Below are 230,686 nucleotides of genomic sequence, written 5' to 3' on the forward strand. Positions count from 1 at the left end.
CCGGCGCGGTGTCGTCTCCATCCTTGAGGATAACGACTTGGTATGCCAGTTCATTCTTGGCTAAGTTCAGAAACGATTTAAATAGGATCTGTTCTTTTTTTTCAATACCTTTAAATACAAGGTGTTTAATCTGGGTAGTCACAAACTATTTCTCACTCTAGTCTAGATATTTTCGACTCACGATGTGCTTGAACACGGGCGAATTCCGGTCGATTGCACCAGCGGTCGTTGCTCCAACACACACTCAATATGCTCGAGGCCACTGTCTCATTATTACCCTCAATGAAAACTCTCCCATCGCCCGCAGTTTGGACAAAACCAATACATGGCCTTTGTATCGAAACCGCACCCAACACAAGTATACTCAATCTTGCGACTTTTTGCTCGGGTCAGCAACTCAATCAATAGTCCATCTCGGCGCTCGGTCGAAACTTCATGACGTTTAATTGCCTGCAATAGGTACGCGCTAACCGGCCCGCTGAGGCCTCCAGCTTGAACACGCGCAAAAATTAGCTCTAGTGCAGCGGGTTCACCAAGCGTCTGACTCAGCGCCGAATGCCACTGCATAAATGCCAGATTATCACGCGGCACATTTGAATCTTCCTTAAGATACGACGCTAGTGCTTCATCATCGCCCAGTTCTTGATAGGCCGAAATAATTTTCCCAACAACCAGGTGCGCGAGCTGCGCGTGCTCAGCCCTCATTCGTGCCCAATAATGCAGTGCCTTGCGGTAATCCGACTGCACAAAGTTTAGCTCGCCAAGCAAGTAGTCAACACGCCCGATGGCAGCACGTTCAGCACGAGCCGAGCGCAACCAACCGCCAGCATCTTCGTAATCGCCTCGCTTTAACGCCACCTCAGCTAACTCACAATAATAATGGGCAATTTGTTTTGCATAGGCAGGTCGGTCTTTCTTGCGATGTTTACGCAAAGCATCAATCGCTTTAGCCCATTCCTTCTCTTGCTGATACACCGAAACTAGCCCAGCTAACGCGAGCGATCGATAATCATCCGACTCTAGTAGTTCGGAAAATAGATTCTCAGCCCGATCCAACCAGCCGACTCGGTAATAGTCCTGAGCAAGCTCATGCACAGCCTGCATGCGTTGATTCTCGGTAAGATTGGTACGGGCGATCAAGTTTTGATGAATCCGAGTCGCACGGTCAACCTGCCCCGTCCGCCGAAACAAACCACCGAGCGCTAAATGCAGCTCTACGGTTTCATCATCGACATCGAGAGCCCTGATAAAAACATCAATTGCTTTATCTGGCTCTTCGTTAAGAAGATAATTTAGGCCTTTGAAGTATTCAGCATTTACCTTTACGTCACGCGACGCGCCAGACCGTCGGGCATACCAACTTGCCGCTAGACCGCCCAACAAAAAGGCCAACGCTATCGCCGGCCACGCCCAACTCCATTGACTTAACAAAATACTCTCAAAAATTTCAGACTTAACGACAATTAAGCCATCTCATATTACGACTCGCCAGGCAGCGTCGCCCCTTTGAGCTCTGACTCCGAAAGTGGCAAAGTACGCAAACTTTCTACCTCTTTCTCGACTTTTGCGAGTTGTCGCTTAGTTTTACCGACCGCAACCTTATTGCGGAATACCGAAATACTCATTAGTAAGGCACCGAGCAATAAACCAAAAACAAATGGAATAATTAGCACCAAAGAGAGAGCAACATTCGCCTCTCCAAAGTAATAGTACTTGAGTGTAATCGAACCCGGATTCTGCAAATTAAGCGTCAATGCAAACACAACAAAGAGCAAAAAAAGGACAAAGAATAAAATTTTTTTCATAGCGTAATATGTTTCGTCAAACTCTAGTGGTGGATTTAGCTATCAGTGTTACACGGCAATGCTTTTGTGGGAAAATTTTTGTAGAAAGTCGTTGTAGAAAGTCGTTGTAGAAAGTCGTTGTAGGAGCAACACTTTGTCAATATCCGACTCTCTGCAATTCGCTAAGAATTTACCGAGTCAACACGCTCTTTCAACTCTTTGCCTGGCTTGAAATGCGGTGAAAACTTATCTTCCACTGACACTGACTCACCAGTTTTTGGATTACGTCCAACACGCGCAGGACGGTAGTGCAGTGAAAAACTGCCAAACCCTCGAATCTCTATTCTGTCGCCTTCCTCAAACGCATTACCCATACGTTCAAGTACAGCTTTTACCGCCAGCTCAACATCTCGATGCGCCAGATGCGGCTGTTTTTCTACCAGCGTCTCAATGAGTTCAGACCTGGTTATCGTCGGTGTTTTAATCATACCCGTTTACCCTTGATTAATTTTCAACCGATAAAGTATAGGGACTTGCTTAGTTCCACGCAACCAATCAAACGCAAATAAAAGCTCTAAGTGACTGATATTGCTTAATTTATCATTAAGTCGCTAAGGCAACTGCAGTACAATTGTCAGCCATAAAAAAAGCCGCAACCCTTCTCGCGAAAGGTTGCGGCTTTAGTAACGCTTACTCAGTCAGTATTACTTATTCAACTTTTCTTTAAGTTTTTCAGCTAATAGACTGTTGCCAGAATCTTCGCTACCACGAGCATATTCTTGAATCGCTTCACTTTCGTGTTGTGCTTCAAGTGCCTTAATAGACAAAGAGATTCGGCGAGTTTTACGGTCAATTGACGTTACCTTAGACTCAACAGTGTCGCCAACGCTGAACAATGCAGAAGCATCTTCAACGTGGTCACGCGAGATCTCTCCAGCACGCAAATAACCTTCAACGCCATCAACTAGCTCAATCGTAATACCACGCGCATCAGCTTCTTTCACAGTACCGTTCACTACGGCGCCTTTGCTGTTGGTTGCAACGAAATCACTGAATGGGTCACCAGAAACTTGCTTAACGCCCAATGAAATACGCTCACGATCGGAATCTACCGCTAGAACAACCGCTTCCAGCTCGTCACCTTTAGAGAAGTTGCGAATTACGTCTTCGCCTTCTTCGTTCCAAGACAAGTCACTCAAGTGAATCAAGCCATCGATGTTGCCTTCTAGACCAATGAACACACCGAAATCAGTGATTGATTTGATCTTACCAACAACTTTATCGCCTTTCTTGTGAGTAGCAGCAAAGCTATCCCAAGGGTTAGCGCGACATTGCTTCATGCCTAGTGAAATACGACGACGGTCGGCATCAATCTCAAGTACAACAACTTCAACTTCGTCGTTAACTTGACATACTTTGCTCGGATGAATGTTCTTGTTAGTCCAATCCATTTCAGATACGTGAACTAGACCTTCAACTCCGTCTTCCAACTCAACAAACGCACCGTAATCAGTAATGTTAGTAACTTTACCGTAGTGACGAGAGTCAACTGTGAAGCGACGTGACAAGTCTTTCCATGGATCATCACCCATTTGTTTGATGCCTAGAGATACACGTGCTTTCTCCTTATCAAACTTCAGTACGCGAGCTTCGATATCTTGGCCAACTTCAAGGATTTCAGAAGGATGCTTAACACGCTTCCAAGCCATATCAGTAATGTGCAACAAGCCGTCGATACCACCCAAGTTGATGAAAGCACCGTAATCAGTAAGGTTCTTAACGATACCCTTAACGATTTGGCCTTCTTCAATTGTTTTAAGTAGCTCTTCGCGCTCAGCACCCAACTCGTTCTCAACCACAGCGCGGCGAGAAACAACAACGTTGTTACGTGCTTTATCGATCTTAATAACCTTCAACTCTAGGTCGCGGTTTTCAAGATACGCAGAATCTTTTACAGGACGCACATCGACCAACGAACCCGGTAGGAAGGCACGGACATTTTGTAGAGACACGGTGAAACCGCCTTTTACTTTGCCAGTGATTTGACCTACAACGATATCTTCGTTTTCATGTGCTTTTTCTAGCTCAGCCCAAACACGTACGCGACGCGCTTTATCGTGCGACAATTTAGTCCGGCCGTAACCGTCTTCAACGCTTTCGATAGCAACTTCAACTAAGTCACCAACAAGTACATTGTACTCGCCTTCAACTTTAGCGAACTGGGATAGTGGGATTTCGGCTTCTGATTTCAAGCCAGCAGTTACGGTGACATAATCACCATCTACGGAAACAACTTCTGCTTTGATCACCTCACCGACGGTCATGACGGTGTCTTTTAGGCTCTCTTCAAACATCTCAGCGAACGATTCGCTCATATTTTCTTACCTTCGAATCCAACCACCATTACAGCAGCTATCATCTTATCAAGCGTTGCACCGGTCCGAACGGCGATCAGCGTTTATTTACATAATCCATTATGCTTGCAACGACTTCGTCTATTGAAAGATCTGAAGTATCAAGAACATACGCATTGTCAGCTGGTTTCAGCGGAGATTCAGCGCGGCTTGAGTCACGGACGTCACGAGCTTGGATCGACTCTAACAGGCGCGCGAGGTTAACATCGAAGCCTTTTGATTTCAACTGATCAAACCGCCTTTGTGCCCTTATTTGCGCGCTGGCCGTCAAAAACACTTTAAATTCGGCGTCAGGAAACACTACTGTGCCCATATCGCGGCCATCCGCAACTAAACCTGGGGCTTTTCGACACCGTCGCTGCATCGCCAACAATGACGCCCTTACTGGCGCTAACGGAGCAATTTGACTGGCAATTTCGCCGGTTTCTTCGGTTCTGAGCTCAGCGGTCACAAACTGGCCGTTAATCTCGATTTTTGCCACATCATTCTCTTGCACATGACAAGTCAGCTCCATGCTATCGGCCAAAGCGACTAAGCCAGCCACATCATCCACCGACACATTATGATCTTGCGCTAACCAAGCTAAGCCTCGGTAAATCGCGCCACTATCAAGATAATGCCAACCAAATTGGCTGGCGCATATTTGACCGATAGTCCCTTTACCTGAGCCACTCGGTCCATCCAAGGCAAGCACCGGCGCTGAGCGATTGCTAGTCATCGATTGACAATCCCGCCGCATTGGCCAATTCAACAAAATTCGGAAACGAGGTAGCAACGGTTTCAGCACCATTGATCAGTACGCCATTTTCCGACACAGCGCCAGCTATTGCGAACGACATCGCTATACGATGATCATGATAGCTTTCTACCGTGCCACCGGCGATTTTGCCGCCAGTAATTAACATACCGTCACGACGCTCTTCAACATCAACACCAATGGCTCGCATGCCCTCAACCATTGCCGAGATGCGATCTGACTCTTTATGGCGCAGTTCCTCCGCTCCTGAAACGGTGGTTTGCCCCTCTGCGCAAGCAGCGGCAATACAAATAACTGGAAATTCATCAATCGCCAGCGGCACTAGCTCAGGATCGATCTCGCAGCCTTTAAGACCAACGTAGCTAACTTGAATGTCGGCCACCGGCTCGCCACCGACCGCACGCGGGTTAATCAATTTAATATCCGCGCCCATCGCCTTCAATATATCGATGATTCCGGTACGCGTAGGGTTCACACACACATGCTCCAGCAACAACCTCGAGCCAGGCACAATTGACGCCGCAACCATAAAAAAGGCCGCAGACGATATATCGGCTGGTATATCAATGTCAGTGGCCGTTAATTTTCCACCGCCTTTAACCCGAATAGTGGTTACGGTGTCGCTCACTTTTTCGCTTTGGCATTGGTAGCCGTAGGCTTTTAGCATTCGCTCGGTGTGATCACGCGTTGGCGCCGGCTCGGTTACCGAAGTTTCGCCATCGGCATACAGGCCCGCCAACAATACTGCCGACTTGATCTGCGCACTGGCCATCGGCAACTTGTAAGTAATTGGCTCAAGCTTCTCGACCCCACGTATATGAATCGGCGGGCAGCCATTGTCGTCAGTTGCGCAGCGCGCACCCATTGATGTTAGCGGCACAGTCACTCGTCGCATCGGACGCTTGGTTAAGGACTCATCGCCAATCAATTTGGATGCGAAACGTTGCGCGGCTAAGATACCAGCCATCAACCGCATTGCGGTACCGGAGTTCCCCATATCCAAATCCGACTCAGGTGCTTGCAGGCCATTCATACCTACGCCATGCACCGTCAGCGCACCATTGTCTGGCCCCTCAGCGGTCACACCCATTGCGCGAAACGCGGCCAACGTTGCCATAACGTCCTCACCTTCTAGAAGACCCGTTACATGACTGGTTCCTTCGGCTAATGACGAGAACATAACCGCGCGATGCGACATCGACTTATCGCCAGGCACTCGCAACGAACCCAGTAAACTGTGGTTTGCCGCACGTGACGTTAGCGTTGCTTTAGCAGTCATAAAAATGATTCCTCTTCTCAAAGGCATGATTGTCATGCCATCAAAATCTCTAGTGTCTATTCTTTAGTGTCGCGCGCGAGAGCCAAAGCTTCTGCCCGCTTCAGCAAACCAGCATCTCTGGCTTGCTTGGCTGATCCAAAATATTCCAATATAGCGGCTTGATCGGCACTCGCAACGTTATCGCGAATTGCCTCAATCTGTGCGCTAAAACCATCCAATGCCTTTAACACTTCGGCACGATTGGTAATACAAATGTCACGCCACATTTCCGCATTACTCGACGCAATACGAGTAAAATCATAAAAGCCCGCAGCAGCTAAATCGAATAGTCGCTCACGATCACTCTGATGACTCAAAAAATTAACTAAGCTAAATGCAATAACATGCGGCAAGTGACTCGTTTTAGCGAAAACGGCATCATGCTCCTGTAGACTCATGGCCAATACCATCGCGCCTACTTTTTCCCACATCTGAGTGACCTTCGCCACCGCAGCCTGCGAAACTTCATCCGTTTCGGTAATGATTACATGCTTGTTTTTGAAAAGCCCGAGTTTCGATGCCTCGACCCCAGAATTCTCACCACCTGCAATCGGGTGCGCTAACACGAACTGCGCCAACATTGACGGAACTTGCAGCTTAATGGCCTGATATAAATCAGTTTTAACGCTGCCCACGTCGGTCACGATCGCCTGCTTAGGGAGTCGACCTTCCATCTGCTTTAGTATTGATCCCATCGCTTGCATTGGGGTTGCTAACACAATTAGATCAGCAGCAACAATCGCCTCGTGCAGTGGCAACACCGCATCAACGATACCCTGCGACAAAGCCGTTTTCGCGGTCTCATCAGAGCGACAAACTCCGACAACACGCTGCGCCAACGACAAAGCCTTTAGGTCGCGCGCCAATGACCCGCCCAATAGGCCGGTTCCAATAATCGTTACCTGATTAAACATTGTATCGTTATAAAACGCCGACGGGGTAAGAGCCAATCAACTTGAAGTAGGCAGACTTAGCTTGCAACTCATCTAAGGCATTCTGCACATTCGAGTCATCGATATGACCGATTAAGTCGATAAAGAACACGTACTCCCAATTAGTTTGTCGACTAGGTCTAGATTCAATTCGACTCATATCAACGCCAGCATCATACAGCGGCTTCAACAACTCAAACAAGCTGCCCACTTTATTCGGCGCGGAGACCATAATGGTGGTCTTATCTTCACCGCTAGCCGCATAGCTATTGGTGCCGATAATCAAAAATCGTGTTGTATTATTGCGCTCATCTTCGATGCCAGACGCTAAAATATTGATCCGATACAATCGCCCCGCGATGTCACTCGCGATGGCCGCGACCGAGTCATCTTTTGACGCAATAATGGCCGCCTCAGCATTACTACTCGCGGTTAATACTTCAGCATTCGGAAGATAGCGCTCTAACCATTGCCGACATTGCGCTAACGCCTGCGGATGAGCATACACCTTCTTAACATTAGTCAATCCATCGGCATTACTTAACAACTGGTGGCTAATCGGCAACTGCACTTCACCACACACTTTCAAGTTAGACGACGAAAAACAGTCCAAGGTATGGGTAATAACGCCTTCGGTTGAATTCTCTACCGGCACAACTCCGAAATGCGCTTTGCGTTGTTCGACGACCCGAAACACATCCGAAATCGTCTTCACATCCAAATTACGCACCGCTTGACCAAAATGCTTAACCACCGCGGCTTGGGTATAGGTACCGGCGGGGCCTAAATAAGCTACCGTCATAGGCATCTCTGCGGCCAACGAGGTCGACATGATTTCACGCATCAAGCGCACCATCTCGTCGTCAGAGACTAACCCCTTAAGCTCTTCACGTAATGCCGCGTTGCGCTCGCGAACTCGCCGCAATACCTGAGCTTCGCGCTCAGGACGATAAAACGAAGCGTCGGCGTCACTCGCCGTTTTAGCTTTCGCAATATCAGCAGCCACCAATACGCGCTGCTGAATTAAACGGAGTATTTTTTGATCACAAGCATCAATCTTGGATCGAAGCTCGAGTAACTCCTCGGAATCTATTTGCGTCTTGTCGCCCATTAAGTAGGTCGCCCGCCTAAGGCTGGATCACGCGCGCAATCATCACGCCGTTAAGTTGCTTAATAGTCTCGATTACCGAACTTGGTATCGAGCTGTCTACATCAACAATAGTGTAAGCAACATCGCCACGTGATTGGTTAATCATGTCGTTAATATTAAGGTTGGCATCGGCTAAAATCGTGGAAATCTGCCCGACCATATTCGGCACATTGGCATTACATACTACCAAGCGGTAGTCGGTATTGCGCGACATCGACACATTGGGAAAATTCACTGAATTAACTATGTTACCGGTTTCAAGATACTCGCGCACTTGGTCAGCAACCATAACCGCACAATTATCTTCGGCTTCTCCAGTTGACGCGCCCAGATGTGGCAAACCAAGAACCGCAGGTGTTTGCTTAGTGCGGTTATTCGGAAAATCGGTGACGTAACAGGCTAATTTACCTGCATCAATGGCATCACAAACCGCCTCGTCATTAATAATGCCGCCGCGCGCTAAATTGATTACAGTCGCCGTGGGCTTCATTTGAGAGACGTTATCAGCGTTGATCAAATCTCTGGTGGCATCAATCAACGGTACATGTACCGTTAGGAAGTCCACTTTCGACAACATTTCTTCGACGCTACCGGCACGGCCGATTCGAGCTGAAAGCTGCCATGCGCCATCGACCGTTAAACCTGGGTCGAAACCAATAACATTCATACCCAAATCCACACAGGTATTCGCCACCATCCGGCCAATCGCGCCTAGACCTACCACACCAATGGTGCGACCAGGCAGTTCGAAACCGGCGTACTTCTTTTTACCCGCTTCAACCAATTTTGATAACTCAGCATCGTCGCCACTCAAGCCTTCGGTGTATTTAATGGCTTCGCTGATATTACGTGCCGCAATAAACAAAGAAGCTACCACCAGCTCTTTAACTGCATTGGCATTCGCGCCCGGCGCATTAAACACCGGAATACCCGCCGCGCTCATTTTGTCGAGGGGAATATTATTCACGCCGGCACCAGCACGACCAACCGCCTTTAACGACGCCGGAATCTCCATATCGTGCATTTTGAATGATCGCAAAATAATCGCGTCAGGAGTGGCTTCGGAATCTGTGACCGAATAGTCGCTAGCCGGCAACCGGTCAAGACCAACCTGTGAAATATTATTTAGAGTAAGAATTTTGTACATTACGTTTGCCTGCTTATAAAGCTGATCGCCGAAATCAATGTTCGGCGATTATATGTTTGGTTATTAGTTCGTTGCGTCTAATGATAACGAGGTGACTAGCGATGCTTGGCTTTAAATTGATCCATAAAATCAAGCAAGGAATCAATGCCGGCCATTGGCATAGCGTTGTAGATACTGGCGCGCATACCACCGACAGAGCGATGGCCCTTAAGTGCATGCAGACCAGCATCATGCGACCCAGCCAAGAACTCGGCATCTAGATCACTATTCGCCAAAATAAAGGGAACATTCATCCACGAACGACTGTCGACAGCCACTGGGTTGGTGTAAAAACCATCGGACCCATCAATATAGCTGTACAGCTTCTCGGCTTTCGCACGATTAACTTCAGCCACCGCCTCAACGCCACCATTTGATTTAAGCCAAGCAAACACTTTACCCGCCAAATACCAAGCAAAAGTCGGCGGCGTATTGTTCATGCTATCGCTTTCAGCCATAACCTGATAATCCATCAAACGCGGAGCATCATCAGGAAAGTGTCCGATTAAGTCGTCTCTAACAATGACAATCGTTAAGCCAGCTGGGCCAATATTTTTCTGTGCGCCGGCATAAATGATGCCATATTTGGCCACGTCGATCGGGCGCGACAGTATGGTGGAAGACAGATCGGCACAGATCGGCACATTCACGTCAGGCAGCCAATCAAATTCGACACCAGCAATCGTTTCATTCGGAGTGATATGCAAATACGCCGAGTCATCACTCAGCGCCCAAGACGACTCTGCTGGCACATGCTTATAACCTTCTTCAGAGGTATCACACACCACATTCACGTCAATAAAGCGCTTAGCGTCGGCAATCGCCTTTTTACTCCAATGACCGGTATGCGCATAATCAGCCGAACCACCTAAGTGCTTCAAATTCAAAGGAATTGCGGAGAATTGCGAGGTTGCTCCGCCCTGCAAAAACAATACTTTGTAGTTGTCAGGAATGTGCATTAGGTCGCGAAGGTCTTGCTCAGCCTGTGCCGCTGCTTGCATAAACGGCGCACCGCGATGCGAAACTTCCATCACTGACGCACCGGTACCGTTCCACTCCAACATCTCAGATTGCACTTGCTCAAGCACGGCGAGAGGTAGCGCGGCTGGACCCGCACTGAAATTAAAAATACGACTCATTATAAGTCTCCAAGAAAGTTTAAAATCTTGTCTTGCGATCAGTCACAATAAACCAATATTGAGCTTCATTCGCTGAGCCCCGCATAGCTTCTAGTTACTAGTAACTAGTTTTTATACTTACGAGCCGTTATTAGCTTGAGACAGAATTGAAGCACTGTCCAGAGGCTGTTTAGGTAGGGTATTTTACACAAGGCTGAGCCAAATCCATATGACTAGTTTGGTAATTCACGATATTTTGTTGATCAATGAGCAACACGACTCTTCGAGCACGCCGCAAGTGGCCAAGTTTTAGCGATTAAGCTGAAACAGCTAAGCCTAAATAACATAGACAAGTACGACGAATGAGCGGCTCCAGTCGAGCCGCACAATAAGGTCAGCAAACTATCCATTGGGCCACCGAGCAAAGCTCAGCAGCCACCAGGCTTAGTCATCAAACAGCAGAAGCTGAAGAATTTGAATTATAAATGGTTTGGGTTCTGGTTCCGGTTCTGGCTCGGTTGACATATCTAAACTCGGCGTGTTTTCCGCAAAATATTCATGACTGTCGGCATTGGTGATCGCATCATTCGGATTACTGTTCGCGAGACTGCGGGCGCCAGATTGCCCATAAACCACATCATCCGTACCAGCGACAATGGTAAAATGACTTACCTCGTGAATGATGGTGCCAGCTTTAGAGTCGGTACCAGTCTGCGGAACTTGCCAAAATACTGAACCCAAATAGATTTTGTATGGGTCATTTATATAAACATATGCAAAAAATGGACTGGTATCGTCACAAATAAAGGTGATCTGACGGGTACTCAAGGCTGAGTAGATACGATCAAAATTACGCTGCACTCGGTCCCAACGGCTTTCACTGTAAGCACCAAACCACTCACGGTATCGACGCGCATCACCACGTACAGACACTGGGTTATTGCGCAAATCTTCACTGGCAGTACGCGCCAAACGCTCGGCTGAGCCTAATGCCGCATCAATTTGGCTTGGTCGATCACCAAAACAACCAGAGAACGCGGGAGTTTGCTTGAACCGAATTGCTCTATCACTGGTGAGCACGATCGTTACTTGAGGTGCCTTCTGGCTGCCTGAGGTGACAGCGCCGCCTTTCACCGACACCAAATAATCACCTTTATAACTAAGCGAATAGCCTGTAGACAGGTCAACGGTAGCGGACACGCTAGCGCCAGGGTAAACAGTTACATAATCAGCATCCGTGGGCGGATAACGTTTGTAGTGACGCCCTGAATACGGCACCACACTGCCTTCATGCACAATCCGAAGAAAATCTTCGTCGACCCGGCCGGCGAGCGCGGTCTCCCAAGTAAGCAACTTAATCGCTTCAGACGTAACATTGCGGTACGTCACCTTGACCATTACCGCATCATCTTTGCCGTATTTAGCCTGCACAGTTTGCAGCGAAACCTCGATACCTGCTGGCAGTGAAGCGGCCGCGGACATTGAGACAACGCCGCACAATAATAACGACAGACAAACAACTTGAGTCGCAGTGCGAGTGCGGACAATCACCCGAAATAGATTTAACACTAGAAGCTCCTTATTCGCGCCGCTCAATACAGCGCGACACCGTTAATCACAGACTGGAAACGCATCACCGGCGTCAAATTTGACAGGCACAAGCTCTAGATCGTGCGATGAATTATTTTGCAGTATATTTTTGTTTAGTATATCAACAACATAGTGCTGATTGCGACAAAACGCGTAAGCGCGAGTAATATCAAGCCGATTTTCAATGCTTTGCTGGTGAGCCAAGGTCAAATAGTCGCTATCAGTAGGCGCCATGCGCTTCACCATCATGCCAATATAAGGTGAGCGCGCATTATCTGACCCAGCTTGAGTGACGCTTAAAAAGTCGCCAGTTACCGCCGAGTCAAACGGTGTATTCCATGGTAAGAAGGTAATTGATTGCCCGGCTTGATTCACCAACTCCGAAACAATAATAACCTGACCACTGGCAAGTGCCGGTTGGTCGACACGCATGGTTAATAATAGCCCCGCTTCTGTCTTAGAATGACAAGCCATGAGCACTAACAGCGTCCAGCTTAAAACCAGCCATTGAAACCCTCGCTTTAACATAAATGAAGCCTCCATATCACCGGTTATATCAGCAAGCAACACTAAACGAGGATAGCCAGATTTACCAAGCCAGCTACCCCACTCAACCTAAACGTAGACTAGCCAAACAATCGGCATCACCAAACCATCATGATGCCGATTTCACTGTGCGGCTATTTATTCCGTATCTTCGTTATTCCGTATCTTCGTTATTCCGTATCTTCGTTATTCCGTATCTTCGTTATTCCGTATCTTTCTTATTCCGTATCTTCGGCATCTGACTCTGAGTCAGCATCGACAGCCGCGTCGCTCGGCTCACTAGCCTCAGGTTCAACACCATCTACTAGCGCTTCAACATCACCGTCAAGCATAGCAACATCTTCTTCCTCTTCGGATTCGGCGACCTTCTGAACACTAATCAGCTTCTCTCCAGTCGACACACCAATGACTTTCACGCCTTGAGTATTACGACCGATCACCGAAACCTCAGCAACGCGAGTCCTCACCAAAGTGCCACCATTGGTGATCAGCATGGCTTCGTCGTGCTCTTCAACCAAAACAGCACCAATAGCATTACCATTGCGCTCGCTAGTTTGAATAGAGATTACACCTTGACCACCACGACCCTGAAGATTGTATTCTGCCAACGAAGTACGCTTACCATAACCGTTTTCAGTTAATGTCAGCACCGCTGAATCAGCATCGGCTGCATCACAAATAATCATCGCGTTCACTAGGTGGTCGGCGGCTAATTTAATACCTCGGACTCCCCGTGCGGTGCGGCCCATACGTCGCACATCATGCTCATCAAAACGAATTGCCTTACCGGATGTGGTAAACAACATTACTTCTTGAGCACCATTAGTGACACCAACGCCAACCAACGAATTACCTTCAACCAAGTCGAGTGCAATAATGCCGTTTGAACGCGGGCGCGAGAAATCCATCAAGGACGTCTTCTTAACCGTACCATCACTGGTGGCCATAAATACATGCTGACCTTCGGTAAATTCTTTAACCGGCAGAATCGCAGTAATATGCTCATCGCTATCTAGTGGCAACAAGTTAACAATCGGCTTACCACGCGCATTGCGCCCGGCTTGCGGCAGTTCATACACTTTTAGCCAGTAAACTTTACCCTTATCTGAGAAGCACAGAACCGTATCGTGCGAGTTGGCCACAAACATGCGCTCAACAAAGTCTTCATCTTTGGTTTTGGTGGCGCTCTTACCCTTGCCGCCACGTCGCTGGGCACGATAATCACTTAACGGCTGCGACTTAGCGTAGCCTTCATGCGACAACGTTACGACCAAGTCTTCCTCAGCGATCATGTCCTCAAGCGTTAGGTCGAGCTTTTGGTCAAGTATTTCAGTACGACGCTGATCGCCATACTCTTCTCTGATTGCCACCAACTCTTCACGAATCACTTCCATCAAGCGGCCGACGTTTTCCAGAATATTAATAAATTCAGCGATCTTTTCGAGCACTTCAGCGTACTCTTCACGAATCTTGTCTTGCTCAAGGCCAGTTAAGCGATGTAAACGCAAATCAAGAATCGCTTGCGCCTGCTTCTCGGACAAGAAATACGCATCAGCATGTAAGCCTAGCGCTGGATCCAAGCCCTGTGGTTTGGAAGAAACGTCGCCAGCACGCGAGATCATGTCGGCAACCACGCCAGGCGCCCAACTCTGCGCCAACAACTGCTCTTTGGCCACTGCCGGACTGGCTGATTTCTTGATCAACTCGATCATTTCATCAATATTGCTCAAGGCAATCGCCAAACCTTCTAATGTGTGAGCACGAGCACGCGCTTTACGCAGGTTATAAATAGTACGCCTTGTAACAACCTCACGACGATGCTTGATAAATTCTTCAAGCAACTCGCGCAAATTGAATAAGCGCGGCTGATTGTTCAGCAAGGCAACTGTATTAATGCCGAATACGGTCTGCAGCTGGGTTTGTTGAAACAGCTTATTTAGAATAACCTCGGCCACTTCACCACGACGCACAGCGATAAACATGCGCATACCGCTCTTATCAGACTCGTCGCGTAACTCGGTGATGCCGTCAATCTTTTTGGTTTTAACCAGCTCAGCGATCTTCTCAAGCAAGCGTGCCTTATTCACCATGTAAGGCAACTCAGTCACAATAATAGACTGACGACCATTGGCTTCATTGGTTTCAATGTGCGTGCGTGCACGCATATAAATTTTGCCGCGACCCGTGCGATACGCATCGCGAATACCGCTCGACCCGTTAATAAAACCGGAGGTCGGGAAGTCTGGGCCGGGAATGTGCTCCATTAATTCGTCGATCGTAATGTCTTCATTATCGATCATAGCCACACAGCCGTTAATGACTTCAGTCAAATTATGCGGTGGAATATTGGTCGCCATACCAACAGCGATACCCGATGAACCATTAACCAACAGCGTCGGAATCCGCGTCGGCATAACCGACGGTTGCATTTCGCTTTCGTCGTAGTTCGGGTAGAAATCAACGGTCTCCTTGTCGAGATCCGCCAAAATTTCATGCGCAATCTTTGACAAACGAATTTCGGTGTAACGCATTGCGGCTGGCGAATCGCCATCAACCGAACCAAAGTTACCTTGACCGTCGACCAAGGGGTAACGCATAGAAAAATCTTGCGCTAACCGAACAATCGTATCGTAAACCGCAGTATCACCATGCGGATGGTATTTACCGATAACATCACCAACAATACGCGCCGATTTCTTATAGGGCTTATTGAAGTCATTGTTAAGCTGCGACATGGCGAATAGCGCACGTCGATGCACAGGTTTCAAACCATCACGAACATCTGGCAACGCACGCCCAACGATAACGCTCATAGCGTAATCTAGGTACGATTGCCGCATCTCCTGCTCGAGGTTAGCAGGGATGGTTTCTTTAGCAAATTGGTCGGTCATAATCGCGCTATTTATTTATAAAAAATAAGTAGTTGATTATATCGAAAAACGCCACCTAATGCATTCATAAGTGGAGGCCGCACACAAATCAAAAACCACTTCTGCTATATATACCATCAAGCCATCGAACCCGCCGACAAAGCACTCACAATCGAGGCATTAATTCAAATCATTGTGTGATAAACATGAGATATCGCCTGCACCATCAACTTCTCACTAAACTTTTCCGCGTAAAGCCTTCTTGACTCCCTCTGCATTGACTTCAAACCAACATCATCTAAAGCAACTTGGTTTAGCGATTTAGCCATTCCAACAAAATCCGTCATCGGATATAAGCGCCCATTCTTAGCGCCCACCAATTCACTCATCCCACAAACATCTGTGCTAAAAATACAAAGCCCAGCGCGCAGCCCCTCAATCACGCTGAGAGGCATACCCTCATACCGTGAAGTCACCAACATCACATCGTAATCACCAAGCAATGACCCGGCACGAGGCTCATCCAAAACAATCTCGCAACGCTCTTTAGCTTTGCTAATACTGACAAGGTCAAATAACTCCGCAGCACCCGCGCCAGAGGTATATATCGTCATACGAACATCTTCCCCGGCATTCTCTAAGACCTGCAATGCACCATAAATATTTTTTTGATACGACGCTCTACCAACAAACACAACACGAAGCTGACCAAACGGCCTCTCTGTACGTTCAATCTGCTCATCCGGAATACCATTTGGTATGCATTTCGACCGCCCCCCTTCAAGAATACCCGCACTGAGCCCCAACCTTAGATCGAACTCTGACACCGTTATCCAAAAATCCGTTAATGGTCGCATAATTTTTTCCATCGCCACCTGAAGGCGTCGACGCACGCCAACATCAAGCCCAGCAAAGTGCCACCCATGAACTGTATACAGAGTCTTTATACCCAATACCTTTGCTGCAATACGGCCGCTCATCGACGCCAATGCAGAGTGCGTGTGAACCAACCCTGGATCAAAACGTCGCAGCACCGCGAGCAAACGAAACGTGGCTCCTACCACATTATAGGAATCAATAGATGGACAGACTTCAACCTGCACTCTTAATTGACGGGCATACTCTGTCAACAATCCCTCAGAACCGGACACTAAAAGCAGGTCGCACTCTGAAGAGAAACCAGCAAGGATAGAGCGAACGTGATTTTGTGCACCACCAATATCGCTACGAGTGATTATGATAGCTATTCGCGGCTTCTTACTGGTCATATCATTGAGACTCATATCATTAACCTGCCAAGCGATGAACACTGCAATCCAGCCTTCACCCTACACATCAAGATGCTGACCTAAGTGAAAGCCAACCAACACAGCAACGCCACCAAAGGCATTCACATCAAGCTAAATTGGCGGATGTTGTATTTTTTCAACAATAATGCGTTGCTGTAACACGCGACTAAGCACACGACTCAACTCACCGGCATACACCACCGCAAACCTAATACCGAAAACAAGAAATAAAGCCGCGACACCGCTAAACCCAAACTGCCTCTCCGAGTACCACAACATAAAAGCAATCATCATGATAACAATCGATATACCACCAAATAACTCTGAATAAATAATTGAGTTTCGCCCGAACATGTAATTCTCATTAATCAGCTGAAGTGCGCGAAGGTAGTCATCATCCATAGATAAAACAGCCTTCCTGCATTGCTGCATTTCAGTGTGAACAAACACCTCTTTTCGCCCTTTCAACAACATCAAAGCCAGCATTATCGGCACTAACAACAAAACCAACAAACCTGCTAAAGGATTGATTAGAAATATTCCACTAAATAAGAAAAAATAGAAAAGCAAAATTTCCAACGACTTAATAACACCCTCATAGCCGATCGGAACCTTATCTAAACAGATATGCAAATGCATAGGCACATGATCATTCAGAGGCGAGAGTAACAAACCTGAAATGGTCGCGGTGCGATAATGGAGAAAGAAAAATAAATAGACCTTATTAAGAACATACTGAGCAACTATCAATACAACAAGTATGATGACCAACGCATAAAGAAGGTTCGACTGATTAATTTCGGCCAGACCATAACCACTCGCAAATTGATTTACAACCTTTACAATTGAAGAGGGGTCAATGACTGACAGAAAAACTTTTACAATAAGCACAAAAACAACGACAGACAATCCGCGAACCAAAAACCCTAAAAAAACAAGGAATAATGTTGCCATGGGTCGCTTAGCAAGCAACTGAAGGTAGAATTTCAGAACCTGCATGGAATCCGCAAACTGAATACGACTCTCAGCGTTTTTTTTCATACACCACCGAAAAACCTAAGCCAGCGCTCGACAAGCAGACCTTAGGTCATCAAGCTTTTGATCCGCACCGTCAACCAACTCAAATCGCTTAACTACCGCCGCCTTAGTAAACTCATATAACTGCATATCAAGCTCGTTAGCACTCATAAGCCGAGCATATAACTCTGCCCCCAAGTCAGATTCCAACTCCGCTAAACGCTCCTCTCTTGACACTGCTCGAGCTCTACTTACATTCTGTTTTTGATAAGAAAAATCTATCTCAAACTCTGTCTTTGAAAAGTGCTCAGAAAAAAGCACCACACTCTCATCAAACAACTCCACAACGCCGATTAAAGGATTTTTTTCCACAAAACTTATTGCCTCTTCTAAGTACTCACTAGTTGGAGAGAAGCGCTGAGGCATACTATTTGAAGTCAAATAGCGAATCTGCATATTTCGAATGGTCGGAGCCACATCATCCTGCAACCGCCAAGCCACATACTCGGCAATATTCATTCTTTTAGCGTTTTGCGCACCTGGCGTGTCCGCGACCTGCTTACGTTCAAAGTCATAGACCGAGCGAACCCGAAGCATCGGATCTCTAAGCATCACGATGGTATGAACATCCCAAACATCACTACTAGGTACCGGAAGCCTCAGTGAGTGGCTAGACAACGCACGCAGTTTTGGCTTCGCCTTTAACACCTCAAAGATATACTCGCGCTCCTTACGCATCCTCGTGTCGTCGCGATCATCCTGAAAGCCAGACCCAAAATTTCGCTCTAAAATCCAGTCAATCGTCGTTCCTGCATTTTTAAATATATGAGCATGAGCAATGATAGTTTTTTTCACAAGAAGAACGCTCGAATCCAGAAATTCTGGATTTGTATTAATCGATGCTTTAGCAAAACGAAACATCAATGATTATATGCAAACGCACAAAACCGATTGCGCGAAAGAATTTTTTTTGTTTGCCCTACCCATGGCCAGCAAACCACACAGAAGACCCTATGCGGAATGATTATTTAATGACCAGCCAAATACAAACACCCAAAAAAATAGAGAGCTACAAATAGCTCTCTATTTTAATCTTTTTTCCGCCCCATAAAATGAAGCAAAAAAGCCGAAAAGCTCTTATTGCGATAAAAATACACTTTGAATTGGAGTACCAAAACCTTCGCAACCAGTACTTGTTGGAATTTCAATTTCAATTGGCTTCTCTAAAGCGTACGCAGTCAACAATGATGCAATTACAGACTTCGCACCAGCAGCATCAGACTGCACTTTATATACAAGTGTGCAATTTGATGAATCATTCATCTCATCGGAGCTAACAGTTACAAAGTAATTGCCACTTGCATATGGACGCATTTTAGTAATATCTACTGCTACTGAACGTGGCTCAGCACTGGCAGTAAACGACGTGGCAATTGCCATAAGGCTAACAGCTAGGACAGAAATTTTTTTCACTTTGGTCTCCGTTGATAAGGTAGAGGAATTACATTAATTTATTAGGGAAGTTTATACAACACCAATGAAATGTCAAGTAAGTAGAAATTAATGCTCACTCACAACCATTCCCCAATGCTGAATGGATAATTTTAACCTCACAAAAATAGTACAGCATATACACATGCTTAACTCAGTCGATGCACATTTTTCACGCCACCGCTGCTCGCTGCTATAGCCCAGCCACGCAACAAAACTTCACCACCTAAAATTAGGATGTCGTATATACAAATTACTTATACATCGAAAACACGCCAAGATCAATCGCACGAAAATACCCAGATGCTAATGAGCCACCCCGATATTGGCAGCCAACAACCTAACCCCCTCTTCCAGACTCGTTGCCTGGTATCGTAGAGCAGTCAACTGGGGAGCAAAAAGAATATCCTTATCATTACCTGCACTAGGAACATAAACGAGCTTCAACCTTCGGTTTGTAACCTTGGACACAATATTTTTTAATGTGTCAATGGAAGTAGGTCGCCCACTAGCAAGCAACTGAACCCCAGACTGGGTATTCGCCACAATATCACCGACAACATGGCGCGCAATGTCTCCATTAAAGATGTAATCTCTCAAAGTATTTTGCAGCGCATAAATTTCCACCGTAGATCCAGCGATCGCCGACATGACCATTCTATTTATCAACCCCACCCGACTACCACGCAAACCAAGACCATAAACCGATGCGGCACGGTAAACGCGTGCAACCGCAGAGCGCTCTAACACCAACCTCTCTTGCTCCAGTTTCCAACGAGCATACGGGCGATCATAATTAATTTGACCCAGCGCAGACACAAACCCTGAGTGTTCATAGATGCCTCCAGCAGAACTTATTAGCGACACCCTAAGCTCCACATCAGGCAACTCAAGCAGCGACACAACCACATCCTTGTAATAGTTATACTCATTTTCCATTTCAGCGTCGCTAGCTGAAAAACCGCCCTTGCCCGCTGCCCAAACCAAATCAACCGTCGAATACCCACCATGCTCCACAAGACACGAAAGCGTATGCTTTAGTTCCGCGGGGTTATTCCAGTCAGTATTGGTCGTCGCAACACTTATCGTTCGACTACAAAATACCTTAGCCTGAAACGCAATCTCGAAACCAATCAACCCCCGGCCAACCACCAGCACTAAATGAGGCTCCCCAAAATTGAATTCGTATGCCGATATACTCAATTTTCTATTTACGAAACCAAGCCACTAACGCAGAATCATTTGAACGGTCGACAGTGAAGAATGTTGGCCGACCAAGCTGGTTAGTTACTAACACGCTCACATATTCAAGAATAATGCACAAAATCATAATAATAACCCCCCCCAAAAATGTAATCAGCGATACCAGAGAAGCCCATCCGACCACGCCCACTGACTCGGGCACTAATATCTTTTGAATGATTGCGGTAGCGCCAGCCGCTACTGCTAAAATTATAGCCATCACCCCAACAAACAATCCCTTCGACGCAATATCAAATGACGAACTCACCATCAAGCGGCGCGCATGATTGATTAAACCAGCAAGACTGTACCCACTCTCGTCATCATCAATAAAGCGATTGTCTTTCAATTCGATAGCAACCGTAACCGCAGACTTAGTGAACCACGATATCGCAATATCGAGATAGGTCTGACTACTACTTGAGCTAGCTGCGGCTCTTGCAATACTGCCGCGAATCAGTCTAAAGCTATTAAAAAATCTTATCTGCGGCGTTCGCGTAAGCTTTGCCAATATTTTCTTAACAACTTTGGACGACAGATCGCGCCAACTTTTACCGTGCGCTGGACTAAAAGGTGCGGCATAGACCACATCCGCAGCATTATTTACTTGAGCTCGGAATAATTGGTCGATGTCAGCTGGTTTGTGCTGAAGATCTTCATCCAATGTGACCACCCAATCACTTGATGAGTGACACAAGCCTGCAACGGTTGCCGAGTGCTGCCCGTAGTTCCTCGATAAACTCAACACCCTTACCCATGGATACTCTGCACTTATCTGTGCCAGCACCTCACTGGACGAGTCGATGGAACCATCATCGACAAAAATGGATTCGACTAAGGCCATTGGCGCATCGGCCCGCTCCCACTGACCCCTAATCTTTTCAATTTCAGCAACTAAGTCTCGAAGATATTTCTCGCCACAATATACGGGGGTTACGGTACTCACAGAAATTTTCATTTTAAACAAACCCGACTAATCTTTCTTTGTTGCAACAACAACCATGGACAGGCCGAATGGAATATTCAGAATTCCAGCCCATAACCGCTCCAATCCAAACAAGGCTTTAAGCGTGCTATTTATAACCCCGACTGGAATAGAGAGCCCCGTATCAACATTGTCTATAGCTCCTTTGAGTCGACTAGAGACCCTTTCAACGACCGCGAGTGGAAACAAAACAGAATTAAAGTATGACGCATACTGGACCTGATACCCTGCATTTTCGAGTAAGCGGCGATAATCTGGCAGTGTGTACCGGCGACAATGATGATTCGCAACATCATGCGCAGACCACAGCCATTGATATGCGGGCACTGTGGTCACTAAAACACCATCTTTGCGAATAAACTTTTGAACGGCCTTTAACGCAGCCAGATCATCCTGAATGTGCTCCACTACATCTAACAAAAACACGCCATCATATTGAGCCGTCAAGTCAATATCATCTGGCAATGAACCACCTGCAACCTTAACGACATTATCCAATCCGCGCTGCTCAATAAATTGGCGTGCGTATGGCTCCATTTCAATAGCTGTCACATTACCAAACTCAGCGAGTAGCGGAAGGTTCCCACCAGTTCCACTACCAATCTCACAAAGCTCTAGATCAACGCGTTCGCGAAAAACAAACTTGGCAATAATTCGTTTTAGATATTGGCGCCTAGCAACGAACCACCAGTGCTCGCCCTCAACCACACTCATATCTTTATAAACTTGCTCATCCATACCACAACTACCTTAACCATATTTCGTTTTGATCGCTAGCAACCCAATAAAGAGAAACCGATTCCAAATTGTGTTACTAGCACTTAAAAGAATATATCCAACTCAGTCCCAGCAAGCCTAGAGACTGAATGCTGATCCAGTTCTTTTCTTAACCATCAAACACTTGCACTCTTATCAGATTGAGCTCGACCTGATCCAAACAGACCACAAAGAAAAAATAGAACACTGATCAGCAACACCAAAACACCAAGACCAGTTAACCATACGCCAAGCCTAAATATAGATGGCATGAACGTATATTTAAGCGTGTAGGTTCCCGCAGGTATATTAAAGGCCAGCCGGTATCCGTCAACTAACAATGGCTCGACTTTGACACCATTCAAATAACCAACCCAATGTTCACTAAAAACTTGATCACTTACAAATAACCCAGCAGATGATTGCTCTATTTGATAAATTTCAGTCGACCCGTAACGACTCACTAGCGAGATAGACTTGTCGACCAAGTCGGCATGATCACAAAGAAGGCCTGGTGTTAACTTTTTCGCAGCATTTGGAGGGAAAATATCCCGTGCTCCCCCCTTAGATACAAACATCACACGACCATCTTCTTGCCTCGAGATACAGCCTAGGTTGGCAAACCCCAAATGGTAGTCTGCAATCTCATAAAGATGTAACTCACCCACGTGTCCAGAGTATGTGTAAAAATCTAAATATTCACTTCCTTCATCCAGTTTTGTCGCTCGCAGCACATGACTTACCCCAGCATTTAGAAGACGCGTATGATTCTTAAATGCCGCGCTGATCGTCAGCCGCTTGAATAACGTATGCTCATAATAAGGTCGAGGCGTATGGTACATACGCATGACATCCCACCCGGCACTCATCGCAACTGATTGCAGGTGAGGGTGTAAAAAAACCTGTTTCGACAAACACGCCGATTCCCTTGTTTTAGAATTTACTCGCGGGTCAATAGCTAGCCGCGCATGAGAGCCAAGCCTTGCTCGTGCCGCATAAAGGTCTTCCTGTAAATCAACAAAGACAGCGCAAGACAAGTACAGGTCTCGCTCTTTAGGTACCTTCGGATGCATAATCATTGAGTTTTGCGGCAAGTATGCAATCAACAAGATCACCAGCATCATTGAGCTATACCGTGAGCGGCACAATAAGATAGCAAGAATAGATGCCAGGGCGGGCAAACCAAATACCCAAACCGGCAAACCAGAGGAACTATGACGAAAATCATTAGCCACACTTAGTTGGTAGCACGTTCCCACTAGAGTGGCGACACTTATAACAAGCACCCCAATTGACTTTGATCGGTCGGCTTGATGCCGCAACAACTCAGAGCATGCGAGAGCCGCAACAATCAATATGATCGTGGTAGTAACGTAGGTGTTTGCCAAAGGGTAACGTATGGAGTTTAAAAGCGGCAACTGATAGCTAATTCTATGTACAAATGTTGCATCCCCAAACGCATCAAACAAGAAATATAAAGCACCAAATAAAAGCGGGTAGAGGTGAATTTTACGCCAATTCAAAGCAACACCGTAAATGAACAACGCTATTACACTAACACCAAGATATAAGTGCCCAATCCCAAACCACTCTGTAGGCGCTATAAACTGACTAAGCCCGTGCAAATCAAAACTTAACACCGAATCCAACGTGCCCTCATAGGGGGGCTTGAGAGAACCAGTGGTGTAACCACCTGAATACCATCGAATATAGTTTGGCGATTCACTTAAGGTCGGAAGCAAGTGCGATGCACCAATCAACAAAGACACAAACCCTCCGGCAATGGTGACCGCAAAAATCTTGACGGACTCGCTGAAGTTTGGACGGGCTTTGAGAAAACAGAAAAGAAAGAAAAACGCCGACAAAACAACTGCATAGACTAGCGGCAATGCTGTTCCTAACGCAATAAAACCAAAACCGATCAACAAGTAAATAAAACCTAGAAGCCGGTTCTTAAGATTTACAATCTCCCATAGACCCAGCAAACAAAATGGAATCCACGTATATCCCGATAACGCCCAAATCCATGATGACCACATTTTGAGGTGTAGTGAATATCCGTAAAACACACCAAAGAGTATCGCAACCACTGAACTGACGCCCATTCGCTTGATAAGAAGAGAGAATGATAAGCATGCGACTACTAGGTGAAACACCACTGAAGCAAAATCAAGTTTAAGATTTGTTAGATAGCTAAAATCACCATCCAATCCCAGCGTCAAATAAAACGGGTACAAAACCCCAAAATAGGGGTAGCTATAAATATCCTCTCGCGCGGAAAGAATTTTTGGCATCAAATGACTAAGCGTATTCCCCTCTCGAAGAGCACCATTTATCGTTGGCGCATAAATCTGAGAATCGTGGCCTAACCCAATAGTCGGAAAGACCGACCAGAAAACAGGCAACCAAACCAATATATTAATCGCCAAAAAGAGCAACCAAAACAGCAACCAAGAATCGCTGATTAAGGTTTTGTAGATAGCGCCTTGAGGGCACCCTAGGGGTAAAGTATTTTTTTTCATGAGGCTAGTTAGGCATCCACCTAAATAAACAGGCTAATTCAATGTGTATCTGAGATTTATGCACGCGCAACAAACACACACCCGACCACAATAAGAGCTGTGCCAAACACTTTGCCAAATGACAATGTTTCCCCAAATACCCCCACACCAGCAGCAAGAGTCATTATGAAACCTAAACTAATAAACGGATAAGCTGCCGAGATTTCAACTCTAGTTAGCACCCATATCCAGTTGGCAGCACTCACCACGTAAATTGCCAAACCAAGCAAGATATATATATTAAAATACGATAAAACATAGCTGATACTCGACAAGTCGACCTTTTCAGTCAACCCGTCTGCACGAATCTTATTAGCACCAACTTTGAGTATCAATTGCGCAAATGTCGACATAAAAACACTTAAAATGACGATTGAAAAATTGGTGAGAGACATGGCCAGAATCGAGCTTAAATCAAATTTGCTGAAGTATACATCAAGTGTATGCCTCAAGCCCCACACCTGAGTCACACAGGCAACCAACGAATGAACCAAAAACGTATCACCCTAGCCATCGACGCACGCCCATTATCGCGTGGAAGCGGAGGAATCCAACGCTATCTAAAACGAATTATTCCCCACCTAATAGCATCAGGCGAATTTGACATTATTTTGTATTCAGATGGTCTAATTGAAGGCGTACCTGACGACATCCTTTCCAAGATCAAAGTACGGCAAACACTACGCGGAAAACTGGCAGCCGTTAGCTGGTACTGGATGGCTCCTATATGGATACGCCTTGATCGAGCCGATTCATATTGGTCGCCACGTCACCATCTACCATTTTTCACCCCAAAAAGTACGGCGACAATTGTAACGATACACGACTTTGTATGGAAAAAAGTGCCTCAAACTATGCCAAGAATACAATGGCTAACCGAACGCTTACTCATGCCGACTGCTATACGTTCCACCAATAAAATTATTTGTATTAGCCAAACCACGCAATCACAACTGGAGGAGTACTTCCCTGGCGCTGAAAAGAAGAGCAAGGTCATTTTACATGGCGAGGAGACGTCCAGCCATATCACTGGACCCAGCAATACAAGCAAATCTGTTGACAGTTATTTTTTAACCGTAGGGACTCTAGAGCCTCGCAAAAATTATGAGAGCTTAATTCGAGCGTTTGATATGTACTGCTCGGAAGGCGGCACGGTTGACCTTATTATTGTTGGCAAGAATGGCTGGAACTACCAAAGCATCTACGACGAAAAAAATAAATCCAATTTTAGTTCACGTATCAAAATTCTAAACTCAGTGAATGACGAAGAGTTAATTACCCTCTATCAAGGAGCACAAGGGTTCATTTCAATTTCGATTGATGAAGGGTATGGACTTCCACCACAGGAGGCCATGGCATTCGGCCTCCCCATACTTTTATCAACAATCGATGTGTATCGCGAACTCTATCCATCAGCAGATTTGTGGGTTAACAATCACGATATAAATGAGATATCGCACGCCATCAGCCAACTCAATAAGCTACCCAAAAAAAATACCTACACACCAAACGGGCGACTTTGGTCAGATTGCGCCAAACAACACATAAAATACATAAAAGCTTGAGGCTCGAATTATGAAACCGTAATTTCACACACATCAAAAAAATAATTTTATACACTGACGAGATAGCGTCGCCCATAATAGGCTAAAACTATTTCGTTCATTGATACGCAAATGAAAAACTTAACTCTCACCAAAAAATCCACGCCCATGAAACTCATTTTGTTATTGCCTGCGGTATTGATTTGCGCAGCATGCTCCACGGTAAGCTCACCTCGCAATTCAGCAATCGACAACCAGATCCAAGAGCTTGCAAGCAGATACTTTGAAGCATTAAACTCCCAAGATTTCGAAGCAGCCGCACTAATGGTAGACCCCTCTGACTTGCAGGCTTTTCGCGATAAACTGCTAATCACTAAGGATGTAAGCACTCCAATTAGAGAAGAGTTTATATACTCATATTTTGGTCCCGACGCGTCGGACAAGTCAGTTGAAGCCTTAACCGACGCCCAATATTATGGCAAAATGAGCAAGAGCATCTATGCCACTAGCCAAGGAACGAGAACATATACAAACAAGTTTAAGGGGCCACGAATTATCGGTAGCGTTAAAGAACACAACAACGCTCACGTAGTAATAGAATATTCAACACGAACCGTCGACGGCACGATGTCAACCTTAGTCGAAGTCGTTACACTTAGAAACAAGGACAACACATGGTTCGTCGCTCAACATCATGAAATGACCGCACTCGCCGACCGTATAGCATCAATGTTTAACCAATGAGCTATTGCCACCTAGCTAGCCACTCTTTCTATAATCGCTTTACCGCGGGCGCAGCTTTCATGCCTTACAACGCCAACTTGGTCACGGTGTAGTTAGTCACAGTTCAAGCTATACCAAAATGAGGCACCACGGGTCCCAACTCCGGTGCCTTCCATTAATTTTTTCGCCTCGATATTCATACAGCAATGAGTAAACCAGCTACCGAACAGAACACTGGCTTTAGGATTATCTAATAAATAGGCATAGAGCAAGTACTGCTCAGTCCAATAAATATGCGAGTTTAGGGCGCTCGACTTCGGCATCCCGAACGGTAAGTAGATATCGTGAGAATGCACGATGGTTTTGGTTTTAACTTCCGGCATCAACTTCAGATAGATGTAGAGACAGTCGCTGCCAATTTTTACGGTATGAGTAGAATCAATAAACCAAATATCCGACTCATCGATCATGGCCACTGCGTCGGCCACTGGAATATCTTGCACTTTCTCACGAACAATTTCTTTTACGCTATCAATATTTTCCAAGAAGTCCATCGGATAAGGTTCAATACAAACAATCTCACCAAAACCATTTGCCTTTATTGCCGCATCCGCGACAAGCGTGGAAAACCCTGAGCCTATTTCGAGTATTTTTTTCGGCTTGAAATGACGAATCATACAATAGTAAGACATTGCATCTAGTCGCGAAAACGCAGGATTTGACCAATAAAACCCTGTAACATTTTCTCGGTCACCATCGCTCGGAGGAGTAAATTCCTTCGCATACACCTGAATAACGTCGATAAATGAACGTAACGCTTCAAGGTCAAATATATTGTCAAATACTGGCACATCCTCTTCACGGTATTCAAACGACTCTCGAATATCAGCTACAGAGGGAATATCCGAATAGAAATTGCTCGGCACCACGTTTACTTTAGCCTTTTGAAGGCGCTCTCGCACACCAGGCTCAAGCCAAATTATCTTTTTCGCTAAACTGATTAACGTCTGCATTTCCTCAGCAGACATACTTTTAGCGTCTACAAAACCTCCCGTAGACTCTACACCACCTCCGGAAAAGTTGCCCTCCCCCTTTTTGTTAACTTCTTTCATACCTCGTCCGACTTATCTAGGCCTAAAATTGTTGTCAACGCCGTTAACGCGGCATCTTTTGAAAAGTACTCGATCAATGCTTTATCGGCCAACGAAACCTGTGAATCACATGCGTCATCGCTAGTAAGCAACAGCACTAGTTGATCAATAACCCCTTGCTCTGTATCTCGTACACTCAAATACGCATTAGCGTCGCCTGGCAATCCTTCAGCGCCAATGGGGGTCGTCACTACTGGAACACCATATTGCATGCTCTCGATCACCTTCCCCTTGACACCAGCTCCATATCGCAAAGGTACTATCGAAACACGAGCCTGCCCGTATGCGGAAACTAACTCACTCTCAGACACGTAACCCAACACATCAATCGCGTCGGATTGCAAGTTAGTTATGTGGGCTGGACTATTTGACCCAATGATACTGAGCTTCACATCCGGCACTATGGCGAGCACTTCAGGAAATATTTTATCTAGAAACCAATTAATGCCATCTAGGTTGGGCGGATGACCGAACCCACCGACGAATAAAATATTTCGGTCACGCACCGAATGTCTGCCGACATCAACATCCGATTGTTCGAACCAATACATTGGCTTGTAGGCCACATTAATAGAAGGATCTTCTTTCTTTACTGTATCGACTTCATTCTCGGACAACCACATCGATATATCGCACTTTCGCATAATATCGAACTCAATTTCCTTCCACTCGTCAGAACTACGTGCATCTGCATCGCGGATTCCCAGCAACTCTTCCCTACCAACACGAATGTAATGCAAGTCTGCTCCGTGATAGGCCAAGAACGGAGGATTCTCCAGCGCCAATATTTTATCGATATAGTTAACCGTAATATGCGGTCGATTTAGGTACACAGCATCGATTGTGTGGGCATGCTCCTGCAACCACGCATACCAGTTATTTTTAAAATATTCACCGTATAAAACCTCCACCCCCAACGACTGCAACTCCCTGGTATAGGGCTGATGAGGGTAAAAGTTATCACCAAGAAAAATGACGTGGATCCCACGTTCTACCATCAATTCAACATAACGCTGAGCTACTTTCGAACCGGCGTCCTTATCATGAAAAGGCACATGGTGATCAACGAACAAGACAGTTTTTTTATCTCTTCCGTGCACACGCGCAGAAAACAAATCTTCGGGACCAGTGTAATGCTCAGCATCTAAAGTTTGCTGCCATTTCTCTCTGAATTTTTTACGGTTAGTTACTTGATATTTTTTTATACCAGAATCTTCGTTACTACCATGCGAAACTCCTTCAAAATGCACCACCGTCGAAGATGCAACAAATCGAACACGAAGCCCTAACGCCCGTGCTTGGAAACAGAAATCAGTATCTTCGTAATATGCCGGCGCAAACTCAGTATCAAACCCGCCAATCCGGCTCCATAGAGACTTCTTGAATACTAAACAAGCTCCTGAAACATAATCAACATCACGAGAAAACTCATATTCTGGCTTATTAGGTTGATCAAACCTTCCATAATTCCACCCTGACGCATCACTAAAAATAATACCGCCAGCTTCCTGTAACCTTCCATCTGGGTAAACAAATTTTGGGCCCGTAATTCCGATTTCGGGGCAGTGCTCTAAAGGCGATATTAGTTCACTTAACCAACCAGCTTGAACATTAGTATCATTATTTAATAGAACAATAAACTTTCCACGAGCAGCAGTAACGGAAGAGTTACAGTTAAGCAAAAATCCTTGATTTTCATCACCTCGCACTATCCGAATGCCTTTTACATATTCACCAAGCTGCGCAGTTTGGTCACTAGAACAATCATCAGCAATGATTACCTCAAAGAGTAACGAGTGATTATCTGTATGCTTATGAATGCTGAGTAGGCATGAAAATGTAGTCAAATAATTATTAAAAACAGGTATCACTATTGATACAACTGGTGCAGCTGGCAATTGAAACTCTAGCTTTGTTTCTGGCCAATCGGGGCACTCGCTTGGAACATGAATATCTAAGCTAGAGTTACCCCCAGGATCGACAACATCATATTGAAGTAGAGCCTGACGAACCGCAATATCACCATCATTTTTACCAACCAAAAGCCTCAAAGCTTTAACTACCCTTTTACGATTAACCCGCCGCAAGAACGACCGAGGGTTCCGCAAAAATCCTTTGAGCATCAACAGCCTGGTTGAATCTGCAGGTAGCACATTCTCTAACTCAACACTAGTTATTCCGTGAGTTGACTTATCAAACGCTGAATGCAAGGTGCGATGCTTAATCAAACGAAGTCTTACGAATACCTTATTCATCAAGGCCATAAGCGTATATCGCTTACTGCGCATAAAATGCTTCAAATCGACCGCTACATCTATCAATTGAGAATGCCGCTCTTCGGCTTGACACTCCAATTTGGTATTTTTTTCTTGAAGCTCTTCGGCTTGACACTCCAATTTGGTGATTTTTTCTCGATATTCCTTTAATTGTTTTTGCTGCTCGCCAAGCTCAGTTTTGACCTCATTCAAACTGCGGTCACTCGCATGCCACTCTTGTTCTAGGCGAAGCTTCTCAGCCGACCACCTTTGCGCATCATTATCCCTTTGACTATTTAGTTGGGCTTGATCTCGCTCAAACCTCGCTGCCTCGATGCTAAATACCATCCGAGACTCTAGATCGTGCCAAGAAAATTCACTCAACGACACCTCTGGCAACGCCAAAATTTTCGCCGCATCTCCCGCCACTGCATATTTCCAAGCTTTCTCAATCACTGGAAAGTTACTTAATTGTTTGCTCGCGTCATCATTGAAATGCTTAACTAATCCACTATCAAAAATGCGCTGCTCGTCGCTTGCCTCCTCACCCGAACTCTCAGCGAGAGTGGAAACACCTTGTAAAAACTCATTCAACTTAGACTCAAAAGCCCCGCCCCCATCAAATTCAACGCAAAACACATTGGGTTCGTCGACCAATGAAGAGGCCAGCATTCGAGTTTGGTGATACCAAAACACTAACCCTTGCTCAATAGGAATACCGTTTCTCGTGTGTAATGACTTAGCGACAGAAATAGGGTGCCTGACGACCCATACATGGTGTGTGGCATTGAGGTGTGACTTCCATAACGGCCACGTAATACTCAAACGAGGCTCCTTCAAAAACCAATCATCGTGTTCATTTAATTGGTCAGCAATAACCCTAATTTGATCAAGATATTCACTGCCAACATCCATCAATTCCGAGTTTGATAGAGCTGGCGCCAAGGTGAACCAAGACATATTCAAGGAGGCCAATATCTTGTCATTTAATTCAACAACATCGAGTCGTTCCCAAAACCCTTTCTGGTTATCGACACGCGGCGGCATTTTATTCTGCTCATCCGCATACCACAGCCCAGCCCGCTCGAGAATACCTGCCGATGCTGATGTTCCAGAGCGATGAACCCCGTGTACCACTATTTTACGCATTAGTTTGACTCTACTTCTAATCGACCATAAATATCTTCATAGCGCACAATATCGTCTTCACCTAAATAGTCTCCTGACTGCACCTCAATCAACTCAAGTTGAACCTTACCTGGATTTCTCAGCTGATGTTTTGCACCTATTGGTATATAGGTTGACTCGTTAACTCTTAATAGCAACTCTTGATCACCATTAACGACTTCAGCGGTACCCTTAACCACCACCCAATGCTCGGCGCGATGATAATGTTTTTGTAGACTCAGTTGGGCGCCAGGATAAACGACTAAGCGCTTAACTTGAAACCCCAACTCATTTTCAATAGAGTCATAAAACCCCCAGGGTCGGTAAACTTTCCGATGAATATTCGCTTCTGAGCGCTTCAATTCGGCTATTTCTTCTACAATCTTCTTAACTTCCTGAACACGCTCCTTCGAGGCTAACAATATAGAATCATCTGTTTCGACCAGAATGAAATTATCCATCCCAAGGCAAGCAATCAATTTTTTTTCACTAATTATCAGGCTATTGTGCACGTCTCGTGTCATGACATCGCCTCGCAACACATTGCCATTGCCATCCTTATCTAATTGCTGCCAAAGCGCCGACCATGACCCAATATCGTTCCATCCTACATCCAACCCTATTGTCACCGCCTCCAACGTATTCTCCATTACGGCGTAATCAATAGAATTAGAGGCACACTGTTCAAATTCATCTTTGTCTATTCTAATAAAATCGAGATCATCACTAGCGTTGCGTAGTGATTCACGACAAACCTCGACCATTTCTGGCTCGTTTCGTTGCAGTTGTTCTAAGTAGCTAGCTGCAGTAAACATGAAAATTCCACTATTCCAAAAGTAAGCTCCACTATCTATGTAGACCTGAGCAGTCTCTAGATTGGGCTTCTCAACAAACTCACCTACCTCATAAACACCAAGCGAAACTTCTTCGCCGCGCCGAATGTAACCGTAACCAGTTTCGGGCGCGCTGGGCACGATCCCAAAAGTCACAAGCTTTCCAGCTACGCAAGATGAACGACCGCTTTCAACTGCGCGTTGAAATCCAGCAACATCCTCGATCACATGATCGGCAGGCAAAACTAAAATTACATCGTCTGCCCGACCATCGGCCTCTAATGACAATGCTGCCAAGGCAATAGCTGGCGCGGTGTTCTTAGCGACAGGCTCCAAAATAATCTTACACTTTTGCTCAGTACACTCTCGTAACTGTTCCGCCACTAAAAAGCGATGCTCGTGATTTGCAACCACGATTGGAGCCTCCAAATCTGCAAGGCCATCTAGTCTAAGCACAGTTTCCTGCAGCATTGTTTTATCTGAAACCAAACGTAGAAACTGCTTTGGGTATAAGGCTCGGGAGCTAGGCCACAGACGACTTCCAGATCCACCGGACAAAATCACAGGAACAATTGATGACATAATAATGATGTATGGGAATTTTCCGCCAATTATAACAGCCAAGGTTGGTTAAATTTAATGAATATTTTTAGAAACCCTGCTCACTTCACTTGCTACAATCCACACGTGGTTCACGTGCAGCAGAAACTGCCAACCAAATTTGATCAACGCAACCTAGAACGAGAGTGTCAGTGTCTATTCCATTTATCGATTTAAAGAGTCAGTATCAGTCAAGCAAAGAAAATATTGACTCAGCAATTCAACGCGTCCTTGATCACGGCCAATACATTATGGGCCCTGAGGTAGCTGAGTTGGAGTCCAAACTCGCGACTCACGTAGGTGTAAAGCACGCACTAGCATGCTCAAGCGGAACCGACGCATTGGTCCTTCCATTAATGACCAAGCACCTAAAACGCACCGATGCCATTTTCACCTCGCCTTTTACTTTCTTCGCATCTGCTGAAGCAATTTCACTGGCTGGCGCAACTCCGGTTTTTGTAGACATAGACCCCAAAACCTACAACCTTGACCCAGTTAAACTTGAAGAAGCCATTCAAACAGTACTCGCCTCCGGCACTCTGACCCCGAAAGGCATAATTCCAGTAGATTTATTCGGCATCGCGGCCGACTACGACAAAATCAGCCCTATCGCGGACAAGTATGAGTTATTCGTACTTGAGGATGCCGCGCAGAGTTTTGCAGCCAACTACCACGGCCGAAAGACTGGCAGCTTGGGGGATGCAGGGGCAACCAGCTTTTACCCTGCAAAACCACTTGGCTGCTACGGTGATGGCGGCGCGGTATTTACTAACGATTCCGACTTGCATGCCGAAATGGTCTCATTGCGAGTACATGGGCAAGGCACAACTGGCGATAAATATGACAATATCAGAGTCGGACTGAACGCGAGGATGGACACAATACAAGCCGCTATATTGCTGGAAAAACTCAAATTTTATGACCATGAAATAGCGCTACGTAACCAAGTCGCTAATAAATACAACGAACTACTCAAAAATGCTGTTGTGACTCCGTTCATCCCAGAGGGTCAATCTAGCGTTTGGGCTCAATACTCAGTCCAAGCATCCAACCGCGACACCATCAGGCAAGCTTTAGACGAAAAAGGCATTCCAACTGCTGTGTTTTACCCGACTCCGATACACCGATCTACTGCATACCGCCATCTAGGTTATCCAACAAACTGTTTTCCAATAAGCGAGCAGGTCTCTACGCGCATTTTCAGCTTACCTATGCACCCATATTTAAGCGATGAGCAAATTGAGACCATCGCCACGGCCGTAATTAGCGTCGCTCACCCATAGAATTGAAACACAAAAGCAAGCAATGCTAAATCGCGGCACTATTAGAAAAGTCAGAAGTTTTATAATTCTGACGATCGACTTGGTGACTGGACTGGTGATCTTCTCATCAGTCTATCACCTTAGAATGAATCAGTTACCGGACTATAGCTCTCCTGACCTATGGCTAATATTGCTCACATTAATCACAACCCTTTACTTGGCTGGGACTTACTTTAAAGAGCGATCGCACCTATTACCAGCGCTCCCTATCAGGACGTTCTTCATATCCTTAATTGGCGGCACATTTTGTATCGCTTGGGTCTACCTACTTGGCCCAACTGAATTCAACAGCTATTTCGGCAGAGGGATTCTCCCTGTCGGAACCCTTTTATTCGGGGTCGCCACAACACTAACTAGATACTCAATCAATAGTCTCTACCATTTCCAGGAACGCGGGTTAGAACTGCTATACATCGGCTACTCCAAGAGTTGTGATGCGCTATTAGTTGAACTAAAGAATCATGCTGAAGTCCGTAGCATAAGTATTGTTTGCGACAAGAAAGAGGCGCCAAATGACCCGCGAATTACTTACTATGATGGCACGATTAGCGAAGCACTTAGCCAACAAGGTTGGCAAGTCATCATCGTTGACCCGGAGCACCAAACCTCGGCCGACGAGAAATCAATGCTGGTCAGCGCCAGACTATCCGGAACACCGGTAATCTCGCTGACCGACTACTACGAACTAAATTGGTACATGATCCCCGTAAACCACATTGGTGACGATTGGTTTCTTCGGGCGCAAGGGTTTTCAATGTTAGGCAACCCCGTGTCACAACGCCTAAAGCGCATAGCAGATTTTGTTTTAGCAACAATCCTACTCATTCTCTCGATGCCGCTACTCTTAATTTGCGGATTGCTGATTAAGTTGACGTCAAAAGGGCCTATCCTCTTTTCCCAAACACGCATAGGGTTTCAAGGAGCCCCATTCACGATTTTCAAATTAAGGACAATGCAGGTTGACGCCGAGCAGGATGGAGCTCAATGGGCGCAATCAAATGACCCAAGAATTACAGCAATAGGCGGATTTTTACGAAGATCCAGACTAGATGAAATTCCACAATGCTGGAACGTCTTAATCGGCGACATGAGTTTTGTGGGACCGCGGCCAGAAAGACCAGAGTTCACAGCAATGCTGGCTGAAAAAATCCCATACTATGATATAAGGCATACCGTAAAGCCTGGGATAAGCGGCTGGGCACAAGTAATCTTTCCATATGGCGCATCAACCGAAGATGCGCTGCGCAAACTTCAATATGAACTTTACTATATCAAGCACCAGTCACTCTTACTGGATCTAAATATAATGATCCGCACTCTGTTTACAGTTTTTCAACGTGCCGGCCGCTAGTCAGTGAGTTTATAAAGCCGCAAGTATTCACCATCATATTCGATGTCAGCAAATTCCAGAATGTTATTTATCATCGCACGGCGTGTTTGTGACAAACAATCAAGACGTAAATTTCGATTCTCCTGGTCTTTATTTACTATAATGTAGCGCCACCGAGCAACGCGCTCGTTTGAGGCTAGTGACTTAGCTTTAATAAATCTCGACAATGCCTCCAAATGCGCCTCCTGATTTAAATAACACGCATGCTCATTATCCAGAAACCTTCTCCAGGATGGCAGATCATTTCTCCGATGATGACGGTGAATATTCGGCACGTAGACGGGCAATTGAGCTGCAACATAATAGCTAGTCGCAAGGTCAGTCATAACCATCGATCCAGGCTCAACGATGGTCTTTAACCGCACAAAGTCATTTTGGTAGCGAATGGAGCTATCTATATAAACATTACTCTGATGATAAAATAGGCTCCAATGTCGCTGTGCTGACCGAACAGACTTCTTTGCGTCGACCAAATCTTGACTGAAATGCAGCTTGGCGTCATATCCAACAATACCAAGCAACAACAGACTAAAACATACCGCAACAGCATTTTGAAGCATATCTAATCCTTGCTCATTGCGAATAATCGCCGCGACTCTATTATTGCTAACGAGAAGATAATCGGCGTAAAAATAAGAATGCTAATGCGCCATGGGGAATGATAATCAGTCGCATCATAGAACCATTGATACAGGTATGGAGAAACACAAAATAAAACGGCAAAAACTGCGTTTCCAGCCAAAAACAAAGCAGCGCGATTACGTAGGCGATATGCCAGAAAGCACGATAACGGCAGAGCTACTACGCCACTATACAACATAGCTGACCGGAGCTGAAGATGCCAACCAGGAACGACTAGATGGCCACCAAACCAGCCAACGCTTAACAGAGGGAGTTCAGCATAGTGCCGTTTAGGAAGGCTAGCAGTAGCATCAAAAAGTGAATAGACATGCGTATAGTCAATCGAAAAAACCACAGCTACCAGTGAAGCCGACAACATAAATAGATTCACCTTCTGAAAACGACTAAAGCTGACGAGAAATATCAAGACCGCAATTATCATGACTCCAAGATACGCGAATAAAACATCTGTGTTTTCTCGCCAACTACTCGAGTTCGCATACATCAACCAGAAACCAATTAGCACAACACAGACCATCGTAGCTCGACAAATCAATCGAAGCACTTCTGACTCCAGCTCTCGATCGACCGAGCATAGCGTCTGTCGAATTTCAGTTGCCAAAGCATAAAAAACTATCGACAAGGCCACCCACAATAGTTCGAGCTGATGGGAAAATATGATTAACGTTGCTAGAAGAATAATCACAACGATGCTAGTAGCATGGTTCAGCAAGAGGCTCACTACTTGCTTAAACACATTTCCAGTGTCTGGCCTTTGAAACGAGTTAAAGAGCTCAAAGATTATGAATAATAAACTAAACATAAAAATGTAAGCAACGTGCGAGGGCCATGCAGATACACGCAGATAACTAACCCCCATGCCTGGAATCAACACAAACAGAAACACAGATAAGACAGCAATCCGCTTTTTCGACGTTAAGCCAAGCGCGAATAAGTAATAAGCCATCAATTTAAGCACCGCCAACCAAACAGTTGCAGCATTCCATAGAACCGGCAACCCTTCCCCTGATAACTTAGTAGCCAACGCCAAATTTGCATGCCAAAGCGGCGGATACCATCTAGTCGACACAGAATTAAGATGCCCTTGCTCGAGTGTATATGAGCTAGCCAACGCCATCTTGTTAGCCAGCGACATATGCCACCATGCATCTGAAATTTGCTCAATTAAAGCACCGTTATAAAAAATCACGAGCCCAACTAAAATATAGATAACAGCCTGTATACCACCGACTCTAAAAACATAATTGCTCAGAAGATTCCTTTTCCAAATATACAGAGCAAGGAGAACACTTATAATCGATAAGAGCAGAATTACGTATTCCCAACTTAGGTCAAGCAAGTCGAAGACAGCTAAGACAACGCCATTAACTCCTAGCGACAATGCAAAAGAAGCAATAACTTTCGCTTCAAATGTGCGAGTCAGCCGTAGAATTTCCTGGTTCGATCCGGCGAAGATTAATGTTAGCAAAAACCCATTCACAAAGAACAAATAGAATATCCAAATGTGAGCCTGAAGGTGATAGAAGATAGGCATCAATATTTAACCGTAATACCGCCTAAACCAACTCGCAAACTTCGCTAAACCTTGATCTATGGAAATGCAGGGGTTGTACCCAAAATCTCGCTGCAATCGTTCAGTATTGGCCATCGTTCGAGGCACATCACCATCTTGCATAGGCAAAAAGTTAATGTTTGGTTCCACGCCCAAATGCTTCGCCATCAAGGCGATAAATTCCATCAATTGTACGGGCTCACCTCGACCGATATTGTAGACCGCATACGGCTCGGTCGCCGAGGTGCTTTCAGCGATCCGCCGCACACCTTCGGTAATATCATCTATATACGTAAAATCACGAATCATATTACCCTGGTTGTACACTGGGATCGGTTCGCCATTTAGCATCCGTGAAGCAAACCTAAACGGCGCCATATCTGGCCGCCCCCATGGACCGTAAACGGTGAAAAAGCGCAGCCCTGTGCAACGAAAACCATATAAATCGACATAACTATGCGCCATTAACTCATTGGCTTTCTTGGTTGCTGCATATAACGAAACAGGGTTATCGACTCGATCGTCCTCACTAAATGGAAAATTCTTATTCGCCCCATAAACCGAACTAGATGATGCATACACTAGATGCCCTACCCGCGCTTGCCGACACCCCTCTAAGATATTGCCAAACCCAACTAAGTTAGAATCGATATACGATTGAGGGTTCTCAATTGAGTAACGAACACCAGCTTGTGCAGCTAGGTGCACAACGACGTCAAATTGCTGCTCCTCAAACAAACTCTGCATTTTGGGTCTAGCTACAATATCGGCTTCAACCAAAGTGAAATTTTCAGCCGCGGAATGCTTGCCTATTTCGGCAATGCGCGCTCGCTTTAAGCTAACATCGTAGTAATCATTAAAGTTATCCAGACCGACTACAGTGTGGCCTGCAGATAACAGTTTGAGACTAAGATCGGCGCCAATAAAGCCTGCTGCGCCTGTGACCAAAATATGCATAAATTGTTTTGCCGTTTAAGCTGTTTGAGTACGTGTCGATAATCACATCCGGAGCGCAAGTATATAATACAATCGCGTACCAAGCCGCGATGTTGCGACATAGATAGGTCTCAATACAAACAAACACCTTATAATATTGAAGGTTCAGCTGATCAAACAAACTCAGCCGATGGAACATCTCGACGAATTCAGCAATCTGATAAATTAACAGGATGAAAACAGCACACACCATAGTTTCAGCACGATGGATAATTCCGGTGGAGCCACGAGCCCAGGTTCTGGAACATCATGCGCTGGTTATTCAGTCTGGCAAGATCGTGGACATTTTGCCAACTGAAAAAGCAACGGCACGTTACCCTGACGCGAACCATATAGAACGCAATTCACACGCGCTAATCCCGGGGCTTATCAATTCACATACACATGCCGCGATGAGTCTATTTCGAGGCATTGCCGACGATGTGCCGCTGATGGAATGGCTAAATGACCACATTTGGCCGGCGGAAGCAAAGTGGGTCGGTCACGAGTTCATGCGCGACGGTGTTGAGCTAGCCATTGCAGAAATGCTGCTAAGCGGCACTACCTGCTTTAATGATATGTATTTCTTTCCCAATATTGTGGCAGATACCGCGCAAGAAATGGGCATTCGAGCCTTTGTTAGCATGCTGGTTATTGATTTTCCGAGCGCTTGGGCCGATACCCCCGACGAATATTTCGACAAAGGACTATTGGTCCACGACGAAGTGCGCTCACTATCACGCATTGGCACTACATTAGCGCCACACGCGCCCTACACCGTATCAGATGCGCCACTCGAACAAGTCCGCACTTATGCCGACGAATTGAATGTGCCTATTCACATGCACATCCACGAAACCGAAACTGAAGTCGCTGATTCACTGGCTCAAATCGGCAAACGCCCTCTGCAACGCCTACACGAACTCGGGCTGGTAAACCCGAGACTAATGGCGGTACACATGACCCAGTTAACGCAAGATGAAATAACACTTTGCGCCGAACAGGGGGTAAACGTCGTTCATTGCCCTGAATCGAATTTAAAGCTTGCAAGCGGGCAATGTGACGTTAGTGCGCTACTTAATGCCGGCACAAACGTCTGCCTTGGCACTGACAGCGCGTCCAGCAATAACGATCTCGACATGTTAGGCGAAATGCGCACCGCCTCGCTGTTAGCAAAACTCACGACCGGCAATGCTGAAGCTTTACCCGCCTGGCAAGCCCTCGAAATGGCTACGATCAACGGAGCTAAGGCACTCAATTGCCAAGACGATATTGGCTCCCTGGTGGTTGGCAAATCCGCTGACTTTGTAGCGATCGACTTAGACCATGTGTCGACCCAGCCGGTGTATGATCCGATTGCGCAAATTGTCTACAGCGCATCGCGGCAACAAGTTACCGATGTGTGGATCGAAGGCACTGCTCGAGTTAAAAATAAGCAACTGGTTAACGTTGATGTTGACCAGCTACTCTCCACCGCCAAACAATGGCGAGACAGGATCAGTAATCATGAACAATAAAACCAAGGCGCACGAAAACGTCGACGCCAGTGAAATCAAAAAATTTGAAGATTTGGCCTCACGTTGGTGGGATCCCGAGAGCGAATTTGCACCACTGCACGCGATCAACCCGCTGCGCACCGAATACATAAACCTGCATTCACCAGTAAAAGGCCTGAAAGTACTAGATGTGGGCTGCGGCGGCGGACTCGTCAGTGAAGCGATGGCGGCATTTGGTGCCGAAGTCACAGGCATCGACATGGGCGAAGCACCTTTGAGTGTCGCCAAGCTCCACCTACTCGAGAGCGGACAACAGGTAGAGTACCTAAAGATAACCACCGAAGAGTTAGCGGAGCAACGGCCTGCTCAGTACGATGTGGTTACTTGCTTAGAGATGTTAGAGCACGTCCCCGACCCCAGTTCAGTGATTGCTGCTTGCGCTAAATTGGTAAAACCTGGTGGCGACGTGTATTTCTCAACCATCAATCGCAACGCGAAGGCGTGGCTGATGGCAATCGTAGGTGCCGAATACATACTAAACCTCTTACCAAAAGGGACCCATGAATACGATAAGCTCATCAAACCCTCTGAGTTGAGTGACTACGCTCGTCACGCCGGCTTAGATCTGCAACGCATGATTGGCCTGCACTACAACCCAATTACCAAGCATTACAAGCTTGCTCCAGGGGTTGACGTCAACTATATGATTCACACTCAAAAGCGGGCTTAAGCAATGCAGATGAAAGCCTTATTGCTCGACCTAGACGGCACGTTGGTCGACACTGCACCTGACATGGTCGGCGCGTTGAATCGCGTACTCAAAAAACATAAGCGTGATGCATGCAATCCTAAACAGGCCAGCAAAGTGGTATCAAATGGCGCTCGCGCGCTAATCGAACATGGCTTTTCCGAAACACTAAGTGAGGCCAGCAAAGCCGATTTAGTACAGGAATTTTTAACCGTTTACCAACAATATGTGTGTGTTGAAAGCCACCTGTACGACGGCATGAGCGAGACCCTTGCTTTATGTGAGGAGAATCAACTCCGCTGGGGCATCATCACCAATAAGCCGTTACACTTAGCAAAAGAAGTAGTCGATGGCCTCGGCTTGCTCGAACGTTGCGCAATCCTACTTGGCGGCGATAGCTTACCGGTTAAGAAACCGGACCCTGTACCGATGCTACATAGTTGCATGGTGCTGAGTTTAGCACCCAGTGAGTGCCTATACGTAGGCGATCATGAACGCGACATTCAAGCCGGCAATGCAGCAGGCATGGATACGGCGGCGGCATTATGGGGCTACATTGGCGACCAAGAAGACCCATCGCAATGGAACGCACGTTATCAAATTGGCCGCCCACAGGGCCTCATCAACCTAATAAATGATAAATTAGCTCTGTAAGGATGCTTCCCCGATCACAAATCGATCATCAAACCAATAAACCGTTAACCTGACCCAAGCAATCTACTGATGAACAAGCCAACTCAACCGGTTCAGTTAAACCATCACGCCTATCAACCGCCGGCTCAAGCGCTACAAGACAAAGTCATTCTGGTGTCTGGCGCCGCCAGCGGCATTGGCAAGGCCGTGACCATAGAACTAGCCAAGCATGGCGCAACCGTGTTGATGCTTGATAAAAAATCTCGTCACTTAGAAAAATTATCAGACGATATTTTGCAGCGCGGTTACGCAGAGCCAATCATACTACCTGTCGACTTAATGGAAATAACTCCGGAGTCAGCAACGACGCTAGCCCAAGCCGTGGCAGATGAAATTGGTCACCTAGACGGGCTGCTGCACAACGCTGCTGAGCTCGGCTCTCCAAGCCCGCTGGATCAATACGACATGGAGTATTGGAACACGGTATTACACACCAACTTGCAAGCGCCTTATCTGCTAACCAGAGCCTTACTGCCATTGTTGAAACAGGAATACCAAACTCAGCTGATTTTCACCTCTGCCGATGTTGGTCGAGCGCCGCAAGCTTATTGGGGAGCCTACAGCATCGCGTATGCCGGGCTTGAGGCGCAAATGAAAATCTGGGCAGAGGAATTGGAAAACATCTGTAATGTAAGAGTTAACTCGATTGACCCTGGCGCGGTAAGAACCGTATTGCGCCGACGATCACACCCTGGCGAAGACCAAGACAGCCTACCAACACCACAAAGCATCGTACCGGCGTATTTAAAGATCTTGAGTGGTGACCACGAGTTTCATGGCGAACAATTGCAGGTCGGCTCAGCTGACTAGCGGGGTAGCTAAACCAGACTTCAAATACACCTGAGGTTAAACTCGTCGCTGAAACAGCCTAGCCGCAGCACGCCAACCAAACCAGCCAACCAATTTAATGAACAGCCTATGTTTCGGGCTTTTTCTGCCATTGGCCTCAATAGATAACGTCAACATCGCCCGAGCTTCGGTCGTCATGCCATGCAGCGCACAATGTCGTGCAAAATCGAATAGAGTACTGCTGTAATTCGACCAATCCTCAGCAGATATCTGATTAGGCGTATCTTCATGCTTGGTATACGCCTGAGCCAATTGAAAAACCCGCGCGTAGGCGCGACAGCGTTCGGCTAACAATATCGGCGTGTCTAACGGCGTCGAGCTTAGCTCTGCCACCTCACTAACCCGGCTTGAAGTCGACTCTTCAATCAATAAAACAACTGCGCCGGCACTTGCCATTCGGGCTTCATATTCGTGCGTCTCGTCTGCTTTGAGGTCCAACCACGGGCCTAGCTGGTCAATGAATTCCCGACGATACAAGGGTGCGCCAGTTCGCCAGCAACGAGTTGTAAGGAGCGCAGGGAACAAAAATACCATTGCGCCGTTAGACCATGGAGTGTCTACTTGATCAATGCTAAATGAACCAACACCACAAACTATGTTCACGTCAGGAGCTAAGCTGAATGCCGCAAGCTGAGACGATAACTTTTCTGGCCCAATCCGTTCAAAACAGTTCAGATACTGAATAAACTCACCGCGAGCATTCAGCCTACCCGTTTCACGAGCTGCCGCGCTGCCTTGATGGACTTGTTTAAATAGTCGCAGCTCAGAATACTCTTCAGCCAATGCCGTAAGCACCGAGTGAGTTTGGTCGGTTGAACCGTCATCAACGACAATCAACTCATACTTTCGATAACGTTGCGCCACCACCGATTCGATACAAGCTTGAATTAAAGTCGGTTGGTTATACACCGGAATAATGACCGACACCAACCCCATACCAACTCTCTTCGTCATCGTCGAAAAATGAACTGCGGTATCTTCGCGCCGAATTTCAAACAGAAGTACCACAACGGGTTACGTCGCATACCCAATGCTTTGAGCGCTCGATACGATTCCCAGTTGCCATGCCACATAGTTCGGAAACTATTGTTGGTAACACCACCCAAACGCATCCTGACCCACAACTCAGGCACATAACGACTGCGAATTTTATGCTGTTCAAAAGCGCGCGCACAAAACTCCAAGTCCGCTTGATATTTTAAGTCAGCTCGATACGGACCGATTTCGGTATAAGCTGAGCGTCGAAGAAAAAAGGTAGGATGGGCCGGCATCCAGCCGCGAAAACATAGGCCAGGCGCGTACTCTCTAGAGCGCCAGTAGCGTGTAACGGCCGATAAGTCCTGAGACTTCACGTAGACCAAGTCCGCATAACAAGCATCCAACTCAGCATCGGCCATCACGGCTGCCACTTGCGCTAATACCGAGTTGCTTTGATAAACATCATCGGCATTGAGCAAGCCAATCATATCACCGGTGGCAAGTGCAATCCCCTTGTTCATGGCATCATAGATGCCGCTATCCGGCTCTGACACGACACACGTAGGTTGGTAATTAGACTGCTCGATTCGATCCATCGTGCCATCAGTCGACGCGCCATCAACCACAATATGCTCAATATTGGTATACGTCTGAGTGGCGACCGCCTCAAGCGTATCTAAAATTGTCGACTCGGCGTTGTAGACTACCGTAATAATGGAAATCTTCATATCATGAGCCTCTTCGAGGGTTTGATAAGCATGGCCAAACGTCGATTAAACGCTTGAGCGCTTAAGAAGGTTTACGGCGAGACTTTTTGAATTTGTTGGGAGCCCGTCGTGAATCGTCTACTGAAGATGTTCGATTTGCACCTGCAGCGCCTCGTTTGCTTGGCCGCTTGCTAAACTTCTTACGATTCGGCTTGTGCCCATCGGCCCGGCTAGTAGGTTCAGACTTCGCCGACGAACGCTTGCCTGAGGCGCGATTTTCAGATCCACTATCACTGCTGCTTCTACTCGCAGGACGACGCGCTGGTTTCTTTGACAACGCTGCGCGACCACTCGAATACAATTGATTAGCAAACTCATCGGCAAGCCCAACGGAGGCAACCAGTTTTTCGAGTTGCTTAGGCGCGAGCTTAGCTACTTTTCCGCGTTTAACATCACGCGTTAGCTTCACTGTTCCGTAGCGAATTCGCTTAAGGCGACTAACTGTGTGTCCAACTGCATCCCAAAGTCGTCGCACCTCACGATACCGACCTTCTCGAATTATCACTCGATACCAATGATTGGTCCCCTCTTCGGCCATATCCGCGCCAATAACACTGTCGAATTTTGCTTTTCGCCCATCCAATTCCACACCATCGGTGGTAAGCTTTTTAATGGTTTCAGGCGAAGCGGCACCACGAATTCGAACTAAATACTCTCGCTCTAACCCTGTTGATGGATGCATTAAACGGTTCGCCAGCTCGCCACTATTGGTAAACAATAGGAGACCGCTGGTATTTAAATCCAACCGCCCTACCGAGACCCAGCGCCCATTCGGAATGCCGGGCAAATTCTCGAACACCGTCGGCCGACCCTTTGGGTCATCACGTGTGCAAATTTCACCTTCGGGCTTGTGATACATAAGCGCCTTGATTGGCTCATACGTCGTCGACACCAACATAATCAGGCGACCATCGATCAAAATGCGATCACTGGCTGAGGCTCGATCTCCAAGCTTGGCTCGTTTACCATTTACCGTGATACGACCTTCTTCGATCCATTTTTCAATTTCGCGTCGTGAGCCTTGGCCTGCATGCGCAAGCAACTTCTGAAGTTTATCGTTGTTCATCATCAGACGGCTCTACCGCCTCATCGGGAACTATGGGTTGTTCCACATCTCCCGAATCTACTACATCGTTATTGTCGATTGAATCCACCGGATCCGCTAGCTCATCGTCGTCGGTTGAACGACGTAGTTCAATCACTTGCGCAGACTCTGGCTTGTCATCACCGTTAACATCTTTCACACCGTCCATCGGCAAGGTTAGGTTCATGTCTTTGGCAACTTCCCCTAAGGCTCGTTTATCCATCAATTCAGGTAGTTCGCGCAAACTTGTCATATTAAAGTATTCCAAAAAGCCCTGGGTCGTGCCAAATAGTGCCGGACGACCAGGCACATCGCGATGCCCAATTTGCGCAATCCAATCGCGCTCTTCTAATACCCGAATAGTGTCGCTACTGACTCCAACCCCACGAATATCTTCAATATCACCGCGGGTTACCGGTTGCCGATAAGCAATAATTGATAAGGTTTCAAGCAAAGCTCTAGAGTAGCGAGGTGCTTTATCACCACGTAATTTGCGCAGCCACGGTGAGTATTTCTCTTTAGACTGGAAACGCCAGCCATTGCCAATTCTTCGCAGCTCCACGCCTTTGCTCGCGTAACTCTTTTCCAACGTCAACAACACATTCTGAATATCGACGGTACTGGGTTGTGCATCATCAGGAAACAATGAGATTATTTTCCGAACCCCCAACGGCACCTTGGCTGCGAATAATGCGGCCTCAACAATATTAGCTAACTCACTGTCTATCGGAGCATCTTTGTCCGGCGTCTGGTTAGATTCGTTTGTTTCTTCGAGATCCTGATCGACCTCTTTATCTGTCTCTTTCTGAGCCATATCAATGTTTTTTTGTGTCATGATCAATTTAAGATGACTGAGCCTTCGACCAGTCCATCCACCTTAACAGATGCGAGCCCATTATCACGGCGCTAAGCGGCCCGCTTGATGTGTATGGGCGCTAAAGGCTCTGTTTGAACAACTACCAACATGTCGTCACGAAACAGCTCCAGTAAGGCAATAAACGTAACCACTACGCCCAAACGCCCTTCGGCCTGGGTAAACAACTCTTCAAACCGAAGATAGTCTTGAGTTTGCAGTCGGCTGAGTATGGATGTCATTCGCTCACGCATCGATAACATGTCGCGCGAGACTCTCATATTTTGATTGACGTCAGCACGGTCGACCACAGATTGAAACGCCTTAACCAACTGCTCTAAACTCACCTGCGCTCTAACTTCTGGTGGGTTCGGGTCATCAAACACGGCTTGCGCGCTGAAGATATCTCGATCTAAACGCGGCCGATCATCGAGTTGGTTAGCGGCCAAACTAAACCGCTCATATTCTTGTAGACGACGCACCAATGCTGACATTGGGTCTTCATCGTCGTCCTGTTCCGCTTTAGGGCGCGGTAACAACATGCGGGATTTGATCTCGCCCAACAGCGCCGCCATTACCAAATACTCCGCCGCTAAATCAAGATTCGCAGCCCGCATAATCTCAACGTACGCCATATACTGCCGGGTAATATCGGCCACCGGTATATTAAGAATATCCAAGTTTTGTTTGCGGATGAGGTACAACAATAAATCCAGAGGGCCTTCAAAGCTCTCTAACACAACCTCTAAGGCGTCCGGTGGAATAAACAAGTCTTGCGGCCACTCACTCATGACCTCGCCCATTACCACGGCACGCATACTCTCAGCGTAGACTTTCTCTTGCACGAGCTTATCCTGAGGCAAATCTGCGGTAGCCGATTTGCCGTCTAGGGCGAGTTCAGGGTTGGTAATTTGCTCGTTGCTCATTTAATGCGCTACAGAAAAATTCGATCTCATTAATAATAATCGAGATTCATCGATGACCTTACTTGTTCCATTGTTTCATCCGCGGTCTCGCGTGCCTTCTCGCAACCGTCAGCAATAATATTCCGCACCAATGTTGGGTCATCAATATAAGGTTGAGCACGTTCGGCTATTTCGGCCTGCTCTTTTAACATTGCATCGATCAACGGCTGCTTACAATCCACACAACCAATACTGGCAGAACGACAACCTTCATCCACCCAGTTACGCGTGTCCTGATCGGAATAAACATGGTGGAACTGCCAAACTGGGCATCGATTTGGGTCACCGGGATCGTTACGCCGTACTCGCGCAGGATCCGTTGGCATCGCACGAACCTCTTTTTCAACCCGTTCGGGGTCGTCACGCAGCGCAATGGTATTGCGATACGACTTTGACATTTTCTCGCCGTCTAAGCCCGGCAGTTTTGAGGTCTCCGTCAACATTGACTCTGGCTCAGTCAAGATAGTACGTCCACCGCCTTCTAAATAACCGTATAAACGCTCTAATTCGGCAGTCGTAATATTTTGATTGCTCGCCAATAGCGCGTGGGCTTTTTCTAAGGCCTCATGGTCGCCGCGCTCAGTATAGGCATTTCGCAAATTTCGATACAGTTTAGCGCCGCGTTTACCAAGCTTTTTAATGGCTTCTTCAGCCTTCTCTTCAAACCCAGTTTCACGACCATACAAATAATTAAACCGTCGTGCGATCTCGCGAGTTAATTCAATATGCGGAACTTGATCTTCGCCAACCGGCACTTTTGATGCGTGATACAGCAATATATCCGCCGCTTGCAACACCGGATACCCCAAAAAGCCATGCGTCGACAAATCTCGCTCGGTCAATTTAGCTTGCTGGTCTTTGTAGGTTGGAACTCGCTCTAACCAGCCGAGTGGCGTAATCATCGACAACAGTAGGTTTAACTCGGCATGCTCAGGCACACGTGATTGGATAAACAACGTAGCTCGACTTGGGTCGACACCTACCGCTAACCAATCAATCACCATCTCCCAGACATTATCGTTAATCGTCGCTGAATCTTCTTCGTAGTGGGTCGTTAGGGCATGCCAATCAGCAATGAAGAAATAGCAATCATACTCATGCTGCATCTGCAGCCAGTTTTTCAGTACACCATGATAATGGCCAAGGTGAAGGCGACCGGTTGGGCGCATTCCAGAGACCACACGATTAGATTGTCCAGACTTCGAGATCATTACAAAATTGATTAGATTGGTAAAACTGGAGTGTACCGTTTAGCGCCCATCAACACTAGCGTTTGCCTAGCGTCGAGCAGTCTATTCTTGCAGAAAACTGATATCACCCGATCCTTCGCGCACAATCCGTAGTCGCGCATCATGCCAATCGATCACGGTTGATGGCTCGATCGTGCCGATGCCTCCATCGATGACGAGATCCACTTCGTGTTCCAATTTCTCTCGAATAACTTCGGGATCAGCCATCGCCACGGACTGCCCAGGCAAAATGAGACTCGCGCTCATAATCGGCTCGCCGAGTTCGGCTAACAAATCCCTTACGATCACATTGTCTGGAATACGAATCCCTATTGTACGCCGCTTTGGATGCACCAAGCGATTTGGCACAAGGCGTTTTGCCGCCAAAATAAAGGTGTAAGCACCTGGTGTGAGCGCTTTAATTAGGCGGTATTGCTCATTATCAATTTTAGCAAACATGGCCACCTGCTTTAGGTCGGCGGCCACGAGCGTGAAATTATGATTTCTATCGAGCTTGCGGATTCGCCGAATTCGATCAACAGCGCGTTTATCATCAAGATGACAGCCGAGCGCATAGCTCGAATCCGTCGGGTAGGCGATCAAGCCTCCGCCACGCAATATTTCGCAGGCTTGCTGAATCAAGCGGATCTGCGGGTTCTGCGGATGAATTTGAAAGTACTGTGCCATATGCTCTACATCACTAATCTGAAAACAGATTGCCCCTCAAATTGATTGTCGGACAACAAACTCGAAACTGAGCCTAGTAACCGATGGGCCTGATTATGCAATAGTTCGGACAATGGTAGTAGCACGAATAGACGCTCAGCGATACGCGGATGCGGAATCGATAAGTCGGCGGTATTGAGCTGCACATCTCCAAACAGCAGAATATCAATATCAATTAAGCGTGGTGCATTTTGGTTTCCGAGCACGCGCGTTCGACCCAGTAAATTTTCAATTTTCTGGGTTTTTTGCAGCAAAACCTCGGCACTAAGCGTGGTTTCCAGCGCAACCACGCAATTAACAAAATCCGGCTGCGACTGATAACCCACTGGCGACGTCAAATAGTACGCTGACGCATTTAAAATTTTGCAATTCGGCAGTTTTGACAGGTAATTCTTAGCATCAATCAACTGCTGAACTGGGTCACCTAAATTAGCCCCTAATCCCAAGTACGCGATGCTTTCAAGATGTCCCGAACCATGCTCAAGCGCACTATGCATGTCATTGACCATTCGACCGCGACTCTACTAAACGACTAACCGCGTTAAAAGTGCGGGGTCTCGTCAGTACTCACCTTACGCTTATGCCGAACTTTTACTTTTTTCTTGCTGACGCTAGCCGAAGTCACTCCAAATTCATCGGCTGGTCGAGACTCCACGAAACGCTGCTCTGTACCTGGCGCCTTACGTCGGCCATTAGCCGGCCCACGTCTACGAGATGCCTTTTTCTTAGATCGAACCTTGCTACGACGCCCACCACCTTCGGCATTGCCAACACTGTTTGGACCGGCATTACCGCTTGGCCTTGATTGAGCATTACGCGTTACTTTCTTACCTCTACGGCCGTTCTTCTTTTTCTTACCACCACCACTGCCGGCACCAGCACGACGCTGTTGAGGCTTAGGTTTACCGCCGTTGCCGAACGAGTCGTTAGCACCGCCAACATAAACGCCGTCATATCCAGTATTGCTAACATTGTAGTCAACACTATTAAAATTAGGTTCTTCTTGACTGTTCTGCGGCTGCCGCTCTTTCTTATAAGTTTTATTAAGCTCAGCGACCATCGCCTCTCGCTCTTCGTCGTCAACTTCTTGTATTTGCGTCCACCACTCACCCACTTCGGCATCCACTTCATGCACCATGGTTCGTAACAATAGAAAATCGTAAGCCGCTCTAAAACGTCGATTGGTAAGACAAGCTTTAACCATTCGTGGATTTCGTTTAATTAACCTGAAATGAATATTCCAGATATCCAAAATAATTTCCGCCAACCTTCTGGGCACCGCAACATATTGATTTTGATCGCGTAACCCATCATTCATGGCTACCCGCCACGCATGGCTTTCACTCGCACCATCATCCATTAACACTTGCGCGTCGGCTTTTACTGGATCCCACATCATGCAGGCAAACAAAAAGGCTGGAATAACCGGCTTACCTTTATTAACGCGCTTGTCGGTATTAAGTAACGCCCGCTCAGGCATGCCCTCAACACCATCAACCACCATTGAATCAGTGAATGGAAATAAATATTTAAACAGGCCGTATTTACGCAGTAACTGATAAGTGTCGTAAGCGGCTCCGCCATGAAACAACTTGAGCACTTCTTCGAACAGTCGAGCGCTTGAAACATGAGACAATAATTTGCCTTGTTCCTCAATCATTTTTAGCGCTTCAGGCTCCATTTCAAAACCAAGTTTGGCGGCGAAACGAATGACTCTCAGCATACGTACTGGGTCTTCTGTAAAACGTTGCTCTGGCTCACCGATACTGCGTAATTTCTTCGCTTTGATATCTGCGATGCCGTCCATGAAATCTAAAATCTCGCCACTTACACTATTGTAGTAGAGCGAATTAACAGTAAAGTCACGACGAACCACATCTTCTTCAATGGTTCCATAAACATTGTCGCGAAGCAGTTGTCCTTGATCTCCTTCAGACATCTCATTACTGCCTACTTTGTCACGATCGCTCGCATCGGCACGAAAAGTCGCAACTTCTAACACCTCGTAGCCATATCGTACGTGGACTAATTTGAAGCGACGACCGATGATGCGCGCGTTGCGCCCAAAGGTTCGTTTTATTTGTTCAGGTGTCGCATTGGTTGAAATATCAAAATCTTTAGGCTTGGTGCCTAGAATCAAATCTCGCACACAACCACCAACCAAATACGCGGTATAGCCAGCTTTTTGTAGTTCTTGGACGACGTGCAGTGCTTTATCACTTATATCGGCGTTATTTATACCGGCATCGGTAGCCGAGGTAATGGTTGGTATCTTCAATGGAAGTCTCTTACAATTTTATTAAGGTCTTGACAGGACGCCATGCTTGGCATCACGCCTACTATTTAATGTTCGGTGGATTATGGTTTCAGTGTGTTATCAACTACTTCACTCATCTACATAAGAACTAAATTGGAGCTAATTCTGAACTAGGTTTCAGAAAGCTATTTCGTTTACATTGAGTCTGGCAAACTGCTTACTATTCACAGTATCTGCTAATCCTAAATTTGTTATTTTTTACTCAAGTAGAGTATCGCGGCAGATTCACGCTTTCGGCTCGTAGCGCATATCCAAAATTGCACTCTATAAACCAGCAACCACGGTGCTAGCCCCGCTTAAATACACGGTGATTTAACACCTTAAGCTAGCAGCCATTATCTATTTTTCAATACCGGCATTTCGCAAGTTTCGTTACCAGACCATACAGGTAAATCTTGTTAATAAGCCGCCAACCTTTCACCACCAAACCGCATTAGCCTAAGCAATGATCTAATGGACATTTCGGCGAGTCAACAATGGGTGACTCAAGCCACACGATGCCAGAACGATTTAACCAGACTAGCAAACAGTCTCATTTCTGCCACTCAAACCTGAAATACAATGAAGTCGTGCAACAAAATCGGTGATGACTACACTGAACTTGAATATAACCTAGCAAGTTCGGAACAGTTATTCACTAGCGACTGGTGATTTTGACTGATAGGTAAAAATCGTTGCGTATGCGGCTTAGTAGGTTTAGCCCGCATTTTCTTACAGCGCATTGTATATTCTTCGTTGAGAAAATGCGTGATGGAATTAAATTCCAAGTAGGCATTCTGCACAAGTTAATCGACAGATACCAGCTTTTTTGATGTTTTTTTATTCCAGCCAAACACAATTATTCGCCCTTGCGTGGGAATCATTAGCCTCTGGGATGATGCTGGGCGTGAAGTGATTGCAATCTTTCACGGGCAACATGAGTGTAAATCTGGGTCGTCGATAAATCCGCGTGACCAAGTAACATCTGAACTGAACGCAAGTCTGCGCCATGATTAATTAAATGAGTAGCGAATGCATGACGCAACGTATGGGGCGATAGCACCTGTTCGATACCCGCCTGTTTGGCGTATTTCTTGATTAAATACCAAAACGCTTGACGAGTCATAGCGGAACCTCGCGCCGTCACAAATAGTGCGTCAGACTGTCGCCATTTTAGCAATTCGGCACGCGCTTCTAGCAAATACTGTTGCACCCAATCTACTGCCTGCTCCCCAAGCGGCACCAGCCTTTCTTTGTTACCTTTACCAACAATTCGTACCACACCGACATCCAGATTAATTTCAAGCCGTGTCAACTTCACCAATTCAGTAACTCGCAACCCGGTAGCATAGAGAGTCTCAAGCATTGCGCGGTCGCGCATACCCAGCGCGATTGACGTATCTGGCGCAGAGAGCAAGTCGGAGACTTGCCGCTCACTCATCGTAATTGGCAAAGGTCGCCCCTGCTTAGGAGATCGTACTTGCACACAGGGGTCGGCGGTCGCCTTGCGTTCGCGAATACCATAGCGGTAGAAGCGTCGTAACGTAGATAGCACCCGAGCACTGCTACTGCTTTTAGTTCCTTGCGCCAAAAGAAAGGCTAGAAATCGCTGAATATCAGCTTGAGAGGCAGCGAACAACAAGGTATCGCCCAGAAACCGCGCGTAGCTAGTTAAATCTGACCGGTATGCCGACAATGTATTCTTCGATAAGCCAGACTCGATCCACAATGCATCAATAAACAAATCGATGGCTTCTTTGTTTTCCGCATTAATTTGTGGTTTTGATGTCATGCCCCGAGTATAGCAGCGATAAGCGCTAGCAAAAGGCTAGCTCGACCAATGCGGTAGACCGACGCTCAACCAGTAAAGGCCGCCACCGTTGAGCGCTCCGCCAGCATAAAGGCATCCGCCACCAGCTGCAACGGCCGCAAATCAACATCAGATTGAGCCTGTTGAATTAACTCAGAAAACCGCGCATAAATGGCCTGATACTCGCAGTACTCTGAGCTTTCAGGTAACTCAACAAGCTGACCATCAACCGACAAACTGCCACCACCATGACTAATTTTGATCAGACCATCACTGGTGATGAACTCGATATCCCACACTTCATCGCCCGTTTGACGCCAATCAAATTCAGCAGGGATTCGTTTTCCACTTGCTGAGATAAAATTAATAGACGCCGCGATTGGCGCTGCTCGATTTTCGGGAAACTCCAAATGAGCAGAGGACACAAACATCGACTCTGACAAGACATCAGTCAAAATCGACAAACCGTTGATACCTGGGTCAAATACTCCCAAACCTCCAGCTTGCCAAATCCAATCTTGCCCCGGATGCCACTTTCGAACATCTTCTTTCCACGTAAGTTTTACCGACTGTACAACACTACTAGCCAAGCGCTGTTTGGCTACGCTGACCGCTGAGCCATGACGAGAATGCCAAGTTGCATACAAACTTAGCCCTTTGCCGTTGGCTAAAGCGACCAACTCATTTACCTCCGAGACAGTTGCGCCAGGAGGCTTCTCAAGCAACACATGCAAACCGTGTTGCAACGCGACTTGGGCCGCGGCAAACCGATATTGCGGTGGCATACAAAGCGCGACCGCATGCAGTTCCGGTTCAGCCGCAACCATCGCCTCAATTGTCTTATACGCAGCGACCCCTGGCACCACGCCATTGCGGCTCGCGGTGGCGAGAAGGTGAAAGTCGCTATTGCTCCGAATCGATGGCAAATGCTGATCTTGGACTATTTTGCCCACTCCAACTATGCCCAGATTAATAGGTTTTGATTGCATGTCGTATTCTTTCTGAAGTGTAAGCGATAATCTTATCACATGTCATATTTATCTTATAATTAAATACCTCAAGACGGACTCATATTTACCCGAGTCCGTGCAAGCGGCTCCGTTTTAACGCATAATCCGCAGGCAATCACATTGAACTTATATCTGCGCTAAATCACCTTAAATGTCAAACCTTCCACTCGTCCTTGGCTCTTCCTCACCGTTCAGAAAAATGTTACTGGAACGCCTCATGGTGCCATTTTCCACCTTCAGCCCAGACATCGATGAATCAGCTCATGACGGCGAAACACCCAAACAGTTGGTCGAACGTCTAGCCATCGAGAAAGCCTTGGAAACGGCTAAGCATTTTCCCAATAGCCTGATTATTGGCTCAGATCAGGTGGCTCTACATGACCAAGAAATTGTCGGCAAACCCGGCACACACGAGCGCGCCGTAGAACAACTCCAAGCCGCCTCGGGCAAAAAAATAGCACTTTTCACCGGTTTAGCCTTAGTGAATTCAAAAACCGGACGCATTCAGTCTGAAGTGGTGCCTTTCTCCGCGCATTTTAAAAAGCTATCTGAGCGCACTATTGAATGCTACTTGCGCAAAGAAGAACCATACAACTGTGCCGGCAGCGTTAAGTCAGAGGGGCTCGGCGTGGCCTTGCTAGAACGGTTTGAAGGCGATGATCCAAATGCTCTAATTGGCCTACCACTTATTAGACTGGTTGCAATGTTAGAAGCTGAAGATTACGACCTGTTTGCATAAACACAACACAAGCCAATGCTAGATAGTATTACCCCAGTCATCCTGACTTACAACGAGGCTCCCAACATCGAGCGAACCTTGTCGGCGTTAAGTTGGGCACGTCGTATAATTGTACTTGATAGCTTCAGTGATGATGAGACAGAAACAATTTGTCGGCGCTTCGATAACGTACACTTTACGCAGCGTGAGTTTGACCAACATGCCACCCAGTGGAATGCAGCAATCGCACAACAAATTGACACCGAGTGGACCTTAGCATTGGATGCTGATCACGTAGTCAGCAGCGCGTTAATTGCCACATTGTCGAAACTCAAGCCCGCACGTGAAACCCAAGGCTACTGGATTCCTTTCATTTATAAAATCAACGGCCAAGCTTTACGGGGGTCACTCTACCCTCCACTAGTGTCACTCTACCGGAGCGGACGCGGCATCTATATGCAAGACGGACATACCCAACGCGTAGAGGTACCGGGTCAACTAGATAAACTATCAGCACATATTTATCACGATGACCGAAAAGCCGTCAGCCGTTGGCGGCAATCACAAAAGAAATATGCCGCTCAAGAAGCGCACAAGCTCGCTACCGCACCATTCAAGCAATTGAAATTACAGGATAAATTTCGCTATCTGGGTATAGCGCCGCTAATAGTTTTACCCTACACCTTATTTGTCAAAGGCGTCGTTATCGACGGCGCAACGGGGGTTCAATATGCCTGGCAACGCTTCATGGCGGAACTCTATCTGCAGCAAGCTCGGCTCACTTTACTCTACAAAAAAACCGACTAAGCATCGCTTAAACGACTAACGCAGAATCATCGATCCACCAAATACATTGGCAATACCAGTGCCAATAGACACGCCAAAATCACTGGCCAGCTGATCAAGAAAACTAGGCTTAAACGTGTAATCTACGACCGTTTCCTGACCAATAACATCACGCGCAACGCTCTGCAAACTGCCAAAATCGTCAACCAAACCTAACATTTTAGCTTGCTCGCCACTCCAAAACAGTCCACTAAATAGATCCGGATTGTCGGCTAATTTGTCACCACGACCTTGCTTCACTTTGTCGATAAATTGTTGATGCACTATATTTAGCATTGCCTCAGCATGTGCCTTCTGGGCTGGTTTCACCGGCAAGAAAGGATCAAGTATTGACTTGTTTTCACCGGCCGTTAGCGAGCGTCGCTCTACCCCCAGTTTTTCCAATGTGTCAACAAACCCAAAACTATCCATGCGGACCCCAATTGATCCAACAATAGAAGATGGATTGGCGTAGATACTGTCAGCGGCAGCAGCGACATAGTAGCCACCAGATGCGCAAATATCAGAAACCACCACGTGCAGCGGCTTATTTGGATACAAGGTGCGCAAACGTGTTATTTCGCTATTGATTTCATCAGATTGCACTGGTGATCCACCAGGACTATTAATGCGCAAAACAACACCTTTGGACTGCTTTGCTTCAAACGCGCGACGCAAACTAACATTCATTTGGTCTGCAAATACGCCGCCTTTGATACCAATGGGACCGCTCAAATCAACCAAGGCAGTGTGTGGTCGCGATGCATTAATATCCGAGCCCGCACTACCAGCAAACAGCAGCGCACTCATTAAATAAAGAATGATTAAACCGAGCACCAAAAACCTAAAAAAACGACGCCACTTTCGGTCGTTCATATAGTCTTCGGCTAGTCGCATCAGCACGTCATTATTAGCGATCGGAGCCGCATTACTGCCCGGCAAAGGGCCAGGGTATTCAGGGGTCTTCTTTTTTCCAAACATCTGAGGTTCTCAATCTAGTTAATTTATGCCGAATCGGTCGTCGCGCTCGACACCACACGGTAACGCTCGCTGACCAAATATAGATAGTGGTCGCGACACACAATTTCAATTGCATCAAGCCCGACGCCATAACATGGACCGCCGAGACAGGCGCCCGTGTCAGGCGCGTATTCCGCTCCGTGAGTGGCACAGATCAGGGTACGACCATCGTCGCTGAAAAACTCTCCAGCTTGATAATCGAGCTGCACAGCGATGTGTCCGCAGCGATTTAAGTATGCAAAATAGCCACCATCAAAGCGCACCACAAAGGCAGGAATTAGCTCCCCACTCTGATCATTAACATCAAAACGCAGCCCCACTCCACCTTCTACAAGACCGCTCGCAGAGCCAATTAATTGCATCTTTGAATCATCAATCATCGATAAGCCTTTTCTAATCTCTCGTTACGTAGCCATGCTACCACCTCAGAAAAACTCGGCATGATATCGAGTGCTTTCGTCTGCTTTAATGAGGTTTCGGGATGCACACCGTAACTAACACCTAAGCCGGCCACCTGAGCACCAGCCGCCATTTCCATATCAAACGTGGTGTCACCGATCATAATTGCTTTAGCCGGATGAATAGCCGTGTAGTCCAAAATGTCATGCAACATTTGCGGATGCGGTTTGGAACGAGATTCATCGGCGCAACGCGTGTAGATAAAATGATCCGCTAGCCCAGTCACCGAAAAAGCGCGATCCAAACCAACGCGCGACTTACCGGTTGCAACCGCCACCACCGCGCCCGCCTCGGCAATTTCCCGCAAGCCGTTCTCGACCCCGTGAAACAATGACTGTTCGGTGCTGTCACCCGTTACAAAATGATATTTATACGCCTCAACCACCGCGCCCAGTTGCGCTTGGCTAGCACTTGGAAACAGTTGACACATTGCCTCCATCAAACCCAAACCAATAATACTTTTTGCTGCCGCATCCGATGGTGGCAGCAAATCTACGTCGACCGCTGCAGCACGTATGCAATTAGCAATTTTTTGCGCGGAATTCATAATGGTTCCGTCCCAATCAAATATTACAAGCTGATACATTATTTATACGCCCGCCAAGCCTAAATTGTTCAATACCGCCTCAAGTTCACTCGGTAGCGGTGCCTTAATTTCAATACTGACCTGTGTTACCGGATGAAAAAACCGCAAACTCGCCGCGTGTAAAAATAAGCGTGACAAACCCGACTTCTTCATTACTTTATTAAACTCAAGGTCTCCATATTTGGGATCGCCAGCAACAGGGTGCCCCTCGGCAAGTGCATGCACTCTAACCTGATGAGTCCGACCAGTAAGCAGCTTAACCTCAATCAACGAAGCCGTTTCCGACACCGCAATTGGTGACATTAGTGAACGAGCAAATCGGCCATTGGCATCGACCACCACCACACGCTCACCATGCTGCCGAGCTTCCGTGTTCAACGCCTTGGTTACATCACGCGCACCATGCTTCCACTTACCTTTAACCAGCGTCAAATAACGCTTATCAAGCCGCCCCGTGGTTAATGAATTATTTTTAAAATCATCATGTAAGCGTTTTAGCGCGCTGGCTTTCTTGGCCAATACTAAACAACCAGATGTTGCACGATCCAAACGATGCACCAACTCAAGATACGGCAACTCACTACGCGCCGCACGTAGCGCTTCGATCACGCCAATTTTAATACCACTGCCTGCGTGCACAGCCATTCCTGATGGCTTATTAAGCACAATCAAGGTGTCATCTTCGTATAACACGGCCTTACACAGAAACTCATAACGAGCACCATCAATCGGCTCCGAGTTGTCTTTAGCAAGTCGTATCGGAGGAATTCGAACTGAATCACCCAATTGAAGCTTGGTGGTTTGCTTTACACGCCCCTTGTTAACCCGCACTTCACCTTTGCGAATAATTCGATAAATATGAGTTTTCGGCACACCTTTAAGGTGAGTAAAGAGGAAGTTATCGACACGCTGTCCAGCGTGCGCCTCACCGATTTCAACAAAATAAGGTTTATCGCCCCGAGATGCGGTTTGAGAAGAACTACCTGCGCTTTTTGGCACGAATATAACCGATGAATTAAAAGCAGTAATTATACGGCAGTTTACGTCCCAGCCCAACGTCTGTCAGAGCTAATAGCTGTGCGCTTTTTCGCCAATTGCGTAAACCGCACTCAGCTGTTATGATCCGCCAGTCCGGTACGACTAATTAATGATTGTCTAGCGCGCAGTTCATACTGTCAAACTAAGGCACTCAATTCCAAGTCTCCTAATGAGCGGCGGAATGCCTTCGTACTGTACATGATAAGACTCAATGAATCGTTGCCCGGCCTAACTCAGGTCAGACTACGGTTCATAAGAATCAGTAGCTTCATTGTCGGTTTAACCACACTTGATTCAGTGCACTTGATTGAGCTTTTACGTCTGTATCCGCTTCACCTTGATTTGACCCTGCAGTGTTTTTTTAGCAGGTGGCTAAATGTTAGCGGTAATGCCAAGCACTCTGTGCACAGCATCGACATACTTGCCTTTCAATTGACAAAATCGCAAACCGATGAGCAACAAACGGCTCCCATGAATGCTGCAGCCAGGGCAATGTTCCTCACCCTGAATTTTGAGGAACACCGATAGCCGAGACACAACTTCGGACTATCAACAACAGTCGTAACAGTCTTTCGAGGCAACTCGGAGAGCTTGTTGAACGATACTCGCAGTGAACGGAAGCGGCTATAAGGCGCAATAATGGACGGTTACTCAATTGGTTACCCCATTATTAAGCACCAGCATTAGCCACCGAACATGTGAACTATTAACGATGGTTGGTGAATGAAAAGATTTAGCCTGCTTTTGGCAGGCAAACATGCTTGAAAGAAGCCCAAATGAAATTCCGCCTTTATTAAAGGATGATTTATTTGACACGGCGTTATTGCAGGCATGGGCTTTAAATTATAAAGCCACCGCATTTTAGTTCACTAGAATGCGTCAGTATAGATTGTGATCTCTCTGCTGAAATTGATTTGATCGCCGTACGTAATTACATCGGCCCATCAAATTGACCTTGCAGACCGTAGTGTTTTGTAGTTTGAAACCTTGTGAAACAATTAATACGTCACTAAATCGCTGTTCAGAACACCAATATCAACGTTGCATCGAAGCAATACATTCCTAAGGGACGTATCGATTCGACGCTTCAGATACATCATTAACGGCTCTGCGCTTATCGACGATCAACAATATCTCAGCCACTACTGACCGACTGTTTTCTTATTACTTGCCGCGGGCAAAGAGGAAGACATGAAAAGAATGCTATTTAATGCAACGCACCCAGAAGAGTTACGCGTTGCCATCGTAGACGGCCAAAAATTGGTGGATTTGGACATTGAGTCTGCCAGCACCGCGCTAAAAAAGGGCAACATCTATAAGGGAAAAATCACTCGTATTGAGCCAAGTCTCGAAGCAGCCTTCGTTGAATACGGCGGAAATCGCCAAGGCTTTTTACCAATGAAAGAGGTGTCTCGCACCTACTTCCAAAACTACAATTCAGACACGCCGATTTCTCAAGTTAAGATTGCCGATGCATTGAAAACCGGCCAAGAACTATTAGTTCAAGTCGAGAAAGATGAACGAGGCAATAAAGGCGCCGCACTGACTACCTTTATTAGTTTAGCCGGACGCTATTTAGTGTTCATGCCAAACAATCCAAAAGGCGGCGGCATCTCACGTCGAATCGAAGGACAAGAACGTCAGGAATTGCGCGACGCAATGTCTGAACTAGAAATCCCCAAAGAGCACGCATTAATTGCCCGCACCGCAGGCATCGGCAAAAGCTCTGAAGAGCTACAATGGGATTTGGACTACTTACAACGATTATCTGACGCCATTCAAGGTGCTGCAGACTCACAGCCAGCGCCATTTTTGGTGTATCAAGAAACCAACCTAGTCGTACGCTCTATTCGCGACTATTTTCGCAGTGACATAGCCGAAATCATCATCGATGACCAAGAGGTGTTTGATCGCGCTACCCGTTTCATGAAGCAAGTGATGCCGCAGAATGTCATCAAGCTCAAGCTTTACGAAGACACTGTGCCACTTTTTTCTCGTTACCAAGTTGAACATCAAATTGAATCTGCTTACGCACGTGAAGTTCGATTGCAAGCCGGTGGCGCCTTAGTTATCGACCCAACCGAAGCACTAACCTCAATCGATGTTAACTCAGCTCGCGCTACCAAGGGCGGCGACATCGAAGAAACCGCACTGCAAACCAATATGGAAGCGGCTGAGGAAATTGCACGTCAACTACGTATTCGCGATTTAGGCGGCTTAGTCGTCATCGATTTTATCGATATGTTAGCCAACAAAAATCAACGAGCAGTCGAGCAGTGTTTACAAAAAGCCCTGAAAGCTGACCGCGCTCGCGTACAAGTAGGTCGAATCTCACGTTTTGGTTTACTTGAAATGTCACGCCAACGGCTACGTTCGTCGATCAGCGATTCAAATTATCAAGTATGTCCGCGCTGCGAAGGCAATGGCCACATTCGAAGCGTTGGCTCATCAGCATTAAGCGTACTTCGCATAATCGAAGAAGAAGCGCTGAAAGAAAACACTGAAGCGATTAATGCGCATTTACCGATCAAGACTGCGACCTACTTGCTCAATGAGAAGCGTCATGAAGTCAGCTTACTAGAGAACCGACTCGGCACTAACATAACGATTGTACCGACGATTGAGCTAGAAACGCCTCACTTTAGGATTCAACGTCTCCGCAGCGAAGATTTGGATGAAATGCCAAACCTACCAAGCTATAAGACAGAAATACAAGAGCCTAAAGAAGATCCTCGCAAAGCAAAATATCAAAAGAAAAATCAGGCGAGCAATGTAGTCATTGCGCCGAATACAGCGCCAGCAGTGGGTATCGAATCAGTGCAAATGGGTGACATTCCAACACCTAAACCGGCACCAGTTGTACCTGAGCCTATCAAACCAGGACTATTTGTTCGCCTCTGGCGCGCGCTATTCGCTACTGGCGACGAAGAACAGCCGAAGAAACCAAAGAAAGACCACAAGAAAAGCCATTCACGCGACGGTAACAAGAACCAGCGTCACGGCGGTGGTAATCGTGGTGGCAAAAAAGGTGGTAATCCTCGCAATGCTCAAGGGCGCGGCGGTAAACAAAAGAAACAAACATCACCAGCAAATGCCGAAGGCAAGCCGCAACAAGGCAAGCAAGGTAACACCGCAACAAATCGCGGCAATGACACAACTAACAGTGGCGGCAACAGTAACAGCAACAATCGCAATCGGAACCGCAACCGGAACCGCAATCGCAATCGCTCGCGTGGAAATAATAACAATCCAGGCAATGTTAATAATTCCGATGCTAACGGCTCTGGTTCCAACAACTCTAGTTCCAACAACTCTGGCGCAAATAACGCAAAACCAAACAATCCAGCACCAAGAGAAGCGCAATCAAATAAAGGCGCAACGAGTGCCAATAAGCCAAATGCTAACAAACCTGAGAAAGTGAATACCTCAGAGAGCTAAGTAACTGATATAGTTAGTAATCCTTACCAGACACTCGTAACAAATTACTATGTGTGGCATAGCCGGATTACTATCTACTGACGCAAAACAAGACATGGCCGCTCCACTTGCGGCTATGCAAAACGCTCTAACTCACCGCGGCCCAGACGGCCGCGGTGAGTATTTATCACCGTCACGACAGGCCGGGCTTACCCATACCCGACTCGCCATCATCGACTTGACCGCTAGCGGCGGACAACCCATGACAAGCAGCGATGGTCGATACACCATTACCTTCAATGGTGAAATTTATAATTACCAACAACTTAGAAAACGCTTAGAAGCCAGTGGCGAATCATTTGCGACCAATTCCGACACTGAAGTGATTCTTAAAATGTACGCCAGCAAAGGATCTAAATGCGTACACTTTTTACGAGGCATGTTCGCCTTTTTAATTTGGGATGAAAAAAACAAAACAGCGTTTGCGGCCCGCGATCCATTAGGTATAAAGCCGTTTTATTACCTCCGCAGTAAAGGCGAATTTGCATTTGGTTCCGAGCTTCGATCCGTACTCGCGAGCGGTTTAAGCAATCGCAGGCTGTCATCGACAGGCTTAACCAGCTATTTTTTACGAGGCACTCCTCAAGAGCCGAACACGCTAATTAGAGATATTAAATTACTTCCTGCTGGCTCACACTTAACTTGGCGAAAAGGCCGAGTTTCGTTAAAAACATACTGGAAAGTAAAATTCAAACCGCAATATGTTAACCGCAAGCAAGCCACCGAAATGACCCGCGTGGCCTTGCAAGACAGCATTAGAGCGCATTTCGTGAGCGATGTCCCGGTTGGCATATTCTTAAGCGGCGGCATTGATTCGAGCGCCTTGGTCGCCTTAGCGACTAAAGTTTCGAAAAAGCCAATAAATACTTATTCCTTGGTTTTTGACAGCCCCGAATGGAACGAAGGCGATGTCGCAAAACGAACGGCCGAGCATTTTGGCACCAACCATACAGAGTTGTTAATGACTCCAATGGTGGCAATGCCACTATTCCAGCAATATTTAGATGCGGTTGATCAACCAACGATTGATGGTTTCAATACCTTTTGTGTCGCCAAACTAGCTCGTGAGCACGGTGAGAAAGTTGTCTTGTCTGGGCTCGGCGCCGATGAACTCTTTGCCGGCTATAAATCGTTTGACCTAATACCTGAAATGTTAGCGCAAAGCGCTCGACTTGCCCCTTTCACACCACTTCTTAAGTTCTTGTCTAAACCCCTGCAGACGGTACTCCCGACCAAATACCGACGCATGCTGGACGCGTTGCTCAATCCAAAATCAGTAGCCGCGGCACATCTAGCACTAAGAGGCATTTTTTCTTCCAGCGAGAGCGTGGCGCTAACCAAGCAGTATACTGGCACCACGGCGACACTACCCAAGCTGTCATCAGCCAAATGCGAAGATCTCGCCGACGACATTAGTGCTTTAGAGTTAAACGTTTACATGCGCAACCAGTTGCTGCGCGACAGTGACATGGCTAGCATGGCATGGGGCTTAGAACTACGCGTACCATTTGTAGACAAGGTGCTGATCGATCGAATAAGTACAATACCTGCCGATCTACGTTTATTGCAGGGTAAACGCCTACTGATCGATGCTGTGCCTGAGTTACCAAACTGGGTCATAGACCGCCCTAAACAAGGCTTTAGATTCCCGTTTGATGAGTGGTTTTCAGACGAATGGGAAGACCTAGCACCAACCAAGACTCCTATGTGGATTCCGCTAAAACCGTGGTACCGAAAATGGAGCCTCGTGGTTTTGAACGAGTGGATTCAACGTCATGTCAAAACCAGTTAACAGCCTAAAGGTTCTGCACGTCATACCGTCGATTGCAGCCTGCCGTGGCGGCCCTAGTCAGGCTGTCATTGAAATGGTCTCAGCTCTTCGTAAAGCTGGGGTTAACGCAGAAATCGCCACCACTAACGATGACGGTCCAAGCAAGCTCGACGTGGCTCTAAATTCACTCATTGACTATCAAGGTGTACCGGTCCGTTTCTTCAACCGTTTATCACCACCGATCTCAGCCTTGCGTGAGTTCGGCGTGTCTGTTCGCTTCACTCAATGGCTAAATCGCCATGCGGCAGATTATGACTTAATTCATGTACACGCCATCTTCTCCTATTGCTCAACTCGGGCTATGCAAATTGCGAGAAAGCGGTCGATTCCTTACATAGTGCGCCCAATCGGCCAACTAGAAAAATGGTCCTTGCAACAATCGAAGATTCGCAAACAGCAATATTTGAACTGGTTTGAGCAACGTAACCTAGAGCGCGCGGACTGCGTACATTTTACCGCCGAATCAGAACAACAGCAGGCATTAGCGGTGCTGCCTAAACTGGTCAACACAGTTATTCCTCTCGGGCTTAATGTGCCAATCCAAGTGCGCGAGGCTAAGTCTAAAATAGTGAATCGCTGGTCGCTCGAACGTGACGCACCAATCATTTTATACCTATCTCGTTTACATCCTAAGAAAGGCTTAGAACCACTAATTACCGCACTCAGTCAGATTGATGATCTGCCGTTTCAGCTCATCATTGCTGGTGATGGAGAGCCTGCTTATCGCCGCACACTAGAAGCCCTGAGCAATAAGCTCCATATGGCTGATCGGTGTCGTTTTATTGGCTTTGTTCGGGGTACCGAAAAGACCCTACTACTACAGGGAGCGGACTTATTTGTATTGACGTCGTTTTCTGAAAATTTCGGCATTTCTGCGTTAGAAGCAATGGCGTCAGGCACCGCCGTATTACTCAGCAACGAGGTTGCCTTGGCGGCAATTGTCAAAGACCATGCGTTAGGTTGGGTTGCCGAGCTAGATAACGACGACATTAAAGCAAAGCTACTGCTTGCCTTATCCGATGTCGACACTACTCGCGAGCGCGGAAGCGCTGCCCGAGACTATGTTGAGCAGCACTTCCAGTGGTCACACATCGTGCAACAATTAATCCGCCGTTATAAAGCAATAACGCATGATTAATATCAAAAACTAAGCGTTCAACGCACGCAACATCCAAGCAGTCTTCTCGTGGATACGCATCCGGTCTGAAATAAGCGCTGCAGACGACTCATCGTCCGCTGCTTGTGCTACGGCCAACGCTGCACGACATGTTTTAACCACTTGCTCATGCCCCGCCGTTAACAGCGCTACCATTTGGTCCGCTGACGGCACACCTTCAACCTCTTTAATAGAGCTTAACTCGGCAAACTGTTTATACGTTCCAGGAGCGGCTACATCTAAGCTACGAATACGCTCAGCAATATCATCTACCGCTATCGCAAGCTCGGTGTAATGGGTCTCGAACATCAAATGTAATTGATGGAACATTGGTCCAGTGATATTCCAGTGAAAGTTGTGAGTTTGAAGATACAGAGTGTAAGAGTCTGCCAATAAATTCTTCAAATGGTTGGCGATCGCTTCGCGGTCAGCTTGGTTAATACCAATATCAATAGTACTCATATTTTCCTCGGGTTAATTTACGTTCGCTATGTGTACTACAGTACAAAACCTCAAGCACAATGTGAAATCGTTTAGATAAATATCAGTTATCGTCAACACCTATTAAAACATAAATTTATATAGCATCTGACTCGATATCACATCAATACTCCGCATTAGGCAGCCGCACTAGCCGCCCACGAGAACGTCGCTTTACGCCCCAACACCAGGCGATTAAACAACAACGCACCGCCCACACAAGACCACAGGGTAATAAACATCAAGTGGATATAGTGTAGATCAATCGGTGGTTTCGCCAAGCCAAATAACTGTTGGCCAAAAGATAAATAGCCATACAGCAAAACACCTAACACCACAGCAAATATAGCCGCCCGATAATCGACATTCTGAAACATTAAGCCAACTATAAAACACGCCACAATCGGCATACTCAAAAGGCCGTACATCTGTTGGATCAAGTTAATGATGCTGTCAGCGCCGGCATACATCGGCACCAAGGCCAACGCAATAAGCAAAAATACGACTGTCGCGATCGCATTCAGTCGCTTCACATTGGGCGTACTGCTTATATACTTTTCATGAAAATCACAAACATATAAAGCCGCCGATGAATTAACAATACTGTTGAAACTAGTCAATACCGCAGCCGCCAACGCCGCAGCAAACATGCCGGACATCCATAATGGCAATACATCCCCAACAATACGGCCATACGCCGAATCACCAATATCCCCATACAATTTATAAGAGACAATGCCAGGTAACACAATCATCGCTGGCACAATCAACAAGCGAATAACGGCGGCTACCTGCACACCCTTCTGACCTTCCGCCAACGTTGGTGAAGCCATGGCTCGCTGCGTGATGGTCTGATTAGTACTCCAATAGTAAATTTGAATAAAGATCATGCCGGTCAATAACGTATGCCAAGGAATTGGCGAATCATTGCCGCCAATTAGCGTCAATCGTTCGGTCGGGATACCACTAAAATCAAAATCAATGGCTTTCAAAGAGAGCACCACAACCAACATGCCCAACCCGAGCAATAGCACACCGCTATAAGTATCGGACACAGCCACCGCGCGCAGTCCGCCCAATGCCGCATAAGCCGCACCGATCACGGCGAAAGCGGCCGAGATAATCATTAACGTGCGTAGACTCTCATCTAAGCCAAACATTCCCTGCATCGCCAAAGACCCGGTATACAACACGGTTGGCATAAAAATCAGCACATTGCCCAACATGAACAACATTCCGATAACCGCACGGATATGATGATTGTTATAACGCTTCTCTAACAACTCAGTCGTGGTTGTGCACTCGTATTTGTAATAAATGGGCAAAAACACACGCGACAAAATAATCAGACCGACCACTGCTGAGAACTCCCACCAAGCCAGTAAGGCCATCTGATTGCCATTCATACCAACCAACTGGTCGGTACTCAGGTTGGTCAGCGTTATTGAACCAGCCACAAACACCCATGTTAGGCCACCGCCGGCCAAAAACACTTCTTTGTTGTCGGACTGAGTGGTATGCGTCGCGGGGCCATCTACACGCCGGCACTTCAAATAAGTGATGAAGGCGATCATCGACGTAACTAGAATAAAAACGGCTACTTGCACGGTTTGCAACGGCATAGTGAGTTCTCCAATGGCTAAATTTGACTGTGATCGTTAATCGATCATCTATTAATCATATAAATAATACCAATGATGTTGCTGCATAACCAGCTGAAATTCTAGCAAGCGCTTTCGTCGTTATATCAACCCAGTTGTTTTAGACTACTTCTGCTTCCAGTGCCGAAATAAGATCTGGTGATAACTTTAGGTTGGCAACCAATTCATCCCTAAATTGCTTCTCAACCCCAGTTGCGGTATCGGAGATTAGCAAACGGGTAGCTAAGTAAACCTCGTTTGCTTCGGCGACGTTAGAAACACGACTGGCCAACTGTTGCGCGCTTAGCGGCGCATCAACAATCGACTCCAGTGCAGCAGCATCGTCACTCGACAAATGCAGTTCAAGAATTTGATGTTTGATTGCAAGTTGCTCGGCGTCATCTATACGGCCGTCAGCATTGGCTGCTGCAACCATGGCCTGAATAATCAACAAGCCACGTTGACTTGCCGGTTCGGCATCGAGCTCATGAATTGGTGTGAACACCTCACCCGTAGACTGCCAGTTTTGGTAACCTTTGTAAGCCGCCGCCCCCAGTGCGGCAAGGCCTCCAAGCTTTAACGCGGTACCGGTTAAACTACGCCCGCCGCGAGTACCCAATAAGCCTACCAACAAGGCTGAAGCAAGAGCACCTTTCTTCATACCATTCAGCATAAGCTCCCGTTGCTCACCGCTTTGTGGAATGTCCAACTTGTCTTCTGCCACCGACTGCCCTTTCGAGACAGCCTGTTTACCGGCGCTCAATAACTGGTCAAGAATGTGTTTCAGGTTACTATTTTGATTGCTCATGATTAAAATGTTGGGCTAATTAGTCAGACCTCCATTTAACCACACTCGCTTGTCCGTCAGTCAAGCGAGTTAACCATGCTTTACTTTTCAAATACTGCAATCGACTCAACATGTGCGGTATGCGGAAACATATCGATGACGCCAGCTTGGGTCATACGATAGCCGTGTTCATTAACCATCACACCGGCGTCTCTCGCAAGGGTCGCTGGTCCACAGGAAACATACACGACCTTAGACGGGTTAAGTTGAGGGATTCGCTTGATCATCTCGGCCGCACCAGAGCGTGGCGGGTCGAGTAATATCTTATCGAAAGTCTGATCCAACCAACCACCGTGTGACTCACTGGTCATATCTTCTTTGAATAAATCCCCAAAATGGAAATCGACATTTTCTAGCTTATTTAGCTCTCGATTATGATGAGCGCGATTAACTAAAGCTTGATCGCCCTCGACCCCGATCACCTGACCCGCACGCCGCGCCAGTGGCAGTGTGAAGTTACCGACGCCGCAAAACAAATCCAATACGCGGTCAGAATCCTGCACATCAAGCAATTCAACAGCACGCACCACAAGCTGCTCATTAATACTGCCGTTGACTTGAATAAAATCAGTCGGCAAAAACTCAACTCGAATATCGAATGCCGGAAAGTCGTAGTACAGTGCTTCTGGTGCCGCAGGATAGAGCGGATGAACACTTTTCAAATTACCGGGCTGCAAAAACAATTGCACGTCGTGCTGTTTAGCGAACTGGGTCAATATTTCTAAGTCTTGTTGCAGCAGCGGCTCAAGGTGACGCAAAACCATCACGGTGGCGTTGTCTGCGACTGAAATCTCAACTTGTGGCAACTTATCGTTACAAGAAACTTGCTCGAGTGTCGCACGCAATATTGGTAGCAATGCCGAGACCTCCGGGTACAACACTTCACATTGTTCAGTAGGTTGTATGTAGCTACTATTGCGCTCACGAAAACCAACAATCATGCCGCCTTTTTTGGGCACAAATTTAGCACCAAGTCGAGCTCTGCGGCGATAACCCCAATGCGCTCCAACCATTGGCTCAAGCAAGGACTCTGGCTGCACGTTGCCGATTTTCTTAAAGTTCTCTAACAGAGCCTGCTGTTTATACTGAATTTGCATGTGGGTCTCAAGATGCTGCAAAACACATCCGCCACATTGACCAAACACTGGGCATTTCGGCTCGATGCGGTGCTCCGATGGCTCCAATACTTCCAATGTCGTGCCAAACAGATAACTCTTACGATTCATTACCGGCACATACATAACTCGCTCGCCTGGCAGTGCAAAATCCACAAATACGACTTTACCATCTTCGCCACGCCCCACTCCTCGTCCATCATGGGCAAGTGAATCAATGCTGATCTCACGTGGTGTTAGGTCTAGTTTTTTACGAGGTCGCGATCGTCTTGCCATAATGGTCAGCCTTAGTAAGAGTAAATTTGTGTGCTTAAACAGCGGCGTATTTTAGTGCATTTACCCTAACAACATAGAGTTTCTTTGCATACAACTCGCCAGCAAACTCAGCAATCTACAAGTAAAACCGCTAGATTATCGACAAACTGTTGCAGCAACGAGTATTATTTGACCACATAAAAATAACCAACAGAGCCGCTATGACCACTAACAGTATTGCCATCATTTCAGTGTTGATGTTAGCCCAGTACTTCTTTTTTACCATGCGTGCGGGATTAGCCCGAGGTAAAGACAAAGTCGTGGCGCCCGCCATGACCGGCGACGAGGCATTCGAAAAGCGTTTACGAGTTCAACTCAACACATTAGAGCAAATGGCGATCGCGCTTCCGGCTATGTGGCTATGCGCAACCTATTTTCGTGTCGACGTGGCCGCGGTAGCTGGGTTGGTATATTTAATCGGACGATTCTTATACTCAATCGGTTACTTGTCAGCATCAGCCAGCAAACGCGGCCCCGGCATGGGACTCACTATGCTCAGCAGCATCGTGATGCTCGGCGGCACCCTATTTGGCGCAATTCGAGCCCTCATTTAATCGACGCTACCGTTCTCCCACGCCTCAAGGAACGCTTTGAGGTGTGGTTCACCATCACGCAAAGCACTGCGAACCACTTCTTGTTCAGCTTTTAAGCCCGCCGCATCTAACTGTCCACGCATTGCTTGCCAATGCAAATACACCAAGTAAGTATTAAGCGCATCAGTTTCACAGTAATCTCGGATCGCTTTAATTTCACCAGCCTTATATTGACTCCACACGTGGGCTCCACTCATACCCATTTTGCCCGGCAAACCAAGCAATACGGCGATCTCGTCAAGTGGCGCAAAAGCACGATTATTGTAGCCCGCCAACACATCCATTAGATCGGTATGCCGTAAGTGGAAGCGACCGATATAATTGTTCCAACGAAAATTCGTATCGTCTTCACCAAGCTCCCAATAGCGTGAAGCCTGTACCCCATGAATCAAGGCTCGATAGTGCAATACCGGCAAGTCAAAACCGGAACCATTCCAAGTTACTAGCGTCGGCGTATGCTTATCGATTCCATCGAAAAAGTTTTGCACAATATCGCTTTCACTGCTGTCTTCCTTACCGATCGTCCAAACTGAAAACTGATCTTTGTGACTATTGCGATAAACCGCTGAAATAGCCACAACCCGCTGCAAATGTGTGGCGATAAAATCATTGCCGGTCTTCTCACGGCGTTTCGCGAACATCGCTTCGGCAACGTCAGAGTCGCTAAGTTCCGCGCCTAAAGATAATAGCTTTCGCCCGCCATCTACGTCAGGTACGGTTTCTATATCAAACGCTAATACATTCATCGCAGCACCATCTTTAGTACACGCCAGTGGAGAGATATCGGTCGCCCCGATCACACACAATAGACACAATCACCGCCGGTTTTTTAAGTGCTTCCTGTTCAGCCGCCACAGAGAGCGCTATCGCCATTGCACCACCAGACGACACACCGGCAAAGATACCTTCGTTAGTCGCAAGCGCGCGCATAGTTTGCTCCGCAACCTGTTGACTTACATCTAGGGTTCGATCAACACGCTGAGCCTCAAAAATCTTTGGCACATACGCTGTCGGCCAACGCCGAATACCGGGAATTTGCGACTCGCCCTCAGGTTGCACGCCGATAATCTGGATATCAGCATTCTGCTCTTTAAGGTACCGCGATACCCCCATGATGGTGCCGGTGGTCCCCATCGAGCTGATGAAGTGCGTCACCGTACCCTCGGTATCTCGCCAAATTTCAGGACCGGTGGTTTCATAATGCGCGCTCCAATTATCCGGATTAGCAAACTGATCAAGCACAATACCTTTGCCTTGTGATTGCATCTCAGTCGCCATATCTCGAGCCAACTCCATACCACCATCGGCTTGCGACACCGAAATGATTTGAGCACCAAAAGCGCGCATCGACGCGCGCCGCTCTTCACTCATATTATCCGGCATAATTAGGGTCATTTTGTAACCCTTCATCGCCGCGGCCATCGCTAAAGCGATACCAGTATTACCACTGGTAGCCTCAATCAAAGTATCTCCGGGTTTGATATCCCCGCGCGCTTCGGCCTTGGCAATCATGTTTAACGCAGGACGATCCTTGACTGAACCAGCCGGGTTATTACCCTCCAGCTTGCCCAGCACAGTTACGTACTCGCCCTGCCACAACCGTTTCAGTTTAACCAGCGGCGTGTTGCCAACAAACTCTTCTAAATACTTAAATCGCACAATACGCCGCCTTCTTCTAATAAGATTTAGTCGTCACCGAACATCATAAACATCTGCAACACAAACCGGAACATTAACGCAATAGACGCAAACAAGCCCAATGCCGCTGCAACATGCTGATGCTCTTGGTACACATGAAGAATATTAGAGGTGCTCCACAATACCCAGCCAGCAGATAGCAAGACTATGCCACCAATAGCAAATAGGCCTAGTTCAAAACCAAATATAGCGCCGGCAATACAAGTCCCAATGGCAATTATTGAACCAACCGCTAAGAACGGCCCCATAAACGAAAAGTCTTTCTTAGTGGTGAAGGCAATGTAAGTTAGTCCAGTAACCATAGCGGCCGTGGTTAACGCCGCATCCATGATCGCTGCTGGGTTATACAGCGTCGCGATATACAGTAGCGGCAAGACGATAACAGCCTCAACAAACGCATACCCAAGTAACGCGACATAATGCATGGTGAGCGAGTGTTCTGACCGCGCCCAGTTATCCGCTAAGACACCGGCACCAACAAATAAACCGAAATAGATCAAATAGTTAAGCATTCCACCTGAGAGAAATGACAGTAACACTGGGCCAGCACCAATTTGTAGCAAAAAGGCACACGACACCGCCATGAACGCGATTGACATGGCCAAATGCCCATAAGTGCGACGAATAAATCCGGCGCGTTGATCAACTGATAGATTGCTAACTACATTACCCGAAGCAACATCCAAATAGCTCATCTTTGTTCTCCATTGTGAAAAGTGTAAATTAATGTTGATAAGTTTATCACGCAGCGCGCGAAGACTTACTCAATATGTTGGAGCATTAACTGCAAACTCAAGCGCTCCCGAAACTCGTTGATATCCAGACGATACACCGCGCGAATCGTGCCCGACGGCAGCTCTGCATGCGTATCCAGATAACCAAAAAATATTGCATCGACCTGTTGTTCACCGCCTACCGGCTGCAGCACTAGTTTTGCATGCGTCTCGCCCACCACGCGTGAATCAACCACCTTAAATTCGCCCTCGAATACCGGCTCTGGAAAGCCTTGCCCCCATGGCGAAATCGTGCGCAATTGGTCCGCCAACTCCAGATTGAACTCGTCTGACTGTAAAGCACCGTCGGTCCAAACAATCTGACTCCAATCGTGATTTGCAGTCATTTCCAATGCCACGTCGTGCAACACACGCTTAAACCGCGCTAGATCACGTTCACGCACCGACAAACCAGCCGCCATAGCGTGCCCACCGAATTTAAGTATTAAATTCGGATGAAGCGCGTCAACCCGCGCCAGCAGATCACGAATATGAACCCCTTCGACGCTGCGCGCCGAACCCTTCCACTCGCCATCAGCATCGCTTGGAGCTAATGCCAACACTGGCCGTTTAGTGCGTTCTTTAATTCTAGAAGCAACCAAGCCGACTACGCCTTGATGCCAAGTAGCATCAGATAACACAAAAATTGGCGGCGTTTCCGCCGTGTCATCTAGCTCAATTTTCTCAACTACCGCCAGAGCATCTTGCTGCATTGATTGCTCAACATTGCGACGCTCTTTATTCAGCTCATCAAGCTGCAACGCCAGCGCCATGGCTTTATCCGGATCATCCGTAAGCAAACACTCAATACCAACTGACATGTCGTCCAGGCGACCCGCTGCGTTAAGTCTCGGCCCCACCGCGAAACCCAGGTCACTTGAAGACAGGCGCGCAGCATTACGCTTACCGACTGTCAACAACGCTTGAATTCCAGCACAACCTTGGCCTTGTCGAATTCGTTGCATACCTTGCTGCACCAATATTCGATTATTTGCATCGAGCGGCACAACATCAGCCACCGTGCCCAACGCCACCAGATCCAGAAACTGTGACATATTTGTTTCAGCAACCCCTTCGCTTTGGAACCAACCCTGTTTACGAAGCTGTACTCGCACCGCCAACATCACGTAAAAGATCACTCCAACGCCGGCTAAATTTTTACTCGCAAACCGATCGCCGGGCAAATTAGGGTTCACAATCACATCGGCAGTTGGAATTTCCTCACCGGGTAGATGATGGTCGGTAATTAATACCGACATTCCCAGTGCTTGAGCCGCATGCACTCCGCTCACGCTGCTGATTCCATTGTCAACCGTGACAATAATATCCGGTTGACGCATCGCGGCTACACCAACGATTTCAGGCGACAAACCATAACCAAACTCAAACCGATTTGGCACCAAATAACTAACATTTTGCAAGCCAAAAGCGCGTAGACAGCGTACCGCTAAAGCGCAACTAGTTGCTCCATCTGCGTCGAAATCGCCTACAATAACCACGTTCGCGCCAGCCATGACCGCTTCGGCCAATAACACACCGGCTTGCTCGATATTGGTCAATCCATTCGGCGGCAACAGTCGTTTTAGACTATGTTCCAACGCGGCATCACTGGTAACCCCGCGGTTATTTAAAACCTGCGAGAGAACTCTAGACACACCGGTTAAAGGACTCGCTTGAGAGGTCGTACGCGCTTGGATTTGGATATCGGTCACAGTAAACTCAAAGTAATCAAAACAGGTCGGAATTATGAACCAAGCATCCTCATATATGAAATGGTTTTACCGCATACTGTTGCTGATGCTATTTACGGCAATGAGTTTCCTCGTTACCAGATCAGGCTACAATACGGCACACTGGATGCCACACAACATATTGCGGGAGCTGGGATTAAACTACCAGCAACGACTCTGGCTAGAGACCCATACTGATATCGCACTTCACTTACTTGGTGCATTTGTCCTGACCTTGTTGCTTTACGCCGCCGATCTGCTAATTTTGCGAAAGCGAGTCACGCTTATCTTAGCCACCGTGGTCAGTTTGTGTGTTGTGGCAGAGTTTGCCCAACATATCTTAGGCCGCGACGTCGAATCCAAGGATTTACTGCTCGGAATACTCGGTAGTTTCATGGCATACTTAGTGATCCATAAAAATAAAAAGGCTAAGACTAAAACTCCTACCGTTACTGGTCAAAATGACTAGATACACAACGAAAGCACCAACATCAATGTTTTCGTGGCGTTTGCTTGGCTCTCTCAACCTACATTTAAGTAATCAGCTCTAAGGGTAAGTTACGTTGAATACCAAAGACCACTCAGAACCACAGACAGGACAGCTCCTCAGCCTGTTCAAAGACATTGAACGTCGCGCGAATAATTTGTCGCTGAACGGCACTAAGCATCCGTTTAAATGGCACGAAAATATCGACGGATTGCTCAGCCATACTCAAGTAGAAGCTACCCGCCAACAGCTTAAGAAGTTGTCTGTGGACGATTATGTCGCGAAAGTGCTCGATCCCGCCGAATCAGCTACGCGACCAAACGCTAAAACAATCATTAGCCAGCTTCGCGGCAAAATTCATCAAGAATTTGAACTAGGCCCGCTGTACTCCATTGAACTATCGCTGGAATACAATGGCGGCACTCGACGCTTGGCCTTCATTGCTCAAAACCGCCATGTCGCAAACGGTGTTTGGAGTCCCGAACACCACTTAGAAGCCTGTCGATTAGCCGATGAGTACGCGCGACGCGCAGTTCCGATTATCACATTTATGGATACTCCCGGTGCTGACGCAAGCACTGAAGCCAATGCGGCTAATCAAGCGCACTCAATCTCGCGACTAATTGCAGTTATGGCTGCCGCCAAGGTTCCGAGCATTGGTATTATTTATGGCTTAGGTTATTCCGGCGGTGCTATTCCGCTCGCCACCACCAATGTTTTATTAGCCGTTCGTAATGCCGCTTTCAATACTATCCAACCCAAAGGTCTGGCCAATATTGCACGGCAGTACAATTTGTCGTGGCAAGAAAGCGCGCGCTATGTCGGTGTGTCGCCATCAGAACTGTACCGCAGTGGCGCGATTGACGGCGTCATTGACTGGGATCCAAGCGATAAAGAAGACGACAAATCGAATTTGGTCGCCGCCATTTTTACCGGCGTGCAACAAATCGAAGCTGACGCCAAGCGTGAAGTATTAGAAAACGCCAAAGTTGGCAATGATTACCTCGCTAACGTGCGTACCGAACGATTACATCGCGACAGCTTTGACGCTTTACAGAAAGCTGCAAAATTTGAGTTATACGGGGAGTTATCTGAATACCCTAGTGTCTACTCGCATGCCATGATGTACCTACGCTCACTGTCAATGCGATGCCGCATTCACTCGGCAACAATTGAAACTTATGGTCGCCTAGCCGACAAAGAGATACCTAAAGGCGACTTGAAGGACCGCACACGCCAACTCCGTGAGCAAGCCTTCGAACAATGGTTATCCGACCCAGAAAAGCTGGTCTATAACGACCAACTAGCCAAAGCGTGGTCGAATTTAAAAAGCAAACGCGAAGAGCTTAGCACCGATCGGAACAAGATAACCGCACTAATCCTCGGCGACCCACAAGCAAATTACATTAGCGCACAGAAGAACTATGCGTTTATTCTATGTTTGTATTTGTACAATCGCTGGAAGTCGGACGCAGCATTTAACTTTGTCGAAATGAGTCGGCGCCTCGATGAAATGAGCGAATCCGGCGACGACATTTTAGCCAAGCCGGAAGCTGACCTAACCTTGCTCGACACCATTAATGAACCGAGTATTCGCAAGGTATTGCAAGACCAATTCCGCGACGTCTTAGTGTTTGATGCGCTATATAACAATATCGTAGAGAATTTTGGTGAAATCGCCGAAGAGTCCAAAGCCTTCGAGTCACTATCGGAAAAAACGCTACGCAAGATATTAGATTCATCATTAGAAGAAGTTGCCTCGAGCGTTAAAGGCACTATCGACGATGGTGCGGTCGACAGCGATATCAAGTCCGAGTTTGCTAAATGGCTCGGGCATTTTGTCAAATATGACCAGCGCGGAGAATTTTTGGCCGACGTGGAAGAATGGAAACGCGTCAACTTCCCTCGCATGTCTGACTCTTTACTGGTACTTATTACCTACTTCTTTGAAACCTTGGTGCCACGCTTCATTGATTCACAAATGAATGGCAAGGCGTATAACGGGCAGATTAACCCGTGGCGAATTGGTAAGCGTAAAGATTTCTGGAATCAGCTGAATATTGCTTACCAAGACTTATTGATTCAACGAGTATTAGCCTCCTACAAACGTCAGAAAACCGCCACCGTAGATGCGTTCAAACAACGTTTCTTCACAGAATTTAGCGAAACCAGCGCCAATAAAATGACGGCAAACCCCGTCTCATTCCCTGGCTTTAGACAGTCAATCGAAAAAGCGCTAAACAACAACATCACACCGTGTGGCGTAATTACCGGCATTGGTGAATTCAAGCTTGATGATCAAGGCAATACCCACGAAGTCGGTGTGCTTATCTCCAACGTCGCGTTCCAAGCCGGCGCGTTTGACATGGCTGGCGCCGAGAAGCTTTGCACATTATTAGTCGATTGCGCCGATCGCGGCTTACCTGTTGTTTGCTTTGTTTCGTCCGGCGGCATGCAAACCAAAGAAGGACCAAGCTCACTGTTCTCGATGGCTATCGTGAACGACCGTATCACTAACTTTATTGCGGATACTGGCTTACCCGTCATGGTATTTGGCTTTGGTGATTGCACCGGTGGTTCACAGGCCAGCTTTGTGACACACCCATTGGTTCACACCTATTATTTAAGCGGCACCGACATGCCATTCGCAGGTCGTGTAGTAGTACCTTCATTCTTGCCATCAATGGCGACTACCTCGAATTATTTAGCCAATACGCCAGGCGCTATGCAAGGTTTGGTTAAGCACCCGTTTGCTGAAGGCTTAGATGAAAAATTGCGTGAAGTTGATCCAAATATCGAACTACCGAACGAGACGATCAACGAAGTAGTGGCAAAAGTCATCTCTGGCAGCGCATCAATGCAGCCAAAAGAGCGCCAAATCAAAGTGCATCGCGCCATCGACAAAATGGGCAAGATCGAAAAAGTACTGATCCATGCGCGCGGCTGCACCGCAGTCAAATTGATTCGAGTAGCGCAAAGCCAAGGCTACTCAGTGCTGCTTGTACAATCTGACCCAGACATGGACTCAGCTGCCTGCGACATGCTGACTGAGCGCGATGAGGTGGTTTGTTTAGGTGGTCAAACACCTGGTGAAAGCTATCTTAACGGCTTATCTGTCGTCACAATCGCCCGCACACGCGACGCTGATTCACTACATCCTGGCATTGGATTTTTGTCCGAAAATGCCGGATTTGCGCGACTGTGTCGGGCCAACGGCCTGAACTTCATTGGTCCGAAAGCCAGCAGCATGGACACCATGGGTAATAAGTCAAATGCGATCAGTACCGCAATGGCGAATAACGTACCAGTGGTACCTGGCTCACACGGCATTCTAACCAGCGCCGAAGCCACCGCAAAAGTAGCAGACGACATTGGTTACCCAGTGTTACTCAAAGCAGTGCACGGTGGTGGCGGCAAAGGCATTAAAGTGGTTCGCAGTGCTTCCGAAATCAAGAGTGCTTTTGATAACGTTTATAGCGAAGCTCGCAGCGCGTTTGGCAATGGCGACCTCTACTTGGAGAAGTTTGTTGAATCGATGCGCCACATCGAAGTACAAATTTTGCGTGACACACATGGCTGCACACAAGTGTTGGGCTTACGTGACTGTACGGTACAACGCAATAACCAGAAAGTATTGGAAGAGTCAGGCTCTACCATGCTGCCTAAAGATTTAGAGAAAATGGCGTATGAGTGCGCAGCTAACCTAGCCGATGCAGTCGACTACTTTGGTGCGGGCACGGTAGAGTTTATCTACGATCTTGCAGCCAATACCATCTACTTTATGGAGATGAACACGCGACTCCAGGTTGAACACCCGGTCACCGAGTGGACCTCCGGCGTACCGATTGTGGCTAAGCAATTCCAAATAGCTGAAGGCGCGTCAATCAAAGATCTCAAAATTGGCAATAAAGGCTTCTCTATCGAAGCCCGAATTACCGCTGAGAAAGCACGCTTGGACTCTGATGGCACAATCGACTTCTTGCCAACACCAGGCTTAGTGACTGAATGTCGATTCCCTGAAGGGTCGGACATTGAAGTGATTGCCTCGGTTTCTGAAGGAAAAACAATTTCCCCGTTCTACGACAGCATGATTGCGCAACTCGTGGTACACGGTAAAAATCGTAAAGATGCCATCCGTAAGCTGATCGCCGCATTAGATGCCACCGTGATTAAAGGCGTGTGCACCAATATTTCACTGTTAAAGCGAATCCTTATTGATCCTACGTTTGTTAAAGGCGACTATGACACCGGCTACCTACCAGCTTTTCTTGATACTCTCGATAAAAAGAAAGTAGTCGAGGAAATGGCTTACACCGGCGTTGAAGAGGCTGACAGCGATCTCAGCAGTCTAAAAATTGCAGGCACAGATGAAATTAAAGTGATTTCGCCAATGACGGGTATCTACTATGCCACTCCGTCACCAAACGAACCAGAGTTTGCTAAGGTCGGCGATGTAGTCAACCTAAGCCAAACGCTGTGTCAGGTAGAGGCAATGAAACTGTTTACCCATATCTCATTATCAAGTGTCCCAGGGTCAGGTGAAATCTTTACTGCCGAGAACCAATATGAAATCGTGCGGGTTAACCAAGCCAATAACGCGCAAGTCAATTCAGGCGATTTACTGTTCGTGGTGAAACCAGTTTAGTACAACAAGCTTAAAGCTCTGGCCTAATACATAATAACCAAGCCAGCGCTTCAGTCAGTTCAAAAGAAAGCCCTTCTCGTATCAGCGAGAGGGGCTTTTTTTGCGACATCACAGTTAAGCAGTAACCGTTTGACTACCCTGATAGCCAGTTAAAACCTCGACTGGCACATTGTCACCAACCGAATAACTTAACAGCTTACTTAGATGCGTATACGGTAACCCGGTCTCATGATGCCAATCGTTAAAAGCTTCCTGAATCTTTTTCAGGTCTCGTTGACTACTCGCATTCGGATTAATCTCAAGACCATTCGCGATCAATGCGGTCACCACATCGCCCGTCAGCATAAAGCTGTCTTTGCCGGTGAAACGAATAAACCATTGCGCTGTTTTGCCACCGAGTCGTGACCCTTGCTTATGCAGATAACGCATCAGACCAACTTGATCAGACACCGGCCATTCGCTAAAAAATTTACCAAAACTACCATGTTCATGCGCAATTTCGTCGACCATCACCGCGTTCTCGAAAACGGTCTGGATTTTCTGCCAATTACGGATAATTCGAGTGTCTTCTATGTAGGCCTCCCACTCATCCGGAGACTTGGTTAGTAAACGACCAATATCAAACTTTTCGAACGCTTCTTCAAACCCATCCCATTTAGCCGTGATCACGCGCCAATGAAAACCAGCATTAAAAACACAGCGTGTAAGTTGCGCCAAATATCGCTCATCTGGCACGCCAAGAAGTTGCTCAGAGCTCGCGACTGGTGTTAGCAGTGCAGCAAGTTTAGACTCACCGCCTTTGCGCTTTATCGCTGCTTCATGAATTCGTTTAAATTTTCTCATAATGATAGAAGATAGCAGCCAATATGCGAAAAACAAGCCTTGTATCAAAAACCGATAAAGCTACACTAGCAGAATGATTCAATTCGACAATCTCTCCATTCGCCGCGGCGAAAACTTGCTGTTTGATAACGCCAGTTGTCAAATCCATCCAGGCCAAAAAGTTGGCCTAACGGGCGCCAACGGGTGTGGTAAATCGAGTCTTTTCGCGGTACTGCGTAACGAACTCGTCATCGACAAAGGTGATGTGAAAATTCCGCGCGACTGGGTCATGGCTCATGTATCACAAGAAGCGCCAGCCAACGAGCGGCCAGCCATTGAGCACGTGCTAGACGGTGATACCGAATGGCGTGAGCTCGATCAAAAAATCCTAGATCCGACACATCCTAGGTTTATGAAATACCAATCTCGCTATGAAGAGATAGATGGCTACTCAGCAAGAAGCCGCGCAGCTCAACTACTCGACGGTCTTGGGTTCAAGCCACAGGACATTGAAAAACCCGCCAAAGAATTTTCCGGTGGTTGGCGTGTGCGTCTTAATGTCGCTAAGGCATTAATGTGCCGCTCCGATTTGCTCTTACTCGACGAACCAACCAATCACCTCGATTTAGATGCTGTACTGTGGCTTGAAAAATGGCTAAAGCAGTATTCCGGCACCTTGGTATTGATTGCACATGATCGTGATTTTCTAGATGAATTAACCACGCATACACTGCATATCGAGAATCAGAAGGCTCAGCTTTACAAAGGTAACTACTCTGCCTTTGAGCGGATTAGAGCTGAGCAGCTAGCAAATCGCCAAGCACAATTTGACAAGCAGCAACGTGAAGTCGCTCACATGCAAGACTTTGTGCGCCGATTCCGCGCAAAAGCGACCAAGGCGACGCAGGCGCAAAGTCGCTTAAAAGCCTTGGAAAAAATGGAACTCATTGCCCCAGCGCATGTCGATTCACCCTTTAGCTTTACGATTCCGGATCCTGAGAAAAACCCTAGCCCTTTGCTAAGTTTGCACAACGCTTCAGCTGGCTACGATGACAAGGTAATTGTAGATAACATCGAGTTTTCCATGACTCCCGGTGATCGAGTCGGCCTAATCGGCCCCAATGGCGCGGGCAAATCGACGCTAATAAAATTACTCGCAGGTGAACTGAAACTCCTTGATGGTAATTTCCATGCATCAAAAGAAATTAACATCGGCTACTTTGCTCAGCATCAAATAGAACAGTTGCAAATGGACCACAGTCCGATGGAACACATTGCATTGCTCGACCGAGAATGCAATGGCAGCAAAGCAACCGAGAACCAACTACGAAGATATCTTGGCAGCTTCGGCTTTAGCGGAACCAAAGCTACCAGCAAGGTTAAGCCGTTCTCCGGCGGCGAGAAATCCAGACTCGCTCTGGCATTGATTTGCTATCAACGGCCTAACCTACTCTTATTAGACGAACCAACCAATCACTTGGACCTAGAAATGCGTCAAGCATTGGCGGTCGCCTTACAGGAATATTCAGGCGCAGTGGTACTGGTGTCGCATGACAGACATTTACTAAAGGTAAACTCCGACAAGTTGATTCTGGTCGCAAATGGTCGAGCCACAGAATTTAGAGGCAGTGTCGACGACTACCCGAAATGGTTAGCTGAACATAATCGCGGCGGCGACCCTAAGCTCAGCGACAATAATGCTGAACCGGTCAAACTCGAACATTCTGCGGCTGCCAAGAAGGAGCAAAAGCGCATAGAAGCTGAACGCCGCAAGGAGTTGCAGCCGCTCAGCAGCAAGATCAAACGCGCGGAACGAGTGATGGAAAAACTAGCCGCGGAGAAAGAGGCCGTCGAGTCGTTGTTAGCCGACACTACGCTATACAACGAAGACAATAAAGACAAGCTCAAGCAGTGCCTAACCGACCAAGCCTATTTACAGAAAGAGCTGGATCAAGCAGAAGCTGATTGGCTCATGTACAGTGAACAACACGAACAGTTATCTCGAGAGCTGGCCACCGGCACTTAGCCTTGAGCTATTATGTGTTAAACACTAACGATTAAACGGACACAGGCCGCCCCGATGAATACCAACCACAACATTATCTTTGGTGCTGGATTAATAGGCGGTTACTTGGCTGGCGCATTTAGTGCCCGCGGCCTATCCGCCTTATTAGTAGGCCGCAGCAAAACACAATCCGCTCTGGCTAATGGCTTGACGGTGTCAGACATGACTGGCAACCAAGTAACAATCGACAATATCGAATTTTACAGTGCCATCGAGCACCAGCAAATTGACACCCTGTGGTTGACCGTTAAATGCACTGCAGTGGAAGCCAGCTTAATAGACCTCAAAGATATCGTACAACCCGACACCATTATTATTTGCTGTCAAAACGGCTTTGGAAGCGATCACCTTGTGCGGCAGGCATTTCCAAATAACGTAGTGCTTAACGCGGTAGTTGGCTTCAATGTAGCAGAACATGCACCAGCACATTTGCATCGATCAACTGATGGCAAACTAATAATCGAGTACCACAAACGGCTTGAAGCATTTATCGCGAAAGTCGACAGTCCGCTACTACCGACCGCCAGCAGCCATCATTTTGTGGCCGACCAATGGGCCAAGCTTCAACTCAACCTTGCCAACCCCGTCAATGCATTAGCAAATATCCCCGTCAAAAGCATGACCGAAGATCCTGGCTACCGCCGTATTATTGCGCAGTTGATGGATGAACTGTTACTGGTAACTGACGCCTTAAACCTGAAACTCCCAAAAGTCACCGCTGCACCAGCACGCATGCTCCCCAAGTTGATGCGATTGCCGAACTGGATCTTCAATCGCCTCGCACAAAAAATGTTGGCAATTGATCCAAGCGCACGAACGTCAATGTGGTGGGACCTAAGCCAAGGTAAGCCATCCGAAATCAACTATCTAAACGGTGCAGTTGTGCATCAAGCCAAAGCATTGAATCTGCCTTGTCCATACAACCGCAAGATTGTCGAACTGGTTCACCGAGTCGAAGCCGGAGAGCTAGCATTAGGGCTCAGTGCCGATGCGCTGATGACAGCATTGAATGAAAGTGCATGAACTCAAATCGAACCCTAAAAATAGTCATTATTGGCCGCGGCAAAGTCGGCTCCAGCTTAGTCCAACTATTTGACTTGGCCGGAATCTTTCATCAACTAATCGGGCGCGACACGCTACAGCAACAACAAGCCGTTCCGCTAGCCGATATAGTTCTACTCACCGTACCAGATCGAGATATCGCCCCGCTGTGTGCATCGCTCACACAATACTTTACAGCAGGCACAATCGTCGCCCACTGCTCCGGCGCGCTGGGCAGCGACTGCTTAGACTCTGCCGCATCGCTGGCTTGTCACACCGCATCGATTCATCCACTTAATACATTTCCCACGCTATCCACCGCCAAAGCGACTTTCGCAACGCTGGAGCACGGCAGTCATGCCTTCGCCGAGGGCAGTTTAGACGCATTGAATGTGTTAGTCCCAATATTCGAACGACTCGGGTTTGACACCAGCGTATTGGGTTCCGCAGACAAACCGCTGTATCACGCCGCATGTGTGTTCGCCTGTAACTATCTGACGGTATTGATCGACGTGAGCTTGACCACCGCCGTAAAAAGCGGATTAGATCGCGACCTGTTTATGCGTGCCATTCAGCCATTGGTGCAGAGCACCTTGGACAATATAATGCAATCTGGAACGTCGGCTGCGTTGAGTGGTCCAATAGCTCGGGGCGACAGCGAGACGATCACGCGTCACATCGAGTGCCTGCATGACCACGCCGCCCTATATAAAGCTCTGGGACGGCATGCACTACAACTAGCAATCCACCGCGGCGACCTGAGTTCGGAGCAAATCCAACACCTCTCCGAAACACTAGACGATTAGCAAGTCAGCGTTGCTACGGGCAATTTCTAACGCCTCCAGTTAACCAAGCCCGCCACCGCTAGCCTTAACATGCTTGGCACTTTTGATACGCTCAACACTTTTGATACGCTCAACACTAAAGGCGAGCGTATCAAAATATTCCATCAACGCTTAACGTTGACTGGCCGATCAACGCTAGACTACTTGTAAGCCCAGCTTGTCAGAGATAATACTTTTCCATTTTGCCGGCCCAGTGGTATGCACCGATTCTCCACGAGTGTCCACTGCCACAGTAACTGGCATATCTTTAACGGTGAATTCATGAATTGCTTCCATGCCTAACTCTTCAAAAGCTACCACCTTGGACTCGGTAATCGCTTTGGAAACCAAGTAAGCCGCGCCGCCGACAGCCATAAGATACACAGACTTGTGTTTAGCAATCGAATCAATGGTTGCCGGTCCACGCTCCGCTTTGCCCACCATGCCGATTAGGCCTGTTTGATCGAGCATCATGTCGGTAAACTTATCCATACGAGTCGCAGTAGTCGGCCCAGCAGGACCAACTGCTTCATCTCGAACCGCATCTACTGGGCCTACATAATAGATAAAGCGATTGGTGAAATCGACACCATCAGGAAGCCCTTCACCACTTTCCAGCAGCGATTGAATGCGCTTATGTGCGGCATCCCGACCAGTCAACAACTTACCCGACAATAGAATTGTCTCACCAGGCTGCCAGTCAAGCATGTCGTCTTTTTTTAGCGTATCTAAATCAACGCGTCGCGCACTTGGGCCAACATCCCAATCAATACTTGGCCAGTCGTTCAAATCGGGTTGTGTTTGCAACGCCGGACCTGAACCGTTTAACACAAAATGTGCGTGACGCGTTGCAGCACAATTTGGAATCATAGTGACGGGCTTAGATGCCGCATGTGTCGGATAATCTTTGATCTTCACATCTAGCACGGTAGTCAGGCCGCCGAGCCCCTGCGCGCCGATACCAAGCTGATTGGCTTTTTCAAATATCTCGATACGCAATTCTTCTAAGCGAGATTGCGGACCTCGCGCTATGAGCTCATGAATATCAACCGGCTCCATTAACACTTCTTTGGCTAACACCGCGGACTTCTCCGCGGTACCGCCAACGCCGATTCCGAGCATACCGGGCGGACACCAGCCGGCGCCCATGGTCGGCAACGTCTTCAAAACCCAATCGACTAATGAGTCACTTGGATTAAGCATCACCATTTTTGACTTATTCTCGGAGCCACCGCCTTTTGCAGCAACATCAATCTCTACCGTATCGCCCTCCACTACTTCGTAGTGAATGACCGCTGGCGTATTGTCGCCGGTATTTTTACGCGCTCCTAAGGGATCAGACAAAATAGATGCTCGAAGCACATTGTCTGGATTTTTATAAGCACGACGCACGCCCTCATTAATCATATCGGTTACCGACATCTCAGCATCCCAGCTAACGTCCATTCCGATTTTAGCGAATACCGTTACAATACCGGTATCCTGACAGATTGGACGTCGCCCCTCGGCACACATTTTCGAGTTGATTAGTATTTGTGCAATAGCGTCTTTAGCGGCTTTGCTCTCCTCTTTGAGGTAGGCCGCATGCATCGCATCAATAAAATCTTTAGGATGATAATACGAGATAAACTGCAATGCGTCAGCGACACTCGCAATCAGATCGTCTTGCTTAATTGTGCTCATAATCGATTCGTTGGTGCCAAAATTACTTGGCGGTTATTGGTCACAGCCGCTAGTCTATCAAATCTTTGCCGATTTACTCAGTAGTTGGCGCAGCCTTTTGAGCCATTGTCGGCATTGGAGTAGGCACCAAAAATAAGCAATGTGAGTAAACTTCTCGAAATATAGGTTCGAAACGACTGAATTTTCTCACAATTTCCATTAAAATCGGCGGTTCGCTCTGCCAAACTGGATCGTTCGATAACGACTTAGGGCAATAGCAACTCCAGGCTTTCTGGACACACTGACTCACAACGGCTAACTCAAACATCATTCATGCGCACCAGTAACTTCTTATTATCCACTCTCAAAGAAACTCCAGCCGATGCCGAGATCATCAGCCACCAATTAATGCTGCGAGCCGGCATGATTCGAAAAGTAGCGGCAGGCATCTATAACTGGTTGCCCGCAGGCTTGCGAGTACTGCGCAAGGTGGAAAAAATTGTGCGCGAAGAAATGGACTTAGCCGGTGCGCAAGAAGTGCTGATGCCAGCAGTTCAACCTGCCGAACTATGGCAACAAAGCGGTCGCTGGGAACAATATGGTGGTGAGCTGCTGAGAATGTCTGACCGACACGGTCGCGAATTTTGCTTTGGCCCGACCCACGAAGAAGTTATCACCTCACTAATTAGCAACGAAATTCGGAGTTACAAACAGCTTCCGGCTACGTTCTATCAGGTGCAAACTAAGTTTCGCGACGAGCGACGTCCACGTTTTGGCGTTATGCGGTCTCGCGAGTTCATCATGAAAGATGCCTACTCATTCCACTTAGACCAAGCCAGCTTAGAAGATACCTATTCTAAAATGTATCAGACCTATACTCGGATCTTTACTCGACTAGGGCTACATTTTCGCGCAGTAGAAGCCGATACCGGTAGTATTGGTGGCAGTGCGTCGCATGAGTTCCACGTATTAGCAGATTCAGGAGAAGACGCGATAGCCGTGTGCGACAAATTTGACTACGCCGCAAACGTAGAACTGGCCGAAGCGCTAGCCGTTGGCGGCGAGCGACCAGCCGCAACACAAACGTTAGAGAAGGTAGACACGCCCGGACAAACCACCATCGATGCAGTCTCTGAATACCTTAAAACACCAGTTGAAAAAACCGTCAAAACGCTATTAGTACACGCGGCCGAGGAAGGCAAGCTAGTGGCCTTGGTATTACGTGGAGATCACGAACTAAACGAACTCAAAGCAGAAAAGCACCCATTGGTTGCCACGCCGCTGGTATGGGCTTCTGATGAGGAAATCCAGCAGGCGGTAGGCTGCTCACCAGGGTCAATTGGCGTAGTCGACATGACTATCGCTGTCATCGCGGACCGCTCAGCGGCCAATGTCGCCGATTTCGTTTGTGGCGCAAACCAAGACGGGGTTCACTATACCGGTGTCAACTGGGAACGTGATTGCGCTGAACCGGAAGTCTATGACTTACGTACGGTTGTCGCTGGTGATGTGTGCGCGCGTGCTGATGACACAAACCAAGACTCTCAACTGAGCATTACTCGCGGCATTGAAGTGGGGCACATCTTCCAACTTGGCACCAAATACAGCGAAGCCATGAACGCAAGCTGCTTAGACAACAACGGCAAAGCGGCGATTATGCCAATGGGCTGTTATGGCATTGGGGTTTCGCGCATTGTTGCCTCAGCTATTGAGCAAAATCACGATGACCGCGGAATTATTTGGCCTGAAGCCATAGCGCCGTTTCAACTAGTGATTACGCCGATCGGGTATAACAAATCCGAGCAGGTGAAGTCTGTTTGTGATGACCTATATCAGACATTAACCGGCCTAGGCATTGAAGTTCTACTAGACGACCGCAACGAACGCCCTGGAATTATGTTCGCCGACGCTGACCTTCTTGGCATACCGCACCGCATTGTAATTGGCGAAAAAAGCTTAGCTAACGATAAAATTGAATACAAAAACCGACGTGCAGAGGGTCCTGAAGAGGTGCCGCAAAACGGCATCGTTGAGTTTCTAACTGAGCGTGTGTTAAAACGCTAAATAGTAGTTACTTAATTAGCGATCATTGGGGAATGGGGCAAGAATGACTAGGGGTAAATTAACAATATTATTGCTGTGCGCAGGTTCTCTGTTAATGGGGACAGCGGTGGTGCGTGCGCAAACGCCGGCTGACCCAGCGCTGATTCAAGCATTACAACAAGCAACACAAGACATACACGAACGCAGCACCGACTTGGACTCCCTGGTCTGGCTGTCGACCATGTCAGAGAAATTGGTTAAGCGCATTCCTGATCCATTTTACCGTGTACGCTTACTCAAAGCAGTTTACACCGAAGCCAATGCAGTGGGGCTCGACCCGCAGTTGGTACTTGCCGTTATCGACATCGAAAGCAACTTCGATCGCTATGCCTTGTCTCACGCTGGCGCACAAGGATTAATGCAGGTCATGCCGTTTTGGAAAGACGTATACGGACGACCAGATGACGATTTGTACAACCCGCTGGTAAGCCTGCGCTATGGCTGCACCATTCTGCGACATTACATGGATAAACACAGCGATCCTTATGATGCGCTGGCAGCATACAATGGATCATTGGGCCGCCTAAAGTATCCGCGCAAAGTGTTTGGTCGACTCGCTCGTCAATGGGAATTTAAGACTGACCGATATTCACGTACGTTCCGATCACCCAAACTGGCGGTCAACGACACGGTGGGCGGCTTCCCGACTGCCACACATCGTAACGAACTGAACTAAACCTCAAGCGCCTTACTTTTGGTATGCGATCACTCGGGCTTTGGCGGCTCATCATGACCGCCAAACATATCACTTACCTCTAGCTCAAGCAGATGGCGCTCTTGAAGCACTGCCACTAATTCAGCGCCGACCAATGCGACGACCCAAGATAAGTAAACCCAAATCAATAGAATAGGAAGCGTTGACAGCGCACCATACACAACGTCGTAGTTCGAGTAATTTGAAATATAACTAGTAAACAAACTCTTAGTTATCTCAAACAAACAAGAAGCCACCAGCGCGCCAGTCAGCGCGTGAACGAAACTTACCCGTACGTTTGGCATAATTAGATACAACATCAGAAACGCCAAGGTCTCCAGCCCGAACGGGAGCAATGTCAAACCAATAGAATGAATATTTTCCCCAGCCGACATTGAAAACGACAATAGGTAGGTCGACAGCGTCAAGCTACCGCCCATCAAGAAAGGCCCCAAGGAAATCATCGCCCAGTATACAGTTAGGCGAGACGTAACCGAACGCCCTTGCTTCACGCGCCATATATCATTGAACGACTGCTCAATACTGGCGAGCAACACCAGAGCAGTCAATAAGAAAAACACCAACCCGAACAACGTGAGCTTGCCTGCCTGGCCCGCAAAATTAGCAAAATAGACCTGCAGGTCATTACCCGCTGTCGGCAGTAAAAACTGGTAGATAAAGTCTTGAAATGACGTGCCTAACTGCTCAAAACCCGAAAATAACGAGAACAACGAAAGCGCTATCGCCGCCATCGGTGCTAAGGCCAATAGTGAACTGAACGCCAAAGCTGCCGCATGTCGTAATAATCGGTCAGTGCCAAATCGTCGAACCACCGCTAAGGGCACCTCCCAGAGTTGAATTAGGGTGTTCTTTAACCAATAATCAGTCATCGAATCTCACGCAGGTCTTATTACAATGGAAATAACTATCTATCATAACCCAAGATGCTCGAAGTCCAGACAGACTCTACAACTTCTACAAGAGCGAGGAATAGAACCGCGCATTGTTGAGTATCTGACAAACCCACCAACGCATCAGGAGCTCGACAGCATTCTGCGTGGACTCGAATTCGAGCCGCGTCAACTAATGCGCAAAAAGGAAGAGCCTTATCTAGTGATGGGTTTAGACAACCCCGCACTGGAACGCGATCAATTGATCGACGCCATGCTTCAAGCACCTAAGCTAATTGAACGCCCCATCGTTGTGGTTGGCGATGAGGTCGCGATTGGACGCCCGCCTGAAGCAGTATTAACCATCTTGCCATGAACATATTGATTCTCTACCACAGTCGACTCGGTTCGGTTCAGAAAATGGCTCGCCTCATCGCTCGAGGTGTCGAATCGGTAGAAGGTTGTAACGCCATGCTGCGGAGCGTACCGGAGATTCGAAATACTGAAACTCAGCCTGCGCCCGACAACGAGTCCGGTGACGCCCCCATTGAGTTATCAGAATTAGCTGCGTGCGATGCGCTTATTTTGGGGAGCCCGACACGTTTCGGAAATATGTCGTCAGCGCTCAAGCACCTGCTTGACAGTACCTCATCAATTTGGATGTCTGGTGAACTATCCGGCAAACCAGCGGCCGTATTTACCTCAAGCTCCTCAATGCATGGCGGGCAGGAGTCGACACTTTTGTCGATGATGATTCCACTGCTGCATCACGGCATGCTGATTACCGGCATTCCATTTACTGAGCCAGCGCTGGCTCGGACTAAAACCGGCGGAACCCCTTATGGCGCTAGCCATGTCGCAGGCAGCAGTAACAGCATAGAAATATCCGCGGACGAGCGGGAACTCTGCATTGCCTTAGGAAAACGCGTTGCTCACTATGCACAGAAATTAGCGGCGTAACGGGATTGTCAATAAACCATTCACGCATACTAACTCAACTAGGGCTTATCAAATACCGAGTGACGACTCAGCAATTGCTGAATAAAAGGGATGGTGACCCGCCGTTGCTCGGCTAACGAGGCTCGATCAATTCGATCAAGTATCTCAAAAATTACCGTGGTATCACGCGTAGCTCGACTCAGTAAATAACGCAGTACATCGTCGGCGATCGACAAGCCTCGTTGTTCAGCACGTAATTTCAAGGCAAGTAGCGTCTGCTCATCGGTCAGCTCTCGCAACGGGTAGATTAACCCACTCGACAAGCGACTCACTAAGTCAGGAATAACAAACCCATTCAGATCCGCCGGCTGAGCTGCCGACACAATCAATTGCCCTCCTCCATGCTTGATCTGCTCGAACAAGGTAAATAGCGCACGCTCCTTGTTAGCATCGCCAGCCCAAGCATGAATGTTATCAATGCAGACCAGATTTGTAGGATCAATCACCCGTAACATCTCTGGTGTTACACGAGAATCCGTTAGCGACTGATAGCTGCTGGGGAAATTCTCATCTCTGGCCAACCGCATGCAAGCAAACAACAAGTGGCTCTTGCCACTACCCTCGGGGCCATAGATAAACACAACCTTAGATTCTCGCTTTTGCACCAAGGTTTGCAAGGCATCAGTTAGTTCAGTGTTATCACCTGTTAAAAAATTACTAAAACTAGCCTTATCCTGCTGTGCAAGTGCAAGAGCAAGTTGGCCTGAGCTGGGATCAGAAGATTGTTTGGTCATTATGACGATTCATTCAGCGTCGATTCAGACGCTACCTCGAGGTCGTGAGTTGCTTTAAGCGACCAGATATACACATAAGCGATGCCACTTATCACGCTAGTCGCAAGGACCGCGTAGTTGAACCACGGCAACCAGTCTGCAATTTGTATTTGCCACGCTAAAGTCGATAATATAATCACAATATACGTGATCTGAGTAAACGTATTCAGCTTAGAAATCTTCAGTGGCTGCATCTTTACCGAACCGAAAAAGAGCACCATCACTAAGTAACCACCAACGATAATAATATCTCGAAAGACCACTACTACCATCAACCAAAACGGAATGACTTCCATCACCGACAACATAACATAGGCACTAACCAATAACGCTTTATCCGCTAAAGGGTCTAATATCGCGCCTAAATGCGTGGCGGCATTGAAGCGTTTTGCAATGAAGCCGTCCAGCGCATCCGACACGCCGGCGATTATAAACACCGCGAGCGACCACCCGTACTGCGTCTCTTGCAGCAGCACGACTAGCCAAGGCACCAGCCCAATTCGAGCTAAGGTGAGTAAGTTCGGTATATAGATCATTCTATGCGATTTACGATTGCGTGATTCCTTCAAGCTATTAAGCAATTATCTCTGCCTTTTATTCGATACACAACCGCTAATGAAAACGCTACAATAGCGCCCCTAAACCGGCCTAATCGCCAGATCGAATCCTTATCCCATTGGAGAACGCAATCGTGTCTCAGTCAAACAAGCCGAAAAGCACCAATACACCTGAATCGCTGAGCTATCGTGACGCTGGCGTCGACATCGATGCCGGTGATGCATTCATTGATGTCATTAAGCCAGTCGCAAAACGTACACAACGCGAAGGATGCTTGAGCGGCCTCGGCGGGTTCGGCGCTTTATTTCAAATACCGCAACGCTATAAAGAACCGATTTTGGTTTCAGGCACAGATGGTGTGGGCACCAAATTAAAACTGGCTTTTGACTTAAATAAACATGACACCATTGGCATTGACCTGGTGGCAATGTGCGTGAACGACGTAATTGTCCAAGGCGCTGAGCCAATGTTCTTTTTAGATTACTTTGCAACCGGCAAACTTACACCGGAAGTCGCGGCGCAGGTCGTGACCGGAATTGGTGAGGGCTGCCTACAAGCTAACGCAGCTTTGATCGGTGGCGAAACTGCCGAGATGCCTGGCATGTACCAAGCCGGTGAGTATGACTTAGCCGGATTCTGTGTTGGCGCCGTGGAAAAAAGCGAGATCATTGACGGCTCCAAGGTTGCGGCTGGCAATGTTCTAATAGGCCTAGCGTCTTCTGGCGCTCACTCCAATGGATACTCACTAATTCGCAAAGTAATCGACACATATAACATACCGCTCGATACCGAATTAGACGGCCGACCGCTTAGCGACGTAGTATTGCAACCGACTCGAATTTACGTGCGCTCTTTACTCGCCTTAATGGAGAAATTACCGGTGCATGCTTTAGCGCATATCACTGGTGGCGGCCTACCTGGCAACCTAAACCGAGTATTGCCAAGTGATTGTCATGCGGTTATTAATGAATCAGCTTGGCAATGGCCAAGTTTATTTCGTTGGCTCATGGAAACCGCTAATATCGAACGCCAAGAAATGTACCGCACCTTTAATTGCGGCGTAGGCATGGTTGTCGTGGTCGCCGCAGAACATGCAGATGCCGCCTTGGAACATCTTGCCGAAGCCGGTGAAGAAGCGTTCTTATTGGGCGAAATCGTTGCGGGTTCAGCCGACCCTCAAATCAAAATCGTTTAGCTTGATGAATCGTACTCGAGCTGTCGTACTGATCTCTGGCAGCGGCAGCAATCTGCAAGCATTTATCGATCAAATCGCCGCCGGCACATTAACGATAGACATTGCCCTTGTCGTGAGCAACAAAGCGGATGCTTTCGGCTTAATCCGAGCATCACAGGCAGGCATAGACACAGCGGTTATAGAGCATAAAGCATTCAATTCACGCCACGCGTTTGATGTTGCGCTGCAAGAAAAAATCGATAGCGTTAAACCTGACTTAGTGGTGTTAGCTGGCTTCATGCGAATTCTCACCAGTGAATTTGTCAATCATTACTCGCATCGATTAATCAACATTCATCCGTCGCTACTACCAAAATTTCCGGGCACCAATACCCATCAACGCGCCATGGATGCCGGCGAGCAATGGCATGGCGCAAGTATTCACTTTGTGGTACCCGAAGTGGACGCCGGTCCGATCATTTTACAAGGCCGCTTAGCAATAAAGGAAAATGACTCGGTGGAGTCATTACAAAATCGTATTCACAGCATCGAACACAAACTGTATCCGCTCGCTATTAAATGGTTCGCCGAGAACCGGCTTTCAATTGAAAATGGCCAAGTATTACTGGATGGTGAAACCGCTACGGAGCAGTTGCAAACCTTTGACCTCTGAGTTAGCGTAGGTCGCGATACTAATCAAACTAATTTATTGTGTTGCGCAAATTTCTAACCACATTTCTAGTCGCCCTATCGGCAGTTACTTCCATGGCCAATATTGCTGTTTCCGCGCCGCTCGAACCGGCATTGATTAGCTATACAATCAAAATGAATAGCAGCAAATTCGGCAATGCCACACTCGGCAAAGTCGAAACCAACTTGTCGCAAACGGACAGCGGTTACTTAATCGAATCCGTAACAAAGGCCCAAGGGATGGCCGCCATTATTATTGGCAGCAACATTCAAGAAGCCTGCGAGTTCGATATTATCGACGGTCAAGCGGTGTCTAAAAATTACAGTGGCGGACGAATCGGTAAAACCGACTACTCGGTGGCGTACGACTGGCAGGACCGAAAGGTGAAATTCGACTCCGGCGACTCTCTTGATATGCCAGATGGTTACCTAGTAGACAACTGCATGTTTTGGTTTGCTGCTGCGTTACTAAAAGGCGAGGGGTTCTCGGAGAAAAGCACCTATGTTGTGGATGGAAAATCCAAGCGAATTAGAGGCTTTGTATTGCGAACTAAGGGCGAAGAAACTATCGACACGCTAGTCGGAACTCGGCAGGTCGTGAAAGTAGTACTGGAGCGTGAATTGCGACCTGGCAGAACTCTAACATTTTGGCTGTCGCCAGCTGATCAATACCTGCCGCTAAAGATTGAAGAATCGCGCAAATCACGGACTATCACATTTGAAGTAGAGCGATTGGAACGCGAAAGTTAATACCGCTAGTGTCGTGGAGAGCGCCGTCACCTAATAGTCATTAGTGACGACGAAGGTTAAAACGGAACTGACACTAAGCTACCGCAGGGCCAAGCCATTTGACTCAGCCCTGCCAACACCTATCAATGCAGGGCAACCTCTTTGCTCGACTCATCTCTTTCAAACCGCGACTTGGTGATAGAGAATGCCAATTTGTCGTTATTGACGCTGATATTCACCTGCCCGCCTTTCTGCAACTTGCCGAACAGCAACTCATCAGCCAAGCCACGCTTAACCTCTTCTTGGATCAACCGAGCTAACGGCCGCGCTCCCATTGTCGCGTCATAACCATGCTCTGCGATCCACGCCCGAGCCGCATCATCGACTGTCAGCTGAACATTCTTCTCTAACAATAGCCGCTCGACTTCCAACAATTCTTTGTCGACGATCTTACTAATCACCGATTTGCCCAAAGATTCAAAACGCACCACCGCGTCCAAACGATTGCGGAATTCAGGCGTAAACATCTTCTGAATTGCCGATAAATCGTCGGTGGCATTATCTTGCTTGGTAAACCCCATTGTGTTGCGTGCGACTTCTACCGCTCCCGCATTGGTAGTCATCACAATAATCACATTGCGAAAATCAGCTTTTCGACCGTTGTTATCAGTCAGCGTGCCATGATCCATTACTTGCAGTAAAAGATTAAACACGTCTGGATGCGCTTTCTCGATTTCATCTAGCAACAACACCGCATGCGGATGTTTGTTAACCGAATCAGTCAGTATGCCGCCTTGATCAAATCCAACGTAGCCTGGAGGTGCACCAATCAGCCGCGACACAGTATGGCGCTCCATATACTCAGACATATCAAAGCGGATCAACTCAACGCCAAGAGTCATCGCAAGCTGCCGCGTTACTTCAGTTTTACCAACTCCAGTTGGCCCTGAGAAGAGAAACGAACCGATCGGCTTCTCTGGCTTTCCTAAACCAGAGCGAGACATCTTGATAGCTGATGCAAGTGTAGTAATGGCTTGATCTTGCCCAAACACGACTAACTTCAAATCCCGTTCGAGATTCTTCAGCGCATCGACATCCGAGGCCGACACATTTTTCGGCGGTATGCGAGCAATAAACGACACGACTTCTTCAATTTCAGGCACATCAATCACAGGAATTTCTCCCTCTTCTCGCTCGTGCAATCGAGTACGCGCGCCAGCCTCATCAATAACGTCAATCGCTTTATCTGGCAAGAAACGCTCATTAATATAACGATCTGCCAATTCAGCCGCTAAAGTTAGAGCCTCTGGCGTATAGGTTACCTCGTGATGCTCCTCGAAACGGGTCTTTAGTCCACGCAAAATCTGCACAGTTTCAGACACGGTCGGCTGTTCGACATCAATTTTCTGAAAACGGCGAGACAGCGCACGATCCTTTTCGAATATCCCACGATACTCCTGATAAGTCGTCGACCCAATGCATTTGAGTTCACCGCTGGACAAGGCCGGTTTAAGCAGGTTAGACGCATCCATCGCGCCACCTGATGCCGCACCAGCACCGATTATCGTATGTATTTCATCAATAAATAAGATCCCATGCTGCTCTTTGCTCAGTGCTTTTAAAACTGCCTTAAGGCGTTTTTCAAAATCACCACGGTACTTTGTACCGGCCAACAACGCGCCCATGTCCAAGGAATAGATAACAGCATCGGCTAACACCGCCGGCACTTCTTCTTCGACAATTAGTTTCGCCAAACCTTCCGCAATCGCGGTTTTACCAACGCCAGCTTCGCCGACATACAGCGGATTATTTTTACGACGACGTGACAATATCTGAATAGTTCGCTCTACTTCTTTCTCACGGCCAATCAATGGATCGATTAAACCTTCAGCTGCACGTTCATTCAAATTCACCGTGTACGCCTCAAGAGGACCTTCTTTTTGATCCACCTGCCCATCGCCCTGCCCGTCAGGAAACGGCAGCCCCTCGGGCGCGTCATCCTGCTTGCTGATGCCATGAGAAATATAAGAGACGGCGTCAAAACGAGTAACATTTTGCTTATCCAAATAATAAGCCGCATACGAGTCCTGCTCGGAGAACATCGCCACCAATACATTCTCGCCCTCGACCTCAGTTTTACCAGAGCTTTGAACATGCACTATGGCACGTTGCAATACCCGCTGAAAACCAATGCTGGGCTGTGTTTTTACCTCAGACTCACTATCAATCAAGGTGGTGTGGTCAACCAAATGAAGCTTCAAATCGGACCGCAGTTCATCTAGGTCGGCGCCGCAGGCCTGTAACACAGCCATGGCGGAGCTGTTGTCCAGCAAGGCCAACAACAGATGTTCGGTAGTTACAAACTCGTGCCTCGCTTCATGGGCGATCTGCACCGCCATATTTAAGGATTGTTCTAGCTCTTTCGAAATCATTTCATACTCCTGATTCTGATCATATTTAAGCAAATGACGCATTGATCAATCATTGCTACTCTCCATCCGAATCGGAATCGGGTTCCATCGTACATTGCAGAGGATGCTGATTCTGTTGCGCGTATTGCACAACTTGCTCTACTTTGGTTTCGGCAACCTCACGCGTGTACACACCGCACACGCCCGCGCCTTTTTGATGAACGTGCATCATTATTTGCGCCGCCTTCTCCTCGGAGTGATGAAAAATTGACTGTAGCACATCAATCACGAACTCCATGGTTGTGTAGTCATCGTTGAGCAGCAACACTCGGTATAGAGGTGGACGCTTTAGCTTGGGTCGAGCCGTTTCAAGGGCTAGATCATCATTATTAATTGGTTCGGGGTAATCGCTCATGAGCCTATTTCTTAATTGAGGTCGAATCGCTCGACCATATCCAACCTTAATTCTGCGCCCTCCTAGTAATTTTTCAAGAGCTTTTTGCTAGACAATCATCTATTTAACGCAGATAAATGCCAGCCTACGCTTGACCTTTATTAGATGACGATGTTTACTTGCTGCGTCAAATTATTACAAAAAAGTTTGATGTGCGTTGTGAAGTTAAGTAGAACCAAATAAAAACGCTGTACTTCGCATAAATACCTGAAGCTAATATCAGGAATTATTACCAAAGTGAGGATATAAGATGGCAACTAGAGGAACCGTGAAATGGTTTAACTCTTCTAAAGGGTTTGGATTCATTGAACCAAGCGAGGGCGGAAATGATGTGTTCGCACATTACTCCGAAATCGAAATGGACGGGTACAAAACACTCAATGAAGGCCAGGAAGTAGAATATGAATTAGAAGACGGAGACAAAGGCCCTAAAGCCGCCAAAATCCGATCAGCTTCCTAACTAAGACTTTCAAGATAAATTCAAAAGCACGACTCAAAAAGGGTCGTGCTTTTTTTTGCTTACGGCCAGCTCACAAAGCCATCGGAGCCACGCATTCACCGACCGGTGCAGTCTCCGCGACGTTCTATGAGCCCATAAAAAAACAGCACTCTCGAAAGAGTGCTGTTCTCGCTCAAAGCGTTATTACGCTGTGAAACCGTCGATAATACTATTCAACGTTGCTGATGGGCGCATCGCAGCGAACGCCTTATCTTCAGACGGGTAATAGTATCCATCAATATCAACCGGATGACCCTGTGCATTATTCAATTCATCCACAATGGTTTTTTCGTTGTCAGAAAGTTGCGCGGCAAGACTGGCAAATTTCGCTTTTAAATCAGCGTCCTGATCTTGTGCCGCAATCGCTTGAGCCCAATATAGGGCTAGATAAAAGTGGCTACCGCGATTATCCAACTCATTTACTTTTCTTGATGGTGACTTGCCTTCAGTCAACAATTTGCTCGTCGCCAGATCCAGCGTATCAGCCAAAACACGCGCTTTCTCATTGCTCGTAGCGTCGGCTAAATGCTCGAACGAAGCAGCAGTCGCAAGAAACTCACCTAGAGAATCCCAACGCAAGTGCCCTTCCTTCAAAAACTGCTGAACATGTTTCGGTGCTGACCCGCCAGCACCTGTTTCAAACAAACCGCCACCATTCATCAACGGCACAATTGACAACATTTTGGCACTAGTACCAACTTCCAAGATTGGGAATAGATCGGTTAAATAGTCACGCAATACGTTGCCGGTGACCGAAATAACATCCTTACCTTGGTTAATTACTTCCAATGAATATCGTGTCGCGTCAGCTGGCGACATAATCAGAATATTCAAACCTTCGGTATCATGTTGCTTTAGATACTCGTCAACTTTAATAATCAATTGAGCTTCATGTGGTCGATTTTTATCGAGCCAAAAAACCGCTGGCAAGCCAGTCTTGCGAGCTCGTGAAACGGCTAATTTAACCCAGTCTTGAATTGGCGCATCTTTTACCTGACACATACGCCAAATATCGCCTTCTTCTACCGCATGCTCAAACAGAATGGTTCCAGTGTCTTCGTCGATCACACGCATGTAACCGCCATACTCCATCTCATAAGTCTTATCGTGCGAACCATACTCTTCGGCCTTTTGCGCCATGAGCCCGACATTCGAAACACTACCAATTTTGGTGGGATCTAACGCACCATGCTCTTTACAATAATCAATGACTTCCTGATAAATAAAGGCATAAGTACTTTCTGGAATTACCGCTTTTGCGTCTTGTAGCTCACCGTCCATATTCCACATCTTGCCGGAATTACGAATCATCGCAGGCATAGACGCGTCAACAATCACGTCACTTGGCACATGTAGATTCGAGATACCTTTATCTGAATCGACCATGGCAATTGCCGGACGATCTTTGTAACAATCCAAAATATCGGCTTCGATTTTTTCACGAAGCTCACCCGAAATCTGTTGGATGATATTGTATAGATTACCTAAGCCATTGTTAGGCTGAACATTTAGTTCATCAAACAAGGTGGCATACTTTTCATAAACGTCTTTGTAAAACACCGTCACAGCATGACCAAATACGATCGGATGCGACACTTTCATCATGGTTGCTTTGACGTGCAAGCTAAACAATACGCCTTGGTTTTTCGCATCTTCAATTTGCTCTTCGTAAAACTTACGTAGCGCCTTTTTACTCATGAACATGGCGTCGATCACTTCACCAGCAAGTAACTCGACTCCGTCTTGCTTGACCGTTTTGTTGCCGTATTTATCGGTAAACTCAATCTTTACCGTACAAGCATCTTTAAGCGTAATAGAACGCTCACTAGATCGAAAATCCCCACCATTCATAGTTGCGACATGTGACTTTGAGGTCGGCAACCACTCACCCATTGAATGTGGATTCTGACGCGCGTAATTCTTAACCGCCGCTGGCGCGCGACGGTCTGAGTTACCTTCGCGAATCACAGGGTTTACGTTACTGCCTTTAACACCGTCGTACATGGCTCGAATTTTCTTTTCTTCGTCCGTTTTCGGGTCATCATTAAAGTCAGGAACAGCAAATCCCTTCGCCTGAAGCTCTGCTACTGCAGCGCGAATCTGCGGAATCGATGCTGAAATATTAGGTGTTTTAATAATATTAGCGCTTGGCTCTAAAACCAACTGAGCAAGTTCCGCCAACGCATCAGGAACACGCTGCTCATCAGTCAAATATTCATTAAATGTGGCTAAAATTCGGCCACCTAAAGAAATATCCTTAGTGTCAATTTCAACCCCACAGGCTGACGCAAATGATTGATAGATGGGCAGCAATGAGCGCGTCGCTAGTGCTGGAGCTTCATCGGTTAGAGTGTAAAAAATCTTGGATTCTGCGTTACTCATTATGGTCATTTCTCGCTTGTAATCGGTTTGAAATTTGTGGAGGTTAGGCCAATCCGGCCGCATCAAACTATTACGTTGGGCTAGGTTTCGTACCAACGCTAAATTTGCGCGATGAAGGCGGAGCGACCTTCGAGCTACCATTCCAGCAACTCGGACAGCCAAGTCCGACCAGAAAGTCAGAGCATGTGCTGTAAAAAAGTGGCGCAAGGATACCACAAAATCCGGAACACGGCATTGTAAAACCACCGCGTAGGCCTCACACTATCCACTATAAATGATATTGTTAAACTGCCCTTTGATCCAAGCACCGAGCTAACTAGACCATGTGGACTCCAGATATTACGGTCGCTGCCGTGTGCCCTTACGACGGCAAATTCTTACTCGTAGAAGAGCGATCGAAATCCACTAACGAGATTGTATTTAACCAACCGGCCGGCCATCTAGAGAAAGGCGAGAGCATTCTCGACGCGGTGATTCGCGAGACACTGGAAGAAACATGCTGTCACTTCACTCCCGAGGCATTAGTGGGTTTATACCGACTGGAAGCGGCCAATGGCAAAACCTATATCCGGGTTACTTTTTGCGGCTCAATCAGCGAGCAAGACCCCGTGTATTCGCTGGATCCGGACATTATTCGAACTCACTGGTTTAGTCCTGACGAAGTGCGCCAAAACCAAGCACTCCGCAGCCCCTTAGTGCTAAGTTGTATCGATGACTATTTGAGTGGCCAGCGCTATCCGCTGGAACTACTTCGGGAACTTTAATTCAAGTCACAACCTCATGAACCAAGATAAACCAACCCCTTCCGAGACTCACGTGGTAGTCGGCATGTCCGGCGGCGTCGATTCATCCGTCACTGCTTACCTTCTGAAACAAAAGGGGTATCGAGTCACCGGCATGTTTATGAAGAACTGGGAGGAAGACGACACCGAGGAGTACTGCGCTGCGGCCACTGACCTCAAAGATGCTGCACAAGTCTGCGACCGCTTGGATATAGAACTACGCGAGGTGAATTTCGCGCATGAATACTGGGAGAACGTGTTTGAACACTTTCTAGCAGAATACCAAGCCGGACGAACACCAAATCCAGATATCTTGTGCAATAAAGAGATTAAGTTTAAAGAGTTCCTACTCCAAGCCGAAACCATTGGTGCACAGTATATCGCAACCGGACACTATGTCGCGAAGGGTCAAGACGGCGACCAAGCGCTACTTTTAAGGGGCTCAGACGAAAATAAAGATCAAAGCTATTTTCTGTACACGCTGCAACAGTTTCAATTAACTAAAAGCCTCTTCCCACTCGGTGAGATCACTAAGCCAGAGGTGCGCAAAATTGCCGATGAGCAAGGGTTTGTCACACATGACAAAAAAGACAGTACGGGCATATGTTTTATTGGCGAACGTCGTTTCAAGGACTTTCTGAGCACCTACCTGAAACCCAATCCTGGCGCGATGGTCAACACTGATGGCGAAACAGTAGGGCAACACGACGGGCTCATGTATTACACCTTAGGGCAACGACACGGACTCGACATCGGCGGGCCTGGTGCCGCATGGTATGTAGCTGGCAAAGATCTAGCCGAAAACAAATTACTAGTAGTACAGGGCCATGACCATCCGGCAATGCTCAGCCAATCCGTAGTCGCGACCGGCTTAGACTGGGTAAGTGCGACCCCACTCAAAGTTGGTGACCAGGTCACCGCAAAGACCCGTTACCGACAGCAAGATCAGGCCTGCCAAGTTACCGCAGTTGGGGACGACAGCATTACGGTACGCTTCGACCAACCCCAGCGCGCCGTAACTCCTGGGCAAGCGCTGGTATTTTATGACGGTCGGCGCTGCTTAGGTGGCGGCACCATCGAGTCTTATAAATAGAAATATCACCCGGCTTTTTGAAGCAAAGCCCGTAGCAAAAAGCCCGTAGCAAAAAGCCAGTAGCAAAAAGCCAGTAGAAAAGAGTCAGTAGAAAAGAGTCAGTAGAAACAAGCCAGTAGAAACAAGCCAGTAACGACCAATCAAGTCGCAACAATCGCTAGACTAGCCCCACAAACACGCCGATCATAAGCGCGCCCCACTCGATACATGACGCCTAATTCGGCGAAACTAAACCGTCACCGCCAGATAAAAAAGTTTAGCCAGCCCAATCACTAAAACCAGGCTTTTTAACCTTTTGCTTCTCGCGTGTCTGCATCTTCACCACCTTGGCATCATTCATTGACACCTGATAGTCGCAATATGGATACTTTCGGCACATCAAAAATTTCTCGCCAATGCGTCGCCCCTTAACCGCGACCTTGGTGACCAAACCACTGTGACACTTAGGACATTGCCGCAAATTACCAAAATCAGAATTTGATGCACCGTCTATGGTCAACTCGGAGTTTTTCGTTGGTTTTTTCTTCTCAACTTCACGAGCCGACTTACCTGTCACTAAACGCCGAATATCCATGCTGCGGTAATCTTGCCGTATATCAAAGTAAAACAAACGAACATTCGCTTGCTTACAGACATGGCTCACGGTTTTTTCGCGCGCAGCTCGCATTTTTCGGTTCGAGCCTTTCTCAAAGTTTTCTAGCTCGATCACACCGAAAATAGACATGTCCTTTTTCTTACACAACAGATAATCAAATGTCTGATCCGCCAACTTAACTTCGATACGCTTCGATTGAAACCAATCAACAGCTGGCTCGGGTTCGATTACATCCAATATTCGAATCTTTGAGAAAATATAAAACTCATCACTGAGTGAACTCATGAGCCCATCAAAGAAATTTCTTTCCGCCGCAGTGAGCATCCGACTCTTACGCTGCACATCAAACTCCGCAGCGGATGCCTTATTCCTTATCCACCAATAGCCCGCACCGCCAATTAACACCAGCCACGCGAGAATAATTAAAATCCATCCAAATCCGGTTACGCCAAGAGACATGCTCTTCCTCCAGCAAACATTTCGTTAGTGCGCGCGAGATTAGTCGCGATATCACGACCAACTTATCGAGCGCCCCAACCCCTTGGCGAAACTCGACGGAACCCAATCTCGAACACAATGAAGTGTTTAATCACACATTCATGAGTTACTCAAATATAGAGATGCAGTAAAAAATCCCCCTACATAACTCACTGACTCACGCAAAGGTAAGTGGTGAGCGAAATGCACTGCTATCCAGCAAATTATGTCAGCCTTGCTAAGCCAACAGCGTCAAATATACCACGTAAATCAGTGAATGACGCAATCCTGTAACAACCTTGATTGCGTTAAATATCACCTTATTGGACACACTATAGAGCTTTGTCTAGTTCAGCAGCGTGTCGAGTCACTCAAACACGCCGAGGGCCTAACTACTCTTCGAGGATAAAGGTGATTTTCAACTTAACTCGATATTCGGTAATTTTTCCATCTTCAATAGAAGCAACTTGATCTTTTACCCACGCGCTTGAGACATTCTTTAATGTTTTGCTAGCACGAGCCACGCCAATAGCGACAGCATCATCAAAACTTTTCGGGGACGAAGCGGAGATTTCGGTAATTCGAGCAACAGACATAATAACTTCCTGGGTAAAAAACTAGAAAACTAAGCTGGCTGCTAAAACAAGGCGACAAATGATCCATTTCATCAACGCCCAATAGCTCTACCAGCAAAAAAGTATACAGAACTTAGAGTGTACTCACGCAACCAGCAAAGATCAAAAGCTTAAAACAGCCTCAGCAGAGTCGAGACAGCAATACTAGACACAATGAGCATTATTTAACGTTTACCCGTTGACTTTTAAATTTCAGAACGTATATTCTGCTTAATATGGCACGTACCCGAGAATTTGAACCTGAAACTGTCTTAGACGCAGCACTCGACCTCTTTTGGAGGAAGGGCTACAAAGCTTGCTCAATGGCAGATGTGGTTCGACAATCAGGGGTAGCGCGATACGGTGTATATCAAGCATTCAAAGATAAAGACCAGCTTTATTGTGCCGCGCTGAAACGATACCAACAAAAAGTTCACGACTACTTTGTTAAACCTTTGTGTGGCTCTCGCGTCAACTATGATAGCTTAGTGCAACATTTTGATCGCGTGCTAGATCAGCTAGAGAACAGTGAGCACGAAGGCTGCTTTGCACACCAAGCTGCGATTGAGCGTGCGGGTTGCGATGACAATGTTAATCAGATTATCAACAGTATTTTTGCTGAAAATCGACGTACGTATCGCGTAGTTATCGAACATGCACTGGCTGACGGCGAAATGCGTCCACTGCCAATTGACGATTTGGTGACATTCGTAATGGGTATAGAGCGCGCCCTGATTGCTATGACTAAACAGAACTGCAGCTTACAAGAACGTCAAGACTACGTTCGGTGCGCATTGACACTATTGAAGCCATAACCGATTTTTTTTTGGTCATTTCCAGAACATCCATTCTGATATAACCGAAGTGACTGACAGACATAACCAACTTTTATAATATTAAACTAGAGGTAATTCCATGAAACACTTAAACACACTCGCCGCAGCATCTAGCCTACTTGTCGCTACCCTAGCTCCAATCCATTCAGCTCAAGCCGCTGAAGTATCAAGCGCTGGTCAAGCGATTAGTATTTGTAAAGAGAAAGCGCAAATAGCTCACCCTGACTACAAAATGAGCAAATCAACAAAGATTCGTGAAAAGCGTGGCGTGTACAACATTACTCTTAAAGTCATTACCGAAGCAGAGAATATTAAAGCGTACTGCAAAGTCACTAAAGACGGCGAAGTGAGCTACGCAAAAGCCTAATCGCAAAGCGTCGGTTACATAGCGTTAAGTAGCAAGCTCGAGACATGGCATTACCATCGTGACTCATTCCTAGGCTACCAAAGTAGATCTCGCTTAGCGCTACCACTGCTCATTTCACAAGAGCAAATTGAAGGTAAAAGCCCGTGTGATTCCTCACCCTGTAATCGGGTAAATATTCCTTGATTACACTGGCTATTGTATCGATGCCCATTTAAATAATGGCGCATCGATTTTTTTTATTCTAAGCAAATTGCGCCGCCCTCACCTACCAGTAGTTTAGCGTCCACTTTCGGAACCCAAGCAGCAATCTCTTGCCACTGCGACCCAACTCACCTCATTTTGGCGTTGCTCGACTAACCGGTTTTGCCAGGCGCGTACAACTGGCGCGTTCAATTAATGCCTGCAATAGTGCTTCGTGTAGCTGCATACACAGATCAATCCCAATAAGGCAACGACGCAACAGCTGCGCCGATTCATAATTCAGAGCTATCTGATAACTCCGAACCTATGCATTCGTCGGATCTCAGAATTGCCGGATCACTATGCGACATGGCAGATACCACCGCATAGAACTTGGCTAAGTCTCCCCCGCATCTAGCCAATAAAGCCTTTAACTCGGGAACTGCATCTCGATAGGTCGAAAACACCGCAAGGCGAGCATTATTAACCGGGCTATCAAACCAGCGATCATACCAACCTCGCCCTCCCCATTTTTCATGTTTCAAATTCTCGTACCGCGCTCGCATATCAGTAAATATTTGCGCTTTTACCTGACGTAGCTCCGCATCACTTAGTGATTGAGCATATACCGCGGCCAACTCGTTTTTTACACTCAGAACGAGTTGGTGGAACTGATCTACAGCGACCAATTGTTTTTGATATTTCGCCAGCGCCTGCGTATCTGTTTGTTGCAGCCAACGTTCGGTTCCAACTTCTCCGACCACGGTAGCAAATGCCTCATTAAAATTACTATCGCCATTAATATAGAGTCGTTGATGAGCAAGTTCATGAAATAATGTTTCAGCGAAATGAATATCACCAAAGCGCAACATTGACGGCAAAATTGGATCATTAAACCAACCCAGTGTCGAATAAGCGGGAGCACCAGCAACCAGCGTTTCATAGCCTTGCTGCTGCAACACCAAGGCATAATTTTGGGCCGCAGCTTCAGCGAAATAACCGCGATAAGCAGCGCAGCCAATAACCAAATAGCACCACTGTTTAGGTTCGACTGAAAACTCTGGGGCGGCAATCACGTTCCAAACTGGGTACTCACGCTCCAGCGCCACGTAATGCGAATAACTACCTGAGGCTGGCAAGCTCAACGCCTGTTCGGCGAAGCGCTTTAATCGCTTAGATAACTCAAGTTGATTCCTAAGCTGATCAGGGGCTTGCGGGATTAGTTTGTCTACTGACTGGCGCGCCAGCATCAATTGTGTATGGCCTACCACACTCTGTGAATAGTACGAGACAGTACTGCAACCGGCCAAGGCCAGCGTAAGCAGAAAGCCTACTCCGCTAACAATAAAGATCTTTCGCCACATCAGCCCAGAATAAACTAAGTCGGTTGATTGATAAACCGACTTAGTTTGCTGACCTTTTAGTAACCACGTCGCTAGACGTTAACCGTTCTTACGATCCTTGCGTTTCTTCTTGGCATAATCGGATACTCCACCAGACTTACTGCCGGCTCCTTTTTTTGAAGTGTAACGTTTCTTCTCAGGGCGAGCGGCCTGTGGAGTTGAACGTGATGCAGGCGCTTCATCGCCAGTAAACGGCATAATTTCTAATGGTCGGCCAGCGACTCGCGCTCGCTTTAAGATGGCTAAAACCGCTTTAGGCATATCCGCCGGCAAATCTACCGTCGAATATTCCTCACGTATCTCAATCTCACCAATGTACTTACTTTCGAGCTCGGCTTCATTGGCAATCGCACCGACAATATTACCAGGCTTAACTTGGTTTCGACGACCAACGCTCAGGCGAAAACGCTGCATTTTAACGTCAGGAAAATCTTTTAAGGGCGTTGGTTGAACCTTAGGGACCGGCTTATCCTCGGAACGCCGATCGCCTCGCTCACGCCGCTCACGACGTTCAAAAGGTCGATCATCGCCACTTCGATCAAACGCTGACGAATGCGCTTTTTCACGCTTAAGCACAGCTTCATCGAGTATCAATGAAGTATCACCTTGCGCCAGAAATGCCGCCGCCGCCGCGATTTGCTCAATGCTAATCTCTTGGTCGTGTTGTAGCTCGGTAATCAATTGCGAGAAAAAATCGATATCGTCACTACCAACCGCTTCAACGATTCGTTGCTTGAACCGCTCCACACGATTGCGATTAATGTCAGCCACACTAGGAAGTTCCATCGGCGTGATTGGCTGATTAGTTGCGCGTTCAATTGAGAACAACATACGTTTTTCCCTTGGCGCAACAAACAGAATTGCCTGACCCGAACGCCCAGCGCGACCGGTACGACCAATTCGGTGAATATAACTCTCGGTATCATGCGGCACATCATAATTGATAACGTGACTGATTCTCTCTACATCTAAACCACGAGCCACTACATCTGTAGCGATCAATAAATCGAGTTTACCGCCACGCAAGCGATCAATAATTTTTTCCCTGTTCGCTTGCGGAATATCACCGTTCAGCGCCTCACTGCGAAAGCCGCGTGCGGACAGCTTATCAGCCAATTCAACCGTCGCGGTCTTGGTGCGCACAAATACAATCACGCCCTCAGTTTCTTCGCTCTCTAAGATACGTGTGATGGCATCCAGCTTATTGGTACCACGTACGATCCAATAACGTTGTTTGATATTGGCAGCGGTAACAGTTTTACTGGCAATTTTAATATGCACAGGGTCTTGTAAATGCTGATCAGCAACCTTCTTAACCTCACGCGGCATCGTGGCCGAGAACAAGGCAATTTGTCGCGTTGGAGGGGATTGTTCTAGTACCCACTTAACATCATCGATAAATCCCATTCGCAGCATTTCATCAGCTTCATCCAATACCAGCGCCTTGAGACCGTCAAGCGACAATGTTTTACGGCGCATATGATCCATAACGCGACCCGGTGTGCCAACTACAACCTGTGCACCACGAGATAATTGTTTGAGCTGAATAGTGTAAGACTGACCACCATAGATAGGCAGCACATTGATGCCTTTGAGATGCTTAGCATATTGCTGGCAAGCTTCAGCAACTTGAATTGCTAACTCACGAGTAGGTGCAAGAATAAGCAGTTGCGTTGCCGAGCTCTTAGGGTCAAGTTTACTCAGCAGGGGCAACGCAAAAGCCGCCGTTTTGCCGGTGCCGGTTTGCGCTTGTCCAAGCAGATCTCGTCCAGCCAATAACGAAGGAATACTCTCAGCTTGAATCGGGGAAGGTTGTTCGTAGCCTTGATCGACAATTGCTTGAAGAATAGGCTCAGGTAAATTTAGTTCGCTAAACAGCGGCAATTTTGATGTTTCAGTCATGTGTGCTCCACGCTTTCGAATTGAAAGCTAACACTTAGCGGGCACTGTTGACCTAGTTAACTCCGTGACAGTCGCCAGTCACAGGGTGGGCGAAAAAAAGAAGTCTGAGCGTTCAAGCGGGCCCTGATTAAATTAAGTACGGCAAATCACTCGCGGTGCCGTCGGGCGCGGGAGTATACAGGTGCTACGCCAAGGAAACCAAGGGGAAATCGGCATTAATCTAGACTTTTACACTGCATAAAACCTAGCTCCACTCACGCTAACCGTAGTCTTGTGCCAAGCGGTAGACTATAATCACCCGCTGACACACTCTTTAGGTTTTTTCGCAACGTGGAATTAATTAATTACACAGTCCAATGGTTAACCGACAATGAGTCGGCGCTATCCGCTATGGCCGCCATTTTGGTCATCGCCGGTATTACCTACGGAGCCCTGCGATATATCCTGACGCCTTTTCTTCAGCGCAATTCTGAAGAATCCAAAAAACCAACCGAATCGGATGATGCGCCAAAAGTCACCGCGCTGCACAATAATAACTTTTCATTAGCGGTACTGCTGTTCGATGCCTTATCGAGCAATGAAGAAGACGAATTTGTAGCCGCCGGCATCACGTCGGAAATTATTGCGCATGTCACCATGGTTCCGCATATCCGCGTGAGCTCACGGCTGTCGTCGTATCAAGTCAGTAAAGGCAAAGCTGATATTCAACGGATTGCTGAACAACTCAATACGCGCTTTGTTTTAACTGGCAGTCTAAGACATAAAGACGATCGGATTCGCGTTATCGCACAGCTCTCAGACATTAACGCGAATGCTGAAATTTGGGCGCAAACCTACGACCGAAAAATTCAAGACTTGTTTGAAGTCCAACAAGATATCGCAAAATGTATTGTTGGCGCGGTATTAGGCGAAGTGAAATTAGCTGAAACCATGTTTGCAGGTTCGCTACCGGAGCAAAGCCTTGATGCATGGGGCTTGGTCCAGAAAGCCTTTCATTTTTGGCTCACCAACTTTACCCCTGATGGGATTCTCAAAGCCTGCGATTATTTGCGCCAAGCCATCAAGATCGATCCTAACTATGCTAGCGCCAGAGCCTCACTCGCCATGTTATTAGCGCAGCAAATGACAACGCGCATTTGTGAAGACTATGAAGCGTGCGCCGACGAAGCTCGCGCTTTAATCGAAACTGCCTACCAGCAATCTCCCAACGACATTGATGTACTGGAAAATGCCGGTGTGGTTTGGCAAAACATTGGCGAAAGCCGCCGTGCCGAACTCGCATTACGTCGCGTTGTGCAGATGGCACCACTCAATTTAATTTCACGTGGCTATTTAGCCTTGCTTCTTGCCTTTACTGGCGACGAAGCAGATGTTGAAGAAGCTGAGCAATTGATCTTAGAGAATTTTGCGACTGCGCCCAAACATCCGTCTGCACCTTATTGGAATTTTTTCCTTGCGGTGGTCGAACTCCGACACAAGAACTATGAACAAGTTATCAGCCTCACTAAGAAAAGCTTAATTCAGCAACCAGGCTGGGTTCACAACTACTTTTTGATGGCTAATGCCCACTGCGAACTCGGGGACGAAAGCTCGGCGATAATTGCAATCGAAAACGCAGCCACTATCAATCCACACTTAACGTCTCAACTTTTCGCTGAGAATGTATACCGAATAGTCGGAGGCCAAGAGCACGCCTCATGGTTTGTCGATGGATTAAAGGAGTACAAACTCATCAAGTAGGGCTAAAAACACAACAGAGATTAAACAAGGAAACACTGCATGGCATCGCTAGATCTAAGTTCATTAGAAGTTATGGCCTCTGGGCTTGGCTACCCAGAAGGACCAATCCATTGCCAAGACGGCAGTATATTGCTAGTTGAAATCAAGGGGGAACAACTCACCTTGGTACCAGCGAATGGCGACCCAGTAAAAAAAATTGTTGCCATTCCTGGTGGCCCGAATGGCGCAGCAGTCGGCCCCAATAATTCAATTTACATCTGTAGCAATGGTGGCTTTGACTGGATTCCAATCAATCTACCGACGGGTCAATCCTTGTCGGTCGGCGGTAACCAGCCACCTAACTACACTGGCGGCAGCCTCCAGAAATACGATCCGGCCAGTAAATGCCTTAGCACTCTATACACAGATTGCAGCAACCGCGAATCCCCCCCCGGAACCAGCCAAACACCTTGGGATCCCGCGTATGCATTATGTGGCCCAGATGACTTAGTGGTCGACGCAGCGGGCGGCATTTGGTTTAGTGACTGGGGCAAAATGCGTGACCGTGATAAAGACATTACCGGTATTTATTACGCCGCAGCTGACGGCTCAGCAATTAAACAAGTTGTTTACCCATTAAATAATCCAAATGGAATCGCACTGTCGCCCGACGGCAAACGCCTCTATGTTGCTTTGACCTTTGAGCGCAAGATTGTCTACTATGACGTAGTTGCACCCGGGGTTATCCAAGCCAATAGTGTTACTGGACCGGCGCAAGGGACCCTCGACGGCTCGCACTTATTAACAGCAAACTTCGTGGGGCAGTCTGTTTTAGACTCTATGGCCATCGATTGCGAAGGCAATCTCTACGTAGCGACAATGCTGCCCGATGGCAATAATCCGATGACTAATGGCGGAATTTCAATTGTCACTCCTACTGGAGATGTGAGCTATTTTCCGATTGAGCTGCCAAACCACAATTTCGCGCCATTGCCGTCAAACATCTGTTTCGGCGGCCCGGACATGAAAACGGTTTATATTACTTGCGGTGCATCGGGATACTTGCTCAAAGCGCGCTCGGAGGTAGCTGGCTTAAAACTTAACTTTAATGGGAGTCAGTTCGACGCAACAACACTGGCGGGTTAATAATTAAAATAATAAAGGATAGGGTTGGGATCAATATGACGGGCAGCAAAACGGGCAAATGGAAAAAGCGGTTGTTTTCTTGGAGAGTTTGGTTAGGTTCAATACTGGGCTTCATCACGGTGCTGGCCGTGATTGTTTATATCGCCTTATGGAGAATCTCGAATTATCCAGACATACCGGGCTACCAGGAGATTACCGACTACCAATTCCTCAACCCGAGCGACACCCTCGACTGCGTCAACCCGCACCCAAGCAATCCAAATGCCGACGATCCTAATAATGATTTAATGGTTCCAAGCTATCAAGGTTGGTGCGACCAGCAGCGTCAGGACTATTATCGCCTGCCCCAAGGCACTAACTTTTTTGGCTTACAATACGATTGGATTAGCGCGCTCGAAAAACCGGTCGGCAAGGAGCCGTTAGTCACACGTGAATTCATGCAGCGCCTCGGTTACATCTATGATCCAGCGACTGAAACCAACCCCAACAACCCCGATGATTTGCCGATCGGGCTCACTTGGCACTACGATAAAGCGTCCGATGCAAAAATTTTAGATGTCAGTTGTGCGGCTTGTCATTCATCGCAACTCACCTACCGAGGAACCGCATTAGTGATCGATGGCGGGGCTGGCGGTCACGCACTTCCCTCTTTGGATCCAACCCAGTTTATGACCAGCAGCATTGTGTCGTTAACGGTCACCTACCTAAATCCACTGAAATTTAATCGCTTTGCGAAAAAGGTCCTGCACGATGTACCTGAAGCCGAATACTCCGCCGAAAAAGCCAAGCTTCGAGACACCACGTTAACCTCGATTAAACAAGCACTAAGCTATGGCAAGAATAACTTTTTTCTTTACCCTACTACCGAGGGCTACGGTCGCACCGATGGCTTAGGGCGAATCGCAAACACCGTGTTTGGCGACTATATTTCAGACAAAAATTATAAGACGGCCGACGCTCCAGTCAATTACCCCCACGTATGGGATATATGGGCGTTCGATTGGGTACAGTGGATGGGCTCAGTACGTCAAGCTATGGCACGTAATGTGAACGAAGCCATGGGCACTCGGGCTCCGGCAAATTTCGTGCATGCCGACGGCCTATACGACAACTCTGTAATGATGACCGAAATGCACTGCATCGAAACCACACTGCAGCACCTCAAACCACCAACTTGGCCAGAAAATGTATTTGGCAAGGTTGACCCTGAGTTAAGCCGTGAAGGAGAAAAGATATTCGGCGAAGTATGCGCGAACTGTCATGGGCCGTTTAATCGCCAAGCAGTCGATGGAAAAATTGACTATTCGCAAACAGCGTCAAATCATTCTTGCACAACCTGTCACGGGCCATTAATGACTGGAGCAGACGGCCAGTTATTGGAGCTAAACAATCGAGCCAAACACCCAACGGTTCAATTGGGCTCGAACGCCTGGCTCGGGAATGATCGACCAGACCCAACATTCGAACTACAAACTGAACGCGGGGGCTATTGGGAAATGATTCATATTCCGCTGAGCTACATTGGCACTGATCCGACCTCGGCAGAAAACATGATCAATAACACCTACGATTTAAGCACCGTAGTCGATGCTATTTCGGAAGCGCGTGCCAGCGGTGCCAACTTACGACTACCGGACCCGAAACTTATTCCCGACCCAAGCAAAACGGCTTTCGGACCAGGCTTACAGTTCCTTGGTGGTGAGATACGCTATAAGCAATACCGTGATTGGGGTTTAATGGACGAGTCAGGCTACACCGCCAAACCCAACAAAGCACCTTTAGTCGCTGACCTTAACGGCTTTGGCGAGTCGGATAATCCAGTGGCTTGGCGAGCATATCGACCACGCCCACTTGAAGGGGTATGGGCTACAGCCCCGTTTCTTCACAACGGGTCAGTTCCCAGTATTTACCAGCTACTCCTACCTGCCGACCTTCGTGATGCGAAATTTTATTTAGGCCGGCGTGAATATGATCCAGAGAACTTAGGACTAAACGTGAAAGCCTTTAAAGGCGCATTTGAGTTTAATACCAGTGAGACCGGCAATAGCAATTTAGGCCATGAATTTAACGATGGCCTGTGCGGTGATGGTGTGATTGGGTATCAATTGAAAGACCAACCAGGCTACTGTCGCCAACTTACCGAACACGAACGCCGCGCCATCATTGAGTATCTCAAAGTTCACTCGGATGGCCCTCGGCCTAACCCGGAAACACAACCCCATTGCGCTGCCGTTGAGTGGCCTGAAAACACTAGTTCGAGGGCTCCGCAATGAAATTAGCCAACACAATTAAGCGCCGATTCAATCGTATTTTAGGATTTGCGCGACGCTGGGGTAAACGTATTCTTTTTGTCGCCGCCGCTTATGCTCTGCTATTTGTCGGCGTATTTATCTGGCAGATGGCCGCGGGCATGTTGCGAAATCCCGATGCTGACCTAGTGGACAATAGCCCTGCCGCGGTGGCGCAACGAGACACCGATAACGCTGCCATCATTGAATCTGTGCGACAGCTGGTAGACCGATACCGCACGCCAGAGTACCAACGAGATGCCCATTCCAAAGCACACGGCTGTGTGCGAGCAACATTTGATGTATTCGAGTCGCAGTCTGTTTACAACCACGGTCTATTTCGCGAACCAGGTCGCTATCAAGCTTGGATTAGGTTCTCTAACGGCACGGTTCCAGCACTCGCTGACACCAAAAAAGATGCGCGAGGCATGGCGATAAAAGTAATGAATGTCGAAGGTAAGCAATTACTGCCCGCTGCGCTTGCCGGTAAAACGCAAGATTTTGTCATGATTAATTCACCGGCGTTTTTCATTAGAACGATCGAAGGTTATCGTGAACTCGAGCGTCTATCCGCAGAAGGCAAACCATTCACTTATTTTTTTGGCGAACACTATTTGAATCCATTCAAATGGAATTTGCGTGAATTGTATTTGGGCCTAGGAACCCGAACCACTGCGCCCAATACCCCGCTCTCTACCCAGTACTACAGTATGTCACCGTATAAATTGGGGCCGCACCAAATCAAATACAGCGCCAAGGCGTGTGAAAATTATGATTCCGAATTTATCAATAAGGACGACCCTAATTTTCTGCGAAATGCTATGGCGTCATTGCTACGTACTCAGGATGCGTGCTTTCAGTTCATGGTCCAAATACGCGACCCCGATGCACGAATGCCAATCCAAGACACCACCGTTCGTTGGTCGGAAAAAGACGCGCCGTTTATTCCAGTAGCGCGGATACATATCCCTAAACAAGAATTCGATACGCCACAACAAAATGCCATGTGTGAAGCCATGTCGTTTAACCCTTGGCATGCGATTCAAGAACATGAGCCGCTAGGCTACATCAATGAACTGCGCCGCGACCTGTATTTACACACCGCTGCATACCGACGTGTGCGCAATGGTGCGGCCGTGACTGAGCCAAATAGTTGGTGCGATAGTCTGGCGCAGTACTGTGATTCATCAGACCAAAACCTTATTAATAGCCCGGCCCTAGAATCAGTCGACGGTGAGGCAACATCAAGCCTTGTTGAAACCGACCCAATATCGAATTGAACGGTTTAACGAAACGGTTTATCGGGTCGCAGACAACGGATGAGGAGTGATTTTTCAACTGACTCCTCACGCATATAAGCGATTTTGTGGTACTCCGCACCGTTGGCAAATTCTTTATATGCGTCCCAACTCGGGTACTCAATAAAGAATACTAAATCTGCATCGAATTCACCGATCACCGCTCGGTCTGGCACAAAGCTTTTGAGCTTGCGCCCGCCCACCTTCTTGATAAGCGGCGTGACGGCTCGCATGTATTTACGGTATAGCTCATTTCCGCCATCAGGTTTAAACCAAACAGCATTGAGCATGTAGATGAGAGAGTCACTCATAGGTCGCAGTTAATTATTATTGTGAGAGTCTCGAGCAGTCCGTTGATCGACCACAGGGGCCTTGCATTACACCCGAAACGCGAAGTCTAAGCTGGATTAGACATCAGCATTGAGCGTGGTTCAATCAATTTTGTACAATTGCTCAATTAATTCACAGTTAATGCTAATTGTTGATCATCAAACAAAATAATATCACCAGCAACCAGCTTACGCCGCTTACGCATTTCTTGCTGGCCATTCACTTTGACTAACCCCTGCTCGATCACCGACTTCGCCTCACCACCGCTGGCGACCAAGCCCTCAAACTTCAATATTTTATAAAGTTCAACGGGCTCTTTATTCAGCACAACTTCACGTACGTCGGGGGTCATATGATTCTCCTTCGCAATCTAACTATTAGCGTTTTTAGACGTGTTGCGAGACCGTGTAGTTTTGGCCCGTAGATACACCGCTTTGGATCGGCCATTACCGATCGGACGCTCTTCAACTTCAAACAATTTAATCGCCTTAACCAACTCACCCAATTTTGTATACCCGTAATTGCGTGGATCAAAGTTCGATGCTTGATTGTTAATATGGCTACCAACCGGCCCCAATTGAGCCCAACCACTTTCGTCTGATGATGCATCCACTGCTTTGCGTAGCGACGTCACCAACTTAGTGTCCTGCTTGAGCTCTTGACTCGTCTTAGGGCTAATATTGGGGTCGTCGTCTACTGAGGCTCTGAGCACTTCGGTATAGATAAATTTGTCACATGCCGCCACAAATGGAGAGGGCGTTTTCTTCTCGCCAAAACCATAAACCGCCAAGCCAGACTCACGTATACGCGAAGCTAGCTTAGTAAAATCGCTATCACTTGAAACAATACAAAACCCGTCAAACGCATCGCTGTAGAGCAAGTCCATCGCATCGATAATCATGGCGCTATCGGTCGCATTTTTGCCCTTGGTGTAAGCAAATTGTTGCATTGGCTGTATCGAATGATCGAGTAGCACTTCTTTCCAACCGCGCAGACTTGGCGATGTCCAATCACCATATATTCGCTTCACGCTTGAGGTTCCGTAATTTGCTACTTCTGAAAGCAGCGCATCGATGATGCTCGGCTGGGCGTTGTCCGCATCAATTAGCACGGCTAGTTTTTTAGTTGTATCCATTCGCGCATTAAACACTAGCGCGTGCCAACAATCAACGCATGCCAGAAAATCACAGGGTTAAGCCTCTGTCGCTCATATGTCATATTAGTTACACTGTGCCAAAATATTTTATATTGTGACAAATCATGGCCGACGCATTACATAGTCAACACACCACAACGTTCCCTGAATTACTCAATCAGGCGCAAGCAAGTTTGGTAGTGTCAACCTATCAGGCCGGCAAATTGATCTTGCTAAGAGCGAATGATTCCGCACTAAATACACACTTTGTTGCGCTGCCGAAGCCAATGGGCGTGGCTTTCTCAAATGGCCGCCTCAGCGTTGGTGCTGGCGCGCAGGTAATCGATTATTTCAATATGGCCAACGTTGGCCCCAAGGTTGAGCCAATCAATACCCATGATAGCGCATTCTTACCTCGTCGAACTCATGTAACTGGCGATATAGACATTCATGAGATGGGTTTTGATAGCGACAACACGCTGTGGATCGTCAATACCAAAATGTCATGCTTATGTACCTTAGACATTAATCACAGCATTGTGCCCCGTTGGCGTCCACCATTCATTAGCGGTTATGACCTGACCGATCGCTGCCACCTAAATGGTTTAGCCATACGCGACGGCAAACCTAAATACGTTAGCGCGCTTGGAACCTCAGACAAACCAGCAGGTTGGCGAGAAAACAAAGCCTTCGGCGGCATGATCATGGACATCGAGAACAATAAGATGATTGCCGAAGGCTTATCGATGCCACACTCACCACGCTGGTATCGAAACAAACTTTGGGTACTTGAATCTGGCGCAGGACAACTGGTCACCATTGATGAAAACACTGGTGAGAAGACCGTAATTGCGCAAGTTCCTGGCTTCTGTCGTGGTATCGATTTTATCGAACGTTATGCTTTAATCGGCTTATCGGAAGTCCGAGAAACAGCGGTATTCGCCGGCCTGCCACTCACTGAGCGCGAGCAAGATCGCAAATGCGGAGTATGGATTGTCGACATAGAAACTGGCGAAACAGTTGGCTTTTTGGTTTTCTCGGGCGGCGTTCAGGAAATTTTCTCAGTTCAGTTAGTGCCATGGCGCTACCCGGCCCTACTGGATCTTGATGACCCACTATTACACACCTCGTATTCGATCCCGGACGAGGCGCTCAAAGATTTTACCGCGCCTGATCCAAAATTAGTCAAACTCGAGCAAGCTATTGCACATCATCGACGCCGCCAGTTTGATGAAGCAATTACTGAGTATCATGAAATACTCAAAGAAGAACCTGAAAACGTCACCGTGCTTTATCATCTTGGTGTAGCGCTCTCAGATACGGAGCAATGGGATGACGCGATACAGTATCTTGAAAAGACCGTTAACATTCAGAAAAATCATGCTGAAGCGCACAATAGTCTTGGACACGCATGGGCCGGAAAACTCGCGTTCGACAAAGCCATAACATGTTACGAAGCCGCGATTGCCGCCGATCAAACCTATGCCACAGCGCATTTCAATCGAGGTTGCGTCAAACTCAAACTCGGCGACTACGCACAAGGTTGGAAAGAGTATGAGTGGCGTTGGAAGATGCCAACATTTCAGCCATTTCAGTGCCCACAAGAGCAGTGGCATGGCGAAGATATCAGCGACAAAACAATCTTAGTGCATACCGAACAGGGTAACGGCGATGCGATACAATTCGCACGCTTTCTACCGTTAGTTAGAGCACGCTGCGCCAAGTTAGTAATCGTTTGCACCGAGCCGCTTCGCTTACTGTTTCGCGAAATGGAATGCGTGGATGAAGTACGTTTGCCCGGCAATCTACCCGGTGATTTATTCGACGTCTATTGCCCAATCATGTCATTAGCTGGCGTGCTCGATATCAACCTCGAAAATTTACCCAAATCGATGCCATACCTCAGTTTGGCTAAAGAAGTGGTGGTGCCCGAACTACCAAACACAGGCAAACCCAAAATAGGCATAGTCTGGGCGGGTAGTGCAACCCAACAAATCAACCATCACCGCTCATGCCCGATTGATGCAATGATGCAGCTGAGCAACAATTCCGAATTCGATTTTTACAGTCTACAGACACCGCTCAACGAAGCAGATAAGAAAACCTTAGCCAAGCATCACGTGAAGGACTTAGAGCAAGAGCTAATCAGTTACTCACACACCGGCAAACTAATCCAGCAGCTTGATTTAGTGATCAGTGTTTGCACCTCGGTAGTCCATTTGACTGGCGCTTTAAATGTTCCCGCCATCGTGCTGTTATCGCCTCACGCTGACTGGCGCTGGCTAGAAGACGAATCGACGAGCACGTGGTATCCAAGCACACATGTTTTACGCCAACAACAGTCAGGCGACTGGACATCGTTAATGGTCACAGCAGCGGGTAAAATGAAAGACTTGTTGATCAAGTAACGTTGCTCGACCAACGCTACTCACGCAACGACTCCAGAACGCGAAAAAAAGGCCTTGTCAGCACATACTGGCAAGGCCTTTTCCAGATACTGGTGGCTATAAACGATTAATTTAAGCGCTCCATTACCGTAGTAATGCCTTGCCCTAAACCAATACACATCGTCGAAATGCCGAGAGTCAAATCACGTTGCTCCATAACGGTTAACAAAGAACCAGAGATACGCGTACCTGAACAGCCAAACGGATGGCCCAACGCAATTGCGCCACCATGCACATTGACTTTTTCTTCCATATCATCGAGCAAATCAAGATCTTTAAGCACTGGCAACGATTGTGCGGCAAATGCTTCGTTCAGCTCAACATAGTCAATATCATCAATCGTAAGGTCGAGTTGATCCAACGCCTTCTCGGTTGAAGGAACGGGGCCGTAACCCATGATAGACGGATCAACACCAGCGAGTGTCATGGCAGAAATACGCGCCTTCGGCTTTAAACCAAGAGCATCGGCACGCTCAGCCGACATGATAATCATGGCTGAAGCACCATCAGTTATCTGCGAAGATGAACCGGCTGTTACCGTACCGCCCTTGGGATTAAATACCGGGCGAAGCGCCGCTAAGCCTTCTACTGTGGTTTCTTCACGAATCGTTTCGTCATGCATCACCATGAATGGACGACCGACTTCGTCGTGACCCATAACTGGAATAATCTCATTCTTGAACTTGCCTTCGGCACGCGCTTTCGCAGCCAAACGGTGTGAACGCTCAGAAAACTTATCCATATCTTCGCGCTTAATACCGTGCATCATCGCCAACATCTCGGCCGTCATGCCCATACTACCTGCCGCTTTGGCCGCATATAAACCAAGCTCAGGATTTGGATCGATACCTTTATTCATATCGATATGCCCCATATGCTCAACGCCACCAACCACGTAAACATCGCCAATACCGGCCATGATATTGGCTGCGGCGGTGTGCATTGCCGACATAGAAGAGCCACACAAACGGTTCACTGTCTGAGCGGGCACCGTATGTGGTAAACCAGCTAACAAGCCGACAAATCGAGCTAGGTTAACGCCCTGCTCATCACGCTGCATTACGCAACCCCAAATCAAATCATCGATCTCTTCTGGGTCAAGCGCCTCATTGCGAGCCAGCAGACCTTTGATCACTTCTGCGCTCAATTCATCCGCGCGCGTATGGCGAAAACAACCGCCCTTTGAACGGCCCATGGCAGTACGTGCAAAATCAACAACGACTGCATCTCTTGGATTAATACTCATAATAATGTCCTATCTAATCTTATCGTTACAGTGTGTAGTACTTAGTGCCGTTTGCCGCCATCTCACGCATCGCGTCAGTGGCCTCATACAACTTTCCTAGGTGCTTATACTGGTCACACATGGCGACAAATTTATCGATACCGATGCTATCGATCCAACGGAAAACACCACCTCTGAACGGTGGGAAACCAACGCCGTATACCAACGCCATATCCGCTTCCGATGCCGAACCAACAATGCCCTCTTCCAAGCAACGAGCTAGCTCAGTCGCCATCGGCACCATCATTCGAGCGATGATTTCATCTTTATCGAACTCTTTGAGTTCAGCCGTCTCAGGTGCCAGCAAATCGTAGCTTTCTTGTGATACGACCTTTTTAGGTTTGCCGCGCTTATCTAATTCATAAACATAGAAACCCTTGCCGTTCTTCTGACCGTAGCGGTCGTTCTCGAACATAACGTCGCCGGCCGTTTTGTAGGTCTTAGTCATACGATCTGGAAAGCCTTCAGCCATAACCGCTTCGGCATGATGACCCGTATCCATACCGACCACGTCCATCAAGTACGCGGGTCCCATTGGCCAACCAAAACGCTCCATTACCTTATCAACTTGTTGGAAATCAGCGCCATCTTTCAACAGCCCCATGAAACCAGCAAAATACGGGAACAAAACACGGTTGACTAAAAAGCCTGGGCAATCATTCACCACAATTGCTTTTTTACCCATCGCGTTGGCATAGGCAACTGTGCGCGCAATGGCGGTATCCGAAGTCTTTTCACCGCGAATCACTTCAACCAATGGCATTGCGTGCACTGGGTTAAAGAAGTGCATGCCACAAAAATTCTCTGGGCGCTCAAGCGCTTCAGCTAAATAGGTAATAGAAATAGTTGACGTATTTGACGCAATCACCGTGTCATCAGTGACATGTTTTTCGACGTCGGCCAACACAGCGTGTTTTACCTTAGGATTTTCAACTACGGCTTCAACCACAATATCCACGCCATCAAAATTATCATACGACAAGGTCGGATCAATCGACGCTAACACCTGCCCCATTTTCTCAACCGTCATACGGCCGCGGTTTACCTGCTTAGACAACAGCTTATTAGCTTCACTCAAACCAAGGTCAAGACCGGCTTGGTTAATGTCTTTCATCTTAATCGGTGTGCCCTTGTAGGCAGACTGATAAGCGATACCACCGCCCATAATCCCTGCACCGAGCACAGCAGCTCGCTCTACTTTCTTATCGGCTTTCTTTTCCCACCCTTTGGCTTTCTTGCCAATCAACTGATCGCTTAAGAACAAGCCAACAAGGGACTCAGCCACACTGGTACTGGCTACCTTTTCAAATCCTGCACGTTCAATCGCAATGGCATCATCACGGTATTTGCGAGCAGCTTGCTGCATACACTCAATCGCTACGATTGGCGCTGGATAGTTAGGACCCGCCATTCCCGCAACAAATGCTTTGGAAGTTTCAAATACCATCATCGCTTCAGTTTCATTCAACTTTAGCGGCTCGGTTTTTTGATCACGACGCGCTTCATAATCCATCTTGCCGTCGATAGCATCTTGCAGAACGGCTAAGGCTGCTTCACGGAGGTTTTCTGGAGCAACGACACCGTCGACCACACCGGCCTTCAGCGCAACGTCTGGTCGTTGTTCTTTACCTGAACAGATCCAGTCAATTGCTGTATCAGCACCGGCTACACGTGGCAAACGAACGGTGCCGCCCCAGCCGGGAATAATACCCAGCTTAGTTTCAGGCAAGCCAACTTTGGCGGCTGTGCTCATAATTCTAAAGTCACATGCTAGTGCTAGCTCTAACCCACCGCCCATGGCGTAACCGTTAATCGCGATACAGGTAGGAAAATCCAAATCTTCTAACAGATTAAAGTTATCGTGATTTTTCGCAAGGTGCGACCCAACTCCGCCGCCATCGCTCTTACCAAACAGCGGTACAAATTCTGTAATATCGGCACCAACCAGAAAAACGCCTTTGCTACTTGTAAGCAACAGACCCTTTACATCGTCGGCTGCATCCAAAAGACCCAACGCTTCTTCCAGCTCTAGGACCGTTTGAGTATTAAACTTGTTTACCGATTCACCTTGTAAATCGAAATTCATTTCGGCGATGCCACCGTCGAGCATCTTTACCGAGATTGCGCTTCCTTTAAACATCAAGTTGGCCTCTAAGTTAATAATTATTCCGTGCAGGAAGCGAGCGCCTCCTAAATTCGACCCGTATTATGCGACAAACTGTCTATCTAACGCTAGCTTCCTGCCATTCATCTTCTGAATGCGGACTGTTCAGCCAGCCGTATACACCACAGGGGCTGTACAGTTTACCGATATCACATCATACATTGATGAAATCTTCTCAATCTGTTTCGGATTGAAATTCATTCCTGCGACAAATAAATAGCTAGCGACACGCCGTCATCCTAGACAGTTGGCAGGCTACTCATGCAAGACACGCTTAGCCGTTTATCAAATGTGAAGCGTAAACGGGCGAGCCTAACCATCAAAGCCAAGAAAAAGGTGCCGATGCAACACGGCCATTATCGGGCAATGTCAACGAACGACACCTTTTCAGCAAGCGGCCTAGTCGTAAATTACGATGCTACTCCCCATATAGTCATGGAGCCCTTTCTTCTTTTTGTCAAATGCGACCCATATATAGCCGATGAACAGTAAAAACATACTCACAAAGTAGCCTATGTAGCGAATTATCGCCGCCCCCCACGTTAGATTCTGCAAAGTGGATTCATTAACGATACGCAACCCAAGGAGTCGCTTACCTGGAGTGCCGCCGATTTTAACCCACAGTACGATATAAGCGACGGCAGGTAGCACGTAACTGATCATGACGTCCCAAAAGCCGTTCGACATGTTTCCTTCAGACAACACATCGCCACCGTACACAAGAAACATCAGCGGCATAATAACCAGCATTAAAATAATGGTATCTATTACTGTCGCTGCAACCCGAATCCAAAATCCAGCATAGCGAAGGTTAGCGCCGGAGCGCGTACTCGTTTGCCCCAGATCAGCCTGAGGGGTAATAGCATAAGGGTTAGTATCGTTTGGCGTGGTCATCATTACTCCATTAATAGTTGGCGTCGTTAATCTTTAATAAATCAACCACAGTATATGACAGCCGCTATCGAGAGAGAAGGCCGAGCAACCCCTCAAATAACACTCTCATGCCGCAATAACCAGGCTTTACGCTCCACACCCGATGCATAACCGGTCAGCGCACCATTGGCACCAATAACCCGGTGACACGGCACTACGATGGTTAAGGGGTTCTTACCATTGGCCAGCCCGACTGCTCGTGACCCTTTAGGGTTCCCGATCTGCGTCGCAACGTCTCCGTACGAACGCGTTTCGCCAAACGGTATGGTTCGTAATGCTTGCCATACCGTTTGTTGAAATTCAGTACCTGCAGCATCCAACGGTAAGTCAAACGCCCGTCGTCCACCATTAAAGTACTCTGCCAACTGCGTTTTAGTCTGCTCCGTCACAGCATTACTCTGGCTGGTTCGCACTTGCTCTACGAACAATATCGATACAACACTAGATTCAGTTGCAACTATCTCTAAGTCTCCCAGAGGCGTGCTTAAAAAATCGTTAAAAGATGCTGGCTGCATGAGTTAGTCTCATTAAATAATCGTGAACCACTTACAGTTGGTTCCACAGTTGAAAGGTTAAATAGCTTCGCCATGGTCGTGCTTGATCGATATCAAGGCTGGTCGGAATGGTTTGCATAGCATTACGGATCCCCGCATCACCGTCTAGCCACACATCCGAATCGTGACTACCCCTTAGTTTGACGTAGTTAATCGTCCATGGGCCGATTCCTTTAATGTCGATCCATGCATCAACGTCATCGGGGTCAGCCGCGGTCAGCATATGATCGGCTAATCGTCGTAGCGTTTGCTTGCGCGCTCCAGGCATTCGCAAAAAGGCCAAATCACTCGCACTGACAGCCGTCGGCGTCGGAAATAGTTTGCTGACGGCAATGCCTTCATGATGAACAGTCTGGCCCAACTCATGCACCATTAATGTAACCAGCTTGCGTGCCGCTGCAACCGACACCTGCTGGCCCAAGATCGCGCGAACGCCAGCTTCAAACGAATTCCAAATGCCTGGCACACGTAATCCGGGAAGGTAGTTGAAGCGCGTACCTAACAAGGCTTGTAGCTGCTCATCTATTCGCGCGATTGGGGCGTCAACATCAAACAAGCTACGTACTCGCTGAACGATCGCATTAAGCTGTCGATAATCATCGAGGTGGAGCGTCAAATCCAGTCGATTCTGCTCGACCACCTTAGTTATTTGAAAGTAGCCTTGTGCGGTCTCGGTCTGGATGGTGCGGCCATATATATCGCCATCACACCACTCTAAACCGTCAATGCATCGCTGTGCTAAAAACGCCATTAAGGCCTGCCACGCGTACGGCGGCCGGTAATATAACCGCAAGGTAATGCCAAGCCCCTTGCTGGCCTTGTCCTTACGAATATCGCGAGGTGCAAGCCCAAGTTGCTGCTGCATCGCCTCATTGAATCGCCTGACACTATTAAACCCTGCGGCAAACCCAATATCGGTAACCGATAAGGCAGATTCATGCAGCAATTGCTTAGCGAACAAGCATTGTTGATAAAGTGCGTACTTCTTAGGCGAGGTACCCAACTTGGCTTGGAAAAGATCTCTCAAATAACGATCCGATATGCCTAAACGATCAGATAATTGTGTGACGGAACTTTGCTGTAAGGCGCCTTGCTCAATCAGCTTTAGGGCGCGGCGAAACGTGGTATCGGTGCCGCGCCAGGCACATGAATGTGGCGCACTGTCTGGACGGCAGCGTAAACAAGGGCGAAAACCGTCGTGCGCTGCCGAGATCGCGGATTCATAGTAATCAACATTTTTTTCCAGCGGCGAATTCGCTGGGCATATTGGTCGACAATAAATTCCGGTAGTTTTTACGGCAATAAAGAACTCACCATCAAAGCGTGCATCGCGTGCCTGTCTAGCTAAAGCGTAGCGCTGTCGAGTCAGTTGATCGGTAATGAATGCCATATCGACATTCTAGACCAACTACCTCATACAACCAGCGGTTTTCGGAACTGGATATTTCAGATACGAGTACTTCTAAGCTCGATAGATAGATTTGCGCGTAATGCTAGTACGAGTTGCGAACCTGTGTTGGCGATGCCACGGTTCGGCCTTCGCGATTAATCAGAGCAACTGCCTGCTCAACCAGCTGAAGATTAGTTTCAACACATCCGAACGGCGCGTCCTCTAAACCAACACGAAGATGTGCGCCACGCGACAACGCCAGCGGCATAATCGACATAATATCGGCGTCTAATCCCGAGAGCATCCACGGTGCGTTCGGCACTAATTGAGCTAAATGATCGGCATAAAAATTGACCGCAAGCTCGCTTGGCGCCATCCCAAACAATAGATTGTCTGAAAACATTACTCGGTATATCGGCGTGGCAAGTTTCGGCACCTGCTTGCTTAACTCAGATCCAAGCCGTACAAACCCAGGCTCGTAAATCGCAAATGCTGGTCGCCAATTGTCACGAGCGGCTAATTCTAGGCCAGCGCGAATATGCGAATCAGGATTGCTGTACACCAAACCATCCATCTGTGCGGCGGCTTGTGATCGATGCGTAATGTTAACACTACCCGGGTCAACCACGCCCCACTCCATTAGTCCGCGTTTAGCTAGCGTGCTGATCGGCGCATATCGTTGCTCTACATCACCATTGAGCGCTAAGGTTGGGTACACAATCGCATCACAGTGCGACCTAATTCCTTCAATTACCTGCGAATACAAGTCGGCATCTTCGACCGGTTCGCCAGCCTCGTTGTAGACATGCAAGTGAATAATCGAAGCACCTGCTTTAGCACAATCGATACCTTGTTGAATAATATCCGCCGGGCGAACCGGAATACCCGGCTGGAACGCCTGCCCAGCCGCGCCATTCAAGGCCACCTCTAACCATACTGGCGAATCAACCGACACTAGACGTCGCGATAAGAGTCGTCTTCGCGATCCACTAGCCGCTGTAACGCTGAGAACTCCAACTCACCACTAGGCTTACCTTCAGCAGCTTGCATTTGCAACTGCAGTAACTGCGCCGTCTTCTTACCGATTTCTTCTGAGACTGGCACAATCGGACGGCCAGTTTGATCCACCGACACCTGAATTTCACAGGAACGTTGTAGCAATGTCATGTTTAAAAACATGTCAGGAATCGTGCTGCCACAGGTCAGCAAACCGTGGCTGCGCAAGATAAGAAAATTTTTGGTCCCTAAACTGGCAATTAAGTCCTCCTTTTCACCGTCCATGACCGTAATTCCCTGAAAATCATGGTATGCAACTTGGCCATACAACAAAACCGAATAGAAATTATCAATCCTTAGCCCTTCTTGCTGACAGGCCACGGTCATTCCGGCGGTAGAATGGATATGACCGATACAATGCGCGTCTTCACGCGCCGCATGAATAGCGCTGTGAATTAGCATACCGGCTGGATTCACCGCATAGTCAGTGTCTTCAACCACCTGGCCATGAATGTCAACCTTAACCAAGTTACTGGCAGTCACCTCTTTGTAGTGGAGGCCATACGGGTTAATTAAAAAATGTCCTTCTTCACCAGGCACTTTAACGGTGATATGGTTATATATCAGCTCACTCCAACCCATGTAATCGAATATTCGATAGCAGGCGGCTAGTTGTACTCGAATATCTTTTTCTGCTTGTTGCATCGTTGCCAGTCTCCCAGATAATTAATTAGACGAACTCCAACTTATTGTTAGGTCGTGCGAGGCGGTTACTTAGCCCGTGTTCAAGGCTATTTCCAAAATTAGTTTGCTCGAGCAGCTCATCTACTGCGCGGGTATCGTCGAGGCTGGCATAGTAGTCCATTGGACGTTGAAACATCCACAAAGCGTACGGGAGCACCACTCGTTCAGCCTCAACCCCCTCGACCACAAAACTATGCGAACCAATAAAGCGGTCGATTTGTGTTTTATTCGGGTTTGCTTGCCGCCATTCATTCAATCGCTGATCGGTATCCAATAACACAGGTAACTGCTCCTTGGACATCCGACGCAAAATGGCGAGAATCGTATCTGGCACTTCGTCATCATCCAGCCACTGCCCTGATTCCAGTGCAACCTCACTATCCATCATGCGATGAACCCAAGCAACCAGTGCCGGCGCCTTGGTTTTCATTAATTTACCCGGCGCTGGGTCACGATATAGGTGAGCATACATAGGACCAATTAACCCAAAGTCGGCAATGCATGGTTTAGAGCCAAGCAAGTAATCATATTGCTCAAAATGCGCCTGAAGGTCATCCAGCAACGCTGAATAGGAGGTCTCGAGCGCGCTAATATTGTGCTCGCGAATCCCCAGATTGGGAACGAATCCTTGGAAACGGCTACCTACTTTTTTACCCAAGTAGCGTTTCACGAAACCCGGCGCATTGGGCATTACCAGCGAACCAAATTCACCAAAGATAAAATGATTATTGGTTGCTGGATAGTTCCAACGATAATGCATTGCCGGAATCACTAACCATTCATCAGCATAGACTTCGAGCAATAAGGCTGCGAGTTTTTGTTTAGGCGTCTCAGGATACACAGACGACGATTGAAAGCGTGATTCGAGCTCGTCAATAATCGTAGTGGTATCCTGAAACACTTCATCATCAGGGGTTTGCAGAACCGGCACATAGCGCACACCGGTACGCGGAATAATGAACTTTTTATAAACGCTTAGAGTGGCAAGAGTCTCTTCAAAAGGAATCCCTTTTTTAAGTAAATAAGAACGCGCCTTGCCCGTATAAAGCGAGAATTTAGTGCCATATAACCGATAGCAAACCTCCGTCATTAGGCGACCTCGAACAATCCTGCCGCGCCCATACCGCCACCAACACACATGGTGACTACAACGTATTTAACACCACGACGCTTGCCTTCAATTAAAGCGTGGCCAATCATTCGAGAGCCACTCATGCCGTAAGGATGACCGATTGAAATCGCGCCACCATTGACGTTTAGTTTGTCATTATCGATTCCCAATTTGTCACGACAATAGATAACCTGCACCGCGAATGCCTCGTTGAGTTCCCACAGCCCAATATCATTGATCGTCAGACCATTTTGCTTAAGCAATTTAGGAATCGCAAATACCGGCCCGATACCCATTTCATCAGGTTCACAACCCGCTACGGCCATGCCTCGATAGATACCCAATGGCTCTAAGCCGCGCTGCTCTGCTAGTTTGGAATCCATCACTACTTGCGCTGAGGCTCCATCCGATAGCTGCGATGCATTGCCGGCAGTAATAGTGCCACCTTCAACCACGGTTTTTAGACTAGCTAAGCCTTCAGCGGTAGTTGCACGCAAGCCCTCGTCTTGGCTCACTGTGACCGCTTGTTTGCTCGCTTCTTTCGTTTCTTTGTCATACACAATTTTAGTGCAATCAACTGGCACCAATTCATCACTGAAATGACCAGCTGCGTAACCAGCAGCAGTCCGCATCTGTGACTGCAGGCCATATTCATCCATCGCTTCACGAGAAATACCGTAGCGTTTAGCCACTGTTTCAGCGGTTTGCAACATCGGCATATAGACGTGCGGATGCATGGCCAAAAGCTCAGGATCAGCCGCTCGGTACATATTCATTTTGTCGTTCTGCGTAAGACTAATACTGTCGACACCACCACCAATCACGGTTGACATACCGTCTACCAATACTTGTTTGGCCGCGGTCGCCACCGCCATCAATCCCGATGAACATTGACGGTCGATGGTCATGCCCGATACAGAAGTCGGCAGCCCTGCGCGCAACGCGATTTGACGAGCAATATTCTGCCCAGAAGCACCTTGTTGTAGCGCCGCCCCCATAATCACGTCGTCGACTTCAGCTGGATCCAGACCAGCACGCTGTACCGCAGCGCTAACTGCAGCCGCGCCTAATGTAGCGGTATTGAGGTCATTAAATCCACCACGATACGCTTTACCAATTGGCGTGCGAGCAGTTGAGACAATCACAGCATCTTTCATAATTTACTCCTTCTTTCTAATTTGTTCGGTTGTAGCGCACGATATATCGGCGCAGCGGTGCCGCTTGAAGCGGGCATTTATCGCTCTGCTAAGGTTGCAAAAATTCCGCTTGGGCGAATTCTGGCTTAGGGTACTGATAAAACCCTTCGCCAGTTTTAAAACCTAACTTACCTTGGTCAATATACGACTTTAATAGTTCGGCAAAACGCTGACTCGCGGCATCAGGTTGACTGTTCGCGATATGCCACGCGGTATCGAGACCAATTTGATCCAACATGCCAAACGGGCCCGCTGGCGTACCAAAGTTACCCATAAATGACCGGTCGATGTCCTGAATGCTTCCAGCTTCATCGATTAATAGTTCAGCCGCCTTTCCCAAGATCGACATCAACATGGCGTTATACAAGTAACCCGGCGTCTCTTTTTGCACATGCACGGGAATCTGGTTAATTCGGCGACCAAACTCCATTAGCAACTCGACGACCCGTGGATCTGTTGTGGCGTGCGGCATAACATCTACCACCACCTGATTAAACACATCGTGGAAATGAAAAGCACAGAACATCGCTGGTTCACGCACCGAATCGACCAGTGCTGAAGGCATTAAAAACGAGGTATTACTTGTTAAAATAACCCCAGGTGCCAACTTCGGCGTCAGAGTTTGATAAAAACTATTTTTCAACTCAACATCTTCGGTAACTGACTCACTGACCAAATCCACGCCAACTACCGCCTTGTCTAGGTCGTTGGTATAGCTAAGGTTAGCGGGCACCAACTCGGCTTGTGCCGAGGTGATTTTTTGATTCTTGAGCAGCCCTTTAAGCAAGTAACCGTGCAGCCCTTGAGCCGATTCTAATTGTGACTCACTAATGTCGAATAAAGTGACCTTATAACCATCCAGTGCGCAACGCAGTGCGATCCGTAAACCCAATGTGCCGGCCCCCGCGACCAGCACATGGTTGATTTGATCAACAGTCTTCATGCCGCGTATGCCGCATGATTGAACTTTTTCTGAAACGAGGTTTGATCCCCGAACAACAAATTGATCATCATTAGTCGCTTCACATAGTGGCCAACATCAAGCTCGTCAGTCAGCCCCATGCCACCATGCAACTGAATCGCTTCATCGCCGATTAGCTTGCCGTTTTTAGCAATCAAGGTCCGCAATGCGGTAACGACTTTAGCCGCACGTTGCTCGCTGGTGGAATCATCCGTCAACTCGCAAAGCGCCCCAACTAATAGCGACTTAGATTGCTCAAACGCCATAAACATGTCTACCATGCGGTGCTGCAACGCCTGAAACGACGAAATAGTCACACCAAACTGTTTGCGTGTTTTAGTATATTCGACGGTGGTTTTGTTTAATTTTTCCATAATGCCAACCGCCTCGGCGCTTAATGCAATATGCACTAACCCCATGACTTCTTGCAAAATGGCATAGCCGCCACCAAGCTCCGACACAAGTTCAGCTGGCGCGCCATCAAAATCGATATCCGCGGCTTGTTGACCATCCATTAATGGGTAGCCATTGCACTTAACGCCACTGGCATCCGCATCCAACAAAAACAAGCTTAAACCTGTCTCGTCGGTTTGTTCACCAGAGGTTCGAGCTAACACTATTAATTTTTGTGCTTGCGGCCCACCAAGCACCATCGACTTAGTACCGGATAAAGAATAGTTATCGCCATCTACAGTCGCGGTTACAGCCACATTACTAGCATCAAATCGAGATTGGACTTCGCTGATCGCCGCGGCGCCCATAAGGCTGCCGTCAATCACCTGCCCGAGCAACTCGGCCTTGTTGCTTGCCGTGCTGCGCTCCAGCAATCCACCAAATAAAACCAAATTAGGAAATACTGGCTCAACCACTAAGGCTTTGCCGAATTCTTGCATAATCGCCGCAATATCGATGACACTGCCACCGTAACCACCATGCTCTTCGGCGAATGGAACAGACAACCATCCGAGCTCCGCAAAGGTGGCCCAATGCGCGCGACTAAACCCATCATCGTTATTCATACTGGCACGTCGTTGATCAAAGCTATAGTTGTCTTGCGCCCATCGAACGATGCTCTCTTTGAGCAAATTTTGCTCTTCGCTATATTCAAAATTCATTGTTCTACTCTCCTACAATCCAAGTACGGCTTTGGCAATAACATTGCGCTGAACCTCGTTTGACCCACCATAAATAGTCGCTGCTCGACCATACATGTAAGAACGTCGAGCGGTAGAGCCACGACGATGTAGATCATTCTGATATTCATCTTGGCGTAACGCACCGGCATAAGCGCCAATCGCTTGCATCCGGAGCTCTTGTAAGGCCTGTTGGATCTCGGTGCCTTTGATTTTCAGTAACGACGCTTCAGGACCAGGGGTTGCTCCGGATGACAATGATGCCAACACTCGCAAATCCATATACTCCAAGGCCATCAACTCAATTTCAATATTGGACAAGCGCGTTTGGAATAACGGGTCATCGATCAAACGACCATTCGCATTAGTCTGCGTCTTAGCAAGTTCAACAATCTCGCGTAAAGCACTTTTGCTATCGCCAACTGCGGCAATTGAAGTACGCTCATGCGCCAACAAGGCCTTCGCGTAAGTCCAACCCTGATGCTCACTGCCGATCAAGTTTTCCGCCGGTACCCGAACATTGTCGAACACAACCTCGTTGAGACTGTGATAGTTATCGATTGAGTGGATTGGGTTGACAGTGATTCCTTCGGACTTCATGTCAATCAAAAGGAAACTAATCCCCTGCTGACGTTTGTCGAAACTTCCGGTGCGAACTAAGCAGAAAATCCAATCAGCGAACTGCGCATAGGTAGTCCAGATTTTCGCACCGCTAACGATGTAATCATCGCCGTCTTTGACTGCTCGTGTCTGCAAAGCCGCTAAATCAGAACCAGCACCTGGCTCGGAGTAGCCCTGACACCACCAATCTTCGCTATTGAGAATACGCGGTAGAAATTTTTCTTTTTGCGCATCCGAACCAAAAGTGAAGATCACTGGCGCAACCATTTTCAAGCCAAATGGCACTACGTCCGGTGCGCCCGCAGCGCAACGTTCAGCTTCGAAGATAAATTTCTGCACCGGTGTCCAGCCTGTGCCGCCATACTCTACCGGCCAATCGGTTGCGACCCAGCCTCGTTCGTTGAGCTTTTTCTGCCACTCTACTGAAGTGCTTTTTACGTCGATGCCATCTTGCACGCGTGCGCGCAGATCGGCGGTAAATTCTTTCTCAAAAAAATCACGGACTTCTTTTTGAAACTCAAGGTCCGCCGATGAAAAACTATTGTCCATCTCACTCCACCATCTGACTAGTTATTTAACATTAAGTCCAGAATTTTACACAGCTTGGGAGTGAATTACTGTGAAAAAATTTCATCCTAATTTTGAATTAGACGAGTACCGGCCAAGCCTTTGCCTGTTGCGACGTCTAAAAAACCGCCTTTGTCGCTAGCATTCACAATCGCAATAACGCCAACCCCTTGGTTTAAAAGACTAAATGACTCCCTTAGCTTCGGAATCATGCCATCCGTAATGACGCCGTCGCGTATCAGCTGCTCGGCGAGTTCCGCATCAATATGCTTAAATCGGCTGCTTGGTTGAGCGATATCAGCAAACACGCCACCTACCTTGGTCGACAGAATCAGCAGATCCGCCTGCAGTGCCTTGGCAATTGCCGTTACTGTGGTATCAGCATTAATATTGAACACCTGACCTTGATCACTAACGCCGAGTGACGCGATAACCGGCACAAAGCCAGCACTTAGCAAACACTCAATCGCGGCGACATTAATTGAGACAACATCACCGACCTCACCTAAATCAACAATACCCTGCGCGCCAAAATCCATCGGCGGGCGCTTGCGGGCTTCAATCAGCTTGCCAGAAGCTCCGTGACAACCAAAGGCTGCAATGCCATTACCAATCAGGCTGCGAACTAGGTCAACATTGACTTCACCGCACAAGGCTTGCTTTACCACCGTCAAATCATCTTGGTTAGTAACCCGTCGACCATCGACTTTAGTTGGCGTTAGTCCGTGCACGGCTTGTAGACGGTTTAGTTGTGGCCCGCCACCGTGTAACACCACGCAATACCAGCCGGCATCGAGTAAATCTCGAATATTATCGGCTAAGCCAATGCGGTCCGACGGATCCTCAAGCATATCCCCGCCAACCTTAATCACCGCGATCCGCTTACCATTAATGCTTGTCATGTCAGTGCTCCGCTTATGGCCACATTCCAGGCTGTTGAAGCTCGTAAGCATTTGAGTGCCCGGTCATCAAATTAAAATTTTGCATTGCCTGCCCTGCGCCACCTTTAATCAAGTTATCCAACGCAGCTATCGCACACAGCGTGCGCTGGCCCGACACCTCGTCAGTTTTTATGTCTAAACCAATTTCAATGCGCAGAGTATTTTTTACCGATACCACCTCTGGCGTCATACCTTTCGGCAACACTGAAATTAATGGAAATTGCTCAAAATACTTAACATACTGCGCTCGCAACTCATCTTCAGACACATCAAGAGGCGCATCCAGCTGCGCAATCGACATCATGCCGCGACTCAAGGGCGCCGACACCGGCACGAAATCGAGCGAAACATTGTCGCCACCAGCGGCCGCAAGCGTCTGTAAAATCTCTGGCGTATGTTGATGATTAAACACTTTATACGCTTTTAAATTATTACTGCGGATAGTGTGATGATTGCCCGCTTGCGGATGTACGCCTGAACCGCTTGATCCAGTAAGGGCAACTAAACGCACAGTGCTACCCGACAATTGCCCAGCACTCGCCAAAGGCAATAATGAAGCAGCGATACAAGTAGCAAAGCAACCAGGGTTGGCTACATATTTAGCGTTCTTAATCTGCTCAGCATACAATTCCGGCATCCCGTAGACAAAAGTCCCAAGCCGTTCGGGACACGGATGCTCCGGCGCATAAACTCGAATGTAATCAGCCAAGTTCTTGAGCCTAAAATCGCCTGACAAGTCAATAATTCGAACATCGGTATCAAATAATTCCATCGCCACTTTAGCGGTGATGATGTGTGGCATGGCCAAAAATACGATATCCGCGCCTTCGACGCACTCCCGTGGCGAAATATCCTCTAACACCAAGTCGCTCAAGCCGTAAAAGCTACGATGCACTTGCCCAATATTTTGGCCTATATGATCTTTACTCGATACACGTAAAATCTCTACATCATCACGACTCAGTAAATTGCGTAGCAGTTCTGCCGATAAAAAACCCGAGCCGCCAATAATCGACACCTTAGTTTTCACTAAGTTAGTTTTTGCGTTGCTAGTTTGGTTGTTTGTCATAACTTGGCTCCTAATGGTGAACACCATTCATTCTTGGTTTTGTCTAGTCGGCGCTTTATCTCATTGAAACAAAGTCACGATGTCTAATTAGTCGATTGGGTCAAGCTCGGTTGGCGCGACAACCAGCATGGCGCGCTGCCCCGGCGGCACATTGGTAATGGGAAATACAAAGCGCTCACCATCTTGCTGGGTCCGATACTCATAGCCCTCATCACTGGCAAGCAGAGAACCTTTGGGATACTCAGTGAAATTCTTCGCCTCAGCCGGTATATGCAGTTGAAACGCTTCACTACGCTTAATGACTTCTTCTACAACAGCAAACAATTTTATTGATTTAGGCGTCTGTTTGAATAACTCTTGACCTGCTATCACGCGACGCAATCCAGCAGAAATAGCTGAAAAATTAGTCATATCATTGTCACCAAATTGCCTAACTTTACCCAGTTCAATCGTGAACGAGTCGGCCTCGTGAAGGTGACTTGTATGATAAGAGTAAGTTCCAGAAGGTTGCTTAGAAAACAAAACGGCTTCGATTCCACATTGCTCTAAGAAACCGATTTGCGGCGCAGACCATGTCCGCGAATGCAGGTAAGGATAGACCGCGAATTTTTCGATTTGCGATCCCCGAATAGCGGTATGTAAATCATAGTGCAACCGAGGCTCATCACCAGCAGTAAAGAACGCTTCAGTGACCTGCTCAATTTGCGCTGCTCGTAGCGACTCTAGTGATCGAGACGACTGGTGTTTACCGGAAAATAAACGATTGAGGTTTTCTTCTATGAATCGCTCTGCGGCCACCGCTGCTGGCGGATTACCAATAACAATCAACAATTCATTATTGACCGTCAACTCGCCAGCAACAATATCACCGACAATCGCATCAACAATTTCCATTGGCGCCGTCTCATTGCCGTGAATCCCACAAGAAATTAGCACTCGGTGCGTGCCGGGCTGACTTGGAGATACTCGTAACAATCCCGTATCCAGTAAGCGCAGCGTAGTCCCATCAGGGAGTAATTGCTCACGTGCAGGTGTTTCATTAGGCTGTGCTAGGGTATCCGCCAGAAACCGCATCGGCTTAACGCTGAAATTCATAAAAGGCACCTAGGCTAAATAACTGAGTTAACTCATCTAATGCTGTAAAACACTCAACCGCTAACTCGGGGTCGCTCAAATCAGCAGCAACAATTTCATCTCGATAATGACGTTCGACCCAAGCATTCAACTGATGAAATCGCTCGTCTGTTAACAAAAATTCCGAGTTCAGCGCCGCTAGTTCATTTTCGTTCAGTGCGACGCGAAGACGCAAACAAGCCGGTCCACCACCATTTTGCATACTCTGGCGTACATCAACAAAACGAATCTCTTGGATCGGTGTGTCGGCCGCTTCTAAGCTTTGTAAGTACGCATACACTTCTGCGTTTTCACGACTCTCTTGTGGCAATATCAAAGCCATACCTTGGCGACCAGGAAGTTGCACTAATTGCGAATTAAACAAATATGATTTTACCGCCGATTCCAAGGAAACTGCCGAGGTGGGCACTTCGATAAAGTGCAACTCATCGTCACCGTACTTTGCCTGCAATTCTCGCTGCATCTCGGCCTTATTCACGAAGGCTTCTTCATGCATAAAAAAAGTATTCAGATTTGACACACTCACTACGTCGTTATGGAACGCGCCGGCATCAATGATCTTGGGACTTTGTTGGGCATAAACTACGCGCTCGGGACTGAGCTTATGCAAGCGACTAATAGCCTGAGATGCTTCATATGTTTGTCGGCTGGGAAATTTTGCTGGTGCTAATTTATTGGCGCGAAACGCATACCGCCCAAACACAAACAGCTGAACTCCTGGCGCGCCATACTGTGCCGCGAATCGATTATGGTTTGCCGCACCTTCATCACCAAAATGACTGCCCGACGGCAATGCTTCATGATGTTGAAAGTACTGTTCATCGGCAAACATAGCTGCCAGCAACCGACTGGTAGATTGATGCTCAATAGAACGATGAAACATACTGGATAGATTAGCCGCAGTGAAATGCACTTTACCATCGGCAGAATCTGCACTTGGCGATACCGTGCAAGCATTTGCGGTCCACATACACGAAGCTGAATAACAGCTCGCCAAAAGTTCAGGAGCGCTGTTTGCTGCTTGACGAATCATACTGGCGTCAGACCCACTAAACCCGAGCCGGCGTAAAGTCGGCAGATGGGGTCGCTGTTGAGGCAACAAAACACCTTGCTGTAAACCAAGGCTACGTAAATGCTGCATTTTTTGCAGCCCTTGCAACGCCGCTTGTTTGGGATATGCAATCTTTAGCGCATTGGTTTTAGACGCCACATTACCGTGCGATAAGCCCCCATAGTTATGTGTGGGTCCAATCAAACCGTCAAAATTGACTTCGTAGCTGTTCATAGTGAAAACCCGTTTTGATGTGCTATTTCTTGCTTGTTGAATTGATCAAGTAACGTATTGAATCACCCAATTCAATACCCAAGCCTTTAAGCGTAGCTCTAGGTAAGCGGACGCCACCTTTTTCAACTGAAATTCGGCTGATTGCAGTGGTAAAAGACGCGATATCCGAAGTGGCAATCACCGCCTGTTCGTCACCATCATATTCAGAAATCCCGATAACTTCGGCCAGCTCGCTGTGTTTAACCGACTCAATGTCATCAATTTTAGTATCCACACTTGGGGCAGCATCAAAAATATCGACATGCCCATTCCAACGAAACCCTTCATTTTCCAACATTTGCATCGCCGGTTTACCCACAACATTAGGCTGGCCAATCACCGCCTGTGCCGCTGCAGGCAACATATTTACGTAAATCGGCTGCTTTGGCATTAAATCAGCAATAAACTGATTGCCATGAATCGCACCATAGAGGTCCGCTTCGGCAAAGCCCATTTCAAAAAAATGACTGCCAACGGCATCCCAAAACGGCGAATTACCCTGCTCATCAAAGTAACCGCGCAGATCTGCCATCACTCGCTCAGGAAAACGTTCACGGAACTGCGCCATAAACAGATAGCGCGTACGAGCAAGTAATTTGCCATTGCCGTTTTTGCGATAACGCTTGTCTAAGTAGAGCGTTGCCACCTCAGAAAAACCCTCGAAGTGATTTGACAAATTAAGCATTTCAAACGTGACCTTTTTATCCAATTCCTTGCAGGAATGTGTCACTTTATTGAGCTTATAAGAATAAAACTCATCTTTGCTGCCGAGACAGGCGATGATGGCGGCCGTACCGACAATAGCGCCAGACTCTAGATCTTCCATGACTAAGAAATAAGTTTGGTTGCCAGGCTTGTCAATAGTTTGAGCGATGCTCTCAATTGAATTAGACAATTTAGCGGTCAACACACTGCGGTCTGGCGGCAATGTGGTCATTCCTGGGTACGCCTGCTCAGCAAGCCCTAATACGCCGTCAATGTCGTCTTGTCTTGCGGTTCTAACAATAATCATGGCATCTCCTCCTCTACCAATATTCTTGCATGACCCGCTCAAAATTAGGCGTCGAAAGACCAGCTGGCTAAGTTAGATTCTGCGGTTGCGTGAGTCATTGGCCGAAAATAATGCAGCGTCAATTAACGACCTCTAAGCGCCTCTGACAGCGTCGCTTGAACTGCAACACGCTAGCGGCGCTCATCAATGACTAGAAACTTAAGCGCTTTTTTAACTCAGAGGCATTGCGTCGAGAGACCTCAAGCACTTTGCCATCACTCATGGTGAGCTCATAACCGTCGCCAATGCCTTCATCGATAGCCACTATCGCATTCAAGTTAACAATGTATTGACGGCTTGCGCGAAAAAAGTGTCGCTTGGGGAGTCGCGTTTCTACGGTATTGAGCGACTTTTTTACAAATGCCTTCTGCTCATCGAAGAACACGATGACGTAATTCTTACAACTCTCGAAATACCGAATAGAACCGAGCGTTACTAAATGACAGTCATCACCATCTTTAATAAACATCTTGCTGGTGATTTCCAACGGCTCACTAGAGGCCGCATCCACCAAACCGCGCGGCGATAATTTATCAATAGCGTCACCTAGACGCTCTTGACTAATAGGTTTGAGCAGATAATCAACTGGATTGTAGTCAAACGAGCGATAGGCGTATTCTGAATATGCCGTGGTGAATACCACACGTGGCGCGTAGTCCAGCTTATCGAGAAGCTCAAACCCGCTTTCACCTGGCATATGAATATCCAAAAACAATACGTCAGGACGATGGGTATTGATTAGCACCAAAGCCGTTGCCGGATGGTCCGCCGAACCGACTACTTCGATAGCGTCAAATTCAGCCAACATCCTAAGCAAACCTTCACGCGCCAAACGTGAGTCCTCAATAACGACAGCCTTCATCATGCGACGGTCCTCGGCAAACTTATTGCGGCACAAAATCGCCCATCAGCCACTGATGTGACTAGGCTTGCCGATTCACCGTACAACAACTGCAAACGCTGGCGAATATTGCGCAGTCCAATCCCAGTATTATCAGGCCCAACTGATCGCGATGATGGAATGTCATTACATACTGTCAACGTAAAAGATTGCGCATCCTGTCGTGCCGTAACTTCTACACTACCGCCATTTTGAATTTGCTCTACACCGTGTTTAACGGAATTCTCGACTAACATTTGCAGGATCATCGGCGGCACCATTTGATTATTCAAACTGGGGTCAATGGTCATCGAAAACCGCAATCGATCTTCGAATTGAATTCGCACAATTTCGATATAGCGATCGATGATTGCCATCTCCTGTTGCAGCGGCAACGTTTCTTGCTTGCTACTCTCTAACGAATAACGCAGCACTTCAGACAAAGACATCAACATCGCCTCGGCCTGACGCGCATCCTCCAAAATCATGAAACGGATATTATTAAGCGCATTAAATAAAAAGTGCGGATTGAGTTGATTCGACAGACTGCTTAGCGTCGCTTCTTTAAGACTATTTTGTAATTTTAAGTTATCCAGCTCGGCGCTCTTGGCGCGTCGACTGCTAGTGATCCCTAGGTATAAAGCAGCCCATGTGGCCAAATACACATTAGTCTGTACCCAATTCGCCAAAATAAACTTCCATATTACTTGGAAGCTCGTCGCATCTGGATCGTCCGCTTGCTTAATCGCTAGTAGGTCGCTCAAATAAAATGGCAAACACAGAATAGCCATAATCAGCACAACGATGATCGAGACAATCATCACTAGCAACAGGCCTTTCAATATTTGTTTGCTCACGCCCAACCCTTCTAGGCGATAGCGATGATATCGTTGGCGCAGCACCAGCCCGGCAAAAAAGAAACCGACAATCCAAATGCTATTGGCGGCCACGGTTAGCCCAACCATGCCGCGATCACCAAACAAAAACCACAACAATGAAAAGATCATTATTAGCAGGGATACCCCAGCAAATTGGCAAGCGTAAAAACGCCAGCTCGCCGAGAATAATGATCTGCTTAAAAGTTTATTGACTGAGTTTTGCATGTGTCGGCTATCTCACCAAACGAACTAATTGAGATGACCACTTGGGTATCGCAAGTTCAATCGAATTGGATACATGTTGAGCAACCACACTTAACTGTAGGTGCACTACGCTATGTGCGTAGTGGAATGCATTCTGAATGATAAAAGCCGCCTCTTGCATAACAGTGCTAAGCCCCAGCAAGCTGATCGGCGGCGCTTCAGAGTTACATTCTACGTGAGCTTCGATAACTGCTGGCAGTGTGATCGTGCGACCATCGACATTAAGCGTCAATATCTGGTGCGGGTAACTCATTCTGAACTTTTGGATATCTGAATACAGCTCTAGCGCAGGATCATCAGAATATTGTGTCGACGACGCGGACTCCCCAGTCGTGGGAATCGCGAACAATACTGAAAAAGCCAACACGAGCGACGCGGTGAGCCTCCGATAACTATCGAGCGTACTCGCTGCCTGTATACCTTGTATCTGCATCGCACTGATCTCCCGCTGAAAAAATATCAATCAATCGTTTATGAACAATGATAGTTTGCCAAATCGAGTCGAGCTATTGGAGATTAAGTGCCGAATGGCCGATTTCGAGGTTAAGCGGCAGCGAGTGCGCAGGCACTCATCCTGACACCGACATGGTCATGCCAATCGCGATAAATCGACTTGCTAGATCAACTTATCGATCAACTTATAGGTCAACTAAGATATCGAGCGGATACCCTGAGAAGTCTTTAGTTCGCTCCAGAATAATCAATGTATTCATCTTGGCGATGCCGATATTGCTCTTAAGAATGCCTTCACTGGTCCGGTTATAGCTTTTCACATCAGTACAGACGAATTTCAATAAGTAGTCGTAGGCACCACTGATTTTGTAACTATCCGTTACTTCGCGAATCTCTTGCACCGCCGCATCGAAACGCTCAAAATCCTCTGGAAAATGGTTTTCCAACGTTACTTCAGCGAACGCTTCCACATGCGGAGCGAGCTTCTCCAGATCGATTTCAGTAAGGTAACGTTTAAGAAGCCCTTCACTTTCCAAACGCTTCACACGACTCAGACACGCGCTTGCCGACAAATGCACTTGCTCGGCCAACTGCTGATTGGTAATTCGAGCATTCTTTTGCAAGATAGTTAGAATTTTTAGGTCGATCTTATTTATTTTGCTTAATTCAGTCATAGGCTTCTCGTTCGCAGAATGAGATAGGCGTAATTGCTTGATGACAAGCTCGAGTTCAAATTTATCACGGCTAAACCGAAAGTGTTCCGCAGAATTATTCGTTGCTCACTGGCACAGAGAATCATATATCGAATTCAATTAGGATGCTCGTGTTGCGTGTACGTTGTGATAATTTAGTCTGATTCAAAGCCTATCACTATGGTGCCAACTATGCCTGCCGAACCAAAAAATCTAAAACAAATTGATGCGGATAGCATTCTGCATCCGTCTACGAATGCCAACGAATTTGCTAAGACCGGCTCGAGGATTATTCAAAGCGGCAAGGGAATTTACTTAGAAGACACCGACGGCAATCGTCTTATAGATGCGGTAGCTGGGTTGTGGTGCGTAAATGTCGGCTATGGCCGGCCCGAGATCGCCAATGCGATGCACAAAGCAGCGACTGACCTTAGCTATTATCATACGTTTACCGGTATGTCGAACGTACCGCAAATCGAGTTAGCCGAGCGTTTACTGGCGATCGCACCAAACAATATGTCGAAAGTCTTTTTTGCCAGTGGCGGTTCTGACGGCAATGACAGCTTGATGAAAATCGTGTGGTACTACCACAATCTAATCGGCAAGCCCGAAAAGCGTAAAATCATCTCCCGCTGGCAATCCTACCATGGCACCTCGATCGCCACGGCTAGCCTCACTGGTCTACCGTCGTTCCATAAAGATTTCAACTTACCGATCGAAGGCGTATTACATACCGAATCACCCGATTACTTTAGGCACGGCAAACCTGGAGAATCTGAACTAGATTTTTCGAAACGTCGCGCGGCTGAACTTGAAGCACTTATTCTTCAGCATGGGCCAGAAACAGTCGGCGCCTTCATCGCTGAACCGGTCATGGGCGCTGGCGGCGTTATCACACCGCCAGAAGGCTATTTCGCAGAAATACAGAAGGTCACTAAGAAATATGACATCTTATTTATCGCCGACGAAGTCGTCTGTGGTTACGGACGATTAGGCACGTGGTTTGGCAGCGAAGTGTACGATATAAAACCCGACATGATCACCACGGCTAAAGCCCTGACTAGCGGCTACTTTCCGTTCTCTGCCTCGTTTATCACTGAACAAATATGGGATGTGATTAAGCAAGGCTCAGCGAAATATGGCAGCTTCGCGCACGGCTACACTTATGCCGGACATCCGATTGGTGCCGCGGTTGCGATGGCAAATCTCGATATTATTGAAAACGACGGCTTGATTGCTCAGTCTGCCGATGTAGGGCAGTATTTTCATACTCAGCTTAATCAGCGATTCGCTAATGACCCGTTTGTCGCTCAGGTTCGGGGGCAAGGAATGCTGGCGGCGGTTCAACTGATGCAAGATAAAGACAGCAAAACCTTTTTTGACCCAGCCATCAAGATAGCACCAAGCGTTACCGTTAAGTGTTACCAAAATGGGTTGATAGCGCGACCTCTGCCATCGGTTGACTCAGTGGCCTTTTCGCCACCGCTAGTGACGTCAAAAGCGCAGGTAGACGACATCGTGAATATTTTCGAAGCGTCGGTGCGAGACGTTATGCAACAACACGGCTTGTAGTATTTTAGTAGCAAGATAGGCGCGATTAACATCGTCGCGCCTATCATTAAACAGCTCGGTGTTGAGCTATTTTCATTCGACTACAAAGTCTACGCTAGATGACTTTTAACTAGATTTGCTGCCAAATTTCACTCAACTCTTTACGATCATTCGGCGTTTCGTTGGCTTTCTGCTCGTCGGATAAAGAATCTAAGTCGGCTAATTTACCAATAGTAAACCCCATCAGCACTTCCGACTGCTCAGTATCTAACTTTAGGTAACTTGCCACTTCGTCTTTCTTAATACCGCCCATACCATGGGTATAAAGCCCTTCCATCCGCGCTTGTAATGTCAATGACATCCAAGCCGCACCAGCATCAAAAGCATGATATGAATTGGGTTTCCCATTGTGTTCAAAGTTTCGCTCAGCAACCATAAACCCGATGACGCTAACATCCTTCGCCCAACCCTGATTACCCTCTACCAACAAACTTAAGAAGTCGTCAAAGCTTGCATCAGTTGACGTATACAAACGCCAAGGTTGCGCGTTAAAACATGAAGGCGACCAGCGGGCGGCCTCCATTATGCGATGCATTACAGCGGGCTCGATTACATGCGCTTGAAAAGCACGTGGCGACCAACGTTGTACGAATAATGGATCAACATCAACATCGGTGTTGCGTGCAGAAAAATCGATGGACTTAGAATTCATGGAATGGTTCACTCAGATTTGGTTACTAGATTAGTTCAGCACATGCTATCGAACACGCGTGATATTGTCATGTAGAACCCGTATTGATTCATCGTGGCATTAAGCAAGTAACACAAAAAAGCGAACCAACCGAGCTTAGAAGGTTCGCTATTATCTGTTGCGAGACTAGTTAAATATCAAAATAACTTATGCTTCGAATTTTGCTTTTACATAGTTCGCTTTCAGCTTTACTGAGTTCGCGCCACGCCCCATAAAACCCCAAAATCGATCGCCCAAGACTAATAATGCAGGCACTAAGAATAAGGTTACAAAAAACGCGACTAACAAGGCAAAGGCGAGCGAAATAACCACCGGCTTCAAAAATGCCGCCTGACTCGATTGCTCCAGCATCAACGGTATCAATCCCACAAAAGTGGTAACCGAAGTAATCAAGATCGCCCGAAAGCGTGATTTACCGGCTTTTACAATCGCCTCAGTCACGTTCAAGCCTTTGAGGCGATATTCGTTAAACGAATCGACCAACACTAAGTTATCGTTGATTACCACGCCAAACGCTGCCACAACCCCAAAGATACTAAACAACGAAAACGATTCATTCAGCAGGAAGTGACCCAGTACCGCGCCGACAAACGCGAATGGCAACGCCACAATGATCACCACTGGTTGAAAATAGCTCTTGAATGCAATAGCAAGTAAGAACAATACCGCAAACAGAGCAATCAAACCGAGACGCCCAATCTCCGCATTGAACTCCGCTTCAGCAACCTGTTGACCGATCGCTGCTCGGGTCAAACCTGGGTACTTATCTTCAAGTTTTGGGAAGAACTGCTCATTCATTTCCTTCATGATCTCTTTCATGACAGGCTCACGCAGATAACCTTGCACGCGCGCTGAACGAAGTCCGTCCCAATGTTGAATTTCTTTCAAACCAGGTCCATAAGAAATATCTACCAGCGACGTCAATGGTACTTCGCGTCCGTCATTAGTCCGCACTCTAAAATGCTTGAGGCTTTCAAGCGAGTTGCGGCTTGCTTGCGGATAGCGAACCATCACACGTACGTCTTGTGATGCGCGAGGCAAACGCTGCACTTCATCACCGTAGTAAGCCTGACGGATTTGCTGCATCACTTGAGCAAGTGTTACACCGAGTTGCTCAGCACCAGGTTTCAACTGAAAACGCAGTTCTTCACTGGCACTGTCCAAGTTATTCGATACGTCGTACAGCGACGAGAACCCCCTTAACTTGTCAGTAATCTCATCAACCGCAAGTTGCAGTTGGTCTAAATCAGGATGGCGTACCGAGATATCTAAATCCGGCCCGTTACTGTCCATTGAATAGCCCACACTGACTGACTTTGCTTCGGGCACTGGACCAATCAGGTCGCGTAAACGCAAGGCCACTTCTTTAGCCGTCAGTGCGCGCACTTCAGCTGGAGCCAAACGCATAATCGCAATAACGCTGTCGCGCCGAGAACGCGTATACCAATTCTCGATAACTTGATTATTGTCGCCGTCCTCAGCGCCCTCTTCAACTTCCTTGATTAGCTGTGACTGTGCATGCTGAATTTGGTCAAGAATCTCTAACGCTCGGTCGTAAGTGGTACCTTCGCGTAGATCAATATTGACATCAACTTGCTCGGCGTCGATTTCAGGATTAAACGACGATTTCACGTAGCCACCGCCCATCAAGCCGATAACGACCACAATAAACAGAGCAACGAAGCTCACTAAGGTAAGGCCTGGAAAACGCAAAACCTTCCTTAGCAACTTGCCGAACTTAACATCACCAAACCAAACAATGCTTTCAGCAATACGATTTTGCGCTCGTGTAAACACATTATGCGTATGCACCGGTTTAATGTTGGCCAAATGCGCCGGTAGAATGAACAGCGACTCAATCAGAGAGAAAACCAATGCAAGAATCACAACCCAAGAAATCTGACGGGTAAACTCAGAAGTCGCACCGCTGATGAACAACCAAGGTAGGAATGCGATAATCGTCGTTAACACGCCAAAGATTACCGGCTTAGACACTCGAAAAGCACCGTCGACCGCGCCTTTCAAGCCACCGTTGCCAGACTCTACTTCAGTGTGAATTCGCTCACCGATAATAATAGCGTCATCCACCACAATCCCTAACACCAATAGAAACGCAAAGGTAGAAAGCATATTGAGTGACACACCGAGCATCGGCATTAGCACGAAAGCTCCGGCATAGGCCGTGCCCACGCCCACGGACACCCAAAATGCAACAATCGGGCGTAGTGTTAAGAACAACACGATAAACACCAAAATCAGACCAGAAAATGCGGCGGCACCAATTGTCGACATACGACTATTGAAATCGACAGCCGAGTCCTGCCACAAGGTCAGGCTAACGCCAGGCGGTAAACTCGCACGACGCTTCTCCATCCACTCATTTACCGACTCGGACATTTGCACAACGTCCATCACTTCGCTCGACATAACCTGCACTAACACTGCCGGCTCGCCATTTAACGTCGCAAGGATTTCATTTTCTTCAAAACCGTCGATCACCGTAGCAACATCACCAACAGTAATAACGCCGCCGCTGGATAACTGGCGAACCACAATGCTGGAAAAATCAATTTCAGTATCCGCCAAATTATCGGTGCGCAGCGTATATTCACCACCTCCCGTACGCACATTACCAGCAGACAGATTAATCGACGAACCACGGATAGCTCGCGTAATTTCGTCAAACGAAATGCGATATCGACGCAAAGCACTCTCACTAACTTCAATGGAGATTTCTTCATTTCGTGTGCCAAACGTTTCGACCACAGACACGCCTTTAAGCTGCGCTACTTCACGCCGCATGTCCTCGGCTAAGCGCTTGAGTTCGCGCTCTCCAACATTGCCATGCACCGCAATTCGCATCATTTCTTCGCGCGTTACCCATTGGGTAATACGTGGCTGCTCAATATCCGGTGGCAAACTCGAAATGCCTCGAACGCGACTCGTAACATCGTCCATTACTGATGCGAAATCTGAAGCATTCTCAGCCATGATGTAAACACCACCATAACCTTCGCCCGATTCCGACCGAATCCAATCTAAATTTTCTAGGTCTTTGAGCGACTCTTCTATTCGAGAAACAATCTGCTCCTCGACATCACGCGGGCTAGCACCAGGCCAAACCACGACCACTTGCATACCAGGGAATGCAATGGTCGGGAAAATTTCGCGTTCTAATTTATTAAATCCTAATATGCCGGCAACGATGATAGCAATCATCATCAAATTAGCGGCGACGTGGTTGTCAGCCCACCATGCGATTAAACTTCTCATGAGTATATTCCTCGCGATCTGTGATCGTTAACTGTGAGCGTCGGTATCAGCAACTTCAGACTGGCCACTTGCATCCGGCGTCTCCACTTTGTCAGTTTGGTCGGACTCATCAGTATTGGGGTCAGCGATTTGTGGTGTTGGCTCGCCATCTTCAACATTGAGTGGCGTCGACAACACCGGTAACTTAACCGCCATGCCTTCGTGTGCGCCTGGTACCGACGACGTAATCACTTTGTCGCCAGCATTAATAGCCGATTGCCCGTGGTTAGCCACGATCACAAATTCGTTCGACGTGTAAACTACTTTTACCGGCTTAAGTTTCAGCTTTTCGTTTTCGAAAACGTAAACTTGATTGCCGTTGCGCAGCGCGGTGCGGGGGATTTCCAAACCGGCTATTTTTCTCGGAGAGGCTAATTCCACATCAGCGAACATACCAGGTACCAAAGGCACCGATTGATCATCGCGGGCGGCAAATGGATCATCTACGGTAATCGTTGCATACATCAATCGAGTTTCATTATCGACGCTGGCGTCAATGCTACGCAGATAACCAGGCCACTCATGCTTCTCGGTACCGAAAACCGCGGAGACTTTTGCGGGATGGCCTGATGAGCCGGACTCTTCAGCCGAATACCCAACTTGCAAACCCAATTCATCAATTTGCACATCGGTCATCGGAATTCGGATCTCCATTGCGTCAGTCGCAAATACTCGCCCAATGCTCGCACCACGTGCAAGAAACTGTCCAAGCTCAGCGGTCTTGCTCATGATGCGTCCAGAAAATGGAGCCGATATTTTGGTTCGCTCGTAGTTCAGTCTCGCCGCAGCCAACTCAGCATTTGCAGCATCTAAGCGAGCTTGAGCTCGGTCAATTTGAGGCTTATTCAAACGCAAAGGGTTGGCCTGATCGAGAGGCTTACCTTGTAGATCCTCCCATTCACGTGCGTTAGTAGCGGCGGTGGCCATTTCAATATCAAGATCAACTTGTGCGGACGCAACCGAGGCTTGTGCTGACTTTAACGCCACTAAGTAGTCTGCATCATCAATCTGTAGCAGCACCTCACCGGGCTCAAAGCGACCACCTTCGATAAACTTATTCGAAACCCACATGACTTTACCGTTCACCTGAGTCACCAGTTCAATATTGGTTTTTGCACGAACTTCGCCTTGAAAATTAGCAAACACAATTTGTTGCTTATCAGCGGCTGGTACAGTTCGCACTACCATCGGTGCTTTGCTGCTCTCTTCTTCTTCAGGCTTGGGTTTGAGCGCTGACAGCAGCATAACGATGGCAACGGCGCCACCTAAAATCCCAACACCGATAAACACTGATTTAAATTTAGCTAGTTTCATTCTCTTGATCCTATTTCCTTGCCCTAGCCAACGCTCTTTTAGCAGAGCGGAATAGCGAGTGACGAGCGCAATTCTTAAATGTTATAGAGGACGCTGACGACCTACTCGCCTGTATCCTGACTCATTATTTGTACTTCTTGTAGGCTTAGATGCCAAAAGCTGCCCATTGGATTCAAAAAAGTTATCTTTTTTACTCTTTTAACGTCTGCCAGGTCACTTCGAGCTCATCAGCGGCGGTGGCAATATAGGCAGACTCACCGGTAATGGTCACAGAGATGTCCATTGTGCGACTCAATAATTGCGAGAACTCGTCGATTTGCGTCGCATCGAAACGGAACACGCTGGCACCTAGCTGCGAGAATTTAGACTCATTTTGAGCCCACCAAACATCGCTCTTGGTGTTAAAACTGTAGATCTTCACCTTGCTTGCCAAGCGCGTGGCTTTTTTTACACGATCGACCGCTGGCTCGCCCATCTCGATCCACAGCGTGGTCTTATCGTCCATGGTTCGGATCCACATATCAGGCTCTTCGACATCACTAAGCCCTTTACAAAATACTAAGCCGTCTTGTGCGTTAATACAAAACGCTAAGACTCGCGCCATCATTCGCTGCACTGTCTCAGATGGATGCAGCGCAACCGTCAGTGACAGACTATCGTAATAGTTGCGTTCCAGATCAGAGAGTGCAATCCTCAGCTTGTATATAGTTGGTTTTATGGCCACGAGAATTCCTAAGAAGTTCGGTTCAATGAGATGGGACTTCTTATAACGCTAATTAAGAACGAGAGCGAGAAAAATTATGACAATCGGAGTTGGTGGCAGCACTGCCCAAACTGAGCTAGCAAGATTAAATGACATGACCAGTGGTGTTCTGCCGATCGGGATACCTGAGTATCAAGCCCGCATTAACAAGGCCTGCGAATTGATGCAGCGACATAAATTCGATGCCATTTACTTAAACGCAGGCACCAATCTTTACTATTTTACCGGTACGCGCTGGGGCGCGAGCGAGCGAATGGTTGGTGCACTATTGACCGCTCAAGGTGAGCTACACTATTTGGCTCCGGTGTTTGAAATAGACACCTTGAAAGGTTATATGCAGATTAGCGGCACGGTGCATGGCTGGGAAGAACATCAAAGCCCATACGAACTGTTCAGTAAGGTATTGACCGCTAACGGTATTAGCAGCGGCAACATAGGGTTAGATGAATCGTGTTCCTTTTTTATTAGCGACGGCATTGCTCAAGCTAACCCAAACACTCGGTTAAGCAACGCCAAAGTCATTACCGCCGGTTGCCGAATGCAAAAATCTGCGACCGAAATTGCGCTAATGCAACGCGCCAAAGATATGACAATTGAAGTTCATAAAGCCGCGGCTAGAATTTTACGACCAGGCATCAGCACCGAAGAGGTAACCGACTTTATTAACCAAGCTCACCATAAAGTCGGTGCGCCTAAGGGCTCTTATTTCTGCATAGTCTTATTTGGCGAGGATACCGCCTACCCGCACGGAGTGAGTAAGCCGAAACACCTTGAAGCAGGTGACATGGTGCTAATCGACACCGGCTGCCAAGTGCAAGGCTACAACTCAGATATCACTCGTACCTATGTATTTGGAGAGCCAACTGAACGCGACCGTGAAGTGTGGGAACATGAAAAAGCGGGTCAAGCCGCCGCGTTCGCCGCCGCGCAGTTAGGTCGAAGCTGTGGCAGTGTAGACCAAGCCGCGAGGGACTACTTAGTTAGCCAAGGCTACGGCCCAGATTATCAAACCCCCGGACTTCCTCATCGTACCGGGCACGGCATTGGCTTGGACATACATGAATGGCCATATTTAGTGGCTAGTGATGCCACACCGCTAGAGGTAGGTATGTGTTTCAGTAACGAACCGATGATTTGTATACCCGGCGAGTTCGGGATCCGACTCGAAGATCACTTTTACATGACCGAGTCTGGGCCTAAGTGGTTTACGCAACCGTCACATTCAATCGACGACCCATTTGGCTACCATGCATAAACAACCCATCCATTGGCTAAACAAGTCATTTAACGAGCTAAATCAGCATGAAATGTTTGATTTACTGGAGTTGCGACAACGTGTTTTTATTGTTGAACAAGAATGTGCTTACCCAGACATGGATGCCACCGATAAAGTCGCGCGTCACCTGATGGCTTGGGACGGTGAGACCTTAGCTGGTTGTACTCGATTGATCGGCCCCGGAATCACCTATGAACATGCATCGATAGGCCGCGTAGCCATTGCTCAAGCGTATAGAGGCACCGGGCTCGGTCGACAATTGATGGAGCGCTCAATAGCGGAGATACAACAACGCTTTCCCGCCCAGTTAATAAAGATTGGCGCACAACAATATTTAGAAGGCTTCTACAACAGTCTTGGTTTTGTCACTGTTTCAGACAGGTATCTCGAAGATGGCATTCCCCATATAGACATGTTGCTTACGCCAGCCGACGACGTGTAAGCAAGTATTCAATATGCCTACACTTGCTGAAGCCATAAAAAAACCCGCTCATTGAGCGGGTTTTTCATGCACCTACCGTTACCGATAATAAGCGTCTTGCGTTAAACAATAGGCTTGATAGCGAGAGACAGACCTATAAGAAAGCGAAATGAGCTTCGTCAATGGCCATCATTGTGTCCACACCATTCTTAATCGATGCTTCATGCGCCAAGATTCGCGGCATAATGCGTTGAAAATAGAAGTCCGCTGTAGCAATTTTGGCTTTATAGAATTCTGGCTCAGAGGCGCCGTTGCTTAAGGCTTTCTCCGCAGCCACTGCAGCTTCAGCCCAGAAATACGCGACGGTTACGTAGCCAGCAAACATCAAGTAATCAACCGCAGCCGCATTCACTTCATCGGTGTTGCGCATTGCCGAGAAACCCACAGAGCGTGTTAGCGATTCCCACGTGCCGATATAGCCTTTCAACTCTTTAGCAAACTTACTGCGTTTGTTCTCTTTCATAAACGCTTGAACTTTTGCCATCAACGGCTTTAACACCTTGCCACGAGATTGCAATATTTTGCGGCCCAATAGATCGAGACCTTGAATACCGGTGGTACCTTCATAGAGTTGAGAGATTCGCGCATCGCGGACTTCTTGCTCCATTCCCCACTCTTTAATAAAACCATGGCCGCCCAAGATTTGGATACCGTAATTGGTGGTTTCCATCGACGTTTCCGACAGAAAACCTTTTGCAATCGGCGTCAACACTGCGAGCATATCTTCTGCTTCTTCGCGTTCTTTGTCAGAAAAGTCAGGTGACAAAGTAATATCCACTTGTTGACCACAAAACATATTCAACATACGGCCGCCTTCAGCCAATGATTTTTGCGTTAGCAACATGCGTCGCACATCTGGGTGGCAAATGATCGGATCTGCCGGCTTGCTCTCATCAACGCGCGGATGCGAACGGAATTGAAGCCGGTCACGTGCGTATGACAACGCCTTTTGGAACGACACTTCTGAGTGAGCTTGGCCGTGCATAGCAACACCAAGACGCGACTCATTAATAAAGGTAAACATCGCCCGCATACCCTTGTGTGGCTCACTAATTAAATAGCCTTTAGCTTCGTCAAAGTTCATCACACACGTTGAGTTACCGTGGATGCCCATCTTTTCTTCGATTGAACCGCAAGTGACTGGATTGCGATCGCCTAAGGAACCATCTTCGTTTACGTTGAATTTTGGCACCAAGAACAACGAGATACCTTTAATACCTACTGGCGCATCAGGTAATCGAGCTAACACGATATGCACAATATTGTCAGCCATATCATGCTCACCCGATGAGATGAAAATTTTGCTACCGGTCAGTTTATAAACGCCTTCTTCACTCGAGCTTTCATCCGGTACCGCAAAGGTCTTTAGCAAACCAAGGTCGGAACCGCAATGTGGCTCAGTTAAGCACATAGTACCCGTCCAGTTACCCGCAACCATCGGCGGCATAAAACGCTCTTTTAGGTTCTGCGGCGCATGCGTATGGACCGTTTTGATTGCGCCCGAGCTCAAACCTGGATACATGCTCCAACTGTGATTTGATGCGATCATCATTTCCATAAACACTAAGCCCACAGACTCAGGCATATCTTGACCACCAAACTCAGCTGGGCCACATAAGCCGGCCCAACCATTTTCGACAAAACGATCGTACGCTTGTTTAAAGCCTGTCGGCGTGGTTACCGTACCATTCTCAAAAGTACAGCCTTCTTCGTCGCCGACCTTGTTTAACGGCTCTAGCTCGTTCTCGCAAAATTTGGCGGCTTCTTCGTAGATCGCCTCAAGCGTTTCAAGATCGACTGCTTGGCCTTTGGTGAACTTACTGTAGTGGTCTTGCATACCCAACACTTCGTTGGATACAAATTTAATATCTTTTAAAGGGACTTTGTAATTCATGGTGTGTGCTCGCTTGAATTGTCAAAAATTAATTTCGTTGGAATGAATGGCGAATCAGCCTTACGGCTTCGCCAAAAGCTTTTGCACCACATCGACGATCGACTGGTGATACGTGCTTATTTGTTTCTCGTGGCGAGCAATATCGTTATCCGAATCACTCGTCAGTCGGTTCTTCCATGGTTTTAAATACCAATCTTCCATCAGCACGACGATGGTGTTGGCGATCATTCTGGCATCATTGGTGGCAAACTCGCCTTGCTTGACCCCAGCCATAATGTGTTCCTCGAAGCCTTTGATTCCATCCAGCTCGATTTGTTTAGAAGCCTGCTGCTGCTGTTCTGGCAGACTGCGGGTCTCGAAAAACAGAAAAAAGTACCACGGCTGCAATAACGTACTGGCATATAAATGAAAACGGATACTCTCTTTAATTTGCGCCCAGTTGGAGCGCGCTTGCATTGCATGTTGTCGCGTCAAATCACTCGACAGGCGAACAATATCCGCCACCATTAACGCAATGTCTTCTTTTTTGCCAATACAGGAATAAATTGCGCCCATGCTCATACCCGTTTGCCGTGAAAGATCACGCAGTGACATTCGGTCAAATCCAGACACCGACGAAACTTCAAAAGTAGCGGTCAAGATCTTCTCGAGATTGGCAACTGCAAACTTAGGCTTTTGGGTTTGCACAATATCGCTATTTCGACGAAACACCTCGGCGTACAAACGCTCACCTTGCAGTGGGAATGTTTTACGAAATGCGGCGAACGATGACAATTCCACATCCATATCATGCGGTGCAAGTAGTTCCTGAATGGGCTCTAGCGAAGTTGTCATGTTGTTACTTTAACACAAAAAATAGAGCGAACGTTCGTTTTATGTGAAATTGGGTAACTTTTTCGGTCAGTGTTAGACTAAGCAAAACACCTTATTCGGCTGAATAAATGAATCGAATCACTCAATTGCTAAACCGCTTTGTCTCGGTGAAGCCCTCAGAGTTACTGGCCCTTAGCGTTGCATGCAGCTACTTTTACCTGATTTTGTGTGCCTACTACATCATTCGCCCTATTCGTACTGAAATGGTGATTGCCAACGGTGTCGCCAATGTTCAGTGGCTGTTACTACTCACCGTGGTCGTACTGCTGATGATCACGCCGATCTTTGGATGGGTTACCACACGCTTTCGCACACGACAGTTTTTGTCTTATTGCACTTTGTTTTTTGCCAGCCACTTATTCATATTTTACTTTTTGTTCGATGTTGAGCACCGTTCAATTGGTGTAACGCGCGCCTTCTACATTTGGGTCAACGTGTTCAATATGTTTATTGTCTCGCTGTTTTGGAGTTTTATGAACGACGTGTTTAGCCGCGACCAATCGACTCGCTTATTTGCGTTTATCGCGGCCGGAGGAACCGCTGGCGCAATCAGTGGCCCGCTAATCACCACATTGCTGGTAGAGCGCGTTGGATTGGCACCACTGTTGTTAATATCCGCTACAATTTTAGCTTCATCGGTACTCGCAATCCTGTGGCTAACACGGTGGAAAAACACCGAATACAGTGATGATAAATCGCCACACACCGTACGTAATGAAGCGCTCAAAGGTGGCATTTGGGGCGCCTTCGTACTCATCGCTCGTTCGCCCTATTTACTAGGTATTTGCGCGTTCATCATCCTTTACGCAGTAAGCATTACCTTTGTCGAAATCCAACAAGCGACCTTAGTAGAAAAAACTTTCGACGACCCAACCGAGCGCACCCGACTATTTTCGACCGTGGATTTTTCAGTTAATGTGCTCGCGCTGATTTTTCAATTAGTGCTGACGTCTCACATGATTCGATGGGTCGGATTTCGCGCCACATTAATGTTGGTACCGGTCGGCATCACCATCGGATTCGGCTTAATGGCCAGTATGCCGGTTCTCGCAGTAATGATCGGCGTTGAGATTTTTCGACGCTCTGGTGACTATGCCATCATGAAACCCACACGCGAAATGCTGTTCTCAGTCGTCAGCCGAGAAGAAAAGTACAAAGCCAAGAATTTTATTGATACCACGATACTCCGCGGCGGCAACGCAGCCAGCGCCTGGGCCTTCACCGGCATTCGTTTTGCCGGTATCGCCGGAGCCGGAATTGCCGGCATCAGCTTAGGGTTGGGCTTAGCCTGGTGCGCAATCGCCTACTGGCTTGGCGGTCAGTTTGAGAAACGTAAAACACTCAATCAGCGCCCTAATTCAACACGCGCATCAGCAAACGCTGCAGCTAAACCGTGAATTACGTCTGACGCCACTAAACCCTCCTCGCCGAGCTGAGCGACTTGTAAGTCTGCCGCCCGCGCATGCAACCAAACGGCAGAGCATGCGGCATCAAAAAGCGGTAATTGCCGGCCTAACAAGGCAACGATAATACCGGTCAACACATCGCCCGTTCCAGCGGTTGCCATGCCTGGATTCCCTAGGTCACATAGCTCAACACGACCCGCAGGGTTAGCCACCAATGTTCCAGCCCCCTTAAGTACCACCACTGCGTTATAACGTTGTGCGAGCATAATTGCCGCAGTCCGACGATCTTTTTGAATTTCAGAGGTAGTACACGCCAGCAGTCTCGCCGCCTCGCCGGGATGCGGCGTTAGAACCCAGTTCGACTTCGGCGCCTTACTTGGCTTGATAGCCAATAAATTGAGACCATCCGCATCGAGCACCATTGGCATCTTAAGTTTAATCACTTGATCAAATACAGAACGCGCCCACGCGGATTGCCCCAAACCAGGACCGAATGCGACTGCATCAGCGTGGTCTAAATTAGACACCGAATCCTCAGTAAGTGTCTCGCTCATTAATTCTGGCATCCACAACGCGGGCGTGTCCAAATGCTCTGATGTGCTCGCAATACGAACTTTGCCGGCTCCGGTGCGTAACGATGCAGCGCCAGCGAGCAGCACCGCTCCCAGCATACCCACATCACCGCCCATAATAACGGTCGTGCCATAGCTGCCTTTATGGGAATCGGCGACTCGCTTAGCCAACTTAGGTTTAGTAATCAGAGCAGCGCAATACTCGACGATTGCACTCAGCGACTGCTCAACATCTAAACGCTCTAACGACAAATTACCTACATAGGAACATGCTGGCCCGGTCATTAACCCAAATTTATGGTCGATAAACGTAATCGTTTTATCCGCCTCGAAACAAGGTTCAAACACCTCTCCAGTATCAGCATCCAGCCCGGTAGGAACGTCTAGCGCAACTCGTAGACCACGGCTTTGATTCGCGAGATTTACTAATTTCGCCACAACCGCGCGCGGAGGCGTAGTCAAACCAACGCCGAGCAGCGCATCGACCACTACGGCAACATCAAAATCAACTATGGCGTTATCATCGACCTCCAGCACCTCTCCACCAGCAGCGACGTATCTGGCAAGCGCGCGTCTTGCTGAGGGAGTTTTCGGTGTACCGCTGGCATAAACAGTCACCTGCCAACCAGCCTCCAACGCAGCGCTTGCAAGAATATAACCATCGCCACCATTGTTGCCGACACCACACAGCACTAGCATGCTACGAGTATCTAGCGAGTATTTGTCGATTCGACGATACGCCCGCTCACCGGCACGAGTCATCAGGCCATAGGCGTCGTAACCAAATTCTTCGATCGCAACTCGGTCGATTTCTTTAACCGCTGTTCCAGTAAAAATATGTGTTGTCATGAGGTAATATTAGCAGCCTACACTCATTACGCACGAGGTTTAGCGTAGTGTGTCACAAATCATCGACTCAGCAACCTAGCGACACTCGCACCTACCATGAAAAATCTACTCATCACTCTGCTGGTAATCGGCCTGCTCGTTGCGGGTTTCTTCTGGTTCATCGGCGATAGAGATCGCGGCATGTGGCTGATGAATACCGCAATTGGTAGTGTCAGCTCGGCTACCTCGGTAACCAACCTTACATATGGCGACAAACAATGGCAAAAGCTTGACGTATATCCACAAAAAAGCACATCGCCCGTGTTGGTGTTTATCCACGGAGGCAGCTGGCGACACGGTCGCAAAGATCAATACTTTTTTGCCGCGGATGCGTTCTCACGACTTGGTTATACAGTGGTATTACCCGACTACATCAAACACCCAGATCAAAATGCCCGATTTCCAGCCTTTATCGAAGATGGCGCACAAGCGCTAGCATGGGTAAAACACAATATTGCCGATTACAATGGCGACCCAAATAATATTTTCGTCGCGGGCCATTCAGCCGGTGCGCACACGGCGCTTATGCTTGCGACTGACGCACAGTATCTTAATGCGGTCGGGCTCACTGAAAGAGACCTTCGCGGGGTCGCGGGTATCGCTGGACCATACAGCTTCACTCCAGACTGGTACGTAACTAAAGAAGTGTTCGGACCACCTGATCGCTATCCATTGATGGATGTCTTTAACTACGTCGATGGTGAGGAGCCATCCACGCTGCTATTACACAGCAAAGCCGACACACAAGTTGGTCAATACAATCAAGAAGGCTTGGCAGAACGATTGCAGGCCAACGGAGTGGACGTTGAAACCGTGTTATATGAGCAATTTTCACATATCGATATCTTACTTAAACTACACCCGTGGTTCGCAGGAGAAACCACCGTAGCACAGGATATAGACCACTTTTTTAAGGCTCGAGTTGAAACTCATAACAATTCAGCGGCCAACCAAGTCAGTGTGGCCAATTCGCATTAGGCTTGATTCAATCATTTTCTATTCACTGATAGTCGATTGAGTTTTACTTAACTCGCTGGAGACAACCAGGCTCCGACTGGTCAACACTAATGGGTTCTATAACTTAGTCGTAGCGAAGTTCGGTAGCCTTACCTGAAAAGATGCGATAAATAAATATGGTGTATAGCACGATGCACGGCAGGGCTATCGCCATACCGTATAGCGTGAACAGCAATGCTGAAGGATGTGCCGCCGCCTCCCATATTGTCATCTGACCGATGATAATGTCGGGGAAAATACTATACGCCAACCCCAAAGCCGCCATTACGCAAACAGCCACTGGACAAGCAAATAGAAATACCGGATTGGTCTTTCTAAGGTGCTCAACATCTCGCTTAAGTAGTACCGCAAGCAGTCCAAGCGCGATAACACTGGCAATTGGAATGGGCATTAGGCCAATGAAATTTGGTAGCTGAAACCAGCGTTCCGCAATCACACTACTCACCAACGGTGTAGCAATTGAGACTAAAAATAGTCCCAAGGCCATCGGCAGTACAGAGGCTCTCGCCCAAACCACGGCTTTGGCAAATAACTCACCTTCGGTTTTAATCAACAGCCACGTGGCACCGAGCACGCAATACAACGCAGGCAGACACAGGGCAATCAGAATCGAAAATACCGTATTGATCGTTGAACCGGTTAAGCCAGTAATATAAGAGCCTAACATCCAGCCTTGAGCAGTGGCCGCCACCAATGACCCAATAAAGAAAAATCGATTCCACATCGCCTTCTTATGATCGCCCGCCTTCACTCGAAAATCGAATGCCACGCCGCGCAAGATTAGCCCCAACAACATAATCGTCGCTGGCAAATAAAGCTTAGTCAAAATGATGCCGTGAGCGGTCGGGAATGCAATCAGCAACACGCCAACGCCCATCACAATCCAAGTTTCATTGGCGTCCCAAAATGGTCCGATAGACGCAATCATGACGTCTTTTTCTTTGTCTGAGCCAAGCGGCAGCAACAAGCCAACACCTAAATCATAGCCATCTAAGATGACATACAGCAGTAACGACAAGCCCATCACGGCGACAAATATTAATGGCAGAATGGTTTCCATAATAGCCCCTACTTTGAGTTGTTCGGAGTGTAAGCACGGTCTTCCGGATGCTTGCCGGGAAGATCATAATTATGCATGTGCAGCAGCGATTGCGCCGGCTTGCTAGAGAGATAGAAAACCGCACCGATGTAGCTCACCATCAAAAAACTGTACATGGTGAAATAGGCGACTAAGGTCGTCAGCAAAATGCCAGGGGGATGATCAGCCACAACATCAGCTGTTTTAATCAGTCCTGACACAATCCAAGGTTGACGTCCAATTTCAGTAACATACCAGCCCGCCAATACTGCGATCCAGCCAGAAAACGTCATACCGAACAGGGCTCTTAAACCCCATTTATTAATCCGTTCACGCCGCCACAATTGCCAAGCGCATACCCACGATACCAACAACATCAACATGCCGACTCCGACCATAACTCGGAACGACCAAAACACCGGAGCAACTGGAGGATGCTCACCAACAAATTCATTGAGTCCTCGCACCTCGCCGTCTAGGTCGTGAGTCAATATCAAGCTAGCCAATTTAGGGATTTTTATCGCCGCACGAGTAGATCGAGTCTCTTCGTCAGGAAATCCAAATAGCGTCAAAGGTGCGCCTTTCTCTGTTTCCCAAACCCCTTCCATCGCTGCGACTTTTGCAGGTTGATGCTCCAAGGTGTTAAGACCGTGCAAGTCACCAATAAATATTTGAGTAGGAATTAAAATGGCCGCAGCAAACACCGCTACCCGCATGACTTTAGCCGTGGCTGGTCCATCAACACCACGCAAGGTTCGCCAAGCACTAACGCCCGCGACCAAGAACGAAGCCGTCAACAAACAAGCGACCATCATGTGGGCAAAGCGGTACGGGAACGACGGGTTGAAGATCACCTCGAACCAGCTATCAACGATCATCTCGCCATTTTCATACATAAAGCCGGCGGGAGTTTGCATCCAAGAGTTGAGACTCAGTATCCAAAATGCCGAGAGCGTGGTACCAAGCGCCACGACCATAGTCGAGATAAGGTGAAGCTTGTTCGATACCCGACTTTTACCAAACAACATGATTCCCAAGAATGACGCTTCGAGAAAGAATGCGGTAAGTACTTCGTAGCCTAATAACGGACCAGCAATGTTACCAGCCTGCTCCATAAAACCAGGCCAATTGGTTCCGAACTGAAAACTCATGACAATGCCGGTAACCACACCAAGCGCAAAGGTTAAGGCGAACACCTTTACCCAAAATGCGTAGATAAATTCCCAGTGAGGATCGCGAGTCAGAGTGAAGCGGACTCGGAAATAGATAATGAAATAAGCCAGCCCGATCGTGATGGTCGGGAACAGAATATGGAAACTAATATTCAGCGCAAACTGAATTCGCGACAACAAAAAGGGATCGAATTCCATAGCAAACTCCGGTGTTTAACTCGAACCGAGTATAGAGTATGCCCTGCCTTGCAAACATGAAGTTTGACCGAACTCGTCATGACGTTCGGCCATATTGATCATAGATACAGGTTATTAACCGTCTAAGCTAAAAGTTAGTCATCTTCAGTTAAAAGCAAATTCACCATTGGTGACAAAGGCGGCACACACATTTTGCGGGGCGCAGGTAGTGGCGCTCGCTCATCCAAATAGCTTGGTGCTGTCGGTGACGTAGCTAAAAAGGTAGCATTTAACGTTGCAGAAAACACACCGCAAGACTTACTTCCACTCGCAGTGCCCGCCGCATTCTTACCAACAACTGTGCCGACCACGTCGATAACCACGATACACGTGCCAACACCGCCGATATCAAACGTGTATTGGCCGCTAAAAGAACCATTACTCTGTACGGTGGTGTTAAACGACTCATCGTCAACCGTAAACAACATAGTACGATCGTCATTAAGTAGAATCGACATAGGTTCAGTAAAGTCTGACGTACCGGAACCGCCGCCGGTTATCGCAATCGTTGCATTGGCAGTTCCCGAATAGGTATGCAACCTATTTTCTGGCACTGGTGGTTCCGGTTCAACACACACCTCGGGTTCCTCTGGCTCTTCAGGAACCACAACATCATCAATGGGGCGACCATCTGGTCCGCGGGGAACTTCCTCAAAATTAATATTGTTAGTCGGCCCCTCCTCCCAGCGATACAGTGCTACGTTACTGCGCTCAGCAACATTATTATCCAGTAGATTGAAGCGCGCCATCCCGCTAGTCATAAAACCATAAACTTCACCTTTAGCTGGCTTCCACTCAAATCCAGGGCGGAGAAACGGAGCTCGCTTGATTTGCTGGCCATTAACTGCCTCGATATTTTTATCAGTTTGGCCATAGCGCATATATTCAAAGGTAGTGGCATACCAACGCCCCTCATACTTAATAAAAATCCAGAGTGAACGATTACAACAACTGTTCCTTAATGTGTTGTGGTATCGGGCAGGCCAAACGTTGCGCTTAGTATCGTTAATAATCAGTCGCGAACCGCTCACATTCACCGATATCTGTGAGGTTTGGCTCCAACCTGAAACATTGGGATCAATCCAAGTGACATCAGAAAAATCGTTAGGGAATGCCGCATTTGCAGCGGTAGAGATTAGCGTGCTCAGCAGTATGCTAGCGAGGATCACCTTCATGGCGTATTTTATAGTCATGGCAATTATCTTGTGAGTCAGGTTGGCACAACTTAGGATGTTGCGCCATTGGGTATGGTTTGTTTATAGCACAGCTCGACAACTGACACATCACAGACAATAAACGTCAGCCGAATACCGCCTGTTGCTGGACAAAAGGGCAAAAAAAAGCCCCGAAACACGTTTCGAGGCTTTTGATTCAAACTAAATAGTCGCTCAAGACTCCAGCACAACCTTATCTGCCGCGGCTTGATACTTCGGCAACTTATTGAAATTTAGATACTGATAAACTTCGTCAGCAACCAAATCTAGGTTTTTCGCGATATCCATATACTCGCTAACCGTTGGCAATTTACCCTTCACTGCCGCAACAGCCGCGAGCTCAGCCGAAGCCAAGTACACATTCGCCCCATCACCTAAACGATTTGGGAAGTTACGAGTTGATGTCGAAACCACAGTGGAACCGGCCGCCACACGTGCCTGGTTGCCCATGCACAAAGAACAACCAGGCATTTCGGTTCGAGCTCCGGCTCGGCCAAAAGTAGCATAATGACCTTCGGCGGTCAGCTGAGCTTCGTCCATTTTTGTTGGTGGCACAATCCACGTTCGGGTCGGAACCGGCTCGCCCATTTCGTCAAACAGTTTAGCCGCAGCGCGGAAGTGACCGATGTTGGTCATGCACGAGCCAATAAACACTTCGTCAATTCCAACTTCACCTTGACTCAATACATCCGACAGAGTTTTCGCATCGTCTGGGTCGTTAGGACAACACAAAATTGGCTCCTTAATTTCATTAAGATCAATCTCAATGATTTCGTGATATTCCGCATCCGCATCCGCCTCTAACAAATCGGGGCTCTCCAGCCAAGCTTGCATGTCCATGATTCGACGCGAGATAGTACGCTTATCGCCATAGCCCTCTGAAATCATCCACTTCAACATGGTGATATTAGAGTTAATGTATTCAATGATTGGCTCTTTATTAAGTTTAATCGTACAACCGCCTGCTGAGCGCTCGGCTGACGCATCGGCAATCTCAAATGCTTGCTCGACTTTAAGGTCAGGTAAACCTTCGATTTCAAGGATACGACCAGAGAACACGTTCTTCTTACCTTCTTTAGCAACGGTAAGATGACCTTGTTTGATGGCATACAACGGAATCGCATGCACCAAGTCTCGCAATGTAATGCCAGGTTGCATTTTTCCTTTAAAACGAACCAAAACGGACTCAGGCATATCCAGTGGCATAACACCAGTGGCAGCAGCAAATGCCACCAAACCAGAACCAGCGGGGAAAGAAATGCCGATCGGGAAACGCGTATGCGAGTCACCGCCAGTGCCGACCGTGTCAGGCAGCAACATGCGATTCAACCAAGAATGGATAATACCGTCGCCAGGTTTCAACGAAACACCACCGCGATTCATAATAAAATCAGGCAATTGAGCGTGCGTGGTGACATCAACAGGCTTAGGATACGCAGCCGTATGGCAAAAAGACTGCATCACTAGATCCGCAGAGAAACCAAGGCAAGCTAAGTCTTTCAACTCGTCACGAGTCATCGGGCCAGTGGTATCTTGTGAACCGACGGTAGTCATTTTTGGTTCGCAATATTGGCCTGGGCGTACACCTTCCATACCACACGCTTTACCCACCATTTTCTGAGCCAAGGTATAGCCTTTTGACGAGCTAACAACAGGCTCCGGCAAACGAAACAAATCAGACGCAGGTAATCCTAGCGACTCGCGTGCGCGCGTAGTCAAACCACGACCAATGATCAATGGGATACGGCCGCCGGCACGCACCTCATCTAATAACACTTGAGTCTTCAACTCAAAAGTTGAAAGCACTTCGTCAGTGCCATGCTTTTTAACCACGCCCGCATAAGGGTAGACGTCGATCACATCGCCCATTTCCATTTTTGACACATCCATTTCGATTGGCAAGGCGCCAGAATCTTCCATGGTGTTGTAGAAAATAGGAGCTATTTTATTACCGAAACAGTAACCGCCATCACGCTTATTTGGAATAAAAGGAATATCATCGCCCATCGTCCACAATACCGAATTGGTTGCTGACTTACGCGATGAACCGGTTCCAACCACGTCGCCAACATAAGCAACTGGATGACCTTTTTCTTTAAGCTCTTCGATCTTAGCAAGCGGATCGCCATTCACATCAAAGCCGTCACGCGGCATTTTCAACATAGCTAGCGCATGCAAAGGAATATCAGGGCGCGACCATGCGTCCGGGGCTGGCGACAAGTCATCAGTATTCGTTTCGCCTGGCACCATAAATACGGTAACAGTAATTTTTTCGGCGAGTTCGTCCTTACTAGTAAACCACTCGGCATCAGCCCAAGATTGAATTACTTTCTGAGCATGGGCATTACCGGCATCGGCTTTTTCTTTAACGTCATAAAACGCATCAAACATCAGCAAAGTGTGCGACAACGCTTGTGCGGCTTCATCCGCTAACTTCGGAATATCCAGAGCTTTAATCAGTGGCTCAATATTATAGCCACCAAGCATAGAACCCAAAATTTCAACCGCACGTTCGTCAGAAATCAACGGACAAGTCACTGAGCCATCGGCAAGTGATGCCAAAAAGCTCGCCTTCACATAGGCCGCTTGGTCTACTCCAGCTGGTACCCGCTGGGTAAACAGCTCAACTAGAAACTCTTCTTCACCAGCCGGAGGATTCTTCATTAACTCGATCAATTCGGCAACTTGGGTAGCATCTAGGGGTAATGGAACAATCCCCATTTCTGCTCGTTCAGCGACGTGCGCGCGGTAGGCTTCTAACACAATATTTCCTCGGCTTATTAGCTAGTGACAGTTGGATTGTTAAAGGAGGTTTCTCAACTTTGATCCAAACACAATGGCGTTTTAGAGAGCAGTATGTACCTGCTCTGGACGCGGGCGGATTTTACTATACACAGGGGCAAACTTGAAGTGATACAATCACACTACCCCGCTTGATTGGGTTTATCTTGATTATCATGAGTGTGAATACACATTGAACGACGTTCCGATAGGAATTTTATTCCTCGCCTTACTGCTGCTGATTCTACTATCAGCATTCTTCTCTTCATCAGAAACCGCGATGATGGCGGTTAACCGTTATCGTATTCGCACGCTGGCCGATCAAGGCAATCGCAGCGCGAAGCTAGTAATGACTCTGCTGGAAACACCAGACAAACTACTCGGCACGATTCTGTTTGGCAACAACGTGGCTAACATCGCCGCATCGACACTCGCGACGGTAGTCGGCCTGCGCTTATTTGGTGATGTTGGCCTAGCCTACGCGCCGATCCTACTGGTATTTGTAGTACTGGTCTTTGCTGAGGTCGCGCCAAAAACACTGGCCGCAGTTAATCCTGAACGCATCGCGTATCCAGCAGCTTGGGTCTTAGCATTTTTACAAATTGTCCTGTCTCCCTTCGTCTGGCTGGTCAAAATATTTGCCAACGGCCTGCTTAACCTCGTTGGTGTCAGTGTACAAGCTCAAAACCAAGCATTAAGCAGTGAAGAGTTACGCGCCGCGGTAAATGAGTCGAGTGAAAAGATTGATCTCTCACATCAGGAAATGCTGCTACGCATTCTCGAAATGGAGAAAGTGACAGTGGAAGACGTAATGATTCCTCGCGCCGACATGGAAGCCATTGACCTAGAAGACGACTGGGACGAAATTGTCGAACAGCTGGCGACATCACACCATACGCGGGTACCGGTATTTAGCGGCTCGATGGATAATATGCTCGGAATAGCGCATATCCGTAAGATGTTTTATCTGACACACATGGCCGATTTTAATCGAGAAACTATGCTGTCGATGATCAGGGAACCTTATTTCATTCCCGAAAACACGTCAGTAACCCATGCGCTCACTAACCTGCAAGAGCAACGGCGCCGATTTGGCATCGTTGTGGATGAATATGGAGACATCAAAGGCTTGGTCACGTTAGAAATGATCCTAGAAGAAGTCGTAGGCGACTTCACCACGATTGTGCCCGGAATGGATGACGACATTACCGCTGAAACAGACGGCTCCTATCTGGTTCGCGGCAATACCTACCTGCGAGACATAAACCGACAATTAGGCTGGGAACTACCAACCGACAACGTAAAAACCGTGAACGGCTTGATTACCGAGCAGCTAGAACATATTCCGGTAGCCAGCACTTGTTTTAAACTCGGAGACTACACGGTCGAGATTGTGCAAACTCGAGATACCTCAGTTCATGTAGCCCGATTGAAGCGACTTTCATGACTAAACAATGAGTAATTGGACACTGATTTAACAAAATTGTCGCTGAACCACGACGAACGATAGACACCGGACGCCATTTAACCAATAATTACAAATACTTGAAAAAGCCGTTTCTGAGCTTGCCCAGCCCAGCTCTTTTAAGATATATTTCTAGAAATAACAATTACATATATACGATACTGAATCCATATTATGAAAAATTTAGCCCTTACCCTAGCTATGGCCGCACTTTTGGCAGCGTGCAGCAGCGGATCAACCGTCTCACCTTTGCCATCAACCACTAACAGCCAGTTCTCTGGTACTTATCAAAACCTGAATAACACGCAGAGCGGCACCGTCCGAATGGACCTTGTTGAGACTGACGGCGACGGCACATCGGCTGTGTCTGGAAATATTATTTTCACCGCCAACGGCAACAACTGCCTAAACAATGGTCAAGTGACCGGCACATCTAATGGCTTCAACATCTCGTTAACGGCACCCATTACCCGCGACGAATATACCATTACTACCACGATCACTCGCTCTGATAACTCAGCATCTGTTAGCGTCCGCACATCAAGCACCGGAACTGTTGGCACAGTATCGCGCGTCAATGCGAATGGCGATTCCGAGCAAGTAGTAACTCAAGTAGCGTCACTTTCTGGTAACATAAATATTCAATTAGCTATTTCAAACAATGGCAATACACTGTCTGGCACTTACACCACTGACGGTAATGTGTGCAGTAACCAGACTGGTACTGGCGACATGACATTGAATCGCATCTAACACATTGGCCAAAACGTGCTTTAATGAGAGGCATGAATAAAAACGGTATCAAAGTGAAACAAAGCAGTACCATTTTAAAGGTCACCACCCTATTCGTGGTGGCCTTTTTATTTGCTCCTTTCAGCTCAGCATCGAATGACAAGAGCGATTCAGTTAACAACAGCGAAGCCAGCCATAAGCTGTATTTCGCCTTGCCAGACAAACATGCCTTCCCCCAACAGGAAGCGAAAACCGAATTTGATTGCTCGGATAAAATCTACAGCGTTATTGAGCTCACCAATTTCAAACATGGCCGACATGCCATTACAATTGTATGGACCGATCCATCAGGCACTGATCGAGAACGCACCGAGTACCCCTTTTCAGTTTTTGAAAAAGAAACTCGACTGTGGGGCTGGCTTGAACTTTCGCGCGCACGCGGTGCTGGCATGCTGCAATGGCTAAATCCAGCAGCCGGCTTAGAAGAATTTATCGGTCCTTGGGTTGCCACCATTTATATTGACGGCAAGAAACTGGAAAGTGGAAGCTTTGAGGTGCTCTGCTAATAGCGCCATTGTTTATGCCTACTAGATCTGTGACTTTGCTTTCTTCGCCACATTGTCGCGCACATAGATAGGCGCAAAGTCGGCCGCTGCCACAGTTTTATGAGCTAAATATTGCGCCTGAGCAAAGTCGAGACTAGCACTGGCCCTAGGTAGCTCTACGCCCTTAAGCACATTAAGCCCATCAGACTCAGTTAACGACAACAGTTCCGCGTACTCAAGCCAAGCATTACCGACCAACAAAGCATCACTCGAAAGCGCTATATCCGCCGGCGCCGAAACCTTGGCATTACCTAACTGCGACACACTGCCATCTTCGACTAAAAACTGACACCAATAGATTTCACCCATACGCGCATCGATACCCGCGATTACTAAGCCGTCGACAGCCGCTTGCCACGCCAATGTTTCGAGCGACGAAACGCCTATCATCGGGCAGCCGCAGCCATACGCAATACCTTGCGCAACACCAACACCAATACGTAAACCGGTAAATGATCCAGGACCTTGACTTACCGCCACGGCGTCCAGCTCAGCCACGCTAAGCTGCGCTTCTTGCAATACCGATTGAACCATAGCCAGCAAGACTTTAGAGTGCACATTAGAACCTACCTCAAATCGCTCGTAGGTCACTCCATTAACTCGAATCGCCACGCTACAAGCCGAGGTAGCGGTATCGATGGCTAAAATAATCGCTTGCTTGGTCATTGTGGCGACTCTCCCTGCGCTAACCGAGCTAAAAATTGGGTTACTTTAGTCCGGTCATGAGTGCGGCGCATTCTTGGTAAACTATTCAGAAAGGTTCGACCATAACGAGTAGTTCGCAAACGCGGATCACAAATCATCAACACACCTTTATCAGTGACACTGCGAATCAAGCGTCCAGCCCCTTGTCGCAAAGTAATTACCGCACGGGGAACTTGATAATTCATAAAAGGATTATTCCCCTCTGCTTGCATAGCATTGAGTCGAGCTTTAATAACTGGATCAAATGGCGATTCAAACGGTAACTTATCAATAATCACACAACGTAACGCATCGCCTGGCACGTCAACGCCCTCCCAAAAACTCATCGTCCCCAGCAATACCGAACGCGGCTTGGCTACGAAATCAGCGAGTAGCTCGCGCTTACTGGTATCACCTTGAGTAAGCACATTAAAATCAAATTCAGCCAGCTTTTCCGCGAAGCCTTGCAGTATTCGAAAGCTGGTAAACAACACAAAGACACCACCATTACTGGCCTGAAGAATCGGCAATACCTCTTCAAACAAGGCATCGGTAAAGCTGTCTTCCTTCGGTTGCGGCATCCCTTCAGGCACATACAGAACCGCTTGATTGAAGTAATCGAACGGGCTTTCCCAGGTTCGTTGTACGGCGTCGTCCTGCAAGCCAATCAATTGTTGAAAATGACTAAAATCGCCATCTATCGACAACGTCGCAGACGTGAAAATTCGCGCTTGAAGTTTGTTGCCGAAATAATGACTAAGCTCACCACCAATATTAAGCGGTGTTTCGTGCACACGAAACGTGCGCCTTGCCACTTCAACCCAACGCACAACATCGCCGTCATCAGTCTCATCAGCAAGACGCTGGCAGGCCTGCGACAGCTCCAATGCTCGCTCATAACATCGAGTTAAGCCCTCGCCCGCCACCGAAGCTTGCTCGAGGACGTCAGAGAACTCTGTCAGCTTATTTGCCAACATAGTTAATTTTTTGGGGAGATTTGGTATCTCATCCAACAAGTCGACCCAAGAGACACGACGCTCGTTTAAGCCAAGCGACAAACGATAGTCAGCGGTTACTTTATCCAACTCATCAGCGGTTAATACCAGCTTGCTGATTAAACTCTTTTCTTTTAGTTCCGCCGCGCGCGTATCATTACATAACTCCATTACTTGCCAAGAACTAAAACTAGTACCGAGAAAATTAGAAGCGATGTCTGGAATTTGATGTGCCTCATCAAAAATAACGGTATCTACGTCAGGTAGTAATGCACCAAAACCGTCATTTTTCAGCGCTTTGTCAGCGAAGAAAAGATGATGATTAACCACCACCACGTCGCTGGCCATAGCGGCTTTGCGCGCCTTGTTGACAAAACAGTCTTCGAAAAAGCTACAGTCTTGCCCAATACAATTGTCGATGGTAGAAGTAACCTGCGGCCAAATTCGTGAATCTTCAGGCACCTCAGTTAAATCACCAATATCGCCGCGGCTAGACTTTGGCGCCCAGTTATTGACCGCTTCAAGCTCGGCTAATTGCACTGAATCCAAACGTCTTGAAGACCCGCGCGCTAGCGACATACGGTGTAGGCATAAATAATTACTACGCCCTTTCAGCAACGACACTTTGGCATTCAAGCCCAATGTTTCTAATACCTTGGGAATATCACGATGATAGAGCTGTTCCTGCAAATGCTTGGTGCCGGTTGACACCAGTGTCTTTTTGCCCGACAACAACGCCGGCACCAAGTAGGCAAAGGTCTTGCCAGTACCTGTACCAGATTCTGCTAACAGTGTTTGCTTTTGGGCAATGGTTTCTTCAATAGCCGCGGCCATCTCAACTTGCGCAGCCCTCGTGGTGTAATTATCGACACGTTTAGAGAACGGACCGTCTTCTCCGAGAATATACGCGACACTGTCCGACTCCATCTGCCCGTCGCCTTACTGAGACTTGGTCTCAGCAGCACATTGCGCCAGAGCGGTACCCCAATGCGGCAGCGCAATGCCAAACACGTCGGCCAGCTTTTCGCCATTTAATACTGAATATGCTGGCCGCTGCGCTGGTGTTGGATAGTCACTACTTGGAATCGGATTTACCTTAACGTTAGTAATATCATTCTCAAGAAATAATGATCGAGCAAATTCAGCCCACGACGTTTGGCCGGCGCAGGTAAAATGGTAAATACCACGCTGCTCCGGAAGCAAACCACCTTGATGGATTATGATATCGACCAGCTGCTTGCAACCTTCGGCAATACTGCGAGCGTAAGTTGGCGCACCGACTTGGTCAGACACCACCGACAACTCATTTCTGGATTCGGCCAAGCCCAGCATGGTTTTATAAAAATTCTTACCGTGATTCGAGTAAACCCATGCGGTACGCAAAATGATTGCCGGTGCATCAGCACTCAGAATCGCTTGCTCGCCAGCTAATTTACTCGCACCGTAGACGCCCGTCGGGCCAGTAGCATCAGACTCTAAGTAAGGTGTATCAGCCGAACCATCAAAAACGTAATCGGTTGAGAAGTGAATCAATGGTGTGTTTTGTTTAGCACAATAGCGCGCTATTTCAGACACCGCGTCGCGGTTAATCGTATAAGCCGCATCAACTTCCTCCTCAGCAAGATCAACCGCCGTGTAAGCGGCCGGATTAATAATGATGTCCGGCTGTAACTCGGCAAGTTTAACTTGTAACTCTCTCGGCTTACTCAGATCAAGCGTGTCGCGACCAGCAACGACGAGCTCATAATCTGACAGAACTCGTTGCAAATAGGTAGTAACTTGGCCATTTTGACCAATAACAACAATACGTTTCATGATTTAAACCGTCAACGCTGGCAAATCAGCCAATCGCCGACCGACTTGATCTTTAGCTGACAAAATGGGGGAATCAATCGGCCACTCGATCCCAATATCTGGATCATTCCAAAGCACGCTACCCTCTTGGGCCGGGGCATACACAGTCGTGCATTTGTACACCACTTCAGCGGTATCGCTAGTGACCACAAAGCCATGTGCAAAACCGGGTGGCACATACAGCTGTTGTTTATTTTCGTCGTTGAGTAAATAGCCAACCCATTCACCATACGTGGTTGAACCAGCTCGAATATCCACAGCAACATCAAATATCTCACCTTGCACCGTGCGCACTAGCTTACCTTGCCACTGGGGATGTTGGTAATGTAGCCCGCGCAGTACGCCACGTGAGGACTTAGAATGGTTGTCTTGCACGAACTCACCAGGCAAACCATTGGCTAATGCTTTTTCGCGATTATAGGTCTCCATGAAGAAACCTCGTTCATCGCCAAACACTTGCGGCGTTACCAGTAAGACACCTTCGAGCTTGGTCTGTTCTACCTTCATAGCCTTATTTCAGATTCCACAGTTACAAAGGTCCGATTGTACCGCGACCGCGCTCCTTTTAGAATCGCTTTCAGACTAATCGAGCGCTCGCCACCGTACCGCCGCTGGCGCCATCACTTCTCCGTCAACCTCAACCGAGGTAGCGTTATAATTAAAGGTGAATTCGTGCGACCCTGTGGCTCGACGTCTAACCCCTTCGGGCATTAAGCTATAAGCAATTTCAGCGTCGTCTAACAACCGCTGAAAAATTCTTTGCGCCGCCTCTTGGTCTGGCCAGCCGGCTAAATAACGAAGATTACCGCGAGAGATCAATACCGGCTGCCCATCAACAGTAGTTTCAAGCACGGTTTCAGTAGTCTGCACTGATTCAAGCCAGGTTCTCACCGCACCACCATCAGTCAGCGGCCGTGGCGACGTAATTGGAAACGTCTCAACATATTGCACAGTACAATCCAGCGACGATATATTGGGCGGCAGTTGCGCTGGAATTTGAAAATTCGCAGTTTTAGACCCTGTGCGTGGACCGATCAACACACTACCTGAGAAGCTAGATAACTGCGCCAGGAGCACCTCCGGCCAGGCCAGCAAACCAGGAATAAGCACTAGCTTGTAACCATCTAACGAGCTTTCTGGCTTCAGTATATCAATTGATACGCCTAGCCGTCGAAGGCTGCGGTACAAATCGAATGCCAAGCCAAATCCATCAAAATCCTCCCCTTGCGGCTGCGCCTCCCACGCCCAACAACTTTCGTAATCAAATACAATGGCAACGTCAGCTTGAGCTGGCTGAATATCATCAAATTGCTGTATCTCACGAGCTGTCTCAGCTACTTCTGGGTAGACCGCGGCAGGCTGACTGTCGGGCCTTAATAGGCCAGCATGCATTTGTTCTTGGGCAAAAGGTGCTTGTCGCCAACGGAAATAACACACAGCCTCGGCTTGGTGTGCAATTGCCTCCCAGGTCCATAAGCGCACCATACCAGGTAGTGGCGCTGGATTATTCGGAGCCCAATTGACTGGCCCAGGCTGTTGCTCCATAACCCACCAACGGCCATTACCAACCGCACGGTACAAATCATGGTGAAACGCCTGAAAGTCGGGATCACCTTGTCGCTCGAATCGCTGCTGCCATGCCGAGTCAGCACCAGAGCGATCCACCAAAAAACCGAGTGGATAACTATCCCAACTGGCGATTTCAAGATCAGCACCTACCTTGTAATGATCGAAGTCGACCGTGCGCCCCATATAATTGTGTATCAATGGCACGTCGGTGTAGGCTCGAATAGCTTCCGCTTGCAGTTTATTATACGAAACCACTTGATCACTGCTAAATCGGTAAAAATCCAATAAGTGTGTCGGACAAGGCTCGGTGACTGTTAAGTTTGGTAACTCTATTTGCGCAAACTCGTCGTACTCCATCGACCAAAACACATTGCCCCATGCAGTATTCAATGCATCTATTTTGTGATACTTAGCTGCAAGCCAGACTCGGAATGCCGTACATGCTGAGTCACTGTAAGATCGCACTGTATCGTGACAGCTGTATTCGTTATCAATTTGCCAACCAACAATCGCAGGATGCTTAGCATAGCGTTCAGCCATCAACCGAGCTATGCGAACGGACTCTTCGCGATAAGCAATATGGCTAAAACAATAGTGTCGTCGCGAACCAAACTTTCGCTCATTACCTTGCTCGTCACGCGCCAACATATCAGGGTGTCGATCAACCATCCATCGTGGTGGCGTAGCCGTTGGTGTACACAGCACTACCTGCAAACCATGCTTGGCCAAGGTTTCAATCGCTTGATCTAACCATGCCCAAGTAAAACGACCAGGCTCTGGCTCATAGCGAGACCAAGCAAACTCACCAATACGGATGACCTTTAGACCCAACTCGGCCATTTGTCTGGCATCCTCATCCCATTGACTAGCTGGCCAATGCTCAGGGTAATAACAAGTTCCCAGAATCGGTTTCATGGTTGGCTCCTTTGGACTAATTAGATATTAATAGAATGCGGCGATGCATCGTTGATGGCTTCGCTCGCCATTTAAATAATATTTATATTATAATTATAAACGGGCCGAGCTGCAGCCCAAAATTAATACATCTGCCAAACGGCTACTTGCGCTTGAATCACGGCCTGTTACTGTACTTATATCATGACCAATCAAACGACCTTCATCGCCGGCGACTGGGGAACCAGTAACCTTCGACTATATCTCTGCGAATACCGTGCCAACGGACAATCACAGATTTTAGAAACTCGCTACGGGCCAGGGGTTAGTCAGCTCAATGGTGACTTCGAGGAAAAAATATTCAGCTTAATTCAGCCTTGGCTGGCGCACCACCCAAATGCTCCAGTATTACTATCCGGCATGATCGGCTCGACAATAGGCTGGAAAGAAGCACCGTACCTCACGTGCCCAGCCAGCGTTGAGCAAATAGCCAACGGTCGCCTTAGTTTCACCGCTCGAGGTACATCATTTTCAATCTTAGCCGGATTGCGCACCATAAACCCGCTTGGCAATCCAGACGTAATGCGCGGCGAAGAATTGCAAATGTTGGGTTGGCTAAACAGCCAAACAACACCACCAAGTGAGCAACTATTTGCCCTGCCCGGAACCCACAACAAGTGGACCATGATTCGTGGCCAACAAGTAGAAAACTTCTTAACGGCATTCACTGGCGAACTCTTCGCCCTATTGAAAAACAACAGCATTCTAGTCACCAATCATGACGAACTAAGCTTTAACCACGAGTCTTTCATGTTAGGCGTTAGCACCGCTGAACGACTTGGCAGCGCTTCATTACTACACGGCTTATTTAGCACTCGCGCCAAACAAGTATTGGGCGACATGCCAAGTGCCGACGCGCAAGCTTACTTATCAGGCATGATAATTGCCACCGATGTCATCGGCGCTCGGTCGTTATGGCCTGACTCGAGCAGTGTGGTTGTGATCGCCGAGCAGGCTTTATCTGAACGCTACGCATCAGTGCTAGAGCATTTTGACCTGAACGCACAATGTGGCGATCCAGCCAGCATCGCAGTTCAGGGTTATGCCGCCATCTACCAGCAATTATTTGCTTAATTCCACACATCAACCACCGCCCAAGAACAACACCATGAATTCAGCTACTAAAATAAAACTCGATACTTGGTTAGACCGCATGCCGGTGATCGCTATCATACGTGGCGTCAAGCCCGACGAAGTGGTCGAGATTGGCACAGCAATTCACCGCGCAGGCATCGGCATAATTGAAGTTCCACTTAATTCCCCCGACCCATTCAACAGCATTGAGCGACTGAGCAACGCACTAGGTGACGAATGCATCACCGGTTGTGGCACCTTAGTCAATGTGACCGATGCACAACGTGTTGCCGATGCTGGCGGCAGCATTGCGGTTACCCCCAATAGCAACGTCGATGTTATACACGCGTGCATCGAAAGCGAGCTAATTCCAATGCCCGGTTGGGCCACTCCCACAGAGGCTTATGCGGCATATCAAGCTGGCGCCAAGTACCTCAAGCTATTTCCAGCGGCGACCTATGGATCTGGCCATATCAAAGCGGTCCGCGCAATATTACCTAGCGACGTGACGGTATTGGCGGTCGGTGGCGTTGGCGCCCAAAATGCATCAGAATGGCTAGATGCAGGAGTTGATGGCTTTGGGATTGGCAGCGAGATTTACCGACCAGGCGACTCCGCCGAAGTGGTATTTAACAAAGCGAGTGCCATCGTCTCAGCAATACGTACAGTAAAAAAATCATGATTACACTAATTGACACCATCAAGGTTAACAACGAACTCGGCGAAGGAGTTATTTGGGATGCTCTCGCGAGAGTTATCTGGTGGACCGATATACAAGGCAAAACGCTGTATCAATACGCTCCAGAGACCAAAGAACTAAATTCATGGCAAACGCCCGAGCGAATTGCCTGCTTTGCCCCAGTTCAAAATCGCACCGATCTAGTAGTGGCATTCGAGTCCGGTTTTGCGTTTTACCAACCCGATAGCGGCGCTGTCGAGTGGATTCACAAAGTAGAACAAGACAACTCAGGCACTCGATTCAACGATGGACGAACCGACCGGCAAGGCCGATTTTGGGCCGGCACAATGGTCGAAAATGAAGAACTTTCCACATATAAGGGGTCGCTCTATTGCCTACAATCTGACCTCAGCATTCGACAAACTATTAGCGGTCTAGCGATTCCGAACAGCTTATGCTGGAGCCCCGACAGCACGCTGATGTACCACACAGACACACCGAGCCGCACCATTCGTCGTTATGATTTTGATAGCCAGACCGGCACCTTTGATACCGACAACAGCAGCGCCCATAAATTTGTCACAACCGAGCCAGATTGCTTTCCTGACGGCTCCATAATCGACGCCGATGGTTATCTGTGGAATGCTCAATGGGGCGGCAGCAAAGTAGTTCGCTACGCGCCCGATGGCAGCGAAGACTTGAGTTTAGCCGTTCCTACCGCACAACCGACTTGCGTGGCATTTGCTGGCACTAACCTTGATCTATTAGTGGTGACGTCGGCACATGAATGGATGACACCGCAACAGCGAGCAGAAGACCCTCAAGCTGGCAACGTATTCATTTATCAAACGCCATTTAAAGGCTTAGTAGAGAGTCGATTCAAACTAGGTAATTAAGCACGCCAGCAGAATTAGAACGGATTCGGGCCATCTAAGCGATCGCCTACCGAATCAATGTACTCCTGTAATTTTGCCTCAGCCTGATCACCAAAAAATATTTTACAAGCTTCTTTGAGCCCCGGTGAGTGAACAATATCGCGATTGCGCACCACCTGGGTAATCTTTGACCGGCGTCGTAAGAAGTCTTCTAACTTAGTCACCATCTCGTGGCGTGCGGTGTGCTCAATTTCACAACGCAAATATTCGGCGTTCTTCATTAGCCGCTCAGCTTGCCGCGGATTCTGCCGAATGTCTTCCAATAACTCCAATGCATTACCGCCATATCGACGCCAAAGTCGCTGCGTCAACGGCTCAGAAGACCCTTCCACGGTATAACCATCGAGGTCCATTAGTTTGGCTTGATGGTAAAACTCATCACGCACCGAATCATCATCTTCGCCATACCATTTATAGTCTTCAAACGGCAACTCAACGCCCATACCTTGGACCAATTCAGCAACTTCGTTTCCGACGTTAATACAATCAGTCGTTTTACCACCGAAGATACTCAAATGTTGGTCTCCTTGATTCACGTCGACCGCGTGTTTACGTGACAACTTGACCCAATCAGCAACCCCATCACCACCCTTTTGCGCCAGTGGCCGCACACCACAGCGCTCGGCGATCACGTCGTCAAACGTAATCGGCGATTCCAGATCAAGCAGCTCATTAATATTATCGAGTACAAACTGACGGTCAGCGTCAGTTACTTCAACAGCTGGGTTATCGACCTGCGTATCAGTGGTGCCCACCGACGTTTTATTGCCCATCGGAATAACAAAGAATAAACGCCCATCACTGGCAAAGAATGCCAAAATTCGATCTTCTTTGGTTACCCGGTCAATAATCAAATGGATCCCCTTAGAAAACAAATGTCGATGCGCCGTCTGCTGTTCAGCCAATTGATTATGTTGATCTACATAAGGCCCACAAGCATTAATTAGTACCTTAGAGCGGATAGTAAACTCATCGCCAGTTAAGGTGTCACGCGCAGCGACTTCCCAAACGCCATCGCGCCGCACTGCGTCGGTCGATTCAACGTAATTAGCAGCCACGCAGCCATAGTTCATGCTAGTGCGAATAAAATTAAACACGAAGCGCGCATCGTTGTCATATAAATACGCATCAGAATACTCAAAGCCACCAGCGGCATTATCGGTACGCACCGCTGGCTCACGTTGCTTGATGGTCCGTGGCGTCATGTAATCCGGTGCTTGAGTAAAAAACCGGCCGATTATCCAGTAAAATAGCGTTCCAAGGTAAACAAACCAAGACGGAAATCGGAAGCCTTTAGCAATAGTGGTTAAAAAGCGAATTTCCTTAACCGTCGAGGGATAGCTGCGCATCAAGTGATTCCGGCTTTTGCACAAACTGTTTACCAGTAAGTACTCATGCGACTCCAGATACTTAATACCGCCCCACGCTAAATTGGAGGAATTTGAACTGGTTAAGCCGGCAAAGTCACCGCGGTCGATTAGCGCCACAGATGCGCCTTTAGCGGCCAAGGAAGCCGCTGAAACGGCACCATTCACACCACCGCCTAAAACCAACACATCAAATACTTTAGCCGATTGTTGCAGGCGCTCAATATTGCTAGTTCTTAAATCCATCACGAAACACAAGAATTTGTTGTTTAAAAAGAATGCGCCGCCCGAAAAAACATTCGGGCGCCGCTAATATCTGAGTGTATGACCACACAAAGAAAGAGGAGATTAGACACGGGCTAAAACATCGCCTTATCTGTCTGCGATCAATTATAATATAAATATGACTTTAATCAAATAGAAAAATGTCACTGGGATAGTGTAACGGTTTATTCACTCACAATGATGACAGTTTACTGGCGTGAGGCGGGAGCCTCCAGCATTTATATTGAAGAGCCGTTGCAAAGGATAATTATCACCAATGCAAAGCCTCTCAAAAAAACTAAGACATTCCGTTCGGGCAACGAGAGCGGTCAATTTCAAAGCAAGCATCTCGAATATTGACCAAAAAACGCAGGCATTAAAAAAGCCCTAGCTAATCAATAGCTAAGGCTTTTTTAATGGCGTCCCCAAGGGGATTCGAACCCCTGTTACCGCCGTGAAAGGGCGGTGTCCTAGGCCTCTAGACGATGGGGACGTCTAATTTCCTTCACTTTCACCTGTGGTCTTTGCCAGGTCACTCTTTTTTGGACGAATCCAAAAGTGCCCACAGCACGGGAAGCTCAGCTTCCGTTCGCGCAGCGAACTTCGCGAATGAACTGGTGGAGCTAGGCGGGATCGAACCGCCGACCTCTACACTGCCAGTGTAGCGCTCTCCCAGCTGAGCTATAGCCCCAGACCTCGAAGGAGCGCGTAAGATACGCGTAGATTCGAAATCGGTCAACCCCTTTTTTAATATTTTTTATATATTTATGATGACCGACTGAGTAGATCAATTTCATAGTCAACAAGTATGCCAAAAACAGCCCTACTGACTCAGTGAGTTTGGGAAATCATTGTGAGCTTGCGAGGCCGTTGTTATGATAGATTGCCAAGCAAGAGAGGTCGTTTTGTCTTACGTTGATACACTCAATGCAATCAAGTCGCCTTCCAAACAATCAAAATAAGAAGCGTTTAATAATGTCTAAATTGGTTTTCAGCTCGTTCCGATCCAACTTCTTGGGCAGTTCAGCAAATTGGTATAAGAACGTAATCATAGCGTTCCTAATCATCAACCCCATTCTGTGGCTCTCGGGATTCCATTTTTTGACGGGCTGGGTTTTAGTTGCCGAGTTTATCTTTACATTAGCCATGGCACTCAAATGCTATCCGCTGCAACCCGGCGGCCTACTTGCATTGCAAGCGATCGCCCTAGGCATGACTTCGCCCGAACTGGTTTACCATGAGATCGAGGCCAACCTTAAAGTGATTTTGTTGTTGGTGTTCATGGTGGCCGGCATCCACTTCATGCGCGACCTACTACTTTACACGTTCACGAAACTGTTAATCAGCGTCAAGAATAAAGTCGCTCTGTCTTTCCTATTTTGTTTTGCTGGCGCGTTTCTATCCGCTTTTTTAGATGCTCTTACCGTTACCGCCGTTCTGATTAGCGTTGGCGTTGGCTTCTACGGGGTCTATCACAGAGTTGCGTCTGGGAAGAAGTTCTCAGACGACCACGACCATTCCGGCGATGAAGGCGTGCACGAATATCGGCGTAGCGATCTCGACACGTTCAGAGCCTTCCTACGCAGCTTAATCATGCATGGTGCAGTCGGCACCGCACTTGGCGGCGTTTGCACCTTAGTCGGCGAACCACAAAACTTACTTATTGCAGAAAAGGCTGGCTGGCAGTTTATCGAATTCTTCTGGCGCATGGCGCCAGTCACCATGCCCGTCCTTGCGGCCGGCCTCCTCACTTGTATCGTCTTAGAGCTAACCGGCATCTTCGGCTATGGCAGCAAACTTCCGGCAGAAGTACGATCAGTATTATCAGAATTCGATGCCGAGCAAGAAAGTTTGCGGACTGGCAACGATAAAGCTAAATTGGTCGTACAAGCGATTATTGGCGTGCTGCTAATCGCTTCGCTAGCACTCCATATCGCTGAGGTCGGACTAATCGGCTTGATGGTCATTGTCTTGCTAACCTCGTTTAACGGTGTAATCGAAGAAATGGCGATCGGTCACGCGTTCGAAGAAGCGCTGCCGTTTACCGCCTTACTGGTAGTGTTCTTTTCAATCGTTGCCGTCATCCATCAGCAACACTTGTTCCAACCGGTGACCGATTTAGTACTGAATATGCCGACGGATCAACAGCCGATTGTGATGTTTCTCGCCAATGGCGTTTTATCAATGATAAGCGACAATGTGTTTGTCGCCACCGTGTATATCAACGAGATGGTGGCCGCGCTCGACAACAACGTAATCACACGTGAACACTTTAACGTCATGGCCGTGGCAATCAATACGGGCACCAACTTGCCAAGTGTCGCCACGCCAAACGGACAAGCGGCCTTTCTATTTTTGCTAACCTCAGCACTCGCCCCCTTGATTCGGTTGTCTTATCTGAAAATGGTACTAATGGCGCTACCATACACAATTGTACTCACGGCCGTTGCTGGGGGAGCCATACTGTTGGCTTTTTAAGCGATCGAGCAACTTACTTTAAGCCGCGTGCGCCACATAAGTGGCGCCAGACGCGCGCAAATGCACATTCGCAGGTGAGACCTAATTAAACTCTAAGGGAAGCGTCTAACGGCTGAATATTCGAGAGAAAAACCCGCGCTTATTGACTTCCTTTTCAATACTCTTGGCTTGCGATTGCGAAACATGACTGCGACGATACAAACCAGTATCCCATTCAGTACGACTCGAGAACTTTAAATCTGGAAACTCAGCCAAAGCGAACTGTTTAGATAGACCGGTCGCCATTAGATTTGCCGCTGTCACGTTGGCCTGAGCAAACACACTACCCGACACACGTGCTGAACGAAGATTGGTTTCCTCCAACGAGGATTTAGAAAAATCAGCGCGACTTAAGCGACTGTTAACTAAATTAGCGCCATCAAAACTGGCATGACGAATAATTGCGCCGGATAACACCGACGACCGTAAGTTCGCGGTTTCGAAATTAGTAAACAATAAATTCGCATTACTAAAGTCCACATCAAACATCGAACTATTCATGAAATCTGCGTTCTGCATTTGCGCACCGCGCAACCTCGCTGAAGTCAGATCAGCGTCTCGAAAGCTCGCATTATTTACTTTGGCGTCGAACAACTGTGCGCCAAATAATTTGGCATGATCGAATATTGCGCGGTTTAAGTTAGCACGCATTAGCAATGCACCGGTTAGTTTGGCACTGGTTAAATCAGCTTGCGATAGATCACTATCAGAGCAATCCACTGCGCTCATCTGCGCGTTAACAAAAATCGCCTCACTTAGTTTGCTGGAAACAAGACTTGCACCGGACATAGCAGCATCAGTAAAGTCCGCCGATGTCGCATCGCAATGACTCAGGTTTGCACCAACTAAGCGCGCGCCCATCAATTTTGCTTGGTAGAGATCGGCGCCAGATAAGTCGGCCCCGGTAAGATCTGCTTCGGTTAAATCTGCGCCGGACAAATCGGCACCAGCAAGGTTTGCGCCGCGCAGTTTAGCTTGAGACAGCTGAGCACCGGCCAAGTCACTCCCCATCAGACTAAAGCCTGAAAGATCATATCCCGACAATTTTTTAACTTGTCCAGCGTCTACCATACTCATAACACCGATTTTTCAACTTTACACTGTCCCAGCTCTGTTGTTGCGCATATTAAGCACAACCAACAGTAAGATGTTAGTGGACTTCCCCAGACTTAGCGTTGACTCGCGACCAAACACATTGGCCTTCAACTTTGTCATCCAAACGAGTGAGCCATTCTACATGATCTTGCAGCTCTTCGGCACTTGGTTCGACCAGCGGTAACGACAAAGTTGCAAAATTAACTTGGGTCTTGGCAGAGTCTAAGGCGTTACGATCATTGGAACTGGCATCCAACGTGAGTGTCGCCTGCCCCCCAGTCATCGCTAAATATACATCGGCAAGAATCTCGGCATCTAACAATGCGCCATGCAATTCTCGATGCGTGTTGTTTATTTCGAAACGCCGACATAAGGAATCGAGGTCGTTGCGCTGACCTGGGAACATTTTTCGAGCTTGCAACAAGGTATCGTGTACGCCGCAAATCTCGGCTATTTTGCTAGCTTTCTCATCAAGTTTTTCATACTCAGCATCCAAAAAGCCGACATCAAATGCCGCGTTATGAATAATCAGCTCAGCACCTTTAAGATAACTCACTAAGCTTTCGGCAATATCCGCGAACACTGGCTTGTCTGCCAAAAACTCGTTAGTGATGCCATGCACCTCAATTGCGCCTTGATCGATTTCTCGGTTCGGATTTAGGTACTGATGAAAATTATTACCGGTTAACTTACGGTTGACCAACTCGACACAGCCGATTTCGATAATTCGATGACCTTGACGATACTCAAGACCGGTGGTTTCGGTATCCAGAACAATCTGGCGCTCATACTCACTCATGCTGCCCTCGCTCATTTAATCCACACCACAGATCAGCAGCTTTAATCAACGCGTGAGTCGCAGCCGGCCAATCGCCCTTCACCACCTCGCCCTGCCGAACATACGGAGAGCCGGTGTAACTATCATTTTTTTCAATCACTAGTTATTTATCTTCTTGCTGAGTTAAAAGTACTTTCTCAGAACCTGTCATTGACGCCCTAGCAGGCGCAGTGGCACCGTGCATTTGACGCTTTCGAGTATTAAACCGAATACGTCCAACTAGGGTACTGGCTGGTTCGCGTTTTTTGGCGGTGATCATATAAGCACCTCCAAACATCGGCAACCACCGATCACCGATTGACTCGACAAAGCGACATCCACGACGCAACTTGGGGCTTTGAAGCAACGGCGCATATTGATACATCGAACTTGCAACTATTTCAAACCCAAGTAGCTGCAACCAGTCAACTACTCGACTAACGGTGTAATAGCGCCCCGATAATACAGCCTTGGGACGCACTAAACGCTGGATTCCGACACAACTAGCTGGGTTAAAGCCCGTCAACACGATATGTCCTTCAGGCATTAATACTCGATGCGCCTCGCGCAGTACCTGATGCGGTAAGGAATGACGCTCTAACACATGCGGCATGATTACCATTGCGAAAGAATCAGGGCTGAATGGCAAGAATGCCGGATCGGCTCTAACCTCAGATGGATTACTCATCTGCTGTGACGTACGTAATAAAAACGGAAGATCGAGGTCATCAATCAGCGACTGTTCGACCTGCGTACCGACCTGTAAAGCCTTAGGACCCACGGCCTGCTTGAGCCCCGCGCTCAAGTAGGGGCTCTCTTGCTCAAAATAATGTTCTGCGTAGGGGCTATCTCGCCAAGTCATAGTAGTGAATCTACACCGGTTTGTGGCAGCGCTAAAGAGCTAACTTTAGTCGTCGTTTTAGGCCTTCATCTTACATGAAATGTCAGGTCACAACATTGACTGTTACAGAACAGCTCATTACTATTCGCCGATGAATTTTAAACTCATCATAATTTTGGTAGTTGCGCTAACGGTTAGCGCATGTGGCCATATGCGAGGCAAAGACACATCTGCCATCGACCCAGCTATCGAAAACACCGATGGCTCATTATCGAATGACACCGATGATGCCAACTTAGCCACATCAGACGGCGGTAGTATCACCTTATCTGAGGCAGAACTAGAGGCCGCTGAAGTCGCACCGAGTGTCACCAAATCAGAGCTAGGTAGTCCCAGCGCCGATATCTTTGCGCGCATGCGCGATGGGTTTTCACTGCCCGACCTAGATTCCAAACACGTTGCCGAGTACGAAAAATGGAATGCGTCTCATCCGACCTATTTAGAGAATTTATTTAAACGCGCAACACCGTTCTTGTTCCATGTTGTCGAAGAACTCGAAAAACGCGGCCTGCCAATGGAATTAGCGTTGCTTCCCGCGGTCGAGAGCGCATATCGACCGGAGGCCGTATCACGGTCTAGCGCGGTCGGGTTGTGGCAGTTCGTACCGGCTACGGGTAGAGAGTTTGGCTTACATGACGACTGGTGGTATGACGGACGTCGCGATCCTCTCGCTTCGACTAAAGCTGCGCTGGACTACCTAGAACAATTGAATCGAATGTTCGATGGCGACTGGTTTCTAACCTTGGCTGCTTACAATGCCGGCCCCGGCACAGTCCGCCGCGCAATGAAGCGCCATCGCACAAGTCGGCAAGCCAACTATTCATCAATTTCATTGCGCTCTGAAACTCGACGCTATGTGCCGAAACTAATCGCTCTAAAGAACATTATCGAGCATCCAGAACGCTTCAAAGTGTCCTTAGAACCAATCGCCAGCCAACCCTATTTTGAGGTATTAGAATTACCTGGGCAGGTCGATCTAAATAAATTCGCCGCCGATGCGAACATCGATATCGGCATGCTGCGTCACCTCAATGCTGGATTCAAACGCTGGGCTACGTCGCCAGACGGCCCGCACCGGCTGCTCGTACCAATTGGTGATGGGGAGCTAATTGCACAAGCCAAAGAAGCGATCGCACGCGCACCGGAGATTCGATTCAAAAACCACCGAATTCGCCAAGGCGACACGCTAAGTGGAATCGCTCGTCAGTACGGAGTTAGCGTGGCATCACTTAGAAAGGCAAACCAACTACGCAATAATAATATTCGCGCCGATCGGACGCTAATGGTGCCGGTAAGGGGCAGCTCAGCAGTAATTGCCGCACTAGCACCAGCCAACCAAGCGCCGAGTCAAGTGGTGCACAATGTTAAACGCGGCGACACCCTTTGGTCTATCGCGCGTCGTTACAAAGTCAGGGTACAAGAACTGCTAACGTGGAATAACTTAAAACCAGACCATGTACTCAGACTCAACCAGCCGGTGATTGTGGTAACGCAACGCACTATGCACTAGTGTCTCGTTAACTTTGCATTCGCTAAATGCGCCTACTGGTCGCCCAGCAGGCGCATAAAGACTAGCGCATCTTCACGTGTTGGAGCATCAGCATTGCTTGCCGCGTAATATTGCTTTCGAATTCCAATTTGCTTGAATTGCCACTGCTGATACATAGTTTGAGCAACAACATTGCTGACTCGAACTTCTAAGAATATTTTCACCAAACCGTTAGTCGCTGCCAGTTCAGCAATATCATGCATCAGCCTATGCCCGAACCCCTTGCCCTGCATTGACGGCGCGACGACGACATTGAGAAGGTGTAACTCATCCAGCACAGTGCTACAAACGTGGTAGCCAACCACCCGATTATCAACACACAGCACTCGGCACCAATCACCATTACTCAACGACGCTTCAAATGACAAACGACTCCAAGGACTAATCTGCGCATTCTGCTCAATCAGCAAAACCGCAGTCAAGTCTTCGGTGCGCATCGCGCGAACGGTAACCTCTGATCGGCTCGACATAGTAACTTATGTGCTCATTGCGACCTGCGCGACTAGATACCTTGCTGATTCTGATGCAATGCAATGGCCAATTTTAAATCGTTCCAGACTTGGGATTTGAGCTGAGAATCCTCCAACATTTGGGTTGGACTATAGGTCGGCACGATCGGTATCTGCGTGCTAAAGCAACGCTGCGGCTGCTCGCGCAATTGCGCCAAAGACTCGTTTGCCTTCAAGACAGACTGCGCAACAAACTCACCAAAGGCAATTACGACGGTCGGCTGCACTAGTTCAATTTGGCGCCTGAGCATCGAATGACAAGCTGGACTTAAGGCTAAATCATCGGTTGGCGCACACTTAAACACCGATGTCACATAAACCATACCGCGCTCTAACCCAATCGCTTGCAACATCGCATCGAACAACTTGCCAGCTCGCCCAGAGCAGAGTTGACCGCCTTGTAAGTCGATCGACGTTGGCGCGTCAAACACAAACATCCATTCGGCTTGGGTATCTCCATAACCTAAGATGGCATTATCTGAAGAGCAAGTGGGGCACAGATTGCCAGCATCGATAATACCTTGCAAGGTCTGCCAACCGGCATCGTCGAGCGGGTTAGCGGCACTCTTTATCGGCGGCGGCACTGGCACTATCGCTTGCGGTGCTGACGTGATAGGCGGAGGAGCTTGTTTGATAGGTGGTGGTGCCGGTCTTATAGCAACCGGACTACGCTGATCATTAGCAGTCGAATCCACTGCCGTCGAATTACTGACTTTAGGGGATGATGCACTAACCTTCGGAGCAATTGACGCCGCTGACGTCGACTCAGCCACCGTGACCGGCTCGGCTGGCATAGCATCCAAAGGCACAGAGTCGCTAGACAACAAATCTATAGCCACTGGCGCCATCTCAGGCCCATCATCATCCACAAGATCAGGACTGTCATTGCTGGCCACAGTTATTACTTCATCAGTGACAACATCAGCCGGTCGCGAGCGTAAACGCCAGCGTTGAATTCCCATTTGCTGAAGCAAGTCGCGAGCCACAGCTAAAATACCAACAATGTAATTGCAATCAAAATAAGCAAACCCAGCACCGCCATCATCACTAGCGCGAGAAGCGCGAAAAAAGGATTCGCCAACAAGGTAACCCCACCAATGGTGTCAAAGATAGCACTCAAGCCATCTTCTTTACGTAGCGCATTGAGCGTGCTGAACAAACCTCTTAAACCACGAGACTCACCAACCGTTACCGATTTCAAGTTCAGCATTAACTCGTTATCTGCATCCATTAGACCAGCCACTTGAGACGGTGCATCACGTAACTGCGACAAGACTAACCACACGAACGCCCATAACAGCGCCGGCAATGCGATGACGCCGCATTTGAGAACATTCCACCACAATGCTGACTCGGCCGAATAAAGGTTCCATGCAAGATACAGCGTCGCAAATACCCCCAGCACTACAAACCAAGTAATCTTACGCACGATCGAGTCAGCAATCATGCCAACCCGCTCGACGATCATAACAACTCGACGCCTTGACGGAGAGTCCGACATGGGTTGCTTAAGATCGGTAGAAGTCACCGAGCACCGCCGTAAATTTAGCCACGTCGGCCGCCGCTAATTGGTTAATTCCGGCTGCGGCCGCTCGACCACCGCCAGTATCAAATTGACGACAGACCACATCGGCACCGCGTTTTTTACTCATTGGCGCTCGAACGCTCACTAGAAAGTCGCCATCGCTCCGCTCTGTTAACACGGCGTGCGCACGATTCTCATGCTTGTTTGCTAAGTCATTGCTGAAAACGCCACTAACTCGCCGCGCCCATGCCTCGCACGGCAGCACATAGACTGCGGCGTCAGCTGTCTGGTGTTCCGGTTCGAGCTGTGCGGCCTTAGCCATATCGCTGTGATACCCCTGCTCCAAGGTTGCATAGGTGTCAACATCATCACGCATAAACTCGAACGCACTGCGATATTGCGAAGTACGTTTAAACAGCTCGGCTGGGTCGAAGTACAGATCGTCGAGTGACGCGCCATAACCGTTGTAATTGAGGTAGATGCCCAAGTTCTGTAATAAATTCAGATCTTTATCACTCAACGATAAGGGCTTGGCCAGAGCGCTGGCGGCTCGCGATAAATTGTCGCCAAACGTACCAACTACGGCCCATTCTAAAAACCGCCCTTTTAGACGATGGTTAATCAACAAACTAGTACACACATCCGGCGCAGTATTGATTAAGGTAGTCAAATTATGGTGCTCAGGAAGGTCACCAGCATAATGATGATCACAATAGAATACTTGAGCGCCCTGCCCCAATACTCGGTCGAGCTCGGCGCGATTCTTGTCGAGTGAAATATCCAAAACCGTGACTAAATCAGCTTGTTCGGCACTAACGCGCTCCAACAATTTAATGTCACGCTTTACCCCAGTTACCAACAAAGAATCTACCGGTTGGTGCAAGCGAAGCTGTGTTAAGGCACAAATCCCATCGGCGTCGCCATTAAAACAATCGATATAAGCCATTACACAAACTCCTGCCAAGCATCAGCCTTAAAACCTACGACACCTTGGCCATGATCGGTAATTAGAAACGGTCGTTTAATCAGCTTACCGTCGCCAGCAAGCAATTTAATTGCTTGCTGAGAACTCATAGTAGGCAGTGAATCTTTTAGCTTTAATTCTCGATAACGCACACCGGAGCGATTAAACAACTTACCAATATCACCGTCATAGACCGCCAACATTGCTTCCAATTCAGCCTCAGTCGGAGGCTGCTTTGAAATATCTATCGACGTTACATCAACGCCGTTTTCACGCAAAAATTTGGAGGCCTGGCGACAGGTCGAACAATTGGGATACTGATAGAGTTTCATGCTCAGAAAGACGGCTGGTGAAAAACGCAATTATAGACGCTCACCGTGAAAGTGCCAGCCTCCACGCAATGGAATCGACAATTAGCCACAATAATGGCCGTTTCGCCGAATAAGCGCCAATCGCGCAGCCTGAACTAAGCCAGATGCTTAATATTAACTACTACAATTTGAGACTAGAGCACCAAACCCACCTAGCCGTTTATCAAGCTTGGCTGGTCATGTGAATTCAACAGAGTTGATTTAGGTAAACTCACGGCAAATTGCGCGGTTACGCCATCCGCCGACCCAACGCTGATCTTGCCACCTAGCTCACTAAGCGCCATCTTAACTTTCTCGAGTCCCAGTCCGCCACCAACTTCGCCAGCTGAACCAGTCCCTGTTGAAAACCCACTGATGAATATCAATCTAACGAGTTCATTCTTAGATAACTTTTGACAGACATCAGCATCAACAATTTCTCGGGCTATGGCTGCCGACCGAATCGCTGAAAAGTTAAAACCAGCACCATCATCCTGTACATAAAACCGAACTTGATCGGTCTCTTGCGGCTCCATGCGAATCGTAATCGAGCCCACCATTGGTTTTCCGGCCGAATGTCGCACATCGGGTAGTTCGATGCTGTGAGCAACAGCATTTTCAACCAACTCATTCAATGTCGCTTCAACCGCATCGCGCGCCTCCGGTCGTATCATAGCCAAATCAAAACCAACCAAATTCACCGTCACTTTTTTGCCCAGCTTAGTAGCCAAAGCTCGACCAAAACTATGTGCACCTTTAGCCGAACCGCCCTCCTCCACCACTGACAAATCTGTTCGTCTGCCAGGATCATGAGCATTAAATTTTCGAGTAAGGACCTCAAGTGAATCTAACTCGCCAATTATTCGTTTAAGCGGCGAAGCCAGTGTAAGCACCTGCTGGCTTCCTAGAACCGGCTGCTCCAACAGGGCTAACACCGATAATTCAAGTTGGTGTGCCGACGTCTCAATCAGAGAAATACCAACCTGTGCCGCATCTGCCTTAATTTCGAGCGCAATCGACAAAATATCTTGAAGCTTCTGAGCGTTATCATCGTGTTGCTGAGCGCGATCTCGCAGAGACGTGTTAATGAGTTCCAGATTGCGATATGTCGCGTGAAAGAAAGCCGTGATTTCAGGCGTTTCGCTCAAACTGCTCCTGATCAAAAGCTGGAATCGCTCTTCGTTCAACCGGTCCAAATCTTGCAATTGCTGCTGTAATTCAACTTCCCTCGTGACATCCGACACTGACACCAGTAATCCCGCGCGGGGGTTCGCTTCATTACCTGTAAACTCAAAACTTAAGTAGCGAGTATCAATATACCCACTCTCATTTTCGCTGGTAATAGCAATATCGCGAAGCTTACTTTGCCCCACCCGCGAGCCACCGTCTTGTACACTATTTAGTTTCCCGACAATGTAATTTTTGATCTCTAGTAAATCGTCTGAACTCACTCGCTGCTGTAAAAACTCAAAAAAATCCCCAACGATCGGCGTACTAATGCCAAACAGCTCAGCCGTTGAAGTAGATTGCACCGACCCGACTTGGAAGTTGGGTTTGATAATGAAAAGCCCATCTTTGGTTGACCCTAAAATAGTTTTACTCTGACTCAGACTTCCCGCCAACAACGCTTCAGTACGCCGCAGACGTTGGCGAATAGAAGAAACCAGCCAAACGCCCAATGCGATCAACAAACCAATGGTTGCCAACCACGTGATGGTACGCCCGAATTCAAGTTGTTGAATTGCCTGCTGCTGACTAACTAGCACTTGATTCAATGTCTCCCGAATAGGCCTGCTGTCGTTAGATTCCAGCGCTTGCAGTAGCTGTTTTGACATGGCGGCAAGCCCCTCATCGGGCACCGCTGAGATGGACAATGAAAGCCCGTCAACACCGTCTAACTCGCCACCATTGACAAGCGCCTCAGCAAATTGCCGGAGTGACTGCTTAGCGCTAAGAGCTTGTGCGGTGGAGATATCCTCTGGACTAGTCGTCAAGTTAGACATTTGCTGCATCGCCACGCTACTAATCGCCTGTGCACGCAACACACCAGGGCTAAGCATCACAAGATGAATCAATATAGACCCAACCAAGATCAACGCCAGCACACCAGAAGCCAGCATCAAATTAGGTCGACTTTGGGTCGGAATTGCGTGCATATGAGTACCTCAAAAATTTCAATCTGCGTGGTCATGCCGGCTCTCATCCGACCAAGCGTCAACAAGACGCTCTTCATGTGTTGTACCACCCAAACCCCTGAGCTGTCTACATAACAATAGCGCGCCAGGTCGAGATTTGAGTTGGCAAACAAGCAAAGATTCTTAAAACGCCGCCGAACACCTAACACATCACATCGCGAATGCGCTAATCAGTATCCAACTAGCAATAAATAGCTTTAGTTGCACTGGAGAGAACCATGCAACAACTCGTTTTGCTATGGTTCCGCCAATCGCCGCTGCCGGACCTGCAAATAACAGCACCGAGGTGTCTATGGTCGGCTCGAACCACAAGTATTTTTGTACGCCGACTAACACTGAAACAGCACTAACACTAGCCGCAACGCCGACCGCCATTCTGACTGGGTAGCGCATTAAAATCAGCAGTACCGCAATCAATTCGCCAACGCCTATCGAGAGCCATGCGGTAATGGTGCCCCCAATCAAACCAACAACAACAAATAGCACTTTGATAAGTGGGCTTATTGCGACCGGATCTAACGCACGATTTTGAAACTTAACGATGTAAGCGGTTGTTACAAGTATGGCAACAGCAAACGCCATTGAGAACACTTTAAATAATGCCTTCACATCTTGTGGCGAACCGGGATCAATGATGGTTTGACCTGCCACGACACCGATAACTGCTGGCACTGAAAACCATAAAATAAAGCGTGAGTAAGATTGCCAAGCCGGCACCTCAGTCGCCAGCCCCGGTTGTTTTGCATAGTTAAACCATGCAAAAGCGCCAGCACTCATACCGAAGCATTGAATCGCGAAACTGGTGGCAATTATCGATTGCGGACTTAGCCCAAGCATATTGAACGCGGGCACAAATACCACACCACCGCCAGCTCCGGTGGCACTGGCTACCACTGCGCCAAACAGCGCGAGTATAAAGAAATACCAATAACTTAAATCCATGATGGTAACGGGCGGGGAACGTTTTTCTTATTTGTCGCAGAGCTTAGCAAATCTACACCAAAATTGATGCCGGAATGAGCTAGCCTAAAGCAAGATATAGAAAATTGAAGACCAGAAGAATTGTCATCGCATTAACTATTTGACGATGAGTGTCATCACTTACGTTGTGCAACATTTTTTTACCTACCCAGTTGCCAGGAATAGTAACGATTCCGAGCAAAATCCCAAGCCACAAGCTAGAAGCATCAAGCAAAGTGGACGTGCCGAATACGCTAAGTTTAACCAAATTCATCACCAACACGATACATGCCAACGACCCAACAAAAGTGAGCCGATCCATGCCTCGCCCCTGTAAGAACGGGGCTAAAACAAAGCCCGGCCCGATGACGTTACCAGCCAACATTCCCCACAGCACACTCGCCCCGGCTAGTACGCTGTTACTAGCATGCAATTGTCGACGCTTTGCCCAATACTTTATCGGCAGCGATGCCGCCAAAAAACCAGCCATCATCAACGCGACTAACGTACTGGATAGATAAGTAAACAACAGTGCACCAAACGCAATGGTAGGTAGACTAAACATCAACACTATGCGCACCGATCGCCAGTCGACCGTCTTAATATACAAATACGCCCGACTCGCATGACTAAAAGCTAATGAACAAGTGACCACCGGAACAGCCAGTTTAATTCCGATCAAGTGCGACAATATCGCCGCCAGCACAATGCCTCCGGCCATGCCCGTTGCACCATGCAATATGGCTGTAAAAAATGCGCTCAACAGCATCAAAACAATAAGCGCTAGCGAAAACTCTATTACCTCCATCGCGCTATCACCACCGCAAGCATCCGTGCTTTTGCAACCGAGCCCCAGCTTTCAAACAACTCAATCAAGCTAAAGCTACCACCAATTTGGCCCAGCTAAGGTCTTAGTGATAAATCGCCCAAATAGCTCGAAATTCATCAAGCCGGTAAACATAAAGCCCCAAATAGCGCCGCTGAAATGCGCCATATGGCCAATATTGTCATTCGCTCGCTTATCCTTAATCCATGAGTAGTACAAATAACCCGCGCCAGCTAAAATTTGTGGAATCGCGATAATTCCATACAGATACAGGTTCCGCCAAGGGTCAAAAATTATCACCGCGAACACCACCGCCGACACACCACCGGAAGCTCCAAGCGCTGCATAACTACTATTGTACTGGTTACGGAAATAGTCCGGAATTGAGGCAACGACAATCCCGCCTAAATATAAAATCAGAAATTTAAGAGTACTACCATCACCGAGAAAAGCGGGGTAATACGCTCGTTCCAGCGCGTTACCAAAGGACCAGAGCACAAACATATTAATTAGTAAGTGCCAAAAATCGGCGTGTATAAACCCCGATGTCAGAAAACGATACCACTCTTTATCGCGACGAATAGTTGCCGGATGGAACAACAACTGAGCTTTAACGGCACGATTCTCCATGGTCATAAACGAGATGACACAGGTGAGCAGCACAAGAATATTAGTAAGGCTAAAAATTTCGGGGTTCATACAAAACACAATCCATTTAAATCTGACGATATTCTATCTGTTTATCACGCTCAGCAATGTCAAAAATCCGAAGAATTAGACCTAAACAGGATTCACTATTGAATAGTTGGTGGTAAAGTCACCAACTTGTCATTCTGGCATGATCACCGTTTTTCCTAGGACAGCAAACATGAAAAGATATCTGAAAGCCGGCGCCGTACTCATCGGCCTCACTCCACTTACCTACAACGTCAATGCGCAGAGTGATCTGACGCTTGAAGAGATTGTAGTTACTGCACAAAAACGCGAGCAATCACTACAAGACATTCCCGCCGCAGTATCAGCAATACCCGCAGCACAAGTTCAAGACTACCTAGGTGCCGGCGAAAACATCCGGGCACTTGCCGGTCGTGTGCCGAGCTTACAAATTGAATCATCCAACGGCCGACAATCTCCGCGCTTTTATATTCGCGGATTGGGCAACTACGACTTCGATGTAAATGGCACTCAGCCGGTGTCAATGATCATGGACGAAGTAGCATTAGAGAACTCCGTATTGAAAAGCTTACCGTTGTTCGACGTCGCTCGGGTTGAAGTATTGCAAGGTCCACAAGGCACATTATTTGGTCGCAGCACGACCGCCGGTGTAGTTAAAGTTGATTCCGTAACACCATCATTCGAATCTGATGGCTATGTTCGTCTTGGCTATGGAAGCCGCGAAACAGTTACTGCCGAAGGAGCGGTTGGTGGTGCATTGTCCGAGTCATTAGCGGCACGTGCGTCATTTAAGTACTTAGATCGTGGCAAATGGATCGACAATACTTTTAATGGTGCTGGTGACGACTTTGGCGCATTTGACGAATTTGCTTATCGCTTACAGTTGCTTGCAACCCCGAACGATCAACTTTCAGCACTGTTTAAAGTGCATGGATTCAAACAAGACGGCGACCAACCACAGCTTTTTTACGCCAACGCTTTCACGCCTGGTGTAAAAGGTCTACGTGATGGTTTTGACCCGGAACGCGCCTCACACGACGCCTTAGTTTCCGGTATGGACCTCGATCATTTTGGCGGCAGCGCTAAGCTGGTATTTGACTTAGGTGATGCAGAGGTAACCTCGATCACCGCCTACGACACCATCGAGAGTTTCAGTCAAGCCGACATCGACGGCGGAATCCAAGGCGGCCCAGAAGCAATTGGCCAACTAGGCGGACAAGCCTTTTTCAGCGTATCGTCTGGTGACGGTTTATCAGATCACAGTCAGCTGACCCAAGAATTAAGATTCTCCGCAGAAACTGATAAATTGTTCTATCAAGTTGGCTTGTTCTTCTTAGACGAAGACATCACTGTCGACAGCGCAGACTTCGCTAACTCCGGAGACCGAATCCAATTAACCCAAGCACAACAAAGTACGCGCTCGGTGGCCATTTTCGGACAAACTGAATACCATTTAAATGATCAATTGTCATTGACCGCAGGACTCCGCTACACCGACGACCAAAAAGAACTAGAGGTCATTCCTGGACCTGGCTCTTCCGCACCAGCCGCGTTTATTGACGCCGAAGATGATTACTTCAGCTGGGAATTATCGGCCAACTACGCGTTAAACAATAGCTGGTCCACATACGCACGCCTAGCTACCGCTTCGCGCGGACCAGTAACCTTAGGTCGATTTGGATTCGTTAGCCAAGCTGACACGGAAAAGATCACCTCCTTCGAAGTTGGCTTTAAAGCTGAGCTATTCGATGGTCGTGCTCGCTGGAACTCAGCTGTTTATACCTATACGGTTGACGACCAACAGCTCACTGCAACCGGCGGCACCGGCAACACGAACGAACTACTCAATGCCGACAAAGTTGACGGCTCTGGATTCGAAACAGCGTTTGAGGTGTTAGCGAGCGATAATTTACGCCTAAGCGCAAACTTGAGCTACAACGACACCGAAATCAAAGACGCCAACCTCAATACCGAGCTGTGTTCTGCTACACCGCTATGCACATCCTTGGATCCGATCGTTGACACCTTCCCAGGCTTTTTTGGCACGGTGAATTTAGTGTCAGTTGATGGCAACCCGTTACCACGCGCCCCAGAATGGTTGTTTAATTTCTCCGTCGATTACGACTACCAATTAGAAACCGGCAGTTTGTATGCACAAACCGACTGGAACTATCGTAGTGACTCCAATATCTTTTTGTACGAATCAGTAGAGTTTGTCGCAGAAAGCCGCTGGATTGGTGGTCTTCGTGTTGGATACAAAAATAGCGATGAAACACTCGACATCGCGGTTATTGGTCGCAACATAACTGATGAGATCGTCGCTGATGGCGCGTTAGACTTTTTAAATCAAACTGCGTTTGTAAACGAGCCCGCATTTTGGGGCATCGAATTTAGCAAGCGCTTCTAATTAGTAAGCGCTTCTGAGTAGCAAGCGCCTCTAAGTAGAAGCGACTCGCAAACGTTTAATCTGCGCAGACACAAAACTCGCGGCTAAGCGGTAAGCAAGTAATATAAAAAAGGGCATGATCTTATCATGCCCTTTTTTTGTCGATCGCTTACAATCTCTAACACCTATTTTTATGAGGGCACCGCAATGGAACTAGTAACTAGTCAAAAGCTGTTCGACGGGCAACAGCAGCAATACACACATCAGGCAGAGAGCGTAAACTGCGAGATGACGTTCTCTATCTATTTACCACCGCAAGCCGACACTCAGCCAGTACCGGTACTTTATTGGTTATCGGGCCTCACTTGTACGGATCAGAATTTTGTGACCAAATCCGGCGCACAACAGTTTGCTGCCAAACACGGGGTCGCTATTGTTTGTCCTGACACTAGTCCACGCGGCGCAGAAGTACCCGACGACCCTGAACAAGCTTGGGACTTCGGCTTAGGCGCTGGATTCTATGTCAACGCCACACAGTCGCCATGGAAACAGTATTATCAAATGTACGACTACGTGGTCCAAGAGCTCCCTCGTTTAGTGGAAAAAAAATTTGCGGTAACAACGCAACGAGCTATTTCCGGTCATTCCATGGGCGGCCATGGTGCGCTCACAATCGCCCTCAAGAATCCCGAACGCTATCGCTCAATGTCGGCATTTTCACCAATAGCGGCGCCAATCAACTGCCCTTGGGGTCAAAAAGCGCTGGGACTTTACCTCGGTGACGATCAAGAAAAATGGAAAGACTACGACAGTTGCGAGCTAATTAAAGTTTCGTCTAACGCTGTTCCGGGCTTAGTTGATCAAGGTAGCGCCGATGACTTTCTGCAACAGCAGCTCAATACTCAGCAATTAATCGACACAGTTAGCCGCGCAAACTACCCAATGCAGGTTCGCATGCAGCCCGGCTACGACCATTCCTATTTTTTCATCGCCACGTTTATCGAACAACATATCGCCTTTCACGCTAAGCACTTCGATAACACCTAAGCATTGTCGCGTCGCGACGGCACCATATTGTCGCCAAATGACAATCGGCGTTGATTCAATTTATTCACGACGAAGTGTATGATAACTTTCTATTGATACATAAATGGGTCCGGGAATACGCGATGAAGCTTAAAGTTAACGGTCAGGAACACGAAGTCGAAGTTGCCGCCGACATGCCTTTACTCTGGGTACTCAGAGATGAACTAGGAATCAAGGGACCAAAATACGGTTGCGGCATTGCTATGTGTGGTGCCTGTACCGTACACGTCAACGGCAAGCCTGTACGCTCTTGTTCTTACCCAGCATCCGCCGTGCAAGGCGAGGTTACAACCATTGAAGGGCTGGGTACACCAGACGCAATGCACGCGGTTCAACAAGCATGGGTTGATCATCAAGTAGCCCAGTGTGGTTATTGTCAATCGGGCCAAATCATGGCGGCCGCCGCACTTATTGCGACAAATTCACAACCGAACGATGCCGAAATAGACACCGCATTGGCCGGTAATTTATGTCGCTGCGGCACCTACCCACGAATTCGCGCCGCGGTAAAATCAGCCGCTAAGACGATCCAAGGTCGACCCTCGGACAAACCATCGGTTGATGAGGAATTGGCATAATGAGCACGCTCGGAAAGATTACTCGTCGCACCTTCTTAGTCGGTTCAGTCGGCATAGCCGGTGGCGTCGTATTTGGTTACTGGAAGTATAAACAACCTTTTGACAACCCACTTGAAGCAGACCTAGTAGACGGTTCTGCAGCATTGACGCCATACGTAATGATCAATCAATACGGCGTTACCATCATTGCACCACGAGCCGAGATGGGCCAAGGCGTCCACACCACGCTCGCGGCACTAGTCGCCGAAGAGTTAGAACTGTCACTTGAGCAGGTTAAGGTGATACACGGACCCGCTTCGAACGCATATTTTAATGCAGCGGTAATAGAAGAAGGTCTCCCGTTTGCAGCCACAGACGACGGCAGCGTCGCCGAGGCTGCGCGGGGATTCATGAAAGTGCCGGCAAAATTTTTAGGGCTACAAATCACCGGTGGTTCGTCTTCAATTCCTGACGCCTACCATAAAATGCGAGTTGCTGGCGCCGCAGCCAGATCAGTATTGGTCGAGGTAGCAGCGCAACAACTCGGTGTTGATCGTGCGTCATTGACCATCAAAGGTGGCAAGATTACCGCCGCTGACGGACGCTCCTTAAGCTTTGAGCAATTGGCTAGCGACGCGGCAAAAATTGAGCCACCGGCAGAACCAACGTTAAAACCGAAGTCAGCCTGGAAACTGTTAGGTAAATCACAAAAACGCGTCGATATGATTAGCAAATCGACTGGAACAGCTGAGTTCAGTATCGATATCGACCTTCCGAACATGGTCTACGCCTCTGTGCGCATGAACCCGCAATTAGGCGCCCCGATGACATCATTTGATGCCAGCAAGGCAGAGTCCATGCCGGGGGTTAAACGCATTATCCAGATCGACAATGGTATCGCCGCTATCGCAACCAACACTTGGTACGCATTTAAAGCGGTAAACGCAGTTGACTGTAATTGGGCTCAAGCCGGTTATGCTAACGATACCGCAGGCTTGTTCAAAGCTGTCGAGCAAAGCTTTAATGATGATCATCAAGACAGTCAATTTCGCGACGATGGGGATGTAGAACAAGCCCTACAAGACGCAACAACCATCGACGGTGAATATCGCGTGCCGTATCTAGCACACGCCGCCATGGAGCCATTAAATGCGACGGCTTGGTTGCGCGATGGCAAACTAGACATTTGGGCGGGGAACCAGTTGCCCACACAAGCGCTCAAAGAAGGAGCCAACATCACGGGGCTAGATGAGGCCGACATCCGAGTACATACCACCCTAATGGGCGGTGGTTTTGGACGTCGCGCCGAAATGGACTTCATTATTCATGCCATCAAAATTGCCAAAGAATTCGAGGGAACACCGGTTAAAACAACTTGGACTCGCGAAGAAGACACAACACATGACTATTACCGGCCAATGGCAATCGCTCGATTTAAGGCCAACCTAAGCAATGGTCGCCCTAATGCTATCGACTTACACCTAGCAGCGCCGTCAGTAGTGGAGTCACAGATGGGTCGATTAGGGGTACCGGCTGCTGGTCCAGACGTGTCGATAGTGCAAGCCGCGTGGGACCAACCGTACGGCGTAGCGCATTATCGGGTTACAGGGTATCGCACACCGAAAGCGTTTCCAGTGAGTTCATGGCGCTCAGTAGGTGCCTCTCAAAATGGTTTCTTCCACGAGTGCATGATGGATGAAATCGCTGCCGCAGGGGAGTTAGACCCACTGCAAATGAGACTTGACCTGATGAACCATGATGCTTCGCGAAAGGTGCTCGAGGCGGTAGCGGAAATGTCGAATTGGGGCGCAGCCTTACCAGAGGGTCACGGCAAGGGGGTAGCTTTCGTATTGTCATTCGGCGTTCCGACGGCACAAGTCATTGAAGTTCAAAACACGGCACAAGGCATCAAGCTAATTAATGCTTGGGCCGCCGTTGACGTCGGCGTAGCACTCGACCCGCGTAATATCGAAGCCCAAGTCACGGGCGGCATGAACTTTGGTCTAGCTGCCGCAATGATGGGCAACATCACCGTCAAAGATGGCAAAGTTCAAGAGACCAACTTTCACAACTACAACTCAATTCGAATCAACCAAGTGCCTAATATGGCTGTGCGCGTTCTGGAGAACGGCGAAAAGATTCGAGGCATTGGTGAACCTGGGCTACCGCCGGCAGCGCCGGCCCTTGCCAACGCCATTTTCGCGGCCACCGGTCAGCGAATTCGCGAGCTGCCACTGAGTAAGCACATTCGATTCTTATAGCCATCTAACAACGCTACCGCCAAGGATGGTTCGCGTTTAGTAGAGAGAGTGAGAGCAACCAACTTTGTGAGCACTCAGTCACGCCAGTGAAGACTTAGTCACAGGCGTGAACTACATGCTCAACTCTCCAACCAAATGGTAATCGCCGCTGCACATTGCGCGGGCACCCATGCTGTTAATGTTGCCTCTCATTAATCAACTCAGATCCAGCACTATGAAAAATTCCCTACCGAAGTTCTCACGCGCGATTGTTCTAGCTAGCACTTTATTGGCGTTTGGCCACGCGCAAGCCGGCCATCATGAAGGCGACAAAAAGATGGCAAAGGAAAGCCATAAGATGATGAAACAAGACATCGTTGATACCGCGGTGGCAGCCGGTTCGTTTAACACCTTAGCCGCCGCACTAACCGAGGCTGGGCTTATCGACACGCTCAAAGGCGATGGCCCGTTTACAGTATTTGCGCCAACTGATGATGCTTTTGCGAAAATACCAGCCGACCAACTCAAAGCGATTATGGCAGACAAAGAGTTGCTGACCAGCATTCTCACATACCACGTTGTGTCAGGAAAAGTGATGGCCTCTGATGTGGTCAAGCTGTCATCGGCGACCACACTTCAAGGCAGCGACGTTACGGTCAACACGGATGATGGTGTAATGATCAACAATGCAAAAGTCATCAAGACCGACATCAAAACCTCAAACGGCGTTATCCATGTAATTGATACCGTGCTCGTTCCATAGTTCATCAATAAGTTTGTCACCTAGAAGAAAGGCCGATGCGAGTGCATCGGCCTTTTTGTTTTTTTAAGCTAGCTTATTTCTGGCTTAGACTAAAAGCCTAGTTATAGAGCGTTCTACTGAAGCAACGGCAAACTAGTTCTCGGCCATTTCAGCATTCAGTCGTCGCGCGACGTCGTTTGGCGAACCGGTTCGACGTGCAACTAAGCTGTATACAACCGGCACTATAAAAATAGTGAGAAAGGTTGATGACAACACACCGAAAAGAATCACAGTACCAATAACAAATCGTGTTTCAGCTCCAGCGCCACTCGCAAGTATTAACGGTAGCGTTCCGGCAACGGTGGTTAAACCAGTCATTACAATAGGTCTAAGTCGAGTAACCGACGCCGTTAACACCGCGCGGTTAAACCGGTAGCCTGCATCACGTAGTTGGTTAGCGAACTCAACAATCAAAATGCCGTTTTTGGCCGCCAAACCAACCAACATTATTAATCCAATCTGCGAATAGATATTGAGCGTTTGACCGGTTAGAGCCAACCCCAGCAAACCGCCACCGATGGTCAATGGAACAGTGGTCAAAATAATAAAAGGATGCAGAAAACTTTCAAATTGCGCAGCCAAGACCAGAAACACCACAGCTATTCCCAGCGCAAACACAAACAGTATTGATCCGCCAGAGGTCACGAAAGCCCTACTTTCACCCTTATAATCTATCGACGCCTCGTCGGGTAAGTGTTCATCAACCAATGCCTCGAGATGAGCCAGAGCTTCGCCAAGGCTATACCCGTCGGCCAAATTTGCATCTAAGGTAATGGCGCGCACTCGGTTGAAGCGAGCCAAGCTATCAGCCGCACCGTATTCGTTAATACTCACTAGGTTAGACAACGGAATCAACTGATTAGTGCGATCTGAACGGACATAAATATTCTGAATATCGTTAAAGGATCGCTGCTGACTGCGCTCACCTTCAATAATCACATCGTACTCTTCACCGCGATCAATAAAGGTAGTGACGCGGCGACCGCCCATCATTGTCTCTAAAGTTCTGCCGATCTCAGCCACGGTAACGCCAAGGTCTGCGGCTCGATCGTAGTCAACCACAAAGTCAATCTGTGGCCGAGTTTGTTTATAATTTCGATCTAGACCTTGAAACCCGGGATTATCAGCTTCAATTTTTTCCATTAAAGTCGCCGTCCATGCTTCAATTTCTTCATAGGTTGCACCACCGACGACAAATTGCACTGGCTTCTGCGTACCACCGCCAAACCCACGCCGCATGACTGGAAATGCCCGAACGCCAGGCAGATCCGATATCCGCTCCCGCACATCGTCCATGATATCCCAAGCGGAACGACGCTCCGACCAGCTGTTCAAAATAACAATCGCGATACCGCTATTGAAACTCTCAATCGAGCCAAAAGCGCGCGGCGCACGAACCAGCAAACGGTTAATCTCTCCACTCTCGACCAATGGCATTAAGCGGGTTTCGACTTCAGTCATGTATTCATTGATGTACTCATAACTTGCACCTTCTGGCCCATTGACCAATAAGAAAAACGAGCCTCGGTCCTCTGCTGGACTAAACTCTTGCTCAATGCCGTTATACATAAGCACCGACAATACAATCAACACCACCGACACGGCCAATAGCTTGGCTGGGGCGCGAAGGATTCGCACCAGCAGTCGGCGATACTTGACTCGACTGCGCCGGAACATCCGGTCTACCGCTAACACTAAGCGGTTTGGTGGAGGCATTTCCGAGCCGAGTATCTTCGACGCAAGCATCGACGATAAGGTCAGAGCTATGAGTGATGAAAACCCAACGGCCGCAGCAATCGTCAATGCAAACTCGGTAAATAGTTGGCCTAAATCGCCCTCCAAAAAAGTAATTGGTACAAATACGGCAATTAATACCAAAGTAGTCGCCACCACCGCAAAACCAACTTGGCGCGTACCACGAAACGCCGCGACCAACGGTGTCTCACGCTTCTCCTGAATTCTCCGTACGATATTCTCCAGCACCACGATAGCGTCATCGACTACCAAGCCGATCGCCAACACCAAGGCCAACAAGGTCAGCAGGTTGACCGAAAAACCAAAGGCATAGATCGCAATAAACGTAGCGATCAATGACACTGGCACGGTCACCGCCGGAATCAACATCACTCGCACACTACCAAGGAACAGATAGATCACGAACACTACGCACAAGATCGAAATCAACAGCGTGCTGTATACCTCGTTGATTGAAGACTGGATAAACACTGACGCATCAAAACTTTGTTTAACCGCCATACCTTCTGGCAAATTCTTATTGAGTCGGGCACTCAGCGCTTTGACTCCGCGCGCCACATCAATCGTATTTGCGGTAGATTGACGGACAATTCCCAATCCAACCATCGGTTCTTGGTTGCCGCGGAAAAAGGTGCGATCCTCGACCAGTCCGCGCTCAACACGGGCAACGTCACCAAGCCTTACCAAATAGCCATCGTCACCCTGAGCTAATACCAGTTTGGCAAAATCCTCTGCTGAGTTAAACGTGCGATCAACACGGGCCTTAAATACAACTTCATCTGACTCGATTGATCCGGCCGGTAGCTCGACATTCTCAGCACGCAAGGCTCGCTCGACATTACTCACACTGAGGCCTCGCGCCGCCAAGGCTTGACGATCCAGCCAGATCCGCATTGCATAGCTCTGCCGACCACCAACGATCACGCGCGCAACACCGTCTAACGCCGAGTACTGATCAATTAAATAGCGTTGTGCGTAATCACTAAGTTCAGGCACGGTGAGTCGATCACTTACCAGGTTCTGCCACAAAATAACGTCATTACTACTATCAACCTTCTGAACTTCAGGCGGATCCGCTTCTTCGGGCAGGTTATCCATGACGCCAGCAATTCGATCTCGGACATCATTCGCGGCGGAATCAATATCGCGATTAATCGAAAACTCGATCACCACGCTTGAGCGACCATCACGCGATGTGGATTCAACAAATTCAATACCTGCTACGCCGGAGATTCGCTCCTCAATTATCTGCGTGATACGGGTTTCGACAATATTCGCTGGTGCACCAGGATAGTCAACTTGCACAGTCACAATCGGGGGGTCGATATCGGGATACTCTCGCAACGACAAGCGCTCGAAAGCAACCGCACCAAATGCAATCAACAATAATGAAATAACCGCGGCAAACACCGGCCGCTTAACGGACAAATCAGACAGAATCATGGCGCGCTACTCTGAGTTTCTTCGGTTATAACTTCTTGTGACACCGTTTCCTCGAGCACCGGTTGCTGGTTCTGATCCAATAACTGCTGCAGAGTCTCATCATTACGTTCGATCGCTTGCACCTTCAGTGGCGCACCGTCTCTGGCCATCATGGTGCCATGCACCACAACTAAATCCTTGTCATTCAGTCCAGCCAATACCTCGATTTCGCCTTTACGCCGCACACCGAGAGACACCTCAGTACGCGCCGCCTTGTGACCCTGACCATCGGGAGTCGCCACAATGACAAACGCTTGCTTGCCCTCGTGAATAATTGCTTCTTCTTGAATCACCAGCGCTTTACGCGGATTGTTTCGCAACACGACGCGCATCAATAATCCAGGCTTGAGTGTTCGATCGGCATTATTAATGAGTGCTCGTGCAGTGATAGAACGAGTCACAGGGTCAACTCGGCTGTTGACGCTTGAGAGTTCGCCATCATAGCTAACCCCAGGAAATGCGCTCGCAGTAGCATTAACTTGCAACCCAGGAACCAGCGTTCGCAAGAAAACCTCCGGTACTGAAAAGTCTAATTGCATAACACTATCGTCATCAATCGTGGTGATCATTCTGCCCGGTTGTGCCAGAGCACCAACGCTAATATTTCTCAGACCCACTACACCATCGAACGGAGCGATAACTTTGCGTTGTGCGATGCGTGCTTCAACCCCTTGAATTCGCGCCTCAGCCGTTTTCAGGAGGCGTCGACTTTCATCCAGCGCTACTTCCGATGCCGCTCCGCGACCGGTTAAAGGCTCAAACCTAGCAACTTGTCGCCGTGCTTCATCAGCCAATGCCTGCTCTTCTGCAAGTTGAGCCAACTCCTCGGACGCGTCCATTTCTACCAGCACATCGCCTTGTTTGACTCTCTGCCCATCGGTGAAATGCACGGCGGTTACCAGTTCGGTAACGGTGGATGCAAGCGTCACATTTTGTACCGACTTTAGCGTCCCTAATGCCTCAATATCATCTGAAAAATCTGTGAGCGTTACCGGCGCCACGAAGACCCCAGTCGGTCCACTTGGACCTTGTTGAGCAACGGCGAATGAGCTAACCCCAAACAGGCACAGCAAGCTGGCCATTTTAATTAATAATAGACGACACATAATAGATCCAAGATGTACTGGCTAAAAGTTGAGCGCAGACTAGCACTCTCGATGAAAATTACAGTGATATTTTACAGCTTTAAAAGCGGATTATCACAAATTAATTGCAAGCCTAAAATATCAAAAGCTAATCGCATTAACCGATTGATTGGTAATTCAAAAGCGCACTGTAAGGAGACCGGATAGGCACACCGATTATGACTGAAAAATTTCAACAATATTCAATTGCGGCTTACCGCCGTCATCAATCTTATGCCGGCCGAACACAAACCACGACACCGCCTAAACCTTGACTAGATACCGGCGTGATTGGTGAATTGATCTGGAGCACCAACTTCAAGCTTAGCCCGCAAATCATCGGGAATGGGGACACTTTTAAGGCTCTGCACACTGATCATCACATACACGATCTCAGATTCCGCCACCACCGCCTGCGTCTCGTGATTGCGAAATTCAAGCGTCAATGTATAGGAGGTGTTTCCGACGGACTTAGTGCGTACGCTAATTGCCAATACATCATCAAATTTCGCTGACGACTTCCATCCAGTATTGAGCTGTACGACCTGAGTGTCCATCCCCAGATCCAGTAAGGTTTGATATCCGCCCGGCCAAACCAATCTCATAAACTCAGTGGCCGCCACATCAACATAGGCACCATAATTCGCGTTAAATACAACCTGCTGCGCATCACATTCTGCATAGCGAACACGTAAATAATGAGTAAATGGCATCGCCATGATTTTGTACCTTAAACAGAATATTATTGGCGAAACAAGGCATTGATTAAACTTGGTCACACCGTCCACCATTCAGATAGTTTAAGATACCCAGCTATGAGAAAATTAACAATCATCATCGCTCTGTTGAGTGCAACTATTGGCAAGCACCACGCACTCGCCGCCGAGTCTCAAACCAAACCATTTGCGTTAGCGACAACAGAAACTTCCTTGGCATGCTACCTACCCACCGAGAGCAATGTGCCATATAGCGCGGTACTCAAACTCAAAACTGGTCAGCCTAGCGAGATCATTCCTTACGGCGATGACCCATTACAGTTTGCCGAGCTTTGGCTGCCCCAGCAGAGCAGCAAGCAACAACTCGCACCACCTGCGCCATTAGTCGTATTTATTCATGGTGGTTGCTGGCTAAATCAATTCGATATTCAACACACACACGCATTCAGCACCGCGTTAACCGAAGCTGGATACGCCGTTTTTTCAATTGAGTATCGTCGCACTGGTGATGTTGGCGGCGGCTGGCCTGGCAGCTATGATGACATCAAAGCCGCACTAGCCGCGCGCAACAAACTAATAGGTTTCCCAGTCGATTTATCGCGCGTTGTACTGACCGGCCATTCAGCAGGCGGTCACCTTGCGCTATTAGCTGGCAGCGAGCCAAACATGAATTTATCGGCGGTGATCGGTCTGGCTGCGATTGTTAATATCGAAGACTATTCAATTGGCGAAAACAGCTGCCAGACTGCCACTCCAGCTTTTATGGGGGGGCACTTAGAACAACGAGCCGAAGCCTATAGGGCCGCTAATCCAGCAAATCGTAAATGGCATCCCATCACCAAACTTATTCACGGTAGCAACGACGCTATCGTGCCGCTAAACCAAAGTGCCGACTATCCGGACCAACAGATAGTAGTTGATGGAGCTGGGCATTTTGACCTTATCCACCCTGGAACAATGGCGTTCAAAACCTTCCTAAAAACGTTGGCGAGCACACTTAGATGATCTGTCCAGAAGAAATTTTAGCCCTTGATGCAAGCGACCCTTTAGCCGCAAAACGTAACGAGTTTTGCTTGCCTGAGCAAACTATTTACCTAGATGGAAATTCATTGGGACCACTTCCCAAAGGCGTTAAAGAGGCGGTTGCCGATGCGGTTCAAAACCAATGGGGACAAGACCTAATCAGTAGTTGGAATAAACATGGATGGATCGACTTAGCCACGCAAGTGGGCGAGCAGATTGCCCCACTTGTCGGTGCATCCCGGGGGCAAGTCATCTGCTGCGACTCGATTTCAATCAACCTGTTTAAGCTAATCTCTAGCGCCTTACAACTCAACCCAGAACGGCAGATAGTATTGTCACAACAAGACAACTTCCCAACTGACCTCTACATGGTTCAGGGCTTAACCTCATTGCTAGGAGCCGAACGTTGTCAGCTTAAAAGTGTGACCACCGAGCAACTGGTAGACGCCATAGATGAGTCGGTTGCCGTTTTACTACTTACCCATGTTAATTTCCGCGATGGGCAGCGCCATGACATGCAAGCTCTAACGCGATTGGCACACGACAAAGGCGTATTAGTGGTTTGGGATTTGGCACATAGCGCCGGCGCTATGCCTTTGTCTCTAGACCAACATAATGTCGATTTCGCAGTTGGCTGTGGTTATAAATATTTGAATGGCGGACCCGGTGCACCGGCTTTTTTGTATGTAGCAGCACGCCATCAACGCGCAATCAAGCAACCTCTGCAAGGCTGGATGGGCCACCAGACTCCATTCCAATTCGACCCAGACTACCAAGCAGCCGAGGGCGTACAACAGTTTCTTGCCGGCACACCAAACATTTTGTCGCTGGTCGCATTAAATGCTGCTTTAGCAGTCTTTGCCGATGTTGATATGCAACATGTACGAGCCAAGTCAATCGCGCTTGCCGAAGTCTTTATCCAGCAACTCAGCCAATCCGACTGCACAAATGAATTCACCATTTGCACGCCACTAGACGCACCACAACGTGGCAGCCAAATTGCTCTAGCCCACCCGTATGCCTATGCCATTACTCAAGCCTTAATCGACCGCGGTATCGTCGCCGACTTCCGCGCCCCCAACCTAGTGCGATTTGGGCTAACGCCACTGTATACTCGGTACCAAGATATATGGCGAACCGTTCAGGTTTTATCTGAAATCATGCAGACTAAGCGCTATCTAGACAAAAAATATCAAACACGGCAAAAAGTGACTTAGCGCGGCCCCATTCGAATACCACCATCTAAGCGAATAACTTCTCCATTGAGATAATCATTATCAACAATCTGCGCAGCCAATTTAGCAAATTCAGCCGGTCGCCCTAGTCGTTTTGGAAACTGAACCGCTTGCTCTAGAGGCTTCTTAAATTCTTCGTTCAACCCCTCCAACATAGGGGTACCAAACACACCCGGAGCGATCGTATTAACCCGAATACCACGCGGGCCTAAGTCTCTCGCTATTGGCAATGTCATCGCCGCTACCGCCCCTTTGCTAGCGGCATACGCTGCCTGCCCCACTTGCCCTTCATAGGCGGCCACCGACGCAGTATTAATAATCACACCACGTAAGCCGTCGTCATCAACTGGCGACAACTCGACCATTTTCTCAGCCGCCAAGCGCAACACATTAAAGGTGCCGATTAAATTCACATCGATAACCTGACGAAATTTATCTAAATCCAAAGCACCATCACGCCCCACGGTTTTGCCAGCCGGAGCAATACCCGCACAGTTAATACATACGCGAATTTCGCCCAACTCAGATGCCGCCGAAATGGCCTCAGACACCGCCGCAGCACTGGTCACATCCACATCGAAATAGGCAATCTTAGCGCCTACGGTCTGCGCTTTATGATCATGACTCCCCTGCGCGTTCATATCCAATACTGCTACATTAGCACCAGCATCCAAAAAGTGCTCAACACACGCCGCGCCCAAGCCTGATGCACCACCAGTTACTAACACTAATTTACCGTTTATATCCATGATTTCCCCACTACGCAAAAAGATGTTTGCTGATGATTATTTTTTGAATCTGAGATGTTCCTTCGTAGATCGTCGTAATGCGCGCGTCGCGTAGATAGCGCTCCACCGGATGATCTTCAACATAACCCGCGCCGCCCAGCAGTTGCATTGCGGTAGCGCAAACGCGATTGGCTGTCTCTGCGGCGTATAACTTTGCCATCGACGCTTGCTTTGAATACGGCAAGCCTGATTGTTTAAAGTAGGCCGCTTGTAATGTCAGTAATTTGGCCGCTTCGAGCTCGGTATATGCATCCGCCACCATCCATTGAATACCTTGGAATTCAGCGATTGCTTGACCGAACTGCTGACGCTCCTTAATGAAATCTGTTGCATAGTCGATGGCCGCAAAACCAACGCCTAAGGCCAATGACGCAATACCAATACGTCCGCCAGTCAGCTCTGTGACAGCAATTTTGTAACCTTGATTCTCTTGCCCCATCAGCGCCGCAGCGGGAATTCGACAGTCAGCAAAGGTCACTTCATTGGTACTTGAAGCATGTTGACCAAGCTTCTTCTCGGCCTTGCCGATAGTAATACCCGGCGTATCAGCCTCGACCAAGAAACACGAAATACCGCGACCACGCGCAGCATGCTTATCAGTGACCGCCCACACGACAAACAGACCCGCATACTCCGCGCTGGTGATGTACAACTTTGACCCATTGAGGACCCATTCATCACCATCGCGAGTCGCCGAAGTACGCATGCCAGCAGGGTCAGATCCGGCGCCAGCTTCGGTTAAGCAGAATCCCGCGGCGGCGTAAGTGCCATCACACAACTTAGGAATATAGTTTTCTTTTTGCGCATCACTCGCCACTGACTCAATGACCTCGGCCACCATATTATTGACCGACACCGTAACCGCCGTTGATGCACAAGCCTTAGCAATCTCGGTAACGGCTAAACTAAACGCGACAACGCCGACTTCGCTACCGCCGTATTGACTATTAATGTTTAGCCCCATAAAACCAAGCTCTGCTAAGGACTTGAGATTTTGCAAAAATAACGGCCGATCACTCGAAACCGTAGACGCAACAGGCGCTAGCACTGATTGCGCTATATTAGTCGCGGTTTCTTGTATGAGCTGCTGATCGTCGGTAAGCGAAAAATTCATATCAACTCTCTAAAGTATTTCAACGGCGATCGCCGTGGCTTCACCGCCACCTATACACAACGACGCAATACCGCGTTTCTTGCCGATTCGTTTGAGCGCATGAATCAAGGTAACAATAATACGCGCACCAGAGGCACCAAGCGGATGTCCGATTGCGCACGCGCCACCGTTAACATTTACACGCTGATGGTCTATACCTAGATCTCGCATCGCCAATAAGGTAACGACGGCAAAGGCTTCATTGATTTCGAATAAATCTACATCGTCGACCGACCAGTCAAGCTGAGCTAATAGAGCATTCATAGCACCGACTGGCGCCATAGTAAACTCCTCAGGCGCTTGAGCATGGCTGGCATAACCACAAATGCGGGCAATCGGCGCAACGCCACCAGCATCGGCTCCGGCCAACACTAATGCGGCTGCACCATCTGAGATTGAGCTAGAGTTAGCCGCCGTTATTGACCCGTCCTTTGAGAAGGCAGGTCGTAGATGTGGAATCTTCTCAGGTTTAGCCGTGCGTACTTGCTCATCTTCAACAACGTCCACAGTTCCAGCCCGAGTGGTAACCGCTACTGGCGATATCTCATTCTTAAAGTACCCTTCATCGCTGGCTTGCGTCGCACGACGAAGTGACTCAATCGCAAAGCTATCCATGTCCTCTCTACTAAAACCAAAACGGTCCGCAGTTTGCTGACCAAACTCGCCCATTAGACGACCGCTACCCGCATCTTCAAGGCCATCGACGAACATCGAATCCTTGGTGACTTGGTGACCAAGTCGAAACCCACTGCGCGCGTTCGGCAACAAATATGGCGCATTACTCATGCTCTCCATACCACCAGCAATCGCAATCGGAAAGTGACCCAACTGAATCGCATCAGCCGCCAGCATCACAGCTTTCATGCCTGAACCACAGACCTTACTAACCGTAGTGCACGGAGTTGATATAGGCAGTCCAGCCAATAACGCGGCTTGACGCGCCGGTGCTTGGCCAACGCCAGCACTGATCACATTACCCATCAACACCTCTCCGATTTGCCCCCCAGAAAGCTGCGCGGCCTGTAATGCGGACGCGATAGCCGATGCCCCCAGCTGCGGTGCACTGCACGATGACAAGGCTCCTTGGAACCCACCTAATGGCGTACGAGTCGCACTTAAAATAAAAACGTCTTTCTGCATATCAATTTCTCGCGGTGATCTGGCCTGACCGTATTAGACGCTCAAGCGTGTTTCATATTAAGCAAAATTATAGACAATGCTTACGTTTACGTAAACGTAAAGAAATGCTAAATAGGTTTACGCCTACTGATTCAGCGCGATCCAACGCCGGCTCTATAATAGTTCTGATAGAATTGAACTCAGTAATACACATCGTCTTTTCACTTCCTTACAAGCTCGGAATCAAACATGCAATCAGTCGTCATCATCGGTGCGAGTCACGCCGCCACTGAAACCATCGCTAGCCTGCGCAAACAAGGATGGACTGGCAAAATTTGTTTAATTGGCGATGAACCCAGCCTACCCTATCACCGACCGCCGCTGTCAAAAACATACTTCAGTGGAGAGTTAGATGCCAACAAGTTATTACTACGTCCAGAATCGTTTTATCAGTCTCACAACGTTGAAATACGATTAGGCCAACGTGTGGCCCAGATAGATCGGTCAGCCCAATCGGTCGAACTCGAAGATGGCACACAAATAGCATATGACTACTTAGTGTTGGCCACCGGTACACGCGCACGACAGCTACCACTTGACGGAACTGATGCGCCGAATATGCACACATTACGAACCCAAGCCGACGTTGATCAAATCCGCGCGCAGGTGTCATCGAAGTCTAAGCTGTTGATTATTGGTGCCGGTTATATCGGTCTTGAGGTTGCTGCCTCTGCAATCAAGCTTGGCGCTGACGTTACCGTGCTCGAAGCAATGGATCGTGTATTGGAACGAGTAACCAGTGAAGCCGTGTCTGAATTTTATCAAAACCTACATCGAGCCGAAGGAGTCGACCTTAGACTACAAACATCCGTCACCAGCTTTGAACACCATAATGGCATCTCGCTGGCTCACCTCGCCTCCGGCGACACCATTGAATTCGATCTAGCCATTATCGGGATTGGTGTTATACCAAATTCTGAATTAGCCGCCGAGGCTGGCTTGGTATGTGATAACGGCATTGTCGTTAATGAATTCACGCAAACCAACGATGACCGCATTTTTGCGATCGGCGACTGCAGCTTTCACCACAACCCTTTCTACAATCGACACATTAGACTCGAGTCAGTGCCTAATGCCGTCGAGCAAGCCAAAGTTGCCGCCGCAAAAATTTGTGGCAAGGACATTATTTATGACCAACTGCCCTGGTTTTGGTCCGATCAATATGACGTGAAATTACAAACCGCCGGTTTATGCCAAGGCTTTGACGAAGCCGTTATCCGAGGTGAGCCGGCGGATCGCAAGTTTGCGTTATTCTATTTACGAGACCAACAATTGCTTGCAGTTGACGCAATCAATTCTCCGGTCGACTTTATGATAGGCAAAAAATTGATTGCCAGCCGCTTGCCCCTTGCGGCCTCATCATTACATGACACAACTATCCCAATCAAGACACTATTAGGTGATTGATATAGCGGAAGGATTACTATTTTAGTTCAACAGCGTTAGCATCATAGCCAGCAAGAAAGCGCTCTTTTTTGCGCCCAACAACACTGAGCACGTTAAATGCCTGCTTGAGCAACCATCTATGTTCCAGATGGTAGAGTGTGCCAAAACGCGCTGAGTCACGTTGGATTTTTGCTGTTCTAGATAGACGATTGCGCTGATACATAGCCAGCCCCGGCATTGGCGTATCATGTTTATCTAGTGCGCGCTGCAAGACTCGCGCGTCCTCTATTGCCATGGCTGCACCGGACGCCATGAATGGCAAGGTTGCATGCGCTGCATCACCTAACAAGGAAATACGCGCCGAACTCCAGCTAGTAAGCGGTGCATGATCGTGCAGTGCCCATTTGAAACAGGCGTCACGGTCCACTGCCTCAACTACTTGCTGCACCATTGGATGCCATCCCGCAAAATCACGTTTCAGCTCCTGCCAGGGAGCCGTTTCAGTCCAGGACTCGTTATTCCACGAAGCGCTCTCCACCACTCCGACAAAATTTAGTAACTGTTTGGAACGCACATAGTAGACAACCATGTGTTTGCGCGCCCCCATAAAGTTAATCGCTTGAGTCGGCATAAAATCATGCGGTAAACGCTCTACTGGCACCACGCCGCGCCACGCCACGTTGCCAGTAAAGCGAGGCGATGACTCGCCGAAGAGGCTCTGCCTAACGATCGAGTGAATGCCATCAGCGCCGATTAAACAATCCCCGCGGACCGTGGATTGATCCCGCAAAGTAACCGTCACGCCAGCAGCATCCTCAGCAACGGTCTCGACCGACGCTCCGCGCATCACCATTCCACTATCTCGCTTTACAAGCGCCGCCAATAAAATGTCATGCAAATCGGCGCGATGAATATGTAAGTAAGGTGCTCCGTAACGAGCCTGATATAACTGACCAAATTCTGTACGATACAATACATCACCGGACACGCCATCTCGAAACTCAACACGCTCAGGTTGTACCGCCACAGATTCAAGATCAGGCAATAGACCTAAAGAATCCAGTACTTTAATCGCATTTGCACCGCATTGAATGCCCGCCCCGACGTCAGCAAAACTCGTATTGCGTTCAAGAACCGTCACATCATGACCGGCCTGCGACAGACACAAAGCCGCCGTGAGCCCACCGATACCGCCACCGGCAATCAAAATTTTCATAAGCGTTTACCGCCAATAGTGCTAGTCATGACTCGCCTGCTGCAACATCGATTTTGCCGCACCGAGCACCGCATCAATGCCCGGATGATTGATTTTACGTTCCGGCGCAATACCGTAGAAACGGTCTGACAATGCGTCGACTCGCCCAACCACTTCGACATCGTAGCGAGCTAAAATATCGCTCTCGATGCTACTCGTTACGCAAAACACACCGCGCCCAACTTGCCCAAATATCTTGAGTAATGCGCTGTCGTCGAACTCAGCCACAACATTTGGGGCGATCCGCATCGACTCAAACCACGCCAAAAGGTTTTGCTTCTGGGCCGAATGTGCGCCAGGCATGAGGAATGGCGCACAATGCAATGAACGCGGAAAATCATCACGTATTTTGGCGGCCAATTCTGTTGCCGCAAAAAAAGTAACGCCAGACTCACCGAGGTAGTGACTTCGCGCACGAATACTCACGCCAGTTGGCAACGGCTGATCTGAAATAATTAGATCTAGCTTATTAACTGAAAGGTCTGCCAGCAACGAGCGCAGATCACCTTCATGGCACTCCAATTTGAATGATTGATCGAGATCAAAGCACGCGTCCAACATGTCGAACGCCATGACTTTCGGTATCGCGTCAACAATTCCAACATTGAAACTCACCGCAAGACCCGCTTCCTTGGTTGCCAGCGCCCGTGACAGTTCAGTGCCCAAGCTAAAGATATCTTCAGCATAGCGCATAGTGGTTTTACCTAACTCATTGAGCTCCAGACGCTTGCCATGCCGCTCGAATAAGCGCGCCTCAATATATTCCTCAAAGGTGGCTAACTGACCACTTACGGTCTGCGGAGTCACATTTAATCGAGCCGCCGCCGCGGTGACACTACCCTCTTTGGCCACCGCATAAAAGTATTGAAGATGGTTAAAATTGACTTGCTTCATAAGCTCGATTATTCGGAAATATCTTAATATAGACTAATTATCTAAGAATATGACTCTCTAGTTCAAGCTCATCGACCAGTAAGTTTCCACAATATCTCAAACTTACGAGTACCAATAAAAAAGGGCAGCACCAAGGCTGCCCTTTGAGTCACAGACTCTCAATTATCAATGGCGCTAATTACAGCGCATCCATCTCGCGCGCAGTCTCTTCGGCCTTAGCAGTCAGCTCAGAATACAGCCTTATATCACCGTTCCGTTGCGCCACAAGTGCGTCGCTCAACAATTTTTCGTAAGACTTTTTAAGCCGAGCCTTTGGGTCTTTTTTAAACAAAGAAAACATATTAATTCACTGCCGCTTGATAGGCGTTAGTTAAGCCGGTTTTGCCGCATAGGCTGCGCACCAACCGTTAGCCGAAACTAGTTTACCGGGAAAGATCGAGCAGCCGCCCCACTCCGCATCAGCACCTTGCCATAACGCACAACCTTTACATAATTGGTCATCTTTGTGGCTTGCGTATTTAGCAGCATCGACGTCTGTACTAACAGCTTTATATCCCAAAGCGACCGCCATGGAATCTTCTTCAGATAGTTTTTCCGGCGCGGCTTCAGCACGGGAGATGAATGGAATAGCCGCCAATGTGCCTGCTGCTACTTTTACAAATGCTCTGCGATTTAAGGTATTTCTAGCCACAATATTCTCCAATAATTAGAAACGTAAAAAGCGCATCGGTATTGCCTAAATAACAATACTGACCGCCAAAACTAAGACTTGTGTCTGCAGTAATTTTTTTAATGTATTCGAATAATCACCGATCTGGGCAAGCTTAGCAAACCAGTAATTATCGCGATAACAATTATTCACCGCGCAAGACTAGCAAACGCACGGTAGATAAAATGTGGTGTCTAAGCCCTAATTAGACATTAACTACTAAATTTTTCTGGCCGCAACACATCAACATCGGACATATACATCACCATGGAATAATGTTCGTAGTATCGTTCTTGCAACCGTGAAATAAGTAATTCAGCAAGTGCCTCAGCACACAAAATTTCAACCCGAATATTTGCGTTGGCCTCCCATGCGCCAGATCGCACACCGCCACTCCCTTTGCCACGAGCATTGGTGATCGTATAACCCGGCACACCGATGCCGTCCAACTCATGAACTAGACTAGACTCAATAGCAGCCTCAGTAAATACTGTGACCAGTTTGATACGGCTTGTCATTAAGAACCTCCAAGAATTGCAAAGAGCTTAGTCGATAAAGCGTGATACAGAGGAATACCAAGTAAAATATTAAACGGGAAGGTAATTCCGAGGGATGCGGTCAATGACAGCGTCGGGTTTGCTTCGGGAACCGAAACACGCATCGCCGCTGGCACCGCAATATACGAGGCGCTGGCAAATAGCGTGGCCAATATGCTAGTACCGCCAACCGACAAGCCTAACCATGCACCGAGTGCCGCGCCGATAACCGCAAAACATAGCGGCATGATAATTCCAAAGCCCACTAAAAATAAGCCATAGCGCCGTAGGCTGCCAAGCTGTGTGGCCGTAATCAGCCCCATTTCAAGCAGAAAGAGCGCCAAGATGCCCTTAAACAAGCCAAAAAATAATGGGCTGATCGTTTCAACACCTTGCGGTCCGCTCAGCCAACCAATGGCTAACCCGCCCAGCAATAACATTACCCCTTTACCAAGCAATACTTCATGCATTACTGCGGACCACTTAACGGAACCGGTCGTCACGCCGCGCGCCAGCAAGATGCCAACTAAAATTGCTGGCACTTCCAAGATCACCACAAATAGCGCCATATACTCTTCGTAAAATATATTTTGCGAATGCATGTACGCGACGGCAACCGCGAAGGTACCCACGCTCACCGAGCCGTAATGCGCAGCGATCGATGCTGAATCGACTCGAGAAAAACGCCCCAAATACATCAATATCGGAAACGCCAGAAGCGGCAATGCAAAGCCAGCCGCTAACACCGCGCTTATCTCAGGTAATAGTGTAAAAAATGGTCGCTGAGCTAACTCGATACCTCCTTTTAAACCGATAGTCAGCAACAGCAGCATCGACACAAACTCGTAGATGGGGCCAGGCAATCTTAGCTCTGACTTAACCACACCGGCGAAGATACCAAACATGAAGAACCAAATAATTGGATCAACTGAACTCATAACAATGCCCTCATCATTCTCGCCTGAAGTCCATCATATCTATTAACCTGAAAAGATCGCCTTCGTTGCCGACCAAGCCTACGCAGCACCACTCGGCCCGCACGGTCGATCGCACTCTTTACACTGACATAAGCGTCGCTATCACGCTTACTAACCACCACGCATCTGCACCGCCACTGTACACTGTTTATCGTGGCCGCCCTTGGGACCGTATAAATCCTTGAGACGCACACAGAACCGAGCGATCTGCTGCTTAATAACGCGTTCAAGTGTGACGGTTAAAGGAAAATCGTATGACTCGACATAAATATGCATTCTAGCCGCCTAATGGTTTGGTTAGGACACCAGAATAGTTCAACGATTGAAATATAACATTCGATGATAGATTAAAAATTATCAGATAAAATCTGATATTAATTCGACTTACAAATACGATTTTCAATTGCTAACGAACATTGAACCAATGCGAAAATCATAAGTCACAACCTGATATGAATTATGCTTCTATCGACAATACCTAAACATTATTTGACATTGAGTTGACGTTTTCAAAGATATATTCCTCGCCAGTAACAACACTTTTGAGGAAATTAAAATGGAAATCATGGTAATCGTAACCTTGGCACTCTTAGGACTAATCGCGTATATAGAATTCGTCGGTCATTAAATGTTTGCCAACATGGCAGTGGGTTCGTTAGCTGTCAAAAAAACCGAACCCACTTGTCGCGAAATCGCACGACACTGTAAATAACTCGCACAACAACTTTCTCACCTAATTACTCCCAAATCACGTCGGCTGAAGCTTCATGCCATGCCGAATAACGATCTGCATACTGATTGTCAATTTCTGCCCGCCTCAACTTGAGCGTAGGGGTTAATAAGCCATTGTGTTCAGACCAAGTTTCATTCAGCAGAATACAAGTCGAAATCTGCTCAAACTTTGCCCGCGACTCATTTAACCGATTCTTGGTTTCTCGAATCGACGCCTCCACCTCCGACGCAGGCTGATTTTGCGCATGCTCCGATAGATTAATCAACGCAATTGGTTGCGGCATTCCTAGGCCAGCCACACACACCTGCTCCACAAACTCGTTAGCACTTAACGCTTCCTCGAGCGGGTTGGGGGTCACATAACTACCCTTTGCGGTTTTGAAGGCATCTGAGACTCGCCCGGTAATTCGCACAAAGCCAAACTCATCACAACTACCGCGATCACCGCTGTGAATCCAACCATCGACCAACACCTGATCTGTTTTAGCTTGGTCATTGTAATACCCAAGCATCATGTACGGTGTCTGCATCAGCACTTCTTGCGTAGCGGGATCGATTTTAACTTTACCGTGCGGAATCACTTGCCCAACCGAGTCCAGCGGCGCCTTTGGATCAGGGCTGTTACAAATCGATCCACCGACCTCAGTCATACCATAAGCCTCAACCAAATGAATATCGAGCTTGGCAAAAAACCGTTTAATAAAAGCTGGTGTTATGGCCGCGCCGGTGGCGGCTATTTGAACATCCCGCATGCCAATTGCGGTACGGATTTTCTTCTTAAGTATGTTGGAAATAACCGGCAGAGTCAGTAATACATTGAGTGTCCGAACCGACATCTGACCAACAATCCCGAGATAAAATTTTGTCCATATGCGTGGGACTCCAAAGAATAGATTAGGCTGAGTTTGCCGAATATTGTCCATAAAAGTATCAATGTTTTCGGTGAACGAAAGCGTACCTCCGCAATAGATCGCTGGCACCTCGACTCCCATTCGCTCACCGACATGATTCAGCGGCAAATACGATAAAAACTTAAGCGTTGGTAAATTAAACACGCCAATCCAGTTAGTTTCGCGTTCGGCTGCCATGGCCATGGCTGGCATACGATGCGAGTGCATCACACCTTTCGGTGTACCGGTGGTACCCGACGTGAACTTTATGGTCCATAACGAATCGAGTTCAGGCACAGGCTTACCAATAATCGGCCCATGGCTTTCAATCGCTTGATCCCATGGCACACCAATCGACACCTCAGCACCACCGGAGTATTGAGGAAAACGAATCACCTGTACGCTAGCATCAATCGCTTCAGCACGATCACCGAATTCATCTAACTTGCCAATAAACAATGCCTTAATATCACTCAGCTTAACGACCTCAGCTAGTGCCGCCTTAGGCAAACTCGGGTAGTACGGCACCGAAACGAAGCCCCCCATAAGAATAGCCAGATCAGCCAAAATCCAATGCGAGCAATTTTTTGATAACAAGCCAATATGATCACCGGGTTGCAAGCCAAGAGATTGAAGGTAAGCGCACATCTGGCGCGCCTGTTGACCGGCCTCAGCAAAGCTCAAGGTCTGCCATTTATCGCCTACCGGTTGACGTAAGAAAACGCGCTCTGGCGTTGTCTCCTCCCAATGGTAGAAGCGCTCGATAACAGACACCAACTGTGATTTTTGCTCGGACGTGAAAGACGGCTGCGGCATTATTATTTCCTCCAATTTGGTTTGCGTTTTTCAGCGAAGGCACGCGGCCCTTCCCAGAAGTCATTACCGTTTATCAACTCGTCAAATACTCCGTGCTCTGCTGTTACCGCCGCAGACTCACTGGCATACTCTGCAGTCTTCTGCTCAACCCGCATTGTGCATTTAATCGCATGCGGAGAGGCTTGAGCTATTTGCGAAGCAAGTTCTTGAGCGCGTGCTGATAACTCCTCTAACGGCACCACATCATTCACCAAACCGAGCGACAAAGCTCGATTTGCGTTCACTGGTCGCCCTGTTAACAACATCTCCATCGCCGGTTTACGCCCAATTTGACGAGTTAAACGTTGAATGCCCCCTGCACCGGCAAATAAGCCAACGTTGACTTCAGGCAAAGCAAGCTTCGCGTGCTCTGCGGCCACTACCAAATCACAGGCCAAGGCAATTTCAAGTCCGCCCCCCATCGCATCACCGTTAAGGGCGGCGATAATTGGCTTACTGCGATGCGTACGACTAGTAAGCCCTCCGAAACCGGACCTTGGTAGAAACATAGGCTTGCCACTGGCCATATACTTTAGGTCATTGCCAGCACAAAAATGCGCCGCGCCTGAACCAATTAAAATCGCCACATGCAGTGAATCGTCGTCATCGAAAGTGTTGAAAATTTCATCCAACTCTAGATTTGCCGGCGGATGTAATGCGTTGCCTAATTCAGGTCGATTTAGTGTCACCGTTAGTACATTGTGGTCGCGTGCGACATCACAAAACAGGTAATTGTCGCGCCAACCAGTAAGCCGCGGAGCTGTCAGTTTCGCGAGGGTATCGGCATCAAAGGCAAAACGATTACCAGTCGCTGCATGTTGCACAAACACGGTTTTGCCGATCGGTGAATCTTGCATTAACTGCTCAATTGCGTGCGTGTCAGCGTCATAAGGTTGCGCATAGAATCGCTCGCCCGTGCTGTTTAATCGACCGATAATAAGAGGCTTAACCGGATGCCCTTGATGATAGAAGAAAGTATAAGAGTCGATCGTTGCTTCGCCACTTGGTTGGTTTTGAATTGATAAGCGGGGCGCGGCGTCTGCAGCCCGCTGATAGTCAATACTGTCATGCGGCTGCCAATTCTTGGCCGGTTTGGTAGAGTAAATGCCAACCGATATCTTTGACATCCAACCGCCGTTCGCCAATACCAAACCATAACTGGCGCGATCATCGCGAAGTGTATTAACAGTCTCCGCAATCCCGTGCATAGAGTAGTTATTACCTGGACCACCAAAATACGGCAAGCCTCCAGTTTGTGTTAAACGGCGCGGGTCATCCAAATCAAGCCCAATTGCCTGCACAGCATCAGCCACCACCACCGGAAAACAGCTATACAGATCTAAATGTTGAATGTCATCAACACTTTTACCCGCTGAGTTCAGCGCGCCATGCAAACATTGTTCCAGTGCATGAGAAAACCCCAAGCGTTCACGCTCAAGCAAAAACCGATCGTTAACATCAGCATAACCATGCAAGTAGACCCATTTATTTTGATCTATACCTAACTTACGCGCCGCGCCTACCGTTGTCATTAATAAAGCCGCTGCTTGGTTGACGGTGTCTTTGGAAATCAACCGCTTGGTATACGGCCAAATAACCATCGGGTTGTTATCTGACGGTGTGATTAATTCGCTGCTGCTATACCCGGACTGATCCACGGCCAACGGATTATCCGCCGCAACGCTGGCAATACGCGCGAACAAATCTCCCATTGTTTGACGGTACTCTGCGTGCCCGACGCCGCTTTCAGCGCACCGCGCATTCTCCATCAACGCGTAAAATTGCATGGGTAACACGACTTGGTGCGCAAACTCCTGTTGGGTAAAAAGATTGTCCGTGCTCAGGCCACGATCATCGAGGCTACCCTCTACCTTTTCGGACCAGTTTAAGGTAGCACCAAACTTCTGAGCCACTCGCGAATTCGCCTGAACTTCCGCACCACACAACAACACCATGTTAGCCGAGCCGGCGTGGAGTCGTTGACTAAATTCGTTAACCAAAGCCTGCGGCGTATGACCACCTATTTTACTGTAGATGGCCTCAGCGGGATCACAATCGAGGCGTTTCGCGACGGACCGAGGTGGATTGTTGGAGCCACCAAATGGCGCTCGGTAAGCAGGCGATGAGTCTGGAAACGTCCGCGCCATAACAATCACATCGATGTTCGAAGCTAAACTATCACCGCCAGCGTCCTGCAGCGCTAGGCGTGCTGCTTGCGCAGCGAGATCAACATTTGACGAGGCGTTATGAAAATCTTCGGGGACGGACTCGGTAACTTGGCCAACACCAATCAAAATAGGTGTTGAATCGATGCTGTGCGCCATCTACTACCCTCCATTGCGTCGGCTAACGAATCGAGTCATCAGCCTTTATTTTAATTAGAATGAGTCTACATCAAGCCAGCGTTCGACCAAACCCGACGCAGACAATAATCGAGATTAACAAGACTACTTTGCGACCATACGACTCGCTAACAAACCTACACAACACGCGGTTCCGGTAATCACCAAGCCCCACGCCACATCGCTCACGACTAGTATCCAGCTCCAACCGTCAAGCACCGCAAAGTTGGTAAACGCATAGGTTCCATACGCCAAGCCACCGGCAACCGCACCATTCAAGAAAGTCCCAGACATTGAATTTTCTTGCATCGCCTCTCGGCAAATAAACAGTGCGCCAGCGGCATAGATTAGATAGAACAATACCGCCGCAATGGCATTACTCTCGCTTGCCATTAAGTGCCCGACCTCTTGAGTGTAGAGCGGAATGACAACCAGACTAATCCACACCGAGTCGATCGCCAGAAAGCTGACTAAGAATCCAACATAAGCAAACAAAATTTTCATCGCCAAACATTACCCTGCGCTTGTGATGGCCTTGTGCACGACATCACAAGCGCGAGCGTCGCTAAATCTAAACACTTTTGCGCGTTGAAACCCTTTGTTCTAGCGTGCAGCTATACTTATACTGCTTAACGGGCAATCAATTCCCAACACCTTGAAAGGCGATCAAAACTGATGGAAACGCTAACGCATTTTTGGAATTACAGCTTAATAGACACAGCCAGTGGCACACATATCACCGTGGGCGATGTGTTGCTAATCATAGCGTTGCTCTTTGTCGGGTACATATTAAGTCGTGTGGTCGAGTTTTTATTAGCCCGAAGACTGGCTAAGACAACGCTACGCAGCGATGCGATTAACGTCATTAAGCGCGTGTCGTTTTATGCCATATTGGCGTTGATAGGCATCACCGTGCTAAGCCTATTAGGGATACCGATCACGGCGTTTGCATTTGCCACCGGCGCTATCGCAATCGGTGTTGGGTTTGGTGCGCAGAACATTATTAACAACTTTATCAGCGGCTGGATTTTGATTGCTGAACGTCCGATCCGTGCCGGCGATTTCATCGAAGTAGAAGGCGCCTTAGGCGTGGTCGAATTGGTCGGCACTCGGTCTACTCGCGTGCACCGAGTAGACGGCGTGCATTTGCTGGTTCCAAATAGCAAATTGCTTGAGAATACCGTGACCAATTGGACCTTGGTGGATCAGTTTATTCGAACCACCGTTCGAGTCGGCGTTGCCTACGGTTCAGACCCCGATCAAGTGTCGCGCCTGTTTCGAGAGGCCGTGGTCGCCCAACCAGAAGTTCAACAGCTGCCCAAACCGGAGATCGTGTTTGAAGACTTTGGCGACAACGCGCTGATTTTTGAGGCCTTAATGTGGTGCGATGTACTTGGCCCAAAACCTCTGCGCCAAGTACGCAGTGAGATACGCTATCGGATGAGTCGTTTATTCACAGAAAATAACATCGTAATCGCCTTTCCGCAGCGCGATATACATTTGTATACCGACTCGCCACTCAAAGTAACAATGGATAGCTCAACAAGCAATTCATCGACAAGTTCAGACCTAAAGTGAACCGAATGAAGACCGATTTACCAGCAGGATTTGTTTACCAGTATATTTTTTCGACGGATCGTTCAGCTCGCGCATTCGTGAAACTCAGCGATGACGATCTTGCCGATCCTGCCAACACAGTTTGGCACCACTTAGACCTGCAACAACCGGAGTCGAGTCATTGGCTCAAGCATCAAGCAAAACTCGAACCATTGGTTTCCGAAGCTCTAATCGCTACCGAAACCAGACCCAGATCGTTTAATGCGAAAGAAGGCTTAGTGGTAGTCTTGCGTGGTGTAAACACCAACCCTGGCCACAATCCTGAAGACATGGTGTCAGTCCGAATTTGGATCGAAAAAAATCGAATAATCACAACTCGTAATCGAACATTACTGCCGATCACAGATTTAGCCACCGCATTAAAAAACCAAGAAGGACCTCGCACTTCCGGTGAATTTCTTACTGATCTAATTGAACGATTAGCTGATCGCATTGGCGACTTTGTCAACCAAATAGAAGACGAACTCGGCGACACTGAGGATCAACTTGAATCGATTCACCCAAATGAATTAAGGGGTACGTTAGGCTCGCTTAGACGTCAAATAGCATCGGTACGACGTTTCTTGGCCCCGCAGCGCGATGCGCTCGATCGGCTGAATTATGCAGAGACTGACATCTTAACCAACCGAGATCGCCAGCGTTTACGCGAGGAATCAGATCGTATATCACGCTATCTGGAAGACTTGGACTTGGCTCGCGAACGCGCGGTGGTATTACAAGAAGCGTTTTTAAGCCAGCTGGCACAACAACAGAATACGCGCATGTATGTGCTCTCAGTCATCGCGGCTATCTTTCTGCCTTTAACCTTTGTCACCGGCCTATTGGGCATGAATGTTGGTGGCTTACCCGGCATCGAAAATCAAAGTGGTTTTTCGATCGCAACCATGGTTATGGTCGGCGCAACACTGGGGCTAATTGTATTGTTTAAATGGAAGAAGTGGATTTAACTTCCAGCGAGCGACAAATCTAGCCTGCGCGAATAAAGTGCACTTGCGTTAAAGACTGTCTAGGTCGGCCATTAACACTTCGGCCCTTTCAAGCGTCTCGGCTCGCAAGGCCTCGTCCATTTTGTCTAGATTTCGATACACCATTCCAATACGCGGATTATTGCCAAAGCGGTCACGATGACGATGCATAAAATGCCAGTATAAGCTGTTAAATGGGCAGGCATCTTCGCCAACTTTCTTTTTCACAGCATAATGGCAATCACCACAGTAATCGCTCATTCGATTAATATAGGAGCCGCTCGCTGCATAGGGCTTACTCGCGACTAAACCACCATCAGAAAACTGACACATGCCGCGTGTATTTGGCATTTCAACCCATTCAATCGCATCTATATAAACACCTAAATACCAGGCATCCACAGCATCAGGATGCATACCAGTAAGCAGACAGAAATTGCCAATCACCATTAGTCGTTGAATATGATGCGCATACGCATGCTCCAGTGATTGCCCTAACGAGAATTGCATACAGCGCATCTTGGTTTCACCATTCCAAAAGTACGCGGGTAACGCATTGGAGGCTTCGAGAGCATTACGCTCAGAATACGTCGGCATGTTTACCCAATAAATACCTCGCACAAATTCTCTCCAGCCAAGAATCTGCCGCACAAAGCCTTCTATTTGAGCAAGGTCGATTTCATCAGGTCGTGCCCGATGCGCCTCAATGGCTTTAGTAATTACCGTCTTAGGGTCAATGATTTTGGCATTCAGCGCAAATGACAGACGCGAGTGATACAAGCTCCACGCTGAATCACTCTTAGCTGTCATGGCATCTTGGAAGCGGCCAAATTTTGGCAAGCAGTGCGCACAGAAAAATGCCAACAACTGCCGAGCTTCTTGGCGGCTAGTCGGCCAACTCAAACCATTATCAATAACCCCAAAATACTCGATGTTATGTCTTTCCAGCCGACTCAGTATTGGCTGAATATTCGATTCGAACAACAACGCCGCAGGGATGTCAGCTAAGTCGGATTGCTTGAGTTTATTGCGATTATCTGCATCGAAATTCCACTGTCCTCCAAGTGGCTCGGCATCGTCCATGAGCACATCGAAGCGGGCCCGCATTTTGCGATAGAAGGTTTCCATTCTGACGGCGGTGTCGGCTGAAAAATAGTCGTCAATTTCATCAAATGGTAAATAGAAATGCTCAGTATCGACTTCGTTAATGCTCGCTACTGGCACGTCTAGGGAACGCATCTGCTCGACTAAGCGGTACTCATCTGGGCGTTGGTACTCTAGACAATCGATGTGATGACGCTTACACAACTCAGCCAGCAAAGCTGGCAAATCTACAAACTCGGCAGTGTCATCGAGGTCTAACAGAAGCACTTGGTGTCCAGCTTGTCGCAATGCTTCCGCAAACCGCTGCATCGATAGAAAAAATGCCACAATCTTCTGCACATGATGCTTCACATACTGCTGTTCCTGATGTAACTCAGCCAACACGTAGATCACCGAGTCATCGACCTCGCGATACCAGCTATGAGAGGCGTTAAGCTGATCGCCTAAAATCAAGCGTAATGTTTTTGTCGTCATTAGGTGCTCTGTTCAAACGTTTGTTTACTGGCTTTACGGCAACGTTGGGAACAATACAAAACCTTATTCCAGTCTCGTTCCCACTTTTTTCGCCAAGCGAAAGCTCGACCACAAACTCGGCAGTCTTTAGTCGCTAAATGTAGTTTTTTATGAGGCATTCATTAGTATCCTACCGGCCAATCCGCAGCGTCCATTGAGTCGAGCATCGACATACCTTGATCACCACGCCACCGCTCTATGTAATGGCCGCTAGGGTCAAAGCTTGCGGTCTGTTTCGATAAGTTGAAGTGCCGCTTGGGTTGTGCATCGGCCCCGACACCAGCTAAGTATTGCCAGTTACCCCAGTTCGATGCGACATCGTAATCAATCAATACTTGTTCGAAGTAAGCCGCACCATAGCGCCAATCCAAACCCAACTCATTAACGAAACAGCTGGCGACGATTTGCCGACCTCGATTCGACAGATAACCCGTCTCTCGTAATTCGTTCATACAAGCATTCACAATCGGATACGGCGTGGTGCCGGCGACCCACTTTCGATATCGTTCAGAATAAAAGCTAGTTAACGGAGCTTGGTTTTTGATACCCCTCAACAGATACAAAGCGGCTCCATAACGATGGGCATACCATTGAAAGAATTCGCGCCATAGAAGCTCAAAATATAACCAATAGGTGGACTCATTCGTCGTGACATGAAGCTCATAATCATCCAGCTTGCTCACTAGTTCGCGTACAGAGATACTTCCATTAGCCAACCAAGGCGACATCTTGCTAGAGTTATCCCAACCGTCTAAGGCATTGCGTACCTGTTTGTAACACGCCGGATGACTACCCGAGAAGTAGTCGGAAAGCTGCTTCAGCCCCGCCTGTTCACCACCGACGAACCTATTCGATCCTCCAATTTTTGCAGTCTGCATCAACTCATCAGGCCATATCGTTGATTCATCTAACTCGCCAATTGAAGCCGGCATCGACGGTAAGAAGCTGACTGGCGACAATGGCTTTGAAGACCGTCTCAATGGCCCATTTAAGTTACCGTTTACAGCATGATCTAAAGACGGCAACTGGGCCGCCTCAAGTTGCTTGCGAAACTGCGTAAATGTGGGCGGCAATTGACTCAACTCAAACGGCAGTTGGTCATTATCGAACAGAGTATGCGAATCGATCACGTGTTGGCGAATTTGCGGGTAATTGTCCTGCAGCCATACTAGGCTTTGCTTTTCATACCATCCCGCATGCTGGCTGCAAAATATATCAGTAATATTCGCGCCCTGAAGTATCTGAGCCAACGACGGTCCAAGTCGCCCACGCATAATTAGCAGCCGCTGTCCGAGCCGCTCCAGCTGCGTGTTTAACGCCGCCAAGCTGTCCAATAAAAACCGATATCTATGCTCACCGATCGACGGCGCACAAAATTTGCTAGGCGAGAACCAACGCTCCTCTAATACATAAACGCAAACCAATTCATCAACGCTTCCTACCGCGCGCATCAGGGCGGGCTGGTCATGCAAACGCAAATCATTGGTGAACCAGTAAAGGCCCGTTCGTTTGTTATTCATATCTATTGTTGATCTCGCTTAAGTTAGCGCAAAGTATCAGAAAGCGAGTCAATAGCGCGTCAGTGAGTTTCACCTGAAACTGAGCCAAAGTCGCTACTATCAGCACAACACAAAACGTTATTTAGTAGCCCACTCAACTAACTCCAACAATTGAGGCTTGGCTATATAGACGCCGAATCGAAATTCTTTATCATGAAAAAAATCACTCTTGATCACGTAGAACGACTCAGTCGCGGTAAAAAATCAGGTGCAAACATTGGCTCTCGTTCGGTTGGCCACCACCTCCGGCCCCACGAACGAACGCAGTTTCAGCGCGCCCTGCGCAAAGGCTTCTTAGAGATAAGCGAGCAAGACCGAGCTAACCTATGGCATATATGGGAAAAAGCGAGCTCGGCACAACAGCGAAACTTTCTCGTACTCATCAAAGATACCGAGAAAAATAAAGGCACCATCTATCTAAATAACCACGTATTCTCCTGCGACTCCCTTGCCAACGCAAAACAACAAGTTCGTAGACTTGCAGAACAGACTGAGACTCCGATTTGACAGTCAATCATGGTTTCATGGTTTCATGGTTTGCTAATGCTCTCAAATGCCAAACGATTCTGCCGCGGGAAGGTCGATACTAGTCGGCACTTTTAGCACGTAGCTCGTCTTGATAAGTGGTGATCAAGGTTGATTTTTCTCGTACCCGATTTGATGCCGTTAGCGGGCTGTTCAACATAGTTTGCAACGACGCCGCCGATTGCGTTGTAAGCGACTGAATGCAAGCGGCTTCGGGTAAATAACGCCAATAGCGCTTCGGCATCTCAGCTTGCATGGCCTTTTCTTTTAATCGAGCCGGATTAAATATACGCGTGTAATACGCCTTCCAGAATACCTCATAATTGTCACTAATCGCTGGCGGCCGCGCCACTCCTTGCGTCAACTTCAATGCTTGGCGATTCCAATGCGCGCAACCCAAAGGCGTTAAGATGGACCAGTGCATGCCGGTAAAGCGTTTCGCGAAAAACGGAGCAACGCGTTCCACAATTGCGTGCGACGGTTCAAACCAAGCAAGAAAAAGTGGTTCCCCTTCCAGCGGTTTATGCGGTTGCTCCAATGCTTTGAATCGCACAAATGCCTTCATCTTATGGCACTCTCGACTAACCGCTCGCACCATATGGCGAAGCGCCATGACGTCGCTGTCGACCGTATTGTCCAGCACCTCACGACCATCGTGCGCTAAGCGCCATAACAGCGCATATAGAGTAGCCCATTTATTCTGTCGCTCGCCCGCATCGATGTAACAAGCCGCAGCTCTGGCCATGCTCAAAAAACTAGCCGGTACGGCAATATTTGAAGTTGCGCTATTGCCCGAACAGGCCTTATCAAACACTGGCCGTGCCGTAAAAAGGCTTGTCTGCTGACCTTCAGCCCAATGGACTTGGCTCGGCTCGACGCCGTTATTCAATAGTTCTCGCGCCGTCTCTCGCCATTGCTCAAAACAGCTTACGGTAATAGAAAACATGCAATATCGACTCAAGCTAAAACAGTGTCAATTGAGGCGTCGCGCCAACACTAAACTGCTGATCTAGCATCGCTCCATCTAGTGCTTGAGTATGCGGATGGTGGTCCAATGTCGATACAAAGTACTTGATCTTCTGAATAGGCAATTTCAATTGAATCAAGTCGTTATAACGAATCGCTCGAATGCGGCGTTGACGGATAATTCGGCGCGCATTTATCACACCAATACCAGGCACTCTAAGAACTTGTTCGTAGTCCGCGGTATTTAAGTTGATCGGAAAAAGCTCTCGATTTGCCAGCGCCCAAGCCAATTTAGGGTCTTTATCGAGCGCCAACATATTGACCGCATCGCCATTCGCATTGGTCGAGAATGCTAGCTCATCAACAGTGAATCCGTAAAATCGCAATAACCAATCCGCTTGATATAAGCGATGTTCACGCACTAGCGGCGGAGCCTGTAACGGCAAATCTGACGACGCATCCGGTATCGGGCTGAAGGCCGAATAGTAGACGCGTTTTAGCTTAAACGAACGATACAACCCGTTTGCTTTTTGCAAGATCGTCGCATCGGTAGACTGGTCAGCGCCGACGATCATTTGAGTGCTTTGACCAGACGGTGAAAACGCTGGCTTTAGTAATTTGTTATTACGTTTTTTCTTCGCGTCTAGTTTTGACGCTTTATATGCTCGAATGCCTTGATCAAGATTTGCCATTGAGCGTTCGATTGATCGAGCATTTTTCTCAGGTGCCAACTGCTTGAGCGACACCTCGCTGGGAAGTTCTACGTTAATGCTCAAGCGATCCGCGTAGAGCCCTGCTTCGGCCAGTAACTCAGGAGCCGCTTCTGGAATTGTTTTCAAATGAATATAGCCGGCAAAACTGTGTTGCAAACGCAAGGTGCGTGCAACCTCGACTACTTGTTCCATCGTGTAGTTCGCGCTTTGAATAATACCCGAGCTTAAAAAGAGACCTTCGATATAGTTTCGCTTATAAAACTCAAGCGTGAGTTTCACCACTTCCGCTACGGTGAAGCGCGCTCTCGGCACATTGCTGGAGGTTCTATTGACACAATAAGCACACTCATATTGACAGAAATTAGTAAGCAATATCTTGAGTAGTGACACGCACCGACCATCTGGTGTGTAGCTGTGACATATGCCCATGCCACCACTGGTAGATCCAATGCCGCCACTATTCGTAGAATCTCGCTTCTCGGCTGCACTACTCGCGCACGAAGCATCGTATTTTGCCGCATCGGCCAATATCTCGAGCTTTTGCAATAATTTAATTGAATCAACCATTTCTTGATTATCGCACAGTTTTCAAGAAACTGAAATCGCATCCCTATTCGCTTTAAGCTTCACGTTAATCTGTCTCGATAGCGCGAGCTAAAACAACATCCCCTTGCCTCATTTAGTCAAATTGACTATATTATGGCTATTATAAAGAATGGTTTTAGAATTCACTGAGGAGAACTACGATTGCGAAGCCTAATTCAGCCAAATACCTGCGCGCAGCCGCTATTGCAGTTTTGTGTTTTGGCAACACCCGTTTAGCGTCAACGCTAGTAGCCCCCTTTGAAGCCACCGCGCAACGTTTGTATATGTAAGGGCCCGGATGTGGACATCAACATCGCAATAAATGCGGTTTCAGTAGTCGCTACCGATTACTTACTGTTTTAGGTTGGGGCCTCTCGCACAATCTCGCAAGAGATGCCTTCGTTTCGTGTTCGAGCGGCCCTAATCTTTTTTCCAGTGGCAATGTTATTCTCAAATAACAGAAGCGTTAAGCACCGCTCAATAAGCTAAATTTAGCAAGCACCTCCGCCACCAAGATTAATCACTTAAGCCGATGATAGACCGCATGAAAAAACGACACTCACGCATCAAAACCGCCTTATTCATCCTCTGTATTTCTAGCTCCCTCACCAGCACAATGTCAAACGCAAAACAATTTAAAGCGCTACTGTTTACTAAAACCGCCGGTTGGCATCATGAGTCGCTACTTGAGGGCGTGACTGCGGTACGGGAACTAGCTGATAAACATCATTTTGAGGTGGAGTGGCATGAAGACTCAACACGTATCAATGATGAAAACTTAGCACAGTTCCAAGTCATCATCTTTTTATCGACTACCGGCAACATCTTAAACGACGAACAAAGAGCATCGATGGAAAAGTTCATTCAATCAGGTAAAGGCTTTGTCGGCATCCACAGTGCTAGTGACACGGAATACAATTGGGACTGGTATGGAAAACTAATCGGCCGCCGATTTAAAATTCATCCACTGGTGCAGAGCGCCGAGGTTTCAATCGTAGACCGGGAATTTTATGGCCTCGAATTGTTTTCCGACACGTTTCTGTGGACCGACGAGTGGTACGACTTCGAGCCAGAAACGGTTCCCAATCTCAATTATTTATTGACCGTTGATGAACGCTCGTACGATACCCATTCTGACTGGGGCGACAATAAAACTGGCAATGGCATGGGTCAATTCCATCCGTTAGCTTGGTACCATCAATTTGATGGTGGCCGTTCATTCTACACCGCGTTGGGTCACCTACCCGCCGCCTACCTAGATAAGCGTTTCCAAGAACACCTTTACGGCGGAATCTATTGGGCCGCAACTGGCAAAAAACCACTCGCGCCGTTAGATAAATAGTACCCAACCAAACAAAATTCAACGCGCAACAAAATGTTATTTTCGATGAACCACTGCTAACAATGACAGTGGTTCATTTGAAAATCAGGCTAGCGCGCAATCCAGCTCCACCTTCATCTCCAAAAGTCGTTCTATCTCACAAAGCTAGGGCTCTCCCCTGACATAAATTGATCACGTTCGGACCGCCGTTACTCGCTGCGAGCTTTGAGCTCGTCTTGAATCCTGATCATTTCGG

202 protein-coding genes and 2 tRNA genes (2 of these 204 cut by a window edge) are annotated in these 230,686 nt (G+C 47.8%); 62 read left to right on the forward strand and 142 right to left on the reverse strand.

Translation table 11 applies throughout. The features are described from left to right. The 13 genes from DFR28_RS10335 to DFR28_RS10395 form a co-directional block, all read right to left on the reverse strand. Positions 1–142: the start of a hypothetical protein gene (locus DFR28_RS10335; RefSeq protein ID WP_113954236.1), read on the reverse strand. Its footprint begins 1,196 nt before the window's first position; 142 of the gene's 1,338 nt are visible here — the first part of the coding sequence; the start codon lies at positions 140–142; the stop codon falls past the left edge of the window. A gap of 137 nt (positions 143–279) precedes the next feature. Beyond that, positions 280–1,431: a tetratricopeptide repeat protein gene (locus DFR28_RS10340; RefSeq protein WP_113954237.1), complete on the reverse strand. Its 1,152-nt coding sequence runs from the start codon at positions 1,429–1,431 to the stop codon at positions 280–282. Positions 1,432–1,478: 47 nt separating this feature from the next. Further along, positions 1,479–1,805: a LapA family protein gene (locus tag DFR28_RS10345; RefSeq protein ID WP_113954238.1), complete on the reverse strand. Its 327-nt coding sequence runs from the start codon at positions 1,803–1,805 to the stop codon at positions 1,479–1,481. Positions 1,806–1,966: 161 nt separating this feature from the next. Beyond that, entirely contained in the window at positions 1,967–2,272 is a 306-nt protein-coding gene (locus DFR28_RS10350) for an integration host factor subunit beta (protein ID WP_281268373.1), read from the reverse strand. A 216-nt stretch (positions 2,273–2,488) separates the two neighbouring features. Then, on the reverse strand, positions 2,489–4,159 hold the full coding sequence (rpsA, locus tag DFR28_RS10355) for a 30S ribosomal protein S1 (RefSeq protein ID WP_113954239.1): 1,671 nt from the start codon (positions 4,157–4,159) through the stop codon (positions 2,489–2,491). A gap of 76 nt (positions 4,160–4,235) precedes the next feature. Next, a complete protein-coding gene (gene cmk, locus DFR28_RS10360; RefSeq protein ID WP_113954240.1) occupies positions 4,236–4,916 on the reverse strand; it encodes a (d)CMP kinase in 681 nt (226 codons plus the stop codon). Continuing rightward, complete coding sequence (aroA, locus tag DFR28_RS10365) at positions 4,909–6,234, reverse strand: 3-phosphoshikimate 1-carboxyvinyltransferase (RefSeq protein WP_245941749.1); 1,326 nt, start codon at positions 6,232–6,234, stop codon at positions 4,909–4,911. Before aroA ends, cmk begins: the two co-directional genes overlap by 8 nt. Before the next feature lie 56 nt (positions 6,235–6,290). Next, a complete protein-coding gene (locus DFR28_RS10370; RefSeq protein ID WP_113954242.1) occupies positions 6,291–7,187 on the reverse strand; it encodes a prephenate dehydrogenase in 897 nt (298 codons plus the stop codon). Between the two features lie 7 nt (positions 7,188–7,194). Next, positions 7,195–8,316: a prephenate dehydratase gene (gene pheA, locus DFR28_RS10375; RefSeq protein WP_113954243.1), complete on the reverse strand. Its 1,122-nt coding sequence runs from the start codon at positions 8,314–8,316 to the stop codon at positions 7,195–7,197. 16 nt (positions 8,317–8,332) lie between these two features. Next, the gene (locus DFR28_RS10380) at positions 8,333–9,502 is read right to left on the reverse strand and encodes a phosphoglycerate dehydrogenase (RefSeq protein WP_113954244.1); all 1,170 of its coding nucleotides are present in this window, start codon (positions 9,500–9,502) and stop codon (positions 8,333–8,335) included. Between the two features lie 95 nt (positions 9,503–9,597). Continuing rightward, the gene (gene serC / locus DFR28_RS10385) at positions 9,598–10,680 is read right to left on the reverse strand and encodes a 3-phosphoserine/phosphohydroxythreonine transaminase (protein ID WP_113954245.1); all 1,083 of its coding nucleotides are present in this window, start codon (positions 10,678–10,680) and stop codon (positions 9,598–9,600) included. Positions 10,681–11,103: 423 nt separating this feature from the next. Further along, on the reverse strand, positions 11,104–12,228 hold the full coding sequence (locus DFR28_RS10390) for a M35 family metallo-endopeptidase (RefSeq protein ID WP_147250993.1): 1,125 nt from the start codon (positions 12,226–12,228) through the stop codon (positions 11,104–11,106). 42 nt (positions 12,229–12,270) lie between these two features. Beyond that, complete coding sequence (locus DFR28_RS10395) at positions 12,271–12,777, reverse strand: hypothetical protein (RefSeq protein WP_147250994.1); 507 nt, start codon at positions 12,775–12,777, stop codon at positions 12,271–12,273. Positions 12,778–12,779: 2 nt separating this feature from the next. Between DFR28_RS10395 and DFR28_RS19585 the strand changes: the two genes are divergently transcribed. Then, on the forward strand, positions 12,780–13,037 hold the full coding sequence (locus tag DFR28_RS19585) for a hypothetical protein (RefSeq protein ID WP_147250995.1): 258 nt from the start codon (positions 12,780–12,782) through the stop codon (positions 13,035–13,037). On the opposite strand, the gene gyrA is transcribed toward DFR28_RS19585, so the two are convergent. The 10 genes from gyrA to DFR28_RS10445 form a co-directional block, all read right to left on the reverse strand. Then, a complete protein-coding gene (gene gyrA, locus DFR28_RS10400) occupies positions 13,014–15,686 on the reverse strand; it encodes a DNA gyrase subunit A (protein WP_113954248.1) in 2,673 nt (890 codons plus the stop codon). The two genes, DFR28_RS19585 and gyrA, sit on opposite strands and share 24 nt — an antisense overlap. Positions 15,687–15,850: 164 nt before the next feature. Continuing rightward, positions 15,851–16,948, reverse strand: a complete 1,098-nt coding sequence (locus DFR28_RS10405; protein WP_147250996.1) for a glycosyltransferase — start codon at positions 16,946–16,948, stop codon at positions 15,851–15,853. 117 nt (positions 16,949–17,065) lie between these two features. Further along, complete coding sequence (locus DFR28_RS10410; protein ID WP_113954250.1) at positions 17,066–17,995, reverse strand: hypothetical protein; 930 nt, start codon at positions 17,993–17,995, stop codon at positions 17,066–17,068. Between the two features lie 15 nt (positions 17,996–18,010). Further along, positions 18,011–18,826 (reverse strand): sulfotransferase family 2 domain-containing protein, encoded by an 816-nt coding sequence (locus DFR28_RS10415; RefSeq protein ID WP_170132057.1) that lies wholly within the window; start codon positions 18,824–18,826, stop codon positions 18,011–18,013. Positions 18,827–19,108: 282 nt separating this feature from the next. After that, positions 19,109–19,444 (reverse strand): hypothetical protein, encoded by a 336-nt coding sequence (locus tag DFR28_RS10420; RefSeq protein ID WP_147250997.1) that lies wholly within the window; start codon positions 19,442–19,444, stop codon positions 19,109–19,111. 324 nt (positions 19,445–19,768) lie between these two features. Continuing rightward, positions 19,769–20,665 carry an NAD-dependent epimerase/dehydratase family protein gene (locus DFR28_RS10425; RefSeq protein ID WP_113954253.1) on the reverse strand — a complete coding sequence of 299 codons (897 nt, stop codon included), beginning with the start codon at positions 20,663–20,665 and terminating at the stop codon, positions 19,769–19,771. A gap of 4 nt (positions 20,666–20,669) precedes the next feature. After that, a complete protein-coding gene (locus DFR28_RS10430) occupies positions 20,670–21,662 on the reverse strand; it encodes a glycosyltransferase (RefSeq protein WP_113954254.1) in 993 nt (330 codons plus the stop codon). Positions 21,663–21,677: 15 nt separating this feature from the next. Continuing rightward, on the reverse strand, positions 21,678–22,427 hold the full coding sequence (locus DFR28_RS10435; protein ID WP_113954255.1) for a class I SAM-dependent methyltransferase: 750 nt from the start codon (positions 22,425–22,427) through the stop codon (positions 21,678–21,680). Between the two features lie 155 nt (positions 22,428–22,582). Next, positions 22,583–24,967, reverse strand: a complete 2,385-nt coding sequence (locus DFR28_RS10440; RefSeq protein ID WP_113954256.1) for a hypothetical protein — start codon at positions 24,965–24,967, stop codon at positions 22,583–22,585. 56 nt (positions 24,968–25,023) lie between these two features. Further along, positions 25,024–25,359, reverse strand: coding sequence for a DMT family transporter (locus DFR28_RS10445; protein ID WP_147250998.1), 336 nt, complete (start codon positions 25,357–25,359; stop codon positions 25,024–25,026). 132 nt (positions 25,360–25,491) lie between these two features. On the opposite strand from DFR28_RS10445, the gene DFR28_RS10450 reads away from it, so the two are divergent. Together DFR28_RS10450 and DFR28_RS10455 are read left to right on the forward strand one after the other, a co-directional pair. After that, positions 25,492–26,571: a glycosyltransferase family 4 protein gene (locus DFR28_RS10450; protein ID WP_170132058.1), complete on the forward strand. Its 1,080-nt coding sequence runs from the start codon at positions 25,492–25,494 to the stop codon at positions 26,569–26,571. A gap of 147 nt (positions 26,572–26,718) precedes the next feature. Further along, positions 26,719–27,294, forward strand: a complete 576-nt coding sequence (locus DFR28_RS10455; RefSeq protein ID WP_147250999.1) for a hypothetical protein — start codon at positions 26,719–26,721, stop codon at positions 27,292–27,294. A 92-nt stretch (positions 27,295–27,386) separates the two neighbouring features. Here DFR28_RS10455 and DFR28_RS10460 read toward each other — a convergent pair whose 3' ends face one another. From DFR28_RS10460 to DFR28_RS10470, 3 genes are read right to left on the reverse strand one after another with little or no spacing between them, the layout of a single operon-like run. Then, on the reverse strand, positions 27,387–28,385 hold the full coding sequence (locus tag DFR28_RS10460) for a class I SAM-dependent methyltransferase (protein WP_113954260.1): 999 nt from the start codon (positions 28,383–28,385) through the stop codon (positions 27,387–27,389). Continuing rightward, positions 28,382–31,828 carry a glycosyltransferase gene (locus tag DFR28_RS10465; protein ID WP_113954261.1) on the reverse strand — a complete coding sequence of 1,149 codons (3,447 nt, stop codon included), beginning with the start codon at positions 31,826–31,828 and terminating at the stop codon, positions 28,382–28,384. The genes DFR28_RS10460 and DFR28_RS10465 overlap by 4 nt, the downstream gene beginning before the upstream one ends. Beyond that, complete coding sequence (locus tag DFR28_RS10470) at positions 31,828–33,261, reverse strand: mannose-1-phosphate guanylyltransferase/mannose-6-phosphate isomerase (protein ID WP_113954568.1); 1,434 nt, start codon at positions 33,259–33,261, stop codon at positions 31,828–31,830. The genes DFR28_RS10465 and DFR28_RS10470 overlap by 1 nt, the downstream gene beginning before the upstream one ends. Before the next feature lie 170 nt (positions 33,262–33,431). On the opposite strand from DFR28_RS10470, the gene DFR28_RS10475 reads away from it, so the two are divergent. Together DFR28_RS10475 and DFR28_RS10480 are read left to right on the forward strand one after the other, a co-directional pair. Beyond that, entirely contained in the window at positions 33,432–34,562 is a 1,131-nt protein-coding gene (locus DFR28_RS10475; protein ID WP_245941750.1) for a DegT/DnrJ/EryC1/StrS family aminotransferase, read from the forward strand. A 22-nt stretch (positions 34,563–34,584) separates the two neighbouring features. Continuing rightward, entirely contained in the window at positions 34,585–35,952 is a 1,368-nt protein-coding gene (locus tag DFR28_RS10480) for an exopolysaccharide biosynthesis polyprenyl glycosylphosphotransferase (RefSeq protein WP_113954262.1), read from the forward strand. On the opposite strand, the gene DFR28_RS10485 is transcribed toward DFR28_RS10480, so the two are convergent. Genes DFR28_RS10485 through DFR28_RS10495 form a run of 3 tightly spaced genes read right to left on the reverse strand, consistent with a single transcriptional unit; the run spans position 35,949 to position 39,142 of the window. Then, entirely contained in the window at positions 35,949–36,551 is a 603-nt protein-coding gene (locus DFR28_RS10485) for a hypothetical protein (RefSeq protein WP_113954263.1), read from the reverse strand. The genes DFR28_RS10480 and DFR28_RS10485 overlap by 4 nt on opposite strands. A gap of 2 nt (positions 36,552–36,553) precedes the next feature. After that, positions 36,554–38,167 (reverse strand): DUF6541 family protein, encoded by a 1,614-nt coding sequence (locus tag DFR28_RS10490; protein WP_147251000.1) that lies wholly within the window; start codon positions 38,165–38,167, stop codon positions 36,554–36,556. 6 nt (positions 38,168–38,173) lie between these two features. Beyond that, on the reverse strand, positions 38,174–39,142 hold the full coding sequence (locus tag DFR28_RS10495) for an NAD-dependent epimerase/dehydratase family protein (RefSeq protein WP_113954265.1): 969 nt from the start codon (positions 39,140–39,142) through the stop codon (positions 38,174–38,176). 212 nt (positions 39,143–39,354) lie between these two features. Between DFR28_RS10495 and DFR28_RS10500 the strand changes: the two genes are divergently transcribed. The 4 genes from DFR28_RS10500 to DFR28_RS10515 all read left to right on the forward strand — a co-directional run bounded on the left by DFR28_RS10500 (position 39,355) and on the right by DFR28_RS10515 (position 42,907). Beyond that, on the forward strand, positions 39,355–40,677 hold the full coding sequence (locus DFR28_RS10500) for a TRZ/ATZ family hydrolase (protein WP_113954266.1): 1,323 nt from the start codon (positions 39,355–39,357) through the stop codon (positions 40,675–40,677). Beyond that, on the forward strand, positions 40,667–41,386 hold the full coding sequence (gene ubiG, locus DFR28_RS10505) for a bifunctional 2-polyprenyl-6-hydroxyphenol methylase/3-demethylubiquinol 3-O-methyltransferase UbiG (protein ID WP_113954267.1): 720 nt from the start codon (positions 40,667–40,669) through the stop codon (positions 41,384–41,386). The genes DFR28_RS10500 and ubiG overlap by 11 nt, the downstream gene beginning before the upstream one ends. Before the next feature lie 3 nt (positions 41,387–41,389). Then, positions 41,390–42,058, forward strand: a complete 669-nt coding sequence (locus tag DFR28_RS10510) for an HAD-IA family hydrolase (RefSeq protein ID WP_113954268.1) — start codon at positions 41,390–41,392, stop codon at positions 42,056–42,058. A 69-nt stretch (positions 42,059–42,127) separates the two neighbouring features. Further along, a complete protein-coding gene (locus DFR28_RS10515; protein WP_113954269.1) occupies positions 42,128–42,907 on the forward strand; it encodes an SDR family NAD(P)-dependent oxidoreductase in 780 nt (259 codons plus the stop codon). A 36-nt stretch (positions 42,908–42,943) separates the two neighbouring features. Here the strand turns inward: DFR28_RS10515 and DFR28_RS10520 are convergent, their stop codons facing one another. From DFR28_RS10520 to DFR28_RS10570, 11 genes are all read right to left on the reverse strand, one after another. After that, positions 42,944–43,900: a glycosyltransferase family 2 protein gene (locus DFR28_RS10520; protein WP_113954270.1), complete on the reverse strand. Its 957-nt coding sequence runs from the start codon at positions 43,898–43,900 to the stop codon at positions 42,944–42,946. Beyond that, on the reverse strand, positions 43,897–44,652 hold the full coding sequence (locus tag DFR28_RS10525) for a glycosyltransferase family 2 protein (RefSeq protein ID WP_113954271.1): 756 nt from the start codon (positions 44,650–44,652) through the stop codon (positions 43,897–43,899). Before DFR28_RS10525 ends, DFR28_RS10520 begins: the two co-directional genes overlap by 4 nt. A 61-nt stretch (positions 44,653–44,713) precedes the next feature. Further along, the gene (locus tag DFR28_RS10530; RefSeq protein ID WP_211316954.1) at positions 44,714–45,757 is read right to left on the reverse strand and encodes a pseudouridine synthase; all 1,044 of its coding nucleotides are present in this window, start codon (positions 45,755–45,757) and stop codon (positions 44,714–44,716) included. Further along, a complete protein-coding gene (scpB, locus tag DFR28_RS10535; protein WP_113954273.1) occupies positions 45,744–46,610 on the reverse strand; it encodes an SMC-Scp complex subunit ScpB in 867 nt (288 codons plus the stop codon). The genes DFR28_RS10530 and scpB overlap by 14 nt, the downstream gene beginning before the upstream one ends. Positions 46,611–46,681: 71 nt before the next feature. Further along, positions 46,682–47,554, reverse strand: coding sequence for a segregation and condensation protein A (locus tag DFR28_RS10540; RefSeq protein WP_113954274.1), 873 nt, complete (start codon positions 47,552–47,554; stop codon positions 46,682–46,684). A 29-nt stretch (positions 47,555–47,583) separates the two neighbouring features. After that, entirely contained in the window at positions 47,584–48,804 is a 1,221-nt protein-coding gene (locus DFR28_RS10545) for a tryptophan--tRNA ligase (RefSeq protein ID WP_113954275.1), read from the reverse strand. 81 nt (positions 48,805–48,885) lie between these two features. Then, on the reverse strand, positions 48,886–49,509 hold the full coding sequence (locus tag DFR28_RS10550; protein ID WP_113954276.1) for an L-threonylcarbamoyladenylate synthase: 624 nt from the start codon (positions 49,507–49,509) through the stop codon (positions 48,886–48,888). 5 nt (positions 49,510–49,514) lie between these two features. After that, positions 49,515–50,045, reverse strand: coding sequence for a 2-amino-4-hydroxy-6-hydroxymethyldihydropteridine diphosphokinase (folK, locus tag DFR28_RS10555; protein WP_170132060.1), 531 nt, complete (start codon positions 50,043–50,045; stop codon positions 49,515–49,517). Positions 50,046–50,089: 44 nt separating this feature from the next. Next, positions 50,090–51,826 carry a polynucleotide adenylyltransferase PcnB gene (gene pcnB, locus DFR28_RS10560; protein ID WP_113954278.1) on the reverse strand — a complete coding sequence of 579 codons (1,737 nt, stop codon included), beginning with the start codon at positions 51,824–51,826 and terminating at the stop codon, positions 50,090–50,092. Between the two features lie 901 nt (positions 51,827–52,727). Next, a complete protein-coding gene (gene xerD, locus DFR28_RS10565) occupies positions 52,728–53,636 on the reverse strand; it encodes a site-specific tyrosine recombinase XerD (protein WP_113954279.1) in 909 nt (302 codons plus the stop codon). Between the two features lie 65 nt (positions 53,637–53,701). Then, on the reverse strand, positions 53,702–54,643 hold the full coding sequence (locus tag DFR28_RS10570; RefSeq protein WP_113954280.1) for a Gfo/Idh/MocA family protein: 942 nt from the start codon (positions 54,641–54,643) through the stop codon (positions 53,702–53,704). 172 nt (positions 54,644–54,815) lie between these two features. Here DFR28_RS10570 and DFR28_RS10575 point away from each other — a divergent pair, with 172 nt between their 5' ends. Next, on the forward strand, positions 54,816–55,403 hold the full coding sequence (locus tag DFR28_RS10575; protein WP_113954281.1) for a Maf family protein: 588 nt from the start codon (positions 54,816–54,818) through the stop codon (positions 55,401–55,403). Positions 55,404–55,418: 15 nt separating this feature from the next. Next, positions 55,419–56,189 (forward strand): glycosyltransferase family 2 protein, encoded by a 771-nt coding sequence (locus DFR28_RS10580; protein ID WP_113954282.1) that lies wholly within the window; start codon positions 55,419–55,421, stop codon positions 56,187–56,189. Positions 56,190–56,204: 15 nt separating this feature from the next. Here DFR28_RS10580 and DFR28_RS10585 read toward each other — a convergent pair whose 3' ends face one another. From DFR28_RS10585 to DFR28_RS10600, 4 genes are read right to left on the reverse strand one after another with little or no spacing between them, the layout of a single operon-like run. Beyond that, entirely contained in the window at positions 56,205–57,188 is a 984-nt protein-coding gene (locus DFR28_RS10585; RefSeq protein ID WP_113954283.1) for a S49 family peptidase, read from the reverse strand. A 23-nt stretch (positions 57,189–57,211) separates the two neighbouring features. After that, the gene (locus DFR28_RS10590; protein WP_113954284.1) at positions 57,212–57,607 is read right to left on the reverse strand and encodes a Rieske (2Fe-2S) protein; all 396 of its coding nucleotides are present in this window, start codon (positions 57,605–57,607) and stop codon (positions 57,212–57,214) included. After that, positions 57,604–58,272 (reverse strand): HAD-IA family hydrolase, encoded by a 669-nt coding sequence (locus DFR28_RS10595; RefSeq protein ID WP_113954285.1) that lies wholly within the window; start codon positions 58,270–58,272, stop codon positions 57,604–57,606. Before DFR28_RS10595 ends, DFR28_RS10590 begins: the two co-directional genes overlap by 4 nt. Positions 58,273–58,275: 3 nt before the next feature. Next, positions 58,276–59,271 carry an RluA family pseudouridine synthase gene (locus DFR28_RS10600; protein WP_113954286.1) on the reverse strand — a complete coding sequence of 332 codons (996 nt, stop codon included), beginning with the start codon at positions 59,269–59,271 and terminating at the stop codon, positions 58,276–58,278. 1,230 nt (positions 59,272–60,501) lie between these two features. Between DFR28_RS10600 and DFR28_RS10610 the strand changes: the two genes are divergently transcribed. The 3 genes from DFR28_RS10610 to DFR28_RS10620 are packed head-to-tail and all read left to right on the forward strand — an operon-like array spanning position 60,502 to position 65,756. Next, positions 60,502–62,748, forward strand: coding sequence for an Rne/Rng family ribonuclease (locus DFR28_RS10610; protein WP_113954288.1), 2,247 nt, complete (start codon positions 60,502–60,504; stop codon positions 62,746–62,748). A gap of 49 nt (positions 62,749–62,797) precedes the next feature. Next, complete coding sequence (gene asnB, locus DFR28_RS10615; RefSeq protein ID WP_113954289.1) at positions 62,798–64,579, forward strand: asparagine synthase (glutamine-hydrolyzing); 1,782 nt, start codon at positions 62,798–62,800, stop codon at positions 64,577–64,579. Then, positions 64,563–65,756 carry a glycosyltransferase gene (locus DFR28_RS10620; RefSeq protein WP_113954290.1) on the forward strand — a complete coding sequence of 398 codons (1,194 nt, stop codon included), beginning with the start codon at positions 64,563–64,565 and terminating at the stop codon, positions 65,754–65,756. The genes asnB and DFR28_RS10620 overlap by 17 nt, the downstream gene beginning before the upstream one ends. 9 nt (positions 65,757–65,765) lie before the next feature. Here the strand turns inward: DFR28_RS10620 and DFR28_RS10625 are convergent, their stop codons facing one another. From DFR28_RS10625 to rlmD, 4 genes are all read right to left on the reverse strand, one after another. Further along, positions 65,766–66,236, reverse strand: coding sequence for a Dps family protein (locus DFR28_RS10625; RefSeq protein ID WP_113954291.1), 471 nt, complete (start codon positions 66,234–66,236; stop codon positions 65,766–65,768). A 155-nt stretch (positions 66,237–66,391) separates the two neighbouring features. Then, positions 66,392–67,876: an SLC5 family protein gene (locus DFR28_RS10630; RefSeq protein WP_113954292.1), complete on the reverse strand. Its 1,485-nt coding sequence runs from the start codon at positions 67,874–67,876 to the stop codon at positions 66,392–66,394. Positions 67,877–68,015: 139 nt separating this feature from the next. Further along, positions 68,016–68,702, reverse strand: a complete 687-nt coding sequence (locus DFR28_RS10635) for a tellurite resistance TerB family protein (protein ID WP_113954293.1) — start codon at positions 68,700–68,702, stop codon at positions 68,016–68,018. An 80-nt stretch (positions 68,703–68,782) separates the two neighbouring features. Continuing rightward, positions 68,783–70,132, reverse strand: a complete 1,350-nt coding sequence (gene rlmD, locus DFR28_RS10640; RefSeq protein WP_113954294.1) for a 23S rRNA (uracil(1939)-C(5))-methyltransferase RlmD — start codon at positions 70,130–70,132, stop codon at positions 68,783–68,785. Between the two features lie 200 nt (positions 70,133–70,332). Here rlmD and DFR28_RS10645 point away from each other — a divergent pair, with 200 nt between their 5' ends. Further along, the gene (locus DFR28_RS10645; RefSeq protein ID WP_113954295.1) at positions 70,333–70,725 is read left to right on the forward strand and encodes an MAPEG family protein; all 393 of its coding nucleotides are present in this window, start codon (positions 70,333–70,335) and stop codon (positions 70,723–70,725) included. On the opposite strand, the gene DFR28_RS10650 is transcribed toward DFR28_RS10645, so the two are convergent. The 4 genes from DFR28_RS10650 to recJ all read right to left on the reverse strand — a co-directional run bounded on the left by DFR28_RS10650 (position 70,722) and on the right by recJ (position 74,947). Then, the gene (locus DFR28_RS10650) at positions 70,722–71,537 is read right to left on the reverse strand and encodes a 3'-5' exonuclease (RefSeq protein ID WP_342773299.1); all 816 of its coding nucleotides are present in this window, start codon (positions 71,535–71,537) and stop codon (positions 70,722–70,724) included. The two genes, DFR28_RS10645 and DFR28_RS10650, sit on opposite strands and share 4 nt — an antisense overlap. After that, the gene (gene cysM / locus DFR28_RS10655) at positions 71,524–72,423 is read right to left on the reverse strand and encodes a cysteine synthase CysM (protein ID WP_113954297.1); all 900 of its coding nucleotides are present in this window, start codon (positions 72,421–72,423) and stop codon (positions 71,524–71,526) included. Before cysM ends, DFR28_RS10650 begins: the two co-directional genes overlap by 14 nt. 26 nt (positions 72,424–72,449) lie before the next feature. Next, positions 72,450–73,157 carry a Bax inhibitor-1/YccA family protein gene (locus tag DFR28_RS10660; protein ID WP_113954298.1) on the reverse strand — a complete coding sequence of 236 codons (708 nt, stop codon included), beginning with the start codon at positions 73,155–73,157 and terminating at the stop codon, positions 72,450–72,452. A gap of 65 nt (positions 73,158–73,222) precedes the next feature. After that, on the reverse strand, positions 73,223–74,947 hold the full coding sequence (gene recJ / locus DFR28_RS10665; protein WP_211316955.1) for a single-stranded-DNA-specific exonuclease RecJ: 1,725 nt from the start codon (positions 74,945–74,947) through the stop codon (positions 73,223–73,225). A gap of 34 nt (positions 74,948–74,981) precedes the next feature. Here recJ and DFR28_RS10670 point away from each other — a divergent pair, with 34 nt between their 5' ends. Together DFR28_RS10670 and DFR28_RS10675 are read left to right on the forward strand one after the other, a co-directional pair. Beyond that, positions 74,982–75,434 carry a VanZ family protein gene (locus tag DFR28_RS10670; RefSeq protein WP_113954299.1) on the forward strand — a complete coding sequence of 151 codons (453 nt, stop codon included), beginning with the start codon at positions 74,982–74,984 and terminating at the stop codon, positions 75,432–75,434. Between the two features lie 94 nt (positions 75,435–75,528). Next, positions 75,529–80,097 carry an ATP-binding protein gene (locus DFR28_RS10675; protein ID WP_113954300.1) on the forward strand — a complete coding sequence of 1,523 codons (4,569 nt, stop codon included), beginning with the start codon at positions 75,529–75,531 and terminating at the stop codon, positions 80,095–80,097. Between the two features lie 114 nt (positions 80,098–80,211). Here the strand turns inward: DFR28_RS10675 and DFR28_RS10680 are convergent, their stop codons facing one another. Then, a complete protein-coding gene (locus DFR28_RS10680) occupies positions 80,212–80,940 on the reverse strand; it encodes a DNA-3-methyladenine glycosylase I (RefSeq protein ID WP_113954571.1) in 729 nt (242 codons plus the stop codon). A gap of 73 nt (positions 80,941–81,013) precedes the next feature. Here DFR28_RS10680 and DFR28_RS10685 point away from each other — a divergent pair, with 73 nt between their 5' ends. The 3 genes from DFR28_RS10685 to DFR28_RS10695 are packed head-to-tail and all read left to right on the forward strand — an operon-like array spanning position 81,014 to position 84,831. Continuing rightward, entirely contained in the window at positions 81,014–82,945 is a 1,932-nt protein-coding gene (locus DFR28_RS10685; RefSeq protein WP_113954301.1) for an ATP-binding cassette domain-containing protein, read from the forward strand. A 54-nt stretch (positions 82,946–82,999) separates the two neighbouring features. Next, the gene (locus tag DFR28_RS10690; protein WP_113954302.1) at positions 83,000–84,007 is read left to right on the forward strand and encodes a 2-dehydropantoate 2-reductase; all 1,008 of its coding nucleotides are present in this window, start codon (positions 83,000–83,002) and stop codon (positions 84,005–84,007) included. Continuing rightward, a complete protein-coding gene (locus DFR28_RS10695; protein ID WP_113954303.1) occupies positions 84,004–84,831 on the forward strand; it encodes a Rossmann-like and DUF2520 domain-containing protein in 828 nt (275 codons plus the stop codon). Before DFR28_RS10690 ends, DFR28_RS10695 begins: the two co-directional genes overlap by 4 nt. A gap of 174 nt (positions 84,832–85,005) precedes the next feature. Here DFR28_RS10695 and DFR28_RS10700 read toward each other — a convergent pair whose 3' ends face one another. Beyond that, positions 85,006–86,532 (reverse strand): fumarate hydratase, encoded by a 1,527-nt coding sequence (locus DFR28_RS10700; RefSeq protein WP_113954304.1) that lies wholly within the window; start codon positions 86,530–86,532, stop codon positions 85,006–85,008. A gap of 312 nt (positions 86,533–86,844) precedes the next feature. On the opposite strand from DFR28_RS10700, the gene DFR28_RS10710 reads away from it, so the two are divergent. Both DFR28_RS10710 and DFR28_RS10715 read left to right on the forward strand, forming a co-directional pair. Continuing rightward, entirely contained in the window at positions 86,845–88,575 is a 1,731-nt protein-coding gene (locus tag DFR28_RS10710; protein WP_113954306.1) for a proline--tRNA ligase, read from the forward strand. Between the two features lie 43 nt (positions 88,576–88,618). Then, the gene (locus DFR28_RS10715; RefSeq protein ID WP_113954307.1) at positions 88,619–89,290 is read left to right on the forward strand and encodes a lytic transglycosylase domain-containing protein; all 672 of its coding nucleotides are present in this window, start codon (positions 88,619–88,621) and stop codon (positions 89,288–89,290) included. 29 nt (positions 89,291–89,319) lie between these two features. Here the strand turns inward: DFR28_RS10715 and DFR28_RS10720 are convergent, their stop codons facing one another. After that, positions 89,320–90,198, reverse strand: a complete 879-nt coding sequence (locus DFR28_RS10720; RefSeq protein WP_113954308.1) for a YihY family inner membrane protein — start codon at positions 90,196–90,198, stop codon at positions 89,320–89,322. Positions 90,199–90,223: 25 nt separating this feature from the next. On the opposite strand from DFR28_RS10720, the gene arsC reads away from it, so the two are divergent. Further along, positions 90,224–90,574 carry an arsenate reductase (glutaredoxin) gene (gene arsC / locus DFR28_RS10725; RefSeq protein ID WP_113954309.1) on the forward strand — a complete coding sequence of 117 codons (351 nt, stop codon included), beginning with the start codon at positions 90,224–90,226 and terminating at the stop codon, positions 90,572–90,574. Continuing rightward, the gene (gene wrbA / locus DFR28_RS10730) at positions 90,571–91,158 is read left to right on the forward strand and encodes an NAD(P)H:quinone oxidoreductase (protein WP_113954310.1); all 588 of its coding nucleotides are present in this window, start codon (positions 90,571–90,573) and stop codon (positions 91,156–91,158) included. Before arsC ends, wrbA begins: the two co-directional genes overlap by 4 nt. Before the next feature lie 38 nt (positions 91,159–91,196). Here wrbA and hda read toward each other — a convergent pair whose 3' ends face one another. Both hda and DFR28_RS10740 read right to left on the reverse strand, forming a co-directional pair. Beyond that, positions 91,197–91,931 carry a DnaA regulatory inactivator Hda gene (gene hda, locus DFR28_RS10735; RefSeq protein ID WP_113954311.1) on the reverse strand — a complete coding sequence of 245 codons (735 nt, stop codon included), beginning with the start codon at positions 91,929–91,931 and terminating at the stop codon, positions 91,197–91,199. After that, complete coding sequence (locus DFR28_RS10740; protein WP_113954312.1) at positions 91,931–92,506, reverse strand: CDP-alcohol phosphatidyltransferase family protein; 576 nt, start codon at positions 92,504–92,506, stop codon at positions 91,931–91,933. Before DFR28_RS10740 ends, hda begins: the two co-directional genes overlap by 1 nt. A 155-nt stretch (positions 92,507–92,661) precedes the next feature. Here DFR28_RS10740 and purM point away from each other — a divergent pair, with 155 nt between their 5' ends. From purM to DFR28_RS10755, 3 genes are all read left to right on the forward strand, one after another. Further along, positions 92,662–93,723: a phosphoribosylformylglycinamidine cyclo-ligase gene (gene purM, locus DFR28_RS10745; protein WP_113954572.1), complete on the forward strand. Its 1,062-nt coding sequence runs from the start codon at positions 92,662–92,664 to the stop codon at positions 93,721–93,723. A 4-nt stretch (positions 93,724–93,727) separates the two neighbouring features. After that, the gene (gene purN / locus DFR28_RS10750) at positions 93,728–94,375 is read left to right on the forward strand and encodes a phosphoribosylglycinamide formyltransferase (RefSeq protein WP_113954313.1); all 648 of its coding nucleotides are present in this window, start codon (positions 93,728–93,730) and stop codon (positions 94,373–94,375) included. Between the two features lie 92 nt (positions 94,376–94,467). Next, positions 94,468–95,142, forward strand: coding sequence for a DUF3108 domain-containing protein (locus DFR28_RS10755; RefSeq protein WP_113954314.1), 675 nt, complete (start codon positions 94,468–94,470; stop codon positions 95,140–95,142). 122 nt (positions 95,143–95,264) lie between these two features. On the opposite strand, the gene clpA is transcribed toward DFR28_RS10755, so the two are convergent. Then, the gene (gene clpA / locus DFR28_RS10760; RefSeq protein ID WP_113954573.1) at positions 95,265–97,553 is read right to left on the reverse strand and encodes an ATP-dependent Clp protease ATP-binding subunit ClpA; all 2,289 of its coding nucleotides are present in this window, start codon (positions 97,551–97,553) and stop codon (positions 95,265–95,267) included. 55 nt (positions 97,554–97,608) lie between these two features. Beyond that, positions 97,609–97,947: an ATP-dependent Clp protease adapter ClpS gene (clpS, locus tag DFR28_RS10765; protein ID WP_113954315.1), complete on the reverse strand. Its 339-nt coding sequence runs from the start codon at positions 97,945–97,947 to the stop codon at positions 97,609–97,611. 289 nt (positions 97,948–98,236) lie between these two features. Between clpS and DFR28_RS10770 the strand changes: the two genes are divergently transcribed. After that, complete coding sequence (locus tag DFR28_RS10770; RefSeq protein ID WP_113954316.1) at positions 98,237–98,446, forward strand: cold-shock protein; 210 nt, start codon at positions 98,237–98,239, stop codon at positions 98,444–98,446. A gap of 183 nt (positions 98,447–98,629) precedes the next feature. On the opposite strand, the gene DFR28_RS10775 is transcribed toward DFR28_RS10770, so the two are convergent. Continuing rightward, the gene (locus DFR28_RS10775; protein ID WP_113954574.1) at positions 98,630–100,867 is read right to left on the reverse strand and encodes an NADP-dependent isocitrate dehydrogenase; all 2,238 of its coding nucleotides are present in this window, start codon (positions 100,865–100,867) and stop codon (positions 98,630–98,632) included. A 323-nt stretch (positions 100,868–101,190) separates the two neighbouring features. On the opposite strand from DFR28_RS10775, the gene DFR28_RS10780 reads away from it, so the two are divergent. Both DFR28_RS10780 and mnmA read left to right on the forward strand, forming a co-directional pair. Continuing rightward, on the forward strand, positions 101,191–101,631 hold the full coding sequence (locus tag DFR28_RS10780; RefSeq protein ID WP_113954317.1) for an NUDIX hydrolase: 441 nt from the start codon (positions 101,191–101,193) through the stop codon (positions 101,629–101,631). Between the two features lie 16 nt (positions 101,632–101,647). Beyond that, positions 101,648–102,742 (forward strand): tRNA 2-thiouridine(34) synthase MnmA, encoded by a 1,095-nt coding sequence (mnmA, locus tag DFR28_RS10785; protein ID WP_113954318.1) that lies wholly within the window; start codon positions 101,648–101,650, stop codon positions 102,740–102,742. A 256-nt stretch (positions 102,743–102,998) separates the two neighbouring features. Here mnmA and DFR28_RS10790 read toward each other — a convergent pair whose 3' ends face one another. Together DFR28_RS10790 and DFR28_RS10795 are read right to left on the reverse strand one after the other, a co-directional pair. Then, complete coding sequence (locus DFR28_RS10790) at positions 102,999–103,796, reverse strand: DUF2726 domain-containing protein (protein WP_113954319.1); 798 nt, start codon at positions 103,794–103,796, stop codon at positions 102,999–103,001. A gap of 410 nt (positions 103,797–104,206) precedes the next feature. Beyond that, positions 104,207–104,410 carry a dodecin family protein gene (locus tag DFR28_RS10795; RefSeq protein WP_113954320.1) on the reverse strand — a complete coding sequence of 68 codons (204 nt, stop codon included), beginning with the start codon at positions 104,408–104,410 and terminating at the stop codon, positions 104,207–104,209. Positions 104,411–104,664: 254 nt separating this feature from the next. On the opposite strand from DFR28_RS10795, the gene DFR28_RS10800 reads away from it, so the two are divergent. Both DFR28_RS10800 and DFR28_RS10805 read left to right on the forward strand, forming a co-directional pair. Further along, positions 104,665–105,243, forward strand: a complete 579-nt coding sequence (locus tag DFR28_RS10800) for a TetR/AcrR family transcriptional regulator (protein WP_113954321.1) — start codon at positions 104,665–104,667, stop codon at positions 105,241–105,243. 100 nt (positions 105,244–105,343) lie between these two features. Next, positions 105,344–105,631 carry a hypothetical protein gene (locus tag DFR28_RS10805; protein WP_113954322.1) on the forward strand — a complete coding sequence of 96 codons (288 nt, stop codon included), beginning with the start codon at positions 105,344–105,346 and terminating at the stop codon, positions 105,629–105,631. Positions 105,632–106,104: 473 nt separating this feature from the next. Here DFR28_RS10805 and DFR28_RS10810 read toward each other — a convergent pair whose 3' ends face one another. Both DFR28_RS10810 and DFR28_RS10815 read right to left on the reverse strand, forming a co-directional pair. Further along, the gene (locus DFR28_RS10810) at positions 106,105–107,175 is read right to left on the reverse strand and encodes an aminopeptidase (protein ID WP_113954323.1); all 1,071 of its coding nucleotides are present in this window, start codon (positions 107,173–107,175) and stop codon (positions 106,105–106,107) included. Positions 107,176–107,253: 78 nt separating this feature from the next. After that, entirely contained in the window at positions 107,254–109,116 is a 1,863-nt protein-coding gene (locus tag DFR28_RS10815; protein WP_113954324.1) for a DEAD/DEAH box helicase, read from the reverse strand. A 330-nt stretch (positions 109,117–109,446) separates the two neighbouring features. Between DFR28_RS10815 and DFR28_RS10820 the strand changes: the two genes are divergently transcribed. The 4 genes from DFR28_RS10820 to DFR28_RS10835 are packed head-to-tail and all read left to right on the forward strand — an operon-like array spanning position 109,447 to position 115,549. Continuing rightward, positions 109,447–110,856 carry a hypothetical protein gene (locus tag DFR28_RS10820; RefSeq protein ID WP_113954325.1) on the forward strand — a complete coding sequence of 470 codons (1,410 nt, stop codon included), beginning with the start codon at positions 109,447–109,449 and terminating at the stop codon, positions 110,854–110,856. 39 nt (positions 110,857–110,895) lie between these two features. Beyond that, positions 110,896–111,981: an SMP-30/gluconolactonase/LRE family protein gene (locus DFR28_RS10825; RefSeq protein WP_113954326.1), complete on the forward strand. Its 1,086-nt coding sequence runs from the start codon at positions 110,896–110,898 to the stop codon at positions 111,979–111,981. A gap of 35 nt (positions 111,982–112,016) precedes the next feature. Further along, a complete protein-coding gene (locus tag DFR28_RS10830) occupies positions 112,017–114,254 on the forward strand; it encodes a di-heme-cytochrome C peroxidase (RefSeq protein WP_113954327.1) in 2,238 nt (745 codons plus the stop codon). After that, complete coding sequence (locus DFR28_RS10835) at positions 114,251–115,549, forward strand: catalase family protein (protein ID WP_113954328.1); 1,299 nt, start codon at positions 114,251–114,253, stop codon at positions 115,547–115,549. The genes DFR28_RS10830 and DFR28_RS10835 overlap by 4 nt, the downstream gene beginning before the upstream one ends. A 5-nt stretch (positions 115,550–115,554) precedes the next feature. On the opposite strand, the gene DFR28_RS10840 is transcribed toward DFR28_RS10835, so the two are convergent. The 3 genes from DFR28_RS10840 to DFR28_RS10850 all read right to left on the reverse strand — a co-directional run bounded on the left by DFR28_RS10840 (position 115,555) and on the right by DFR28_RS10850 (position 117,032). Further along, positions 115,555–115,878: a DUF1330 domain-containing protein gene (locus DFR28_RS10840; RefSeq protein WP_113954329.1), complete on the reverse strand. Its 324-nt coding sequence runs from the start codon at positions 115,876–115,878 to the stop codon at positions 115,555–115,557. Positions 115,879–116,024: 146 nt separating this feature from the next. Continuing rightward, positions 116,025–116,249, reverse strand: coding sequence for an RNA-binding S4 domain-containing protein (locus DFR28_RS10845; RefSeq protein ID WP_113954330.1), 225 nt, complete (start codon positions 116,247–116,249; stop codon positions 116,025–116,027). A gap of 18 nt (positions 116,250–116,267) precedes the next feature. Further along, positions 116,268–117,032 (reverse strand): NYN domain-containing protein, encoded by a 765-nt coding sequence (locus DFR28_RS10850; RefSeq protein ID WP_113954331.1) that lies wholly within the window; start codon positions 117,030–117,032, stop codon positions 116,268–116,270. A gap of 125 nt (positions 117,033–117,157) precedes the next feature. On the opposite strand from DFR28_RS10850, the gene DFR28_RS10855 reads away from it, so the two are divergent. After that, positions 117,158–119,440: a TIGR03032 family protein gene (locus tag DFR28_RS10855; protein WP_113954332.1), complete on the forward strand. Its 2,283-nt coding sequence runs from the start codon at positions 117,158–117,160 to the stop codon at positions 119,438–119,440. Positions 119,441–119,546: 106 nt separating this feature from the next. Here the strand turns inward: DFR28_RS10855 and fadA are convergent, their stop codons facing one another. From fadA to DFR28_RS10960, 21 genes are all read right to left on the reverse strand, one after another. Further along, positions 119,547–120,725 (reverse strand): acetyl-CoA C-acyltransferase FadA, encoded by a 1,179-nt coding sequence (gene fadA / locus DFR28_RS10860; protein ID WP_113954333.1) that lies wholly within the window; start codon positions 120,723–120,725, stop codon positions 119,547–119,549. A gap of 25 nt (positions 120,726–120,750) precedes the next feature. Then, entirely contained in the window at positions 120,751–122,907 is a 2,157-nt protein-coding gene (gene fadB / locus DFR28_RS10865) for a fatty acid oxidation complex subunit alpha FadB (RefSeq protein WP_113954334.1), read from the reverse strand. A 420-nt stretch (positions 122,908–123,327) separates the two neighbouring features. Beyond that, positions 123,328–123,822 (reverse strand): RDD family protein, encoded by a 495-nt coding sequence (locus tag DFR28_RS10870; RefSeq protein ID WP_113954575.1) that lies wholly within the window; start codon positions 123,820–123,822, stop codon positions 123,328–123,330. Between the two features lie 92 nt (positions 123,823–123,914). Beyond that, positions 123,915–124,376 carry a methylated-DNA--[protein]-cysteine S-methyltransferase gene (locus tag DFR28_RS10875; protein WP_113954335.1) on the reverse strand — a complete coding sequence of 154 codons (462 nt, stop codon included), beginning with the start codon at positions 124,374–124,376 and terminating at the stop codon, positions 123,915–123,917. 31 nt (positions 124,377–124,407) lie between these two features. Next, positions 124,408–125,805, reverse strand: coding sequence for a DNA-3-methyladenine glycosylase 2 family protein (locus tag DFR28_RS10880; protein ID WP_113954336.1), 1,398 nt, complete (start codon positions 125,803–125,805; stop codon positions 124,408–124,410). Positions 125,806–125,908: 103 nt separating this feature from the next. Then, a complete protein-coding gene (locus DFR28_RS10885) occupies positions 125,909–126,760 on the reverse strand; it encodes a beta-keto acid cleavage family enzyme (RefSeq protein WP_113954337.1) in 852 nt (283 codons plus the stop codon). After that, the gene (locus DFR28_RS10890; protein WP_113954338.1) at positions 126,760–127,506 is read right to left on the reverse strand and encodes a class II aldolase/adducin family protein; all 747 of its coding nucleotides are present in this window, start codon (positions 127,504–127,506) and stop codon (positions 126,760–126,762) included. Before DFR28_RS10890 ends, DFR28_RS10885 begins: the two co-directional genes overlap by 1 nt. Positions 127,507–127,531: 25 nt before the next feature. Beyond that, on the reverse strand, positions 127,532–128,635 hold the full coding sequence (locus tag DFR28_RS10895) for a glutathione S-transferase family protein (protein ID WP_113954339.1): 1,104 nt from the start codon (positions 128,633–128,635) through the stop codon (positions 127,532–127,534). Continuing rightward, a complete protein-coding gene (locus DFR28_RS10900) occupies positions 128,635–129,813 on the reverse strand; it encodes an acetyl-CoA C-acyltransferase (protein WP_113954340.1) in 1,179 nt (392 codons plus the stop codon). Before DFR28_RS10900 ends, DFR28_RS10895 begins: the two co-directional genes overlap by 1 nt. A gap of 88 nt (positions 129,814–129,901) precedes the next feature. Next, on the reverse strand, positions 129,902–130,795 hold the full coding sequence (locus tag DFR28_RS10905) for a 3-hydroxyacyl-CoA dehydrogenase NAD-binding domain-containing protein (protein ID WP_113954341.1): 894 nt from the start codon (positions 130,793–130,795) through the stop codon (positions 129,902–129,904). Further along, a complete protein-coding gene (locus tag DFR28_RS10910; RefSeq protein WP_113954342.1) occupies positions 130,792–131,928 on the reverse strand; it encodes an acyl-CoA dehydrogenase family protein in 1,137 nt (378 codons plus the stop codon). The genes DFR28_RS10905 and DFR28_RS10910 overlap by 4 nt, the downstream gene beginning before the upstream one ends. Before the next feature lie 12 nt (positions 131,929–131,940). Beyond that, on the reverse strand, positions 131,941–133,116 hold the full coding sequence (locus DFR28_RS10915; protein ID WP_113954343.1) for an acyl-CoA dehydrogenase family protein: 1,176 nt from the start codon (positions 133,114–133,116) through the stop codon (positions 131,941–131,943). 86 nt (positions 133,117–133,202) lie between these two features. After that, positions 133,203–134,036 (reverse strand): acetylglutamate kinase, encoded by an 834-nt coding sequence (gene argB, locus DFR28_RS10920; RefSeq protein WP_170132063.1) that lies wholly within the window; start codon positions 134,034–134,036, stop codon positions 133,203–133,205. 13 nt (positions 134,037–134,049) lie between these two features. Next, positions 134,050–135,144: an N-acetyl-gamma-glutamyl-phosphate reductase gene (gene argC / locus DFR28_RS10925; protein ID WP_170132064.1), complete on the reverse strand. Its 1,095-nt coding sequence runs from the start codon at positions 135,142–135,144 to the stop codon at positions 134,050–134,052. Between the two features lie 87 nt (positions 135,145–135,231). Further along, the gene (gene astE / locus DFR28_RS10930) at positions 135,232–136,239 is read right to left on the reverse strand and encodes a succinylglutamate desuccinylase (protein ID WP_113954346.1); all 1,008 of its coding nucleotides are present in this window, start codon (positions 136,237–136,239) and stop codon (positions 135,232–135,234) included. Beyond that, positions 136,223–137,563 (reverse strand): N-succinylarginine dihydrolase, encoded by a 1,341-nt coding sequence (gene astB, locus DFR28_RS10935; RefSeq protein WP_113954347.1) that lies wholly within the window; start codon positions 137,561–137,563, stop codon positions 136,223–136,225. The genes astE and astB overlap by 17 nt, the downstream gene beginning before the upstream one ends. Before the next feature lie 22 nt (positions 137,564–137,585). Further along, positions 137,586–138,614: an arginine N-succinyltransferase gene (locus DFR28_RS10940; RefSeq protein WP_113954348.1), complete on the reverse strand. Its 1,029-nt coding sequence runs from the start codon at positions 138,612–138,614 to the stop codon at positions 137,586–137,588. Positions 138,615–138,804: 190 nt separating this feature from the next. Next, positions 138,805–139,518 carry a LytR/AlgR family response regulator transcription factor gene (locus DFR28_RS10945; protein ID WP_211316956.1) on the reverse strand — a complete coding sequence of 238 codons (714 nt, stop codon included), beginning with the start codon at positions 139,516–139,518 and terminating at the stop codon, positions 138,805–138,807. Next, positions 139,515–140,540, reverse strand: a complete 1,026-nt coding sequence (locus tag DFR28_RS10950; protein ID WP_170132065.1) for a sensor histidine kinase — start codon at positions 140,538–140,540, stop codon at positions 139,515–139,517. The genes DFR28_RS10945 and DFR28_RS10950 overlap by 4 nt, the downstream gene beginning before the upstream one ends. A 103-nt stretch (positions 140,541–140,643) precedes the next feature. Continuing rightward, positions 140,644–141,108, reverse strand: a complete 465-nt coding sequence (locus tag DFR28_RS10955) for a hypothetical protein (RefSeq protein WP_113954351.1) — start codon at positions 141,106–141,108, stop codon at positions 140,644–140,646. A gap of 205 nt (positions 141,109–141,313) precedes the next feature. Then, positions 141,314–141,802: an Lrp/AsnC family transcriptional regulator gene (locus DFR28_RS10960; protein WP_113954352.1), complete on the reverse strand. Its 489-nt coding sequence runs from the start codon at positions 141,800–141,802 to the stop codon at positions 141,314–141,316. Between the two features lie 210 nt (positions 141,803–142,012). On the opposite strand from DFR28_RS10960, the gene DFR28_RS10965 reads away from it, so the two are divergent. Next, positions 142,013–143,392, forward strand: a complete 1,380-nt coding sequence (locus tag DFR28_RS10965) for an aminotransferase (protein ID WP_113954576.1) — start codon at positions 142,013–142,015, stop codon at positions 143,390–143,392. A 109-nt stretch (positions 143,393–143,501) separates the two neighbouring features. Here the strand turns inward: DFR28_RS10965 and DFR28_RS10970 are convergent, their stop codons facing one another. The 4 genes from DFR28_RS10970 to DFR28_RS10985 all read right to left on the reverse strand — a co-directional run bounded on the left by DFR28_RS10970 (position 143,502) and on the right by DFR28_RS10985 (position 149,472). Continuing rightward, the gene (locus DFR28_RS10970) at positions 143,502–144,083 is read right to left on the reverse strand and encodes a nitroreductase family protein (RefSeq protein ID WP_113954353.1); all 582 of its coding nucleotides are present in this window, start codon (positions 144,081–144,083) and stop codon (positions 143,502–143,504) included. Positions 144,084–144,269: 186 nt separating this feature from the next. Continuing rightward, positions 144,270–147,395 (reverse strand): efflux RND transporter permease subunit, encoded by a 3,126-nt coding sequence (locus DFR28_RS10975; RefSeq protein ID WP_113954354.1) that lies wholly within the window; start codon positions 147,393–147,395, stop codon positions 144,270–144,272. Positions 147,396–147,422: 27 nt separating this feature from the next. Then, complete coding sequence (locus DFR28_RS10980; protein ID WP_113954355.1) at positions 147,423–148,748, reverse strand: efflux RND transporter periplasmic adaptor subunit; 1,326 nt, start codon at positions 148,746–148,748, stop codon at positions 147,423–147,425. 190 nt (positions 148,749–148,938) lie between these two features. Further along, positions 148,939–149,472 (reverse strand): YaeQ family protein, encoded by a 534-nt coding sequence (locus tag DFR28_RS10985; protein ID WP_113954356.1) that lies wholly within the window; start codon positions 149,470–149,472, stop codon positions 148,939–148,941. A 76-nt stretch (positions 149,473–149,548) separates the two neighbouring features. Here DFR28_RS10985 and DFR28_RS10990 point away from each other — a divergent pair, with 76 nt between their 5' ends. Beyond that, positions 149,549–150,766: a M24 family metallopeptidase gene (locus tag DFR28_RS10990; protein WP_113954357.1), complete on the forward strand. Its 1,218-nt coding sequence runs from the start codon at positions 149,549–149,551 to the stop codon at positions 150,764–150,766. Next, a complete protein-coding gene (locus DFR28_RS10995; protein WP_113954358.1) occupies positions 150,759–151,229 on the forward strand; it encodes a GNAT family N-acetyltransferase in 471 nt (156 codons plus the stop codon). The genes DFR28_RS10990 and DFR28_RS10995 overlap by 8 nt, the downstream gene beginning before the upstream one ends. Before the next feature lie 133 nt (positions 151,230–151,362). Here DFR28_RS10995 and DFR28_RS11000 read toward each other — a convergent pair whose 3' ends face one another. Both DFR28_RS11000 and DFR28_RS11005 read right to left on the reverse strand, forming a co-directional pair. Then, a complete protein-coding gene (locus DFR28_RS11000) occupies positions 151,363–153,162 on the reverse strand; it encodes an acyl-CoA dehydrogenase C-terminal domain-containing protein (RefSeq protein WP_113954359.1) in 1,800 nt (599 codons plus the stop codon). Positions 153,163–153,222: 60 nt separating this feature from the next. Then, positions 153,223–153,996, reverse strand: coding sequence for a TetR/AcrR family transcriptional regulator (locus DFR28_RS11005; RefSeq protein WP_113954360.1), 774 nt, complete (start codon positions 153,994–153,996; stop codon positions 153,223–153,225). Between the two features lie 107 nt (positions 153,997–154,103). On the opposite strand from DFR28_RS11005, the gene DFR28_RS11010 reads away from it, so the two are divergent. After that, entirely contained in the window at positions 154,104–155,432 is a 1,329-nt protein-coding gene (locus tag DFR28_RS11010; RefSeq protein ID WP_113954361.1) for an NTP/NDP exchange transporter, read from the forward strand. Here the strand turns inward: DFR28_RS11010 and DFR28_RS11015 are convergent. After that, positions 155,381–156,862, reverse strand: coding sequence for an NAD(P)H-hydrate dehydratase (locus tag DFR28_RS11015; RefSeq protein ID WP_113954362.1), 1,482 nt, complete (start codon positions 156,860–156,862; stop codon positions 155,381–155,383). The genes DFR28_RS11010 and DFR28_RS11015 overlap by 52 nt on opposite strands. 96 nt (positions 156,863–156,958) lie before the next feature. Here DFR28_RS11015 and DFR28_RS11020 point away from each other — a divergent pair, with 96 nt between their 5' ends. Continuing rightward, the gene (locus tag DFR28_RS11020) at positions 156,959–157,879 is read left to right on the forward strand and encodes an alpha/beta hydrolase (RefSeq protein ID WP_113954363.1); all 921 of its coding nucleotides are present in this window, start codon (positions 156,959–156,961) and stop codon (positions 157,877–157,879) included. Between the two features lie 103 nt (positions 157,880–157,982). Here the strand turns inward: DFR28_RS11020 and DFR28_RS11025 are convergent, their stop codons facing one another. The 4 genes from DFR28_RS11025 to acnB form a co-directional block, all read right to left on the reverse strand. Beyond that, positions 157,983–158,978 (reverse strand): cytochrome d ubiquinol oxidase subunit II, encoded by a 996-nt coding sequence (locus tag DFR28_RS11025; protein ID WP_113954364.1) that lies wholly within the window; start codon positions 158,976–158,978, stop codon positions 157,983–157,985. A gap of 8 nt (positions 158,979–158,986) precedes the next feature. Then, positions 158,987–160,366: a cytochrome ubiquinol oxidase subunit I gene (locus tag DFR28_RS11030; protein ID WP_113954365.1), complete on the reverse strand. Its 1,380-nt coding sequence runs from the start codon at positions 160,364–160,366 to the stop codon at positions 158,987–158,989. Between the two features lie 134 nt (positions 160,367–160,500). Beyond that, complete coding sequence (locus DFR28_RS11035) at positions 160,501–161,598, reverse strand: hypothetical protein (protein ID WP_147251001.1); 1,098 nt, start codon at positions 161,596–161,598, stop codon at positions 160,501–160,503. A gap of 195 nt (positions 161,599–161,793) precedes the next feature. Next, on the reverse strand, positions 161,794–164,382 hold the full coding sequence (gene acnB, locus DFR28_RS11040; RefSeq protein ID WP_113954367.1) for a bifunctional aconitate hydratase 2/2-methylisocitrate dehydratase: 2,589 nt from the start codon (positions 164,380–164,382) through the stop codon (positions 161,794–161,796). A 211-nt stretch (positions 164,383–164,593) separates the two neighbouring features. On the opposite strand from acnB, the gene DFR28_RS11045 reads away from it, so the two are divergent. The 3 genes from DFR28_RS11045 (at position 164,594) to DFR28_RS11055 (ending at position 167,163) form a co-directional block, all read left to right on the forward strand. Beyond that, positions 164,594–165,847, forward strand: coding sequence for an HlyC/CorC family transporter (locus DFR28_RS11045; RefSeq protein ID WP_113954368.1), 1,254 nt, complete (start codon positions 164,594–164,596; stop codon positions 165,845–165,847). Between the two features lie 192 nt (positions 165,848–166,039). After that, on the forward strand, positions 166,040–166,618 hold the full coding sequence (locus tag DFR28_RS11050; protein ID WP_113954369.1) for a hypothetical protein: 579 nt from the start codon (positions 166,040–166,042) through the stop codon (positions 166,616–166,618). Positions 166,619–166,650: 32 nt separating this feature from the next. After that, positions 166,651–167,163, forward strand: a complete 513-nt coding sequence (locus DFR28_RS11055) for a hypothetical protein (protein ID WP_147251002.1) — start codon at positions 166,651–166,653, stop codon at positions 167,161–167,163. 21 nt (positions 167,164–167,184) lie between these two features. Here DFR28_RS11055 and tsaB read toward each other — a convergent pair whose 3' ends face one another. The 5 genes from tsaB to DFR28_RS11080 all read right to left on the reverse strand — a co-directional run bounded on the left by tsaB (position 167,185) and on the right by DFR28_RS11080 (position 173,219). Continuing rightward, a complete protein-coding gene (tsaB, locus tag DFR28_RS11060) occupies positions 167,185–167,868 on the reverse strand; it encodes a tRNA (adenosine(37)-N6)-threonylcarbamoyltransferase complex dimerization subunit type 1 TsaB (protein WP_113954371.1) in 684 nt (227 codons plus the stop codon). Continuing rightward, positions 167,865–169,808, reverse strand: a complete 1,944-nt coding sequence (gene yoaA, locus DFR28_RS11065) for a DNA repair helicase YoaA (protein ID WP_113954372.1) — start codon at positions 169,806–169,808, stop codon at positions 167,865–167,867. The genes tsaB and yoaA overlap by 4 nt, the downstream gene beginning before the upstream one ends. A 12-nt stretch (positions 169,809–169,820) precedes the next feature. Beyond that, positions 169,821–170,696, reverse strand: a complete 876-nt coding sequence (gene rfbD / locus DFR28_RS11070) for a dTDP-4-dehydrorhamnose reductase (RefSeq protein ID WP_113954373.1) — start codon at positions 170,694–170,696, stop codon at positions 169,821–169,823. Positions 170,697–170,699: 3 nt separating this feature from the next. Continuing rightward, positions 170,700–171,242, reverse strand: coding sequence for a dTDP-4-dehydrorhamnose 3,5-epimerase (gene rfbC, locus DFR28_RS11075; protein WP_113954374.1), 543 nt, complete (start codon positions 171,240–171,242; stop codon positions 170,700–170,702). 75 nt (positions 171,243–171,317) lie between these two features. Then, positions 171,318–173,219, reverse strand: a complete 1,902-nt coding sequence (locus DFR28_RS11080) for a beta-galactosidase (RefSeq protein ID WP_113954375.1) — start codon at positions 173,217–173,219, stop codon at positions 171,318–171,320. Between the two features lie 183 nt (positions 173,220–173,402). Here DFR28_RS11080 and DFR28_RS11085 point away from each other — a divergent pair, with 183 nt between their 5' ends. The 3 genes from DFR28_RS11085 to DFR28_RS11095 are packed head-to-tail and all read left to right on the forward strand — an operon-like array spanning position 173,403 to position 175,907. Further along, positions 173,403–174,332, forward strand: coding sequence for a 2-dehydro-3-deoxygalactonokinase (locus DFR28_RS11085; RefSeq protein WP_113954376.1), 930 nt, complete (start codon positions 173,403–173,405; stop codon positions 174,330–174,332). A 34-nt stretch (positions 174,333–174,366) separates the two neighbouring features. Beyond that, positions 174,367–175,014 (forward strand): 2-dehydro-3-deoxy-6-phosphogalactonate aldolase, encoded by a 648-nt coding sequence (locus DFR28_RS11090; RefSeq protein ID WP_113954377.1) that lies wholly within the window; start codon positions 174,367–174,369, stop codon positions 175,012–175,014. Further along, positions 175,011–175,907, forward strand: a complete 897-nt coding sequence (locus tag DFR28_RS11095) for an SMP-30/gluconolactonase/LRE family protein (protein ID WP_113954378.1) — start codon at positions 175,011–175,013, stop codon at positions 175,905–175,907. Before DFR28_RS11090 ends, DFR28_RS11095 begins: the two co-directional genes overlap by 4 nt. A gap of 14 nt (positions 175,908–175,921) precedes the next feature. On the opposite strand, the gene DFR28_RS11100 is transcribed toward DFR28_RS11095, so the two are convergent. The 3 genes from DFR28_RS11100 to DFR28_RS11110 all read right to left on the reverse strand — a co-directional run bounded on the left by DFR28_RS11100 (position 175,922) and on the right by DFR28_RS11110 (position 178,268). Next, on the reverse strand, positions 175,922–177,562 hold the full coding sequence (locus DFR28_RS11100) for an FAD-dependent oxidoreductase (protein ID WP_113954379.1): 1,641 nt from the start codon (positions 177,560–177,562) through the stop codon (positions 175,922–175,924). Between the two features lie 432 nt (positions 177,563–177,994). After that, positions 177,995–178,070, reverse strand: a tRNA-Glu gene (locus DFR28_RS11105). Positions 178,071–178,192: 122 nt separating this feature from the next. Further along, positions 178,193–178,268: transfer RNA gene (locus DFR28_RS11110), tRNA-Ala, on the reverse strand. Positions 178,269–178,552: 284 nt separating this feature from the next. Between DFR28_RS11110 and nhaB the strand changes: the two genes are divergently transcribed. Further along, the gene (nhaB, locus tag DFR28_RS11115) at positions 178,553–180,055 is read left to right on the forward strand and encodes a sodium/proton antiporter NhaB (protein WP_113954577.1); all 1,503 of its coding nucleotides are present in this window, start codon (positions 178,553–178,555) and stop codon (positions 180,053–180,055) included. 105 nt (positions 180,056–180,160) lie between these two features. On the opposite strand, the gene DFR28_RS11120 is transcribed toward nhaB, so the two are convergent. From DFR28_RS11120 to DFR28_RS11130, 4 genes are all read right to left on the reverse strand, one after another. Beyond that, positions 180,161–181,171, reverse strand: a complete 1,011-nt coding sequence (locus DFR28_RS11120; protein WP_113954380.1) for a pentapeptide repeat-containing protein — start codon at positions 181,169–181,171, stop codon at positions 180,161–180,163. 73 nt (positions 181,172–181,244) lie between these two features. Beyond that, complete coding sequence (gene dnaQ, locus DFR28_RS11125; protein WP_113954381.1) at positions 181,245–181,988, reverse strand: DNA polymerase III subunit epsilon; 744 nt, start codon at positions 181,986–181,988, stop codon at positions 181,245–181,247. Continuing rightward, the gene (locus DFR28_RS19705) at positions 181,981–182,127 is read right to left on the reverse strand and encodes a hypothetical protein (protein ID WP_170132066.1); all 147 of its coding nucleotides are present in this window, start codon (positions 182,125–182,127) and stop codon (positions 181,981–181,983) included. Before DFR28_RS19705 ends, dnaQ begins: the two co-directional genes overlap by 8 nt. 3 nt (positions 182,128–182,130) lie before the next feature. Beyond that, on the reverse strand, positions 182,131–182,868 hold the full coding sequence (locus DFR28_RS11130) for a class I SAM-dependent methyltransferase (RefSeq protein ID WP_113954382.1): 738 nt from the start codon (positions 182,866–182,868) through the stop codon (positions 182,131–182,133). Between the two features lie 130 nt (positions 182,869–182,998). On the opposite strand from DFR28_RS11130, the gene DFR28_RS11135 reads away from it, so the two are divergent. Then, positions 182,999–184,417: a LysM peptidoglycan-binding domain-containing protein gene (locus DFR28_RS11135; RefSeq protein ID WP_170132067.1), complete on the forward strand. Its 1,419-nt coding sequence runs from the start codon at positions 182,999–183,001 to the stop codon at positions 184,415–184,417. Positions 184,418–184,449: 32 nt separating this feature from the next. On the opposite strand, the gene rimI is transcribed toward DFR28_RS11135, so the two are convergent. The 9 genes from rimI to DFR28_RS11180 form a co-directional block, all read right to left on the reverse strand. Next, a complete protein-coding gene (rimI, locus tag DFR28_RS11140) occupies positions 184,450–184,893 on the reverse strand; it encodes a ribosomal protein S18-alanine N-acetyltransferase (RefSeq protein ID WP_211316958.1) in 444 nt (147 codons plus the stop codon). A gap of 65 nt (positions 184,894–184,958) precedes the next feature. Further along, positions 184,959–185,951 carry a uracil-DNA glycosylase gene (locus tag DFR28_RS11145; protein ID WP_113954385.1) on the reverse strand — a complete coding sequence of 331 codons (993 nt, stop codon included), beginning with the start codon at positions 185,949–185,951 and terminating at the stop codon, positions 184,959–184,961. 2 nt (positions 185,952–185,953) lie between these two features. Continuing rightward, positions 185,954–186,493 carry a hypothetical protein gene (locus DFR28_RS11150; protein WP_147251003.1) on the reverse strand — a complete coding sequence of 180 codons (540 nt, stop codon included), beginning with the start codon at positions 186,491–186,493 and terminating at the stop codon, positions 185,954–185,956. Further along, positions 186,474–187,436, reverse strand: a complete 963-nt coding sequence (locus DFR28_RS11155; RefSeq protein WP_113954387.1) for a DHH family phosphoesterase — start codon at positions 187,434–187,436, stop codon at positions 186,474–186,476. Before DFR28_RS11155 ends, DFR28_RS11150 begins: the two co-directional genes overlap by 20 nt. Further along, complete coding sequence (locus DFR28_RS11160) at positions 187,436–187,786, reverse strand: arsenate reductase family protein (protein ID WP_113954388.1); 351 nt, start codon at positions 187,784–187,786, stop codon at positions 187,436–187,438. Before DFR28_RS11160 ends, DFR28_RS11155 begins: the two co-directional genes overlap by 1 nt. Before the next feature lie 191 nt (positions 187,787–187,977). Beyond that, positions 187,978–189,960 carry an ATP-binding protein gene (locus tag DFR28_RS11165; protein WP_113954389.1) on the reverse strand — a complete coding sequence of 661 codons (1,983 nt, stop codon included), beginning with the start codon at positions 189,958–189,960 and terminating at the stop codon, positions 187,978–187,980. 189 nt (positions 189,961–190,149) lie between these two features. Beyond that, entirely contained in the window at positions 190,150–190,941 is a 792-nt protein-coding gene (locus DFR28_RS11170; protein WP_113954390.1) for a sulfite exporter TauE/SafE family protein, read from the reverse strand. 79 nt (positions 190,942–191,020) lie between these two features. Continuing rightward, the gene (locus tag DFR28_RS11175; protein WP_113954391.1) at positions 191,021–191,767 is read right to left on the reverse strand and encodes a sulfite exporter TauE/SafE family protein; all 747 of its coding nucleotides are present in this window, start codon (positions 191,765–191,767) and stop codon (positions 191,021–191,023) included. Positions 191,768–191,842: 75 nt separating this feature from the next. After that, the gene (locus DFR28_RS11180) at positions 191,843–192,484 is read right to left on the reverse strand and encodes a rhomboid family intramembrane serine protease (protein ID WP_113954392.1); all 642 of its coding nucleotides are present in this window, start codon (positions 192,482–192,484) and stop codon (positions 191,843–191,845) included. Between the two features lie 169 nt (positions 192,485–192,653). Between DFR28_RS11180 and DFR28_RS11185 the strand changes: the two genes are divergently transcribed. The 5 genes from DFR28_RS11185 (at position 192,654) to DFR28_RS11205 (ending at position 199,492) form a co-directional block, all read left to right on the forward strand. Then, positions 192,654–194,867 carry a TonB-dependent receptor gene (locus tag DFR28_RS11185; protein WP_170132068.1) on the forward strand — a complete coding sequence of 738 codons (2,214 nt, stop codon included), beginning with the start codon at positions 192,654–192,656 and terminating at the stop codon, positions 194,865–194,867. A gap of 186 nt (positions 194,868–195,053) precedes the next feature. Further along, the gene (fghA, locus tag DFR28_RS11190) at positions 195,054–195,893 is read left to right on the forward strand and encodes an S-formylglutathione hydrolase (protein ID WP_113954578.1); all 840 of its coding nucleotides are present in this window, start codon (positions 195,054–195,056) and stop codon (positions 195,891–195,893) included. Positions 195,894–196,015: 122 nt separating this feature from the next. Further along, the gene (locus DFR28_RS11195) at positions 196,016–196,510 is read left to right on the forward strand and encodes a (2Fe-2S)-binding protein (protein ID WP_113954394.1); all 495 of its coding nucleotides are present in this window, start codon (positions 196,016–196,018) and stop codon (positions 196,508–196,510) included. Beyond that, positions 196,510–198,750, forward strand: a complete 2,241-nt coding sequence (locus DFR28_RS11200) for a xanthine dehydrogenase family protein molybdopterin-binding subunit (protein ID WP_113954395.1) — start codon at positions 196,510–196,512, stop codon at positions 198,748–198,750. Before DFR28_RS11195 ends, DFR28_RS11200 begins: the two co-directional genes overlap by 1 nt. Before the next feature lie 214 nt (positions 198,751–198,964). Next, positions 198,965–199,492 (forward strand): fasciclin domain-containing protein, encoded by a 528-nt coding sequence (locus tag DFR28_RS11205; RefSeq protein ID WP_211316959.1) that lies wholly within the window; start codon positions 198,965–198,967, stop codon positions 199,490–199,492. Positions 199,493–199,624: 132 nt separating this feature from the next. On the opposite strand, the gene DFR28_RS11210 is transcribed toward DFR28_RS11205, so the two are convergent. From DFR28_RS11210 to DFR28_RS11220, 3 genes are all read right to left on the reverse strand, one after another. Next, positions 199,625–202,729 (reverse strand): efflux RND transporter permease subunit, encoded by a 3,105-nt coding sequence (locus tag DFR28_RS11210; RefSeq protein WP_113954396.1) that lies wholly within the window; start codon positions 202,727–202,729, stop codon positions 199,625–199,627. Continuing rightward, positions 202,726–203,874: an efflux RND transporter periplasmic adaptor subunit gene (locus DFR28_RS11215; RefSeq protein ID WP_113954397.1), complete on the reverse strand. Its 1,149-nt coding sequence runs from the start codon at positions 203,872–203,874 to the stop codon at positions 202,726–202,728. The genes DFR28_RS11210 and DFR28_RS11215 overlap by 4 nt, the downstream gene beginning before the upstream one ends. 293 nt (positions 203,875–204,167) lie before the next feature. Further along, positions 204,168–204,611: an acyl-CoA thioesterase gene (locus tag DFR28_RS11220; RefSeq protein WP_113954398.1), complete on the reverse strand. Its 444-nt coding sequence runs from the start codon at positions 204,609–204,611 to the stop codon at positions 204,168–204,170. A gap of 96 nt (positions 204,612–204,707) precedes the next feature. On the opposite strand from DFR28_RS11220, the gene DFR28_RS11225 reads away from it, so the two are divergent. Both DFR28_RS11225 and kynU read left to right on the forward strand, forming a co-directional pair. Further along, positions 204,708–205,613, forward strand: coding sequence for an alpha/beta fold hydrolase (locus DFR28_RS11225; protein ID WP_113954399.1), 906 nt, complete (start codon positions 204,708–204,710; stop codon positions 205,611–205,613). Further along, positions 205,610–206,848, forward strand: a complete 1,239-nt coding sequence (kynU, locus tag DFR28_RS11230) for a kynureninase (protein WP_211316960.1) — start codon at positions 205,610–205,612, stop codon at positions 206,846–206,848. The genes DFR28_RS11225 and kynU overlap by 4 nt, the downstream gene beginning before the upstream one ends. On the opposite strand, the gene DFR28_RS11235 is transcribed toward kynU, so the two are convergent. Genes DFR28_RS11235 through DFR28_RS11245 form a run of 3 tightly spaced genes read right to left on the reverse strand, consistent with a single transcriptional unit; the run spans position 206,845 to position 209,947 of the window. After that, on the reverse strand, positions 206,845–207,615 hold the full coding sequence (locus DFR28_RS11235; protein WP_113954400.1) for an SDR family NAD(P)-dependent oxidoreductase: 771 nt from the start codon (positions 207,613–207,615) through the stop codon (positions 206,845–206,847). The genes kynU and DFR28_RS11235 overlap by 4 nt on opposite strands. A gap of 10 nt (positions 207,616–207,625) precedes the next feature. Next, positions 207,626–208,768, reverse strand: coding sequence for an acyl-CoA dehydrogenase family protein (locus tag DFR28_RS11240; RefSeq protein ID WP_113954401.1), 1,143 nt, complete (start codon positions 208,766–208,768; stop codon positions 207,626–207,628). A gap of 9 nt (positions 208,769–208,777) precedes the next feature. Then, complete coding sequence (locus DFR28_RS11245) at positions 208,778–209,947, reverse strand: thiolase family protein (protein WP_113954402.1); 1,170 nt, start codon at positions 209,945–209,947, stop codon at positions 208,778–208,780. 228 nt (positions 209,948–210,175) lie between these two features. Here DFR28_RS11245 and DFR28_RS11250 point away from each other — a divergent pair, with 228 nt between their 5' ends. Next, positions 210,176–211,393, forward strand: a complete 1,218-nt coding sequence (locus DFR28_RS11250) for an NAD(P)/FAD-dependent oxidoreductase (protein WP_113954403.1) — start codon at positions 210,176–210,178, stop codon at positions 211,391–211,393. 16 nt (positions 211,394–211,409) lie between these two features. Here DFR28_RS11250 and DFR28_RS11255 read toward each other — a convergent pair whose 3' ends face one another. The 10 genes from DFR28_RS11255 to DFR28_RS11295 all read right to left on the reverse strand — a co-directional run bounded on the left by DFR28_RS11255 (position 211,410) and on the right by DFR28_RS11295 (position 221,066). Continuing rightward, positions 211,410–212,588 (reverse strand): FAD-dependent oxidoreductase, encoded by a 1,179-nt coding sequence (locus DFR28_RS11255; RefSeq protein WP_113954404.1) that lies wholly within the window; start codon positions 212,586–212,588, stop codon positions 211,410–211,412. 21 nt (positions 212,589–212,609) lie between these two features. Further along, complete coding sequence (nhaR, locus tag DFR28_RS11260) at positions 212,610–213,521, reverse strand: transcriptional activator NhaR (protein ID WP_113954405.1); 912 nt, start codon at positions 213,519–213,521, stop codon at positions 212,610–212,612. Positions 213,522–213,699: 178 nt separating this feature from the next. Beyond that, a complete protein-coding gene (locus tag DFR28_RS11265) occupies positions 213,700–213,861 on the reverse strand; it encodes a DUF6435 family protein (protein WP_113954406.1) in 162 nt (53 codons plus the stop codon). Between the two features lie 30 nt (positions 213,862–213,891). Continuing rightward, the gene (locus DFR28_RS11270) at positions 213,892–214,212 is read right to left on the reverse strand and encodes a high-potential iron-sulfur protein (protein WP_147251004.1); all 321 of its coding nucleotides are present in this window, start codon (positions 214,210–214,212) and stop codon (positions 213,892–213,894) included. Positions 214,213–214,442: 230 nt separating this feature from the next. Then, positions 214,443–214,748, reverse strand: coding sequence for a P-II family nitrogen regulator (locus DFR28_RS11275; RefSeq protein WP_113954408.1), 306 nt, complete (start codon positions 214,746–214,748; stop codon positions 214,443–214,445). Next, positions 214,748–215,704 (reverse strand): sodium-dependent bicarbonate transport family permease, encoded by a 957-nt coding sequence (locus DFR28_RS11280; protein WP_113954409.1) that lies wholly within the window; start codon positions 215,702–215,704, stop codon positions 214,748–214,750. The genes DFR28_RS11275 and DFR28_RS11280 overlap by 1 nt, the downstream gene beginning before the upstream one ends. A 150-nt stretch (positions 215,705–215,854) precedes the next feature. Then, entirely contained in the window at positions 215,855–216,019 is a 165-nt protein-coding gene (locus DFR28_RS19710; protein WP_170132069.1) for a hypothetical protein, read from the reverse strand. A gap of 461 nt (positions 216,020–216,480) precedes the next feature. Next, entirely contained in the window at positions 216,481–218,181 is a 1,701-nt protein-coding gene (locus tag DFR28_RS11285) for an AMP-binding protein (RefSeq protein WP_113954410.1), read from the reverse strand. A 2-nt stretch (positions 218,182–218,183) separates the two neighbouring features. After that, complete coding sequence (locus DFR28_RS11290) at positions 218,184–220,544, reverse strand: enoyl-CoA hydratase-related protein (RefSeq protein WP_113954411.1); 2,361 nt, start codon at positions 220,542–220,544, stop codon at positions 218,184–218,186. 123 nt (positions 220,545–220,667) lie between these two features. Continuing rightward, positions 220,668–221,066: a DUF2177 family protein gene (locus tag DFR28_RS11295; RefSeq protein WP_113954412.1), complete on the reverse strand. Its 399-nt coding sequence runs from the start codon at positions 221,064–221,066 to the stop codon at positions 220,668–220,670. 171 nt (positions 221,067–221,237) lie between these two features. On the opposite strand from DFR28_RS11295, the gene DFR28_RS11300 reads away from it, so the two are divergent. Further along, positions 221,238–222,140, forward strand: a complete 903-nt coding sequence (locus DFR28_RS11300) for a mechanosensitive ion channel family protein (protein WP_113954413.1) — start codon at positions 221,238–221,240, stop codon at positions 222,138–222,140. Positions 222,141–222,145: 5 nt separating this feature from the next. After that, positions 222,146–223,126, forward strand: a complete 981-nt coding sequence (locus DFR28_RS11305; protein ID WP_113954414.1) for a zinc transporter ZntB — start codon at positions 222,146–222,148, stop codon at positions 223,124–223,126. 48 nt (positions 223,127–223,174) lie between these two features. Here the strand turns inward: DFR28_RS11305 and DFR28_RS11310 are convergent, their stop codons facing one another. The 3 genes from DFR28_RS11310 to DFR28_RS11320 are packed head-to-tail and all read right to left on the reverse strand — an operon-like array spanning position 223,175 to position 226,281. Continuing rightward, positions 223,175–224,722: a cryptochrome/photolyase family protein gene (locus DFR28_RS11310; protein ID WP_113954415.1), complete on the reverse strand. Its 1,548-nt coding sequence runs from the start codon at positions 224,720–224,722 to the stop codon at positions 223,175–223,177. Next, positions 224,722–224,880: a DUF2256 domain-containing protein gene (locus tag DFR28_RS20060; protein ID WP_113954416.1), complete on the reverse strand. Its 159-nt coding sequence runs from the start codon at positions 224,878–224,880 to the stop codon at positions 224,722–224,724. Before DFR28_RS20060 ends, DFR28_RS11310 begins: the two co-directional genes overlap by 1 nt. Positions 224,881–224,883: 3 nt before the next feature. Beyond that, positions 224,884–226,281, reverse strand: a complete 1,398-nt coding sequence (locus DFR28_RS11320) for a DASH family cryptochrome (protein WP_113954417.1) — start codon at positions 226,279–226,281, stop codon at positions 224,884–224,886. 192 nt (positions 226,282–226,473) lie between these two features. Here DFR28_RS11320 and DFR28_RS11325 point away from each other — a divergent pair, with 192 nt between their 5' ends. Beyond that, positions 226,474–226,827 carry a hypothetical protein gene (locus DFR28_RS11325; protein WP_113954418.1) on the forward strand — a complete coding sequence of 118 codons (354 nt, stop codon included), beginning with the start codon at positions 226,474–226,476 and terminating at the stop codon, positions 226,825–226,827. A gap of 79 nt (positions 226,828–226,906) precedes the next feature. Here DFR28_RS11325 and DFR28_RS11330 read toward each other — a convergent pair whose 3' ends face one another. Further along, positions 226,907–227,791, reverse strand: coding sequence for a TIGR03915 family putative DNA repair protein (locus DFR28_RS11330; RefSeq protein ID WP_113954419.1), 885 nt, complete (start codon positions 227,789–227,791; stop codon positions 226,907–226,909). Between the two features lie 16 nt (positions 227,792–227,807). Further along, positions 227,808–229,079, reverse strand: a complete 1,272-nt coding sequence (locus tag DFR28_RS11335; protein ID WP_113954581.1) for a putative DNA modification/repair radical SAM protein — start codon at positions 229,077–229,079, stop codon at positions 227,808–227,810. Positions 229,080–229,725: 646 nt separating this feature from the next. On the opposite strand from DFR28_RS11335, the gene DFR28_RS11340 reads away from it, so the two are divergent. Further along, a complete protein-coding gene (locus DFR28_RS11340; protein ID WP_211316962.1) occupies positions 229,726–230,451 on the forward strand; it encodes a ThuA domain-containing protein in 726 nt (241 codons plus the stop codon). A gap of 188 nt (positions 230,452–230,639) precedes the next feature. On the opposite strand, the gene DFR28_RS11345 is transcribed toward DFR28_RS11340, so the two are convergent. Continuing rightward, positions 230,640–230,686 carry the final stretch of a glycoside-pentoside-hexuronide (GPH):cation symporter gene (locus DFR28_RS11345; RefSeq protein ID WP_113954421.1) on the reverse strand. It continues 1,384 nt past the right edge of the window, so only the last 47 of its 1,431 coding nucleotides appear in the window; the start codon falls outside the window, past its right edge — the gene reads right to left on this strand; its stop codon occupies positions 230,640–230,642.

Origin of the sequence: Arenicella xantha, from assembly GCF_003315245.1 — a bacterium.
GTDB classification, from domain to species: domain Bacteria; phylum Pseudomonadota; class Gammaproteobacteria; order Arenicellales; family Arenicellaceae; genus Arenicella; species Arenicella xantha.

Coding starts and splice junctions, on each gene's coding strand:
- DFR28_RS11030 (WP_113954365.1), bottom strand. CDS start 160,366: ATGGAATTCGATCCCTTTTTGTTGTCGCGAATTCAGTTTGCGCTGAAT.
- DFR28_RS10645 (WP_113954295.1), top strand. CDS start 70,333: ATGACCACTAACAGTATTGCCATCATTTCAGTGTTGATGTTAGCCCAG.
- DFR28_RS11340 (WP_211316962.1), top strand. CDS start 229,726: ATGTCAAACGCAAAACAATTTAAAGCGCTACTGTTTACTAAAACCGCC.
- xerD (WP_113954279.1), bottom strand. CDS start 53,636: ATGACATCAAAACCACAAATTAATGCGGAAAACAAAGAAGCCATCGAT.
- pheA (WP_113954243.1), bottom strand. CDS start 8,316: ATGGGCGACAAGACGCAAATAGATTCCGAGGAGTTACTCGAGCTTCGA.
- DFR28_RS10840 (WP_113954329.1), bottom strand. CDS start 115,878: ATGAGTGACTCTCTCATCTACATGCTCAATGCTGTTTGGTTTAAACCT.
- DFR28_RS10345 (WP_113954238.1), bottom strand. CDS start 1,805: ATGAAAAAAATTTTATTCTTTGTCCTTTTTTTGCTCTTTGTTGTGTTT.
- DFR28_RS11080 (WP_113954375.1), bottom strand. CDS start 173,219: ATGAAACCGATTCTGGGAACTTGTTATTACCCTGAGCATTGGCCAGCT.
- DFR28_RS11180 (WP_113954392.1), bottom strand. CDS start 192,484: ATGAACCCCGAAATTTTTAGCCTTACTAATATTCTTGTGCTGCTCACC.
- DFR28_RS10715 (WP_113954307.1), top strand. CDS start 88,619: ATGACTAGGGGTAAATTAACAATATTATTGCTGTGCGCAGGTTCTCTG.
- DFR28_RS10610 (WP_113954288.1), top strand. CDS start 60,502: ATGAAAAGAATGCTATTTAATGCAACGCACCCAGAAGAGTTACGCGTT.
- DFR28_RS11325 (WP_113954418.1), top strand. CDS start 226,474: ATGAAAAAAATCACTCTTGATCACGTAGAACGACTCAGTCGCGGTAAA.
- DFR28_RS11305 (WP_113954414.1), top strand. CDS start 222,146: ATGAAGACCGATTTACCAGCAGGATTTGTTTACCAGTATATTTTTTCG.
- mnmA (WP_113954318.1), top strand. CDS start 101,648: ATGAACCAAGATAAACCAACCCCTTCCGAGACTCACGTGGTAGTCGGC.
- DFR28_RS11015 (WP_113954362.1), bottom strand. CDS start 156,862: ATGACAACACATATTTTTACTGGAACAGCGGTTAAAGAAATCGACCGA.
- kynU (WP_211316960.1), top strand. CDS start 205,610: ATGATCTGTCCAGAAGAAATTTTAGCCCTTGATGCAAGCGACCCTTTA.
- DFR28_RS10530 (WP_211316954.1), bottom strand. CDS start 45,757: ATGAACAACGATAAACTTCAGAAGTTGCTTGCGCATGCAGGCCAAGGC.
- DFR28_RS10540 (WP_113954274.1), bottom strand. CDS start 47,554: ATGAGCAACGAGCAAATTACCAACCCTGAACTCGCCCTAGACGGCAAA.
- DFR28_RS10570 (WP_113954280.1), bottom strand. CDS start 54,643: ATGCAATCAAAACCTATTAATCTGGGCATAGTTGGAGTGGGCAAAATA.
- dnaQ (WP_113954381.1), bottom strand. CDS start 181,988: ATGAGTGAGTATGAGCGCCAGATTGTTCTGGATACCGAAACCACCGGT.
- rimI (WP_211316958.1), bottom strand. CDS start 184,893: ATGCGCACCGAAGACTTGACTGCGGTTTTGCTGATTGAGCAGAATGCG.
- DFR28_RS10445 (WP_147250998.1), bottom strand. CDS start 25,359: ATGTCGACATTTGCGCAATTGATACTCAAAGTTGGTGCTAATAAGATT.
- DFR28_RS19585 (WP_147250995.1), top strand. CDS start 12,780: ATGAAGCCTCCATATCACCGGTTATATCAGCAAGCAACACTAAACGAG.
- DFR28_RS10825 (WP_113954326.1), top strand. CDS start 110,896: ATGGCATCGCTAGATCTAAGTTCATTAGAAGTTATGGCCTCTGGGCTT.
- DFR28_RS11195 (WP_113954394.1), top strand. CDS start 196,016: ATGAAGCTTAAAGTTAACGGTCAGGAACACGAAGTCGAAGTTGCCGCC.
- DFR28_RS10815 (WP_113954324.1), bottom strand. CDS start 109,116: ATGACTGAAACATCAAAATTGCCGCTGTTTAGCGAACTAAATTTACCT.
- DFR28_RS11215 (WP_113954397.1), bottom strand. CDS start 203,874: ATGTGTCGTCTATTATTAATTAAAATGGCCAGCTTGCTGTGCCTGTTT.
- DFR28_RS11295 (WP_113954412.1), bottom strand. CDS start 221,066: ATGAAAATTTTGTTTGCTTATGTTGGATTCTTAGTCAGCTTTCTGGCG.
- astE (WP_113954346.1), bottom strand. CDS start 136,239: ATGAATTTCAGCGTTAAGCCGATGCGGTTTCTGGCGGATACCCTAGCA.
- nhaB (WP_113954577.1), top strand. CDS start 178,553: ATGTCTAAATTGGTTTTCAGCTCGTTCCGATCCAACTTCTTGGGCAGT.
- DFR28_RS11255 (WP_113954404.1), bottom strand. CDS start 212,588: ATGAAAATTTTGATTGCCGGTGGCGGTATCGGTGGGCTCACGGCGGCT.
- DFR28_RS11250 (WP_113954403.1), top strand. CDS start 210,176: ATGCAATCAGTCGTCATCATCGGTGCGAGTCACGCCGCCACTGAAACC.
- DFR28_RS10490 (WP_147251000.1), bottom strand. CDS start 38,167: ATGCCTATCTTCTATCACCTTCAGGCTCACATTTGGATATTCTATTTG.
- DFR28_RS10595 (WP_113954285.1), bottom strand. CDS start 58,272: ATGTATCAGCTTGTAATATTTGATTGGGACGGAACCATTATGAATTCC.
- DFR28_RS11035 (WP_147251001.1), bottom strand. CDS start 161,598: ATGACTATAAAATACGCCATGAAGGTGATCCTCGCTAGCATACTGCTG.
- DFR28_RS11210 (WP_113954396.1), bottom strand. CDS start 202,729: ATGATTCTGTCTGATTTGTCCGTTAAGCGGCCGGTGTTTGCCGCGGTT.
- DFR28_RS10965 (WP_113954576.1), top strand. CDS start 142,013: ATGCCTGCCGAACCAAAAAATCTAAAACAAATTGATGCGGATAGCATT.
- DFR28_RS10980 (WP_113954355.1), bottom strand. CDS start 148,748: ATGAAACTAGCTAAATTTAAATCAGTGTTTATCGGTGTTGGGATTTTA.
- clpS (WP_113954315.1), bottom strand. CDS start 97,947: ATGAGCGATTACCCCGAACCAATTAATAATGATGATCTAGCCCTTGAA.
- DFR28_RS10800 (WP_113954321.1), top strand. CDS start 104,665: ATGGCACGTACCCGAGAATTTGAACCTGAAACTGTCTTAGACGCAGCA.
- DFR28_RS10520 (WP_113954270.1), bottom strand. CDS start 43,900: ATGACGAAGAGAGTTGGTATGGGGTTGGTGTCGGTCATTATTCCGGTG.
- DFR28_RS10685 (WP_113954301.1), top strand. CDS start 81,014: ATGATTCAATTCGACAATCTCTCCATTCGCCGCGGCGAAAACTTGCTG.
- rlmD (WP_113954294.1), bottom strand. CDS start 70,132: ATGGCAAGACGATCGCGACCTCGTAAAAAACTAGACCTAACACCACGT.
- DFR28_RS10990 (WP_113954357.1), top strand. CDS start 149,549: ATGACAATCGGAGTTGGTGGCAGCACTGCCCAAACTGAGCTAGCAAGA.
- DFR28_RS11155 (WP_113954387.1), bottom strand. CDS start 187,436: ATGGCTTATATCGATTGTTTTAATGGCGACGCCGATGGGATTTGTGCC.
- DFR28_RS10625 (WP_113954291.1), bottom strand. CDS start 66,236: ATGAGTACTATTGATATTGGTATTAACCAAGCTGACCGCGAAGCGATC.
- DFR28_RS10590 (WP_113954284.1), bottom strand. CDS start 57,607: ATGATTGATGATTCAAAGATGCAATTAATTGGCTCTGCGAGCGGTCTT.
- DFR28_RS10670 (WP_113954299.1), top strand. CDS start 74,982: ATGAACCAAGCATCCTCATATATGAAATGGTTTTACCGCATACTGTTG.
- fadA (WP_113954333.1), bottom strand. CDS start 120,725: ATGAGTATTAATCCAAGAGATGCAGTCGTTGTTGATTTTGCACGTACT.
- gyrA (WP_113954248.1), bottom strand. CDS start 15,686: ATGACCGACCAATTTGCTAAAGAAACCATCCCTGCTAACCTCGAGCAG.
- DFR28_RS10945 (WP_211316956.1), bottom strand. CDS start 139,518: ATGATGAAGGCTGTCGTTATTGAGGACTCACGTTTGGCGCGTGAAGGT.
- rfbC (WP_113954374.1), bottom strand. CDS start 171,242: ATGAAGGTAGAACAGACCAAGCTCGAAGGTGTCTTACTGGTAACGCCG.
- DFR28_RS11020 (WP_113954363.1), top strand. CDS start 156,959: ATGAAAAATCTACTCATCACTCTGCTGGTAATCGGCCTGCTCGTTGCG.
- argB (WP_170132063.1), bottom strand. CDS start 134,036: ATGACAAGCATTAATGGTAAGCGGATCGCGGTGATTAAGGTTGGCGGG.
- DFR28_RS10700 (WP_113954304.1), bottom strand. CDS start 86,532: ATGAGCACAATTAAGCAAGACGATCTGATTGCGAGTGTCGCTGACGCA.
- DFR28_RS11050 (WP_113954369.1), top strand. CDS start 166,040: ATGAAAAATTTAGCCCTTACCCTAGCTATGGCCGCACTTTTGGCAGCG.
- DFR28_RS10955 (WP_113954351.1), bottom strand. CDS start 141,108: ATGCAGATACAAGGTATACAGGCAGCGAGTACGCTCGATAGTTATCGG.
- DFR28_RS11235 (WP_113954400.1), bottom strand. CDS start 207,615: ATGGATATAAACGGTAAATTAGTGTTAGTAACTGGTGGTGCATCAGGC.
- DFR28_RS11090 (WP_113954377.1), top strand. CDS start 174,367: ATGAATTCAGCTACTAAAATAAAACTCGATACTTGGTTAGACCGCATG.
- DFR28_RS10350 (WP_281268373.1), bottom strand. CDS start 2,272: ATGATTAAAACACCGACGATAACCAGGTCTGAACTCATTGAGACGCTG.
- nhaR (WP_113954405.1), bottom strand. CDS start 213,521: ATGAAGCAAGTCAATTTTAACCATCTTCAATACTTTTATGCGGTGGCC.
- tsaB (WP_113954371.1), bottom strand. CDS start 167,868: ATGACCAAGCAAGCGATTATTTTAGCCATCGATACCGCTACCTCGGCT.
- fghA (WP_113954578.1), top strand. CDS start 195,054: ATGGAACTAGTAACTAGTCAAAAGCTGTTCGACGGGCAACAGCAGCAA.
- DFR28_RS11245 (WP_113954402.1), bottom strand. CDS start 209,947: ATGCAGAAAGACGTTTTTATTTTAAGTGCGACTCGTACGCCATTAGGT.
- arsC (WP_113954309.1), top strand. CDS start 90,224: ATGGAAATAACTATCTATCATAACCCAAGATGCTCGAAGTCCAGACAG.
- DFR28_RS11000 (WP_113954359.1), bottom strand. CDS start 153,162: ATGAATTACAAAGTCCCTTTAAAAGATATTAAATTTGTATCCAACGAA.
- DFR28_RS11130 (WP_113954382.1), bottom strand. CDS start 182,868: ATGACTTGGCGAGATAGCCCCTACGCAGAACATTATTTTGAGCAAGAG.
- folK (WP_170132060.1), bottom strand. CDS start 50,045: ATGCATAGTGCGCTTGAGCATGGTTCGGGACATCTTGAAAGCATCGCG.
- DFR28_RS10430 (WP_113954254.1), bottom strand. CDS start 21,662: ATGAAAATTTCTGTGAGTACCGTAACCCCCGTATATTGTGGCGAGAAA.
- DFR28_RS10690 (WP_113954302.1), top strand. CDS start 83,000: ATGAATACCAACCACAACATTATCTTTGGTGCTGGATTAATAGGCGGT.
- DFR28_RS10485 (WP_113954263.1), bottom strand. CDS start 36,551: ATGCTTCAAAATGCTGTTGCGGTATGTTTTAGTCTGTTGTTGCTTGGT.
- DFR28_RS10905 (WP_113954341.1), bottom strand. CDS start 130,795: ATGAAGACTGTTGATCAAATCAACCATGTGCTGGTCGCGGGGGCCGGC.
- DFR28_RS11175 (WP_113954391.1), bottom strand. CDS start 191,767: ATGGAGGTAATAGAGTTTTCGCTAGCGCTTATTGTTTTGATGCTGTTG.
- DFR28_RS10575 (WP_113954281.1), top strand. CDS start 54,816: ATGTCAAACCTTCCACTCGTCCTTGGCTCTTCCTCACCGTTCAGAAAA.
- DFR28_RS10515 (WP_113954269.1), top strand. CDS start 42,128: ATGAACAAGCCAACTCAACCGGTTCAGTTAAACCATCACGCCTATCAA.
- ubiG (WP_113954267.1), top strand. CDS start 40,667: ATGAACAATAAAACCAAGGCGCACGAAAACGTCGACGCCAGTGAAATC.
- DFR28_RS10440 (WP_113954256.1), bottom strand. CDS start 24,967: ATGAAAAAAAATACTTTACCCCTAGGGTGCCCTCAAGGCGCTATCTAC.
- DFR28_RS10870 (WP_113954575.1), bottom strand. CDS start 123,822: ATGACCACGCCAAACGATACTAACCCTTATGCTATTACCCCTCAGGCT.
- DFR28_RS11290 (WP_113954411.1), bottom strand. CDS start 220,544: ATGGCGCACAGCATCGATTCAACACCTATTTTGATTGGTGTTGGCCAA.
- DFR28_RS10680 (WP_113954571.1), bottom strand. CDS start 80,940: ATGAGAAAATTTAAACGAATTCATGAAGCAGCGATAAAGCGCAAAGGC.
- DFR28_RS10770 (WP_113954316.1), top strand. CDS start 98,237: ATGGCAACTAGAGGAACCGTGAAATGGTTTAACTCTTCTAAAGGGTTT.
- DFR28_RS11160 (WP_113954388.1), bottom strand. CDS start 187,786: ATGAAACTCTATCAGTATCCCAATTGTTCGACCTGTCGCCAGGCCTCC.
- DFR28_RS10630 (WP_113954292.1), bottom strand. CDS start 67,876: ATGCCGTTGCAAACCGTGCAAGTAGCCGTTTTTATTCTAGTTACGTCG.
- DFR28_RS10455 (WP_147250999.1), top strand. CDS start 26,719: ATGAAACTCATTTTGTTATTGCCTGCGGTATTGATTTGCGCAGCATGC.
- DFR28_RS11280 (WP_113954409.1), bottom strand. CDS start 215,704: ATGAGTTCAGTTGATCCAATTATTTGGTTCTTCATGTTTGGTATCTTC.
- DFR28_RS11085 (WP_113954376.1), top strand. CDS start 173,403: ATGACCAATCAAACGACCTTCATCGCCGGCGACTGGGGAACCAGTAAC.
- DFR28_RS10880 (WP_113954336.1), bottom strand. CDS start 125,805: ATGGCATTCATTACCGATCAACTGACTCGACAGCGCTACGCTTTAGCT.
- DFR28_RS11200 (WP_113954395.1), top strand. CDS start 196,510: ATGAGCACGCTCGGAAAGATTACTCGTCGCACCTTCTTAGTCGGTTCA.
- DFR28_RS11095 (WP_113954378.1), top strand. CDS start 175,011: ATGATTACACTAATTGACACCATCAAGGTTAACAACGAACTCGGCGAA.
- DFR28_RS11320 (WP_113954417.1), bottom strand. CDS start 226,281: ATGAATAACAAACGAACGGGCCTTTACTGGTTCACCAATGATTTGCGT.
- DFR28_RS11275 (WP_113954408.1), bottom strand. CDS start 214,748: ATGACAAGCCGTATCAAACTGGTCACAGTATTTACTGAGGCTGCTATT.
- DFR28_RS10695 (WP_113954303.1), top strand. CDS start 84,004: ATGAACTCAAATCGAACCCTAAAAATAGTCATTATTGGCCGCGGCAAA.
- DFR28_RS10810 (WP_113954323.1), bottom strand. CDS start 107,175: ATGTGGCGAAAGATCTTTATTGTTAGCGGAGTAGGCTTTCTGCTTACG.
- DFR28_RS10435 (WP_113954255.1), bottom strand. CDS start 22,427: ATGGATGAGCAAGTTTATAAAGATATGAGTGTGGTTGAGGGCGAGCAC.
- DFR28_RS10480 (WP_113954262.1), top strand. CDS start 34,585: ATGCTAAATCGCGGCACTATTAGAAAAGTCAGAAGTTTTATAATTCTG.
- DFR28_RS10910 (WP_113954342.1), bottom strand. CDS start 131,928: ATGAATTTTGAATATAGCGAAGAGCAAAATTTGCTCAAAGAGAGCATC.
- purN (WP_113954313.1), top strand. CDS start 93,728: ATGAATCGTACTCGAGCTGTCGTACTGATCTCTGGCAGCGGCAGCAAT.
- hda (WP_113954311.1), bottom strand. CDS start 91,931: ATGACCAAACAATCTTCTGATCCCAGCTCAGGCCAACTTGCTCTTGCA.
- DFR28_RS10895 (WP_113954339.1), bottom strand. CDS start 128,635: ATGACGGAGGTTTGCTATCGGTTATATGGCACTAAATTCTCGCTTTAT.
- DFR28_RS10845 (WP_113954330.1), bottom strand. CDS start 116,249: ATGACCCCCGACGTACGTGAAGTTGTGCTGAATAAAGAGCCCGTTGAA.
- DFR28_RS10620 (WP_113954290.1), top strand. CDS start 64,563: ATGTCAAAACCAGTTAACAGCCTAAAGGTTCTGCACGTCATACCGTCG.
- DFR28_RS11220 (WP_113954398.1), bottom strand. CDS start 204,611: ATGGCGATGCCATTTACTCATTATTTACGTGTTCGCTATGCAGAATGT.
- DFR28_RS10660 (WP_113954298.1), bottom strand. CDS start 73,157: ATGAGCTATTTGGATGTTGCTTCGGGTAATGTAGTTAGCAATCTATCA.
- DFR28_RS10995 (WP_113954358.1), top strand. CDS start 150,759: ATGCATAAACAACCCATCCATTGGCTAAACAAGTCATTTAACGAGCTA.
- aroA (WP_245941749.1), bottom strand. CDS start 6,234: ATGACTGCTAAAGCAACGCTAACGTCACGTGCGGCAAACCACAGTTTA.
- scpB (WP_113954273.1), bottom strand. CDS start 46,610: ATGACACAAAAAAACATTGATATGGCTCAGAAAGAGACAGATAAAGAG.
- DFR28_RS11005 (WP_113954360.1), bottom strand. CDS start 153,996: ATGACAACTTCGCTAGAGCCCATTCAGGAACTACTTGCACCGCATGAT.
- DFR28_RS10395 (WP_147250994.1), bottom strand. CDS start 12,777: ATGTTAAAGCGAGGGTTTCAATGGCTGGTTTTAAGCTGGACGCTGTTA.
- DFR28_RS10495 (WP_113954265.1), bottom strand. CDS start 39,142: ATGCATATTTTGGTCACAGGCGCAGCAGGCTTTATTGGCGCCGATCTT.
- DFR28_RS11330 (WP_113954419.1), bottom strand. CDS start 227,791: ATGTTTTCTATTACCGTAAGCTGTTTTGAGCAATGGCGAGAGACGGCG.
- DFR28_RS10795 (WP_113954320.1), bottom strand. CDS start 104,410: ATGTCTGTTGCTCGAATTACCGAAATCTCCGCTTCGTCCCCGAAAAGT.
- astB (WP_113954347.1), bottom strand. CDS start 137,563: ATGAACAGCTACGAAGTCAATTTTGACGGTTTGATTGGACCCACACAT.
- DFR28_RS10875 (WP_113954335.1), bottom strand. CDS start 124,376: ATGCAGCCAGCATCTTTTAACGATTTTTTAAGCACGCCTCTGGGAGAC.
- DFR28_RS11300 (WP_113954413.1), top strand. CDS start 221,238: ATGGAAACGCTAACGCATTTTTGGAATTACAGCTTAATAGACACAGCC.
- DFR28_RS11010 (WP_113954361.1), top strand. CDS start 154,104: ATGAATCGAATCACTCAATTGCTAAACCGCTTTGTCTCGGTGAAGCCC.
- rpsA (WP_113954239.1), bottom strand. CDS start 4,159: ATGAGCGAATCGTTCGCTGAGATGTTTGAAGAGAGCCTAAAAGACACC.
- DFR28_RS11240 (WP_113954401.1), bottom strand. CDS start 208,768: ATGAATTTTTCGCTTACCGACGATCAGCAGCTCATACAAGAAACCGCG.
- DFR28_RS11135 (WP_170132067.1), top strand. CDS start 182,999: ATGAATTTTAAACTCATCATAATTTTGGTAGTTGCGCTAACGGTTAGC.
- DFR28_RS10975 (WP_113954354.1), bottom strand. CDS start 147,395: ATGAGAAGTTTAATCGCATGGTGGGCTGACAACCACGTCGCCGCTAAT.
- DFR28_RS10580 (WP_113954282.1), top strand. CDS start 55,419: ATGCTAGATAGTATTACCCCAGTCATCCTGACTTACAACGAGGCTCCC.
- DFR28_RS10755 (WP_113954314.1), top strand. CDS start 94,468: ATGGCCAATATTGCTGTTTCCGCGCCGCTCGAACCGGCATTGATTAGC.
- DFR28_RS11170 (WP_113954390.1), bottom strand. CDS start 190,941: ATGGATTTAAGTTATTGGTATTTCTTTATACTCGCGCTGTTTGGCGCA.
- DFR28_RS10585 (WP_113954283.1), bottom strand. CDS start 57,188: ATGTTTGGAAAAAAGAAGACCCCTGAATACCCTGGCCCTTTGCCGGGC.
- DFR28_RS10720 (WP_113954308.1), bottom strand. CDS start 90,198: ATGACTGATTATTGGTTAAAGAACACCCTAATTCAACTCTGGGAGGTG.
- DFR28_RS11055 (WP_147251002.1), top strand. CDS start 166,651: ATGAATAAAAACGGTATCAAAGTGAAACAAAGCAGTACCATTTTAAAG.
- DFR28_RS10635 (WP_113954293.1), bottom strand. CDS start 68,702: ATGAGCAATCAAAATAGTAACCTGAAACACATTCTTGACCAGTTATTG.
- DFR28_RS10740 (WP_113954312.1), bottom strand. CDS start 92,506: ATGATCTATATACCGAACTTACTCACCTTAGCTCGAATTGGGCTGGTG.
- clpA (WP_113954573.1), bottom strand. CDS start 97,553: ATGATTTCGAAAGAGCTAGAACAATCCTTAAATATGGCGGTGCAGATC.
- DFR28_RS11285 (WP_113954410.1), bottom strand. CDS start 218,181: ATGCCGCAGCCGTCTTTCACGTCCGAGCAAAAATCACAGTTGGTGTCT.
- DFR28_RS11310 (WP_113954415.1), bottom strand. CDS start 224,722: ATGACGACAAAAACATTACGCTTGATTTTAGGCGATCAGCTTAACGCC.
- DFR28_RS11120 (WP_113954380.1), bottom strand. CDS start 181,171: ATGAGTATGGTAGACGCTGGACAAGTTAAAAAATTGTCGGGATATGAT.
- DFR28_RS10450 (WP_170132058.1), top strand. CDS start 25,492: ATGAACCAAAAACGTATCACCCTAGCCATCGACGCACGCCCATTATCG.
- DFR28_RS10950 (WP_170132065.1), bottom strand. CDS start 140,540: ATGATCTTTTCATTGTTGTGGTTTTTGTTTGGTGATCGCGGCATGGTT.
- DFR28_RS10780 (WP_113954317.1), top strand. CDS start 101,191: ATGTGGACTCCAGATATTACGGTCGCTGCCGTGTGCCCTTACGACGGC.
- DFR28_RS10470 (WP_113954568.1), bottom strand. CDS start 33,261: ATGTCATCAATTGTTCCTGTGATTTTGTCCGGTGGATCTGGAAGTCGT.
- DFR28_RS10940 (WP_113954348.1), bottom strand. CDS start 138,614: ATGATTATTGTTAGAACCGCAAGACAAGACGACATTGACGGCGTATTA.
- serC (WP_113954245.1), bottom strand. CDS start 10,680: ATGAGTCGTATTTTTAATTTCAGTGCGGGTCCAGCCGCGCTACCTCTC.
- DFR28_RS11225 (WP_113954399.1), top strand. CDS start 204,708: ATGAGAAAATTAACAATCATCATCGCTCTGTTGAGTGCAACTATTGGC.
- DFR28_RS10835 (WP_113954328.1), top strand. CDS start 114,251: ATGAAATTAGCCAACACAATTAAGCGCCGATTCAATCGTATTTTAGGA.
- DFR28_RS10500 (WP_113954266.1), top strand. CDS start 39,355: ATGAAAACAGCACACACCATAGTTTCAGCACGATGGATAATTCCGGTG.
- DFR28_RS11185 (WP_170132068.1), top strand. CDS start 192,654: ATGAAAAGATATCTGAAAGCCGGCGCCGTACTCATCGGCCTCACTCCA.
- wrbA (WP_113954310.1), top strand. CDS start 90,571: ATGAACATATTGATTCTCTACCACAGTCGACTCGGTTCGGTTCAGAAA.
- DFR28_RS10465 (WP_113954261.1), bottom strand. CDS start 31,828: ATGCGTAAAATAGTGGTACACGGGGTTCATCGCTCTGGAACATCAGCA.
- DFR28_RS10970 (WP_113954353.1), bottom strand. CDS start 144,083: ATGAATTCTAAGTCCATCGATTTTTCTGCACGCAACACCGATGTTGAT.
- DFR28_RS10890 (WP_113954338.1), bottom strand. CDS start 127,506: ATGCAACAAGCAGAAAAAGATATTCGAGTACAACTAGCCGCCTGCTAT.
- DFR28_RS11205 (WP_211316959.1), top strand. CDS start 198,965: ATGAAAAATTCCCTACCGAAGTTCTCACGCGCGATTGTTCTAGCTAGC.
- cmk (WP_113954240.1), bottom strand. CDS start 4,916: ATGACTAGCAATCGCTCAGCGCCGGTGCTTGCCTTGGATGGACCGAGT.
- DFR28_RS10410 (WP_113954250.1), bottom strand. CDS start 17,995: ATGAAAAAAAACGCTGAGAGTCGTATTCAGTTTGCGGATTCCATGCAG.
- DFR28_RS10460 (WP_113954260.1), bottom strand. CDS start 28,385: ATGAAAGAAGTTAACAAAAAGGGGGAGGGCAACTTTTCCGGAGGTGGT.
- rfbD (WP_113954373.1), bottom strand. CDS start 170,696: ATGAAACGTATTGTTGTTATTGGTCAAAATGGCCAAGTTACTACCTAT.
- DFR28_RS10855 (WP_113954332.1), top strand. CDS start 117,158: ATGGCCGACGCATTACATAGTCAACACACCACAACGTTCCCTGAATTA.
- DFR28_RS10510 (WP_113954268.1), top strand. CDS start 41,390: ATGCAGATGAAAGCCTTATTGCTCGACCTAGACGGCACGTTGGTCGAC.
- DFR28_RS10775 (WP_113954574.1), bottom strand. CDS start 100,867: ATGAGTAACGCAGAATCCAAGATTTTTTACACTCTAACCGATGAAGCT.
- argC (WP_170132064.1), bottom strand. CDS start 135,144: ATGACAAACAACCAAACTAGCAACGCAAAAACTAACTTAGTGAAAACT.
- DFR28_RS11265 (WP_113954406.1), bottom strand. CDS start 213,861: ATGTTTTCTTTGTTTAAAAAAGACCCAAAGGCTCGGCTTAAAAAGTCT.
- DFR28_RS10380 (WP_113954244.1), bottom strand. CDS start 9,502: ATGTACAAAATTCTTACTCTAAATAATATTTCACAGGTTGGTCTTGAC.
- DFR28_RS19710 (WP_170132069.1), bottom strand. CDS start 216,019: ATGCATATTTATGTCGAGTCATACGATTTTCCTTTAACCGTCACACTT.
- DFR28_RS10710 (WP_113954306.1), top strand. CDS start 86,845: ATGCGCACCAGTAACTTCTTATTATCCACTCTCAAAGAAACTCCAGCC.
- DFR28_RS10525 (WP_113954271.1), bottom strand. CDS start 44,652: ATGAAGATTTCCATTATTACGGTAGTCTACAACGCCGAGTCGACAATT.
- DFR28_RS10790 (WP_113954319.1), bottom strand. CDS start 103,796: ATGTCTCTTGGCGTAACCGGATTTGGATGGATTTTAATTATTCTCGCG.
- DFR28_RS11165 (WP_113954389.1), bottom strand. CDS start 189,960: ATGCACGCAATTCCGACCCAAAGTCGACCTAATTTGATGCTGGCTTCT.
- DFR28_RS10805 (WP_113954322.1), top strand. CDS start 105,344: ATGAAACACTTAAACACACTCGCCGCAGCATCTAGCCTACTTGTCGCT.
- DFR28_RS20060 (WP_113954416.1), bottom strand. CDS start 224,880: ATGCCTCATAAAAAACTACATTTAGCGACTAAAGACTGCCGAGTTTGT.
- yoaA (WP_113954372.1), bottom strand. CDS start 169,808: ATGGAGTCGGACAGTGTCGCGTATATTCTCGGAGAAGACGGTCCGTTC.
- DFR28_RS10370 (WP_113954242.1), bottom strand. CDS start 7,187: ATGTTTAATCAGGTAACGATTATTGGAACCGGCCTATTGGGCGGGTCA.
- DFR28_RS10830 (WP_113954327.1), top strand. CDS start 112,017: ATGACGGGCAGCAAAACGGGCAAATGGAAAAAGCGGTTGTTTTCTTGG.
- DFR28_RS10900 (WP_113954340.1), bottom strand. CDS start 129,813: ATGAAAGATGCTGTGATTGTCTCAACTGCTCGCACGCCAATTGGTAAA.
- DFR28_RS10850 (WP_113954331.1), bottom strand. CDS start 117,032: ATGGATACAACTAAAAAACTAGCCGTGCTAATTGATGCGGACAACGCC.
- DFR28_RS10960 (WP_113954352.1), bottom strand. CDS start 141,802: ATGACTGAATTAAGCAAAATAAATAAGATCGACCTAAAAATTCTAACT.
- DFR28_RS10915 (WP_113954343.1), bottom strand. CDS start 133,116: ATGGACAATAGTTTTTCATCGGCGGACCTTGAGTTTCAAAAAGAAGTC.
- DFR28_RS11025 (WP_113954364.1), bottom strand. CDS start 158,978: ATGGAAACCATTCTGCCATTAATATTTGTCGCCGTGATGGGCTTGTCG.
- DFR28_RS10550 (WP_113954276.1), bottom strand. CDS start 49,509: ATGGCACAGTACTTTCAAATTCATCCGCAGAACCCGCAGATCCGCTTG.
- asnB (WP_113954289.1), top strand. CDS start 62,798: ATGTGTGGCATAGCCGGATTACTATCTACTGACGCAAAACAAGACATG.
- DFR28_RS10405 (WP_147250996.1), bottom strand. CDS start 16,948: ATGAGTCTCAATGATATGACCAGTAAGAAGCCGCGAATAGCTATCATA.
- DFR28_RS10545 (WP_113954275.1), bottom strand. CDS start 48,804: ATGATCTCGAAGTCTGGACAATCTAATCGTGTGGTCTCTGGAATGCGC.